This window comes from Enterobacter sp. MALB-1, assembly GCF_041021625.1.
Taxonomy (GTDB): Bacteria; Pseudomonadota; Gammaproteobacteria; order Enterobacterales; family Enterobacteriaceae; genus Enterobacter; species Enterobacter oligotrophicus.
In genome coordinates, this window is record NZ_JBDPJL010000001.1 from 3,032,460 (window position 1) to 3,263,145 (window position 230,686).

Genomic DNA, 230,686 nt, shown 5'->3' on the forward strand with positions numbered 1-230,686 from the left:
CGTGGTCTGGGTGTAATCCTGCTCCAGATACTCCGGCACGCTAATCGCGTTGACGCAGCGATCTTCAATCTGCACCGGAATGTCGTTCTCAAAATGCACCATCACGGAATGAAAGATGCGAGTTCCCTCTTTGACGTTCAGCTCCACGGCCTGTTCAGCGCTGGCCTGCGTCTCTTCGAGCACCAGCACTTCGCAGTGGTGCTGATGGTTTCGGGCGGCAATTTCATCGGCAATGCTGCGGATCTCAAACAGTGCCGACTGTCCTTTTGGCTCCGCCACAAACGTCCCCACCCCCTGCAGACGTACCAGCAGCCCTTCATCGGTGAGTTCGCGCAGCGCCCGGTTGATAGTCATCCGGCTAAAGCCAAACTGCGCCACCAGATCGGCTTCCGACGGAATGCGGTCATGAGGACGCCAGACGCCGGTTGCGATTTTTTCGCTGATCGCCTGTTTCACCTTTTCATAAAAAGGCGCAGGCGGGCCGGGTTGTTCCTGCGGTGAGCGTGAAAACATCGTGACTCCTTAAATGTGTGATGCCCACCAGTGAGCAATTTGCCAGGCCAGGCGGGCGGCAAGCCGTGCCCCTTGTCCGTCCCGGTCGTAGTGCGGATTAAATTCTACCAGATCGGCCGCCTGCAGTTTTCCGCTGCGACAGATGCGTTCGATAACCGGCATTAAATCCAGTGCCGGAATACCTAACGCTGCAGGTGCTGAAACGGCGGGCATCTCCGCGGCGGGCAGTACATCCAGATCGAGGGTGAGGTAGACGCGATCGGCCTGGGCTAAGACATCCTCAAGGGAAGATAACGCATCGCGCCTGAAATGCAGATCGTCCACCAGCGTAACCTTCAACCGTTCAGCGTCGTCCCACAGTGCCTGCGTATTCGCCGCGCGGCTTACCCCAAAGCAGGCGTACTGAAATTCACGCGACCAGGCAGCGCAGTATTGTGCGAGCTGGCGAAACGGCGTTCCGGAGGTCGCGCGTTCAGCGTTGCGCAGGTCAAGATGTGCATCAAGGTTGATTATTGCAACGCGGTCGTCCGGGAACGCATCCAGCACACCACGGCCATGTGCCCAGGCCGTTTCGTGTCCACCACCGAACACCAGTGTACGCATACCGGACTGCTGGCACGACGTTACCGCATCGCTTAACGCCCGCTGTGCAGCGTCGAGATTATCGCCCTCAACGTAAATTGATCCCATATCCGCAAGCTGCTCGTGCCCCTGGTGGCTCGCCATATTCGCCAGCGCCTTACGCAACACATCCGGCGCATGCATGGCACCGGGCCTGCCGTGGTTGCGCTTTACGCCTTCATCAGACTCAAAACCAATCAGCGCAATGCCTGACGACGCGGGTGAAAACGACTCACGGCGCTGTATCGTCTGGAAGATACGTTTTGTATTGCTGCCTTCCACGCTGTCGTCACGCCCCTGCCAGACCAGATCGGCAGTCGCCCGCCATAAATTCATACGGCTTCTCCCCGGAAAATACGTTGATAAAGTGGGTTACGTCCCGGCTCGTAGACCATCTCAACCGGATGGTGCGCATCCCAGACGATAAAATCAGCCACGTATCCGGCCTTTAATTGCCCGTGCGTCGCTCCGCGCCCTAACGCCTGTGCGGCATGCCGCGTCACGCCAGCCCAGGCTTCTTCCGGCGTCAGGCCAAACTGCACGCAGGCCATGTTCATCGCCAGATGGAGGCTGGCAAACGGGCTGGTGCCGGGGTTGTAGTCGGTGGCAACGGCGATGGGTATCCCCTGCTTTCTGAGCTGTTCAACCGGTGGCCGCTGGCGCTCCTGGAGAAAGTAGAACGCGCCGGGTAGCAGCACCGCGACCGTGCCGCTTTGCGCCATCGCCTGTACGCCAGCCTCATCGAGATATTCAATATGATCGGCGGAAAGCCCTTTGAAGCGGCTGACCAGCGCCGCACCGCCCAGATTCGACAGTTGCTCCACATGTCCTTTCACAGGAATACCTAGCGCCGTGGCAGCCTTAAAAACACGCTCGGTTTGCGATGGCGTGAAACCAACGTTTTCACAAAAGACATCTACGGCGTCGAACAGCCCTTTTTGCCAGAGGGCAGGCATGATCTGCTCGCACACCAGCGTAAGGTACGCATCCGGATCGTGACGATACTCTGCCGGTACGGCATGGGCGGAAAGCAGTGTTGGGCTGATTTCTACCGGATTGTTCCGGGCAAGCTGGCGCGCCACCTGCAGCATCTTCTCTTCGGCATCGGCGTTCAGTCCGTATCCGGATTTAATTTCAATGGTCGTCACACCCTCGTTCATCAGACGCTGCAGACGACGCTGTGCCAGCTCCTGCAAGGTGTCCGGCGAACTGCTGCGGGTGGCCGTTACGGTGGCGTTAATCCCTCCGCCCTGCGCACTGATAGCTTGATAAGAGACGCCGTTCAGCCGCTGCTCCCATTCTGCTGCGCGGTTGCCACCAAAAATCAGATGGGTGTGGCAGTCGATAAGTCCTGGCGTCACCAGCCGTCCCTGAAGGTCAATAACCTTGCTGTGCCCGGCAGGAACGTCGGACTCGGGAAGAACGGCCAGGATGGTTTGTCCGCGAACGACAATGGCGGACGACTCTGCCATTCCGTAAGGGGCGGTATAAGCGGGGTCCATCGTTGCCAGTCGCGCGTTGCGCCATATCAGATCGTCCGGATGAAGCTGCTGCATGAGCCTTCCACTTGTCATGGGTTGTATAGACATTTATTTTCATCTGCCCGTTGCTGTCAACCGCCTTTGTGGAAAATGTTATTTATTTGTGATGACTTTCCCGGCTCCCCGGCGGGAAAATGCAACTTTTACCCTTTTTATCTTCCCGTTTCGCTCAACTTAGTATAAAAAAGCAGGCTATTTCGTCTATCCCAATAAGACTTGCATACCCAGGAGCTCTATCTTGAACATTTCCAGGATTTCCCGTCTGGCGTTGGCACTCGCCTTTGGCGTGACTTTATCCGCTTGCAGCTCAACACCACCGGATCAGCGGCCGTCTGAGCAGGTTGCTCCGGGTACAGCATCCCGCCCGATTTTGTCCGCTGATGAAGCAAAAAACTTCACCCAGGCGCGCTACTTTACGGCGATGGACCCGAACGCTGCACCGTGGACGCCGTCTTCTGTTAACCTGCCTAAGCAACCTGACTTCGTGGTTGGACCGGCAGAGACACAGGGCGTGACGCATACCTCCATTCAGGCTGCGGTTGATGCGGCGATCACCAAACACAGCGCATCTCGTCAGTACATCGCGATCCTGCCAGGTGAATATGAAGGGACCGTTTACGTGCCTGCCGCGCCGGGCAGTATTACTCTGTACGGTCTGGGCGAAAAAGCGATCGACGTGAAAATTGGCCTGGCGATTGATTCTGAAATCGACAGCACTACCTGGCGTCGTCTGGTGAACCCGGCGGGTAAATACATGCCTGGTAAACCGGCGTGGTATATGTTTGATAACTGCCAGAGCAAGCGCACCGCAACCGTAGGCGTACTCTGCTCTGCTGTCTTCTGGTCACAAAACAACGGCCTGCAACTGCAGAACCTGACCATCCAGAATACCCTGGGCGACAGCGTTGACGCAGGCAACCACCAGGCTGTGGCGCTGCGTAGCGATGGCGACAAAGTGCAGATTAACAACGTGAACATTCTGGGTCGCCAGAACACCTTCTTTGTGACCAACAGCGGCGTGCAGAATACCCTGCAGAACAACCGTCTGACGCGTACTCTGGTGACCAACAGCTATGTTGAAGGCGACGTGGACCTCGTGTCTGGTCGTGGCGCGGTGGTATTTGATAACACCGATTTCCGCGTGGTGAATTCGCGTACCCAGCAGGAAGGTTATGTGTTTGCGCCGGCAACCCAGTCTAACCTCTTCTATGGCTTCCTGGCGGTCAACAGCCGTTTTAACGCTTCCGGTGAGGGTGTAGCGCAACTGGGTCGCTCTCTGGATGTGGACTCTGCCACTAACGGCCAGGTTGTGATCCGCGACAGCGTGATCAACGAAGGCTTCAACACGGCGAAGCCGTGGGCGGATGCTGCAATCTCCAAACGTCCTTTCTCCGGCAATACCGGTGCGGTGGATGACAAAGGCAACGTGCAGCGCAACCTGAACGACGCTAACTTTAACCGCATGTGGGAATACAACAACCGCGGTCTGGGTAGCAAAGTGGTTGCTGAGCCGAAGCAGTAAGATGCCCTTTTGCCGGGTGGCGGCTTCGCCTTACCCGGCCTACACAAACCGTAGGCCCGGTAAACGCAGTGCTACCGGGCATAAAAAAACCTCGCATTCGCGAGGTTTTTTGTTTTAAGCCGCTTAATGCGCGTTAACCACCACCCACATTGGCCCCTGGCCGACAGCATAGCGTCCTTTCTCTTCCAGCAAGCCCTGCTCGCCCTTGATTTCGTACAGCGCGATATGGTGAGATTTTTGTCCCGCCGCAATCAGGAACTTACCGCTGTGATCGATATTAAAGCCACGTGGCTGAGTCTCCGTTGGCTGGAATCCTTCAATCGCCAGCACGCTACCGTCTTCGGAGACGCTGAACACCGTAATCAGGCTGGAGGTGCGGTCGCAGGCATACAGGTGACGGCCATCCGGCGTGATGTGAATATCCGCTGCCCAGCGGGTATCTGAGAAATCAGATGGCATCATATCCAGCGTCTGCACGCACTCAATCTGGCCGTTCGGATCGCGCAATTCCCACACATCCACTGAGCTGTTCAGCTCATTCACCACGTAGGCATACTGCTGGTTCGGATGGAAAACCATATGGCGCGGGCCAGCCCCCTCAACGGTGGTCACTTCAGCAGGATTCTGCGCCACCAGGTGTCCATCATCGCTCAGGGTAAACAGACAGATGCGATCCTGCTTCAGCGCAGGCACCCACAGCGTGCGATTGTCCGGGGAAATATTGGCAGAGTGGCAGCCTTCCAGCCCTTCCACCACGTCAACGGTTTCTACCGGAATGCCGTCATCAAGACGCGTCACGCTCACGCAACCGGCATTATAAGAGCCGCTGAATACGAAGTTGCCTTTATGATCGGTAGAAATATGGGTTGGGCTGCCCGGCAGTGGCGCTTCTGCGGCATATGCCAGCGCGCCATCATCCGGGGAGATGCGGTATGCCAGCACGCGGAACTCCGGGCGCACGCCAACATAGAGAAAACGTTTATCCGGGCTGACGACCATTGGCTGAACTTGCCCCGGAACATCAACAACCTGAACCAGCGTGAGTGAACCTTCTGCATTCAAACGCCAGACGTGGATCTGCTGACTTTCAGGACTGGCGGTATAAACGGTTTGTTTCATGAATACTCCTTTCCTCACTGCGCGTGATAGTGATTATTTTTAACGGCGAATGCTGAATTGTAGTCTGGAATTTTGCAGCGATCTTCTCTCGGTGTACCATCCCATCAGACCTTAAATTCAACATTAACCCGGAAGAACAAATGACCTCGCGTGTGATTGCACTGGATTTAGACGGAACACTGCTTACGCCTCAGAAAACCCTGCTCCCCTCTTCTCTCGAAGCGCTTAAGCGCGCAAAGGAAGTGGGATATCAACTCCTTATCGTAACGGGTCGACATCACGTTGCCATTCATCCTTTTTATCAGGCACTGGCGCTGGATACACCTGCAATTTGTTGTAATGGCACCTATTTGTATGATTATCAGGCAAAAAAGGTTTTAGAGTCCGATCCGCTGCCGGTTCCTCAGGCGCTGCAATTGATTGATCTGCTCGATGAACACGCCATTCACGGCCTGATGTATGTGGATAACGCAATGGTATATGAGCGTCCAACGGGCCATGTGATCCGCACCAGCAACTGGGCGTTGTCACTGCCGGAAGCGCAGCGTCCGGTCTTTACTCAGGTCTCCTCTCTGCGCCAGGCGGCTGAAGACGTCGAGGCTATCTGGAAATTTGCCCTGACGGATGAAGACACCACCAAACTGAATATCTTCGCGAAACATGTGGAGCAGACGCTGGGCCTGGAGTGTGAGTGGTCCTGGCACGATCAGGTCGATATTGCCCGCAAAGGCAACAGCAAAGGCAAACGCCTGACGCAGTTTGTGGAATCACAGGGCTGGTCGATGCAGGACGTGATTGCCTTTGGCGATAACTATAACGACATCAGCATGCTGGAAGCCGCCGGTACAGGCGTGGCGATGGGCAACGCCGATGACGCAGTGAAAGCGCGCGCTAACGTGGTGATTGGCGATAACACTACCGACAGCATCGCACAGTATATTTATACGCACCTGCTGTAATCAGGTGGTAATGGAGACGCTCTTGATTTGCGCGTAAAGCCACAGGCCAGGTTTGATCCCTAACTCATCTCTGGCCCACGGGCTGATGCGCGCCCAGAGCGTCTTGCTGCCGACCTCCAGTTGCACTTCGACCTGGCCATTGTCATCAAAGCATTGCGCAACTTTGGCACGCAGGATATTTCGGATGCTGGTTTGCAGCGGTGGCTGCAACACCAGCGAGACATCTGATGCCTGAATGCGAATGCGCAGCGCAGACTGCAGCGGTTTATCAATCTTATTTACCCACAAATGCTGATCGCCCAGCGCCAGTGCGGTCATGGCGTAGTGCGGGTGGTGCTCCAGCACATTCACTTTCAGGATGCTGCTCTGCTGCTCTTTGGGTAGCCACGGATGCATCACACTGCTGCCCCATACCTCTTCCAGATTACCGAACGCCTTAACGTTGCCGTTCTCCAGCACCAGTACCTTGTCGGCCAGATGCAAAATTTCATCCAGCGAGTGGCTGACATACAGCATCGGGATATTGATTTCGCGCGCCAGACGTTGAAGATACGGCAGCAGCTCTCGCTTACGCGGAATATCCAGCGAGGCCAGCGGTTCATCCAGCAGCAACAATTCCGGCGCGGTCAACAGCGCACGGCCAATCGCCACACGCTGTTTTTCACCGCCGGAAAGCGAGGACGGCAGCCTGTCGAGCAAAGGTTCAATGCCCAGCAGCGCCACCAGCTTATTAAACTGCCCGGCCATACTTTTCGCCATGCCATAACGCAGATTGCCGCGCACGCTGTAGTGCGGGAATAATCGCGCATCCTGAAATACATACCCGATACGGCGTTTATCCGGTGACAGGTAAATCTTGTGCTCCACGTCATTTAAGACGCGGTTATTCAACACAATGCGCCCGGACTGGGGACGCGTCAGGCCGCTAATCGCATTGATGAGTGATGTTTTCCCCGCGCCGGATACGCCAAAAATGGCGGTAATGCCGCTCGCCGGCAGCGTTTCGTTTAGCGTCAGGCAGTGGTTGCCCAGCGTCTGGGTGAAATTGAGTTCCAGCATGATTATTTCCCCATCCGTTCGCGGCTAAGCCGTGCCAGCCACTCAGACACCAGTAGCGAGACCAGCGCCAGTACAATTGAGATAATACATAACCGTGCTGCCGCGCCTTCACCGCCCGGAGTCTGGATTAGGGTATACATCGCAGAGGGGATCGTGCGTGTCTCGCCGGGGATATTCGACACAAAGGTGATGGTGGCTCCGAATTCCCCGAGTGAACGGGCGAAGGCCAGCACCGTACCGACAATAATGCCCGGCAGTGTGAGCGGAAGCGTAATCGTAAAAAACACCCGCCAGCGACCTGCCCCCAGCGTGCGGGCTGCCTGTTCGAACCTGATATCGACACCTTCCAGCGCCAGGCGGATCGCCCGCACCATTAGCGGAAACGACATCACCGCCGCGGCCAGTACCGCGCCACGCCAGCTAAAGGCAAACGTCAGCCCGAACCAGTCGTAGAGCCATTCACCGATAAAACCGCGTCGTCCCATGGAAACGAGCAACAGATAACCGACCACAACCGGCGGTAAAACGAGAGGGAGATGAAGAACACTGTCGAGCAAGGCTTTGCCTGGAAACTTACAGCGAACCAGTAACCAGGCAAAGAAGATCCCAAAGGGTAAACTTAGCGCAACCGCGAGGGAAGAGACTTTAAGGCTCAGCAGCACGGCCTGCCATTCGGGATCGGTCAATATCATTAGTGAGTCGTAAATCCGTAACGTTTAAAGATTGCAGACGCTTCCGGCCCTTTAAGGTAATCATAGAAGGCCGTCACGGTCGCATTTTTATGTCCATCAACAATCGCAACAGGATATTCCACTTTTTTGTGGGAGTCTTCCGGGAACGTACCAACCACTTTCACGCCTTTGCTGGCCACAGCATCGGAGCCGTACACAATCCCCAGCGGGGCTTCGTTACGCTCAACCAGTGCCAGTGCGCCGCGAACATCTTCCGCCGGAGCCAGTTTCGGAGATAACGTCTCCCATGCGCCGAGTTTTTGCAGCGCTTCTTTGGCGTAAATACCCGCAGGGACGTGCTCCGGATCGCCAACCGCCAGGCGGCCACCGTTCAGCAGGCTGGTCCATTTTGTCTCTTTGTTGATAGTGATATCACCCTGCGCGCTGGCTTTTGGTGCCACAACAACCAGGCTGTTCCCCAGCAGCGTTTCGCGGGTTGTCGTATCAATTGATTTCTTCTCAACCGCGTAATCCATCCATTTCTGGTCAGCGGAAATGAACAGATCGGCAGGTGCGCCCGCTTCAATCTGGCGTGCCAGCGTCGAAGAGGAAGCAAAAGAAGAGACCACATCAACGTTCTTCTCTTTCTTGTAAACCGCTGCGATATCCTGCATCGCGTTAGTCAGCGATGCCGCCGCAAAGACCGTGATTTTACCGTCGTCAGCCAGCGCGTGTCCGGCAAGTGAAAGTGTCAGCGTTGCCCCTGCGAAAAGGCGTATCCAGGTACGTGCCATGTGTAGCTCCTTTGAGTGTCGTTATATACCTACAAATATAACGATAACTCCAGCAATATCCCAGCGTTAAATCGTACCGATTAATGAGTAAAGCGGCCCGATACTGTCAATAATATCGGCGAGAAAGGCATAAACTTGAGAGCAAAACGCCCGGACTGGCCGGGCGTTTTGTAGGGAATCATTGCTGCTTTTTAGGCTGGTCTCTGTGACCAATGTTCGAAAAGACATTGAACACTTCACCCAGGCCGTAGATAGCACCGAGGATGATAGCCATCACGACTGGCACCATGATCACAGCGAATACCAGACTTTTCAACAACTCTAACATGGTTTTCTCCAGATAGTGTGAATGGCTTATTCTACCCTGAAAAGTAAGAAAAACATCCCCTTTTGTGCGGTGCCCTTTGCGCACCAGCGCATTTGGGTCACAATACGCTTTTTGCCAGGACACTGTTATGCAGGCCGAAATTCTCCTCACCTTACGACTTCAGCAGAAACTTTTCGCCGATCCGCGACGTATCGCCCTGCTTAAACAAATAGAACAAACGGGCTCTATTAGCCAGGGGGCAAAAAACGCGGGCATCAGCTACAAGAGCGCATGGGATGCGATCAACGAAATGAACACCCTGAGCGAACAGACGCTGGTTGAGCGCGCAACAGGCGGGAAAGGCGGTGGGGGTGCAGTGCTGACGCGCTACGGTCAGCGCCTGATCCAGCTTTACGATCTGCTGGCGCAGATCCAGCAGAAAGCGTTTGATGTCCTGAGCGATGACGATAACGTTCCGCTGGACAGCCTTCTGGGAGCAATTTCGCGCTTCTCATTACAGACCAGCGCCCGCAACCAGTGGTTCGGCACGGTAACCGCCCGCGATAACTCGCAGGTGCAGCAGCATATCGACATCCTCCTTGCTGACGGCACCACGCGCCTCAAAGCGGCTATTACTGCACAAAGCGGGCAGCGACTCGGGCTGAACGAAGGTAAAGAGGTACTGGTGTTACTGAAAGCACCGTGGGTCAGCATCACCCGCAACCCGGACCAGGCCAGAGAAGCCGATAACCAACTGGCCGGTGCAATCAGCCATATTGAGCGCGGGGCAGAACAGTGCGAAGTGCTGATGACGCTGCCGGACGGGCAACTGCTCTGCGCGACGGTTCCGGTGAACGAGGCGACAGAATTAGAAGAAGGTGCTGCAGTGACCGCATATTTCAACGCTGACCGGGTGATTATCGCCACATTGTGCTAAGCGCATTGACAATCGTGCCGACAGTGAGTATCCCTGACATCAATTGCTGCAAAAAATGGGATAAATCATGTCATCATTGCATATTTCGCAAGGCACGTTTCGTCTTAGCGACACCCGAACACTGTCGCTGCCTGATTTAACATTACGCGCGGGAGAGAGCTGGGCGTTTGTTGGCACAAACGGCAGCGGAAAATCGGCGCTGGCCCGCGCACTGGCCGGAGAGCTCACTCAGCTTAAAGGCGAGCGCCGCTGCACCTTCACCCGTCTGACACGCCTTTCGTTTGAACAGCTGCAAAAGCTGGTCAGCGACGAGTGGCAGCGCAACAACACCGATTTACTCAGCCCTGGCGAAGAAGATACCGGCCGCACCACCGCAGAAATCATTCAGGATGAGATCAAGGACAGCGTGCGCTGTCAGCACCTGGCGGAACAGTTCGGTATCACCGCCCTCCTGGATCGACGCTTCAAGTACCTCTCTACCGGCGAGACGCGTAAAACGCTGCTTTGTCAGGCGCTGATGAGCGAGCCGGAACTGCTAATCCTGGATGAGCCGTTCGACGGGCTGGATGTGCAATCCCGCGCCCAGTTGTCGGCACTGCTGGGTACACTTAACCAGCAGGGTTATACCGTTGTCCTGGTCCTCAACCGCTTCGATGAAATCCCGAATTTCGTGCAAAACGCGGGGGTGCTGGCGGACTGTAGCCTGACCGAAACCGGTGCGAAAGCGGCGTTGCTTCAACAAGCGCTGATTGCGCAACTGGCGCACAGTGAAAAACTGGACGGGATTACCCTGCCGGAACCCGATGCGCCATCCGCCCGCCACGGTTTAGATCCTGCCCTGCCCCGCATAGTGCTGCGTAACGGCGTTGTCTCCTATAACGATCGTCCGATACTGAATCAACTGAGCTGGACGGTAAACCCAGGCGAACACTGGCAAATCACCGGCCCCAACGGTGCAGGAAAATCCACACTGCTAAGCCTGATCACCGGCGACCATCCCCAGGGCTACAGTAACGATCTGACCCTGTTTGGCCGCCGTCGCGGCAGCGGCGAAACCATCTGGGACATCAAAAAGCATATCGGTTACGTCAGCAGCAGCCTGCATCTGGATTACCGCGTCAGCACTACGGTGCGTAACGTGATCCTGTCCGGCTTCTTCGATTCCATCGGCATCTATCAGGCGGTATCGGATAAACAGCACAAGCTGGCGCAGCAATGGCTGGATATTCTGGGGATGGACAATCAGGTGGCCGATGCACCGTTCCATAGCCTGTCGTGGGGGCAACAGCGGCTGGCATTGATCGTTCGCGCGCTGGTCAAGCATCCTACGCTGTTGATCCTGGATGAACCGTTGCAGGGACTTGATCCGCTTAACCGTCAGTTGATCCGCCGCTTCGTGGATGTGCTGATTGGTGAAGGTGAAACGCAGTTGCTGTTTGTTTCCCACCATGCGGAAGATGCGCCCTCCTGCATCACGCACCGGCTGGAGTTTGTTCCCGACGGGGAGCACTATCACTATCTGCTGAGTAAAATCGATTAACCCGTGGAGGGCGCTGCCCTCCTCTTTTCAGATAACCTGCAGCATTACATCCCTATCTCTTTGATCTAGAATGCTCTCAGGCATCCAAAAAACGGCGTTGAACAGCAGTGTAAACGATTCCACTATTTTATCCCGTGTCACACTTTTCGCGTCTCTGTTATGCTATGGTTAATTCATACCATAAGCCCAATGGAGCGAAATATGCGAGTTCTGGTAACAGGTGGTAGCGGTTACATAGGCAGTCATACCTGTGTGCAACTGCTGCAAAACGGCCATGATGTCATCATCCTCGATAACCTGTGCAATAGTAAGCGCAGCGTGCTGCCTGTGATTGAACGTCTTGGCGGTAAACAACCCACTTTCGTGGAAGGCGACATCCGCAATGAAGCGTTGATGACCGAAATCCTTCACGACCATGCGATCGAGACCGTGATCCATTTTGCGGGTCTGAAAGCGGTTGGCGAATCCGTGGCAAAACCCCTCGAGTATTACGATAACAACGTCAACGGCACGCTGCGTTTAATTTCAGCGATGCGCGCCGCGAACGTGAAGAACTTTATTTTCAGTTCGTCTGCCACCGTCTACGGCGATCAGCCAAAAATCCCTTACGTTGAAAGTTTCCCGACCGGCACGCCGCAAAGCCCATACGGCAAAAGCAAGCTGATGGTGGAACAGATCCTGACCGATCTGCAAAAAGCGCAGCCGGAGTGGAGCATCGCGCTGCTGCGCTACTTCAACCCGGTTGGCGCGCATCCGTCAGGCGATATGGGTGAAGATCCGCAAGGTATTCCAAACAACCTGATGCCGTATATCGCTCAGGTTGCCGTGGGGCGTCGCGAATCGCTGGCTATTTTTGGCAATGACTACCCCACCGCAGATGGCACCGGCGTGCGCGACTACATCCATGTAATGGATTTGGCCGACGGCCACGTTGCGGCGATGCAGCAGTTGGCTAACAAACCAGGCGTACATATTTATAACCTCGGTGCCGGGATCGGCAGCAGCGTGCTGGATGTGGTAAATGCCTTCAGCAAAGCCTGCGGTAAGCCGGTGAATTATCACTTCGCGCCGCGTCGCGATGGCGACCTCCCCGCTTACTGGGCCGATGCGACCAAAGCCGATAAAGAGCTTAACTGGCGTGTGACCCGCACGCTTGATGAAATGGCACAGGATACCTGGCACTGGCAGTCACGCCATCCGCAGGGTTATCCGGACTAAGGACCCGTCATGACGCAATTTAACCCCGTCGATCACCCGCATCGTCGTTTTAACCCGTTAAGCGGGCAATGGATTTTGGTTTCTCCGCACCGCGCCAAGCGCCCCTGGCAGGGGGCGCAGGAAACGCCTGCGCAGCAGACGCTGCCACAGCACGACCCGGATTGCTTCCTGTGTCCGGGCAACACGCGCGTGACCGGTGATAAAAACCCTGACTACAAAGGCACTTACGTTTTCACAAACGATTTCGCTGCCCTGATGACCGACACGCCGGACGCACCGGAAAGCCACGACCCACTGATGCGCTGTGAAAGCGCGCGGGGCACCAGCCGCGTGATCTGCTTCTCGCCAGATCACAGCAAAACGCTGCCGGAGCTGAGCGTCGACGCGTTGAAAGAGGTGGTGAGCACCTGGCAGGCACAGACCGCCGAACTGGGCCAGAGCTACCCGTGGGTGCAGGTATTCGAAAACAAAGGCGCGGCGATGGGCTGCTCTAACCCGCATCCTCATGGCCAGGTCTGGGCGAACAGTTTCCTGCCAAACGAAGCCGAGCGTGAGGATCGTCTGCAAAAAGCGTATTTCGCGCAAAACGGTTCACCGATGCTGCTGGACTACACGCAGCGTGAGCTGGCTGACGGCAGCCGTACCGTAGTTGAGACCGAACACTGGCTGGCCGTGGTGCCATACTGGGCAGCCTGGCCGTTTGAAACGCTACTGCTGCCGAAAGCACATGTTCAGCGCATCACCGAACTCAGAGACGCACAGCGCGACGACCTTGCTCTAGCACTGAAAAAGCTGACCAGCCGTTATGACAACCTGTTCCAGTGCTCATTCCCGTACTCCATGGGCTGGCACGGCGCGCCATTCAACGGTGAAGAGAATCAACACTGGCAGCTACACGCCCATTTCTATCCGCCGCTGCTGCGCTCCGCGACGGTACGTAAATTCATGGTGGGCTATGAAATGCTGGCGGAAACCCAGCGTGACCTGACGGCGGAACAGGCAGCAGAACGTCTGCGTGCCGTTAGCGACGTCCATTATCGCGAATCAGGAGTCTAAAAAATGAGTCTGAAAGATAAAACACAATCCCTGTTTGCTGAAAAATTCGGCTACCCTGCCACCCACGTAATTCAGGCACCTGGTCGCGTTAACCTGATAGGCGAACATACCGACTATAACGACGGTTTCGTTCTGCCCTGTGCCATTGATTATCAGACGGTTATTAGCTGCGCAAAGCGCGACGATCGCAACGTCCGGGTGATCGCTGCCGATTATGGCAACGAGGTAGATGAATTTTCACTTGATGCCCCGATTGTGACCCACGACAGCCAGCAGTGGTCCAACTATGTGCGCGGCGTGGTGAAACATCTGCAAAAGCGTAACAAGAACTTCGGCGGTGCCGATTTAGTGATTAGCGGCAATGTGCCACAGGGTGCAGGCTTAAGCTCGTCGGCATCACTGGAAGTGGCAGTGGGTACTGTTTTCCAGCAGCTTTATCATCTGCCGCTGGACGGTGCGCAAATCGCGCTGAACGGTCAGGAAGCGGAAAACCAGTTCGTGGGCTGCAACTGCGGCATCATGGACCAGTTGATCTCCGCGCTCGGTAAAAAAGAGCATGCGCTGCTGATTGATTGCCGTTCGCTGGGAACCAAAGCCGTTCCGCTGCCAAAAGGTGCTGCGGTTATTATCATCAACAGTAACTTTAAACGCACCCTGGTGGGCAGTGAGTACAACACCCGTCGCGAGCAGTGTGAAACCGGGGCGCGCTTCTTCCAGCAGCCTGCCCTGCGCGACGTTTCACTTGATGAATTCAACAAAGTGGCGCATGAACTGGACCCGATTGTGGCGAAACGCGTTCGCCATGTGTTGACCGAAAACGCCCGTACCGTTGAAGCGGCCTCCGCTCTGGCGAAGGGTGATCTGAAACGTATGGGTGAGCTGATGGCTGAATCCCACGCTTCCATGCGCGACGATTTTGAAATCACCGTGCCGCAAATCGACACTCTGGTGGAGATTGTCAAAGCAACCATCGGTGATAAAGGCGGCGTGCGCATGACTGGCGGCGGTTTTGGCGGCTGCATTGTGGCACTCGTACCAGAAGAGTTAGTCCCTGCCGTGCAGGACGCCGTCGCGAAACAGTACGAAGCCAAAACGGGCATTAAAGAAACCTTCTATGTCTGCAAAGCATCACAAGGAGCCGGACAGTGCTAAACGAAACACCGACCCTCGCACCGGATGGTCTGCCGTATCGCCTGTTAACCCTGCGCAACCCCGCAGGGATGGTGGTTACGCTGATGGACTGGGGTGCCACGCTGCTTTCTGCGCGCGTGCCTGTGTCTGACGGCAGCGTGCGTGAAACGCTGCTTGGCTGTGCATCACCAGAGCAGTATGTTAATCAAACCGCCTATCTCGGCGCATCCGTGGGTCGCTACGCGAACCGCATCGCCAAAAGCAGTTTCGACCTGGACGGCGTGCGCTACCCGCTGCTGCCCAGTCAGGGTGAAAATCAGCTTCATGGCGGTCCGCAAGGGTTTGATAAACGCCGCTGGAAGATTGTTCAGCAAAACGACGGCGAAGTGCTGTTCTCACTGGACTCGCTTGATGGCGATCAGGGATTTCCCGGAAACCTCAGCGCCACTGCCCGTTTTACGCTGACCGATGATAACCGTATCGCCATTGAGTACCGTGCCACGGTCGATAAGCCATGTCCGGTGAACCTGACTAACCATGCCTATTTCAATCTTGATGGCAATCAGTGCGATGTCCGCAACCACAAGCTCCAGATACTGGCCGATGCGTACCTGCCCGTCGACGAAATGGGGATTCCGTATCAGGGGCTGAAGTCCGTGAGCGGCACCAGCTTTGATTTCCGCCATGCGAAAACCATCGCCCAGGATTTTCTCAGCGATGACGATCAGCGCAAAGTGAACGGCTACGACCACGCCTTCCTGCTGCAGGCAAAAGGGGATATTCGCCAGCCTGCCGCGCAGGTCTGGTCAGCCGATGAGAAACTGCAGATGACGGTCTATACCACCGCTCCTGCCCTGCAATTCTACTCAGGCAACTTTCTCGGCGGTACGACGGCGCGTGAACATGAGGAATACAGCGACTGGCAGGGTCTGGCGCTGGAGAGTGAGTTCCTCCCGGACAGTCCAAACCATCCGGAATGGCCGCAGCCGGACTGCGTGCTGCGACCAGGTGAAGAGTACGTCAGCATCACCGAGTATCATTTCACTCCGTGCGCTTAACGCCCGGCGGCGCTACGCTTGCACGGGCCTACCTGTTGGCCGGATAAGCGCAGCGTCATCCGGCAAAAAAACCAGGCCCTCATAACGAGGGCTTTTTTCTGCCCGTATTGCTGAAAATAGCGCCGATCGCAGACAAAATCATAACCCTGAATTCACAAGCATCTTACACTCCGGGACTATTTTCGCTATGGTTAGGGTTAAGCGTTGCTGCTGGCACGGCCACGGCAATATAATGAGAATTGTTATCATTCAATAAAGTTTATGAGGAGTATGATATGGCTGTAACTAAGCTGGTCCTGGTACGCCACGGCGAAAGCCAGTGGAACAACGAAAACCGTTTCACCGGTTGGTACGACGTTGATCTGTCCGAGAAAGGCGTAAGCGAAGCAAAAGCAGCAGGAAAACTGCTGAAGGAAGAAGGCTTCTCCTTTGATTTTGCTTACACCTCTGTGCTGAAACGTGCCATCCATACTCTGTGGAACGTTCTGGATGAACTGGATCAGGCCTGGCTGCCGGTTGAGAAATCCTGGAAACTGAACGAGCGTCACTACGGTGCGCTGCAGGGTCTGAACAAAGCGGAAACCGCGGAAAAATACGGTGACGAGCAGGTTAAACAGTGGCGTCGTGGTTTTGCTGTGACACCACCAGAGCTGACCAAAGATGACGAGCGCTATCCGGGCCATGACCCGCGCTACGCGAAACTGACTGACGCTGAGCTACCAACGACCGAAAGCCTGGCGCTGACTATCGACCGCGTTGTGCCTTACTGGAACGAAACCATTCTGCCACGTCTGAAAAGCGGTGAGCGCGTCATCATTGCCGCGCACGGTAACTCCCTGCGTGCGCTGGTGAAATACCTGGACAACATGGGTGAAGACGAAATCCTCGAACTGAACATTCCAACTGGCGTACCGCTGGTGTATGAGTTCGACGAAAACTTCAAACCAATCAAACATTACTATCTGGGCAACGCTGATGAAATCGCGGCAAAAGCGGCGGCAGTAGCGAACCAGGGTAAAGCGAAGTAATTTTCGCCGGACATAAAAAAAGCGCGGAGCAATCCGCGCTTTTTTATTTGCGGAATCGTATTACCCGCGACGGGCTTTTACCGCATCGGCGAGCTGACGCAGGATAGTGTCGGTATCGTCCCAGCCGATGCAGGCATCCGTGACGCTCTTGCCATACACCAGCGGCTCACTGCCTTCCAGATTCTGATTGCCTTCAACCAGATGGCTCTCGATCATCACGCCAATCACCGCGCTTTCACCGCTGGCAATTTGCTTGCAAACATCCGCCCCAACTTCCATCTGCTTTTTGAACTGCTTGCTGGAGTTGGCGTGGCTGAAGTCGATCATCACCTGCGGTGGCAGACCCGCTTTTTCCAGGCCCGCTTTCACGTCCGCGACATGTTTTGCGCTGTAGTTTGGCTCTTTACCACCGCGCAGAATGATATGGCAGTCACCGTTACCACTGGTGTTGACGATGGCTGAGTGGCCCCATTTCGTCACAGACAGGAAGCAGTGCGGTGCTCCTGCCGCGTTGATAGCGTCAATCGCGACCTTAATGGTGCCGTCCGTGCCATTTTTAAACCCAACCGGGCAAGAGAGACCAGACGCCAGCTCACGGTGTACCTGTGATTCAGTAGTACGCGCGCCGATTGCCCCCCAGCTCATCAGATCAGCCAGATATTGCGGGGTGATCATGTCCAGGAACTCACCGGCAGCGGGCAGACCGCTGTCGTTGATCTCAAGCAGCAGCTTACGCGCAATGCGCAGGCCATCGTTGATCTGGAAACTGTTATCCATGTGCGGATCGTTAATCAGCCCTTTCCAGCCCACGGTGGTACGCGGTTTTTCAAAATACACGCGCATCACGATTTCCAGCTCGCCTTTCAGCTCTTCACGCAGGGTGAGCAGACGGGCCGCGTACTCTTTTGCCGCTGCCGGATCGTGGATAGAGCATGGGCCAATGACCACTAACAGACGATCGTCATTCCCTTTCAGGATTTTGTGGATCGCTTTACGTGCATGAGACACCGTGTTGGCGGCGTTTTCAGTGGCGGGGAATTTCTCAAGGAGCGCTACAGGCGGTAATAACTCATTGATTTCTTTAATACGTAAATCGTCGTTCTGATAATTCATTTTCTTTCCAGCTCTGCCATATCTTTTGTAATGAAAGCAATCCTTTCAATCTAACTTGTCGGCCCGGAAGTGTAAACGGGCTTTTACACTTCACGCAGATAATTCCTGGAATTCACCTAATAAACGCCACAAAATAGCGAAAAATGAGATCTGCCCTAAACTTTTTAAATGTAACAACTGAATTTTATATCTTAAACACGATTCCATCCTGACATAAGCAGGAATGCTGGAATCTTTCGCCACTGAATGAGATGCACTGTTGGAAAATGTTATCCAGCGTAACGATAAGAACAGGAGCAACACGATGAAAATGACGAAACTGGCAACCCTATTACTTACGGCAACCCTTTCTCTGGCAAGCGGCAGCGTCCTTGCGGCGGAGACAGGCTCTTCTGACAGCAACGGTGACGCGAATGCCGCTGCCGCAGCGGGTCAGGTCGCGCCGGATGCGAAACAGAATATTGCGCCTAATAATGTTGATAACAGCAATATCAACACGGGTAATACCAATTCCGGCGGTACGATGTTGCACCCGGACGGAGCGAATTCGGGAACCATGAATCATGACGGGATGACCACCGATGAAGTTCACAAAAATTCCATGTGTAAAGACGGTAAATGTCCTGATACCAATGATAAAGTGGGTAGCGACGCCGACACCAAAACTGACGGTACAACTCAGTAATAGCCCTGTAATCTGACACTCAAAAGGAGAGCCGATGCTCTCCTTTCTTTTTTGTGTAAGATATTAAAAACGCTACACTTACGATAATAACAAATCAGGAAAGATGAAATGGCGCACACGCATGCTCACTCACACGCCACCGGCGATGACAACGCAAAACGGCTGACGCTGGCGTTTGGTGTCACTGCCACGTTTATGGTTATCGAGGTTATCGGCGGATTAATTTCAGGTTCGCTGGCTCTGCTGGCTGATGCCGGACATATGCTTACAGATGCCGCCGCCCTGCTTTTCGCCCTGCTGGCCGTGCAGTTTGCACGTCGGCCGCCGAATGCCCGACACACTTTTGGCTGGCTCAGGCTGACCACCCTCGCCGCTTTCGTCAACGCCATCGCGCTGGTGGTGATTACCATTCTTATTGTCTGGGAGGCGTTCCAGCGCTTCAGACATCCGCAACCCGTTGCCGGGGCGACGATGATGGTTATTGCCATTGCGGGCCTGATTGCTAACATCCTGGCATTTTGGATTTTGCATCGCGGCAGCGGTGAAAAAAACCTGAATGTGCGTGCAGCGGCGCTTCATGTTCTGGGGGATTTACTGGGGTCTGTCGGGGCAATTGTGGCCGCTCTGGTGATCCTTTATACCGGCTGGACCCCCATCGACCCGATTCTTTCTGTTCTGGTGTCGTGCCTGGTTCTGCGCAGTGCCTGGCGGCTATTGAAGGAGAGCGTTAATGAATTACTGGAAGGCGCACCGTCCTCGCTGAATATCGGGGAACTGAAGCGCAATCTTTGCCGTTCAATTCCCGAAGTACGCAACGTTCACCATGTTCACGTCTGGCTGGTAGGCGAAAAACCGATTATGACGCTGCATGTTCAGGTGATCCCGCCGCATGACCACGACGCGCTGCTGGAACGTATCCAGCACTTTCTTGAACATCACTATGAGGTTGCACACGCTACCATTCAGATGGAGTATCAGCCCTGTAACGGGCCGGACTGCCACCTTAACGAGGCGCAGTCCGGCCATTCACACCATCACCACCATTAGCTGGAAAGCGCGCGAGAGCCGCGCTCACGCGCGCTGTTAATCCACATGCGGCTACCGTTCAGCGCAATGAAGGTCAGCAGCATATACTCCAGCGACATCGCATAGACGCCCTGCAGAGCAAATATCACCACGCTGATAACGTTAATAATGACCCACAGCAGCCAGTTTTCGACGTATTTGCGGGTCATCAGGATCATCGCCGCTATCGACAGCACCATCATGCAGGAATCCCAGAACGGGAAGGCGTCGGGCTGAAGTTCGGGCATCGTGACGTTTAAACCGACGCCAGACATAACCGCCACCGCTACACGAGTCAGGAAAGCGAATACCGGATTGATAAAGACGGTCATCAACCCAATCGCGACAACGCAGGCAACAAACCAGGCGATGGCTTTCGGCAAGGGTAGCCAGCGGATCTGGAGGGCAGCTTCCTGCTGGCTGTTCTGTCGCGACCAGGCATACCAGCCATAAATATTTGCCGCAAAGAAAAACAGCTGCAAAAGCAGGCTGGCATAGAGCTGGATCTGGAAAAAGATGATCGCAAAGAGCGTAACGTTTATCAGCCCAAACGCGTAATTGCTGATCTTCTCAAGGCTGGCCAGCCAGATACAGAGTAAACCGGCCAGTGTACCAACGGCCTCAATCCATGACAGGTCATAGCCGCCCGTACCAATCGGTATATGAACCAGGATGTTCTGCGTGCTAAAAAAATCCATCTTTTCCCCAGTGCGTATTGAATTAAGTACGTAGTGTAGCCGCAAAATCCAGCATGCGGTTAAGCGGAATTAACGCACCTTCACGAAGCGCAGCATCAACATGTATTTCATGGGCTGCACCACCGGTTTCCAGCCCTTCAGCAATCGCTTTCAGGCCATTCATCGCCATCCACGGACAGTGAGCACAGCTTCGGCAGGTCGCCCCTTCTCCCGCAGTAGGCGCTTCGAGGAGTTCTTTTTCCGGCACGGCCTGTTGCATCTTATAGAAAATACCGCGATCGGTCGCCACGATAAGCTGCTTGTGTGGCAAGGTCCTGGCCGCATTGATAAGCTGGCTGGTTGAACCAACCGCATCCGCCATATCAACGATCGACTGCGGCGACTCCGGGTGCACCAGAATAGCGGCATCCGGGTATAGCCCTTTCATGCGCGTCAACGCCTGTGTTTTAAACTCGTCGTGAACGATACAGGCCCCCTGCCAGCAGAGCACATCCGCACCGGTTTGCTTCTGAACGTAATTACCGAGATGGCGATCCGGTGCCCAGATGATTTTCTCACCCAGGCTGTCGAGGTGCTCAATCAGTTCAACGGCGATGCTGGAGGTTACCACCCAGTCAGCCCGCGCTTTTACGGCGGCAGAAGTATTGGCGTAGACCACAACGGTACGGTCAGGATGAGCATCGCAAAAGGCGGTGAACTCATCGATCGGGCAGCCAAGATCGAGCGAACATTCGGCATGTAATGTCGGCATCAGAATGGTTTTTTCAGGGCTGAGAATTTTTGCCGTCTCGCCCATAAAACGCACGCCCGCGACCAGCAGCGTCGAGGCCGGATGTTTTGCACCAAAGCGCGCCATCTCCAGAGAGTCGGAAATACAGCCTCCGGTCTCTTCCGCCAGCTGCTGAATTTCCGGGTCAGTGTAGTAATGCGCCACCATCACCGCATCGCGCGCTTTGAGAAGACGCTTGATCTTTTCACGGTAGAACTGCTTTTCATCCTGGCCCAGTGGGACAGGCTTTGGCGGGAAGGGATAGATTGCGGCTTCAGGATCAAACATCACGCTCATTATGGCTTCTCGTTTTACTGGCTTAACAATATTGCTTTTGTTTTGCTTGAGATAGCAAAAGGTGCGGCAATTGTGTTTTGTATACTAAACAAGATAGCGAATTTACTGCGGAATGTCATCGGGAATTGATACCGCCAGCATTTGTCGGATGGCGGCTTCGCCTTACCCAACCTACTTTACTCCGTAGGCCTGATAAGCCCAGCGCCATCAGGCAGGGTGTTTTAGGCTCAGGATCTGCAGATAGCAAAAAAGCGCCTTTAGGGCGCTTTTTTACATTGGTGGGTCGTGCAGGATTCGAACCTGCGACCAATTGATTAAAAGTCAACTGCTCTACCAACTGAGCTAACGACCCCTTGCGGGATTTAATTCAATTTATTCAGGCTGGTGGGTCGTGCAGGATTCGAACCTGCGACCAATTGATTAAAAGTCAACTGCTCTACCAACTGAGCTAACGACCCGTTTGGGCGTCGCCTGAATTATCACTCGGAACCAATAAAATTGGTGGGTCGTGCAGGATTCGAACCTGCGACCAATTGATTAAAAGTCAACTGCTCTACCAACTGAGCTAACGACCCGAGTGGTGGGTGATGACGGGCTCGAACCGCCGCCCCCCTCCGTGTAAAGGAGATGCTCTACCAACTGAGCTAATCACCCACTCTGTACTGCCGGTGTGCGTTAAGTGGTGGGTCGTGCAGGATTCGAACCTGCGACCAATTGATTAAAAGTCAACTGCTCTACCAACTGAGCTAACGACCCACTTTTACGCTGTCTTCACGTTGTTTGATATCCCGTGGCAACGGCGGCATATATTACTGATTTAAGAATTCTGCGCAACAAAAATTTCGATGAAGATCACTTAACTGCTTACGAATCATGCGGCACGACCAGAAATAACGCGATTTCTGGTCGTGTGATAATCAACCCATCGAATTCAAACGTTTTTGTGCCTGTTTGGCACCGTCAGTACCAGGGAATTTTGTGATCACTTGCTGATAAACCGCTTTGGCTTTCGCCGTGTCACCTTTGTCCTGCATGATCACGCCGACTTTGAACATCGCATCCGGCGCTTTTGGTGATTTCGGGTAATTTTTCACCACTGAGGCAAAATAAAACGCCGCATCATCTTTTTTACCCTTATTGTAATTCAACTGACCCAACCAGTAATTCGCGTTTGGCTGGTAGGTGGAATCAGGGTATTTTTTAATGAAGTTCTGAAACGCAGCGATAGCATCGTCCTGACGCGATTTATCCTGCACCAGAGCAATGGCCGCGTTGTAATCCGTATTCGCGTCACCGCTCTGTACAGGCGCACCAGCCGAGGCAGAAGCATCAGCTGCTGGAGCTGTCGCCGCACCGCTTTGATCGCCCGCTGCGGGTTGTGCTGCTGCACCGCCACTGCTCAGGCTGTCTATCTGCAGCAAGATTTGTTTCTGACGTTCCACAACCTGATTGAGTTGATACTGACTTTCCTGGATCTGACCACGGAGAGAATCAATATCATTCTGGTTATCGGAAAGTTGCTGCTGGAGTTGGGTTAAAAGCTGACTGTGAGCGTTAGAAATACGCTCGAGTTGGGTGACCCGGTCTTCTACCGAGCCTGAGCCGACACTACTGATTGGTGCCTGAGCAAAAGCGGCCCAGGGGGCCGCTATTCCAACCAGTAACGACAGACTCATGAGATGATGTCTGAAGTTACTGCTCATGCAATTCTCTTAGTAAACCAGTACGGCACGACGGTTTTTGGAGTAAGCCGCTTCGTCATGACCCAGCACTGCAGGTTTTTCTTTACCGTAAGAAACGATGGAGATCTGGTCAGCAGAAACGCCTTTACCCTGCAGGTACATTTTAACAGCGTTAGCACGACGTTCACCCAGGGAGATGTTGTACTCAGGCGTACCACGTTCGTCCGCGTGACCTTCTACGGTGACTTTGTAAGACGGGTTGCTACGCAGGAAGTTAGCGTGCGCATCCAGCATTGCAGCGAAGTCAGAACGAATATCGTATTTATCCAGATCGAAGTAAACGATGTTGTTCTGCTGCAGCTGCTGCATCTGAAGACGCGCTTGCTCTTCAGAAGACATGTTGCCATTGCCGTTAGCGTCCATACCGGTGCCAGCACCCATCATGCCTTCGCCGCTCTGGTCATTGCTTGCGTTCTTGTTAGAAGAACACGCTGCGATTGCCATTACAGGCAGAGCGATCATCAGCCCCTTCAGCACTTTGTTCAGTTGCATTTCTAAGATTCCTTTAGTAATCAATTAATTATTATTTACAGATACGGCGACCAGGCAGGTGATTTTACCTGTCCATCAGTTGCCGGAATACGCGCTTTGAAACGCCCATCTGTAGAAACCAGATTCAGCACAGATCCCATCCCCTGAGAAGAGCTGTAGATTACCATAGTGCCGTTAGGTGCCAGACTTGGCGTTTCATCCAGGAACGTTGACGAGAGAACTTGCACGCCACCCGTTACCAGATCCTGTTTGGCAATGTGCTGCTGACCACCAGCAGAACTGACCATTACCATCGTTTTACCATCGGCACTGACATCGGCGTCCTGGTTCTGTGAACCTTCCCAGGTGATACGCTGCGGTGTTCCGCCGTTGATATTTACTTTGTAAACCTGTGGGCGACCCGCCTGGTCAGACGTAAAGGCCAGATTCTGGCTGTCCGGGAACCAGGTTGGTTCGGTGTTGTTGCTACGACCATCAGTGATCTGGCGGATCTGACCCGAACCAATGTCCATCACGTACAGGTTCAGACTACCGGTTTTAGACAGCGCAAAGGCCAGTTTCGTGCCGTCCGGAGAGAACGCTGGCGCACCATTGTGACGTGGGAACGACGCAACCTGACGCACAGCACCGTTAGACAGCGTCTGGATAACCAGCGCAGAACGGCCGCTTTCAAACGTTACGTATGCCAGTTTGGAGCCGTCAGGCGACCACGCCGGAGACATCAGCGGCTGCGGTGAACGGTGAACGGTGAACTGGTTGTAGCCATCGTAGTCAGAGACGCGCAGCTCATACGGGAACTGACCGCCATTGGTCTGAACAACGTAAGCAATACGGGTACGGAATGCCCCTTTAATCCCGGTCAGCTTTTCAAACACTTCGTCACTTGCGGTGTGGCCAGCATAACGCAGCCACTGCTTGTTCACTTTGTAAGAGTTCTGAGCCAGAACAGTGCCTGGCGCACCGCCGGTATCCACCAGCTGGTAAGCCACGTTGTAACCACCGTCTGGAGCAGGCGTTACCTGACCAACGACAACGGCATCAATGCCCAGCGCGGACCATGCTGCAGGTTGAACTTCCTGCGCAGTGCCCGGCTGCTGTGGCAGACGAGAACGATCTAATGGGTTGAATTTGCCGCTGTTACGCAGGTCAGCCGCAACGATGCCGCCGATATCTTCAGGCGCAGCGCCAGGGCCTGCCCACTGGAACGGAACAACACCGATTGGGCGCGCCGAGTCCACCCCCTGGGTGATCTCGATACGTACTTCTGCGTGCAGCACAGCTGCCCACAGCATTAAAAAACTAAATGCTACACGTAATGCCTGCTTCATCATATCTCCCTTATCCGGGTAACCTTACCCACGATAATTTAGCAGAATGTTAACAAACTCAAATAGACAAAACTACCAGAACCCTGTGACTAAACCTGGTCTATTTTCCCCCGTTTGCACGGGGAAAATGTAACTTAAGGTTTGAAGTCCAGTGGTGCATTTTTAAAGACTTCGTAGACTGCCTGTGACGGTGGTTTAGGCATCTTCGCCTGACGCGCTGCAGCCAGTGCCGCAGTACATAAGGCCGGGTCGCCACCTTCAGACTGAATATCAAGCAACATGCCGTCCGGTGCCAGTTTTATACGCAGCGTACACGTTTTACCGGTGTAGGAAGACGCATCATAAAACCGGCTTTCAATAGCGGATTTAATCTGCGCGGCATAGCCGTTGATTTCAGCGCCAGAAGCACCGTTACTCTTAGTGTTACCACTTCCGGTCGGCGCTGCGTTGTTTCCTTTCGCCCCACCGCCCGTTTTCGGCGCATTCTTACCAGAACTCAGGTCGCCCAGCAGATCGTCAACACCCGCGGCGGCAGCCGCTTTTTCTGCTGCTGCCTTTTTCGCTGCGGCTTTTTCAGCTGCAGCTTTCTTATCGGCAGCGGCCTTCTCAGCGGCAGCTTTTTTGTCTGCGGCCGCTCTCTCAGCAGCAGCGGCTTTTTCTGCTGCCGCCGCTTTCTTCGCGGCTTCTGCTTCCGCTTTCTTCTGAGCATCGGCAGCAGCTTTCTTCGCGGCCTCGGCTTCCGCTTTCTTCTGAGCATCAGCAGCGGCTTTTTTCGCGGCCTCCGCTTCTGCTTTCTTCTGAGCGTCAGCGGCTGCTTTTTTCGCCTGCGCGTCAGCCTGGGCTTTGGCATCAGCAGCGGCTTTTGCTGCCGCCTCTTCTGCTTGCTTTTGCTGTTCCTGGGCTTTTTTCGCTGCGGCTTCAGCCTGCTTCTGCTGCTCCGCCTGCTCTTTCGCCGCTTCCTGCGCCTGCAAACGCTCTTTCTCAAGCTGCTTCAGACGTTCCTGCTCTGCGGCCTGCTTTTCACGCAGTTCTTCGGCTTGCTGTTGCGCCTGTTTCTCACGCTGCTCTTCAGCGCGTTTTGCACTCGCCTGCTGCTGTTGCTGGCGATTATAGTTCTGAACGATCGCACCAGGGTCCACCATGACGGCGTCGATGGAAGAGCCTCCACCGCCGCCCGCAGATGCATCAATGTGCTCGTCGAACGAACTCCAGATCAGCGCTGCAAAAAGAATGACGTGCAGCACTGCGGAGACGATTATCGCTCGCTTAAGTTTGTCGTTCTGTTCGGTTGCCTTTGACACTATCGGTTCCCAAAAACTACGCAGATGATCAAATAGGCTGAGTCATTAAGCCAACCGACTTAACGCCCGCGCTATGTAGCAAGTTCAGCGCTTTAATAATTTCATCATATGGCACATCTTTCGCGCCACCGATCAAGAAGACCGTCTTCGGATTTGACTCCAGACGACGTTGCGCTTCAGCAATCACCTGCTCTGGCGGGAGTTGATCCATACGATCTTTCTCGACCACCACGCTGTACTGCCCTACGCCGGAAACTTCAATGATGACCGGAGGATCGTCATTGGTGCTTACCGCTTGTGATTCTGTCGCATCCGGCAGATCAACTTCCACACTCTGAGTAATGATGGGCGCTGTCGCCATAAAAATCAGCAGCAGTACCAGCAGTACGTCCAGCAGTGGAACGATATTAATTTCGGACTTAAGCTCGCGACGACCTCGTCCACGGGATCTGGCCATGGTTTACCCCTTGTTGCTCTCGGTGCTGGTAAACGCCTGACGGTGCAGAATCGCAGTGAACTCTTCCATAAAGTTGTCGTAGTTCAGTTCCAGTTTGTTCACGCGCTGGTTCAGACGGTTGTACGCCATAACTGCCGGAATAGCCGCAAACAGACCGATAGCGGTCGCGATCAGTGCTTCTGCGATACCCGGTGCAACCATCTGCAACGTCGCCTGCTTCACCGCACCGAGCGCGATAAAGGCGTGCATGATCCCCCACACCGTACCAAACAGACCGATATACGGGCTGATGGAACCAACCGTGCCGAGGAAAGGAATATGCGTTTCAAGATTTTCCAGTTCGCGGTTCATGGAAATGCGCATCGCACGCGACGCACCTTCAACGACGGCTTCCGGTGCATGGTTGTTAGCACGATGCAAGCGGGCAAACTCTTTGAAACCGCTGTAGAAAATCTGTTCGGAGCCTGCGAGGCTATCACGGCGTCCCTGGCTTTCCTGATACAGACGAGAAAGCTCGATACCAGACCAGAACTTGTCTTCAAACGCTTCAGCTTCACGGCCTGCGGCATTGAGAATACGCGTTCTCTGGATGATGATGGCCCAGGATGCGATTGAAAAACCAATCAAAATCAACATGATAAGTTTAACCAGAAGGCTTGCCTTCAGGAACAAATCAAGGATATTCATGTCAGTCACTGCTTAAACTCCGCGACAATAGACTTAGGAAGCGCACGAGGCTTCATTATGGTTGGATCAACACAGACAATCAGTACCTCAGCTGAGTTCAGTACGGCGTTCTCTGCATTGACTATCCGCTGCGTGAAAACCAGTGAAGTTCCGCGCATTGATGTAATTTCAGTTTGGACTTCGAGCATATCGTCGAGTCTGGCAGGCGCAAAATACTCAAGCGTCATCTTGCGTACCACAAAGGCAACTCGCTCAGCCAACAACACCTGCTGGCTAAAGTGATGATGGCGCAGCATCTCTGTGCGTGCCCGTTCATAAAAAGCAACGTAGCTGGCGTGGTAGACCACACCACCGGCATCGGTATCTTCGTAGTAGACACGAACCGGCCATCGAAACAGCGTTGTATTCACTTTACATCCCGGTAATACAAGAAAAGTTGGAGCTTTCAAACTTCGCTACTATACGCGCGGGAATGATGGTTTGGAATGGGAGAAAGTAAACGGAGAGTAAATTTTTATGGGCTCAGGTAAGCCCATATCGTTAACGGACATTTCTTATTCAGAAGAAGAAGAAAATCAGACCTGCCAGGAGAACGAGATCGGCGATCAGCGGGCAGAAAATGCCCTGCCAGTGGAGGGCTTTCGGACGAAAGCCGACGCCGTGAATCACACCTGCACACACCGCCCACATGATGAGGAAGCCGTGCCAGATCTCAAGCTCACTGGTCTTAGCCGCGAAGCGCGACGGGTCCCAGAAGATACAGCCTGCCAGCAGTAATGCCATCACTAAAGAAAGCGCCCTTAACGGGCGCTTATCCATTACCGCATATAACGTTGCGATAATGTTCATCAGTGTTTTTCTTCACCCGCTTTGGACGCTTCAACGTGCTCCAGCGCCAGGGCGGTAATGACACCAAATGCACAGGCAAGAAGCGTCCCTAAAATCCATGCGAAATACCACATATTCAGCTCCTTACTTAGTACATAGAGTGGGTGTTGCTTTCGATATGTTCTTTGGTGATACGACCGAACATTTTCCAGTAACACCAGGCGGTGTAGAGCAGAATAATCGGTACGAATACACACGCGACATACGTCATCAGGTTCAGCGTCAGCTGGCTGGAGGTTGCATCCCACATGGTCAGGCTGGCATTCATCATGGTGCTGGAAGGCATCACGAACGGGAACATCGCAATGCCCGCCGTCAGGATGATGCACGCCAGGGTCAGTGAAGAGAACACGAACGCCAGAGCACCTTTTTCCAGACGCGAGGTCAGCACAGTCAGCAGCGGCAGCAGTACACCCAGAGCCGGAATAGCCCACAGCGCAGGGGTAGTGTTAAAGTTCACCAGCCATGCGCCCGCCTCACGCGCCACTTCTTTGGTCAGCGGGTTAGACGGCGCAGTATGGTTAATTGCAGACGTCACCACATAACCATCAATACCGTACATCACCCAGACACCGGCCAGCGCGAAGCAAACCAGTGTTACCAGCGCAGCAACCTGAGCCGTAGCACGGGAGCGCAGGTGCAGTTCACCCACAGTACGCATCTGCAGATAAGTCGCGCCCTGAGTGATGATCATCGCCACGCTCACCACACCCGCCAGCAGACCAAACGGATTCAGCAGCTGGAAGAAGTTACCGGTGTAGTAAAGACGCATGTACTCATCGATGTGGAACGGTACGCCCTGCAGCAGGTTACCGAACGCCACGCCAATCACCAGCGGTGGAACGAAGCTACCAATGAAGATGCCCCAGTCCCACATGTTACGCCAGCGGGTATCTTCAATCTTGGAACGGTAGTCGAAACCGACCGGACGGAAGAATAAAGAGGCCAGCACCAGAATCATCGCCACATAGAAGCCGGAGAACGCAGCCGCGTAGACCATCGGCCAGGCAGCGAACAGCGCGCCGCCTGCGGTGATCAGCCACACCTGGTTACCGTCCCAGTGCGGGGCGATTGAGTTGATCATGATTCGACGCTCGGTGTCATTACGACCGAGGAAACGGGTGAGCATGCCCACCCCCATGTCGAAACCGTCGGTGACCGCAAAACCGATCAGCAGAATACCGACCAGCAGCCACCAGATAAAACGCAATACTTCATAATCGATCATTTGATGACTCCTGTCTTAGCGTGCCGGCTGAGTAGTCGCAGTGGACTGCTCGTAGTGATAGCGACCGGTTTTCAGGCTGCTTGGGCCAAGGCGCGCGAACTTGAACATCAGGAACAGTTCAGCCACCAGGAACAGGGTGTACAGACCGCAAATCAGCAGCATAGAGAAGATCAGGTCGCCCGCGGTCAGGGAGGAGTTTGCTACTGCCGTTGGCAGCACCTCACCTATCGCCCACGGCTGACGGCCATATTCCGCCACAAACCAGCCGGATTCGATAGCAATCCACGGCAGCGGGATACCGTACAGCGCCGTGCGCAGCAGCCATTTTTTCTCACCAATGCGGTTGCGAATCACGGACCAGAAGGACGCCGCGATGATCAGCAGCATGATGATGCCGCAGCCCACCATGATACGGAACGCGAAGTACAGCGGTGCAACGCGTGGAATGGAGTCTTTGGTTGCCATCTGAATCTGCGCTTCCGTCGCATCAGAGACGTTCGGGGTATAGCGTTTCAACAGCAGACCGTAGCCCAGGTCTTTCTTCACATCGTTGAACTGGTCGCGAACCGCCTGGTCGGTTGAACCGGCGCGCAGCTGTTCCAGCAGCGAATAGGCTTTCATCCCGTTACGAATACGCTCTTCATGCTGCACCATCAGCTCTTTCAGGCCAGTGACCTGTTTGTCGACGGAGCGAGTGGCAATAATGCCCAGCGCGTAAGGGATCTGAATGGCGAAGCGGTTTTCCTGCGCATCCTGATCGGGAATACCGAACAGCGTAAACGCAGCCGGAGCCGGTTGGGTTTCCCATTCGGCTTCGATAGCGGCCAGTTTGGTTTTCTGAACGTCGCCCATTTCGTAACCGGATTCATCACCCAGAACGATAACGGACAGAATTGCCGCCATACCGAAACTTGCTGCGATAGCAAAGGAGCGTTTTGCGAACGCGAAGTCACGACCACGCAGCATATAGTAGGAGCTGATACCCAGTACAAACATCGCGCCGCACACATAGCCAGAGGCCACAGTGTGAACGAATTTAACCTGTGCAACCGGGTTCAGGACCAGCTCGGCAAAGCTGACCATCTCCATACGCATGGTTTCGAAGTTGAAATCAGACGCGATGGGGTTCTGCATCCAGCCGTTCGCTACCAGTATCCACAGTGCGGACAGGTTAGAGCCTAATGCCACCAGCCAGGTGACCGCCATATGCTGGACTTTGCCCAGACGGTCCCAACCGAAGAAGAACAGACCTACAAAGGTGGATTCGAGGAAGAAGGCCATCAGACCTTCAATGGCCAGCGGCGCACCGAAGATATCCCCTACGTAATGGGAATAGTAAGACCAGTTAGTCCCGAACTGGAACTCCATGGTCAGACCGGTCGCCACGCCCAGCGCAAAGTTGATACCAAACAACTTGCCCCAGAACTTGGTCATATCTTTATAAATCTGTTTGCCGGAGAGGACGTAGACCGTTTCCATTATGGCCAGCAGGAACGCCATACCGAGCGTCAGTGGCACAAACAGGAAGTGGTACATCGCGGTCAAGGCAAACTGTAAGCGCGACAGTTCGACTATATCTAACATCATGACTCCTTGCTCATCGCATGAAGACTCCGAGAGTGAACCCCGTTAGATAAGGATTCACACGCATGCCCCAATACAAAGTTATCTGCAGACTTTCTTCGTTGCTTATTCTCTACTGGAGGAAAAAACAGTGATGAAAGGTTACAAATACGTTAATAAAAAACCCAAATTGATCCCGTAAATATAATACGCTGCAAAACCCTTACAATAAACAGGTTTTTATTGAATCACTTTTACGTTTTTCGACGGTGATCAATTTATAGCAAAATTACCGCTTTTCAGCCATTTTGATCGGGGACAATTTAACGCCTTTTGTCGGCTTTTTCCAAGGATTAAACATTGATTTAAATCAAAAACAAACATCATTGTTAACCATGTTTCATCATGGTAAGAATGGTAAATCCCATGTTAAAAATATGTGTTTGGGAAGGCGTGAATGGTTATCAAATGCGGGCATTAATATAAATAAAAGTGATTTTTATTAACCGGTCCGGACAAAGCATTTTCACAACCGGGTAAACTTATAAGGATATGTCGCATCATCGTATTTTTCCATTACGCTAAGGGTGCGCCATGAAATTACATTTAATTTACTTTTACCACTCTTAAAATTAACACCCTTATGTGACTATCTAATGAAAAAGGGCTGCATTGCGGCAGCCCTTTGACATGTTTTTGCATCTACTACGCTATCTGAATACTAAAGGTGCGTGACTGACCCGGACGAAATGCGCCCTCAATCCCCGTGCCGTCATGCCCGTCCCCTTTTATTTTTTCATTCAGGTCCGTTTCGCGACACCGTTTAATCCCCTGACTGACCGCCAAAGCGACCTCGCAAGAGCCGGACTCAGACGGGTTAAACAGGCGAAGGATAAGCTCGTCTCGATCTTCCGCTTTTTTCAGCACACTCAACACGCACTCTGTCGGCGACAACGTTAACAGGCTGTAGTGGTCCGGCGTCGTGCATGCAGCACGATTAAGTTTCATCGCATCCCAGGGGATTTTGTTGTAGCAGTAGACCGGCGTAAGCCACGCTTTCGCCTGCTGAGCAATGCCTGCACTGTCTGGCGATCCGCTAAAGCTGAAAAGGCTAAAACGGCAGCGAAGCTGGCCCCGCATCTGTGAGTCAGGCACAGGCATTTTAATGCCGGACGGTCTGCCTGGACGCAGCAGCAAATCTTCTTTCCCTAATAGCCCTACTCCGCGAAGTAAGGTCAACGCGAACGTTTTGTTATCCTCACCCACCACTTCAAATTCGCGTAGACCCTCTGTAAACAGCGCCAGGCCATTGCGTTTTTCCTGCAGAACCGCGTAACTGAGTAAATTCCAGACAGGGACTGGCGCTTCTTTCCAGCCCTCTTCCTGCCAGTTTGCCATCGCTTCGTCGTACACCGGGCGCGTTACGGAGCCAAATTGCGTATCAGCCAGTACCTCTTTCGTATTGAACGGCGTTGGAATTAAAACGCGTACACGATGGTCATCCGCCTGGTTGTCCAGACGCACCTCAACGTCTATGCGTCTGCTGTTGTGGCTAAGCGTCACGTCAATTTCAACGTCAAGTGAGCCGTTTTGCTGGCGCGCCGAGCGTTCGGCCAGATTCGCCGGAACGGCCATATGATGACGAATAACCGCCCTGCTCTGCCAGCCTTCATGCGTCACCTCAACATCATGCTGCCCTTGCGCAGAAGTGAGTCGCCACTCTTCACGCGAAGGTGAATAGTCGTACTCATCGCCGTCATCGGAACTCTCTTCTATTTCCAGCACGCGGTCATAAATACGCCCGGATTCTTTATCGCGCAGACGCAGCGTACCGTCGTCGTTTAATGCAATCTGCCAGAAGGCATTTTCCAGCAAAGCCTCCGTGGTGCCCGGCGATGAACGCACCTTACCGGCAACATGCGGCTCAATATAAAGCGTTCGGTAGCCCATCGACGGCAGGATCGGGTTGATCTGAATATCAAACTCCATAAATGGATCGTAATTACCGTAATGCACAATCTGCCGGTCAATCAGTCCTGGGTCGATTTCACGCGCGCTGCGGATGAAATACGGGATTTCATTACCTTTATCATCCAGCAAGCGGAACTGGCTGGCGCGCAGACGTATGGTCGTGTTAATCACCTCTTCTCGTGGCCAGGGCATCAGATTGAACAGCACCAGCTTGTCTTCATCACTTTGCGGCATATTGTCGACAATCTTGCGCATATAAAAACGCGTCAGGTTGTCGGCCATGTCCTCGGCCAGCTCAAACCGGGAGACAATCTCACGATGCACTTTGTCACTGCAGCAACAGCCGATACTGTCGTGGGCGTGGTTCTTCAGGATCTCTTTCCACATTTTCTCCAGCAGGCCGTGGTGATATTCAAAGCCCAGCGTCCAGGCGAGCGTTGCCAGCGGTTCGAGAATATTGACGATTTTGTTCTCAATACGGGCATGGGCAATTTTGATGTCCATCCGCGTGGAGCCGATCGTCCGGTGCACGCGCATGTATTTCCCGTCGATAAACTCCCCTTTCAGCGTTGCCAGTTCACCGCGGTGAGCATCGATATGTTCAAAGACCTCCTCGAAGCGGCTCATCACAAATTTACGCTGCGGATAGATTTCACGGAGCTTATCCATCACCGCAAAAATGTTCTGCTGTAGCGGCATCTGGTCATGACCATTAGGCAGCAAAATCTCTTTGGTGACGGAGGCGTTTTCCAGCACCTCGAAGTAATTGTCGAGCCGTTTTCGCAGCCCGGCTTCATCCTCCGGTAAGTACTTACCAATCGCGTAGCCCAACGGCAGCACCTGTGCCGTCACTTCACTGCCGTCCCGGCTCTGCCACAGAAATTCGGTTTTATCTGTGCCGTGACGTTCGGAACAGCCACGCCAGAACATCGTGCGGGTGATGCCAAATCCGTTGTAGATATGCGGTAGCTGGCCGGACATGCCAAACGAATCCGGCAGGTAGCCAATTTTCATCGGCTCGCCAAACGCCATGCAGTCGCGAATGCCGTACATCAGATTACGCACAATCGATTCGCCGGAGACAATGGTCGTGTCCGTCTGGGTATACCAGGGGCCAATAATCAGCTTACCGGCCTGCACCAGCGTTTTCACCCGCTCACGGTTTTCCGGCTTTACCGCAAAATAATCTTCCAGCACCGCCGTCTGACCGTCGAGGACGTAGTATTTGTACTCGTCGTCCTGTTCCAGGCGGGAGAGGATCTCCTCCATATTATTGACGAGAAGAATACGCGACTCTTCCGTGGTGAAATACCACTCACGGTCCCAGTGCATATGCGGCGTAATATGAACGCGAGATACAGCTTTCATCTTCGTTTCCTGTGTGAGTGTTTATGGCATAACATCTTCTGTGACGTACTTACCGCGCTTTACAGCCTGACGACGCCAGAACAGTAAAATGAGCGTAGAGATAGCGGTTCCCACCAGCGCCGCGCCAAACCAGCCCGCCGCCGCTGTCACGCCCCCCATTCCGGCATCGTGAAGTAAAAAGAGGGAGAAAATGCCCGCCCCCGGCGTGGACAACCCGATACCCATTGCGCCAACAATCGCGCCCGTCGCCATTGAGCCAAGCACAAACGAGCCAATGACCCGCAGCGGATCTTCAATCGCCATCGGGATCGCCCCTTCGGTGATACCCGCCAGCCCCAGCAGCCAGGTTGATTTACCGGTTTCAATTTCAAACTGCTTAAAGAGATGCGGAGCCAGCATGGTTGACGCCGTAACGGTAAAGGCCGACACCATCTTGACGGAGGCAAAAATGGCATACGGCCCGTAAACGCCGTTAGCCATCGCCCCGAGACAGAACGCATATGCCGCTTTGTTGACCGGCCCGCCCAAATCGAACGAGCACATAAAACCAAGAAGGGTTCCGAGCAACAGCGCATTCGCGCCGGAGAGTCCGTTAAGCCAGGCGGTCAGCGAGTTATTAATCCAGGCCACCGGCTCACCAATCACAAACAGCATCAGGCTCCCTGCGCCCAACACGCCGATAACCGGATAGAGGTAATAAGTTAAAAAACCGTTGTAGCGGTTATTAAGGCGAATATGATTTTTCACCCAGCGCATCAGGTAACCAGCGATTAACCCGCCTGCAACGGCCCCCAAAAAACCGGAGCCGATCATATTGGCAGCAAGACCGGCCGCGAAACCGGGTGCCAGCGCGGGTTTATCTGCGAGTGAATATGCGGTATAGGCAGCAAGAACTGGCACCATCAAAATGCCGAGCATGCCGCCGCCGAGTTTACGGTACATCCACAGCCACGAATTCTCCTGATCGAACAGATGTTGCAAGCCCAGAATCTGTGCCAGTAGCACCGCCACAGCCAGCACCGTGCCCCCGGCGACAATCAGCGGCACCGCAAAGGAGATACCGCTGAGAAGCGCCTGCTTGAGTTCCGTTTTGACGCTCTTTTTCGCCTCCGTTTCAACCTGCGCAGGGCGCGTAGCCGAAGAAGGCTGCAATGCCAGCGCGCGCTCAATCAAGGCTTCAGCATGACGCAACGGCTCGGCAACCGGCACAGAAATAGCGGGAATACCCTGGAAGCGTTCACTCTCTTTGATTGCCACTTCTGCTGCAAAAATACACGCTTTTGCCTCCTGTAACTGCTGTGGAGTGAGACGCCCTTCGATACCGTTCGCGCCCTGCTTTTCGACCACCACGTTTACGCCGAGCTTACGTCCCGCTTTTTCCAGGTATTCAGCCGCCATATAGGTATGGGCAATCCCGGCCGGGCAGGCGGTCACACAGACGATGGTAGGTGCATCCGCTAACGCAGCAACGGTTACGTCCTGCGGTGCATCGTCCAGCGCCGCAAGCAGCGCTTCTGCGGTCGTCGCGGCCATCACCCGCGCCCGAAGGGTATCGTCCGCCAGGCGAGAAGTCAGTTCCGTCAATACCTGTATATGCGTTGAACCCGCTTCGGCAGGTGGAATGGCAAGCAGGAAAATCAGCCCGACGTTTTCCGGGCCGTCCACGCCTTCCCACTCCAGCGGTTCACTTAGCGTGGCTACCGCAAATGCCGCTTCTTTCACGGCTGCCGATTTACCATGCGGCACCGCCAGCCCTTCGCCTAATGCCGTCGGTCCCAGCGATTCACGGTGGAAAACCTCCGTTAAAAATTCATCACAGTCAGTAATACAGCCTAACGCTGCCAGTCGCGTTGCCAGTTGGCGGATTGCCTCATCACGGCTGGAAAACCGCGCCTGTACACAGATCGCGCGGGGATGGGTCAGAGTCGTCAGGTTCATAAAGATCCTCACACTTACGTTGTTATTGTCCGGGGAGGATTGTGGCAGACAAAATAATACATTTATGTGATCATTTTCACTAACAACGATAATTTGTATTTAAATTGTATTATTTACAAACCTGCACGTGAAGGCATAATTCCCTGAAAAGGTATTAAGCGGGCAATACAAAATGAGCAATAAACCGATGTACCGGCAGATAGCCGATGCGCTCCGCGAGAAAATTAATGCGGGTGTTTTAAAACCGGGTGATGCATTGCCTACAGAATCCAGCCTTCAGGAGGCGTTCAGCGTCAGCCGCGTAACGGTAAGGCAGGCGTTAAAGCTACTCACGGAAGAGCAGATTATTGAGAGCATTCAGGGCAGCGGCTCTTATGTGAAAGAGGAACGCGTTAACTACGACATTTACCAGCTCACCGGTTTTTACGAAAAGCTGGCCGATCGAAACGTCGATACCCACAGCGACGTGAAAATTTTCGAAGTGATCAAAGCGGATGCCCGTCTGGCAGAAAAGTTAGACCTCAACCCGGATGACAAAGTGTGGCATGTGAAGCGCGTGCGTTTTATCAAGCAAAAACCGGTCAACCTGGAAGAGACGTGGATGCCGCTGGCAATGTTTGCCGATCTCACCTGGGAGATCATGGAGAACTCCAAATACCACTATATTGAGCAGATCAAAAAGATGGCAATCGATCGCAGCGAGCAGGAACTGGTGCCAGTCATGCCATCGCAGGAGGCGATCGCCGCGCTGGTGCTCGATCCGGCAAAGCCGATTCTGGAAAAAGTGTCACGCGGATTTCTGAAAGACGGCAGAGTCTTTGAATACAGCCGCAATGTGTTCAATAGCGACGATTACAAATTCACCCTCATCGCCAAACGCAGGCAATAAAAAAGGCCGCTTTTCAGCGGCCAACCATGTCGAAACGGACATTTTTTTATATCAACGCCCCCCTTTCAGAGAGCAGAGAGGACTTACTTAATGATGGATTTCAGTGCTTCGCCGATATCCGCCAGGCTGCGAACGGTCTTCACGCCTGCGGCTTCCAGCGCCGCGAATTTCTCATCTGCCGTACCTTTACCACCAGCGATAATCGCACCTGCGTGACCCATACGCTTACCTTTCGGCGCGGTCACACCTGCGATGTAACCCACAACCGGCTTGGTCACGTGTTCTTTGATGTACGCAGCCGCTTCTTCTTCCGCGCTACCGCCGATCTCACCGATCATCACGATCGCTTCGGTCTGCGGATCTTCCTGGAACAGCTTCAGGATATCGATGAAGTTAGAGCCAGGGATCGGGTCACCACCGATGCCCACGCAGGTAGACTGGCCGAAACCGTAGTCGGTAGTCTGCTTAACCGCTTCATAGGTCAGCGTACCGGAACGGGAGACGATGCCCACTTTGCCCGGCTTGTGAATGTGGCCTGGCATGATGCCGATTTTGCATTCGCCTGGGGTGATTACACCTGGGCAGTTCGGGCCGATCATGCGCACACCCGCTTCATCCAGCTTCACCTTCACGGTCAGCATATCCAGAGTCGGGATACCTTCAGTGATGGTGATGATGAGCTTAATGCCTGCGTCGATCGCTTCCAGAATGGAGTCTTTGCAGAACGGAGCCGGAACGTAGATCACGGTCGCGGTTGCGCCCGTGGCTTCTACGGCTTCACGCACGGTGTTGAACACCGGCAGGCCCAGATGCGTGGTGCCACCTTTACCTGGCGTTACGCCGCCAACCATCTGCGTACCGTAGGCAATCGCCTGTTCGGAGTGGAAAGTCCCCTGGCTACCGGTGAAGCCCTGGCAGATAACCTTGGTATCTTTATTAATTAAAACTGACATTATTTCCCCTCCACTGCGGCAACAACCTGCTGAGCTGCATCCGTCAGACTTTTCGCTGCAATAATATTCAGGCCGCTGTCAGCCAGTTTTTTCGCGCCGAGTTCAGCGTTGTTCCCTTCCAGACGAACCACAACCGGAACGTTAACACCCACTTCTTCCACCGCACCGATGATACCGTCAGCAATCAGGTCGCAACGGACGATCCCGCCGAAGATGTTCACCAGAACGGCTTTCACGTTGTCGTCAGAGAGGATAATTTTGAACGCTTCGGTGACGCGCTCTTTGGTTGCGCCACCGCCCACGTCGAGGAAGTTTGCGGGCTCACCGCCGTGCAGCTTAACGATGTCCATGGTGCCCATTGCCAGGCCCGCACCGTTAACCATGCAGCCGATGTTGCCGTCCAGCGCTACGTAGTTCAGTTCCCACTGTGCAGCCTGTGCTTCACGCGGATCTTCCTGAGACTGGTCGCGCATTTCGCGCAGATCGGGCTGGCGGAACAGTGCGTTGCCGTCAGCGCCCAGTTTGCCGTCGAGGCAGATCAGGTCGCCCTGGGTGGTGATCACCAGCGGGTTGATCTCGATCAGCGCCAGATCGCGCTCCAGGAAGATAGTCGCCAGGCCCATGAAGATCTTGGTGAACTGCTGAACCAGTTTACCTTCCAGACCCAGTTTGAACGCCAGCTCGCGCCCCTGGTAAGGCATTGGGCCCGCCAGCGGATCGATAGCCACTTTGTGGATCAGGTGCGGGGTCTCTTCCGCCACTTTTTCGATTTCCACGCCGCCTTCGGTAGACGCCATGAACACCACGCGACGGGAGCTACGGTCAACGACCGCACCCAGGTACAGCTCTTTCGCGATATCGGTCGCCGCTTCCACCAGGATCTGATTAACCGGCTGGCCGTTCGCATCTGTCTGGTAGGTCACCAGACGCTTGCCGAGCCAATGTTCAGCAAACGCACGAATTTCTTCTTTGCTCTTAACAACCTTCACACCGCCCGCTTTACCACGGCCACCAGCGTGAACCTGACATTTAACTACCCACGGGCCGGAACCGATTTTAGATGCGGCTTCTTCTGCTTCACGCGGGGTAGTACAGGCATAACCCACCGGAGCCGGTAAGCCATACCGGGCAAACAGCTGTTTGGCCTGATATTCATGTAAGTTCATGTGTTCTATCCATCCTTCAGGTAATCGTTAGGTAGTGCTTTTGTAGGCCCGGCAAGCAACGCGCCGCCGGGCAAGACTGCAAAAACTAAACGTCCAGCAGCAGACGCGTTGGATCTTCCAGCAGCTCTTTAATGGCGACCAGGAAGCCCACGGACTCGCGGCCGTCGATCAGGCGGTGGTCGTAAGAGAGCGCCAGGTACATCATTGGCAGGATCTCAACTTTACCGTCTACCGCCATCGGGCGATCTTTAATGGCATGCATACCCAGGATCGCGCTCTGCGGCGGGTTGATGATTGGGGTAGACATCAGTGAACCGAATACGCCGCCGTTGGTAATGGTGAAGTTACCGCCGGTCAGGTCGTCTACGGTCAGCTTGCCGTCGCGGCCTTTCACGGCCAGCTCTTTGATTTTCTTCTCGATATCAGCCATACCCAGGGTGTCCACATCACGCAGAACCGGGGTCACCAGGCCACGTGGCGTAGATACCGCCATGCTGACGTCGAAGTAGTTGTGATAAACCACGTCATCACCATCGATAGACGCGTTTACTTCCGGGTAGCGTTTCAGCGCTTCCACCACTGCTTTCACGTAGAAGGACATAAAGCCCAGACGGATACCGTGACGTTTTTCGAACGCGTCACCGTACTGCTTACGCAGATCCATGATGGGCTTCATGTTCACTTCGTTGAAGGTGGTCAGCATCGCGGTGGAGTTTTTCGCTTCCAGCAGGCGCTCGGCCACACGCTTACGCAGACGCGTCATCGGCACGCGTTTTTCGCTGCGTGCGCCAAGCTGAGGCTGTGCTGCTGGTGCTGCCGCAGGCGCTTTGGCTTCTGCTTTCGCGTCCGAAGGCGCTTTCGCCAGATGCTTGTCGATATCTTCACGGGTCAGACGGCCGCCGACGCCAGTGCCTTTAATGGCTGCCGGGTCAAGGCTGTGCTCAGCCAGCAGGCGACGGATCGCCGGGCTGAGTGCGTCGTTGGTTTGCTCTTCCAGAGAGGCCTGCTGGCGCTGCGCTGGCGTGGAGGCTTTCTCTTCAGATTTCGCGCTGGACTCTTTGCCCGCGCTGTTGCCTTCACGCAGGCGACCCAGGATCTGGCGAGAAGTCACGGTCGTGCCTTCATCTTCCAGGACTGCATCCAGAATGCCATCCGCTGAAGCCGGTACTTCCAGTACCACTTTGTCAGTTTCGATTTCTACCAGCACTTCGTCGCGGGTAACCGCATCGCCTGGTTTCTTGTGCCAGGTGGCGACGGTTGCATCTGCTACAGACTCAGGCAGGTCGGGAACAAGAATATCTACGCTACTCATTATGTATCCTTTAATTAATCGACGTTCAGCGCGTCATTGACCAGATCTTGTTGCTGCTTCTGGTGAACGGACATATACCCTACCGCCGGAGAGGCGGAGGCCGGGCGACCTGCATAACGCAGAGCAGACCCAAATGGAATCACTTCACGGAAATGATGCTGGCTGCAGTACCATGCGCCCTGGTTGAGCGGCTCTTCCTGGCACCAGACAAAATCATGTACGTGAGCATACGGTTTCAGCGCGTCCTGCACCGCCTGGTGCGGGAAGGGATAAAGCTGTTCGATACGCACGATGGCGACATCTTTTTGATCGTTCTTGCGGCGCTGTTCCAGCAGGTCGTAATAAACCTTACCAGAACACATCACCACACGCTTCACGGCCTGCGGGTCCAGCTCGTCAATCTCGCCGATAGCAGGCAGGAAGGTGCCGTTGGCCAGTTCATCCAGGCTCGAAACCGCCAGCGGATGACGCAGCAGCGATTTCGGCGACATCACCACCAGCGGACGGCGCATACCGCGCAGCGCCTGACGACGCAGCATGTGGTAAACCTGAGCTGGAGTAGACGGCACACAAACCTGCATGTTCTGCTCAGCGCAGAGTTGCAGATAACGCTCCAGACGCGCGGAGGAGTGCTCCGGCCCCTGCCCTTCGTAACCGTGCGGCAGCAGCATCACCAGACCACACATGCGGCCCCATTTCTGCTCGCCGGAGGAGATGAACTGGTCGATCACCACCTGCGCACCGTTGGCAAAGTCACCGAACTGCGCTTCCCAGATGGTCAGGGTGCGAGGTTCAGCAGTGGCGTAGCCGTATTCGAAGGCCAGTACCGCTTCTTCAGACAGCACGGAGTCCCAGACCTTGAACTGGCCCTGACCGTTATGCACGTGCTGCAGCGGCGTGTAGGTTGAACCGTTAGTCTGGTTGTGAACCACCGCGTGACGGTGGAAGAAGGTGCCACGGCCCGCGTCTTCACCGGACAGACGAACAGGAATGCCTTCATCAACCAGCGTTGCGTAAGCCAGCGTTTCCGCGCCGCCCCAGTCGAACAGTTTTTCACCCGCGGCCATGGCCTGACGGTCACCATAGATTTTCGCCACGCGAGACTGCATCTCGATTGCCTCAGGCACGGTGCTGATGCGTTTAGCCAGCTCCTGCAGACGCTTCATCTCGACCTTGTTCGGGTAGCTCTCATCCCACTCGTGGTTGAGGTATGGCGACCAGGTAAAGGAGTGCATGTTCATCGGGCGCAGTTCTTTCACCACGCATTCACCCGCATCCAGCGCGTCGCGGTAGAGGTTGACCATCTCGGTCGCATCTTCCAGCGTCGCCACTTTCTCGCCTTCCAGCTTGTCAGCGTAGATTTTGCGCGGCGTCGGGTGTTTTTTGATTTTCTGGTACATCAACGGCTGGGTTGCGCTTGGCTCGTCAGCTTCGTTGTGGCCGTGACGGCGGTAGCAGAACAGGTCGATCAGCACGTCGCGTTTGAAGGTGTTACGGAAGTCCAGCGCCAGACGAGTGACAAAGGCCACCGCTTCCGGGTCATCCGCATTCACGTGGAAGATAGGTGCCTGTACCATCTTTCCGATGTCGGTGCAGTACGGTGTGGAACGCGCATCAAGCGGATTCGACGTGGTAAAGCCCACCTGGTTGTTAATCACGATGCGAACGGTACCGCCCACTTCGTAACCACGTGCTTTGGACATGTTCAGGGTTTCCTGCACCACGCCCTGACCGGTAATCGCCGCATCACCGTGGATGGTGATCGGCAACACTTTGTTGCTGCTCGGCTCGTCCAGACGATCCAGACGCGCACGCACGGAACCGATCACCACCGGGCTGACGATTTCGAGGTGAGACGGGTTAAACGCCAGCGCCAGGTGTACCTGACCGCCTTCGGTTTCGATATCAGATGAGAAGCCCATGTGGTACTTCACATCACCGGTGCCGAGGTGTTCTTTATGCTTGCCCGCGAATTCGTCGAACAGGTCCTGTGGTTTTTTACCCAGTACGTTGACCAGCACGTTAAGACGACCACGGTGCGCCATACCCAGCACCACTTCACGCGTCCCGCTTTTACCGGCATGACGAATCAGCTCTTTCAGCATAGGGACTAACGCGTCACCGCCTTCCAGCGAGAAGCGTTTCGCGCCAGGGAATTTCGCCCCCAGATAGCGCTCCAGGCCTTCTGCTGCGGTCAGTTCGCTCAGGAAGCGTTTTTTCTCTTCAGCAGAGAATGTCGCGTGGCCTGCTACGGATTCGATGCGCTGCTGTATCCAGCGTTTCTCTTCCGTAGAGGTAATGTGCATGTATTCCGCGCCGATGGAACCGCAGTAGGTTTGCTTGAGTGCATCAATCAGCTCGCCCAGCTTCATCGTGTCTTTGCCGATGGCAAAGGAACCTACGTTAAAGCTATCCTGGAAATCGGCCTCGGTCAGATCGTGATACGCCGGATCGAGATCCGCTACACGATCTTGCTGCCACAGTCCCAGCGGATCGAGGTTCGCATGCTGGTGACCACGGAAGCGATAAGCGTTGATAAGCTGCAGGACTTTAACCTGCTTCGCATTGGTGTCAGGGTCGGAAATCGCAGAAGAGTAACGTGAGGCATCCTTCGCCAGACGACGGAAATAATCACGTGTTTTGGAATGGAATTGATCCGGTTTGACCCCTGTACCAGGCAACTGCTGGAACATGGAACGCCAGTTTGCGTCCACTGAGTCAGGATCGGTTAAGAAGTCTTCATAGAGCTGTTCTATCCAGCTCTGGTTAGCACCAGAGAGGTAAGAAGAGTCCAGCCAGGCTTTCATTGCGCCGTTCTGCATCGTGATCCCTTAAGCATTTATATGCTTACTTTCGCCGTAGAAACTACCACGCACACCACGTGTACGTGCCGGGGTTCACCTGCGAGCTCTTTGTGGCCCGCGAAGGAACCTTTAGAAACTGTCTAAATAATCTTCGTCGTTCCGGCTGCGACTGCGTTGCGACTTTCACTCACCCCAGTCACATAGTTAACTATGCTCCAGGGGATTCGTTCAACCGCGCCTTATCTCGCGCTGAACGTCTCGATTATTTACTTATCTGGCAGTTTTTAAAGGTTTCTGCAATTTGCCCGGTGGCGCTGCGCTTACCGGGCCTACTGTTACGTAGGCCGGATAAGCGCAGCGCCATCCGGCGTTGTTACTTACGCACTGCGCTGCAACAACATCGACTTAATATGGCCGATGGCGCGCGTCGGGTTTAGCCCCTTAGGACACACACTGACGCAGTTCATGATGCTATGGCAGCGGAATACGCTGAAAGCGTCACTTAATCCTTCCAGACGACTATCGGTTTCGGTGTCGCGGCTATCGATCAGGAAGCGATAGGCAGCCAGCAGACCGGCCGGGCCGATAAATTTGTCCGGGTTCCACCAGAACGACGGGCAGGACGTCGAACAACATGCACAGAGAATACACTCATACAACCCATCGAGTTTTTCACGCTGCTCAGGAGACTGTAAGTGCTCGCGAGCGGGTGGATTTTGCCCATTATTCAATAAGTAAGGCTTAATCTTCTCATATTGTGCATAGAATTGCCCCATGTCTACCACCAAATCACGCACGACCGGCAGGCCTGGCAGAGGACGGATAACAATTTTCTGACCAGGACGCTGCAACGCGGAAATTGGCGTGATGCAGGCCAGGCCATTTTTGCCGTTCATGTTCACACCGTCAGAGCCACAGACCCCTTCACGGCAGGAGCGACGGAACGACAGTGTCGGATCTTTTTCTTTCAGCTGGATTAAGGCATCCAGCAGCATCATGTCGCGACCTTCTTCCGCTTCCAGGGTGTAATCCTGCATACGCGGAGCATCATCAACATCCGGGTTATAACGATAAACTGAGAATTCGAGTTTCATTATCCTGTCTCCGCATTAGTAAGTACGAATCTTCGGCGGGAACGCCGGACGCAGTTTCGGTTCCATATTGACGCTACGACGCGTCATGGTTTCCGACTCTGGCAGATACAGGGAATGGCACAGCCAGTTTTCATCATCACGATCCGGGAAGTCGAAGCGGCTATGCGCGCCACGGCTTTCGGTACGGAAGTTTGCCGACATCGCGGTCGCGAAGGCGGTTTCCATCAGGTTATCCAGTTCCAGACACTCGACGCGCTGGGTGTTGAACTCGCTGGAGGTGTCGTCGAGACGGGCATTCTTCAGACGCTCGCGGATCGCTTTCAGCTGCTCAAGACCTTTGGCCATCGCGTCACCTTCGCGGAATACCGAGAAGTTGTGCTGCATGCATTCCTGCAGCGCTTTACGGATTTCCACCGGATCTTCGCCGTTACGGTTGCCGTTCCAGCGGTTGAGGCGCTCAAGAGAGGCATCAATTTCGTCGTCGGTCGCGTCACGCAGCGCGCCCTGCTCGGCAATGGACTCCTGCAGATGCAGACCAACTGCACGACCAAATACCACCAGGTCCAGCAGGGAGTTGCCGCCCAGACGGTTTGCACCGTGTACGGATACGCAGGCAATTTCGCCTACCGCGAACAGGCCAGGAATCACCACATCTTCGCCCTGCTCGTTCACGGTCAGCGCCTGACCGGTCACTTTGGTCGGAATACCGCCCATCATGTAGTGGCAGGTTGGGATAACCGGGATCGGCTCTTTCACCGGGTCAACGTGCGCGAAGGTGCGGGACAGCTCCAGAATGCCCGGCAGACGGGATTCCAGCACCTCTTTACCCAGATGGTCGAGTTTCAGCTTGGCGTGTGGACCCCACGGGCCGTCACAGCCGCGGCCTTCACGGATTTCGATCATGATGGAACGTGCCACCACGTCACGACCCGCCAGGTCTTTCGCGTTCGGGGCATAACGCTCCATGAAGCGCTCGCCGTGTTTGTTCAGCAGGTAGCCACCTTCACCACGGCAGCCTTCTGTTACCAGAACGCCTGCACCGGCGATACCGGTTGGGTGGAACTGCCACATTTCCATATCCTGCACCGGCACGCCCGCGCGGATAGCCATACCGACGCCGTCACCGGTGTTGATGTGGGCGTTGGTGGTGGACTGGTAAATACGGCCAGCGCCGCCGGTTGCCAGCACGGTTGCGCGGGCTTTGAAGTAGACCACTTCACCGGTTTCGATGCACAGCGCGGTACAGCCTACGACTGCGCCATCGGCGTTTTTCACCAGATCCAGCGCATACCACTCGGAGAAAATGGTGGTGTGGTTTTTCAGGTTCTGCTGATAAAGCGTGTGCAGCAGCGCGTGGCCGGTACGGTCAGCCGCTGCCGCGGTACGTGCCGCCTGCTCGCCGCCGAAGTTTTTCGACTGGCCGCCAAACGGACGCTGATAGATAGTGCCATTTTCCAGACGGGAGAACGGCAGACCCATGTGGTCCAGCTCCAGAATCGCTTCCGGGCCGGTTTTACACATATATTCGATGGCATCCTGGTCACCGATGTAATCGGAACCTTTTACCGTGTCGTACATGTGCCATTCCCAGTTATCTTCATGGGAGTTACCCAGCGCAACGGTAATACCGCCCTGCGCAGACACAGTGTGGGAACGGGTCGGGAATACTTTAGAGAGCAGCGCACAGGACTGGCCGCTCTGGGAAATTTGCAGTGCGGCGCGCATACCTGCGCCACCCGCACCAATCACAACAGCATCAAATTCTCTGACTGGCAGTTTCATTACACACCCCACACCACAACGAATCCATAAATAACGTAAACCACCAGAGCAACGACAATAGCCAGCTGCAGAGGAAGGCGAATCGCCAGCGGTTTAACGTAATCGGTCAACACCTGCCACATGCCAATCCAGGCATGAATAAGGATGGAGAACAGGGCCAGCAGGGTGAACACTTTGGTGAAGGCAGATCCGAAGAACCCACTCCAGATTTCCCACGTCAGCGTCCCGCTGGTCGCGAAGAAACCGATCATATAGATGATGTAAAGGGTGAGGACGATGGCGGTAGCGCGAACCAGAATGAAGTCATGTACGCCGTTGCGTCCTAATGCGGAGGCGTTGCTTACCATACGAGAACTCCTGCGAGAAGTGAAAGCACGACAGTGATCACAAATGAAATGTTAGCGGAGCGTTTCCCGGCTTCGAAAGTCTCTTCCAGATAGCCAAAATCCATCAGCATATGGCGAACACCACCGACAACGTGGTAGGCCAGCGCGGTGAGAATGCCCCACATGATAAATTTCACGAAGAAGCTATTCATGATCGCAGAGGCCTGGAGGAATCCTTCAGGAGACGAGAGGCTGGTTCCCAGTAACCACAGCAGAATACCGACCGCCACAAACGTAATCACACCGGATACGCGGTGCAAAATGGACGCTATTGCTGTTACAGGGAATCGGATCGTTTTGAGATCCAGATTGACAGGTCTTTGTTTTTTCACATTTCTTATCATGAATAACGCCCACATGCTGTTCTTATTGTTTCCTTCCTCCGGACTGCGATGCGGGTCAAGCAGCGTTCCTTTTCTATAACTGCGCGTCATGCAAAACATTGCTTCCAAATGCTAAAACGACACGTTACAACGCTGGGTGGCTCGGGATTGCAGGGTGTTCCGGAGACCTGGCGGCAGTATAGGCCGTTCACAAAATCATTACAATTAACCTACATACAGTTTGTCGGGTTTTCTCTGGAACAGTGATCAGGGTCACGATAACAACATATTTTTAATTTTTAATCATCTGATTTGACAAATGTTAAACAATATTGTTACAAACGTCATCAGAAAAGGCATATAATGCGCAAAAGTTATGAGGTCTCTCTTTCACCTGACAAATAGTTATGTAACAGTGTGATGGTATTGACCGAAGTTATCAGGACAGTTATTAGTGATATACAGGTTTGAATAATTCGGACTGCAAAAACGCTGATTTGCTGTTATTTCACTGATATTTCATTCGTTTACCTGCAAGGCGCCATAGCTCTGTACCCTGGTTTCTCCTCGTGAGCTGAGCGGTAAGCCAAATAACAATCTGGTAACGGTGATTAACAGTTGAAGGCAAATCCGGTGAACCGCAGTCTTAAGCATAAGGCGCTAAGGAGACCGTAAATGGCTGATACAAAGGCAAAGCTCACCCTGGGTGGTGACACTGCTATTGAACTGGATGTGCTAAAAGGCACGCTCGGTCAGGATGTTATTGATATCCGTACGCTGGGTTCAAAAGGCGTTTTCACCTTTGACCCTGGATTCACCTCTACCGCATCTTGCGAATCCAAAATCACCTACATTGACGGTGACGAAGGTATCCTGCTCCATCGCGGCTTCCCCATCGATCAGTTAGCCACCGACTCCAACTATCTGGAAGTGTGCTATATCCTGCTGAACGGCGAAAAACCAACGCAGGCGCAGTACGATGAATTCAAAACCACCGTGACCCGTCACACCATGATCCATGAGCAGATTACCCGTCTGTTCCATGCGTTCCGTCGTGACTCTCACCCGATGGCGGTGATGTGTGGGATTACCGGTGCGCTGGCGGCGTTCTACCATGACTCGCTGGACGTGAATAACCCACGTCACCGTGAAATTGCCGCTTACCGTCTGCTGTCCAAAATGCCAACCATGGCGGCGATGTGTTACAAATATTCCATCGGTCAGCCGTTTGTATATCCACGTAACGACCTCTCCTACGCCGGCAACTTCCTGCGCATGATGTTCTCCACGCCGTGCGAAGAGTATGAAGTGAACCCGGTGCTGGAACGCGCGATGGACCGTATTCTGATCCTGCACGCTGACCACGAACAGAACGCCTCTACCTCTACCGTCCGTACCGCTGGCTCTTCCGGCGCGAACCCGTTCGCCTGTATCGCTGCGGGTATTGCCTCCCTGTGGGGACCGGCGCACGGCGGCGCGAACGAAGCGGCACTGAAGATGCTGGAAGAGATCAGCTCTGTTGAGCACATTCCTGAGTTCGTGCGTCGCGCGAAAGACAAGAATGACTCCTTCCGCCTGATGGGCTTCGGTCACCGTGTTTACAAAAACTATGACCCGCGCGCCACCGTCATGCGTGAGACCTGCCACGAAGTGCTGAAAGAGCTGGGCACCAAAGACGATCTGCTGGAAGTGGCGATGGAGCTGGAACACATCGCGCTGAACGACCCGTACTTCATCGAGAAGAAACTCTACCCGAACGTCGACTTCTACTCCGGTATCATCCTGAAAGCGATGGGCATTCCGTCTTCCATGTTCACCGTGATCTTCGCCATGGCCCGTACCGTGGGATGGATTGCGCACTGGAACGAAATGCACAGCGAAGGCATGAAAATCGCCCGTCCTCGTCAGCTGTATACCGGCTACGAGCAGCGTGATTTTAAGTCTGACCTGAAGCGTTAACAGACGTTGGGGGCGGCCTGATGCCCTCACCCCGGCCCTCTCCCACAGGGAGAGGGTGAAAATGTAAAAGACCACCTTCTAAGAAGGTGGCTTTTGAGAATGCCCCCTGTAAGGGGGGCTATTATCACTTCCCGCTTACTACTCTAGCAATTCCATCTGCTGTTCATGCGTTTGTTCCGTTTTCTCCTGATGCCGCACATATCGTCTGATAATTTCCTCGTTCACACCGACAGTATCTACAAAGTATCCACGTGACCAAAAGTGGTTGCCCCATAGCTTTTTTCGTATATGTGGAAAACGATTGTAGAGCCTGATGGCGCTGCGGCCTTTCAGATGCCCCATCAGGGTTGATATCGAGATTTTAGGTGGGACGATTACAACAAGATGTACATGATCTGGCTGAATATTTAGCTCCAGAACCTCACAATCTTTTATTCCACAGAGAATGTAGATTGTCCTGTAAAGTTCCTTACCCAACTTATCTTTCAAGATCCTGAAACGGTACTTTGGCGTCCAGACTATGTGGTATTTGCAACGCCAATATACATGTGATGAACTCCTGTAAAGCCCCATGTCGGTTTGTCTCCTTTTACTTGTGGTGAGTAAGCAGAGATATTCCGGCATGGGCATTCTTCAGGCTATAGCCTTACAGGATCAATCACCACCTCCCCAGGAGGTGGTTTAGGGGTGACAATTAAAAACGGCAACTTTCGTTGCCGTTTTGCTTTGACCTCCGCCACCCGGCTTTTTTACATCTGGCACCCTGGACACCAGTAAAACGGTCTTGAAGAGAGCGTTGTCTTCTCTATCACCCCGCCACACCGCTCGCACTTTTCCCCCGCCCGATGAAACACTTTAAACCGGAACAGCGCCCCGTGATGCTTATTATCATCCACCACGCCACGCGTGTTGTACGACAGACGCGGGATATCCAGTAGCGCATGAGATAGCGCCTCCAGCTGCATGTCACTTAGCTGAGAGGCTTTATGCTGCGCCGCCAGCCCCACTTCCCAGAGGATTTCCACCCGCAGGTAGTTGCCTAATCCCGCCAGAAACGCCTGATCGAGCAACAGACCGGAAAACTGCCGGTTGCGGAATTTGGGCGATAGCAATCGGGCTTTCACATCGCTTGCCGTCAACCGCATATCCAGCACATCCGGCCCAACGCGCTGCAGGAACGGATGAGCGAGTAGCTGCTCCGGCGTTAACATTTCGATATCCGACGCGCTGTAAAGCAGGATAGCTTTTTCCGCCGTTTGCAGCCTGACGCGCAGCACGCGCGTGGTTTGCGGCTGTTCATCCGCACTCACCACGCGCCAGACACCGTAAAGCTGATTATGGCTGTATAACGTCAGGTTATGGGAAAAGTGGGTGAGCAACGCTTTGCCGCGCGTTTCAATATGGGTCACCGTCTGCCCCACCAGCTGTGATTCAAACGGTTTCAGTTGAGGAAAGGCAAACCAGACATCCGTCAGGGGTTTGCCCTTTATCGCCGCCTCCAGGCTATCCGCCGCGCGACGGATCTCCGGACCTTCTGGCATCTTTTTTGTCCTTTTTGTGATAATCAGGCGCTGACGAGAATACCCTGTTCAGTAAAAGCCGCCCGCAAGCGGCGCGCAAACTGCAGCGCATGCTCGCCATCACCGTGTAAACAAACCGTATCAGCCTGGACCTGTGCCAGCGTGCCGTCAGTCGCTGTGACCTGACCGGAGCGCACCATTTCCAGCGTCTGCGCCAGCGCTTTTTCTTCATCAGTAATAAGCGCGCCTGGCTGTGTGCGGGGCACCAGGCTGCCGTCAGGCTGATAGCCCCGGTCGGCAAAGACCTCCTGACGGGTCGCTAGCCCCAGCCGTTCCCCGGCGCGGATAAGCTCGCTGCCCGCCAGGCCAACCAAAATCAGCTGCGGGTTACAATCCCGTACCGCGCGGGCAATGGCATCCGCCAGGACGGGATCTTTTGCCGCCTGGTTGTAGAGCATGCCGTGCGGTTTCACGTGGCGTAACACGCCCTGCTGAGAACGCACGATCGCCTCCAGCGCACCAGTCTGGTAGAGCGTCTGGGCGTAGACCGTCTCGGGCGGGAGATCCATCGCCGTACGGCCAAAGTTTTCCCGGTCGGGAAAGCCTGGGTGAGCCCCTATCGCCACGCCATTTTTAAGGGCATTACGCACGCTCTCGAGCATGGTTTGCGCATTGCCCGCGTGAAAACCGCAGGCGATATTGACCGACGAGACCAGCGTCATCAGCTCAGCATCTGCACTGCCGCCCTCGCCCAGATCGGCGTTTAAATCAATCTTTACCATCGAGCCTCCACGCCAGTTGTTCCAGATAACGCTGCTGATCCTGCCGCGCTTTCAGCGCCTCTTCCAGCGAGCATTGTACAAAGTGAATCGGCTGCCCCAGCGGGATTTGCGCCAGATGGTAGCGATCGGCATCAATAATACAGGCAATGCGCGGATAACCGCCCGTCGTCTGCGCATCATTCATCAGCACGATGGGCTGTCCGTTGGACGGCACCTGAATCACGCCTGGCAGTAATCCATGGGAGAGCAGTTCGCGGTCCGTCGTGCGGCTCAGCGGCTGCCCCTGCAGGCGATAGCCCATACGGTTACTTTGTGGGCTAATCTTCCACGGCGATCGCCAGAAAGCAGCCTGCGAGACTTCATCAAATTCATGATATTCCGGCCCCGGCAAGGCGCGGAGGGTATTTCCCCATAACAACTGCTTTACGCCCTGCGCCGTCGAGAAATGGCGCGTTGAGGGTTTTACCGTGAGCCGATCGCCGTCGCGCAGCAAGCGTCCTTCATGCCCGCCGATACCCGCTTTTTGATCGGTACTGAACGAGCCCATCACCTCCGGCACATTAATGCCACCCGCGACGGCCAGGTAGCTACGCACGCCGTGCAAAGGGCGCTTCAGGGTCAGGCGCTGTCCGGCCTTCGCCCGCAAACGCCAGCCCGTCCAAACCGCTTTACCATCAAGCGTTGCGTCACAGCCAGCACCGGTTAAGGCAAACCATGTCTCCTGGCTGAACTCAATTACGCACTGACCGAGCGTAATCTCCAGCGCCGCCGTACTGCCAGGGTTGCCCACCAGCATATTCGCAATCTCAAGCGCGGGTCGGTCAAGCGCGCCACAGTAGCTCAGGCCCGACTGACGAAAACCAAACCGACCGGCGTCCTGAACAGAGGTGTAAAGACCCGCGCGGATAAGCGTTAACATATCCCCTCCTTTTGTGGAATAAAGCGAAGGGTATCGCCAGGACGCAGGAGTATTGGCGCATCCTGCCCCGGTTCGAATAACGGTGCGGTGGTGTGCCCGATAAGCTGCCAGCCGCCGGGCGATGCGAGCGGATAGATCCCGGTCTGTTCACCCCCAATCGCGACGGTGCCCGCGGGTACGCTCAGACGCGGCTCGGCGCGGCGTGGAGTATGCAACCGCGGAGATAATCCTCCCAGATACGGGAATCCGGGCTGAAACCCAAGGAACCAGACAACGTAATCAACAGAGGAATGCAGCTCGACAACCTGCTTTTCCGTCAGCCCACAATGTGCTGCCACAACGGACAGATCGGGTCCCCCCGAACCGCCATACACCACGGGGATCTCAATAGCACGGGATTCCGGCTCCAGCGCTTCGCTCTCTTCCCACCAACGCTGAAGACGTTCGATGGCATCCAGCGCCTTCGTGTGCGGATTGCGCAGCACGACGGTGATATTATTCATACCCGGAATGGTTTCAACCACTTCCGGGATGTCGGCCAGACGCTGCGTCAGCCGCCAGATACGCTTTTGCGTGGCAAGCGTAACCGGTGGTTCAAGCTCCAGAACGACTGCAGTTTCACCCAGAAGATAACAACGCGCTCGCTGCACTTAACCACCTCTCATCAGGCCGGGTTAGGGATATCCACAAAGGTCACATCCAGATCGGTATTTTCCGTCAGCCATTCGCTGAGCGCGCGGATACCACCGCGTTCCGTCGCGTGATGCCCCGCGCCGTAGAAATGCAGCCCCTGCTCACGGGCAGAATGGATGGTCTGCTCAGAAACTTCGCCTGTGATAAAGGCATCCACGCCGAAACGTGCCGCGCTGTCGATAAAGCCCTGACCGCCGCCGGTACACCAGGCAACGCGTTTCACCTGATCCGGCCCTGTATCACCACTCCACAGCGGTCGACGCCCCAGACGCGCTTCAAGCCACGAAGCCAGTTCCAGGCCCGGAACCGGCATGGCCAATTCGCCCCACAGGACCAGCGGCTCAATCTCGCCCATCACCGTGATACCCAACAGCTGTGCGAGCTGCACGTTATTGCCCAGTTCAGGGTGCGCATCCAGCGGCAGATGATAGCCGTAGAGGTTGATATCATTTGCCAGCAGCGTTTTCAGGCGGTTGCGCTTCATGCCGCGAATAATCGGCGATTCGTTTTTCCAGAAGTATCCATGATGGACAATGACCGCATCCGCCTGCTGACGCACGGCCTCATCCAGCAACGCCTGGCTTGCCGTGACGCCGGTGATAATTTTCTGCACCGTCTCACGACCTTCAACCTGCAGACCATTCGGGCCGTAGTCGCTGAAGGAGGCGCTGTTCAGTTTTTCGTTAATCAGGCTTTCCAGTTCAGTGTTTTTCATCATCATTCTCTCATGCTTTGCGGGCGGCTTCATACGCCGCCAGCGTGGCGACGCGCGCCTGTTTATGGTCGACAACCGGGCGGGGATAATCAAGCGTCACGCCCTGTTTATCCGCCCAGGCCCAGGGTTCGTGGAGCGCTTTTACCGGCACATTGCTAAGTTCAGGCACCCATTGACGAATAAACTCGCCGTCAGCATCAAATCGTTGTCCCTGGGTCGTCGGATTAAAAATTCGAAAATAAGGAGCCGCATCGGTTCCGGTAGAGGCAGCCCACTGCCAGCCGCCGTTATTTGCCGCGAGATCGCCATCGATCAGCTGAGAAATAAAATAGCGCTCTCCGATACGCCAGTCGATAAGCAGATCTTTCACCAGAAAGCTGGCGGTAATCATTCGCAGACGGTTATGCATCCAACCGGTTTCATTGAGCTGGCGCATCGCGGCATCGACAATCGGGTAGCCTGTCTGCCCGGTTTGCCAGGCTTTGAGCCGCTCATTATCCGATTGCCACTTTACATTATCCGTCCAGCGGATGAAGGGACGATGTTTACATAAATCAGGGTGATACGTCATCAAATGGCGATAAAATTCACGCCAGATAAGCTCATTCAGCCAGACGGAACCTGCACCTCCGTCCAGCGCCTGCGGCTGTTCAGCCAGCAGGCGATGTAAACACTGGCGCGGAGAGAGCACACCCAGCGTTAAACAGGCCGACAAACGGCTGGTGCCTTCGGTGGCAGGAAAATCCCGACACGCTTCATACTCGGCCGCCCCCTGTTTGCAGAAGTGGCGCAACCGGGCGATTGCAGCCTGCTCGCTGGCAGGGAATAGCGTGTCGTCAAACGCTTGTTGCGGATAGTTAAATGCCAGTTCAGGTAGATCCGTTAATGCCTCTTCCCTCACGGCTGGCGCGGCCACGCACTCCGGTAACGCCTCTTTCAGGCGTCTGATAAAGGCATTTTTAAACGGCGTAAACACTTTATACATCTCATGGTTGCCGGTCATCACGCTACCCGGAGCCAGCATTACGCTGTCATCAAACCCTTCACAGACCACATCTTCCAGCATCTTCTCCAGGTGACGGTCGCGCTGCTGCTCGTTGAATTCGTACTGGTAGTTATAAAAAAGATGCGTGACGTTGTGCTGCTTACAGGTCTCCTGCACCGTCTGGAGCTGTGCGGTAAAGTCACGCACTTCCTGATAAATCAGTGGAATGCCTTTTTCAGCGAGCGAGCGTTGCAGGTCATTCAGATATGAACGGAGCAAGGCCGCTTGCCGAGGTGCCATATCATGCTGCTGCCACTGTTCGGGCGTAGCGATAAACAGAGCCAGCACGTTGGCATCTTTAGCGCGGCAGGCCGCCGCCAGGGCGATGTTGTCGTGTATACGTAAATCTGCACGAAACCAAACCAGATGGGTGGGCATAAAACTCCAGGCAGTTGTCCATTATGTCCGTAAGGGCATGCCGTTAAAGGAAAAAGGCACACATAGAACTACTTTGCCATGAAGTGTAGACGGGATGAACTAAAAAAGGCCGCCCGAGGCGGCCTTAACGCTACTTGTCCTGCGCTATCGTGGTAAATGCAACAAACCCGGTCGGTTCATCACTTTTAATAACGAGTACGCTGGCGACAATGAACGCAATGCAAAAATAGCGTTTCATCATGCGGTCCCTGCAGCTAACCGCTCCACCGTTCACCACCGGTGATAAGTCGGTGGACACAAGCTCTGGTAAGAACCTGTTTCACGGTTGTGGTTACTCCTTTCCCCGGACCGGTGCCCATTTGCGAGATGGCGGAAAGGGACGCTGCATAGTAATCACCACGAGTTCAAAGCGTAATCCATCGAACACGTGTTTAAGAATATATTTAGGATTTAAACGTTTGATTCATCAGCGTGCAGAAGTATGCTAGTAATCCTCTGGTAGGAGCCTGTAAAACCACCCAACGGACCGCGAATCCTGAGGGACAAAAAAACCGCCACATTACTGTTGGCGGTTTTTTTATTGCTGTGTGTATACCCGTCATACTTCAAGTTGCCTGCGCGTTGGCTTTCCTCGCTCACCTCAGTTACGTACTGATATCCGCTCCTGGGGATTCACAGCGTCGGCATAGTCGTAGTATTAATAGAAATCGCAGGTCGCTTTCTCGGCCTGATCCATCCACACTGGTTTCTCGCTGGTTTTCGCCCAGACACGGTGCAGATAGCTGTAAAAACGTGCGCGATCTTTCCAGAACAGCATCACCGGCAGGGCCAGCACGCCAGCCACTACGGCGAAAGTGCGACGCATGAAAACGATATGAGCCGGATACGCTTTATACAGATCCATATTTTTTCTCCCCTGTAGTTGGCCGGAAACATTCTCCGGAAAATTCAAAATCTGTGACCTGGCTAAAATAATATCGCTTTGTTTGTAATTTTACTACTCATCCGACCACTTATTTTTATCCATTTAGTGAATATTTACATTCACGCCGTAATTAAGTTACAAGAAAGTTAACAATTTACTTATCAATAGTTAAATTGTGGGCTTTTCATTTTTATACTTTTTTTACACCTCCCCGCCCGATTTTTGCGAAATCTTTGCGCCATAAATCCTACCGTTAGCACAAATACAACTGTCACCCGGAGGTGGATTGTGAGTGCAGGTCTGATTACCGGCATCGTGCTGGTGTTCCTGTTATTGGGTTATCTGGTTTATGCCCTGGTTAATGCGGAGGCATTCTGATGGCTGCTCAGGCGTTTTTGCTTATCGCCAGCTTTTTACTGGTGCTGTTCATACTGGCAAGGCCACTGGGAACCGGGCTTGCGCGTCTGATCAACAACGTCCCATTGCCGGGCACGGATCACATTGAAAAAGGGATATGGCACGTCTTAGGGATACGCGATCGGGAGATGAACTGGCGTCAGTACCTGCTGGCTATTCTGCTGCTGAATATCACTGGGCTGGTCATCCTCTTTGCCATGCTGATGCTGCAGGGCATACTGCCGCTGAACCCACAACAGTTACCCGGTTTGTCCTGGCATCTTGCGTTAAATACCGCGGTCAGTTTCGTCAGTAACACTAACTGGCAATCCTACGCCGGTGAAACCACGCTGAGCTATTTCAGCCAGATGGCCGGGTTAACCGTGCAAAACTTCCTTTCTGCGGCGAGCGGCATTGCGGTGATCTTCGCGCTGACACGCGCGTTTGCCCGCCAGAATGTCACCACGCTGGGCAACGCCTGGGCCGACCTGACGCGCATCACCCTGTGGGTTTTACTTCCTCTTTCGCTGCTTATTGCGTTGTTCTTTATCCAGCAGGGTTCCCTGCAAAACCTGCTGCCTTACGCGCCTTATACTTCGCTTGAAGGGGCAAAACAGCTCCTGCCGATGGGACCTGTGGCGTCGCAGGAAGCCATTAAAATGCTCGGTACAAATGGCGGCGGGTTCTTCAATGCCAACTCGTCACACCCGTTTGAAAACCCAACGGCGCTGACCAATTTTGTGCAGATGCTGGCGATATTCCTGATCCCTGCGGCGCTCTGCTTCGCGTTTGGCGATGCGGTGAACGATCGCCGTCAGGGGCGCACCCTGCTCTGGACCATGTCTCTTATCTTTGTGGTTTGCGTCGCGCTGGTGATGTGGGCCGAGTGGAGTGGTAACGGCCACTTCATGCCGCTGGGCGCTAACAGCAACATCAATATGGAAGGCAAAGAGAGCCGCTTCGGTATTCTCGCCAGCAGCCTCTATGCGGTGGTGACGACCGCAGCCTCCTGCGGGGCGGTGAACGCGATGCATGACTCCTTCACCGCACTCGGCGGCATGATCCCCATGTGGCTGATGCAGATTGGCGAAGTGGTATTCGGTGGCGTTGGCTCCGGGCTGTACGGCATGCTGCTGTTCGTGCTGCTGGCGGTGTTTATCGCGGGCCTGATGATTGGCCGCACGCCGGAATATCTCGGTAAAAAAATCGATGTCAGGGAAATGAAGCTGACCGCCCTGGCGATCCTGGTCACCCCTGCCCTTGTGCTGCTCGGCACCGCGCTGGCGCTAATGACCGAAGCCGGACGCAGCGGCATCTTTAACCCTGGCATCCACGGCTTTAGCGAAGTGTTATATGCCGTCTCGTCTGCCGCCAATAACAACGGTAGCGCCTTTGCAGGCTTAAGCGCCAACTCCCCGTTCTGGAACTGTCTGCTGGCGTTTTGCATGTTTGTGGGTCGTTTCGGCGTCATTGTGCCGATCATGGCAATCGCCGGATCGCTGGTAAGTAAAAAAATCCAGCTGACCACCACCGGTACGTTACCCACCCACGGCGCACTGTTTGTCGGCCTGCTGACTGGCACCGTCTTACTCGTTGGTGCCCTGACCTTTATCCCCGCCCTCGCGTTAGGCCCGGTCGCGGAACACCTCTCTTTACGCTGATTTTGCGGAGAATTTGTCATGAGTCGTAAACAAATGGCCCTGTTCGAACCGTCGTTAGTTCGTCAGGCCCTCATGGATGCGGTGAAAAAACTGAGCCCGCGCGTGCAGTGGCACAACCCGGTGATGTTTATCGTCTGGATTGGCAGTTTACTGACCACCGCACTGGCAATTGCAATGGGCACAGGTCACCTTCCGGGAAATACGCTGTTTACCGGCGCAATCAGCCTGTGGCTGTGGTTTACCGTGCTGTTTGCTAACTTCGCCGAAGCGCTGGCGGAAGGGCGCAGTAAAGCGCAGGCCAACAGCCTGAAAGGCGTGAAAAAGACCGCCTTCGCGCGCAAATTGCGTGAAGCCAAATACGGTGCGCCGATGGACCACGTTCCGGCAGACGAGCTACGTAAAGGCGACGTGGTGCTTGTCGAAGCGGGTGACATCATCCCCTGCGACGGCGAAGTGATTGAAGGGGGCGCATCGGTGGACGAAAGCGCCATCACCGGGGAATCCGCGCCAGTAATCCGGGAATCAGGCGGTGACTTTGCGTCGGTTACAGGCGGGACGCGCATCCTCTCTGACTGGCTGGTGATCCAGTGCAGCGTCAACCCCGGCGAAACGTTCCTCGACCGGATGATCGCCATGGTGGAAGGCGCGCAGCGTCGTAAAACACCAAATGAAATTGCCCTGACCATACTGCTGGTAGCCCTGACTATCGTCTTTCTGCTGGCAACCGCTACCCTCTGGCCCTTCACCGCTTACGGCGGTACGGCGGTGAGCATCACCGTGCTGGTGGCGCTGCTGGTCTGCCTGATCCCCACCACCATCGGCGGCCTGCTTTCCGCCATCGGCGTCGCGGGGATGAGCCGCATGCTGGGTGCAAACGTCATCGCCACCAGCGGACGTGCCGTTGAAGCCGCAGGCGATGTAGACGTGCTGCTGCTGGATAAAACAGGGACGATTACGCTCGGCAACCGCCAGGCTTCTGAGTTTTTACCGGCACCGGGCGTGGACGAAAAAACGCTGGCGGATGCAGCACAGCTCTCTTCGCTTGCCGATGAAACCCCGGAAGGTCGCAGTATCGTGATTCTCGCCAAACAGCGCTTTAACCTGCGCCAGCGCGACGTTCAGAGCCTGCATGCCACTTTCGTGCCGTTTACGGCGCAAACCCGCATGAGCGGGATAAACATTCAGGACCGAATGATCCGTAAAGGCTCCGTGGACGCTATCCGTCGCCATATCGACGCCAATAATGGTCATTTCCCGTCAGATGTAGACAAACTGGTTGAGAGCGTCGCCCGTCAGGGAGCTACGCCACTGGTTGTCTCCGAGGGGGCAAACGTGCTGGGGGTGATTGCCCTGAAGGATATCGTGAAAGGCGGCATCAAAGAGCGCTTCGCCCAGTTGCGCAAAATGGGGATCAAAACGGTGATGATCACCGGAGATAATCGCCTGACTGCCGCCGCGATTGCCGCCGAAGCGGGCGTGGATGATTTTCTCTCCGAGGCGACGCCGGAAGCGAAACTGGCGCTGATCCGCCAGTATCAGGCGGAAGGCCGTCTGGTCGCGATGACGGGGGATGGCACCAATGATGCCCCAGCCCTGGCGCAGGCCGACGTGGCGGTGGCAATGAACTCCGGTACGCAGGCGGCAAAAGAGGCGGGCAACATGGTCGATCTCGACTCTAACCCAACCAAGCTGATTGAAGTGGTGCACATCGGAAAACAGATGCTGATGACGCGCGGCTCGCTGACCACCTTCAGTATCGCCAACGACGTGGCGAAATACTTCGCCATCATTCCGGCCGCCTTTGCCGCCACCTGGCCGCAGTTGAATGCGCTGAACGTGATGCATCTGCATTCTCCCGCGTCGGCCATTCTCAGTGCGGTGATCTTTAACGCACTGATTATTGTCTTTCTGATCCCACTGGCGCTGAAAGGCGTGAGCTATAAACCGCTTACTGCCGCTGCCATGCTGCGCCGCAACCTGTGGATTTATGGTCTGGGCGGGCTGGTGGTTCCCTTCATTGGGATCAAGGCTATCGATGTGTTATTGACGCTGTTCGGGCTGGTTTAAAGGGTGAAGCAAATGACGATGTTACGCCCCGCTATACTTTTGTTTATTCTGCTGTCTTTGATAACCGGCGGACTTTACCCGCTGGTGACCACCATGCTGGGTCAGTGGTGGTTCACGGACCAGGCAAACGGCTCGCTGATTATCCAGAATGGAGAGAACCGCGGCTCGCGCCTGATTGGGCAAAACTTTACAGGTGCCCGCTACTTCCAGGGACGCCCTTCCGCCACTGCTGAAAGCCCGTATAATCCGATGGCATCGGGCGGCAGTAATCTGGCGGGCAGCAACCCGGAACTGGACAACGCCATTGCTGAGCGCGTAGCGTCCCTGCGCGCTGCCAATCCGCAGGCCAGCCGTGAGGTGCCTGTGGAGCTGGTGACCGCTTCTGCCAGCGGGCTGGACTATAGCCTGACGCCCGACGCTGTGGCCTGGCAAATTCCGCGCGTCGCCGCGGCCCGTCAGTTAACCACCGAACAGGTGAGCCAGCTGGTCGCAGAGCATACGCAACAACCGCTGGTCAGTTTCATCGGCATGCCGGTAGTGAACATTGTTGAGCTGAATCTGGCGCTGGACGCGCTAAGGAAAAACTAAATGACCGACGAGCCCATGCGCCCGGACCCGGACAGGCTGCTCGAACAGACGGCTGAAGCCCATCGCGGCAAACTGAAAATCTTCTTCGGTGCCTGTGCGGGTGTCGGGAAAACGTTCGCCATGCTGACGGAAGCACAGCGGCTACGGGCGCAGGGGCTTGATATTCTGATCGGCGTAGTGGAAACCCACGGCCGCAAAGAGACGGCGGCGCTGCTGACGGGGCTTGCCACACAGCCGCCCCGCCGAATTAACCATCGTGGTCGGCTGGTGGCGGAGTTCGATCTCGACGCTGCCCTTGCCCGCCGTCCTGCCCTTATCCTGATGGATGAACTGGCGCACAGCAACGCGCCAGGCTCGCGCCACCCGAAACGCTGGCAGGATGTTGAAGAGTTACTTGAAGCTGGCATTGACGTCTTCACCACGGTGAATGTTCAGCATCTGGAAAGCCTGAACGACGTGGTCAGCGGCGTGACCGGCATTCAGGTGCGGGAGACCGTGCCCGATCCGTTCTTTGATTCTGCCGATGAAGTGGTACTGGTCGATCTGCCGCCAGACGACCTGCGCCAGCGCCTGCATGAAGGCAAAGTCTATATCGCAGGCCAGGCCGAACGCGCCATCGAACATTTTTTCCGCAAAGGCAACCTCATCGCCCTGCGCGAGCTGGCCTTACGCCGCACCGCCGATCGCGTTGATGACCAGATGCGAGCCTGGCGTGATCTGCAGGGGCAGGAACGTGTCTGGCATACGCGGGATGCCATTCTGTTATGCATTGGTCACGGCAGCGGCAATGAAAAACTGGTCCGCACCGCCGCCCGGCTTGCCGCGAAATTCGGCAGCGTCTGGCATGCGGTGTACGTTGAAACGCCGCAGCTCCACGCTTTGCCTGAAAACCAGCGCCGCGCCATTCTGGCATCGCTACGCCTGGCGCAGGAGCTGGGGGCCGAAACCGCCACGCTCTCCGATCCTGCGGAAGATAAAGCCATCCTGCGTTACGCCCGTGAGCATAATCTGGGCAAGATTGTCATTGGCCGTCGTCAGCATCGCCGCTGGTTTAGTCGTGAATCTTTTGCCGACAGGCTGGCCCGCCGCGCGCCCGATCTGGATCTGGTGATCGTCGCGCTGGATGATAAACCAACGCCCCTGCCAAACCGTGCGCCGGACGCCCGCGCCTTTGGCGAGAAATGGCGCATTCAGATCCGCGGCTGTCTGGTCGCCGTAGTGCTCTGCGCCCTGATTACGGTGATTGCCAGCCAGTGGCTGATCGCTTTCGATGCCGCCAATCTGGTGATGATCTACCTGCTGGGCGTGGTCGTGGTCGCGCTCTTTTACGGACGCTGGCCGTCGGTACTGGCTACGGTGATTAACGTCATCAGTTTCGATCTGTTTTTTATTGCCCCGCGCGGGACACTTGCCGTGTCGGATGTGCAGTACATTCTTACCTTTGGTGTGATGCTCACCGTCGGGCTGGTGATCGGGAATCTGACGGCTGGCGTGCGTTATCAGGCTCGTATCGCCCGCTACCGCGAACAGCGCACGCGCCACCTGTATGAGATGTCCAAATCGCTGGCGGTGGGTCGAACGCCGCTGGATATCGTGCACACCAGCGAGCAATTTATCCGCTCAACGTTTCACGCCAGTAATCTCATTTTGCTCCCTGACGAGCAGGGCAATCTTCGTCCACTGACTTCCGCCTCCGGTATGACGCCCTGGGATGAAGCCATTGCGCGCTGGAGTTTTGATAAAGGACTGCCCGCAGGCGCAGGGACGGACACCCTGCCGGGCGTGCCTTATCAAATCCTGCCGCTACGCAGCGCAGACAAAATTCAGGGGCTGGTCATTGTGGAGCCCGCCAATTTGCGCCAGTTGATGATCCCCGAGCAGCAACGTCTGCTGGAGACCTTTACCCTGCTGGTCGCCAGCGCCCTTGAACGGCTGGCACTCACCGCCAGCGAAGAGCAGGCGCGGCTGGCGAGCGAGCGCGAAAGCATTCGTAACGCCTTGCTGGCGGCGCTCTCCCACGACCTGCGCACCCCACTCACCGTGCTGTTTGGTCAGTCTGAAATTCTGACGCTGGATCTGGCGGCTGAAGGGTCAAAACATGCAATGCAGGCCAGCGAGATCCGCCAGCATGTGCTGAACACGACGCGTCTGGTGAACAACCTGCTGGATATGGCACGCATTCAGTCGGGCGGTTTCAACCTCAAAAAAGAGTGGCTGACGCTGGAGGAAGTCGTCGGCAGCGCATTAAAAATGCTGGAGCCTGGACTGGGTGGCCGCCATATCGCGCTGAATATGCCTGAACCGCTGATATTGATTCACGTAGATGGTCCGCTGTTTGAGCGCGTCCTGATTAATCTGCTGGAAAATGCTGGCAAATATGCGGGAGCGAAGGCGCAGATTGGTATCAATGCGACAGTGCAAGAGCAGGCGTTACAGCTGGAAGTCTGGGACACTGGCCCTGGCATTCCGGCCGGGCAGGAGCACGCTATTTTTGAGAAGTTTGCCCGTGGAAATAAAGAGTCCGCTATCCCTGGCGTCGGGCTGGGTCTGGCGATTTGCCAGGCCATCGTCGATGTACACGGCGGGACCATTTCAGCGGAAAACCGCCCGGAAGGCGGCGCGCGTTTTTGTGTTACACTTCCACTGGATGCCCCGCCAGAACTTGATGAATTATCAGAGGATTTGTGATTAACGTTCTGATTGTTGAAGATGAACTCGCCATTAGTCGCTTTCTGCGTACTGCGCTGGAAGGCGACGGTTTGCGCGTTCATGATGCGGGGACGCTGCAGCGGGGGCTGATCGAGGCCGCTACCCGCAAGCCGGACCTGGTTATCCTCGATCTGGGACTACCGGATGGTGACGGTATCGATTTTATTCGCGAAGTGCGTCAGTGGAGCCAGATGCCGATTCTGGTGCTCTCAGCCCGTACCGAAGAGACGGATAAAATCGCCGCGCTGGATGCCGGAGCAGATGATTATCTGATCAAACCTTTTGGCATTGGTGAACTGCAGGCGCGTCTTCGCGTAGCATTACGCCGCCACAACGCAACAGTGTCATCCGACCCGGTTTATACATTTGGTGATATTCGGGTCGATCTCGCCGCGCGGCGCATCGTCCGTGGTGAAGAAGAGATCCACCTGACCCCTATCGAGTTTCGTCTGCTTGCCGTTCTGCTTAACAACCACGGTAAAGTGCTCACCCAACGCCAGCTGCTAAGCCAGGTATGGGGGCCTAATGCTGTCGAGCATAGTCATTATTTACGCATTTATATGGGACACCTTCGTCAGAAACTCGAAGTCGACCCCGCGCGCCCTCGCCATTTATTAACTGAAACCGGTATCGGTTATCGGTTTATGCTTTGAATAATTATTCACTCCTGCGCTAAATAATAACTTAAACCGATTTAAAATATCCGCAAAAATAAATCAACTGATTATCTCAGGCCTTATTTCTTCGCATAAAAAACATTAAAAAAACACATCATTAACACAATCCAAACAAAACAGCATTTTGATCTGAGATATTCATCATAAACGAATATTTATTTCTGAAATGATCGGTTAATGGTGATCTTCCTCACAGTTAATCGCCTTTTCCTGGATAAAATGACCATGCTTTCAATTACTGAAAGGAAAATAAGCATGGAAAACAACAATCGTTTAATGCCCCATATAAGGCGAACAACGCATATTATGATGTTTGCCCACCGTAACTGTTTTGACTTTCATCTCTTCAACGCCCGGTAGTCCTTCGACTTCTGGCGCATCTGCTTACAGGTCATCCTGAAACGTTTTATTTTACAGGCAATTGCCTGTGAACTCGTGCGCTCATTTCTCTTGATCCAGACTTATCTGTAACCGGGCGGACTGGATTTTACTCTGCAAATGCCATTCTCTGATTTTCGGATCAGCGGCCACGCTTTGCTTTTTTCCCGGTAAAAATATCGATTTCTTTTTTACGAGAAATCGAGGGACTCATATTGCCTTAAATAAAGAGATAAAGATGAAAAATTTAAAAATTGCCGCCAGTCGTGCCTGCCCTGATTGCTTTACCACGCATCGTGAAATGGTGGATCTCAGCGCAACAGATTATATTGATGTTGCCGCCGTAGTGCTGGCGGTCAGCGATATTTCCCATGGTGCGATAGACGAAATTGAAGCAACCGGATTCGATATTCCTGTTTTTATTGCCACACATAAAGAAGAAATTGTCCCGGCAGAGTACCTGTCGCGTATTCATGGCGTTTTTGAGTGTTCTGACACCAGCAACGATTTCTATGGACGCCAGCTGGAAGCGGCAGCGCTGAAGTATGAAACCCAGCTTCGCCCGCCGTTCTTTCGCGCCCTGGTCGACTACGTTAAACAGGGCAACAGCGCGTTTGACTGCCCTGGGCATCAGGGGGGCCAGTTCTTCCGCCGTCATCCTGCCGGTAACCAGTTCGTCGATTTCTTTGGCGAAACGCTTTTCCGCTCTGACCTGTGTAACGCCGATGTGGCAATGGGTGATTTGCTGATTCACGAAGGCGCACCGTGCATCGCGCAGCAGCATGCGGCGAAAGTCTTTAATGCCGATAAAACTTACTTTGTGCTGAACGGGACGTCATCCTCCAACAAAGTGGTACTCAACGCCCTGCTGACGCCCGGTGATCTGGTGCTGTTCGATCGCAACAACCATAAATCCAACCACCACGGCGCACTGTTGCAGGCGGGCGCAACGCCCGTCTATCTGGAAACCGCGCGCAACCCGTATGGCTTTATCGGCGGGATCGACGCCCACTGCTTTGAAGAGAGCTACCTGCGCGAGCTGGTGTCCGAAGTCGCGCCAGGGCGCGCACGCGATGAACGTCCGTTCCGTCTGGCGGTGATCCAGCTTGGCACCTACGATGGCACAATCTATAACGCCCGTCAGGTGGTGGACAAGATTGGTCATCTGTGTGATTACATCCTGTTTGACTCCGCCTGGGTGGGTTACGAGCAATTTATCCCGATGATGGCCGATTGCTCGCCGCTGTTGCTGGAGCTGAACGAGAACGATCCGGGTATTCTGGTCACGCAATCTGTGCATAAACAGCAGGCCGGTTTCTCACAAACCTCGCAGATCCACAAAAAAGACAGCCATATCAAAGGCCAGCAGCGCTATGTCCCCCACAAGCGTCTCAACAACGCCTTTATGATGCACGCCTCTACCAGCCCGTTCTATCCGCTGTTTGCCGCCCTGGACATCAACGCCCGTATGCATGAAGGCCAGAGCGGGCGCAACATGTGGATGGACTGCGTGGTGACGGGGATTGAAGCACGCAAGCTGATCCTGCAGAACTGCCAGTTTATCCGTCCGTTTGTGCCGGAGACGGTAGATGGCCGGGCGTGGGAAAGCTGGGACACGGCGGAGATTGCAACCGATCTGCGCTTCTTCCACTTTGTGCCGGGTGAACGCTGGCACGCTTTTGAAGGCTACGCCGAGCACCAGTATTTTATCGACCCGTGCAAGCTGCTGCTGACCACGCCGGGCATTAACGCCCGTACCGGTGAGTATGAAGATTTCGGCGTGCCCGCCACCATCCTCGCCAACTTCCTGCGTGAAAACGGCATTGTACCGGAGAAATGCGATCTCAACTCCATCCTGTTCCTGCTCACGCCTGCAGAGGATATGGGCAAGCTGCAGCAGCTGGTTGCCCAACTGGTGCGCTTCGAAAAATTGCTCCAGAGCGATGTGACGCTGAAAGACGTTCTGCCTTCTCTCTACAAACAGCATCCGGAACGTTATGCCGGTTACACCCTGCGCCAGATTTGCCAGGAGATGCATGACCTGTATGCCCGCAACAACGTTAAACAACTGCAGAAAGAGATGTTCCGTAAGCCTCATTTCCCACGCGTGGTGATGAGTCCGCAGGAGGCGAACTATGCCTATCTGCGTGGCGAAGTGGAGCTGGTTTCACTGCGAGATGCAGAAGGCAGAATTGCCGCCGAAGGCGCGCTTCCTTACCCACCGGGTGTGCTGTGTGTAGTTCCTGGTGAAGTCTGGGGCGGTTCAGTATTGCGCTACTTTGCGGCGCTGGAAGAAGGCATCAACCTGCTGCCGGGATTCGCACCGGAACTGCAGGGGGTCTACGTCGAAGAGTGCGACGGTCGCAAACAGGTTCGCTGCTACGTCATTAAGCAACCCGCCGCTCAGCCATCGCTGCTGAAAGGAGAAAAATTATGAGCAAATCTAACAAGATGGGCGTAGTGCAACTGACCATCCTCACCATGGTGAACATGATGGGGTCCGGGATCATTATGCTGCCCACCAAGCTGGCTGAAGTCGGAACGATTTCGATTATCTCCTGGCTGGTGACCGCCGTGGGCTCAATGGCGCTGGCATGGGCTTTCGCCAAATGCGGAATGTTCAGCCGCAAGTCCGGCGGGATGGGTGGCTATGCGGAGTATGCGTTCGGTAAGTCCGGCAACTTTATGGCGAACTATACCTACGGCGTGTCACTGCTGATCGCCAACGTGGCGATTGCCATTTCAGCGGTCGGTTACGGTACGGAACTGTTTGGTGCGACGCTCAGCCCGGTACAAATTGGGCTGGCGACCATTGGCGTGCTGTGGATTTGCACCGTCGCCAACTTTGGCGGGGCGCGCATCACCGGGCAGATCAGCAGCATTACCGTCTGGGGCGTGATTATCCCGGTCGTGGGGTTGTGCATCATCGGCTGGTTCTGGTTTAGCCCGACGCTGTATGCAAACTCCTGGAACCCACACCATGTGCCGTTCTTCACGGCGGTAGGCTCGTCCATCGCCATGACGCTGTGGGCCTTCCTTGGCCTGGAATCTGCCTGTGCGAACGCCGAAGTGGTGGAGAACCCGGAGAAGAACGTACCGATTGCGGTACTCGGCGGAACGCTGGGGGCGGCGGTGATCTATATCGTCTCGACCAACGTGATTGCGGGAATTGTGCCAAACATGGATCTTGCTAACTCCACCGCACCGTTCGGGCTGGCGTTTGCGCAGATGTTCACCCCGGAAGTCGGGAAAGTGATCATGGGGCTAATGGTGATGTCCTGCTGCGGCTCACTTCTCGGCTGGCAGTTCACCATTGCTCAGGTGTTTAAATCCTCGGCTGACGAAGGCTATTTCCCGAAAATCTTCTCCCGCGTGACCAAAGCGGATGCACCTGTGCAGGGGATGCTGGCGATTGTCATCTTCCAGAGTGGTTTGTCGCTGATGACCATCAGCCCGTCGCTGAACAGTCAGTTCAACGTGCTCGTTAACCTGGCGGTGGTGACCAATATCATTCCGTACATTTTGTCGATGGCGGCGCTGGTGATCATTCAGAAGGTGGCGAAGGTCGACCCACGCAAAGCGCGGGCGGCAAATATCGTGGCGCTGATTGGGGCAATTTACAGCTTCTACGCGCTCTACTCTTCCGGCCAGGAAGCGATGCTCTATGGCGCGATGGTGACCTTTATGGGCTGGACGCTGTACGGGCTGGTGTCACCGAGGTTTGAGTTGAAGAATAAACATAGTTAAAAAAAGCCCGGTGGCGCTAGCGCTTACCGGGCCTGTGCGCGTTGTTGTAGGCCGGGCAAACGCAGTGCCGCCCGGCACACAAACCGCACTTATGCGTTTTTCAGCACTTCACTCACGATCTCTACCGCTTCTTTCTCAATCAGCTTACGATGCTCGTCGCCGAGGAAACTTTCACAGTAGATTTTGTACGCATCTTCCGTACCGGATGGACGCGCGGCGAACCAGCCGTTTTCGGTCATCACCTTCAGACCACCGATAGACGCGCCGTTACCCGGTGCAGCCGTCAGACGCGCGGTGATCGGGTCGCCTGCCAGTGTACTTGCGCTCACCATCTCCGGAGAGAGTTTGGACAACGCCGCCTTCTGCGCAGAGGTCGCGCCAGCCTGAATACGGTTATAGCTTGGTGCGCCAAAGCGTGCGGCCAGCTCGTTGTAATGTTCCTGTGGATTTTTACCCGTCACTGCGGTGATTTCCGCCGCCAGCAGGCACATGATGATGCCGTCTTTATCGGTTGACCACGGTGTACCATCGAAACGCAGGAAAGATGCCCCCGCGCTCTCTTCACCGCCGAAGCCAAAGCTGCCATCGTGCAGCCCATCAACAAACCATTTGAAGCCGACCGGCACTTCCACCAGCTTACGCCCCAGCGCGTCAACTACGCGGTCAATCATCGCCGAGGAAACCAGCGTCTTACCGACAGCGACCTCTTTGCCCCACTGTGGGCGGTTCTGGAACAGGTAGTTGATGGCAACGGCCAGATAGTGGTTAGGGTTCATCAGGCCCGCAGGCGTGACGATACCGTGACGGTCATAATCCGGGTCGTTAGCAAACGCCAGATCGAATTTGTCGCGCAGCGCCAGCAGGCCCGCCATCGCGCACTCGGAGGAGCAGTCCATACGGATCGCGCCGTCTTTGTCCAGGTGCATAAAGCGGAAGGTCTGATCGACGTGATCGTTCACGATGGTCAGATCCAGTTTGTAATGCTCGGCGATGCGTTTCCAGTATTCAATACCGGAGCCGCCCAGCGGATCAACACCCAGCTTCAGACCGGCTTTCTGGATCGCCGCCATATCGACGATATCCGCCAGCCCTTCCACGAAGGGTTGCACCAGATCCTGCTCTTTTACATGACCAGAAGCCATGGCAGCATCCAGAGAAATGCGTTTGACGCCTTTCAGTCCGTCCGCCAGCAGGGCGTTTGCGCGGTCTTCCACCACTTTCGTGACGTTCGTATCCGCCGGACCACCGTTCGGTGGATTGTATTTGATACCACCGTCATCTGGCGGGTTGTGGGACGGCGTAATAACGATGCCGTCGGCCAGCGGTCCGCCTTTTTTGTTGTGCACCAGAATCGCATTCGAGACCGCAGGCGTCGGGGTAAAACCGTTATTTTCCTGAACAATCACGTCGACACCGTTTGCGGCCAGCACTTCCAGCACAGAAATAAATGCAGGCTCTGACAGCGCGTGAGTATCTTTCCCTACATAGCACGGACCGGTAATACCATTTTTCGCGCGCTCTTCCGCGATGGCCTGAGCAATGGCCAGAATATGCGGTTCGTTAAAGCTGTGGCGAGCTGAGCCGCCACGGTGGCCAGATGTACCAAACTTCACTGCGTGTTCTGCGTTGCCCACGACCGGTTTCAGCACGTAATACTGTGCGGTCAGTTGAGCGACGTTAATCAAATCGCTTTGTTGTGCAGGTTGGCCTGCACGGCTGTGATTTGCCATTGCCTGGTCCTTCTGATGCAAGGGTTAAATTGTACCGCAAACCTTTTCAATCAATTCCGCCGGGAACTGCATGGACTGCATGATGTGTTCAACCATGCTGCACTTGCGGCCCGTGTTGGTATTGGTGATGACCCAGTACGGCGTGCCGGGAACATGTTTAGGTTTGGTTTGATTGCCATTTTGCAGCAGCGTTTGCTCGTCGCCCGCGAAATAAACGCGAGTACGACCATGCAGCGACTCGGTCGCTTCAGCAAACGCGTTGTTATCCAGTGAATAGAGTGTAGACAGCACCAGCATAAAGCGGTTAACCGCCTTTTTCTGCTCTGCATATTCGTCAGACAGCAACAGCTCGCGCATCGCGCGCACTTTATCTTTTGCTGGCGTCACGGCAGGTTTTGCCTGTGCAACAACGCTCGGCTGAGACACGACATCTTTTGTGGCTGGAGTAGCAGGCTGTGAAGCGGCGGAAATTTTAAGCATGCGCCGTAAAATGTCGGACGCGCTCTCCCCGATATGCCGCGTCTGGCTGGCGATATACTGATAGAGTTCGTCATCAACTTCGATTGTTTTCATCTTAATCCAGTGCGATATCTTATCTGAATACAAGTCGTTGGGATTATAAGGTCAAATCCCAACAGCGGATAGCGTCAAACCAGGTTGGCGGCAAAAGTCAGATTAAACTGGATTCTTGCAGCCGGGCGGCAGAATGGTCAACATGATACCCTAACCTGACATACGTAAAAAAAGAACTTTGCCATGAAATTGAATTCCCGAGCGCAATCTGCACAATCGCCGAACAATAATTCTCCCGTCGTCCTGGTTCACGGGCTCTTTGGCAGCCTGGACAACCTGGGCGTCCTGGCACGCGATTTAGTTACCGACCACGATATTTTGCAGGTCGATATGCGAAATCACGGTCTTTCCGGGCGTTCAGAGGAGATGACCTACGCAGCGATGGCGCAGGATCTGCTCGATACGCTGGATGCCCACAACCTGCAGAAGGTGACGCTGATTGGGCATTCAATGGGTGGCAAAGCGGTCATGGCGTTAACCGCGCTGGCACCGGAACGAATAACTGGCCTGGTCGTCATAGATGTTGCGCCTGTGAATTACGACGTGCGTCGCCACGACGAAATTTTTGCCGCGATCAATGCGGTAACCGACGCCGGTGTCTCTACCCGCCAGCAGGCAGCGGCCATTATGCGCGAGCATCTGGATGAAGAAGGCGTGGTTCAGTTCCTGCTGAAATCATTTGTTGAGGGGCAATGGCGTTTTAACGTACCAGTGCTGTGGGACCAGTACAATAATATCGTGGGCTGGGAAACTGTCCCCGCCTGGCCGCACCCTACCCTCTTTATCCGTGGCGGTAACTCTCCTTACGTCACCGACGCGTACCGCGACACGCTGCTGGCACAATTCCCACAGGCTCGCGCCCATGTGATTGCCGGTGCCGGACACTGGGTTCATGCCGAAAAACCTGACGCCGTATTGCGTGCTATCCGCCGCTATCTTACTGATACGGCAAATTGATTAAAAAGAGAGCGACTGGAAGGCTACGGGCTTCCAGTCGTTGGCGTGCCGTTTTCCGTGATGTATGATGGCGCGCTTATCGCCTGGGCATTAGCAGGGCGGCTTGTTTTCCCCGAAGTCTCAGAATCATGGCCAAAGAACAAACGGACCGCACGACACTAGATCTGTTCGCGAATGAGCGTCGACCGGGACGACCCAAGACGAATCCGCTTTCGCGCGATGAACAGCTGCGTATTAATAAACGCAATCAGCTTAAACGCGATAAAAATCGTGGGCTTAAGCGTGTCGAACTGAAGCTCAACGCCGATGCCGTCGATGCGCTTAATGCGCTGGCGAACGCCCGTGACATCAGCCGCAGCGAGCTGATTGAAGAGATGTTAATTGCTCAACTTGAGATGATGCACAGCAAGGCATAAGTCTGAAAATCCCCTTTATCACCCTTTTCATGTAGCACAGAGTGCAGTCCTGCGCGATAGCTGTTTCCGCAGGGTTGCCAGTTCTGCTATTATTGCCCTTATCCGTGGACAAATTGCGCCACCATACCATTAAGTTTCAAGAGGTTATTTTACTCATGGCAATTATCGGCATTTTCTTCGGCAGTGATACCGGCAATACCGAAAATATCGCAAAAAACATTCAAAAACAGCTCGGTAAAGACGTTGCCGATGTGCATGACATCGCCAAGAGCAGCAAAGAAGATCTCGAGGGCTATGACATCCTGCTGCTGGGTATCCCGACCTGGTATTACGGTGAAGCGCAGTGTGACTGGGACGATTTCTTCCCAACCCTGGAAGAAGTGGATTTCAACGGCAAACTGGTTGCCCTGTTCGGCTGTGGCGATCAGGAAGACTACGCTGAGTATTTCTGTGACGCGCTGGGCACTATCCGCGACATCATTGAACCACGCGGTGCGGCTATTGTGGGTCACTGGCCAACGGCAGGCTATCACTTTGAAGCCTCTAAAGGCCTGGCAGACGACGATCACTTCGTTGGCCTGGCTATTGACGAGGACCGCCAGCCAGAACTGACGGCTGAGCGTGTTGAGAAATGGGTTAAGCAGGTCCGCGAAGAACTGAATCTGGACGACATTCTTAACGCCTGATTTCTCTGCGGCGCGACTCCGGTTGCGCCCGTTTCCAGGTAAAACCGATTAAATTAATTGCTACAAACTTTTAACTTTTTCGCTCAGACCTGTACAATATCCCCCGGTAAAAAGTGGGTGCCATCGAACAAGTTTGTTGGTGATACCACGTTTTTATAAGCATACTTTGCTTGAGACTTGCAGTTTTCATTTAGCCATGGCAGTTCTATAATGAGACGCATCATCCCAAGTGCATTTTCTGTCACTTCTTCTTTAGAAGTGAATCGTTTAGCAACAGGACAGATTCCGCATGACTGACAACAATACCGCATTAAAGAAGGCTGGCCTGAAAGTTACGCTTCCTCGGTTAAAAATCCTTGAAGTGCTTCAGGGGCCAGACAATCACCATGTCAGTGCGGAAGACCTTTACAAGCGTCTTATCGACATGGGTGAAGAGATTGGGCTGGCAACCGTTTATCGCGTGCTGAACCAGTTCGATGACGCGGGCATTGTCACCCGTCATAATTTCGAAGGCGGTAAATCTGTTTTCGAACTGACCCAGCAGCACCACCACGATCACCTGATCTGCCTCGATTGCGGCAAGGTCATTGAATTTAGCGATGATTCTATCGAAGCGCGCCAGCGTGAAATTGCCGCTCGTCATGGCATTCGCCTGACCAACCACAGCCTGTACCTGTATGGTCACTGTGCAGAAGGCGATTGCCGCGAAGATGAACATGCGCACGATGCGAAATAAAGTAGTGTTTATACTCTGAGCCAGCCGAAAGGTTGGCTTTTTTTTGCCTGTTTTATGGCAATAAAAAGCCCGGTGGCGCTGCGCTTACCGGGCCTACGGGCTATGACACCTTTGCAGGCCCCGTAAGCGCAGCGCCACCGGGCGTAAAAACGGCTTATTAGTTGTTGTTGCTGCGGATCTCCTGCCAGATCTTATCGCAACGCTTCGCCACTTCCTGATCATTACCCGTTTTACGTGCCTGAATACAGGCCTGGTAATCCATCACGCGAATGTTTTCCTGCGTCGCAAACTGTTCATGCGCTTTCTCTTTCTTAAGCACATTCAGCACGCTCTGGCAGGCTTCGATTTTATCCGGCGATCCCTCCGCGGTATTGATACAGGCGCTATACGCTTCTTTAAGACGCGAATCCTCTTTCGGTGCCTGAGGCTGAGCGCATGCCACCAGCCCTGATGCCAGCAACGCGACGACGACAATTTTTTTCATCATATTCAGTCTCCATCCCGGCGGGACTCAGCCCGCCGGAGCGTTCATCAGAAGATAGTGAATGGCGCGATAACCATAAATTTCACGTCACGTTCATCCTGGAAGATGTTGCCGTAACCGCCCGCATAGCTTGGGATATCAGAATGGTTGTCGTACTGCGTGAAGTGCAGTTTGAACATGGTGCCTTTCGCACGCCCCTCCTGCAGGGTATAGATGGCATCCAGACTGTAGGAGGACTCTTTCAGACGGTAGTTTGGATCGTAGTACGCATCCGGTGTTGCCATATCCGCAGGCTTCGCGTCCCAGGCGTAAGCGTAAGAGGCACCCACTGCCCAGCCTGGCAGGTTCCAGTTTTTCAGGTCATACATCGCGCCGAAGAAGACCGCTTTTTCGCCGTCGGCGTTGAAGTCGGAGCGGTTATCCCACCAGATATCCAGACGACCGTTAGAGGAGGCGTAGGTTGGGGTCATACGCTGCAGGAAGTAGCCCTGCTGCCCTTCTGCTTTCACCCATGTCCCTTCCAGACGTAAATCAACCTGGCCGACCTTATAGCCGAAAGTCAGCGCCTGCAGCCATGCGGTGCCGTCGTAAATATCATTGACGGTGCCGTTGCTGGCTTTATCACGCGTACCGTAGAACTGATAGCTGGTGCTCAGCGGGCTACCCGCGATATCAAATTTGTAGCTGGCTTTGGCAAAATATTGATCGATATAACCTTCAGCCTGACCGAATGCAGCTTCAAGTACCAGATCGTTCTTGAAATCATACTTCGCGCCCAGCGAGTGGAGATATTCCACTTTGGTCTTTTTATCGTTCTGGTAGAACTTGTCCATTTCGATGTGCCACGGTGCTTTGTACTCGTTGGTCCACATATAGGAGAAGCTCAACGCACCCGCATCGCCGTAATCAAAATTAGCGCCAGCTTCAGCACCCTGATAGGTCCCTGGCATAAAGCTCCAGTGCGGGGCTAACAGTGTCTGACCAGTTGGCTGAATATAACCACCACGCGCCCATACCGGGCCATATTTGAATTTCGCTGCTGCCTTATACAGGCTGATACCGCTTTTATCCCCGGACCAGTCTTCATCATAGGCTTTGTTGCTGGAGGAGAATGCAATTTCGTTCGGGTGACCGCTGTCGCCGTTTTCGGCCATTTCAATGGCGGTGAATGCAGCAATATCCAGACCGAACATATCCGCCGCATAACCCGACTGGAAATCCAGGTTGGCGTTCCAGGTGGAGTGAGAAAGGTTGGTTTTGTATTTGTCTTCAGTGACGTCTTTACGGTCACGTTCACGCTGCCAGTAATAGATCCCGCCCGTAAGGGTAGAATCTTCGATAAAACCTGCTGCTTTTGCCTCTGGTGCAACCACCAGGCCCGACATTGCTGTCACACCGGCGATAGCCAGCGCCAGCGCACTACGTTTGCCACTGAACGTACGCATAGATTATTCCTCTTTGACGAATTAAAACGCCTAAAACGGCGGAAATATAAAAGACCTGATGGTCAGGGGCAGTTATAAATACCCTCGAATTAACTACCGTCTTTAGGTTATTTTTCGCGACGCGAATTATCAACGCTTTTCAGTGGGCAAAAGTCAGGATTATGACGAAGTGCACATAATTCGTAGTGCTTTGTAACATTTATCAGAAAGCGAGGATTGGCGGGGGGAAAACAATATATTTCAGTGAGTAACACCTGAAGTAAGCCCGTATTGTTGAGCCTTAAGCATTTTCGCAAAAATAAAAACTTTTTTTAAAAAAATAAGTAGCACCACATTGACCAGATATTTTGACCTGCAATATTTATGTACGGCTTTAACAGCATGATCGTTAAATAAAAAAACGCCGCGATAAGCGGCGTTTGTTTCTCATTGACCACGGCTGCGATATTATTCGCCAATCTTCGCCCAGGTATCACGCAGGCCGACGGTACGGTTAAATACCGGTTTCTCAGCGGTGCTGTGACGGCTGTCCAGGCAGAAGTAACCTTCGCGTTCAAACTGGAACGCTTTACCGGCTTCGACCGCTTTCAGGGACGGTTCCGCATAACCCTGTTTGATCACCAGTGATTCCGGATTGATGGTCGCCAGGAAGTCTTCCGCAGCACCAGGGTTAGGCACGCTGAACAGACGATCGTACAGACGAATCTCAACTGGCAGCGCATGCGTCGCGCTTACCCAGTGGATAACGCCTTTCACTTTACGGCCATCGGCGGGATCTTTGCTCAACGTGTCGGCATCGTAAGTACAGAAGATGGTAGTGATATTCCCTTCTGCATCTTTCTCCACGCGCTCGGCTTTGATCACGTAGGCGTTACGCAGACGCACTTCTTTGCCCAGCACCAGACGCTTGTACTGTTTGTTCGCTTCTTCGCGGAAGTCAGCACGATCGATCCAGATCTCACCGCTGAACGGCACATCGCGCGTTCCCATCTCTGGCTTGCTCGGATGGTTAGGCATGGAAACCAGCTCGCTCTCACCCTGCGGGTAGTTTTCGATAACCAGTTTCACCGGGTCGATAACGGCCATTGCACGCGGCGCGTTTTCGTTCAGGTCTTCACGAATGCAGGACTCCAGAGACGCGATCTCAATGGTGTTGTCCTGTTTGGTGACGCCGATGCGCTTGCAGAACTCACGAATAGAGGCAGAGGTATAACCACGGCGACGCAGACCGGAGATGGTCGGCATACGTGGGTCGTCCCAGCCTTCTACGTGCTTGTCGGTCACCAGCAGGTTCAGCTTACGCTTGGACATCACGGTGTATTCCAGATTCAGACGAGAGAACTCGTACTGACGCGGATGCACAGGAATGGTGATGTTATCCAGCACCCAGTCGTACAGACGACGGTTGTCCTGGAACTCCAGCGTACACAGGGAGTGCGTAATGCCCTCCAGCGCATCGCTGATGCAGTGGGTGAAGTCATACATCGGGTAGATGCACCACTTGTTCCCGGTCTGGTGGTGTTCTGCAAACTTAATGCGGTACAGCACCGGATCGCGCATCACGATAAACGGAGACGCCATGTCGATTTTGGCACGCAGGCACGCTTTGCCTTCTTCGAAGCCACCGGCACGCATTTTTTCAAACAGCGCCAGGTTCTCTTCCACGCTGCGATCGCGGTACGGGCTGTTTTTACCCGGCGCGGTCAGTGAACCACGGTATTCGCGGATCTCATCTGCAGAGAGTTCGTCGACATACGCCAGACCTTTGTTGATCAGTTCAACCGCGTAGGCATACAGCTGATCAAAATAGTCAGAGGAGTAGCAGATATCACCAGACCAGTTGAAGCCCAGCCATTGCACGTCATTCTTGATGGACTCAACGTATTCGATGTCTTCTTTTACTGGGTTGGTGTCATCGAAACGCAGGTTGCACTGGCCCTGGTAGTCTTGCGCAATACCAAAGTTCAGGCAGATCGATTTTGCGTGCCCAATATGCAGGTAGCCATTCGGCTCCGGCGGGAAACGCGTATGCACTGTGGTGTGCTTACCACTGGCCAGATCTTCATCGATGATCTGACGAATAAAGTTACTCGGGCGGGCTTCTGCCTCACTCATCGTGGATTCCTCAAAGCGTAAACAACGTATAACGGCATATGATCTTATAAGCCGGACGTAGTGACAACCCTTAAAACGGCTCTTGAGAAAATAATGGGGGCATTTGCTGCAAAAAAAAGCGGCGGAGGATCTCCCCCGCCGCTTAAGGCATGACTCTACTCAGGAGCGATTACTTGCCTTTAATCTCATACAGTGGCGTTTGACCCGCAACCACCTGACCTTTCGCCTGAATCACCAGGCCGCTGAAGTCGTCGATGTTGCTGCATACCACCGGGCTAATCATGGAGCGCGCGTTGGCGTTCAGGAAGTCCAGATCCATTTCCAGAATCGGCTGGCCTGCCACCACTTCCGCGCCCTCTTCCACCAGGCGGGTAAAGCCCTGACCGTTCAGTGCCACGGTATCGATGCCCATGTGGACAACGATCTCCGCGCCTTTTTCAGTTTCGAGGCAGAACGCGTGGTTGGTGTTGAAGATTTTCACGATAGTACCGGCTGCCGGGGACACCACGGTTTTGTCCGTTGGTTTCACAGCCACACCGTCACCCACCGCTTTGCTGGCAAACGCTTCGTCAGGCACCTGTTCGATGGCAACCACCTCACCGGTAACTGGAGAAACCAGCGCGGCGATGGTCGTTGCATTTGGCACAGCCTGTGGTTTTGCCGCAGTTGGTGCAGCAGCAGGCGCTGCAGACGCTTCCGCAGCGGCTACCGGGCCGGTGGTTTTCATGGCGTTAGCAATTTTTTCTGCCACAAAGCCCACGATAATCTGCACGCTGGTTTTGTTCAGACGGATAACACCAGATGCGCCCAGACGTTTTGCCAGTGCTTCGTTCACCAGGGAAGAGTCTTTCACGTTCAGACGCAGACGGGTGATACAGGCATCAATACCGGTCAGGTTGTCAGAACCGCCTACCGCAGCAATGTACTGACGCGCCAGGCCTGCTACGTCCTGGTCTTTATCCACGCTCACATTCACGTCCTGACCATCCGCTTCGCTACCGGCTACAGCCAGCTCACGGCCCGGCGTCATCAGGTTGAATTTGGTGATGGTGAAACGGAACACAACATAGTAAATAACGAAGAACACCAGACCTTGTGGGATCAGCATCCACCAGTGCGTTGCCAGCGGGTTACGGGAAGAAAGCACCATATCCACCAGACCCGCGCTGAAGCCGAAGCCCGCAATCCACTGCATGCTTGCGGCGATGAACACGGAGATACCGGTCAGCACGGCGTGGATCACATACAGAACCGGAGCAACGAACATGAAGGAGAATTCCAGCGGCTCGGTGATCCCGGTAAAGAAGGCGGCAAATGCACCGGCCATCATGATACCCAGCACTTTTGCTTTGTTCTCAGGACGCGCGCAGTGGTAGATAGCCAGCGCTGCACCCGGCAGGCCGAACATCATGATTGGGAAGAAGCCCGCCTGGTAACGGCCCGTGATACCGACAACCGCTTTACCGGCTTCGATGGACTGAGCGCCACCCAGGAAGTTAGGAATATCGTTAATACCGGCAACGTCGAACCAGAATACGGAGTTCAGCGCATGGTGCAGACCAACCGGGATCAGCAGACGGTTGAAGAACGCGTACACACCCGCACCGACAGAACCCAGTTTCTGGATGTGTTCACCAAAGTTCACCAGACCGTCGAAGATCACCGGCCAGATGTACATCAGGATGAACGCAACGAAGATCATCACGAAAGAGGTCAGAATCGGCACCAGACGGCGACCGCTGAAGAACGACAGCGCTTTAGGCAGCTCGACGCTGCTGAAGCGGTTGTACAATTCCGCAGAGATAATACCGACGAGGATACCCACGAACTGGTTGCTGATCTTACCGAACGCGGCCGGAACCTGGTCCGCCGGGATTTTCTGGATCATGGAAACCGCAGCCGGAGAACAGAGCGTGGTCAACACCAGGAAGCCCACGAAGCCTGTCAGCGCCGCAGCACCGTCTTTATCTTTGGACATACCATAAGCCACACCAATGGCAAACAGTACAGACATGTTGTCGATGATGGCAGAACCGGACTTAATGAAGAACGCCGCTAACGCATTGTCCCCACCCCAGCCAACCGGGTCAATCCAGTAACCGACACCCATTAATATCGCTGCCGCTGGCAGCGTGGCGACCGGCACCATAAGCGCGCGGCCAACCTTTTGTAAATAACCTAGAATACTCACTTTCTTCCCCCTATGAGACCCCGTTTAAGGCACATTCTCAGCTGTGTTTTTATTGTGTCACTAACCTATAGATACGGTTGATGATTCACTGGCATTGTGAGTGTGTGAAAAATTAATTCGTATCGCAAATTAAACGCGTACTTTTTGTGATTTTTGTCACCAAATATCGTTAATAACCCTCCCTTTCACTGGCTAACAGCGAAAACTTATTTTATCATTCAAAAAATCAAGACGGATTGATCCGGCCTGAAAGTTTCCAGGTTACGCTTAAGTATCAGGTTCCGCTGTCATCCGCCCACACTTTTACTTTAACTCTTGAGGTGAACAATGAGACTGATTCCCCTGGCAACTGCTGAACAAGTCGGTAAATGGGCCGCTCGCCATATCGTTAACCGCATTAATGCGTTCAAACCGACTGCAGATCGCCCTTTCGTACTGGGTCTTCCAACCGGTGGTACGCCACTGACAGCTTACAAAGCTCTGGTTGAAATGCACAAAGCGGGCCAGGTTAGCTTCAAACATGTTGTGACGTTCAACATGGACGAATATGTTGGCCTGCCAAAGGAACATCCTGAAAGCTACCACAGCTTTATGCACCGCAATTTCTTTGATCACGTTGATATCCCGGCGGAAAACATTAACCTGCTGAATGGTAATGCGCCTGATATTGACGCAGAATGCCGTCAGTATGAAGAAAAAATCCGCGCTTACGGCAAAATCCATCTCTTCATGGGTGGCGTGGGTAACGATGGTCATATCGCGTTTAACGAGCCTGCATCCTCTCTGGCTTCCCGTACCCGTATTAAAACGCTGACCCATGACACCCGCGTGGCAAACTCCCGTTTCTTTGACGGCGATGTGAATCAGGTTCCAAAATACGCCCTGACCGTTGGCGTGGGCACCCTGCTGGATGCCGAAGAGGTGATGATTCTGGTGCTGGGCGGCGTGAAAGCGCAGGCGCTCCAGGCAGCCGTTGAAGGCAACGTTAATCACATGTGGACCATCAGCTGCCTGCAGTTGCATCCGAAATCAGTCATCGTGTGTGACGAACCGTCCACGATGGAGCTGAAAGTGAAAACGCTGAAATACTTCAACGAGTTAGAAGCTGAGAGCATCAAAGGTCTGTAATTGAATTACCGCCTCTTTATGCAGAGGCGGTCGCATTTTTTAAACCGGGGGTCGTTATGTACGCTTTAACCCACGGTCGGATTTATACCGGCCATGAAATTCTGGATGACCATGCGATTGTGATCGCGAATGGCCTGATTGAACGTGTTTGCCCGCTGGCCGAACTGCCGCCGGAGATAGAACAGCGCTCACTCAATGGAGCAACGATCTCCCCCGGTTTCATCGACGTTCAGCTTAACGGTTGCGGCGGTGTGCAGTTTAACGATACTGCTGAAGCGGTGACGGTCGAAACGCTGGAAATCATGCAGAAAGCCAACGAAAAATCGGGCTGTACCAGCTATCTGCCAACCCTGATTACCAGCAGCGATGACCTGATGAAACAGGGTATCCGCGTGATGCGTGAATACCTGGCAAAACATCCGAATCAGGCGCTGGGCCTGCACCTTGAAGGACCATGGCTGAACATGGTCAAGAAAGGCACCCACAACCCGAACTACGTGCGTAAGCCGGATACCGGGCTGGTTGATTACCTGTGCGCCAACGCCGACGTGATCACCAAAGTGACGCTGGCACCTGAGATGACCGGCACTGACGTCATCAGCAAACTGGCTGCCGCCGGGATTGTGGTTTCAGCGGGCCACTCAAACGCCACGCTGAAAGAAGCGAAAGCCGGTTTCCGCGCAGGCATTACGTTTGCGACCCACCTGTACAACGCCATGCCGTATATCACCGGCCGTGAACCGGGGCTGGTTGGGGCTATTCTGGATGAGCCAGACGTCTATTGCGGCATTATTGCTGATGGCTTGCACGTCGATTACACCAACATCCGCAACGCTAAACGTCTGAAAGGTGACAAGCTGTGCCTGGTGACGGATGCAACCGCACCGGCAGGGGCAAATATTGACCAGTTCATTTTTGCTGGTAAAACAATATACTACCGTAATGGACTGTGTGTGGATGAGAATGGCACGCTGAGCGGTTCTGCCCTGACGATGATCGAAGGGGTGCGTAACCTGGTTGAGCATTGCGGCATCGCACTTGATGAAGTGCTGCGTATGGCAACGCTTTATCCGGCGCGCGCAATGGGCGTAGATAAACAGCTGGGCGGTATTGCACCGGGTATGGTTGCAAACCTGACGGCATTCACACACGATTTTAAAATTATTAAGACCATCGTTAATGGTAACGAGGTCGTCACTGAGTAAGTAAAAGTATGACACCAGGCGGACAAGCTCAAATCGGTAATGTCGATCTCGTTAAACAACTTAACAGCGCGGCAGTTTATCGCCTGATTGACCAACACGGGCCAATCTCGCGCATTCAGATAGCCGAACAAAGCCAGCTTGCTCCCGCCAGCGTGACAAAAATTACACGTCAGCTTATTGAGCGCGGCCTGATCAAAGAAGTCGATCAGCAGGCCTCCACCGGGGGTCGCCGCGCGATCTCCATTATCACCGAAACCCGCAATTTTCAGGCCATTGGCGTCCGTCTTGGTCGCCATGACACCACGCTTACGCTTTACGATCTGAGCAGCAAAGCCATCGCTGAAGAGCACTACCCGCTTCCGGAGCGTACCCAGGAGACGTTGGAACACGCGCTGCTGAATACCATTGCGCTGTTTATCGAAAGCTGTCAGCGCAAGATCCGCGAACTCATTGCCATCTCGGTGATCCTGCCGGGCCTGGTCGACCCTGAAAGCGGCGTCATTCGCTACATGCCGCATATTCAGGTGGAGAACTGGGGGCTGGTCGACGCGCTGGAAAAGCGCTTTAAGGTGACCTGCTTTGTCGGTCACGATATCCGCTCGCTGGCGCTGGCAGAGCACTACTTTGGTGCGAGCCAGGACTGTGAAGACTCTATTCTGGTGCGCGTTCACCGTGGTACGGGCGCAGGGATTATTTCTAACGGGCGGATTTTTATCGGTCGCAACGGCAACGTGGGCGAGATCGGCCACATTCAGGTCGAGCCGCTTGGCGAACGTTGTCACTGCGGAAACTTTGGCTGCCTCGAAACCGTTGCCGCTAACGCGGCGATTGAACATCGGGTCCGACATCTGCTGGAGCAGGGCTACCAAAGCCGTGTGACGCTGGATGACTGTAAGATCGGTGCCATCTGCAAGGCCGCCAACAAAGGTGACGCGCTGGCCTGCGAAGTGATCGAGCAGGTAGGACGGCATCTGGGTAAAACCATTGCCATTGCCATCAACCTGTTTAACCCGCAAAAAGTGGTAATTGCTGGCGAAATAGTCGAAGCCGAAAAAGTGCTATTGCCCGCGATTGAAGGCTGCATTAACACCCAGGCGCTGAAAGCGTTTCGTCAGAATTTACCGGTGGTGCGCTCAACGCTGGATCATCGCTCAGCCATTGGTGCCTTTGCCCTGGTGAAACGCGCCATGCTCAACGGTATTCTGCTGCAACATTTGCTGGAAAGTTGATCGGGTCTTATAGTAACGCCTTCTTTTTTTGATGTCGGAAAGTCCATGACCATTAAGAATGTAATTTGTGATATCGACGGCGTGCTGATGCACGATAACGTTGCCGTGCCAGGTGCTGCGGAGTTTCTTCACCGCATCATCGACAAAGGAATGCCACTGGTTCTGCTCACGAACTACCCTTCCCAGACTGGTCAGGATCTGGCAAACCGCTTCGCCACCGCAGGCGTCGACGTGCCGGACAGCGTGTTTTATACCTCTGCAATGGCGACTGCAGATTTCCTGAAGCGTCAGGAAGGCAAAAAAGCCTACGTGGTCGGTGAAGGTGCGCTGATCCACGAGCTGTATAAAGCAGGCTTTACCATCACCGATGTGAACCCGGACTTTGTGATTGTGGGCGAAACGCGTTCCTATAACTGGGAGATGATGCATAAAGCATCGTACTTCGTCGCCAACGGCGCGCGTTTCATCGCCACCAACCCGGATACTCATGGCCGTGGTTTTTACCCGGCGTGCGGTGCGCTCTGCGCGGGTATCGAAAAAATATCCGGTCGTAAGCCGTTTTTTGTTGGTAAGCCGAGTCCGTGGATCATTCGCGCTGCGCTGAACAAAATGCAGGCCCATTCAGAGGAAACCGTGATTGTAGGCGACAACCTGCGCACCGATATTCTGGCCGGATTCCAGGCGGGTCTTGAGACAATACTGGTCCTCTCTGGCGTATCGACGCTCGACGATATCGACTCCATGCCGTTCCGGCCAAGCTGGATTTACCCTTCCGTCGACGAAATCGATGTGATCTGATTCAGAGCCACGCCCCAGGGCGTGGTTCTTCATTTCAGCCCTTAACAAACATCACGCCATCTAACAGAAACCAGCATTCATTGCATAATCATCAATAAAAGCACTCAGGTCATACTCTTTTTTCAACATTCAGCAATCACCATTGCACTATTTTCGTTTCTCCCCGTAAAACGCTTGCGCCCCCTCCCCCTTTTGCGGCATTTTCATAAGCAAGCAACATTACAAAGCAACAGGGTTAACGGAGAAGGTTATGTGTTCAATTTTTGGCGTACTGGATATTAAAACTGACGCGGGTGAACTGCGTAAAAAGGCTCTCGAACTGTCCCGCCTGATGCGCCACCGCGGTCCGGACTGGTCCGGCGTTTACGCCAGCGATAAAGCGATTCTGGCTCATGAACGTCTGTCGATTGTTGACGTCAACGCCGGTGCACAGCCGCTGTATAACGAGAAAAAAACACACGCGCTGGCTGTGAACGGTGAAATCTACAACCATCAGGCACTGCGCGCCGAGTACGGCGATCGCTACGCGTTCCAGACCGGATCTGACTGTGAAGTGATCCTGGCGCTGTATCAGGAGAAAGGCCCGGAATTCCTGGACGATCTGCAGGGCATGTTTGCCTTCGCGCTGTACGACAGCGAAAAAGACGCCTACCTGATTGGCCGCGATCATATTGGTATCATCCCGCTGTACATGGGCCACGACGAGCATGGCAACTTCTACGTTGCATCTGAAATGAAAGCCCTGGTGCCGGTTTGCCGCACCATTAAAGAGTTCCCGGCAGGCAGCTATCTGTGGAGCAAAGACGGCGAGATCCGCCCGTACTACCAGCGCGACTGGTTCGATTATGACGCAGTAAAAGACAACGTTACGGACAAAGCCGAGCTGCGTCAGGCGCTGGAAGATTCCGTGAAAAGCCACCTGATGTCAGACGTGCCTTACGGCGTGCTGCTCTCCGGCGGCCTGGACTCCTCTGTGATCTCCGCGATCACCAAGAAATACGCAGCCCGTCGCGTTGAAGATCAGGAACGCTCTGAAGCCTGGTGGCCGCAGCTGCACTCCTTCGCCGTGGGCCTGGAAGGTGCACCGGATCTGAAAGCCGCGCAGGAAGTGGCTAACCACCTCGGCACCGTGCACCATGAAATTCATTTCACCGTGCAGGAAGGTCTGGATGCGATCCGCGATGTGATCTATCACATTGAAACCTATGACGTTACCACCATCCGCGCCTCCACGCCGATGTATTTAATGTCCCGTAAGATCAAAGCGATGGGCATTAAGATGGTGCTGTCCGGTGAAGGCTCGGACGAAGTGTTTGGCGGCTATCTCTATTTCCACAAAGCGCCAAACGCCAAAGAGCTGCATGAAGAAACCGTGCGTAAACTGCAGGCGCTGCATATGTTTGACTGTGCGCGTGCCAACAAAGCGATGTCCGCCTGGGGCGTGGAAGCGCGCGTGCCGTTCCTGGATAAGAAATTCCTCGACGTGGCGATGCGCATCAACCCGCAGGACAAAATGTGCGGCAACGGTAAAATGGAGAAACATATCCTGCGTGAATGTTTCGAATCCTACCTGCCAGCAAGCGTTGCATGGCGTCAGAAAGAGCAGTTCTCTGACGGCGTTGGCTACAGCTGGATCGACACTTTGAAAGAGGTGGCGGCAAAACAGGTTTCCGACCAACAGCTGGAAACCGCGAGCTTCCGCTTCCCGTACAACACGCCAGGTTCTAAAGAAGCGTATTTGTACCGTGAGATCTTTGAAGAACTGTTCCCGCTTCCGAGCGCCGCCGAATGTGTGCCGGGTGGCCCGTCCGTCGCCTGTTCTTCTGCGAAAGCCATTGAATGGGATGAATCTTTCAAAGCGATGAACGATCCTTCAGGACGTGCGGTAGGCGTTCACCAGTCCGCCTATAAGTAATCGCTTAAACTGTACACAGGCCCTTCGGGGCCTTTTTTTTGCCTTACTTTTCACCGCACAAAATCGATTAATAACCAATAATTGCCGAATATTCGGCCACGCTGTTCGCAACCTAACCAAACAGTCACATTCCGGCTATTTTCGTTGAAAAAGGTGTTGACGCTGCAAGGGTCTATACGCATAATGCGCCCCGCAACGCCGATAAGGTAACGCGAAAAAAAGATGGCTACGTAGCTCAGTTGGTTAGAGCACATCACTCATAATGATGGGGTCACAGGTTCGAATCCCGTCGTAGCCACCATCTTTTTTGCGGGAGTGGCGAAATTGGTAGACGCACCAGATTTAGGTTCTGGCGCCGCAAGGTGTGCGAGTTCAAGTCTCGCCTCCCGCACCATTCCCAGGTAAGCGTTGCACGGATGGGGTATCGCCAAGCGGTAAGGCACCGGTTTTTGATACCGGCATTCCCTGGTTCGAATCCAGGTACCCCAGCCATATTTCTTCGATTTAGCGGTTCTCCGCGGTTATTGGGGTATCGCCAAGCGGTAAGGCACCGGTTTTTGATACCGGCATTCCCTGGTTCGAATCCAGGTACCCCAGCCATCGAAGATTGCAGTGCTGGCTACGTAGCTCAGTTGGTTAGAGCACATCACTCATAATGATGGGGTCACAGGTTCGAATCCCGTCGTAGCCACCAAATTAGTCATTTACCGATTTTTTCGGTAAACTAGAAAAAATTGTTGGGGTATCGCCAAGCGGTAAGGCTCTGGTTTCTGATACCAGCATTCCGAGGTTCGAATCCTCGTACCCCAGCCAATTTAAAAAAGTCGTTAAGCAGTTTGTTTAACGCAATTGGGGTGTCGCCAAGCGGTAAGGCTCTGGTTTCTGATACCAGCATTCCGGGGTTCGAATCCCTGCACCCCAGCCACTTAGTAACAAAAAAGCCCGCTCTGCGGGCTTTTTTGTTTTTGTTGTTCAGCATTGTGCGGCCTGATGCCCTCACCCTGACCCTCTCCCACGGGGAGAGGGAAAAAGGATTAAAGTCCTAAGGCGTATTTCAGGGCCTGACGCTTCAGACCACCGGCGCGTTCCGCCGCCATTAAGCCAATATTACGCAGAATGCGCACCGGCCCTAAGTCATTGCTGAACCCGGCATAGAACAGATCCATCCCTGACTGCATAATAAAGTTATCCGCCATACGCCGCGTCTGGTAGCGTTTCAGAACCTGATGGCTGGACCAGGCTTCCGCATGGCCACGCGCATTGCTCAAAACGTCCAGTAACGCATCAACATCTCGATAGCCCAGATTCACCCCCTGCCCGGCCAGCGGATGAATAGTGTGTGCCGCATCGCCCACCAGCGCCAGCCCTTCACGGGCATACTGCAAAGCATGACGTCGTGTGAGTGGGAATGCGCCCGCAGCGACCGGCGTGACAGAACCTAAACGGCTCGGGAAATGCTGCAGAATTTCGCGCTGCAACTGTTCCATAGAGAGCCCCTGCAACTGGCGAATGCGCGCCGGTTTGTCGTACCACACCAGCGATGCCCAGTTATCGAACAGCGGTAAAAAGGCGTGTGGGCCGTTTGGCGTAAAGTGCTGCCAGGTGCTTTCGCCCGGTGCATTCTCGCACTGGACGGTGATCAGCATACAGGACTGCTGATATTGCCAGGCATGTACACCAATTCCCGCCATCTGCCGGACCTGCGAGTTCGCACCATCTGCCCCCACTACCAGTTTCACGGCCAGCTCATCACCACTATCCAGCGTCAGAAGATAGCCACTTTCGTGGCGATGCAGCGCTTTCAGGGAAGCAGGTACACGCAGCGTAACGTTCGGATGCGCCTCCAGCGCCTGCCACAGGGCGAGTTGCAGAACATTGTTTTCCACCATATACCCCAGGCGCGGCAGCTTCAGTTCAGCGGCATCAAACGCGACATGGGCATTTTCCCACTCCCAGGTTTCAAGACGACTGTAAGGATGGGCGCGCATCGCCTGTACCGCTTCCCAAACGCCCAGCCCGCGCAGCAGATCGACGGACGCCGCGCTGATCGCAGAAATGCGCACGTCCGGTTTACTGGCGGGATCGAATGCCGGCGGTGCCGACTGCTCAATTACCGTTACCGCAAATCCCTGCTGCGCCAGCCCCAGCGCCAGCGCGCCGCCGACCATACCGCCGCCGACAACGGCAACTTCGGTGTGTTGGAGTGTCATGGTCATTTTTCCTTATTGGAGAATCCCTTAAGTTTACCGGATTTTTGCGCTCTTGAGAGTCATAACCTTCATACTGGTCACAACCCCACCAAAGCATTACAATACGCGGCTTGCAATCCTGAGCTGAGCAAGTCGATGACTAAAAAACTCCATATAAAAACCTGGGGCTGTCAGATGAACGAATACGATTCATCCAAGATGGCCGATCTGCTGGATACCACCCACGGATACCAGCTGACTGAAAATGCGAAAGAAGCCGATGTGCTGCTGCTGAACACCTGTTCAATTCGTGAAAAAGCGCAGGAAAAAGTCTTTCACGTGTTAGGCCGCTGGAAACTTCTTAAGCGAAAAAATCCGGACCTGATCATCGGTGTGGGCGGCTGCGTCGCGTCGCAGGAAGGTAAGCTGATCCGCCAGAGAGCCCCGTATGTGGATATTGTCTTTGGCCCTCAGACCCTGCACCGCCTGCCTGAGATGATCAATAAGGTTCGCGGCGATCGTAGCCCGGTCGTGGATGTGAGCTTCCCGGAGATCGAAAAATTTGACCGTCTGCCAGAGCCGCGCGCTGATGGCCCGACCGCTTTCGTCTCCATCATGGAAGGCTGCAACAAATACTGTACTTACTGCGTGGTGCCGTACACCCGTGGTGAAGAAGTCAGCCGCCCGGCAGACGATATTCTGTTTGAAATCGCGCAGCTGGCCGCGCAGGGCGTACGCGAAGTGAACCTGCTGGGTCAGAACGTTAACGCCTGGCGCGGTGAGAACTACGATGGCACCACCGGCAGCTTTGCCGAACTGCTGCGCCTGGTGGCCGCGATTGACGGCATCGACCGTATTCGCTTTACCACCAGCCATCCAATGGAATTTACCGACGACATCATTGACGTTTATCGCGATACACCAGAGCTGGTGAGCTTCCTGCACCTGCCGGTTCAGTGTGGCTCTGACCGGGTGCTGAACCTGATGGGCCGTCCACATACGGTGCTGGAGTATAAGTCCACCATCCGTAAGCTGCGTGAAGCGCGTCCCGATATCCAGATCAGCTCCGACTTTATCGTCGGCTTCCCTGGCGAAACCGCTGATGACTTCGAGCGCACCATGAAGCTCATTGGCGAAATAAACTTCGATGTCAGCTACAGCTTCATCTTCTCAGCGCGTCCTGGAACACCTGCGGCCGATATGGTTGACGATGTGCCGGAAGAAGAGAAAAAGCAGCGTCTGTATATTCTGCAGGAGCGTATCAACCAGCAGGCCAACGCCTGGAGCCGCCGTATGCTCGGCACCGTCCAGCGTATTCTGGTGGAAGGCACTTCCCGCAAGAGCATTATGGAACTGTCCGGTCGTACCGAAAACAACCGCGTGGTGAACTTTGAAGGCACCCCGGATCTGATCGGTAAATTTGTGGATGTCGAAATTGTCGAAGTCCTGACCAATTCACTGCGCGCGAAGCTGGTACGGACCGAAGCCGAAATGGGCCTGCGTATTGCAGAATCACCCGAATCGGTGATCTCTCGCACCCGCAAAGTAGACGATTCTGGCGTGGGGATTTACCAGCCATAGTCCTTATGGCCTGCCCTTCCGGCAGGCCTTGTATTTCCTCTCATTGCCCCCAATATCATCCGCAACGCTTGCGCCTTTATTCTGTGGCGTGAATAATTTCGGTAATGACCGTTTTATTACGCCAGGTGCCACCGGGTAAGTTAACTACTCAAAGAGGAACAGTTTGAACATAGATACGCGTGAAATTAGCCTAACGCCCGCAGACAACGCTCGCCTGCTGAGCCTGTGCGGGCCGTTTGATGACAACATCAAACAACTTGAGCGACGTCTGGGTATCGAAATCAATCGTCGCGATAACCATTTCAAACTCACCGGACGCAGCATCTGCGTCAATGCCGCTGCAGATATTCTTCGCAGTCTGTATGTTGATACCGCCCCGATGCGTGGCGAAACGCAGGATATCGAACCGGAACAGATCCACCTCGCCATTAAAGAGGCGCGCGTGCTTGAGCAGAGCGCGGAAAGCGTGCCGGACTACGGCAAAGCGATCAACATCAAGACCAAACGCGGCGTGATTAAACCACGCACGCCGAACCAGGCGCAGTACATTGCCAACATCCTCGACCATGACATCACCTTCGGCGTGGGTCCGGCGGGTACGGGTAAAACCTATCTGGCGGTTGCCGCTGCGGTTGATGCGCTGGAGCGCCAGGAAATCCGTCGAATTCTGCTGACTCGCCCTGCCGTCGAAGCGGGTGAAAAGCTCGGCTTCCTGCCGGGTGATTTAAGTCAGAAAGTGGACCCGTATCTGCGCCCGCTTTATGACGCCCTGTTCGAGATGTTAGGCTTTGAGAAAGTAGAGAAGCTCATTGAGCGTAACGTGATTGAAGTCGCCCCGCTCGCCTACATGCGCGGCCGCACGCTCAACGATGCGTTCATCATTCTTGATGAGAGCCAGAACACTACCATCGAACAGATGAAGATGTTCCTGACGCGTATCGGCTTTAACTCGAAAGCGGTCATCACCGGCGACATCACCCAGATTGACCTGCCGCGCAGCACCAAATCTGGCCTGCGCCACGCGATTGAAGTGCTGTCCGAAGTCGATGAAATCAGCTTTAACTTCTTCCACAGCGAAGACGTCGTTCGCCATCCGGTGGTCGCGCGCATCGTTAACGCCTATGAAGCCTGGGAAGAGGCGGAACAAAAACGTAAGGCCGAACTGGCCGCAGAACGTAAGCGCGATGCGCAGGAGCAAGAACAGAAATGAGTCAGGTGATCCTCGATTTACAGCTGGCCTGTGAAGATAATTCCGGCATGCCAGATGAGGCACAGTTTCAGAAATGGCTGGATGCGGTTATCCCCCAGTTTCAGGAAGAATCAGAAGTGACGATTCGCCTGGTGGATGAAGCGGAAAGCCACGAGCTTAACCTGACCTACCGCGGGAAAGATAAGCCGACCAATGTGCTCTCTTTCCCGTTCGAAGCGCCTCCGGGGATTGAAATGCCGCTGCTGGGCGACCTGATCATCTGCCGTCAGGTGGTTGAGCAGGAAGCCAAAGAGCAGCAAAAACCGCTCGACGCGCACTGGGCGCATATGGTGGTACACGGTAGCCTGCACCTGCTGGGCTACGATCACATTGAAGATGATGAAGCGGAAGAGATGGAGTCCCTCGAGACAGAGATAATGCTTGCTCTGGGCTATGAGGACCCGTACATTGCCGAGAAAGAATAGTCAGTCAACCGACTGGCTAACATGCCGCCGCCTAAGGACATAGCGCGGCGGTAAACGTTGAACTAACAAGAGAACCCTTAACAAACGCCATGAGCGACGACAATTCACACAGTAGCGACACGACAACCAGTAAAAAGGGATTTTTCTCCCTCATTCTGAACCAGCTTTTCCACGGCGAACCGAAAAACCGTGATGAACTGCTGGAGCTGATTCGTGATTCCGGGCAGAACGATCTTATCGACGAAGATACGCGCGAAATGCTCGAAGGGGTTATGGACATCGCCGACCAGCGCGTCCGCGATATCATGATCCCCCGCTCGCAGATGATCACCCTGAAACGTAACCAGACCCTGGACGAGTGCCTCGATGTGATCATCGAATCCGCCCACTCGCGTTTTCCGGTCATTAGCGAAGACAAAGATCACATCGAAGGGATTTTGATGGCGAAAGATCTGCTGCCGTTTATGCGCAGCGATGCCGAAGCCTTCAGCATGGAAAAAGTGTTACGCCAGGCCGTGGTTGTGCCGGAAAGTAAACGTGTGGATCGGATGCTGAAAGAGTTTCGCTCTCAGCGCTACCACATGGCGATTGTTATTGATGAATTCGGTGGCGTGTCCGGTCTGGTCACCATCGAGGATATCCTTGAGCTGATCGTGGGCGAAATCGAAGACGAGTATGACGAAGAAGAGGATATCGACTTCCGTCAGCTCAGCCGCCACACCTGGACCGTGCGCGCGCTGGCCTCGATTGAGGATTTCAACGACACCTTCGGCACCCACTTCAGCGATGAAGAGGTGGATACCATTGGCGGACTGGTGATGCAGGCCTTTGGTCATCTTCCGGCTCGTGGCGAGACCGTTGACATCGACGGTTACCAGTTTAAGGTCGCCATGGCCGACAGCCGACGTATTATACAGGTTCACGTCAGAATGCCGGACGACTCACCGGTGCCAAAACTGGAAGATTAATGTAAATGGCATTTGCCCCACTCTTTGAACGCCAGCGCGTCCGTTTGCTGCTGGCGTTGTTACTCGGAGCCAGCGGTACGCTGGCTTTTTCTCCTTACGGCATCTGGCCCGCCGCCATCCTCTCTCTGATGGGGCTACAGGGGTTAACCCTGAATCGCCGTCCGGTTCAGGCAGCCGCCATTGGCTACTTCTGGGGGCTGGGGCTGTTTGGTTCCGGCATTAACTGGGTCTACGTCAGTATCGCGCAGTTTGGCGGTATGCCGGGTCCGGTGAACGTCTTCCTGGTGCTGCTGCTCGCCGCCTATCTCTCGCTCTATACCGGCCTGTTCGCTGGTATCCTGTCTCGCCTGTGGCCGAAAACCACCTGGCTGCGCGTCGCCATTGCGGCACCGGTCGTCTGGCAAATCACCGAATTCCTGCGCGGCTGGGTACTGACCGGCTTCCCGTGGCTGCAGTTCGGCTACAGCCAGATTGACGGCCCGCTGAAAGGGCTGGCACCCGTGATGGGCGTTGAGGCGATTAACTTCCTGCTGATGATGGTCAGCGGCCTGCTGGTACTGGCGCTGGTCACGCGCAACTGGAAACCGCTGGTTACGGCGCTGGTGCTGTTTGCCCTGCCCTTCCCGTTGCGTTATATCCAGTGGTTCACCCTGGAGCCAGAGCGCGCAACCCAGGTTTCTATGGTGCAGGGTAATATTCCCCAGTCGTTGAAGTGGGATGAAAATCAGCTGATTAACACGCTGAAAATCTATGCCAATGCCACCGAAGCCGTGATGGGCAAATCGCAGTTAATTATCTGGCCGGAGTCGGCGATCCCTGACCTGGAAATCAACCAGCAGCCGTTCCTGAAGATGATGGACGATCTGCTTCGCGCGCGCGGCAGCACGCTGATCACCGGGATCGTTGATGCACGCCTGAACCAGCAGAACCGCTATGACACGTACAACACGATCATTACGCTCGGCAAAGACAGTAGGTACAGCTATAACTCCACTAACCGCTATAACAAAAACCATCTGGTTCCTTTTGGCGAGTTTGTTCCACTGGAGTCGATTTTGCGCCCGCTGGCACCGTTCTTTGATCTGCCGATGTCCTCCTTCAGCCGCGGTCCGTACGTTCAGCCGCAGTTGCACGCGCACGGCTTTGCCCTGACGGCAGCCATCTGCTACGAAATTATCCTCGGCGAGCAGGTGCGCGATAACTTCCGCGCGGATACCGATTACCTGCTGACTATCTCTAATGATGCCTGGTTTGGTAAGTCAATTGGCCCGTGGCAGCACTTCCAGATGGCGCGTATGCGTTCTCTGGAGCTGGCGCGTCCGCTGCTGCGCAGCACCAACAACGGTATCACCGCCGTGATTGGGCCGCAGGGGGAAATTCAGGCGATGATACCGCAGTTCACCCGCGAGGTGCTGACCACCAGCGTTACGCCAACCACCGGCCTGACACCGTACGCCCGTACCGGCAACTGGCCGCTGTGGATTTTGACCACGCTGTTCGGCTTTGGCGCGGTGCTGATGAGTCTGCGTCAGCGTCGTAAATAGCCTTACCTTCTGTTGCCGGGTGGCGGCTGCGCCTTACCCGGCCTACATTTCCATTCCCGTAGGTCGGGTAAGGCGCAGCCGCCACCCGACAATTCCCCCTAATACTCAATCTGGCACGCCTATTGCTTTGTTTATTCACGCAAACGCAGTTTGGCTTAACGTGCAACCTTGTCGCACCAGCGTAGATCATCGGTAGCACCGAAACGGTGCAACGAGAGATTTTTGCCTCTGAATGGTGCGGCGCGCTTCGCAAAAATAAACAATAACGCAGCAAAATCTTTACATTAAGCCAGACTAAATGTTAACAAGCATGCATAACACTGCACTCGCATAGCGCGAGATATAACAACATCACAATGGGTATCAATGCGTCACTGGCGCTGATAAGAAAGGAGTTGGGTATGCAATTACGTAAACTGGCCACAGCAATGCTGGTTATGGGAATGTCCGCGGGCGCGGTACACGCTGCAGACGCTCCGGCAGCAGGAAGCACTCTCGACAAGATTGCCAAAAACGGCGTGATCGTGGTCGGCCACCGTGAATCTTCTGTCCCGTTCTCTTACTACGACAACACGCAAAAAGTCGTGGGCTATTCACAGGATTACTCCAACGCCATCGTTGAAGCTGTGAAGAAAAAGCTGAACAAACCTGACCTGCAGGTGAAGCTGATCCCTATCACTTCACAAAACCGTATTCCTCTGCTGCAAAACGGCACCTTCGATTTTGAGTGTGGCTCCACCACCAACAACCTTGAGCGCCAGAAGCAGGCCGCCTTCTCCGACACCATTTTCGTGGTAGGTACGCGTCTGCTGACGAAAAAAGGCGGTGAGATCAAAGATTTTGCTGACCTGAAAGGTAAAGCCGTTGTTGTCACCTCCGGTACGACCTCAGAAGTGCTCCTGCACAAACTGAATGACGAGAAGAAAATGGACATGCGCATCATCAGCGCGAAAGACCACGGTGACTCCTTCCGTACCCTGGAAAGCGGTCGCGCCGTCGCGTTTATGATGGACGATGCCCTGCTGGCAGGTGAACGTGCGAAAGCGAAGAAACCAGACAACTGGGAAATCGTCGGCACTCCGCAATCAAAAGAAGCGTACGGCTGTATGCTGCGTAAAGGCGACGCCGACTTCAAAAAGCTGATCGATGACACCATCGCTCAGGTTCAGACATCCGGCGAAGCGGAAAAATGGTTCGATAAGTGGTTCAAAAACCCAATTCCACCAAAAAACCTCAACATGAACTTCGAACTGTCTGACGACATGAAAGCGCTGTTCAAATCACCTAATGACAAAGCTCTTAACTAATTAGAACAACAGGGGCGGGATCTCCTGCCCTCTCGATTGTCGGGAAGCATGGACAGACTATACGTTGAGTGGTCGTTCCCCACTCAGCGCGAAAATGAGCTTCTCACCAATCTTCGAGGGTAGCGCTGCTACCCTTTTTTTTCCGGAGTTTATTATGTCAATCGACTGGAACTGGGGCATTTTTCTGCAACAAGCCCCGTTCGGCAACACCACCTATCTTGGCTGGCTGTGGAGCGGCTTTCAGGTCACCGTTGCGTTATCGATAACGGCGTGGATCATCGCGTTTCTTGTCGGTTCGCTGTTCGGTATTCTGCGCACCGTTCCTAACCGTTTACTCTCTTCTGTTGGCACGCTGTATGTGGAACTGTTCCGTAACGTTCCGCTGATCGTGCAATTCTTTACGTGGTATCTGGTTGTGCCGGAACTGCTGCCGGAAAATCTTGGCATGTGGTTTAAGGCAGAACTGGACCCTAACGTGCAGTTCTTTGTCTCCTCCATGCTCTGTCTGGGGCTGTTTACCGCTGCGCGCGTTTGCGAGCAGGTGCGTGCCGCCATTCAGTCACTGCCGCGCGGGCAAAAAAATGCCGGTCTGGCGATGGGGCTCACGCTGCCACAAACCTACCGCTACGTGCTGCTGCCAAACGCTTATCGCGTTATCGTGCCGCCCATGACCTCAGAGATGATGAACCTGGTGAAAAACTCGGCCATCGCCTCCACTATCGGTCTGGTGGATATGGCGGCTCAGGCCGGTAAATTGCTGGATTATTCCGCCCATGCGTGGGAATCCTTCACGGCGATCACGCTCGCGTATGTTCTGATAAACGCATTCATCATGCTGGTGATGAACCTGGTTGAACGCAAAGTTCGCCTGCCGGGCAATCTGGGGGGCAAATAATGTACGAGTTTGACTGGAGTTCTATCGTTCCTTCCATGCCGTATCTGCTGGATGGCCTGGTGATCACCTTAAAGATCACCGTTATCGCCATCATCGTGGGTATCGTCTGGGGCACACTGCTGGCGGTGATGCGCCTGTCGAGCTTTAAACCGCTCGCCTGGTTTGCCACCGCTTACGTTAACGTCTTCCGTTCCATTCCGCTGGTGATGGTGCTGCTGTGGTTTTACCTGATTGTTCCAGGCTTCTTACAGAATGTACTGGGCCTGTCACCCAAAACTGATATCCGTCTGATCTCCGCGATGGTGGCATTCTCGATGTTCGAGGCCGCTTACTACTCAGAGATTATCCGCGCGGGCATCCAGAGTATCTCCCGTGGGCAGTCCAGCGCTGCGCTGGCGCTGGGGATGACGCACTGGCAGTCAATGCAGCTCATTATTCTGCCGCAGGCGTTTCGCGCCATGGTACCGCTCCTGCTGACTCAGGGCATCGTGCTGTTCCAGGATACCTCGCTGGTCTACGTGTTGAGCCTGGCAGACTTCTTCCGTACCGCATCCACCATCGGTGAACGTGATGGTACGCAGGTCGAGATGATCCTCTTCGCGGGTGGGGTCTATTTCGTGATTAGTTTAAGCGCGTCGCTGTTGGTCAGCTGGCTGAAGAAAAGGACTGTGTAATGATTTCCCTGAAAAATGTTTCTAAATGGTATGGGCACTTTCAGGTGCTGACCGACTGCTCTACCGAAGTGAAAAAAGGCGATGTGGTGGTCGTGTGTGGGCCGTCCGGCTCCGGTAAATCCACGCTGATCAAAACCGTCAACGGCCTGGAGCCGGTGCAGCAGGGTGAAATTCTCGTCAACGGCACCAAAGTTAACGACAAGAAAACCAACCTTGCGCAGCTTCGTTCCCACGTCGGAATGGTATTCCAGCATTTTGAGCTGTTCCCGCACCTCTCCATTATCGAAAACCTGACGCTGGCGCAGGTGAAAGTGCTTAAGCGCGATAAAAAAGCGGCGCGCGAGAAAGGGTTGAAATTGCTGGAGCGTGTGGGGCTTTCGGCTCATGCGGATAAGTTCCCGGCACAGCTCTCAGGCGGCCAGCAGCAGCGTGTGGCGATCGCCCGTGCGCTGTGCATGGACCCGGTGGCGATGCTGTTTGATGAGCCCACTTCTGCACTCGATCCAGAGATGATCAACGAAGTGCTGGACGTGATGGTCGAGCTGGCACATGAAGGGATGACCATGATGGTGGTGACCCATGAGATGGGCTTCGCCCGTAAAGTGGCCAACCGCGTGATCTTCATGGACGAAGGGAAAATCGTTGAAGACTCGCCGAAAGAAGAGTTTTTCGCTAACCCGAAATCGGAACGCGCAAAAGACTTCCTCGCCAAAATCCTGCACTAATCTTCCCGGTGCGCAATCTGCGGATTGCGCACTGCTTCACGCTTTAACGTTCTTCTTCTCGTCGGCGTCACATTACAGCGTTAACCTTGTCACAAAATAACGCTATGAATGGAGAACGCTATGGCACAACCTATCATTATCGATTGCGATCCAGGTCATGATGACGCGATCGCTCTCGTCCTTGCACTTGCCTCCCCTGAGCTTGAAGTGAAAGCGGTCACGTCATCCGCCGGAAACCAGACGCCTGACAAAACCCTGCGTAACGTGCTGCGTATGCTGACGCTGCTCAAACGCACAGATATTCCGGTTGCAGGCGGTGCCGTTAAGCCACTGATGCGTGAGCTGATTATTGCTGACAACGTGCATGGTGAAAGTGGGCTGGACGGCCCGGCACTGCCGGAGCCGGATTTCGCGCCGCAAAACTGCACCGCCGTGGAGCTGATGGCAAAAGTGCTACGTGAGAGCGCTGAACCGGTCACGCTGGTGGCTACCGGCCCGCAAACCAACGTCGCATTGCTGCTTAACAGCCATCCTGAACTGCACAGCAAAATTGCCCGTATTGTCATCATGGGCGGCGCGATGGGGTTAGGTAACTGGACGCCCGCAGCGGAGTTCAACATCTTTGTCGACCCGGAAGCCGCAGAGATTGTCTTCCAGTCGGGTCTGCCGGTTGTGATGGCAGGGCTGGATGTTACGCACCGCGCGCAGATTATGGCAGATGACATTGAACGTTTTCGTGCTGTGGGTAACCCGGTTGCGACGACGGTGGCAGAGCTGCTCGACTTCTTTATGGAGTATCACAAAGCGGAGAAATGGGGCTTCCACGGCGCACCGCTGCATGATCCTTGCACCATCGCCTGGCTGCTGAAACCGGAGATGTTCACCACGGTGGAACGCTGGGTCGGCGTGGAAACGCAGGGAAAATACACCCAGGGCATGACGGTAGTGGACTATTACTCGCTGACGGGAAATGCGCCGAATACCACGCTGATGGTGGACATCGATCGGCAGGCATTTGTGGATTTGCTGGCGGAGCGGCTGGCGTATTATTCTGCGGCCTGATGCCCTCACCCCGGCCCTCTCCCACAGGGAGAGGGAGCAAACACTAAAAACGGCAACGTGGTTGCCGTTTTGCTTTTACCTATGGCTCAAACGGCCGACGCTGGAACTGGTCGTGCCCGCACTTCGGGCACAGTGGCAGCACGTCCGGCGTATAAACGGCAATATGGTGATGACACTTCTCACATACCAGATTCCCCAGCCCCACGACCTCACCACTATGGTATACGCCGTGATGGTTCAAATCCTGAAATACCTCGCGCCACTCCAGCTGCGTTTTATCGGTGATATCCGCCAGCTCCTGCCACAGGCTCTCTTTGATCACCCGCATAAACACGCTGTCGACGACCTCGTCCTGGCTCTCTTCATAGCTACGCGCAAACTCTTCCAGGTCGCGGCGTACGGCGCGCGTCACCTCTTCGATTTCCGTTCGTGTTAACTCACCCGTTTGCGTCACCCGCGCACGAGCCTGTTCAACCAGTGCGTCGATATCACGCTCGCCGTTACGCAGTCGTTCCGTCAGTGTTGCTACCAGTTCGCGGTAAAATTGAGCAACCTTGTTCATCATTTTGCCTCCTGGGTAAGTAACTATTTCTAATAATAGACCTTATTTCATCGCCGCTTTGCCAGATGAAGCACAGACCCGGTAAATTCCAGCAAAGCGCATTTGTGCGAAAGGCTGTTTTGGCGCGGGCGTTTGGGCTATGCTATGCGGATCTGAATTACCACATCCATTGGCTACATTTGTAGCTGTATTGAAAACAGGACCACTGGCTGCCATGCAAGAGCAATACCGCCCGGAAGAGATAGAATCAAAAGTCCAGCAACACTGGGACGAGAAGCGTACCTTTGAAGTAACCGAAGACGAGAGCAAAGAGAAGTATTACTGCCTGTCGATGCTTCCCTATCCTTCTGGTCGACTACACATGGGCCACGTGCGTAACTACACCATCGGTGACGTGATTGCGCGCTACCAGCGTATGCTGGGTAAAAATGTTCTGCAGCCAATCGGCTGGGATGCGTTCGGTCTGCCTGCGGAAGGCGCAGCGGTCAAAAACAATACCGCCCCGGCACCGTGGACGTACGACAACATCGCGTACATGAAAAACCAGCTGAAAATGCTGGGCTTTGGCTATGACTGGAGCCGTGAGCTGGCGACCTGCACCCCGGAATACTACCGCTGGGAACAGAAATTCTTCACCGAGCTGTATAAAAAAGGGCTGGTGTACAAGAAAACCTCTGCCGTTAACTGGTGCCCGAATGACCAGACCGTTCTCGCGAACGAACAGGTTATCGACGGCTGCTGCTGGCGCTGTGACACCAAAGTTGAGCGTAAAGAGATCCCACAGTGGTTTATCAAAATCACCGCTTACGCTGACGAGCTGCTGAACGATCTGGATAATCTGGATCACTGGCCTGACACCGTTAAGACCATGCAGCGTAACTGGATCGGCCGTTCTGAAGGCGTGGAAATCACCTTCAACGTTGAGAACTACGATCAGACCCTGACCGTTTACACCACCCGTCCGGACACTTTCATGGGCGCGACCTACCTGGCCGTTGCCGCAGGTCACCCACTGGCGCAGAAAGCGGCGGAAAACAATCCGGAACTGGCCACCTTCATCGACGAATGCCGCAACACCAAAGTGGCCGAAGCCGACATGGCAACGATGGAGAAAAAAGGCGTTGCGACAGGCTTCTATGCTAAGCACCCTCTGACGGGCGAAGCCATCCCTGTCTGGGCAGCGAACTTTGTGCTGATGGAGTACGGCACGGGCGCAGTGATGGCGGTTCCGGGCCACGATCAGCGCGACTACGAATTTGCCACCAAATACGGCCTGCCGATTAAAGCCGTTATTCTGGCCGCCGATGGATCTGAACCAGACCTGTCCGAACAAGCGCTGACCGAAAAAGGCACCCTGTTCAACTCCGGCGAATTCAGCGGACTGAGCTTCGAAGAGGGCTTCAACGCCATCGCCGATAAACTGGCGTCCCAGGGCGTGGGCGAGCGTAAAGTGAACTACCGTCTGCGCGACTGGGGTGTGTCCCGTCAGCGTTACTGGGGTGCGCCAATTCCAATGGTGACCCTGGAAGATGGCACCGTAATGCCAACGCCGGAAGATCAACTGCCGGTGATCCTGCCGGAAGACGTGGTCATGGACGGCATCACCAGCCCGATCAAAGCCGATCCTGAGTGGGCGAAAACCACCGTCAACGGCCAGCCTGCGCTGCGTGAAACGGACACCTTTGACACCTTTATGGAATCTTCCTGGTATTACGCGCGCTACACCTGCCCGCAGTATCAGGAAGGGATGCTGGACTCCAAAGCCGCAAACTACTGGCTGCCAGTGGATATCTACATCGGCGGTATCGAACACGCCATCATGCACCTGCTCTACTTCCGCTTCTTCCATAAGCTGATGCGTGATGCGGGCCTGGTGAACTCTGATGAACCAGCTAAGCAGCTGCTGTGTCAGGGTATGGTTCTCGCAGACGCATTCTACTACGTTGGCGCGAACGGCGAGCGTAACTGGGTTTCTCCGGTTGATGCGATCGTTGAGCGCGACGAGAAAGGCCGTATCGTGAAAGCGAAAGACGCCGAAGGTCATGAGCTCGTTTACACCGGCATGAGCAAGATGTCCAAGTCCAAAAACAACGGTATCGACCCGCAGGTGATGGTTGAGCGTTACGGCGCGGATACCGTGCGTCTGTTCATGATGTTTGCCTCTCCGGCGGACATGACCCTGGAGTGGCAGGAATCCGGCGTTGAAGGCGCTAACCGCTTCCTGAAGCGCGTCTGGAAACTGGTTTACGAGCACACCTCTCAGGGTGATGCGCCAGCACTGAACGTTGCCGCACTGAGCGAAGATCAGCAGGCGCTGCGTCGTGATGTTCATAAAACCATCGCGAAAGTGACCGATGATATTGGTCGTCGTCAGACCTTCAATACCGCAATTGCGGCTATTATGGAACTGATGAACAAGCTGGCGAAAGCCCCGCAGGATGGCGAGCAGGATCGTGCCTTAATGCGTGAAGCGCTGCTGGCCGTGGTTCGTATGCTGAACCCGTTCACGCCACATGTCAGCTTCACCCTGTGGCAGGAGCTGAAAGGCGAAGGTGATATCGACAACGCACCGTGGCCTGTGGCTGACGAATCCGCCATGGTGGAAAACACCACCCTGGTCGTGGTGCAGGTTAACGGCAAAGTGCGCGGTAAAATCACCGTGGCTGTCGATGCAACCGAAGAGCAGGTTCGCGAGCGCGCAGGTCAGGAACATCTGGTTGCGAAATATCTTGAGGGCGTTACCGTACGTAAAGTGATCTACGTACCGGGTAAACTGCTGAATCTGGTCGTTGGCTAAGCGCGGGAGGAAACGTGCGACAACTGGCAACAATACTCTTATCTCTGGCGGTGCTTGTCACCGCTGGTTGTGGCTGGCATCTGCGCAATACCACGGCAGTGCCTGCTCAGATGAAAACGATGATCTTCGACTCATCCGATCCGAATGGACCGCTTAGCCGGGCAATTCGTAACCAGCTGCGCCTGAATGGCGTTGAGCTTATCGAGAAAGGAACGCTGCGCCAGGATGTACCGTCTCTTCGCGTTCGGGGTATGAGCCTGAGCAAAGATACGGCGTCTATCTTCCAGGATGGCCGTACCGCTGAGTACCAGATGGTGATGTCGGTCAGCGCTTCAGTGCTGATTCCGGGCAAAGACATTTACCCGATCAGTACCAAAGTCTACCGTTCGTTCTTCGATAACCCGCAAACTGCACTGGCAAAAGATGCCGAGCAGCAAATTATCATTAACGAAATGTATGACAAGGCGGCGGAACAGCTGATCCGTAAACTGCCAGGCATTGCCGCGTCGACGAAACAAGGCTCTGACATCACCGAACAACCGGATGCCAGTACGCCTCCTGTTTCTACCTCAATGGGTAACTGATGATCAGGTTGTATCCTGAACAACTCCGCGCGCAGCTCAATGAAGGGCTGCGCGCGGCGTATCTGTTACTCGGAAACGATCCGCTGTTACTTCAGGAAAGTCTTGATGCCGTTCGCCAGGCCGCGGCGACTCAGGGCTTTGATGAGCATCACACGTTTCAGATCGATAACAACACCGACTGGAATGCCCTCTTTTCGCTTTGTCAGGCGATGAGTTTGTTTGCATCACGCCAGACCATTCAACTCCTGCTGCCGGAAAATGGCCCCAACGCCGCTATCAATGAACAACTCGCCACGCTGGTCAGCTTGTTACACAGCGATCTTCTGTTAATTGTTCGCGGCAATAAACTCACCAAAGCACAGGAAAATGCGGCCTGGTTTACCCGGCTTGCGGCCAACGCGGTGCTGGTCACCTGCCAGACGCCAGAACAGGCGCATCTGCCCAAATGGGTGGCGGCGCGAGCTAAACAGCATAATCTCCAGTTGGATGATGCCGCGAACCAGCTGCTTTGCTACTGCTATGAAGGCAACCTGCTGGCACTGGCCCAGGCGCTGGACCGTCTTTCTCTGCTGTGGCCGGACGGCAAGCTGACGCTACCGCGCGTGGAGCAGGCAGTTAACGATGCCGCTCACTTCACGCCATTCCACTGGGTGGATGCACTGTTGTCAGCGAAGAGTAAACGCGCCCTGCATATTTTGCAGCAGCTGCGGCTTGAAGGCAGTGAGCCCGTCATTCTGCTGCGCACGCTTCAGCGCGAACTGCTGCTGCTGATTAATCTCAAGCGCCAGTCCGCCCATACCCCGCTGCGCGCGCTGTTTGATAAACATCGCGTATGGCAAAACCGCCGGGCAATGACCACCGAGGCGATAAACCGCCTGAGCCATGAACAGCTGCGCCAGGCAATACAGCTTCTGTTGCGTGCCGAACTGACGCTGAAACAGGACTATGGTCAGTCAATCTGGGCAGAGCTGGAAAGTCTTTCCCTGCTGCTGTGCCACAAGGCGCTGGCAGACGTTTTTATCGATGGATAATATGCACTCTTTACAGGCACTGTATGGCGGTACGTTCGATCCGGTACATTATGGGCACCTGAAGCCGGTTGAAATCCTGGCGAATCTGATTGGCCTGCAGCGCGTGATCATCATGCCGAATAACGTCCCGCCGCACCGCCCTCAACCAGAGGCCACCAGTGAACAGCGTAAAGAGATGCTGTCCCTGGCCATTGCGGATAAGCCCCTTTTTACTCTTGATGAACGCGAGCTGCGCCGCGATACCCCTTCCTGGACTTCGCAGACGCTGCAGGAGTGGCGCGCCGAACAAGGCCCGAAGAAACCGCTGGCGTTTATTATCGGCCAGGATTCTCTGCTTAACTTCCCCACCTGGCATCAGTACGAAACCATTCTGGATAACAGCCATTTGCTGGTTTGCCGCCGTCCGGGCTACCCGTTGACCATGCGCGAAGAACAGCACCAGCAATGGCTCGACGCACACCTCACCGACAATATAGAAGATCTGCATACTCTGCCCGCCGGGAAAATCTATCTTGCCGAAACACCATGGTTTGATATTTCAGCGACCATTATTCGTGACCGCCTGCAACAGGGTTTAACCTGTGACGATCTGCTGCCAGCATCGGTGCTGGAATATATCCGCCAGCATGGGTTGTATCAGAAAAGTGCAGAGGCATAGCACTGACGCAGGAAATCGCGCCTTATTGATTATCCTGCCTTGACAGGTTAAGCCATACTGATATCCTCCGCTGCCAGACTTTCCCGCCGATCATTGCTTTACAGAAATTGTTTTACAAAAATGGCGATGCAATCTCAGGCGGAGGGTGGGATGATACCCGCCTTCAAAAGCCCGGCCGGTGACATTTGTCCCGACACAGGCGTCAGTTCAGGTATACTGTCTGGCTACAAACTCACAGAAGCACTATTTCATTCACCCAGGGGGAAAACTTGCAGGGTAAAGCACTCCAGGATTTTGTTATCGACAAAATTGATGACCTGAAAGGTCAGGACATCATTGCTATCGACGTTAAGGGTAAATCCAGTATCACCGACTGCATGATTATCTGCACCGGTACTTCTACGCGTCATGTTGTTTCGATTGCCGACCATGTTGTTCAGGAATCGCGTGCAGCAGGGCTGTTACCGCTTGGCGTTGAAGGTGAAGCGACCGCTGATTGGGTGGTTGTTGATCTCGGCGATGTGATTGTCCACGTCATGCAGGAAGAGAGCCGTCGCCTGTATGAGCTGGAAAAACTCTGGGGTTAATGCGTGAAGTTGCAGCTGGTCGCCGTCGGCACCAAAATGCCGGACTGGGTACAAACCGGTTTTACTGAGTATCTGCGTCGCTTTCCAAAAGATATGCCGTTCGAACTGGTGGAGATCCCAGCAGGAAAGCGCGGCAAGAACGCCGATATCAAACGTATTCTCGATAAAGAGGGTGAGCTGATGCTGACTGCCGCAGGCAAAAACCGCATCGTTACCCTCGATATTCCAGGCAAGCCCTGGGATACGCCGCAGCTGGCGCACGAACTGGAGCGCTGGAAGCAGGATGGCCGTGACGTCAGTCTGTTGATTGGCGGGCCTGAAGGGTTATCTCCCGCCTGTAAAGCGGCAGCAGAACAAAGTTGGTCCCTCTCCGCGCTGACGTTGCCCCACCCGCTCGTTCGGGTTCTGGTGGCAGAGAGTCTGTATCGCGCGTGGAGCATTACTACCAACCACCCCTATCACCGCGAGTAATGACTGACCAGGGTAGATTAAGCAGCGGATGAAACTACAGAATTCTTTTCGCGACTATACGGCTGAGTCCGCGCTGTTTGTGCGCCGGGCACTGGTCGCCTTTACGGGGATTTTGCTGCTTACCGGCGTGCTGATCGCCAACCTTTATAATCTGCAAATCGTCCGCTATACCGATTACCAGACGCGTTCCAACGAAAACCGTATCAAGCTGGTGCCTATCGCCCCCAGCCGCGGCATTATTTATGACCGTAACGGCACGCCGCTGGCGTTAAACCGCACCATCTATCAAATCGAGATGATGCCGGAGAAGGTGGATAATGTTCAGGATACGCTGGAAGCGCTAAAAAACGTTGTCGATCTCAACGATGACGACATCGCCGCCTTTAAAAAGGAGCGTGCTCGTTCGCACCGCTTCACCTCTATTCCGGTTAAAACAAACCTGACGGAAGTGCAGGTCGCCCGTTTTGCCGTTAATCAGTACCGCTTCCCCGGCGTAGAAGTGAAAGGCTACAAGCGCCGTTACTACCCGTATGGCTCTGCACTCACCCACGTCATTGGCTACGTTTCCAAAATTAACGATAAAGACGTCGACCGCCTCGATAAAGACGGTAAGCTGGCTAACTACGCCGCAACGCACGATATCGGTAAGCTGGGCATTGAGCGCTATTACGAAGATGTCCTGCACGGCCAGACCGGCTATGAAGAGGTTGAAGTTAACAACCGTGGCCGCGTGATCCGCCAGTTGAAAGAGGTGCCACCGCAGGCAGGGCATGACGTCTATTTGACGCTTGACCTTAAGCTGCAACAGTATATCGAAACCCTGCTGGCCGGTAGCCGCGCCGCGGTTATCGTTACCGACCCGCGCACTGGCGGTATTCTGGCAATGGTCTCCATGCCAAGCTACGACCCTAACCTCTTCGTGGACGGCATCTCCAGCAAAGATTATTCCGGCCTGCTCAAGGACCCAAATACCCCGCTGGTGAACCGCGCCACGCAGGGTGTCTACCCACCTGCATCAACGGTAAAACCATACGTCGCCGTCTCCGCGCTGAGCGCAGGCGTGATCAATCGCAATACCAGCCTGTTTGACCCTGGCTGGTGGCAACTGCCTGGCTCAGAGAAGCGTTACCGCGACTGGAAAAAATGGGGCCACGGCCATCTGAATGTCACTAAATCGCTGGAGGAGTCTGCGGACACCTTCTTCTATCAGGTGGCCTACGACATGGGCATTGACCGTCTGTCGGAGTGGATGAGTAAATTCGGCTACGGACATTACACCGGCGTTGATCTCGCAGAAGAACGTTCAGGCAACATGCCTACCCGTGAATGGAAGCTGAAGCGCTTTAAAAAGCCGTGGTATCAGGGCGATACCATTCCGGTAGGAATTGGTCAGGGTTACTGGACGGCAACGCCGCTGCAAATGAACAAAGCGATGATGATCCTCATCAACGATGGCGTCGTGAAAGTCCCGCATCTGCTGCAAAGCACGGTTGAAGACGGTAAAAAAGTGCCGTGGGTTCAGCCGCATGAACCGCCGGTGGGTGACATTCATTCCGGTTTCTGGGAAATCGCCAAAGACGGCATGTACGGCGTGGCAAACCGCCCGAACGGTACAGCACACAAATACTTTGCCGGTGCACCGTATAAAGTCGCGGCCAAATCGGGGACGGCACAGGTCTTCGGCCTGAAAGCGAATGAAACCTATAACGCGCATAAAATTGCTGAGCGTCTGCGTGACCACAAACTCATGACGGCGTTCGCCCCTTATGATAACCCGCAGGTTGCGGTGGCGATGATTCTGGAAAACGGCGGTGCTGGCCCGGCTGTGGGTACGATCATGCGCCAGATCCTCGACCACATTATGCTGGGTGATAACAACACCGAACTGCCAACTGAAAACCCGGCAGCCGCTGCGGCGGAGGACCAATAATCATGACCGATAATCCAAATAAAAAATCGCTGTGGGACAAAATCCACATCGACCCAGCCATGCTGCTGATTCTGCTGGCGCTGCTGGTCTACAGCGCTCTGGTCATCTGGAGCGCCAGCGGCCAGGACATCGGCATGATGGAGCGCAAAATCGGCCAGATCGCGATGGGTCTGGTCATTATGGTGGTCATGGCGCAGATCCCGCCGCGCGTCTACGAAGGCTGGGCCCCCTACCTGTATATATTCTGTATTATCCTGCTGGTTGCGGTTGATGCGTTTGGTGCCATTTCCAAAGGCGCACAGCGCTGGCTGGATCTGGGGATTGTCCGCTTCCAGCCCTCCGAAATTGCTAAAATAGCGGTTCCACTGATGGTAGCGCGCTTTATCAACCGCGACGTCTGCCCACCTTCGCTGAAAAATACCGCCATTGCGCTGGTGCTGATTTTTCTGCCAACGCTGCTGGTCGCGGCGCAGCCTGACCTCGGCACCTCGATCCTGATCGCCCTTTCTGGCCTGTTCGTACTGTTCCTGTCTGGCCTGAGCTGGCGTCTGATTGGTATTGCAGTCGTGCTGGTTGCGGCCTTTATCCCCATTCTTTGGTTCTTCCTGATGCATGATTACCAGCGCCAGCGCGTAATGATGCTGCTCGACCCGGAAACCGATCCGCTGGGCGCGGGCTATCATATTATTCAGTCGAAGATTGCCATTGGCTCCGGCGGCCTGCGCGGTAAAGGCTGGCTGCACGGTACGCAGTCACAGCTCGAATTCTTACCGGAACGCCACACCGACTTTATCTTTGCAGTCCTGGCGGAAGAGTTAGGGCTGGTTGGTATTTTAATCCTGCTGGCGCTCTACGTGCTGCTGATCATGCGTGGGCTGTGGATTGCCGCGCGGGCTCAAACCACCTTTGGCCGCGTGATGGCGGGCGGGTTGATGCTGATTTTATTCGTTTATGTCTTCGTAAATATTGGTATGGTGAGTGGTATCCTGCCGGTTGTGGGTGTACCGCTGCCGCTGGTCAGTTACGGGGGCTCGGCACTGATCGTGTTGATGGCCGGGTTTGGTATCGTGATGTCGATCCATACCCACAGGAAAATGTTGTCAAAAAGCGTATAAAAACAAGGGGATCGCAATGCGTAAGCAGTGGCTGGGGATCTGCATCGCTGCAAGTTTACTTGCAGCCTGTACAAGTGATGATGGTCAGCAACAGGCAACCGTCGCGCCGCCGCAGCCTGCGGTCTGCAATGGCCCGATTGTTGAAATCAGTGGTGCCGATCCCATTTATGAACCGCTGAATGCCAGCGCGAACCAGGATTATCAGCGCGACGGCAAAAGCTACAAGATTGTCCAGGACCCTTCCCGGTTCAGTCAGGCAGGCTTTGCCGCCATTTACGATGCTGAGCCAGGGAGTAACCTCACTGCGTCCGGGGAAACTTTCGACCCGATGCAAATCACGGCAGCACACCCAACGCTGCCGATCCCAAGCTACGCGCGTGTTACAAACCTGGCGAACGGCCGTATGATCGTGGTACGCATTAACGATCGCGGTCCCTACGGAAATGACCGGGTGATTTCACTGTCACGCGCTGCTGCTGACCGCCTGAACACGTCAAATAACACCAAAGTTCGTATTGACCCGATTATCGTGGCGCAGGATGGCACGCTCTCCGGTCCGGGTACAGCCTGTACGACCGTGGCGAAACAAACCTACGCCCTGCCCGCACGTCCGGATTTAAGCGGTGGCATGGGTGGAGCCTCCTCTCCGGCAGAGCCTGTTCAACCGCAGGGCGAAGTGCGGGCTATCAGCAATGACACGCTGCATAGCGATGACAGCACGGGTGCGCCAGTGAAAAGCAGCGGCTTCCTCGGTGCCCCAACGACCTTAGCCTCAGGCGTGCTGGAAAGCAGTGAGCCTGCGCCAGCCCCCGTGGCCGCACCTGTAACACAGCCCGCGCCCGTAACGGCCCCAGCCACCACGCAAAGCGCGGCGGTGTCAGCCCCGGCAGCAACCAGCGGTGGCTTTGTGGTACAGGTAGGGGCCGTAAGCGATCAGGCTCGTGCGCAGCAGTATCAGCAGCGTTTAAGCCAGCAGTTCGGCGTGCCTGGACGCGTTGAGCAAAATGGTGCAGTCTGGCGTATTCAGATGGGGCCGTTTGCCAGCAAATCTCAGGCGGCGTCCCTGCAGCAGCGTCTGCAAAGCGAAGCACAGCTGCAGTCGTTCATAACCGTTGCAAAGTAATTAATCGGCGGTATCCGAAATGTCAATTTGTGTAAAACACATTCACAAACTCATGCTTAAAGTCGGATGCCTGCCTGTATAGCTTTTGCTATAGTAAGGCACTTTTTTTAATTCCATCACGGATGTCGTAGTTCTGACCATGAAGACCACTTTTTCTGCTCGTTTTGTGCAGCGCATGGCGCTGACCACGGCCCTTTGCGCAGCGGCTTTTTCTGCAGCTCACGCGGATGACCTGAACATCAAGACCATGATCCCTGGCGTTCCGCAGATCGACGCGGAATCCTACATCCTGATCGACTACAACTCTGGCAAGGTTCTGGCAGAACAGAATGCCGATGCCCGTCGCGATCCGGCCAGCCTGACCAAAATGATGACCAGCTACGTTATCGGCCAGGCCATGAAGGCAGGTAAATTCAAAGAGACCGATCTGGTGACCATCGGCAACGATGCGTGGGCAACCGGTAACCCGGTGTTTAAAGGTTCATCCCTGATGTTCCTGAAGCCTGGCATGCAGGTTCCTGTTTCCCAGCTGATTCGCGGTATCAACCTGCAATCCGGTAACGATGCCTGCGTGGCGATGGCCGATTTCGCGGCTGGCAGCCAGGATGCCTTCGTGGGCCTGATGAACAGCTATGTATCTGCGCTGGGTCTGAAAAACAGCCACTTCCAGACCGTCCACGGCCTGGATGCGGAAGGTCAATACAGCTCCGCACGTGACATGGCACTGATTGGCCAGGCGCTGATCCGTGACGTGCCGAACGAATACTCTATTTATAAAGAGAAAGAGTTCACCTTCAACGGCATTCGTCAGACCAACCGTAACGGCCTGCTGTGGGATAACAGCCTGAACGTAGACGGCATCAAGACCGGACACACTGACAAAGCCGGTTATAACCTGGTGGCTTCCGCGACAGAAGGCCAGATGCGTCTGATCTCTGCGGTCATGGGTGGTCGCACCTTTAAAGGCCGTGAAACGGAAAGTAAAAAACTGCTGACCTGGGGCTTCCGTTTCTTCGAAACCGTGAACCCGCTGAAAGCAGGTAAAGAGTTTGCCTCTGAACCTGTCTGGTTTGGTGACAACGACCGTGCTTCGCTGGGCGTGGATAAAGATCTCTATCTGACCATTCCTCGTGGCCGCATGAAAGATCTGAAAGCGAGCTATGTGCTGAATACCACTGAACTGCATGCACCGCTGCAGAAAAATCAGGTTGTCGGCACCATTAACTTCCAGCTCGATGGTAAAACGATCGATCAGCGTCCACTCGTGGTGCTGGAAGAAATTCCGGAAGGCAATTTCTTCGGCAAAATCATTGATTACATTAAATTGATGTTCCATCACTGGTTTGGCTAAAAATTGAACACTTGAAAGTGTGATTTTGATCCCCATATACTACGTATCAGTAAAACTCCCGCCCTGTGGCGGGAGTTATTATTTTTTACACACACGCCGGAGCTGACATGAAAACCAAACTTAACGAACTGCTTGAATTCCCGACCCCATTTACCTACAAAGTAATGGGTCTGGCGAAACCTGAGCTGGTTGATCAGGTGGTTGAAGTGGTACAGCGCCATGCGCCGGGCGACTACTCTCCGTCGGTAAAACCAAGCAGCAAAGGCAACTACCACTCGGTTTCTATTACCATCACTGCGACCCACATTGAGCAGGTCGAGACGCTGTACGAAGAGCTCGGCAATATCGAAATCGTTCGTATGGTGCTGTAGTCCCTCTGCGGTTACCCGCTTTGCCGGGTAACCTCTTCCCCCGCTGTGATATACTCCCCTTACCTTTTTCTCCCTCGTCTTCGGAGACGTAGTTTTGTACCAGGATAAAATTCTTGTCCGCCATCTCGGGCTGCAACCTTATGAGCCTGTCTCCCAGGCTATGCATGACTTCACCGATTCACGCGATGACACTACACCTGATGAGATCTGGCTGGTGGAACACTACCCTGTTTTTACCCAGGGCCAGGCGGGAAAAGCTGAGCATCTGTTAATGACGGGTGATATTCCGGTTATTCAGAGCGATCGCGGTGGGCAAGTGACCTATCATGGCCCCGGCCAGCAGGTGATGTATGTACTGCTAAACCTTAAACGCAGAAAGCTGGGTGTGCGTGAACTGGTTACCCTGCTGGAACAGACTGTCGTTAATACCCTTGCTGAATATGGCATAGATGCCCATCCACGTGCTGATGCTCCGGGCGTATATGTCGGGGAAATGAAAATTTGTTCGCTGGGTCTGCGTATTCGTAAAGGCTGTTCATTCCACGGGCTGGCACTTAACATTAATATGGATCTCACGCCATTCCTGCGAATCAATCCGTGCGGCTACGCCGGAATGGAAATGACGCAAATGCGTCAGTGGGTTGAAACCGCCACGCCTGATAATATTCGTCCTGTACTGCTGAACAACTTGTTAGCACTACTTAACAATCCTCCATACGAATATATCCCCGCTTAATACATCATACATCATGGCTCGATTATTTGACGAGCCACTGCTTATTTCCCGCATTTACGCTTTACAATAAACCGCATATTCTATATTTTCGAAGCGCCCGCATATTAGCGCTACATATTATTAAGTCCCCAGAGAGTACCGCCTGCGGGTTTCATGTACCTTGTGTGATAATCACACAACTGTTTGTTTTTGATAGACAAGTGACACACACGAAACACTTTACGAATCTCTACAAGCATAATAAATAAATTCAACTATCATTCATGTTATGAATGAATACGGAGTGAAAGCGTGGAGTATAATAATTTACCAGCTAAACGACTTAATGAACCCGGCGGAGAAGATAAGCCGCAAATTTTTCGGACTTTACGTAATATTGATCTCAATTTGCTGACTATTTTTGAGGCAGTATATGTCCACAAGGGTATCGTTAATGCTGCGAAAATTCTTAATCTCACACCCTCAGCAATTAGCCAGTCAATTCAAAAGCTGCGCGCTATATTTCCCGATCCTTTATTTATTCGTAAAGGCCAGGGTGTCACGCCGACCGCCTACGCTACGCATCTTCATGAGTACATCAGTCAGGGGCTGGAATCGATTCTGGGCGCACTGGATTTAACCGGTAGCTACGACAAGCAAAGAACCATTACCATTGGTACTTCTCCTTCGCTTGGTGTACTGGTGATGCCCGCCATCTACCAGGCCGTAAAACAGCATGTACCACACCTGCTGATACGCAACGTGCCCGTCAGCGAAGCCGAAACGCAGCTGGCACAATTCCAGACCGATTTAATTATCGACAGCAACAATTTTAGCGCCAGAGCGCTGGGGCAAAATGTCCTCTATGTCGACAGCCTGACGCTTGTTTGTCGTCAACAGCATCCGGCTCTTAGCCAGCCAGTGACTTTAGAGAATCTGCGCAGCTATGAACACGCGTCATTTATTACCGAAGGGCAAGGAGCAAACCCATTAAGCCCGCGTCTTGATGAACTCTTCCCTGAGCGTCAGATCAGCTTCAGCAGTTACAATATGTTTACCGTAGCAGCCCTGATTGGCAGCAGCGACATGCTTTGTGTCATGCCTTCACGCCTCTATAATTTGCTGCGAAAATGCTGGCCGCTGGAGAGCATTTCATTGAGCCAGTTGAATGTCGAATCAGTTGAAATTTCGCTACATTACAACAAGCTAAGCCTGCGCGATCCGGTTCTGGAAAACGTGATCAACGTCATCCGTCAGGCCTTCTGACAGGTGCATTCAGCACAAGCCCCTGCCACACGCGGGGCAAAAGGCACAAAACAACAACTATTTTACAAATTGGCGACCTGGCAGGCTGCTTTATCGACCGTTTCAATGATATACTGCCTGTCGTTCGTTCAAAAATAGTTGATAAATACAACATTCCCTTGAATTGAAACGCTTTCCTTCGATATTCGCAACTGGAACACGCACGCTATGAGTAAACCCATTGTGATGGAACGCGGTGTTAAATACCGCGATGCCGATAAAATGGCCCTTATCCCGGTTAAAAACGTGGCTACAGAGCGCGAGGCGCTGTTAAGAAAACCGGAATGGATGAAAATCAAACTTCCGGCCGACTCTTCGCGTATCCAGGGGATCAAAGCGGCGATGCGCAAAAATGGCCTCCACTCTGTCTGTGAAGAGGCCTCCTGCCCCAACCTTGCTGAATGTTTCAATCACGGCACCGCGACATTTATGATTCTGGGTGCAATTTGTACCCGTCGCTGCCCATTCTGCGACGTTGCTCATGGTCGCCCGGTTGCGCCTGACGCCAACGAACCGCAAAAACTGGCGCAGACTATCGCCGATATGGCGCTGCGCTATGTGGTGATTACCTCCGTCGACCGTGACGACCTGCGAGATGGCGGTGCACAGCACTTTGCTGACTGCATTACCGCTATCCGTGAAAAAAGCCCGAGCATCAAGATCGAGACGCTGGTCCCGGACTTCCGCGGACGTATGGATCGCGCGCTGGATATTCTCACCGCGACCCCGCCAGACGTGTTCAACCACAACCTGGAGAACGTGCCGCGCATTTATCGCCAGGTGCGTCCGGGTGCCGACTATAACTGGTCCCTGAAGCTGCTGGAGCGCTTTAAAGAAGCACATCCACATATCCCGACCAAGTCTGGCCTGATGGTTGGCCTCGGGGAAACCAACGCTGAGATCATTGAAGTAATGCGCGACCTGCGTCGCCACGGCGTGACCATGCTGACGCTGGGCCAGTATCTGCAGCCAAGCCGCCATCACCTGCCGGTTCAACGCTACGTTAGCCCGGATGAGTTCGACGAGATGAAAGCGGAAGCGATGGCGATGGGCTTTACCCACGCGGCTTGCGGTCCATTTGTTCGTTCTTCTTATCACGCCGATATGCAGGCGAAAGGCGAAGAAGTGAAATAAACCTGTAATATTTATTTACAGAAAAGCAAAAAACCGGCCTCGTGAGCCGGTTTTTTTTTGCAAGCCTTACAGCCTTGCCATTACTCTTTGTGCGAAAGTTTCTCTGCCGGGACATCATCTTCGGCGCTTTTCTTCGCGGCCGCGTCATCGTCGTTCATCGCTTTCTTAAAGCCTTTAATGGCAGCACCCAGGTCGCCACCCAGCGTGCGTAACTTCTTTGTACCAAACAACAGGACGACCAGTGCGGCAACCACCAGCAGTTTGGTAATACTAATCTCACCCATAGATACCTTCTTTACTTAAAACAGGCTGCATTCAGCGCCAAAAACCCGATCGTATTAACGGTCATTTGACGCGCGCACACAATAGCAATCTGTAACAAGGTGAATCAAGCACTGTTTAAAAAAACATCACAATAATTGCGGTGGCGCAAACCGACGGTTACGAAGAACAGGTAACTGCCGACGCGCAAGCGCAATCCGTTCTGAAATTATCTCCGTCAGCAGAAGCGCGGGCGTTTCCGCCGCCGCTGCGATTGTTACGCCCAGCGGGTCGACCACTCTGCTCTGCCCGATATTCTTGTTTCCACACTCCCCGGCAGCCACCAGGTAACAGGTGGTATCCAGCGCACGCGCTGCCAGTAGCGTACTCCAGTGATGCTCTTTTAACGGTCCCTTTACCCATGCAGCGGGCAAAACCAGAATATCAGCCCCTTGCAGCGCCAGGTGTAATGCCAGCTCAGGAAATCGGATGTCATAGCACGTCATCAGACCAATGTTATAACCCTCAATGTTGAGCAGCGGCGGAACACACTCCCCCGGATCAACAAGCCGCGACTCCTGAATGCTAAACGCATCGTAGAGATGGAGTTTGGCATAGCTTGCAATAATAGCGCCTTCACGTATCGCCACCAGCGTATTCACCGCCCGGCCCGGTGTAGAAGGGACATGCACGGTTAAAATGGTTGTCAGTTGATTGCCAGCGCTTTCGGCCAGCAGCAATCGTAAAAACTCCCCCTCAAGCGCCTGCGCAGACTTTACCGACAGGTCAGGGTCGTTGTCATCGCGTGCCAGTAACGCCTCAGGAAGCACCAGTAACGATGCTCCCTTTTGCTGCGCCTGTGTCATCAGGGAGACACATTTTTGCGCGTTTTCTTTCCAGTCTGGCGTCACTGCAAACTGCCCTAACGCAACATACATAGATTTGTCCCCTCATCATAAACAGCGTTACACTCGATGTTCTTACACATCAAATAGCAGGTATTGACAGTGTTACAACTCCTTTTAGCCGTTTTTATTGGTGGCGGAACGGGTAGCGTTGCGCGGTGGTTCTTGAGTATGCGGTTTAATCCCCTGCATCAGGCCATTCCGATGGGAACCCTGGCCGCGAACCTGATTGGCGCATTTATCATTGGAATGGGGCTGGCCTGGTTTAATCGTATGACCCATATCGATCCTGTATGGAAGGTATTGATCACAACCGGCTTCTGCGGTGGCTTAACAACGTTTTCCACCTTTTCTGCAGAGGTGGTGTTTCTCTTCCAGGAAGGCCGTCCTGGCTGGGCATTGACCAACATTGCCGTCAACATGCTCGGCTCATTTGCGATGACAGGGATCGCATTTTGGCTCTTTTCCTCAGCCAGCCCGCAATAACAATCGCGACGTTAATGTTGGCTTAATTTTTCTCTGTCACTCTGGGCGCAATACTGAACGAGGGTGACAGCATGAAAGAGCATTTGATGAGCGCAGGGATGGTTTTGCTGAGCGTATTAATTATTGCCAGCTTCCTGAAAATTTATCTGCTTGATTGATTCAAAACGAAAAAAACCCGCTCAATGAGCGGGTTTTGAAATTCTTGCTGACGCGTCTGAATTACAGAGCGATTACGTTAGCAGCAGAAGGGCCTTTGGCACCGTTAGTGATTTCAAACTCAACACGCTGACCTTCAGCCAGGGTTTTGAAACCATTAGACTGGATTGCAGAGAAGTGTACGAACACGTCTTTGCTGCCATCTTCAGGAGTAATGAAACCGAATCCTTTGGACTCATTAAACCACTTAACGTTACCTTTAATCTTAGACATCAAAATTACCTTTACATTAAAAAACGACACAAATGCTGTGTCGGGTATCAGTACAACAATTGTCGGCCGTTTTGTCCAGCGGATCTTTGATAAAAAGTGACAAAAGTCGCGTTAATTTTCAGAGGCCGATTTTTATCCTTTATGATTCAACGGTAGTGCGTTTTTTCGCCAGAATGTAAAGTTAATTCAGTCAAAACTGAAAACGCATCCAGGCGAAGTAAACGTTACCGTTGTTATAAGTACCAGGGATATAGGTCATCTGGAACGTAGCAGGACCATAGCCAATCGACGCCAGAGGAAGTAATACCGGCACAGGGATGTACTTCCAGTTATCACGGGCGGTGAACCCGGCCGTATACCCCAGGCCCAGGCGGAAGTTGTCGTCCGTTAACGGACGCCAGGTTTTCTCCCAGCCGTAGCCGCCAATCGGTTCCCATTTGTTGTAGGAATCTTTAAACGCCATCAGGTACAGGCCGTGCCAGTTTCCCTGTTCATCCCAGCGGGATTGACCAAAACCCGCCCCCCAGGGGCGCTCGTTGTAGCGGTCTGTTTTTTCTTTGTCATACGCAAAACGTGCGTGCCACGTTATCGCCGGGATATAGAGATCGTAATGTTCTGGTTCCTTCCAGGTTTCCGCGACGTTATCCGTAAACGTGGAGAACCAGCCTTTCCCTGTCGCGCTGCCCTCTGCATTTGCCACAGAAGAGAACGTTAACAGCCCAGAAATAAACACTAAAATCAGGAAAAATTTATTACGTACAATCACAATGCAATTACCATTCTTTGTATTCGGAGCAGAGCTTACCACAGAATAGTTGAATGAAGTCTTAACAACATCAGTGCAATTCCTGGTTAACAACGGAAATCATGGGAATATTCTGATAAAGACAATCCTGCACGCCGTAATAAGCGCATGCAGGATACAAATTTAACGTTGATGTAACAATTTATAGAGTGCCGGAATAACCAACATCGACAATAACGGGGCGGTGATCATTCCACCAATCATTGGGGCAGCAATGCGCTGCATCACCTCTGAGCCGCTACCGCCGCCCCACATAACAGGCAGCAACCCGGCCATAATGGTGGCAACGGTCATCACTTTGGGTCGCACGCGCAGCACTGCACCTTCGTGGATTGCGCGCATCAGCATGGCATTTCCGCCCTCAGGTTCACGATCACGATATTTATCCAGCGCATGATTCAGATAGAGAACCATAATTACACCGAATTCAGCAGCAACACCTGACAAGGCTATAAATCCTACCGCCCCTGCCACGGAGAGGTTATATTCAAGAAGCCACAATAACCACACCCCGCCAATAAGCGCGAAAGGTAATGTCCCCATTATTATTAAGACGTCAGCAATCCGTTTGAAGGTCAGCCAGAGCAGTATAAATATAATCATTAACGTCACCGGCAACACTATTTTTAGCTTCGCGGTTGCCCGCTCCAGATATTCAAATTGCCCTGACCAGGAGAGCGAAACGCCTTGCGGTAAAACCACGTTCTCAGCCACCCGCTTCTGCATCTCATCCACGGCAGATTTCAGATCGCGTCCGCGCAAATCCACATAGATCCAGTTGGATAGTCGCGCGTTTTCACTTTTAAGCATCGGCGGGCCTTCAGTCACGACGATATCGGCCAGTTCACCCAGTGCCACCTGGCTACCGTTCGCGGTAATAACCGGTAAGATCCGCAGCTTGTCGACATTATCGCGCAGATCGCGGGGATAACGCATATTGATGGGATAACGTTCGCGCCCCTGGATCACCTCACCAATGTTATCTCCTCCCACGAGTGTGGCGACCATGCTTTGCAGTTCGTCGACAGATACGCCATAGCGCGCCGCTTTTTGTCTGTCGATGCGAATATCCACATAGCGACCGCCCGTCAGGCGCTCTGCCAGCGCCGACGTCACGCCTGGAACCTGCTTCACGACATGCTCTATCTGCTGAGCTACCCGCTCAATATCGGCAATATTATTGCCGTTCACCTTAATACCGACCGGGCTCTTTATCCCGGTTGCCAGCATATCCAGACGATTACGGATCGGCGGCACCCACACATTCGCAATTCCTGGCACTGAGACCGTTTTATCCAGCTCCTCCACCAGTTTTTGGGGTGTCATTCCCGGCCGCCACTGGTCGCGTGGCTTAAAGTGAATGGTGGTTTCCAGCATGGTTAATGGCGCAGGATCGGTGGCCGACTCCGCCCGTCCGGCTTTACCAAACACGCTGGCGACTTCCGGTACGCTTTTGATAAGCCTGTCGGTTTGCTGCAGCAGCCGTGATGCCTCCCTGGCAGAAATGCCCGGCAACGTTGACGGCATATACAGCAAATCGCCTTCGTCCAGCGGGGGCATAAATTCACTCCCCAGGCGGCTCAACGGCCAGAACGTCGCGAGTAAAAGCGCAAACGCCAGCACAAGCGTTGTTTTCGGAAAAGTGAGCACTTTATCCAGCAGCGGCTCATACAGGCGGATCAGCACGCGGTTGATCGGGTTAGCCTTCTCATCCGGGATTTTCCCGCGAATAAAATAACCCATCAAAACGGGAACCAGCGTGATCCCAAGCCCTGCGGCAACGGCCATCGACCAGGTTTTGGTAAACGCCAGCGGCGAGAACATTCGCCCTTCCTGCGCTTCAAGCGAGAACACAGGAATAAACGACAAGGTAATGATTAACAGGCTGCAGAAGAGCGCAGGCCCTACTTCCACCGCCGCACGCTCAGCCAGCTGCCAGTATTCACCGGAAGACGGATTTTTACCTGGGTTATCATGCCGCCACTGCTCCAGCACTTTGTGCATGTTTTCAATCATCACGATCGCCGCATCCACCATCGCCCCGATGGCGATTGCAATTCCGCCGAGTGACATGATGTTTGCGTTGATACCCTGATAATGCATCACGACGAAGGCACCCAGGATACCCAGCGGCAGAGAGACAATCGCCACCAGCGCGGAACGAAAATGAAACAGGAACAACGCACAAACCACCACCACAACGGCAAACTCTTCAAGGAGTTTATGGGAAAGCGTTTTAACCGACTCCTCGATCAGGGTTGAGCGGTCATACACCGGAACAATCTCAACGCCCTGCGGCAATGTTTTCTGCAGCGCATGCAGCTTCTCTTTCACCGCATGAATCGTCTCCAGTGCGTTCTGCCCGTAGCGCATCACCACCACGCCACCGGCCACCTCGCCTTCTCCGTTCAGTTCTGCCACACCACGGCGGATCTCCGGACCGAAGCCGATGGTCGCGACATCGTTGAGCAGAACAGGTATGCCATTGCGGCTGGCGATGACCACGTTGCGAAAATCATCCAGCGAGCGTAAATAGCCCGTGGTGCGCACGATATACTCCGCCTCCCCCCTCTCCAGCAATGCGCCACCGCTCTCCTTATTTGCGGCCTGAACAGCACTGGCGAGCTGGCTATGGGTAATATTTAACGCCCGCATCTTCGCCGGATCGGCCACGATCTGATACTGACGCACCATCCCGCCGATGCTCGCCACTTCTGAGACATTAGGGACCGTCTTAAGCTCAAACTTCAGCGTCCAGTCCTGAATGGCGCGCAGATCCGCCAGGCTATGTTTGCCGCTGCGGTCGATCAGGGCGTATTCATAGATCCAGCCTACGCCCGTGGCGTCTGGCCCGAGCGACACCTTCACTCCTGCCGGAAACTGCGCCTGCACCTGGCTTAAATATTCCAGTACCCTTGAGCGCGCCCAGTAGAGATCGGTGCCATCTTCAAAAAGTACGTAGACATACGCATCGCCAAACATAGAAAAACCACGCACGGTTTTTGCTCCCGGCACGGACAACATCGACGTTGTCAGCGGCCAGGTCACCTGATCTTCAATCACCTGTGGCGCTTTACCGGGATAGCTCGCCTTGACGATCACCTGCACGTCCGACAAATCAGGAAGCGCGTCCAGTGGCGCACGCTGTACCGCCCACACGCCCCAGCCCGCCATGACCAGCGCCGCAAGGATCACCAGCAGCCGGTTGCGTAATGAAGCCCGAATCACTGCCGCAATCATGGCGTCACCTCCGGCATTACGCTGCGCAGGCTGGCTTCAGAGTCAATCAGGAACTGGCCGGAAGTCACCACATTATCGCCCGCGTTGAGCCCCGAGCGGATCTCCGTCCACCCTTGCGCCGTCAGCCCGGTTTCCACGTTTACCGGACGGAAATAGCCATCTCCTGTTGCTAATAGCAGGCGTGATGACTCCCCGGTATTGATGACCGCCTCTTCCGGCACCGCCAGAACGGGTTGACGTGTGGGTTCTTTGCTTCGGGAGACGGTGAGATACATACCCGGTTTCAGCTTCTGCGCGGTATTTTCCAGCACAATGCGCGCTTTCAGCGTTCGCGTCGTCGTCTCCATCTGTGGCAGCAGTTCGCTGACCGTGCCGTGGAATTGCTCTCCGGGCCAGCTTTCGGTCGTTGCCACCATTTTGCTCCCCACCACCAGAGACTGCGCCTGGGATTGCGGATAGTCGATAACCAGCCAGACGGGATCGAGCGTGGCTATTTCAAAGAGCGGTGCCGTTGCCGTAATTTGCGCCCCTTCCCGCACATCCAGTTTCACCACATATCCGGCCTGCGCGGCCCGAAGCGTGAGCGTGGTCTGCGGCTTACCGCTACGTTCCAGCATACGTATCACCTCCTCTGGCATAAACTGCAGCGCCAGCCGCTCACGTGCCGCGCGGGTCAGCCCGGCATCGCCAAGCTGGCGGACAGCCAGATACTCCTGCTGGGCCGTCGTCCACTGCGGTATCCACAGTTGCGCCAGCGGCTCACCTTTTTTCACCTGCTGCTGCGGCGCTTTAACAAACAATTTCGAGACCACACCGTTGGCCGGTGCCGAAACCACCGACACGCTGCGTTCATCCGTCGATACCGAAGCAAAAGCCGTGAACGGTGTCACCAGCTGTCGCATTTCTGCTTTAGCCGTTTTCATCCCCAGGTTTTGCTGCTGCTGAGAGCTAATCCCGACGCCAGCCGCCGCTTTCTCTTCATCGGCGTAGCGCGGCACCAGATCCATATCCATAAAAGGCGATTTTCCCGGCTTATCAAAGCGCTGGCCCGGCATCATTGGATCGTACCAGTACAGCACATTGCGTTCAGAGGGCTGCGAAGCTGTAATTGGTTGATGGGACTGTTTTTTCCCCACCCAATAGCCACTGCCAGCCGCCACAATGACGACAGCTGCGACCGCGGTTAAGGTTGTTGTTTTCATTGCGCCAGCTCCTGCGGGATCAGCCAGTTTACGGCAGCCCAGGTCCGCGCCATCTCACGCTCGGCCTGATTAACTGCCAGTTCCGTATCCAGTACGCCACGACGGGCATCCAGTAACGCCGGTAGTTCAGACTGCCCGGAACGATACTGTGCCGTCAGCACCGTCAGCCGCTGACGCTGTAAAGGCAGCACTTCATCCCGCTGACGCTGCCATAAGGTCTGCGCGGCCTGATACTGCGCCACCAGGGTTTGTACCTGGGCAATATGCTCACGTTTAATCAGCGTCAGCTGGTCTACCGCCTGCATCGAGCGAGAAACATCGGCGGCATAATCTTTGTCCTGTCGTTTTGACTGAAAAAGAGGCAGATCCACGCTGAACATCACACCGGCCATATCGTCATACCCTTCAGCACGATGCGCGTAAAAGACCTCCACATCCACGTCAGGAATGGCCGCCACGGCTGATTGCGCAGAACGGGCTTTCGCGGTCTCGGCTTCGCTGCGGGCGGCCTCCACTTCCGGATGTTGAATAATTCCGGCTTCCAGCGTTTTTTCATCGGCAGGCAGACGCTGATAGCGCGGTAACGGCCCGCGCACATCCGTAATGGCTTGCCCCGTCAGCTGTAACAGGCGGCTTTGCGCCAGCTGAACATCCCGCTGCGCGAGCGTTGCTTTGTCGCGCATGGCGCTTAAGGTCATCCGCAGTGCCAGTACGCTGTCCGGTGCTGAGCCTCCGGCCCCCACGCTTGCCGTCTGTACGCCGCGCTGACGTTCCGTTTCGCTGACCAGCGTTCTGGCCGTTTTCAGCGCCTGCTGCGCAAGCGCCAGATCCAGCCAGGCCTGGGCGGTATCACGCTGAAGTGCAGCGCGAATAGCCCCGGATTTCGCCAGCACGCTGCGCGCCTGTGCCTGAAATGTTTGCGCTTTGCGCTCCCGCTTTTCTGCGCTGACGTAGCGTTGCATGATGCCAATCTTCTGCATGGTCATACCTTCACGCGTCAGTCGCCTGTCGTTACTGCCCTGCACTGGCACGTTTTCAAGACCAAACTTCAGTTTTGGGTCCGGTAACTGGGTAGCAGAATCGGCCATCGCATCCAGCGCCTGCGCCTCGTTACGGCTGGCTGACAGTTCTGCGGAATAGCGCTGGGCTTCGGTCAGGGTTTGTTCGAGCGTCCACGGCTCCGCCTGGACGGCGGAGCTCAACAGGCCGAACAGCACCCCACCGAGCCACAGGCTCAGTGTGTGTTGTTTCATGATGACCTCGCTTAGCGCTGTGGCGTCAGCGAGACAATCCGGAAGCCGTCACCCGCACGCTCAAGCGTGAAGGTCACTTCATCGCCGGGTTTTGCACCGTTCAGCGCCGCGCCAGGAGACAACGTAAACGGCATCGTCATGGCTGGCCATTTCAGTTCGGGAATGGCGTCGTGCTGGAGCATGACGGAATTTTCAGAAACAGACTGAACCACACCGTGGCCTTGCCAGCGTTGGTCCGCCTGAACGGTAAAGGAAGCAAGAGAGACGGACGCGCCAAGCAGCGCGGAAAGGAATAAAGCACGCATGATAAAACTCCTGTTAAACGTAAATGAAAATAAAATTAACGAATTAACAGGTTTCTTATTCTCTGAACCGGCAATAACGAATCGTTGCCGGCGGCCCTGCTGCAGGAAGGGTTACTGACCACGCGTAATGGCTAACTGCGTCGCATTCTGGCGTGTTTAGGGTAAGCGTTATGGCGGCAGGAAGCGCCACAAGCTGAGGCTGTGCGGGATCTTTTTGCCCCTGATCCGGCATGCAGTGTTTTTCACATAACGGTGAAGCATCCACTGTATTATGCGGTCCGGGTTTAGCCATCATATCCATATGCTGGATAGCGGCGACATCCCCCCGCAGATCGATAGAGCAATCATGCGACGCAATCGCAACCTGACTCTGAATTAACAGCCAGCCAAAGGCCACCAAAAACATCAGCAGATGTTTTTTAAGGAAGCGCAGGCGATAGGTCCAGCTGGCGTGCATATCGGCGTCATCAGGTTGAAAAAAGTGGTGCGAGTATAGGCAGGCGAGACAATGAAAGAAAAGCGCTTTTAATGAGTTTTACGTTCATTATCAACCATCCGAAAAACCACACTCATGATATTAACACTTCACTATCATTTTAATGACATATAATGAGTATTCAGCCGGTCAATATTCATATGGCATAAATGACGTAGCGGTGGCAAAAATATCGTCGATATCTCCTTTAGTAGTCTATTTCTTGATTTTAATCAGCAATGGCAGGCCATTAATTCGGCACATTTCATGCTTCTTTTTTATTGATTATTTGTGCTCTCGGGCAGCAAGGATACAGGGGAAATCATGTTTACGTTTATCGAACTCCTTATCGGAGTCGTCGTTATTGTCGGTGTAGCACGCTACATCATTAAAGGCTATTCGGCCACGGGCGTGTTATTTGTCGGTGGTCTGACGCTGCTGATTATTAGTGCGCTAATGGGTCATCAGGTTTTACCCGCCAGCGAAACCAGCACCGGTTATACCGCCACTGACATTGTTGAATATATTAAAATTCTGCTCATGAGCCGCGGCGGCGATCTGGGCATGATGATTATGATGCTGTGTGGTTTTGCCGCGTATATGACCCATATCGGCGCTAACGATATGGTCGTTAAGCTGGCCTCTAAGCCATTGCAGTATATCAACTCCCCGTATCTGCTTATGGTCGCAGCCTATTTTCTCGCCTGCCTGATGTCCCTCGCCGTTTCGTCGGCAACCGGTCTTGGCGTGCTGTTAATGGCTACCCTGTTTCCGGTCATGGTCAACGTTGGCATCAGCCGGGGTGCGGCAGCCGCTATCTGTGCTTCACCGGCAGCAATAATTCTTTCACCCACCTCTGGTGACGTGGTTCTGGCAGCGAAAGCGGCTGAAATGTCTCTCATCGACTTCGCCTTTAAAACCACGCTGCCGATCTCCATTATCGCCATTATCGGCATGGGCATTGCACACTTCTTCTGGCAGCGCTATCTCGATAATAAAGAGAATATCAGCCACGAAATGATGGACGTGAGTGAAATCACCACCACCGCCCCGGCGTTCTATTCCATTTTGCCGTTCACGCCGATTATTGGCGTCCTCATTTTTGACGGCAAATGGGGTCCGCAACTGCATATCATCACCATTCTGGTGATCTGTATGCTGCTGGCCGCCCTGCTGGAGTTTGTACGTGGCTTTAACACTCAGAAAGTATTTTCTGGTCTGGAAGTCGCATACCGCGGCATGGCGGATGCGTTCGCAGGCGTAGTGATGCTGTTAGTGGCCGCAGGCGTATTTGCCCAGGGGCTGAGCACGATTGGCTTTATCCAGAGCCTGATCTCTATCGCCACGTCGTTTGGCTCAGCCAGCATTATCCTGATGCTGGTGCTGGTGGTGCTGACCATGCTGGCGGCGATGACCACCGGCTCCGGTAATGCGCCGTTCTACGCATTCGTCGAGATGATCCCGAAACTGGCTCACTCTTCCGGTATTAACCCGGCATACCTCTCCATTCCTATGCTGCAGGCTTCAAACCTGGGTCGTACCATTTCCCCGGTGTCAGGCGTGGTAGTGGCTGTCGCAGGTATGGCAAAAATCTCTCCGTTTGAAGTGGTTAAACGCACCTCAGTCCCGGTGCTGGTTGGCCTGATCATTGTGATTATCGCCACGGAAGTGCTGGTTCCCGGCGCTGCCTGAGCGAAATTCTGCATAGCCAAAAAGCGCCTGCGGGCGCTTTTTGTGCTTTAATAATTTCCAGAAATTAATCGTGCTCAATCGATCAGGAAATCAAATGTTCAGGAAGGATGTCGTTATCCCCTCTGGCGCTATAGCGCTTGCACTCTGTGTACTCTCCGCACAAGCAGAACCCCTCAGGGCAACGCAATATGGTGATTTCGATCGCTACGTTCTGGCCCTTTCGTGGCAGACGGGATTCTGCCAGAGCATGGTCGATCGCAACCGCAATGAGCCTGACGAGTGTCGTCTGCAAAAAGAGAGTAAGGCAAAAACAGATTTCCTGACCGTTCACGGGCTGTGGCCTGGTCTGCCGAAATCAATTGCCGCGCGTGGGGTGGATGAACGCCGCTGGATGCGTTTTGGTTGTGCCACCCGCCCGATCCCGAACATGCCGGAAACGAAAGCCAGCCGCAAATGCGCCGCCGCTGAAACCGGGCTTTCCCTGTCGGGGGCAGCAAAACTGAACAGCGTCATGCCCGGCGCAGGCGGGAATTCATGCCTGGAGCGTTACGAATATGCCAAACACGGGGTTTGCTTTGGTTTCGATCCTGATGCGTATTTCGGCACGATGGTGCGCATGAATCAGGAAGTCAAAAGCAGCGCCGTGGGGAAATTCCTCGCAGAAAATTACGGTAAAACCGTGAGCCGCCGCGACTTTGACAGTGCCGTTGCTGAAAGCTGGGGTAAACAGAATGTCAAAGCCGTCAAGCTCACCTGCAATGGCAACCCTGCCTACCTGACAGAAATACAGATCTCATTAAAAGCGGACACCATTAACAATCCTCTCTCTTCCGGTTCCTTTGCCCCGCAACCGCATCCGGGTAACTGCGGCAAGCAATTTGTGATCGATAAAGTCGGTTACTGATCCCCCGACCGGGCAACATTTTGCCCGGTATTTCATTCATTTCCGTTATATGACGATAAGCGTCACACTTCCGATCACAAGCATCATTCCTCCGGCTATTGCATTATTTATCCGGTAAACACACAGGAAACCTCCCCGCCATAATCACGGTGTCATCTACAGGAGGATTCACAATGGCTAAAAAACTGATTGCGCTTTGCGCTTGTCCGATGGGACTGGCACACACCTTTATGGCTGCTCAGGCACTGGAAGATGCCGCAAAGGAAGCGGGTTATGAGGTCAAAATTGAGACACAGGGCGCGGATGGTATTCAGAACCGCTTAACGGCACAGGATATCGCCGAAGCAGACATTATTATCCACGCCATTGCCATCACCCCGGAAGATAACGAGCGCTTTGAAACGCGCGACGTCTATGAAATCACCCTTCAGGATGCGATTAAAAATGCGGCAGGCACCCTGAAAGAGATCGAAGAGATGATTGCTGCAGAACAATAATAATTTTCCACCTCAGGGGTTTTCGTCATGGCAATTAAAAAACGCAGTGCGGTTCGCCCGGAAAGTCACGAGGGCGACACGCTCGCAATCAAACCCGCGCCGGTCGCAACAGGTAATACATTCTGGAAAGAGCTGCCTCAGCACATTATGTCGGGTATCTCCCGCATGGTGCCGACGCTCATTATGGGCGGGGTGATCCTCGCCATTTCACAGCTTATCGCGTATGTCTGGCTGGAAATTCCACCGGATACCGGCATTATGGATGCACTGAACTCAGGCAAGTTCACCGGGTTTAACCTTTCCGTTCTGAAATTCGGTTACCTGACCGAATCCTTTGGCGGACTGCTGTTCAGCTTCGCCATCCCGATGTTCTCCGCGTTTGTCGCAAACTCTATCGGCGGCAAGCTGGCCTTCCCGGCCGGGTTTATCGGCGGTCTGGTCGCCACGCAACCGACGTTGGTACTGAATTTCGATGCGGAAAAGCTGACCTGGCTTGCAACCAAACCCGTACCGTCCACCTTTATCGGCGCGCTGATTATCGCGATTGCCGCAGGCTACCTGGTTAAATGGCTAAACACCCGCATTAATGTGCCACAGTATCTGCTGGCGTTTAAAAGCACCTTCCTGATCCCGATCCTGTCCGCGCTGTTCGTGATGCTGGCGATGTATTACATCATCACGCCAATTGGCGGCTGGCTGAACGCCGGTATGCGCGCGTTACTGCTGGCGGCAGGCGAAGCCGGTTCGATGATGTATGCCATCGGCATGGCTGCCGCCACCGCGATTGATCTTGGCGGCCCAATCAACAAAGCGGCCGGTTTTGTCGGCCTGGGGCTGACCACCGATCACGTGTTGCCGATTACCTCGCGCGCCGTGGCGATTGTCATTCCACCAATTGGCCTGGGCCTGGCAACGCTTATCGACCGCCGCCTGACCGGTAAACGCCTGTTCAGCCCGCAGCTTTATCCGCAGGGTAAAACCGCCATGTTCCTGGCATTTATGGGGATCAGCGAAGGGGCCATTCCGTTCCTGCTGGAAAATCCGGTCGCCACGCTGCCCGCGTACATGATCGGTGCCATTGCAGGGGCGATGACCGCCACCGCGCTGGGTGCCGTCCAGTGGTTCCCGGAATCCGCTATCTGGGCATGGCCGCTGGTCACCAACCTGGGTGCCTATATGCTCAGCATTCTGGTCGGCGCAGTGATTACGGCCTTGCTGGTGGTGATGATTCGCAACAGCATGCATAAACGCGGAAAACTCGCCGTCGATACGCTGTAACGGAGTAACAAAATGGATTTACTGACAACGCTTCGTGGCTGGCTGGCAGATGAAAACCTGGATGGCGTACTGATCGCGTCACGTCAGAACAAACAGCCGCATCTGGGCATTTCCACCGGTTCGGGCTACGTGCTGGTGACGCGGACGTCCGCGCATTTTCTGGTGGATTTTCGTTATTACAACGATATTGCAGCACGTGCTACCGGCTACCAGATGCATCTGCTCAGTGCTGAAAACCCGCTTACTCAAACGGTAAACCGACTGATTGCCGACGAGCAGCTCGCCACGCTGGGCTTTGAGGGCGAACATGTGAGCTGGCAAACCGGCACGCAGTGGCGCGAAACGCTGAACACGACGCTGCGCAGTATCTCCCTTGATCCATTGCGTCAGATAAAAACCGCGGACGACATCGCCCGCATCCGCGCGGCCTGTCAGATTGCCGACAGAGCCGCGCAGCATATCCGCCATTTTATTCGGCCTGGCCTGCGTGAGCGCGAGGTCGCCGCCGAGCTGGAATGGTTTATGAAACAACAGGGGGCGGAAAAACCCTCATTCGATACTATCGTCGCCAGCGGACCACGCGGCGCACTGCCGCATGGAAAAGCCTCTGACAAGCTCATCATGCCGGGAGAGATGGTCACGCTTGATTTTGGCGCTCAACACCAGGGATTTTGCTCGGACATGACGAGGACCTTCCTTGTCGCCGGGCACGGCCAGAAGCCAGAAGACCATCCTTTATATCCGGTTTACCAGATTGTACTGGAAGCACAACGGGCGGCGATCGGTGCCATACGTCCTGGCATTCCCTGCAATCAGGTGGATGCCGCCGCCCGGACGGTGATTGCCCGCGCGGGCTACGGCCCGCAGTTCGGTCACAATACCGGCCATGCTATTGGTATTGATGTCCATGAAAATCCACGTTTTTCCCCCACCGATACGACTCTGCTGCAGCCCGGTATGCTGCTGACCGTTGAGCCGGGGATCTACCTTGAAGGGCTGGGCGGCGTGCGAATCGAGGACGTAATACTGGTGACGGAAACGGGGGCTGAGGTGCTTTACACCATGGACAAAACGCTGCTGACGACGGGAGAAAACTGATGAACAGAGAATTACTCCGCGCGCTGAGCGAGGCCGACGCCATTGCAGCGTCGGAGCAGGAGGTGCGTAACATCCTGATCAACGAAGCGCACAAGTACAATAAAGACGTGCAATTTGATGGCCTCGGCTCCGTGCTCATCCGCGTCAATCAGCATAATGGCCCCAGGGTGATGGTCTGTGCCCATATGGACGAAGTCGGATTTATGGTGCGCAGCATCTCGCGTGAAGGGGCGATTGACGTCCTGCCGATTGGCAACGTGCGCATGATGGCTCGCACGTTGCAGCCGGTGCGCATTACCACACGTGACGGGCAAAAAATCCCCGGTCTGCTGGATGGCGAGGTAAAAGGCGACGCCGTTGAAAACCTGCGCGTCGACATCGGTGCTGCCTCGGCGGAAGAGGTGCTCGCGGCGGGCATCGACGCGGGCGACCGCGTGACGTTCGATACGCCCTTTCACTCCCTTCCCCACAACCGCGTGATGGGCAAGGCCTTTGACGATCGTCTTGGCTGTTATCTGCTGCTCACCCTGCTGCGTGAACTGCATAAAGCTCCGCTCGAATGCGAGTTGTGGCTGGTCGCCAGCTCCAGCGAAGAAGTGGGCCTGCGCGGTGGACAGACTGCCGCCCGAACCCTCAATCCCGACATCGCGCTGGTGCTTGATACCGCCTGCTGGTCAAAAAACTTTGATTATGGCAGCGCGAATCACCGGCAGATCGGCGCGGGGCCGATGCTGGTGCTCTATGACAAAACGCTTATCGCCCCGCCGAAACTGACCGCGTTCATTGAAAAAGTGGCCCGCCCGCTGGGTATTCCGCTGCAAAAAGACATGTTCAGCAATGGCGGCACCGATGGGGGGGCGATCCACCTCTCCGGCACAGGTGTCCCCACGGTGGTGCTTGGCCCTCCCACCCGACACGGACATTGTGCGGCGTCGATTGCCGATGAGAAGGATATCGACCAGACCCACCAACTGCTTGTCGCCCTGGCGGCGTGTTTGAATCGTGAGACCGTGGCTCATCTGACGGACTTCAGGTGCTGATCTCACGCGTAAGGAGAAAGTATGCTTTCGATTGAATTTTTCTGCCCGCTCCCTAACGGGCTTCACGCTCGTCCGGCCTGGGCGCTCAAAGAGCAGTGCAGCGCATGGCGTAGCGACATTCGTTTTATCAATAACCGGCTGAATACCCTGGCAGATGCCAAAAGCTCGCTGGCGCTGATCAGCACAGGCACGCTGTTTAACGACAGCTGTACGCTTGAAATTAGCGGCAGTGATGAGGAGCAGGCCAGACGCGTCCTGGAGCAGTATCTCAACACGACGTTCATCGACAGTGACAGCATTCCGTCCGGCGATGCGCCGCACATCGCGCATCCCCTCCCCCGGTCGCTTCTGCGGCTTAATCCGCAGTTACAGCACGCCATCACGCTGGCCAGTGGCATCGGCACCGGCACGTTGCGGGGCTGGCAGAGCGATAACCTCCAGCGTTATTGCCAGAATCCGGCCACGCCGGAAGATATCACCCGGCTGGAACACAGCCTTGCCACGCTGGCGGAGCAGCTTAACCAGCGTCTGCGCGGGCTGGACGGGGAAAGCAAAACCATTATCAGCGCCCATTTGTCACTGATTCAGGACGACGAATTTGGCGGCAATATCCGTCGGCTGATCGTCGAGGAGCGGCTCAGCCTTGCAGAAGCCATCATTCGCAATATGGCGCAGATCTGCGACAAACTTTCGCTTTCCGCCAGCGACTACCTGCGCGAGCGGGTCAGCGATATCCGCGATATTAGCGAGCAGTTGTTGAGCATCACCTGGCCTGAGCTTCAGCAGACCTCGGCATTCACTCTGGACGCCCCCACCATTCTTGTGGCAGAAGATTTAACCCCAAGCCAGTTTTTAAGCCTTGATACCCGCCACCTGAAAGGGATGGTTCTGGAGAAAACTGGCCGCACGTCTCACACGTTGATTCTGGCCCGTGCCGCGTCGATTCCGGTGCTGAGTGGTTTAACGGTCAACTCGCTGACGCCGTTTGCGGGTAAAGAGGTGATTCTGGACGGTGTCTGCAGCGTACTGGTTATGGAGCCTGATGAAGCAGTCAATCACTATTACAGCGTGGCACAGCGCCTTGCTGACAAACGCCACCAGCAGCAGATTAAAGACGCAGCATTACCGGCGCTGACCCGAGATAACGTTCCGGTGGATATCGCCGCCAACATCGGCAGCGCGCTGGAAGCACCAGGTGCATTTGCCTGTGGGGCTCAGGGCATTGGCCTGTTTCGTACCGAAATGCTCTACATGGATCGCGATAGCGCGCCGGATGAGCAGGAACAGTTTGAAGCCTACCAGCAGGTATTGCTCTCTGCCGAAGGCAAACCGGTGATCTTCCGCACGATGGACATTGGCGGCGATAAACAGATCCCCTGGCTCAACATTCCGCAGGAAGAGAACCCTTTCCTCGGGTATCGGGCGGTACGTATTTACCCTGAATTTGCCCACCTCTTCCGCACGCAGCTACGCGCCATTTTACGTGCTGGTGCCAGCGGTAATGCACTGCTGATGATCCCGATGGTCCACAGTCTCGATCAAATTCTGTGGGTGAAACAGGAGCTGCAAAGCGTTCGTGCCGAGCTGACGTCACAAGGGTTACGCCATACCGGGCACCTGCCGCTGGGCATTATGGTTGAAGTACCTTCGGTCTGCTTTATCATCGACCATTTCTGTGATGAGGTGGATTTTTTCAGTATTGGTTCAAATGATATGACCCAGTACCTTTACGCGGTCGATCGTAATAACCCACGGGTTTCTCCGCTTTACAATCCGATCACTCCGTCGTTTTTACGCATGGTGCGCCAGATAACGGCAACGGCGCATCGCCACGGTAAATGGGTAGGCATTTGCGGCGAACTCGGTGGCGAACATCGATATCTGCCCCTGTTGTTGGGGCTTGGCATTGATGAGTTCAGCATGAGCGGGCCGCGCATACCGGCTGTAAAAACCCAGCTCCGCCAGCTTGAAAGCGATGCTTGTCAGGCGCTGGCTGACAAAGCCTGCAACTGCCGTAGCGCGGAGGAGATAGAAACGCTGTTAACTGATTTCACGCCCGAAGAGCCTGCGCGCCCGCTGCTGGCGCTGGAAACCATCGTTTTCAATGAACCGCTCTCCTCAAAAGAGCAGGTGCTTCAGTTCCTGTGCGGCAACCTGGCGATTCAGGGGCGGACTGAGAACCCGCTCGAACTGGAAGAGGATTTATGGCAACGCGAAGAGATTGTCACCACTGCTGTCGGGTTCGGCGTCGCCATTCCGCATACTAAATCTCAGTGGATACGCCACTCCAGCATCAGCATTGCGCGTCTGGAAACGCCGATCGACTGGGAGTCGGACATGGGAGAGGTGGAGCTGGTGATCATGCTGACGCTCGGCGCGCAGGAGGGGAACAATCACGTGAAAGTCTTCTCCCAGCTGGCGCGAAAGCTGGTCAACAAAGCGTTCCGTGAATCGCTGTTTGCCGCAGATTCGCCACAACAACTTCTTGATCTGCTAAATGCCGAGATCACCTTCTGATCGCTACTGAAAACGCGCGCGATACTCCCCCGGCGTCAGGCCAAACTGACGCCGAAACAGTCGGCTGAAATAGTCGCTGTCAGGATAACCACAACGCTTCGCCACTTCCCCCACCGGCAGGTGGTATTTCTGCAGAATAGTACGCGCTTTTCCCATTCGCACCCAGCGAACATAATCCACAAAGCTCATGGTGCCCTGCTGCGAAAACAGGCGCGACAGATGGTTCGGGGAAATATTAAACAGCGCAGCAACGCTCTCACGCGAGACGGGTGAGGCGTAATGCATTTGCACCCACTGACAGACGCTTTGATAGAGAAAATCTCCTCTCGACAGCCCTGGCTCAGGCAACATCGAGGCCACCTTTCGACACCAGTGCAACAGACTGAGCACCAGTGGCTGAATAATAGCCTGATCCTGTGGCGACGCGCTCAGATGCGTGAGAGCCATCAACATTGCTGCGCATTCCCCTCTTTCTGGATGCGGCAGTTCCACTTTGCGCTGCGGAGCAACGGGCTTCCCGCTACGGGCATCCTGAAACACCAGCCCAAGCCAGGACGGAGCAAAGGTGATACTGAGCAGCATCACCGGCTTTTCAAACATCGGCACATTGGCCGCATGGGCAGGAATAAACACCATTTCGCCCTGGCGGATCGCCTTTTGTTCCGGGATAAGCGAGTTGCCATACTCACCGCGCAGCACCACGTCGAGCCGCGGCCATTCAACCTTCACGCTTCCCGTGGGGATTGAGGCCGGAGAATGGGCAAACCAGACCCGCCCCAGTTGCTGTTGATTAAGCACCAGCCCGCTGAACAGGTCGGCAAAAAACTGTTGATCGGCAGGCAAGGTGTTGTCGAGCATATTACCCCCTGCGCGCATCCGGCCGTACCAGATCAAAGCGATGTGTATCGCTGATGGAATAGTAGGCCGTTGGCCCGCCTGCACGCAGTACAGGCTGTGCTTTCGCGGTCTGGTAAATGCCCTCTTCCAGTAGCCGTTCAGCGATATGAATGCCAACAACCTCTCCGAGTACCAACCAGGTGTCAACCGGCGTTCCATCTGCCCCCGTCAGTTGAATACATTGCGACAGGCGGCATTCAAAGTTCACCGGGCTTTCCGCCACCCGAGGCGCTTTCACAAGCTGGCTCGCAGCAGGGGTCAGCCCTGCAAAGGCAAATTCATCTTCACCGTGGGGAAGCGTGGCAGAGGTCTCATTCATCGCCTCTGCCAAATCGCGCGTCGCCAGGTTCCAGACAAACTCCCCCGTCTCGACAATGTTACGCACGCTGTCTTTCCAGCCATTACTGGAAAAACCGATAATCGGCGGACGGTAGTTGAAGCAGTTAAAGAAGCTATACGGCGCGAGATTCAGCTGACCGGCCTTATCGCAGGAAGCGATCCAGCCGATAGGACGTGGGCCAATAATGGCATTCAGCGGGTCATGCGGCAGGCCGTGCCCCTGAGATGGTTGATAAAAGTACATGTTGCTCTCTCACTGGTGGGGCAGATACGAATGACGCTTCGCTCATCGCCCTGGTTCAGGACGATCAGCGTAACGCAATCCGCCAGAAATCAGGAACGAATAAAAAAGGATAATGCAGATTGGCGAAGGATCACGTTTTTAGCCAAAAATTCATATGACCTGTGAATGTGACGTTCATCACTTCAAACTTGTGTGCTCAGCCAGTATCATCGGGAGAGTTAAACCCTCGCTGCCAGACGGCGAGGGTTTTCTTTTGGATTGGTTTCTGCGTTACACGCAGCATTAACGACATGGAGTAATAAATGTCCAGACCCACAATTATCATTAATGAACTCGACGCAGAACGTATCGACAGACTTCTGGAAAAGCAAGAATTCGCCTCACTTCCGGTGGCCGACGCGCTGAATGAGGAGCTTGACCGGGCGCAGATGTGTACGCCTGAGTCAATGCCACATGATGTGGTAACCATGAACAGCCAGGTCAAATTCCGCAATCTGACAACGGGCGAAGAGTTGACCCGGACGCTGGTCTACCCGGCGCAAATGACCGATAGCAGCAGCCAGCTTTCCGTTCTGGCACCTGTCGGCGCTGCACTGCTTGGATTACGTACCGGCGACACCATCCACTGGGAATTACCCGGCGGGGCCTCTGCCCATCTTGAAGTGCTGGCGCTTCTCTACCAGCCAGAAGCGGCCGGTGATTACCTGCGTTAATCCCATCTGAACAAGCGCCTGTTCGCTTTGCACAGAGGATGCTGATGCATCCTCTTTCCGCGATTTCACCTGATTTTCCTATATCGCGAAAAATCGGGGTCATCCACGCTTAATCTGTTTTAATGCCGTGGGAACCCTCATGAGTGATATAGTGTATATCACACTGTTTTTTCTCATCTTTATGGCGATCCTCGTCACGGCAGTCCTTTATCTTGAACGCCACTGGTAAGCGCCCCCTCACACAACGCCACCCGGAAATGCATTCACTAGGCCTTTTACCTTCTGCTGTGCCGCTTCGGGCGTGTCTGCGCCGGGCACAAGGATCACCTTGCGGCACTCCTCTTCGCGCTTTTCAAAGATCGCGTAGGCGCGCTCTGCGTCCTCAAGCGGCAGGTAATGCGTAACGATCTCTTCCGGCGTAAGCAGACCTTGTTCAATCAGCGGCAACAGTTCCCCCAGCCATGCATGAACGTGGGTCTGTCCCATCTTAAAGCTCAGTCCTTTATCGAATGCATCGCCAAACAGGAAGCCATGAATAAACCCGGCATAGACGCCCGGCACGCTTACAACACCGCCGCGTCTGACGGCAGCAATACACTGGCGCAGCGCTTTACCGCTGCTGCCCTCAATTTTAAGGTTGCTCAGAATGGTTTCCGTGGTGCTGCCTTTTGCCTCAAACCCGACGGCATCAATAACCGCATCCACGCCACGCTGTCCGGCTGTCTGCTCAATGATTTTTTCTGCCGCATCGTTATCATCATCAAAGTTAATGGGGATCGCGCCATATCGCTCCTGCGCAAACCGCAGCCGGTATGGATGATGGTCAATGACAAAGATCTGTTCTGCTCCTAACAGGCGTGCGCAGGCGATGGTAAGTAAGCCCACGGGTCCCGCCCCAAACACGGCCACGCTTGAGCCTTTTTCGATCTGCGCATTTTTGGCCGCCTGCCAGGCGGTAGGTAAAATATCAGACAGGAAAAGCGCCTTATCGTCTGACAGCAGTTGCGGCACTTTGAAAGGCCCGACGTTGCCTTTTGGCACGCGGACATATTCCGCCTGCCCGCCGGGCACCCCGCCGTAAAGATGGCTGTAACCAAACAACGCAGCCGGAGCCGGGATCTGCTTTTTGTTCAGCGCCGCGCCCTGCCCGGCGTTGGTTTTTTCACAAGCGGCATATTGTTGCAGTCGGCAAAAGAAGCAGTCACCGCAGGCAATGACAAAAGGGATCACCACGCGGTCCCCTTTCTGCAAATCCTTCACCTCCTTTCCGCTCTCCACCACTTCGCCCATAAATTCATGACCAAAAATATCGCCATGCTGAACCTTAGGGATCTTTCCGCGATAGAGATGCAAATCGGAGCCGCAGATCGCCGTTGCCGTCACCCGCAGGATGATATCGTCAGGCTGTTCAATGACAGGATCAGGGACATTATCGACACGAACATGGTGCGGACCGTGGTACGTAAGTGCTTTCATACGACCTCCGAAGGGATGTGGATACGTTTATAAAAGGGTAGCTACCTCTGAAGGTCTGCCCTGAAATAGGGGCGTTTTGAGATTTATCCTGGCGAAATAAAAAAGTGCCGCAGCGGTTACAGAAACCCCTGTTATTTTGTGTTTGAATGATTTCAGCGTTTATAAACAAGGAGAAACGGGTATGTATAAGACAATCATTATGCCGGTTGATGTTTTCGAGATGGCGCTGAGCGATAAGGCCGTCCGCCACGCGGAGTTTCTTGCGCAGCAGGACGGGATTATTCATCTTTTACACGTTTTACCAGGCTCCGCCAGTTTGAGTCTCCACCGTTTTGCCGCCGATGTGCGTCGCTTCGAAGAGCATCTGCAGCACGAAGCCGAAACGCGTTTACAGACCATGGTTGAACACTTCAGCATCGACCCTTCACGTATCAAAACCCATGTCAGATTCGGCAGCGTGCGTGATGCCGTTAACGAACTGGCGGGGGAACTGAAAGCGGACGTGGTGGTGATCGGTTCACGTAATCCATCCATTACGACACACCTGCTGGGATCGAACGCATCCAGTGTGATCCGCCACACCCATATTCCGGTGATGGTGGTCAGGTAATCAGTCACCCACAAAAAACCCCGCCTTAGCGGGGTTTTTCTTATCAGTACAGATGACCAATATTGACGATTGTGCTGATCGTATCACCGAAGAAGGTCAGACGACTGAGCGCCACACCCACCAGCAGGATCACGAACACGGCCTTCTGCATCGGCTGGCGCGTCAGCGTTAATACGCATCCAATGGCACAGCACAGCAGGCTTCCCAGGTAGAGGGGCGAACTTAGCCATGCCTGAGCGGTCATTTTCATGATCGTGCCACCGCTCAGCCAGATAAGCGGAGCGGCAATCAGTAGCGCCATCAAAACCACAACACCTGAACGCAGCGCAGCGCCGGAGGATTTCAGCCCAAGCAGCGGCGTGGCTGCACAGCCCATAACCCAGACGGTGGCGAAGAACAGAATCATGGTGATGCCATTCGCTATAGCCTGCATCGCAGGGGCTGCATAGGTCATCCCCTGCACCACCACCAGCAGAACCCCAAACAAGGAGGCCAGCAGCGCAGCGCCTTTATTCCCTTTGGTCAGGAAGGCCAGCCCAATCGTGCCGCCATAAAGCGTCGCGCCCAGGATTTCACGGCTCAGCCAGGCGTGCTTCAGGTTGATCAGCGCATTGTAGGCGTGCTCCGGGTGTGCCAGATGCAGTATCGCCGCAACAGACGCCACGCCCAGGATCAGGCCCGTAATCAGCCAGTAGAGACGATTTCCCTGAATCTCACCGCGCAGCGTGCGCCAGGTCAGCAGCAGCGTCATGCCGACGGACATCTGGCTCAGCACGGTAAAAATAACGAGTGGCAGTTCGTACTTTTCCATTATTTATCCCCCGGCTGTTTTGGCTGACGCGCAAGAATAAAGCGAGTGCCCGGATTCAACTGCGGCATTTTCGGGAAGCCCGGCGGATATTGCACCGCATTGTTTGGCAGCGGATCGGCATCCAGGTCGATAATCGTCAGCGCACCTACCGGACAGGCGTTGACGCAGGCAGGTGCCATCCCCACATCCAGACGCTCATAACACATGCTGCATTTTTCAGCCTTTTGCGTCTCTTCGTTAAAGCGCGGCGCGCCATACGGGCAGTTACGGATACAGTTTTTACAGCCAATGCAGCGTTCCGGGTTATGTACCACCACACCATCATCGCGTTTGGTGTAGGCTTCCACCGGACAGGCCGCCAGACAAGCCGGATTTTCGCAGTGGTTACAGGCCAGCGAGAAGAACGCACGCTCCTCATGCGGGTAAATCTCTTTATCCAGCGGATAGACATAACGCCAGAAACGATCCGGCTCCAGCTGGTTAAAGCTCTTACAGGCCATTGCGCATCCACGGCAGCCGATGCACTTATCACTGTTCACTAAAAATGCGCGTCTCATGCTTCAACTCCTTCATTCGCAATGAGGACAATGTCGACAAACTGACTGTGGATTGCAGCACCCGGCGCGCCGGTCGCCATTTTGCCCATATCCGCTGGCGTATCTTTCACCACGTTCTGCACGTTGTACTTCAGCTTGTTAAACCAGGATTCATACATCACCAGGAAATCTTCCGGCACGTTGGTGGTGATTTTTGCGCGCAGCTCCACGTCACCGGCGTCGTTAAATACCCGCACTTTCGCCAGCTCGCGAATGCCCTTCTTCGCCGCCGCCACCGGGTGAATATAAACAAATGGTTCTGGCCAGAACACCTGCATCCAGTCGAGGTTCACGAACTGGGAGTGAAGACCATACTGAAGGTGCGGCGTAAAGAGATGGAACGGCAGTTCTCCCTCGGCGGCGGGTTTATATTCCGGCAACGCTTTGTGGCCGTTCTCTTCGCACCGTGAGGAGAGGAACTCGTACTTACCTGACGGTGTTTTGAATTTGCGATCGTGCCAGGCTGCGGTGCTGACCATTTTGGCTTTCGCCGGGCCGTCGAGCAGTTCGTCCCATGAGCGGATACCAAACTGCTTCGCCATACCGTCGTTGAACTCAAGATCCAGCCATTTTTTCTGGTCAATCTCTTGCGGGAAAGTACAGGAACCCGGTTCCATTTTGTTGATGGTGCGGGAGAGCAGTACGGCAATATCGAGATCGCTCTTGCACTCATACATTGGCTTGATCGCCGGTTCGTTTATCGAGAGCCAGTAGTGCCAGTACGACGATGAGAGATCCCAGTGCTCAAAGGTGGTGGTCACCGGCAGTACGATGTCCGCGTGTTGTACCGTCTCGTTAAAGAACTGATCGACACACACCACCATCTCCAGCTTGCTGAAGGCCTTTTCCATTTTGTTACGGTCGAAGTCCTGTGCGAACGGGTTCTTACAGGCGACCCACAGCATACGGATTGGCGGATCGTTAGCGTCCAGAATGCTCTGCGCGGTCTGGTTCAGGTTCAGCGCACGGTCGGCGTACTGGCGCTTTTCGCCGCTGTCGCTGACGAACTCGCCCACCGGGCCACCCGCCCCCTCCATGCCCACAGATCCCTCTGGTGGCTTCTGCGTCATCGCGTGATAGTTGTAGCCCCAGGTCTGCAAGTGACCGTAGCGAGCGCCGCCCCCTTCCACACCGATGTTGCCGGTCATGGCGACAAATGCATCGATTGCGCGCACATTCGCGCCACCGTTAACGTGACGCTGCATGCCATAACCAATCCAGACGGTGGCAGGCTTCACGGCGGTAAATTCTTCTGCCAGTTGACGAATCACATCGGCGGAAAGACCACAGATCTCAGACGCCCACTCCACCGTAATGTTATTACGCAGATATTGCTCAAACTCCGGGTAACCGTGAGCAAAGTTGTTTACAAAATCCTGATCGACGCGGCCAATATCCAGCAGATGGCGCGCCATGCCCAGCGCCAGCGCACCGTCAGAACCAGGGCGAACGCGCAGATAGAGATCGGCTTTTGCGGCAGTTTGCGAGAACAGTGGGTCAATCACCACCACCTTCGCCCCTTTCTCACGCGCCTGGTAGATGTACTTCATGGAGTGCATGGAGCACCACGCCGGGTTCGCCCCCCAGAGAATGATGTATTTGGCTTTCACCATGTCTTCCGGGTCGTTACACCACATGTCACCCATGTCGTAATGCTGTGCGTCGATCCCCGCAGGCCAGCATGGCGTACCCGCAAAGCGCGTGGTGTAGCCCAGAGAGGACATCATCCCCTCAACGGCATAACTCATTACGCCGAGGTTACCGGAGTATTTCGACAGCGCGAGACCAAGCATGGAACCGTCTTTCTTTTTGATCTCCAGCATCTTGCTGGCTATCTTCTGCATGGCTTCATCCCACGAGACGCGACGCCATTTGCCGCTGCCACGTCCATCCTGAATCATCGGATACTTGATACGATCCGGGGAGTAAACGCGACGCGGATAGGTCAGCCCTTTCACGCAAGGCGCGCCGTGGGTGTAGGTCGATTCGCTAGCCCCGTCAACGAAGGTGATAACGTCATCTTTCACCCAGGTCTTTAAGCTGCAGGTGTCGTAGCAGTTACGCGGACAGGCGTTACGGAAAATTTTGTAGGTTTTTGGGTTAAACGGAATGGGCGGTTGCGCCAGCGCGCAGCGGGAGGAGAGTAATCCACCCGGTAACGCGGCAACTGCGCCCAACGCAATCAGACCTTTTAAAAAGGAGCGTCTGTTCAGTTGTCCAGTATCATTGCTCATAATATTACTCTCGCTTTTAATTCATCAAACCAATTAGTCAATAGCAATGCGATATGTTTAATTGCAGATGTTTTCGCGTTATTGTTTATTTTCTCGATAAATGCGGGCAGCCATAATTCAAGATGGCCACATACAAATCGGTTAAGCGCATCGTGGTACTGCGGTGATTTTCGGGCACAGGCGGAGAGCATCACGACCAGTTCCAGCTCAAAACTGATATGGTCATCCGGAATACGGTTTTCTTCGCTGACGAAAAGCCCAACACTGTGCAAAAACTCACGGACGCCAAGGGTTGTGGCCCCCATCAACAGCGGCTCATCGTCAAGGTAAACCGAGGCATAAGGCGCAGCCAGGGGTGCCATCGGGCCCAGAAACAGCGCGCTGAAGTCATACTCCATATCCAGCCAGGCGGCCTCGAGCCACTTTCCACTCTCCGGGTATAACTGGCCTGCTGCGCGTTGTCGCGAGGTCATGTCTTCCGCATTAAAAAAATCGCGAAAGGCTAATCCCGTTAATTCAAATGATGACAATGTGTCATATATTGAAGCTGTAAATACATTCGTATCATTCATATAAAATATAAATAATTATCTGCGAAAAAAAATCTGGCAGATATTATCAGCACATGCATTTATTTCTTTGATCAAAGCAGGCAGTCACTTTCGGAAGAGAAAGAATCGAGAGTAAAATAAGCGTAAAAAAAAAGCCGCCCCATGATGAGGCGGCTGTGCAGGTGTAGTCTTACTTTCTTTTATTATGCTGTTTTGGTGCGAATCAGATAATCAAACGAACTCAGCGATGCTTTCGCCCCCTCACCGGTGGCAATGATGATCTGTTTGTACGGAACGGTGGTGCAGTCACCCGCCGCAAACACACCTTTCACGCTGGTTTCGCATTTGGCGTCAATGATGATTTCGCCCATACGGTTGCGCTCGATCGCGCCTTCCAGCCAGGTGGTGTTTGGCAGCAGGCCAATCTGAACGAAAATTCCCGCCAGCGCCACGCTGTGAACATCGCCACTCACGCGGTCACGGTATTCCAGACCCGTCACTTTGCTGCCGTCGCCCTTCACTTCCGTCGTCTGCGCATTCAACACGATGTCGACGTTTTTCAGGCTACGGACTTTATCCTGCAGCACCTGGTCCGCTTTCATTTCAGGGGCGAACTCCAGCAGGGTAACGTGTTCAACAATACCCGCCAGGTCGATAGCCGCTTCCACACCGGAGTTACCGCCGCCGATGACCGCCACACGTTTGCCTTTGAACAGCGGGCCGTCGCAGTGCGGGCAGTAGGTCACGCCTTTGGTACGATACTGATCTTCACCCGGCACGTTCATATTGCGCCATTTAGCACCGGTGGCAATGATAATGCTGCGTGCTTTCAGCACCGCGCCAGACGCGGTTTCAATCTGGTGTAAACCACCTTCTACCGCGGCAGGAACCAGCTTGCTGGCACTCTGGCTATCAATGACATCCACATCGTAATCGCTGACGTGGGCCTTCAGTGCGCCCGCCAGTTTCTGGCCTTCGGTTTTCGGCACGGAAATGTAGTTTTCGATATCCACGGTATCCAGTACCTGACCACCAAAGCGTTCGCCCATCAGACCGGTACGAATCCCTTTACGGGCAGAATACACTGCAGCCGCTGCGCCCGCCGGGCCGGAACCCACAATCAGCACATCATAGGCATCGCGTTTGTTCAGCGCTTCTGCCGCACGTTTTTCCGCGCCAGTATCCACTTTTGCCACGATTTCGGTCAGCGTCATACGCCCCTGGCCGAACTCCTGACCGTTCATATAGACCGCCGGAACCCCCATCACGTTGCGATCGGTGATTTCGTTCTGGAACGTGCCACCGTCAATCGCCGTGTGTTTAATGCGCGGGTTCAGCACCGACATCAGGTTCAGCGCCTGCACCACGTCCGGGCAGTTGTGGCAGGAGAGTGAGTAATAGGTTTCAAACTCAAAATCACCGTCGATATCGCGGATCTGCTCCAGCAACTCCTGCGCCTCTTTTGACGGATGACCACCGGTCCACAGCAGGGCCAGCACCAGTGATGTAAATTCATGCCCCAGCGGAGAACCCGCGAAGCGTGGCCCCTGGTCAGAACCAGGATTGGTGATCAGGAAGGATGGCTTACGCACTGGCAGCGCGTTATCTTCTTTGAAGGTCACCTTCGGTGACAGCTCGGCGATCTCTGCCAGCAGTTCCTTGATTTCTGCCGATTTCGCGCTGTCGTCCAGCGTGGCAATCAGCTCAACAGGTTTGGTCAGTTTCTCAAGGTAGGCCTTGAGCTGGGTTTTCATGTTTGTGTCGAGCATTGTTCTTCCCTCTCTAAAAACGTCATCATGCAAGCTGCCTTATACGGGCGGCCTGAATGCAACTTGCATCATGGTGCTGGAATGAAATGGGCGCGGGTGCGCCCATTGATTGTCGGGTGGCACTTCGTTTACCCGACCTAAGATACTGTAGGCCTGTGCAAGCGCAGCGCCACCAGGCTTTACAGACTTAGATCTTGCCAACCAGGTCCAGAGATGGAGCCAGAGTCGCTTCGCCTTCTTTCCATTTCGCCGGGCAGACTTCGCCTGGGTGAGAAGCAACATACTGAGCGGCTTTCACTTTGCGCAGCAGGTCAGAAGCATCACGGCCGATACCTTCAGCGGTAACTTCGATAGCCTGGATAATACCCTGCGGGTCAACAACGAAGGTGGCGCGGTCGGCCAGGCCTTCATCTTCACGCATATTGTCGAAGTTACGGGTCAGGGCGCCAGTCGGGTCGCCGATCATCGCGTATTTGATTTTCGCAATGGTTTCAGAGCTGCTGTGCCACGCTTTGTGGGTGAAGTGGGTGTCAGTAGACACAGAGTAAACGTCTACGCCCAGTTTCTGCAGTTCATCGTAGTGATCTGCCACGTCGCCCAGTTCAGTCGGGCAAACAAAGGTGAAGTCAGCCGGATAGAAGAAGAAGACGCTCCAGCGGCCTTCGGTATCTTTCTCGGTGACTTCGATGAATTCACCGTTTTTGAACGCCTGGTTTTTGAAAGGTTTAATTTTGGTGTTAATCAAAGACATCTGTACTTCCTCCGTGTTTTCGTTGAGATGTAAGGTAACCAACTTTGCTCGTCGGGGCTAATGTGTTTGCTGTATCAAATCAATCAGCCATACCTAACAACTTAAACAAGACAGCATGGTGAACCTTGTGAAGAGGCCCCTAAAGTAAAAAGGCCGCCTCACCGGGCGGCCCTGATACCTGAACTCCCCGCAGGTACATTCAGTGCCAGCCGAAGCTGGCGTTGCGTTGCGCTCTACATACCTTTATATCAAGGTCGTAACAGCGCATTGATTACAACACTGGTGAAAGCTCAGGGCAATCCATCCTGCAGGCGTTCCTGCCTATGGCTGTGATAGGTTTTGTCGAATATACTTTCCTTTTACCGAAAATTATTTTCACCCCCATTAATGAGAATGAATAGCAACAAACTCCGGAAAGGTATCCTGGGATATAATTTGAAATAATAATATCTCAAGCAAATGTATTCATCATAATTAGTAGATACGAAAAACATATAAATTTTCAAAGATAAAAATATCTTAAAGACCCATGAAGTTCTATTTCATTTATCCAGCGTCATGATATATTAAGCTGGTATTCAAAGCAGTTTAAGTAAGTTAACTACACGGATTGTAAATGGTTAGCTTCGAACTATAGTTATCAATTATGAGATAACCACCATAAACACAGCTCACTCAGGATGAAGTATGGCAAACCTCTATGACCTTAAAAAATTTGATCTCAATCTGCTGGTTATTTTTGAATGCATTTACCAGCATCTCAGCATCAGCAGAGCAGCAGAAACGCTCTATATCACTCCGTCAGCGGTTAGCCAGTCCTTGCAGCGTCTGCGTACACAACTCAATGACCCGCTGTTTATACGCTCAGGTAAGGGAATCACACCAACAACAGTGGGTGCGAACTTACACCAACATCTGGAAAAAAATCTCAATCAGCTAGAGCAAACCATTAACATTATGAATGGTTCAGAGCTTAAGAAAAGTTTTGTTATCTACTGTCCGCAGATCATCATCCAGGGGCGCTTGTCCGGACTGCTGGAACATTTACTGACAGAAGAAAACTATCAGGTAGATCAATACGATGTGGTACTGGCACCCGAAACCGCTGAAGATTTACTGGCCTACCGTAAAGCGGATCTGATTGTTACCCTCGCCCCCATCAATAACCGCTCGGTGATTTGTCGTCCGTACTTCAAGTTCCCTGTGCTTTTAGTCGCCCGTAATGAGCACTCCCGCCTTAACGATCACATCACTTATGAAGGGCTGGTTGAGGAGAAATTCGCCCAACTCCGTAGCCAGGAAAATGGCATAAAAGAGTATCGTGCGCAGACTGAGCTTCTCTTCCCGGAGAGGAACATTGCCTTTCGCGGTGACTCATTTATTTCCATACTAAATATTATTAGCACGACTGATTTAATAGGAACTGTACCTGCCCCGATTTTTGAACAATATAAAAAAGTATTAAATCTGAAGAGTATAACCATGCCGTTTGAATTACCCGACATGGATGCCTATATGCTGTACAACCGCTCTGCACTGAACAGCCACGTGTTTTCTCACTTCATTGATAAAATAGACGAAGAATAAATTCCGGGGGTTGCTTAAATGTTGAACATCGCATTTAAGCAACACCGCAGCTATTAGAGTCAGGAATGATTTATCGTTTTAATCTTCAAGCAATTACGTTACTATCAATCTCTATTTGGTGTAAAAAAGATTCCGGACATTCATCCTCAAGAAGAGATTGAACATGTCACTCTATAAATATCCCCTTTCCTGTAATGTGCTTGAAGCCGCGCAAGAGCGAATCGAATGGACACTCGCGAATTTCTCTCGCGTCTGCGTTTCCTTTTCCGGGGGCAAAGATTCCACCATTATGTTGCATCTCACCGCGCAACGGGCACGTGCGCAACATAAAAAGTTCAGCGTACTGTTTATTGACTGGGAAGCACAATTTTCCTGTACCATTGAGCACGTCAATAAAATGTACGCACAATATCAGGACGTGATTGACCACTTTTATTGGGTTGCACTGCCGCTCACCACGCAAAATTCGCTTTCACAATACCAGCCTGAATGGCAATGCTGGGAACCTGGCAAAACATGGGTTCGTCAGCCACCTGAATGGGCGATTACCGTTACTGATTACTTTGATTTCTACCAGCCCGGCATGACATTCGAAGCATTTGTACGTTCATTCTCAGACTGGTTTGCGCAGAAGCGTCCCGCCGCAGTCATGATCGGTATCCGTGCCGATGAATCCTACAATCGTTTTCTCACTATCGCGAATGAACGCAAACAGCGTTTTGCCGACGATAAACCCTGGACGACCGTCGCACCAGGCGGGCATGCCTGGTACATCTATCCAATGTACGACTGGAAAACGGCCGATATCTGGACATGGTTCGCCAGGAGTGGCTGTTGCTATAACCCTCTCTACGACCTGATGTATCAGGCGGGCGTTCCGCCGCGCTATATGCGCATCTGTGAACCGTTTGGCCCGGAGCAGCGTCAGGGATTATGGCTCTATCACGTGGTAGAGCCAGAACGCTGGGCGGCCATGTGCGAAAGGGTCAGCGGCGTGCGCAGCGGAGGGATATACGCGGGTCACAATAACCACTTCTACGGACACCGCAAACTTCTTAAGCCCGATCATCTTTGCTGGCAAGAATACGCGATGTTCTTACTCGACAGCATGCCGCAGCAAACGGCGGAACATTACCGCAATAAAATTGCGATCTATCTGCACTGGTATCAAAAAAGAGGGATGGCCGACATCCCGGAGACCCAGGAAGGCGATATCGGCTCCAGAGATATTCCCTCCTGGAGGCGCATATGTAAGGTACTTCTTAATAATGACTACTGGTGCCGCGCGCTCTCTTTTAGCCCCACTAAACCAAAACATTACCAGCGCTACAGTGAACGAATGAAGACCAAACGACAGGAGTGGGGGCTCTTATGCAACAACGATTGATAAAAGAAATAAATAGCTATCTCGGATCGCTCACTGAAAATGAGCGAATTGAAGCCATCAACACTTTTCGTCAGGCTATTCATGAAAACAGCCCTTTTCGGGAACAGCCTGTCGACTGCGTACTCTGGATTAAGCAGGACGATATCATTGCCAACGACTACAACCCCAATAATGTCGCCCCGCCGGAAAAACGGCTGCTCAGCAAGTCGCTTGAGCTGGATGGTTTCACGCAGCCCATTGTAGTGACCGAAAACGAACCACAACATTATGAAATTGTTGATGGTTTTCATCGCCACGAAATTGGCTCAAACCGCGCCGTGTTAAAGCGTCAGCTTAAAGGATATTTGCCGGTTACCTGCCTGCGCAAGGAACGTCAGCAAAAGGTCGACAGGATGGCCGCCACGATTCGCCACAACCGCGCGCGTGGTCGACACCAGATTAACGCCATGTCTGAAATCGTGCGTGAGCTGGTGTTACTCGGCTGGGATAACGAGAAAATTGGCAAGGAGCTTGGCATGGACAGCGACGAAGTGCTGCGACTTAAGCAAATCAACGGCCTGCTGGAGCTGTTTGCAAACCGTCGTTATTCAGAAGCCTGGACAGTGAAGTAATCAGAGTAAATTCAGTCGCTCTGCCGCCGCCAGTAGCGTCGATTCCTGTTTCGCAAAGCAAAGGCGAATCAGCTTATGCGGGAAAGGATCGGCGCAGAACACAGACAGCGGTATAGCGGCCACACCGATCTCTTTTGTCAGCCACTGGCAGAAACTCACATCATCCAGGTCCGAAATCGCACTGTAGTCCGCCAGCAGGAAGTACGTGCCCTCACAGGGCAAAATCTCCAGACGGCTCTGGCTCAGTGCATCCACAAACAGATCGCGACGAGCCCGGTAAAACGCAGGCAATTCACGGTAGTGCTCCGGCTCGGCGCGCAGCATATCCGCCAGCGCCAGTTGGGCAGGCGTATTCACCGCAAACGTCAGGTATTGATGCACCTTACGCAGTTCCGCGCTTATCGTCGCGGGAGCCACGCAATAACCCACTTTCCAGCCAGTCATATGGTAGGTTTTGCCAAACGACGAAACGGCTATGGCGCGCTCGCGTAGCTGCGGATGTGCCAGAACGCTCACATGCCCCTCTTCGGCAAAACAGATATGCTCATAGACTTCATCACTCAGAACATAGATTTCACGATCGGCAATGGCCTGCCACAGGGCAGCGAAATCCGCGTTTTGCCACACGGTGGCGGATGGATTGTGTGGCGTGTTGAGGATCACCAGGCGGGTTTTGTCGCTCAGCAGCGCAGAAAACGCCTGCCAGTCCGGGCGGAAATGCGGTGGCTGCAGCGCCACACGCTTCACCACACCGCCGGAAAGTTCAATCGCAGGTGCGTAGCTGTCGTAGCTTGGGTCGAAGCAGATCACTTCATCACCCGTGCGCACCAGCGCAGTAATCGCCGCATACAGCGCCTCGGTCGCACCGGCCGTTACCGTAATGTCGCTGTTCGCGTCTGGCTTATAGCCATATAACTCCGCCGTTTTATCCGCAATGGCTTCCCGCAGCGCCTGCACGCCCGTCATCGGCGCATACTGGTTCGCCCCCTGCGCGACATGATACGCAAGACGTTCCTGCAAATATGTCGGGCCATCAAAATCCGGAAACCCCTGCGAGAGGTTAATGGCATTGTGCTGCTGCGCCAGGGCACTCATCTGCGTAAAGATGGTGGTGCCGAGGTTGGGAAGTTTACTTTGCGGAATCAATGCGTTGTTGCTCATTGTGTTGTGCCTGCTTGTAATACTTATGTTGCTGACACTATAACACGATGTTAGTCTTTGGCAATCAAGACGCTTAGACGTCTAAACCATATCAATATTCCTGCCTGACCGGGAGGGCAAAAGGAAATGACAGACAACCTGCAACTCACACACCTGATCGACGCCTGCCGCTGGATTGGCGCTAAAGGATGGGCCCCGGCCACCGGCGGCAATATGTCGGTGCGTCAGGACGAACACCTCTGCTGGCTCAGTGAATCCGGCAAGGATAAAGGCAGCCTCACAACCAATGATTTTCTGCAGGTGGAGATCGCCACCAACCGCGCGCCGTCTGGCCGCAAACCGTCGGCCGAAACGGGCCTGCATACGTTGATCTATCGCCTGTTTCCGGAAGCCAACGCCGTCCTGCACGTTCACACCGTCAACGCTACGGTGTTATCCCGTCTGGTCAAAGAAGCCGAACTGAAAATTAGCGGCTTCGAGATGCAGAAATCCCTCGCCGGGCAGACCACGCATCTGGATACGGTCGCCATCCCGGTGTTTGATAACGACCAGGATATCGATGCCCTCGCCTCGCGCATCGCCCATTACGCGCAGGAACGGCCGCTTAATTATGGTTTTCTTCTGCGCGGTCATGGCTTAACCTGCTGGGGACGCGATGTGGCAGAAGCCCGCCGTCACCTGGAAGGGTTAGAATTCTTATTTGAATGCGAAATGCGTTTACGACAACTGGAGAGAATATGATTCGCGCAATTGTGACGGATATTGAAGGGACGACCAGCGATATCCGTTTTGTCCATGATGTTTTGTTCCCTTACGCGCGTGAGCGACTGGCGGCCTTTGTGACCGCCCAGCAGTACGCCGAGCCGGTCAAATCAATCCTGGACAACCTGCGCGATGAAACTGGCAATCCCCACGCCAGCATCAATGCGCTTATCGACACGCTGTTCGCCTTTATGGATGAGGACCGCAAATCGACCGCGCTGAAAGCCCTGCAGGGCATCATCTGGCAGGATGGCTACGTCAACGGCGACTTTACCGGCCATCTTTACCCGGACGTCCTGCCTGCGCTGGAAAAATGGAAGGCACAAGGCATTGATCTCTATGTTTATTCCTCTGGCTCCGTTGCTGCGCAGAAACTGTTATTTGGCTACAGCGACGAAGGTGATATTACTCATCTGTTCAGCGGTTATTTTGATACGCACATCGGTGCCAAGCGCGAGGTGCACTCTTATCAGAACATTGCGGCACACACGGGCATTGCCCCGTCGCAGATCCTGTTCCTGTCGGATGTTCATCAGGAGCTGGACGCCGCTGAGCAGGCAGGTTTTCGCACCCTGCAGCTGATTCGTGGTGATGAAGATGGCACCAGCCACCATCATCAGGTCCACCAGTTCGACGAGATTAACCCGGAGCAGATCCCTTCATGAGCGCATTAACCATTTATTCCGACAAAGACGCCAGCCAGCCACAGTGGCACAGCACCGACGCCGCCGAGATCGCCCAACAGCTCAATGCCAAAGAGGTGCGTTTTGAACGCTGGGCGGCGGATCGTGATTTAGGCCGCGATCCCGCACCTGAAGCGGTGATCGAGGCTTATCAGCATGCGATCGACAAGCTGGTGGCGGAGAAAGGCTATCAGAGCTGGGACGTGATCAGCCTGCGCGCCGACAATCCGCAGAAAGAGGCGCTGCGCGCAAAATTTCTGAACGAGCACACTCACGGCGAAGATGAAGTCCGTTTCTTCGTTGAGGGGGCGGGACTGTTTTGCCTGCATATTGGCGATGAGGTGTATCAGGTTCTGTGCGAGAAAAACGACCTGATCTCTGTGCCCGCAGGCACGCCGCACTGGTTTGACATGGGTTCAGAGCCGAACTTTACGGCGATTCGTATTTTCGATAACCCGGAAGGCTGGATTGCGCAGTTTACCGGGGATGCGATTGCGGATGCGTATCCGAGGCTGGCATGATGTTTTCTCCCTCTCCCACAGGGAGAGGGCCGGAGCGAGGGGAACGAGCCGCACAGCACGTTCCTTTATCCGACCATTCGTTAAATACTCCCAATAATCCTCTGTATGTCCGCACCCACGAGTTTCGCCAAATGCACAAACTCCACCACATCCAACCTTCGTTCACCGTTTTCAACTTTGGCGATGAATGATTGCGGTTTGCCCAACGCCTCCGCAAGCTGCGCCTGAGTGATCCCACGCTCTTTACGGGCTTTTTTCAACGCATTGATAACACTCTGGTATTCAGCTGAGTAGACAGAAGCCATTGTTCCGATTCCATACAAATATCCTGAAATCGAATATCCTCCCATTGCGTTTTTATCCCAAAACTGGATAACTGTACTTGTAACGAAAACCTGTAAGGAGGACACAATGCGTCATCAGAACTGGCATCCTGCCGATATCATTGCCGCATTAAAGAAACATGGGACAAGCCTGGCGGCGTTGTCCCGTAAGGCTGGACTATCTTCATCCACACTGGCAAACGCACTATCACGCCCGTGGCCTAAAGGAGAATTGCTTATTGCTCAGGCGCTGAACATTCCACCAGATGAGATATGGCCTGAAAGATATTTTGATGAAAAAGGCGAGCCGATATTCCGTCAGATGAGGACAACCAAAAAGAGAAAAATCTCTACGACATGATCATTGAACTCACCCCGTCACCTCACCCCTCTTCCTCAATGGAGAGAAATTTCCCTTTGGCGACCTCTTCAGGGGTAACCACGCCTGTATCCAGCACCCAGCCGCTAATCAGCGCCGCAGGCGTGACGTCAAATGCCGGGTTATACACCTGTGCGTTTTCCGGAGCCCACTGCACCGCACCAAAGCTCCCCGCCACGCCCGTCACTTCGCTGGCGGCGCGCTGCTCGATAGGGATCGCATCACCGTTCGGGCAGTCCGGGTCAAGGGTCGTGTGCGGGGCAGCAACGTAGAACGGAATACCGTGAAATTTCGCCAGTACCGCCAGGGAATAGGTACCGATTTTGTTCGCCACATCGCCGTTAGCGGCAATGCGATCGGCACCGACCCACACGGCATCAACCTGCCCTTTTGCCATCAGGCTCGCGGCCATAGAATCGGTAATCAGCTGATACGGCACACCCAGCTCGCCAAGCTCCCATGCGGTTAATCTACCGCCCTGCAACAGCGGACGCGTTTCGTCTACCCACACATTGCTGACGTTACCTTCTTCATGCGCGCGAGCAATCACGCCCAGCGCCGTACCGACGCCCGCCGTTGCCAGCCCGCCGGTGTTGCAGTGGGTCAACAGGCGACTGCCGGGCTTCACCAGCGCGCTGCCCGCTCGCGCAATTGCATCGCAAAGCTGTTTATCTTCGTCAATCAGGCGTAACGCTTCTTCCACCAGCGCCGGAACAAAATCTTCCCGCCGCAGCGCCTGTTTCATGCGATCAAGATTGTTCATCAGGTTAACCGCCGTCGGGCGGGAGGCGCGCAGGGTTTCCAGCGCCACGGCCAGCTCGTCGCGGCTTTTGCCGTTTTCCGCCAGCAGCGCCAGCAGCAGGCTTGCAGAGAGACCAATCAGCGGTGCGCCGCGCACCCGCAGGGCGTGGATGTGCCCGACCAGCGCCTCGACCGTCGAGGCATCCAGCCAGCGTTTCTCCTGCGGAAGCGCCTGCTGGTCGAGAATAAAGAGCTGATTATCCGCCACCCGCAGGCTGGTCGTCTGTAATGTCTGCATGTCGTTAATTCCCTGTTGCGTTGTTGTATCACATTGTGTCAGGATGAAATCCAGATGTATAGACGTCTACATGTCTTTATTAGCAAAACCAATGAGGAACAGGCAATGTCGCAATACCGTACCTTTACCGCCCAGGACGCCGTGGAGTATGCAAAGCAGTTTGGCGGCCTTGATGACCCTTCATCGCTGGTGGAGGCGCAGGAAGTGGGCGACGGTAACCTCAATCTGGTGTTTAAAATTTTCGACAGCGCAGGCGTGAGCCGCATCATCGTCAAGCAGGCGTTGCCCTACGTGCGCTGCGTTGGCGAGTCCTGGCCGCTGACGCTGGACCGCGCGCGTCTTGAGGCACAAACCCTCGTTGAGCACTACCAGCACAGCCCGCAGCACACGGTGAAAATCCACCACTTCGACCCGGCGCTGGCGGTGATGGTAATGGAAGATCTCTCCAGCCATCGCATCTGGCGCGGCGAGCTTATCAAAAATAATTATTACCCGCAGGCAGCGCGACAACTGGGTGAATACCTCGCCCACACGCTGTTCCACACCAGCGATTTTTACCTGCACCCGCACGAGAAAAAAGCGCAGGTCGCGAAATTCATTAATCCGGAGATGTGTGAGATCACCGAAGATCTGTTCTTCAACGATCCCTACCAGATCCACGCGCGCAACAACTACCCGGCAGAGCTGGAAAACGACGTAGCCGCCCTGCGCGACGACGCCCAGCTAAAAATTGCCGTGGCCTCTCTGAAGCACCGGTTCTTCTCCCAGGCGGAAGCGCTGCTGCACGGCGATATTCACAGCGGCTCGATTTTTGTGGCCGAAAACAGCCTGAAAGCCATCGACGCCGAGTTCGGCTACTTTGGTCCGGTTGGCTTTGACGTGGGCACCGCCATCGGCAACCTGCTGCTTAACTTCTGCGGCCTGCCGGGGCACCTGGGCATCCGCGATGCCGCTGCCGCCCGCGAACAGCGTCTGGCCGATATCCAGGAACTGTGGAATACCTTTGCGGAGCGCTTCCAGGCGCTGGCGAACGAAAAAACGCGTGATGCCGCACTCAGCGCGCCAGGCTATGCCTCTGAATTCCTGAAAAAAGTCTGGAAAGATACCATCGGTTTCTGCGGTACCGAGCTGATTCGCCGCAGCGTCGGGCTGTCGCACGTGGCGGACATCGACAGCATTCAGGATGAGGCGATGCGCCACGAATGCCTGCGCCACGCGATTACGCTCGGTAAAGCGCTCATTGTCATTGCCGACCGTATCGACAGCGCAGAAGAGCTGGTGGCGCGAGTGCGGCAGTATAGCTAAGTGCTTTTGGTTTTCTCCCTCTCCCCGTGGGAGAGGGTCGGGGTGAGGGCATCAAACCGCACTCACCCCAAATACTCAATCACCGACAGCCCGCCGTTATAATCCGTGCTGTAAATAATCCCCTGCGCATCCACAAACACGTCGCAAGACTGGATCACCTGCGGGCGATTGGGCCGCGTATCCATCATTCTCTCCGGCGCGGCGGGCACCAGCGCACCGGTTTCCACCGGGCGATACGGATTAGAAATGTCATACGCGCGCACGCCCGCATTCTGGTACGTGGCAAAAATCAGCGTTGAGCTAATAAAACTTCCTGGCCGGTTCTCATGCAGGTTGTGCGGGCCAAAATGCGCCCCTTTCGCCACGTAGTCGATTTCATCCGGCTGCGGGAAGGTGGAAATGCTCACCGGATTCGACGGCTCGCGGATATCAAACAGCCAGATCAGCTTCTCGCCGTCCTGCTGGTTATCCAGCACCGCTTCGTCCAGCACCACCAGCAGATCGCGGTCCGGCAGCGGCAGCGCGGTGTGCGTGCCGCCGCCAAACGGCGGGCTCCAGTTGCGGTGGCTAATCAGCTTCGGCTGGGTTCTGTCTTTCACATCCAGCAGCGTCAACCCGCCGTCGCGCCAGCTGCCGTAAGCGGTATCACCTGCGATAATCGCGTGGTGCAGCGCGTAGCGTTTGCCGTCCGGCCACGTTGGGTTTTCGCCTTCGGCCTGGTTCATCCCCGGCAGCCACCAGCGCCCCGCCACTTCGGGTTTACGCGGGTCAGCCAGATCGATGGTCAGGAAGATGTAGTCGGTAAAACCGTCGATCAGCGCTGATACATACGCCCAGCGCCCGCCCACGTACCAGATACGGTGAATGCCAATACCGTTCAGGGACAGGAAGCTGATTTCACGCGGCTTTTCGGGCGTGGAGATATCAAACACCCGCAGCCCGGCGCTCCAGCCTTTATCCTGCACGTCGCTGACGGTCTCCCCCACCTGACGGGTGTAGTAAACCTTTTCGTCAGCAAAGCGGGCATCGGCAAACAGATCGCGGGCGTTAATCACCAGCAGCAGGTCATCGTGCGCCTGAAGGTGCACGTTCCAGGTGCCCGGCGGCGCGGGCACATAGCCTGCCGCTTTTGGCTTTTTCGGGTCGCGCACGTCCACAATCGAAAAGCCCTGCGACACCATATGGCCGATATATGCAAAGCCGCGGTGCACCATCAGCTGTACGCCGTCCGGGCGACCGCCCTGATCGCTATGACCAATCAGCCGCATATTGCGGCTGTATTCGGGTTGAGGTAATGCAGACATAGTGGATTCCTTTCGCCGGATGGCGGCTGCGCCTTATGCGGCCTACAACACCGTAGGCCCGGTAAGCGAAGCGCCACCGGGCATTATTTTGACCTGGCTTCGAGCGTCGCAAACCACGGGGCAATGAAATCTTCCGTCTGGCCCCAGCCTGGAATAATTTTCCCCAGAGACGCCACGTTCACCGCGCCAGGCTGCGCCGTCAGCAGCGCCTGCGGAATCGCTGCCGCTTTGAAATCGTAGGTCGCAGGCGTGGTTTCACCGGCAATCTTGTTCGCAATCAGACGCACGTTGGTCGCGCCAATCAGTTTCGGATCTACCGCCACGCTCACCTTCCACGGGCTGCCCGGCTCGCGCATCAGCTGCAGATCCTGGTTGGAGATGTCGATGCTGTAGAGTTTAATTTCCGTGCGACCATTCTCTTTCAGCGCTTTATAGGCTCCCTGGCTGAAGGCATCCCAGGTTCCCCAGATGGCGTCAATTTTACCTTTCGGGTATTTCGCCAGGATCGCGCCGACTTTGTTGGCGGTATCGCCCTGCACGTCAGAAGAAACCGCCCCGATGGACTCCAGCTCTTTGATGTCCGGGTACTGTTTTTGCAGTTCTTTATAGGCCGCCTGACGGCGCTCCATCGGCGGGAAGCCCGCAACCCACAGCTTCACAATATTCGCCTTGCCGTTGAAATCTTTTGCCAGCTGGCCGAAGGAGAGATTGGTCAGGGAAGCGTCGTCCTGCTGGGTCACGGTTACGCCGGGGATCTCGCCGTTCACGGCAGTATCAAAGACAGCGACTTTAATCCCGGCATCCACCGCTTTCTTTACCAGCGCAGTGGAGTACGGATCGCGTCCCTGAGAAAGAATAATCCCGTCGTATTTCTGGCTGATCGCCTGGTTCACGAAGTCCTGGAATTTGGCATCGTCGCCGTTGCTTAAAAAGGTGCTGACTTTAAAGCCGAGCTTCTTCCCTTCCTGAATCGCCCCTGCAACAAACTGCGTGGTGTTGTCATCAGAGCCGAGGTTACGGATCACCGCGATGCGGATTGGACCGTCGTGGTTTGCAATGGCGGCCGGAACCGGTGCGGGGGTAGCCGCTAAGCCCGGCAGAGAAGTGAGTAACCCCAGTGTCATCAAAGAGAGTGCAATCTTTTTCATTTTTATATCCCGTTGTGTTGTCAGCGTTTTTGTATGTAGGTAATGGCCAGCGCCACCGCGAGCACCAGCCCTTTTATAATGTCCATGGCGTAATACGGCACGGAGAGCATCACCAGCCCGTTCGACAGCACACCGAGAATGACCGCCCCCACCAGCGTGCCCAGTGCGTTCGGTTTACCGGAACCGGCCAGCGAGAAGCCAATCCACGCCGCTGCCACCGCGTCCATCAGATAGCCACCGCCCGCATTCACCTGCGACGAACCGATGCGCGAGGCCAGCAAAATGCCTCCCAGCCCCGCCAGCAGCGAAGCAATCACGTAGGCTGCCACCTTGTAACGCGTGGTACGAATGCCAGAAAGCCGCGCCGCTTCCGGATTACCGCCGATGGCATACATGCGGCGACCGTGGGTCGTCAGCGAGAGTCCAAGCTGCGCCACAATGGTCACCACCAGCATGATGACAACAATGGTCGGCACCTGCCCCAGCAGGCTGAACGCCGCCGGAATGGTGCCTTCCGCCATGTCGCCGCTTGGCAGTACCATGTTCTCGGTAATCGAGCCGCCGTAGCTGTAGGTCATCGCCACGCCCTGGATCACAAACAGGCTGGCAAGCGTCGCGAGCATGTCCGGAATACGCAGAACGACAATCAGAAACGCGTTAAACAGCCCCACCAGCGTGCAGAGCACGAGAGTGATCAGAATTGATTCGGTGGTGCCAAAGCCGTGCCAGACGAAAAGCGAAATCACCAGCGCATTCGCCAGCGACGCGGTTGATCCCACAGAAAGGTCAAACCCGCCAATGGTCAGGGAGATCGACACGCCGATGGCAATCACCGTCACGATGGCAATCGAGCGCAGAATGTTGATGATGTTGTTCGGATCGAGGAAGTTGTCCGACGCCAGGCCAAAGACGGCCACCAGCGCGACGACGGTCAGCAACATGCCCCACTTGTAGAGAAAATCGAAAATTTGCTGACGGCCAGACTCCGCCGCCGTCACTGAAAGGGCCTTGCTCACGACGCCGTTCCTCCGGTTGAATAATAAAGTAATGTCTCTTCACGGGCTTCGGCCCCGGCGATTTCCGCCACGATGCGTCCGTCCCACAATACGCAGATGCGGTCGCACAGCCCGACCAGTTCAGCAAATTCGCCGGAGGCGTAAATCACCCCTTTGCCCTCGCGCGCCAGGCCGTCGATCAGCTGGAACAGATCGGTTTTGGCTTTCACGTCCACGCCTTTGGTCGGCTCGTCGAAAATCAACACGCTGGCGTCGTTTCGCAACCACTTTCCGATGGCGATCTTCTGCTGGTTACCGCCAGAAAGCCGACGCAGCACCTGCCCCGGCCCCCGCGCACGCACACCGACGCGGGCAATCACCTCTTCCGCCCAGCGCCACGCCTGCCGATGGCCGAAGAGGCTCCAGCGCGAAAAGGTGTTATCCGCCGCCACCGCCAGGTTCATGCTCACCGGTTCATCAATAAAAATACCCTCTTTGCGCCTTTCTTCCGGCACCAGCGCCAGCCCGCGCAGCACCGAGTCCGCCGGGTCGCGCGGTTTCCAGGGCCGATGATTCAGCTCACCGCGTTCCACGCGACTTTTGCTGGCACCAAACAGCGCCTTACAAAGTTCGGTTTTCCCTGCCCCCGCCAGCCCGGCAATGCCAAGAATTTCGCCTTTGCGCAGGTGCAGTGAGATATCTTTCAGCAGCGCGTCGTCGTGCAGCCCTTCCATCCGCAGCAGTGTCTCTTCGCTGTGCGGCGGTCGCGCAGGGGGATAGATGTCGTTCAGCTCATGGCCGAGCATTTTCTCGACAATCTCTTCGCCGCTGAGATCCGCCATCGGGCCGGACTCAATCAGCTTGCCGTCACGCAGCACCGTTAAGGTGTCGCAGATGGCTTTCAGCTCGTGGATACGGTGAGAGATAAACACCACGCCGATGCCCTGCTGTTGCAGGCGTTTTACCACGGTAAACAGGCGTTCGCTTTCGTGTGCATCCAGCGGCGCGGTCGGCTCATCGAGAATTAAAAAACGGCAATGGTGCGACAGCGCCCGTGCCAGCAAAATCTGCTGCTTTTCGGCCAGCGTACAGCTATCGATGGCACGGCGAACGTCAAGGGAGACATCCAGTTGTGCCAGCGCCTGTCTTGCCTGCTGGCGTACAGCGCGCCAGTTGTAGTGGTGCCCCGGCTGCGCCAGCTGATCGAGCATAATGTTTTCAGCGATGCTTAAACCCGGCACAAGTGCCACGTCCACTTCCTGCTGCACCAGGTGAATACCCAGCCGTTTGGCATCGAGCGGCTCGCGGATCGCCACCGGCTGGTTATTAATGCAAATTTCACCTTCATAGTGATCGTGCGTGCCACACAGCACCGCCATCAGCGTCGATTTCCCCGCGCCGTTCGCCCCGGTCAGCGCGTGTACGGTGCCGCCGGTCAACGTGAAGTCCACGCGCGATAATGCCTGAAAGCCGGAAAAGGCCAGGCTGATACCACGCATTTCAAGGCGACTGGAAACCATCTGCGTTAAATCCTTCATTACTCTTCTGATTTATCGAATTTTTCACAGCTCCGGTTGACTGACAACAACGGAAAAGGCATAAGATAAAGCAAAATATTATTAGCCATCCGGATGTCCAGACATAACATCGGGTTAGCGCTTGCTAAAAAAGGACAACATCATGAGCAACACCGATATCCGCGTCGTGCCTGGCCCGGCGAACTACTTCTCTCATCCCGGCAGCCTGGCGCGTCTGAATGATTTCTTCACTTCGGACCAACTTTCCCGCGCGGTATGGATTTATGGCGAGCGTGCAATCGAAGGCGCGCGGCCTTTCCTCCCGGAGAGCTTTAACGCACCGGGGGCAAAACATCTGCTGTTTAAGGGCCACTGCAGCGAGCGCGACGTCACTCATCTGGTGAACGAATCCGGCAGTGATGCCAGTGTGGTTATCGGTGTTGGTGGCGGTGCGCTGCTCGATACCGCCAAAGCGGTGGCGCGTCGCCTGGGCGTACCGGTTGTCGCTATCCCAACCATTGCCGCCACCTGCGCGGCATGGACGCCGCTCTCCGTCTGGTATAACGATGCCGGTCAGGCATTGCAGTTCGAGATTTTCGACGACGCTAACTTCCTGGTGCTGGTGGAGCCGCAAATCATCCTTAACGCCCCGGCGGAGTATCTGCTGGCAGGGATCGGCGATACGCTGGCGAAATGGTACGAAGCAGTCGTACTGGCTCCAGAACCTGAAAACCTGCCGCTGACGGTGCGTCTTGGGATCAACGGTGCGCTGGCGATCCGTGATGTGCTGCTCGAACGCAGCGAGGAAGCGCTGGCTGACCAGCAGCGTGGCGAAGCGACACAGGCATTCAGGGATGTGGTGGATGCGATTATCGCCGGAGGCGGTATGGTGGGCGGTCTGGGCGAGCGCTACACCCGCGTGGCGGCGGCGCATGCTGTGCACAACGGGTTAACCGTACTGCCGCAAACCGAAAAATACCTGCACGGCACCAAAGTAGCCTACGGCATCCTGGTGCAAAGCGCTCTGCTCGGCCAGGACGACGTGCTGGCACAGCTGGTGGCCGCGTATCAGCGCTTTAACCTGCCGACCCGGCTTCGCGAGCTGGACGTCGACATCGACAACCGTGAAGACGTGGACAAGGTGATTACCCACACCCTGCGCCCGGTGGAGTCGATTCACTACTTGCCGGTTGAGCTAACGCCTGAAGTTTTGCGTGCCGCGTTTGAGAAGGTGGAATCCTTCAACCGTTAATCTCCCCACCGTCTATACCTAATGATGATTCTCATCACTCTCGCAACGAGGTCATCATGCAGATCGATTTAACAGGTAAGAAGGCGCTGGTTACCGGTGCCAGCCGTGGGTTGGGTCGTGCCATTGCACTGTCGCTGGCACGCGCCGGTGCCGATGTGGTTATTACGTATGAAAAATCCGCAGATAAAGCCAGGATGGTCGCCGACGAGATAACGGCACTTGGGCGTAAAAGCGAGGCCATACAGGCCGACAGTGCCAGTGCGCAGGCCATCCAGGATGCCGTCACGCAGGCGGCACGTACCCTCGGCGGGCTGGATATTCTGGTCAACAACGCCGGCATTGCGCGCGGTGGCCCGCTGGAATCCATGACGCTGGCGGATATCGACGCCCTTATCAACGTTAATATTCGCGGCGTGGTGATCGCCATCCAGGAAGCACTGGTGCATATGTCTGACGGCGGACGGATTATTAACATCGGCAGTTGTCTGGCAAACCGTGTGGCGATGCCGGGCATTGCCGTCTATTCGATGACCAAATCGGCCCTCAACTCTCTCACCCGTGGTCTGGCGCGCGATCTGGGCCCACGCGGTATTACCGTTAACCTTGTGCATCCGGGTCCGACAAACAGCGATATGAATCCGGAGGATGGCGAACAGGCTGAAGCCCAGCGCCAGATGATTGCCGTGGGTCATTACGGCCAGCCGGAAGATATCGCTGCAGCGGTGACGTTCCTCGCAAGCCCGGCCGCCGGGCAGATCTCCGGCACGGGGCTGGACGTTGACGGCGGTTTGAACGCCTGATCGCATATTTTCTGCAAGCCTCTGCTTCCCGGCAGAGGCCATTTCGAGCCGCCTAGACGGTTCGCGTTTTGCTGCTTTCTCGCGCTTTTTATCCGCTCTACAGTACCCCCATTAGAAATTCGGAATTTATCTAATAGTCTTATTATTCCCTTATATTTTGTGTGGGCGTACAGTGGAGGTACGGATGAAGATTGTCTGGTCCAATGGTGCCAAAAAGGCATTTTCCAGAATTGACGAGCGGTATCAGCGCCGCATTGAGATAAAGCTCTCCGAGCTGGATGACCGCTCGGCTCCCCGGCCCGATATCAAAAAAATATCGACGACAGAAAATCATTTCCGGCTACGCGTTGGCGATTACCGCATCATCTATACGCTTCGGGACGATCCCGATGACCATTGTTATGTTTTGGCCGTCAAGCGCAGAACTTCAACAACTTACCTGCATGAGGAGAGTGCCAACTATGGCTGTACAGCTAATCAAGGACGATAACGGGAAAACGCAGTACGTCGTTATTCCCTATCACGAATATTTTCGTATGCTTTTACAGATGGCAGAAATTGACGACGAAACCGACGATGACCTGGAGGATATTGAGGTCGAACACGATAGCCTGGATAACGTGGAATTGCCCGGCGAAGTGTGCAGCATCATGACCTGGCAGAACGTCAGCCTGCAGGCCGCCTGGCGTATCCTGCGCGGGTTATCCCAGCAGGAGGTGGCAGACAAACTCGGTATCAGCCAGTCCGCCGTGTCACAGCTGGAAGCGCTGGACTCTCGCCCGCAAAAACGCACCCGCGAAAAGCTGGCGGCGATTTACGGCTGTAAACAGGAACAGATCAGCCTCTATCTGCCGAAAGAGGGTTAACAGCACTTCGCCCCGCCCTTGCCGCCGTAGCGGGCATCCTGGCGGTCACGGAAAAATTCTTCGTAGGTCATTGGCGTCTGGTCCGGGTGGTTGACGCGCATATGCTCGACGTAGTTGTCGTAATCCGGCACGCCAATCATCATTTTGGCGGCCTGGCCGAGGTACTTACCTGCTTTGGAGAGGGTGTCGAACATAGGTCATTTCTCGTTTGTTTCCCTCACCCCGGCCCTCTCCCACAGGGAGAGGGGGATAAGGAATGTAGGCCGGGTAAGGCGAAGCCGCCACCCGGCAAACAGGTTAATGCGCCCCTTTCGCCTGGGTCACAATCTCTTCCAGGTTCTCAGGCATTGGCTCATACGGTGTCTCTTTCGCCGTCGGCTTGTCTTCTTTCAGCGCCGCCAGTGCAGACTTCAGAGAATACAACGCCAGCACCACGACCACCACCATAAAGAAGATGGTCAGTCCGGCATCCAGACGGTTGTTAAACACCAGTTGCGACAGCTGAGATTCCGTGTACTGCGGCGGAATAGCCCCGCTGTCGATCATCGCCTGGAACTTGTTGGCGATGGCCAGGAAGCCCACTTTCGCATCCGGGCTGAACGCTTTCTGCCAGCCTGCGGTCAGCGTACATATCAGCAGCCATGCGGTTGGTACTAACGCCACCCACGCATAACGCTGACGCTTCATTTTAAACAGCACCACGGCACAAAGCATCAGCGCCATTCCTGCCAGCATCTGGTTGGCGATGCCGAACAGCGGCCACAGAGTATTAATCCCGCCCAGCGGATCAACCACGCCCTGGTGCAGGAAGTAGCCCCACGCCAGCACGCACAGCGCCGTTGCCAGCAGGTTCGCGGGTAAGGAATCGGTACGTTTCAGGTTCGGGGAGATCACGCCGAGCAGATCCTGCAGCATAAAGCGCGCCGCACGCGTACCCGCATCCACCGCCGTCAGGATAAACAGTGCTTCAAACAGAATGGCGAAGTGATACCAGAACGACACGTCCATCAGCCCGCCCAGCGCACCGTGCAGAATATACGCCATGCCCACAGCCAGCGTCGGCGCACCGCCCGCACGCGAGATAATCGACTGCTCGCCCACTTCACTGGCGATATGCGTTAGGGTTTCAGGCGTGATGCTAAAGCCCCAGCCGCTCACAACCTGTGCAGCCGATGCCACTACGTCAACGGTTCCGGCCGGAGCCAGCACCGCCATCGGACTGTTCATCGCAAAATACACGCCCGGATCGATAACACAGGCAGAGACCAGCGCCATAATCGCCACGAAGGACTCCATCAGCATCCCGCCGTAACCAATCAGGCAGGCCTGATTTTCATTGGCCAGCATCTTCGGTGTCGTACCGGAGGCGATCAGCGCGTGGAAACCCGACACCGCACCACAGGCGATGGTGATAAAGAGGAACGGGAACAGGTTACCGGTCCAGACCGGGCCAGTACCGTCAACGAATTTGGTCAGCGCAGGCATGGTCAGCGTCGGGCGCATAATCAGAATGCCGATGGCCAGCCCGACAATAGTGCCGATTTTCAGGAAAGTGGAAAGGTAATCACGCGGGGCCAGCAGCAGCCACACGGGCAGCACCGCCGCCACAAAACCGTACCCTACCAGCATCCAGGTCAACTGTACGCCGGTAAAGTCAAACCACGGGGCCCAGGTCGGGCTTTCCGCCACCCAGCCGCCGGAGATAATGGCAAAGACCAGGAATACCAGGCCAATCACCGACACTTCGCCTATGCGTCCCGGACGCAGATAGCGAATGTAGATCCCCATAAACAGCGCCAGCGGAATGGTAAAGGCGACGGTGTAAGTTCCCCACGGACTGTGGGTCAGTGCTTTCACCACGATCATCGCCAGCACCGCAAGGATGATGACCATAATCATAAAGGTCGCCACCAGCGCAATCACCCCGGCGGTCGCCCCCATCTCCTCTCTCACCAGCTCACCGAGCGAACGCCCGTCGCGGCGAGTTGAGACGAACAGCACCATAAAGTCCTGCACAGCCCCTGCCAGCACCACGCCAGCAAGAAGCCAGATCATTCCCGGCAGATAGCCCATCTGCGCGGCCAGCACCGGCCCCACCAGCGGGCCTGCCCCGGCAATGGCCGCAAAGTGGTGACCAAACAGCACTTTTTTATCCGTCGGCACGTAGTCCAGCCCGTCGTTATGACGCACGGCGGGCGTCATGCGCGTACTGTCAACGCCCAGCACATTTCTGGCAATATAGCGGCCATAAAAACGGTATGCGATCAGATAAATGCAGACGGAGGCAACGACGATCCAGAGCGCATTGATCTGCTCCCCCCGGTTGAGGGCGATGTAGCCCAGGGCAAATGCTCCCACAACCGAGAGCACTGCCCATGTAAGGTATTTCCCTGAGTTGTTCATAATGGTTATCCGTTGTCGTGAAACAGTGAGATGTTACATTTTGTTTCTAGAACAACGGATAAAATTTAACAACTTTGAAACGCAATAATGTGTGGTCAAACCAGACATTTACACCACAGTGTTAAGCCGATCACTTCCCGGACTCACACTTTGGTTTTGTAGGCCGGGTAAGCGCAGCACCACCCGGCAATCTGGCACGTTCTACCCCAATACCATCGTACTCAACCGACAGGTACAGCACCGCCGTCCCTGTTCGTCGAAGACCACGATCTCCCAGCTCTGGCTGGAGCGCCCCAGATGCAGCGGCTGACACACCCCGCGCACCTTGCCCTGCGACACCGCACGGTGGTGCGTCGCGTTCAGCTCCGTTCCCACCACGCTTTGCCCGTCGCGGGTCATCAGAAAACCAGCCATCGAACCGAGCGTTTCCGCCAGGGCGGCAGACGCCCCGCCATGCAGGAGGCCAAACGGCTGATGGGTACGCGTATCCACCGGCATTTCCGCTTCCAGCGTGTCATCACCGATGCGGGTATAGACGATGCCCAGGTGCGCCACCATCGTATTCAGGCTGGTGGCGTTCAGTTCGTCGAGGGATAAATGTCGTTTCCAGATCATTTACGCCCCCAGCGTGGAACCGCCGTCCACCACAATATCCTGCAGGGTAATGTGGCTGGCGGCATCGGACGCAAGGAACAGCACCGTGCTGGCAATCTCCTGCGGACGGGCAATTTTTCCCAGCGGAATGCCGAGCTTAAACTGCTCGCCAAAGCCGCGAATACGCAGCTGTTCCGCATCATCGCTTTTCCACAGGGTGCGCTGCATATCGGTGTCTGTTGAACCCGGCGATACCAGATTACAGCGCACGCCGCTGCCCGCCAGCTCCAGCCCGACGGTCAACGCCAGGCTTTTCAGCGCCGCTTTCGAGGCACCATAAGCGCTCATGCCAATGCGCGGCGTGTGGGCCGCGTCAGAGGCCACCGTCACAATCGCCCCGCCCTGCTGACGGCGGAACTGGCCCATCGTCTGCTGGAACAGGTTAAACGCCCCACCGACGTTAACCTCAAACGTCTGCTGCCAGTCCTCCTGCGAGAGCTGATCGGTTGCGCCCATACGCAGGATACCGGCGGCATTGACCAGCACATCCAGGCGCTCAAGCGTTGCCAGCAAACGCCCACAAACCTCGTTTACCTGCGCGGCGTCCGCCACGTTCAGCGTTTCGGTGGCAAACGGATAATCGTCCTGCGGGAACGCCAGGTCGAACCCGGTCACCTGCGCACCCGCCTCGGTAAACGCCAGCGCCGTGGCGTAACCAATGCCCTTACCTGCACCCGTCACCCAGACGGTTTTGCCGGTAAAATCGAATCCGGCCATCACTTCACCTCACGGGAAAGCAGCGCCCACCAGGCGTCAATGGTCGGATTTTTTGCCAGCATCACAAAATCGATATCGCCATGCACTTTGCGCCAGCGCGCCGCCAGCGCCATCATGCGCACCGAGTCCAGACCGTAATCAATCAGGTTTTCGTCATCCATCGGCTCATCGGATTCGTCCAGCAGCGGCAGGACGATTTCACGCAATTCCGCTTTCGATACCGGAATGGACGGCAGCAGATCGTCGGTCATCACCACGCGGCCAGAGCGCCCTGCCACGTATTTCAGCGACATCAGGTGCTCGTCGCGGGTGAAATCGGCCAACGCGTCGGCAATAAAGAACGGCTTGATATCACGCATAAACGCATCGGTTGCGGTGGTCATGCAACCAATGTGCGCGTAAACGCCAGTGATCAACAGCTGGTTGCGGCCGGTCTCTTTTAGCATCTGCTCCAGCGGCGAGCGGTGGAACGCGCTGTAGCGCCACTTCACCAGCACCGTGTCCGCTTCGTCCGGCGTCAGTTCAGCCACGATACGCTGTTGTTCCGGCGAACGGGTCAGGCCCGGCCCCCACATGTCGTTCAGCAGCGCACGGTCTTCATCGCTCTGCTCTTTCGGCTGGGCGGTGTAATACACCGGAATATTGTGTTCTTTGCAGTACGCACGCAGTTTGGCGATATTCGCCACCACCTGCTGCATCATCGTGCTGTTTTCACCCCAGAAGTTCAGGAAGTACTCCTGCATATCATGAATCAACAGCGCGGCGCGTTCTGGCTCAAACGCCCAGTTCACCTTATTGGTCGGCAGGTCTGCGGCGGTTGGCAGTGCGTAAGCGGTTAATTTTGGAATGGCCATACTCTGTTCCTCAGCCCTGGGCGCGTTCAGCAAGCCACAGGCGCAACTGTTTTTTATCGACTTTGCCGACGGGCGTTAACGGAAGCGCATCAACGCTCTCCACGCGGTCCGGCAGTTTGAATTCGGCAACGCCCTGTTCCCGCAGGAAGCGACGAACCTCCACCGCGCGCAGGGGCTGTTTCACCACCAGATACGCGCAGCTCTTTTCACCCAGCAGGCTGTCTTCCATGCTCACCAGCGCGGCGTGGATCACCGATTCGTGGCGCAACAGCAGGTTTTCGATCTCTTCTGCGGCGATCTTCTCGCCGCCACGGTTGATCTGATCTTTCTCGCGTCCCTGCACGGTGATGTAGCCCTGCTCGTCGATGGCGATAAGATCGCCAGAGCAGTAGAAACCGTCTGCATCGAAAGCACTGGCGTTATGTTCCGGGCTGTTGAAATAGCCGCGGAAGGTGTACGGCCCACGCGTCATTAAGCGGCCCACTTCCCCGCGCGGGAGCGGATTACCGTTCTCATCCGCCACCCACACTTCATCGTCCGGGCACATTGGGCGGCCCTGAGTATTCATAATGCGTTCTGGCGTGTCGTCGAGCGCGGTGTAGTTCACCAGCCCTTCCGCCATGCCGAACACCTGCTGAAGCTGGCAGCCAATCTCTGCCGGAATACGGGCGGCGAGCGTAGCGGACAGACGTGCGCCGCCCACCTGCAACAGCTTCAGGGATTTGAGCTGACCATTCCCCGCGCCTTCAGCAATCGCCTGCAGCCACAGGCTGACTGCCGGTGGCACCAGAGACGTCACGTTGATCTGATGCTTTTCAATCAGCGGGAAGCAAAGCGTGGCGCTCGGATCGTTCGCCAGCACCACGCAACCGCCTGCCGTGAAAATCCCCAGCGATCCCGGCGAACTCATGGCGTAGTTATGCGCGGCGGGCAGCGCATTCAGATAACGGGTGTCAGCGGTAATACCGCAAATCTCGTTGCTGCGACGAATGCTGTAGTCGTAGTCGTTGTGCGTGCGCGGGATCAGCTTCGGCGTGCCGGTGCTGCCGCCAGAGAGCTGGAAAAACGCCACTTCGTCGGCAGGCGTCGGGTTCGGGATGAAATTATCCGCCGGACGAGCAATTGCCGCGTCCAGGGCATGTTCACCCTTGTCGCCGCGCAGCAGCACAACGCGCACCGAGCGGTGTTCATCCACAAAGCGATTGAGGAAATCATCGCCCGCAAACAGCGTGTGCTCGCGGTCGGCAATCAGCAGTGCGGGTTTAATCTGCGTGGCATAGGCATTCAGTTCGCTGCGCTGGTGGCTGAAAAGCGCGTTGACTGGCGCAACACCGATTTGCAACAGGGCGAAGAAGGTAATGTAAAATTCAGCCACGTTGCCAAGCTGCACCAGCGCCGTCTCACCGCGATGGATACCCTGCGCCTGCAGTGCTGACGCCAGGTTGTTCACCGCCTGATGAAACGCGCGGTACGTGATGTGCCGCTCGCCGTCGATAATCGCCACGGCATCGTTATCCGCATGATCCGTCAGGATGTGGGTCAGCGGCCGATCCTGCCAGTAGCCTTTTTCACGGTAGCGTCGGGCAAAGTCCTCAGGCCAACGGGTAAAGGGAATGGTCATGAGTATTCCTTAATGCAAACCAAAGACGTTCAGCATGGTGGAGAGTTTTACGCCAGTTTCGCGCCACTCGCCCACCGGGGAGGAGGCGGGCACAATGCCTGCACCCGCAAACAGGCGAACACTGTTTTCATGCAGGCGCGCACAGCGTATGGTCACCACCCACTCACCGTTACCTTCGCTGTCACACCAGCCGACAATGCCGCCGAACAGTTCGCGGTCGAACGGCTCCAGCTCGGCAATCAGCTGTTTCGCCGCCTGATGCGGGAAGCCGCTCAGGGCTGGCGTCGGGTGCAGCAGGCAGGCCAGCGTGAGAGCGTTCTCGTTTTCACGCGCCTCACCTTCTACCGGCGTCGCCAGGTGCCACAGCGTCGGCGTGGTGATCAGCTGCGGAGAGGCAGGCATGCTCAGATGATGGCTGCGCGGCCCCAGAATGGTTTTCATCGCCTGCGTCACCAGGTCGTGCTCGTGGCGGTCTTTTTCGGATGCCAGCAGCTTGTTGCCTGCTTCACGGTCCAGCACATCGTCCGGCTGACGCCGCGCAGAGCCTGCCAGCGGCAGCGAGCTAAAGTGCGCGCCCTCTTTGCGCAGCAGCAGTTCCGGGCTTGCGCCCAGCAGCACACCACCGTCTTCCAGCGGCACGTGGAAGTTAAAACTTGCCGGGTTCTGAGCGATCAGACGTTCCAGCAGCGCACCGCTATCAATGGTTTTGTCGGTCTCGATATCAATCAGACGCGACAGCACCACTTTGTTCACCTTCGGCGTCGCGGTAAGCGCGGCGGCACGCGCAACCATCTCTTCAAAAACAGGCTGTGGCGGGATCTCGGTACGTTTTTCGACATTCAGCGCCTGTGCGCCCGCCACATAACGTGCGGACTGCTGACGCGCCGGGCGAGAAAAGGTCTGCCAGCTTTGGGGAATAAACAGGGACGACGGTTTGCGGGTATCGAACGGAATCGCACCCACCATAATCGGATGGGCAATGCCGCTGGCCTTTGCGTTCTGGAAAGCCTGGGCTAATTTTTGCTGGAAATGTCCAGCCGGATCGTCACCGCCAACGGCGGATTCAGAGAAGCGGGTAAAACAGCCTGACGTGGTAAAACTGCGATAGGGCGACATAAAGAAAAAGCTGTCTGATTGCAGCGTGGTCGCGGTGTGCTGGATGTCCTCAGCCAATGACGTATCCATATCATCCTCCTAAAATGATAAAAGCAGTAATAATGATTATCATTTATATTTTCGACGGCTAACCTAATCTTACAGCGCCCCGGTGTCAACCGCAGAGCAAACAACTTGTGCGACTATTGCTTGCATCCCTTCACTGCAATCATGAAAATGAGAAGCATTAACTTCAACAAAAACAGGATGCCGCTCTGTGAAACTTCCCGCCGTTTGCCGTAATGCCCTTCTTTTAACAGGACTTTTTGTTTTAGGACTAACCTCAGCCACCGCCGCTGACTGGCCCCGTCAGGTCACCGACAGCCGTGGGGTTCACACGCTTGAAAGCAAACCGACGCGCATTGTCTCCACCAGCGTGACGTTAACCGGTTCCTTGCTGGCAATCGACGCGCCGGTGGTCGCCAGCGGTGCCACCACGCCAAATAACCGGGTAGCCGATGCCCAGGGCTTCCTGCGCCAGTGGGGCGACATCGCGAAGCAGCGTAAGCTCGCGCGTCTGTACATTGGCGAGCCGAGCGCCGAAGCGGTGGCCGCGCAGATGCCGGACCTGATTTTGATCAGCGCCACAGGCGGGGATTCCGCACTGGCGCTCTACGATCAACTTTCGGCCATCGCCCCGACGCTTATCATCAACTATGACGATAAAAGCTGGCAGGAACTGCTGAAACAGTTGGGGACAATTACCGGTCAGGAAAAACAGGCCGCTGAACGTATTGCCGCATTCGATAAACAACTCGCTCAGGTAAAACAGCAGATGACGCTGCCGCCACAGCCGGTCAACGCAATTGTCTATACTGCCGCCGCACACAGCGCCAACCTGTGGACGGCGGAATCGGCACAGGGCAAGCTGCTGCATCAACTCGGCTTTACGCTGGCTGAGCTGCCTGCTGGCATGAACACCTCACAAAGCCAGGGCAAGCGTCACGACATTATTCAGTTAGGCGGGGAAAATCTGGCGACCGGGCTAAACGGTGAAGGGCTGTTCCTGTTTGCCGGCGATCAAAAAGACGTGGATGCGATCTACGCCAATCCACTTCTGGCACACCTGCCGGCGGTGCAGAACAAGCGCGTCTGGGCATTAGGAACCGAGACGTTCCGCCTGGATTATTACAGCGCGATGCTGGTGTTGCAGCGTTTAAATACAATTTTTAAATAAGTGGCACGTTCCACGTAGGCCCGGTAAGCGCAGCGCCACCGGGCGTTTTGTCGGGTGGCGGCTACGCCTTACCCGACCTACAAGGTCAACACACTCTCCTGCCTGAATCGGCGCAATTCTGCCAACGACATTAATAAAATTACGCCAATAATCGCCAGCACAAACCCGCTGCTGCTCGCCGACGCCACCGGCGTCATGATTGCCCCCAGCCCGCCGAGGATCGCCGCGCCAATCGCATCGCCCGTTACGTTCTGCGCCGTCCACAGGCCGTTAATGCGACCGAGCATCCCTTCCGGAGTCTGGGTCTGGATCAGGGTGTATTGCAGCAGAGAACTGATGGCGCTCAACCAGCCGAAGATCACCAGGCAGATCACGCCCAGCGCCCACACAGGCATCAGGCTGAAGAACCCAATGGCGATAAACGAGGCCAGCGTCGCTACCAGCATGATAAGGCCAGGACGAGCGCTCTGCGCCAGGTTGCCGCTGGTCAGCGCTCCGCACGCCGCGCCAAGCGGAATGGCAGCATACAGCACGCCAATCTCTGAAGCGCTCATCTGCCACTCCCCCGCCAGCGCCGGGTAAAGCACGCGCACGGCGCTCGCCATGGTCAACAGACCGCCGAGCAGCGCAATGCCGCCAATCAGTGGATTGCTGAACAGAAAACGAATGGCGGCCATCAGCGACTTGAGCGGATGCTCGCGCGGCTGCGGGGGCGGTGGAAGCAGCGGCAGACGCAGCAGCGTTAAGGTGGTGATAAAGGTCCCCGCCGCCGCCAGTCCGTAGTTCCACGCCACGTTGCCGGTCGCCAGCAGCAGACCGCCAACCATCGGTGAAATCACCGAGCCCAGACGGACGGTAAGCATGGTAATCGCCCCTGCCTGCATCAGGTTTTCACGCCCGACCAGCGCAGGTGTGGCTGCCAGCAACGCCGTCACACCGAGTGAAGCAAAAAAGCCGTCCCACAGCCCCAGGGCATAAATCGCAATTAATGATGGCTCCGGCAGCATCGCGTTCAGACACAGCCCGACAAAACCCACGCCGCAGGTGCCACGCGCCAGCAGGATCAGCTTTTTACGCTCGTATCGGTCTGCCAGCACGCCGCCCACCATCAGCCCGACAAACATCGCCCCGCCGGTCAGGGTGACGGATAGCCCCACCAGCCAGCTGGAGTGGGTCATGGTCTGGATCTGCACCGGTACGGCAACACCAAGCAGACCGAGGGATAAAATGGAGATAAAACGAGCGATAAAAACCGCTCGAAACGCCGGGTGCGTTTTCAACAGGCTGAGGTTGAGCAGCCAGGATTTTTGATTCATGACAAGGCCTTGAGGTCTAACGATCTACCAATTTCATGGGCGCACATGCTAACATAGCCAAATAAGATAGATAACGATAATTAATATCATTATCACATCATGGATGTTGCTATGTCGTTTTCCTCCTCCAGGGTGCGTGCCATTGCCGTACCCGTGTTGTTGCTACTGTTGATCCTTGCGATTGCACTCAGCCTGCTGGTCGGCGCGAAACCGCTGCCCGCATCCGTTATTGTCGATGCGCTCTCCGGTACCTGCCAGAGTGCCGACTGCATCATCGTGCTGGATGCTCGTCTGCCGCGAACCCTTGCTGGCCTGCTGGCCGGTGGTGCGCTCGGGCTTGCCGGTGCCCTGATGCAAACCCTCACCCGCAACCCGCTGGCGGACCCTGGCATTCTCGGCGTGAACTCTGGTGCCAGTTTCGCCATTGTGCTAGGCGCGGCACTGTTTGGTTTCACCTCTCCGTCTGAACAACTGGTGATGGCCTTTTGCGGCGCGCTGGCGGCGTCGCTGGTGGTGGCCTTTACCGGCAGCCAGGGCGGTGGACAGCTCAGCCCGGTACGTCTGACGCTTGCAGGTGTTGCGCTCGCGGCGGTGCTGGAAGGACTATCGAACGGCATCGCTCTGCTTAACCCGGATGTCTACGATCAACTGCGCTTCTGGCAGGCCGGTTCGCTGGATATCCGCACACTCGAAACCTTAAAAGTGGTTATTGTTCCGGTGATTATCGCCGCCGTCGTGGTGCTGTTTTTAAGCCGCGCGCTGAACAGCCTGAGCCTCGGCAGCGACACCGCTACCGCGCTCGGCAACCGCGTGGCACGCACGCAGTTGATGGGTCTTCTCGCGATCACCGTCCTGTGCGGTAGCGCGACGGCGGTGGTCGGCCCGATTGCCTTTATCGGCCTGATGATGCCGCATATGGCGCGCTGGCTGGTAGGGGCCGATCACCGCTGGTCATTGCCCGTCACGCTGCTGGCAACACCTGCCCTGCTGCTGTTTGCCGATGTGCTGGGCCGTCTTTTGGTGCCCGGTGAACTGCGCGTGTCGGTGGTGAGCGCCTTTATTGGCGCACCGGTGCTGATCTTCCTGGTGCGGCGTAAACGCGGAGGTAGCGCATGATGGCCCCGTCCCGTCGTTTAGTGACCAGCGTGTCCCTGCTGATTGCCGCCATTGTGCTGCTGGCGGTCTGGAGTCTGCGCAGCGGCGCGGTAACGCTCGATTCTGCCCAGGTCTTTAATGCCCTGCTCGGCAGCGCGCCGCGCAATATCACCCTGGTGGTGACGGAATGGCGGCTGCCGCGTGTGGCGATGGCGATTCTGGTCGGTGCGGCCCTCGGCGTCAGCGGTGCGATTTTCCAGTCGCTGATGCGCAACCCGCTCGGCAGCCCGGACGTGATGGGCCTCAACACGGGGGCCTGGAGCGGCGTACTGGTGGCGATGGTGCTGTTCGGTCAGCACCTGACGGCAATTACCTTTACGGCAATGACTGGCGGCATTTTAACTTCGTTGATTATCTGGCTGCTGGCCTGGCGCAACGGTATCGACACCTTCCGCCTGATCATCATCGGTATCGGTGTGCGCGCCATGCTAATGGCCTTTAACACCTGGCTGTTACTGCAGGCCTCGCTTGAAACCGCACTCTCCGCCGGGCTGTGGTATGCCGGTTCACTGAACGGCCTGACGTGGGGCAAAACCTGGCCTGCTGCCCCGCTCATTTTACTGATGTTGGTTGGCGCGCTGCTGCTGGTGCGCCGCATGCGCCTGCTGGAAATGGGTGATGACAGCGCCTGTGCGCTGGGCGTCGGCGTTGAGCGCTCGCGCCTGATGTTGATGCTGGTGGCGGTATTACTGACAGCCGCCGCTACCGCCATTGCCGGGCCGATCTCATTTATCGCGCTGGTGGCACCGCACATTGCGCGGCGTCTCAGCGGCACGGCACGCTGGGGCTTAACCCAGGCGGCGCTGTGCGGTGCGTTGTTGTTGCTGGCCGCCGATCTCTGCGCCCAGCAGCTGTTTATGCCTTATCAACTTCCGGTGGGCGTAGTAACCGTCAGCCTCGGCGGGATTTACCTCATCGTGTTGCTCGTTCAGGAGTCACGCAAGAAATGACAGACACAGCATCCCGCTTGCGCGGCAAAAACTTAACCCTCGGCTACGGCAAAAAAATCATTGCCCGCGATTTAAGCGTGGCAATCCCGGATGGTCACTTTACGGCGATTATCGGCCCGAACGGTTGCGGCAAATCGACCCTGCTGCGCACCCTCAGCCGTCTGATGACGCCGGTTGAGGGTTGCGTGTATCTCGACGGCGAGCAGATCCAGCGCTTTGCCAGCAAAGAGGTGGCACGCCGCATTGGGCTGCTGGCGCAAAATGCCACCACGCCGGGCGACATTACGGTGCAGGAGCTGGTCTCGCGCGGGCGCTACCCGCACCAGCCGCTGTTTACCCGCTGGCGCAAAGAGGACGACGAGGCGGTGAATCGGGCGATGCAGGCGACGGGCATTACCGATCTCGCACAGCAAAGCGTGGACACCCTCTCCGGCGGGCAGCGCCAGCGGGCATGGATCGCGATGGTGCTGGCGCAGGAAACCTCCATCATGCTGCTGGATGAGCCGACAACCTGGCTGGATATCAGCCACCAGATTGACCTGCTGGAGCTGCTGAGCGAACTGAACCGCACGCAGGGGTATACGCTGGCGGCGGTGCTGCATGATTTGAATCAGGCCTGCCGCTACGCCACGCATCTGATTGCGCTGCGGGACGGTGAGATTGTGGCGCAGGGCGCGCCGAAAGCGATTGTGACGCCGGAGCTGATCGAGCGGATCTACGGTATGCGCTGCATGATTATTGACGATCCGGTGGCGGATACGCCGCTGGTGGTGCCGTTGGGTCGGCGGTAATTGCCGGGTGGCGGCTTCGCCTTACCCGGCCTACGTTCGACGTGTAGGCCCGGTAAGCGCAGCGCCACCGGGCATTTTCACTATCCCAAAATCCCCTTCAACACCGGCCCTATCTTCTCAAACGCCTGCGGCGAGATAATATCCACGTGGGCGCAATCCTGGCTGTAAACCTCCAGCTCCCCCACCCACGGAGCCCAGGCCTGCTGCGGGTCCATCGTTCGCGTGCGCTCGGCGACAAACAGCGTTGCTTTGCCGTCGAAGCGCGAGCTGTGCGCCGTGGTAAGTAACCGCACCGCATCGGCGTAGTTGCCTTCAATGGCGTTAAACAGCTCGCCGGAGCCCTGCCCCTGCTGCGCGGCGATAAACGCCTGGCGTTCGCGTTCGATTTCGGCCAGCACTTCCGGGTCAAGGCCGTTGGCCTCTTTCTCCGCCCAGTTCTGCGTTTCCGGCGGCCAGGTATCCAGCAGGCCGAGGAACGCCACCGCTTCACCCTGCTCGCGCAGACGCGCGGCAATACCCTGCGCCAGCGTGCCGCCGAGTGAATAGCCGAACAGATAATACGGGCCATGCGGTTGTTGTGCGCGCAACGTATTCAGATGGTGCGCGATCACACCATCCAGATCCGCACACTGCTGCATCGGCCCCGCCGGGCGCGGTGACTGAATACCGGTAATCGACCAGCGCGGGCTGAGGTAGCGCGCCAGCACGCTAAACTGCCACGCAAAGCCGGATGCCGGGTGGAAGCAGAACAGCGTCGGGCCGTCGCTTTCGCGCAGCGGTAGGATCGTCTCGTAACCCAGACGCTGAGCCTGCTCATCGCTCATCTGCGAATCCATCAACGCGCTGAGCTTGCCGACCGTCGACGCCACCATAATTTGCCCCGGCGTCACTTTGCGGTCAAACGCACGGCTGAGCTGTGCGGCCAGGCGCATCGCCAGCAGCGAATGTCCACCGAGGGCAAAGAAATCGGCGTCGATATCGTTCACCTCGCAGCCCAGCAACGCGGCGAACGCCTGCGCCACGGCTATTTCGGTTTCACTTTCCGGCGCGCGCCCTGAGGTTTTGCTGGTCAGCTCCGGCAGCGGCAGCGCCTTGCGGTCGAGCTTACCATTAGCGCTTAACGGCAGCGCGTTAATTTGCAGCAGCACCACCGGCACCATGTGCGGCGGCAGTTGTGCTCTCAGGGAAGCCAGCAGCGCATCGCGATCCAGCGGTAAACCGGATTCGGAGACAACGTATCCCACCAGTTGACGGGCATCCCCACCCGTGGCCGCCGCCTGGTTAAACACGCAGGCGTGTGCCACGGCCTGAGCCACATCCGGCAGCGAAAGCATTGCCCGATCGATTTCGCCCAGCTCAATGCGCTGGCCGCGAATTTTCAGTTGATCGTCGCTGCGGCCTAAATACTCCACCGCGCCGTTATCCAGCCAGCGGGCAACGTCGCCGGTGCGGTACATCCGCTCGCCGGGCGCGAACGGGTCGGCAATAAAGCGGCTCGCCGTGAGATCCGGGCGTCCCAGATACCCCTGCGCCAGCTGAATGCCGGTGAGATAGAGATCCCCCGCCACGCCGAACGGCACCGGTCGCATCATCGCATCCAGAATGCGCAGTCCCGTGTTCCACACAGGGAAGCCGATTGGCACGCTGTTGCCTGTAACCGCCGCCAGTTCCGGGCCAAACGCCGGATACCAGCTCACATCTACCGCGGCTTCCGTTGGGCCATAGAGGTTATGCAGCGGCGCGTGGGTCAGTTGCTCCCACTCACGGCACAGTTCGGTCGGGAGCGCTTCACCGCTGCAGAACACTTGTTTCAACGTTTTGCAGCAGTCGGCATTTCCCGGCGTCAGCGAGGCAACAAACGCTGCCAGCATTGACGGCACAAAGTGGGTGGTGGTGACGCCGTATTGCGCAAAGAAGCTCTGCATCGCCTGCGGATCGCGGTGTGCGTCCGGCTCGGCCATCACCAGCTTCGCCCCGGCGATAAACGGCCACCAGAATTCCCATACCGATACGTCAAAGCTGCACGGCGTTTTCTGCGCCACCACGTCGCTCGCGTCAAGCGGATAGTGATCCTGCATCCACTTCAGGCGGTTAACGATAGCGGTATGCCCGACCATCACCCCTTTCGGACGACCTGTCGAGCCAGAGGTAAAGATGATGTACGCGGTCTGCTCTGGCTTCGCCAGGTGCAGCGGCTCACCGTCCGTTGCAGGTAATAGTGTGTTGTAACTAAACGTCGTTACGGGCAGATCGCTAAAGCGCGGAAGCTGTTCATCGGTAGTAATGAGCAGAGACGGTTTTGCGTCTTCCAGCATCATCCGCAGACGATCGTCCGGGTAACCGGTGTCCAGCGGCAGCCATGCGGCCCCGGCTTCCACGATGCCATGCAGCGCCAGCGTCAGGAACACCGAGCGCGGCAGAGCGACCGCCACGCTGTCGCCCGGCTTCACGCCGCGCTCACGCAGCACGTTTGCCAGTGCGACCACCTGCTCACGCATCTGGCGGTAGTTCAGTTCGATATGTGCATCGGCCAGCGCAGGGGCGTCCGGCGTATTGCGCGCCTGTTCCGCTACCTGCTCCGCCAGCGTGGTGGACGGTAACGCCAGCCCGGTGTCGTTGATGCGGGCAAGCTGCTGGTATTCCTGCTCAGAAACGGTTTCCACCTCCCCACAGCGCAGGTCCGGGTTCGCTGCAAACTGCGTCAGCATCGCGTTCAGACGCGCAACGTGGCGGGTGAGCGTCGCGTCATCGTAACGCTGTTTGTTAGCAAGGATTTCAATGCTCAAACCGCCCTGCTCGTCCGGGAACAGCGCCAGCTCAAGGTCGTTAACCGGCCCCGTTGCCAGCGTATGGGTGATGGCGTCCACACCGTCGATATCCAGCTGATAATCGAAGACTTTGACGTTCAGTACTGGCCCGAACAACGCTTCATCGCCTGCGGCACGCCCGCTGTCACGCACGATCTGCTCAGCGTCGTAACGCTGATGGCGGCGCATTTTTTTCAACTGGCTGGACAAACGCAACGCCAGCGCCGGCAGGCTCTCCTGCGGGGCGATATTCACCGCCAGCGGCAACACGTTGAGCACCGGCCCGGTTGCGGTTAACGCCGCTGACCCCAAGCGACGCATAAAGATAAACCCGGCGGCATAGTCCAGCCGACCGGTAAGACGGCCAAGCCACAGCGCCACCAGCGCAAGCGCCAGATCGGTACGCTGAACCGGCCCTGCGGCCTGTGCAAGCTGGCTGAAGGCGCGGCTGTCGGCAGTCACTTTCAGGCGCAAGATATCGGTGGTTGCTGCACGCCCTGGCAACGGCGCGGACGAGAGCGATACGGGTGGCGGAAGCTGCCTGCGCTGTTCTGCCCAGAATGCGCCGTCGCGCTGATACGCTTCGCTGTCGCGATAGCGCTGGTACTCTTCCACCACGTCGGCAAACGGTGTAAACGGCGATTCAGGTGCAGGTTCACCCTTTTTCCATGCGCTGTAAATGGCAGCGATCTGGCGGGTAATCGCCGGAAAACTGAAGCCATCCACCAGTAAATGATGATAACGCTGATACCAGTACCAGCGACGCTCGCCCACCCGAATCAACTGGTGAAATGCCAGCGGCTGGCCGCTGTCGACACGCAGGTTCTGGTTGAGATCGGCTTCCATCAGTGCCACGGCGTCGTCGTGTGTGTCGGCGCGAACGATTGACGGCTCCGGCAGAGTGATGGACTCATCCACCCACTGCCACACCTCGCCGTTATCTTCCGTAAAGCGTGTGCGCAGGGTATCGGCCTGCATCATGCCCGCAACAATCGCTTTTGCCAGCAGCGGCGCGTCGATATCGCCTTTCAGTTCGGTATAGTGCGCCACGCTCCAGGCGTTTGGCAGCGAGGAAAGCTGTTCCGCCATCCAGATACCCGGCTGGGCGGCGACGAGAGGAAGACGGTTCATGCGTTTTCCTCCGCAAAGTAAGACGGTTCAAGCGTTTGCCAGTGTTCCGCCAGCCACTGCTGGCACGCTTCCTGAGATTGCGGTTCGCACACCACGCGCCAGCCCGCGGGCAGTTCGCACTGCTGCGGCCACAGGCTGTACTGCCCCTGGTCGTTTTGCAAAATGGCGAACTGTCCCTGCGGATTATCGAAAGGATTGCTGAATTCCATACAGACTCCGTTATTGAATAAGTGGCTGCCAGAGAGCCATCAGCCCCTGCGTCAGCCCACCGCGCCAGCAAAGCGCATCGTGTCCGCCGTCAACCTGACGCCAGATAACCGGTTGCTGTGTGTGTAGTTCGGCGTAAATCGCCTGATTTGCGCGGAAAATAAGTGGCTCATTGCGCCCCGCCTCAAGGACGATACGCAGCCCGCGTGCGGTTTTTTCACCCGCTTTAAGTTGTTCGATAAGTAATCCGTCCTGCTGTGCGCCGCGGTGCGGCCACCAGTAGGAGCCGGACTGACTGAGCACACAGCCAAAACGCTGCGGCCAGTTAAGGCCAGCATAGAGTGAAGAAAGCCCGCCAAAACTCTGGCCTGCGACGACCGTCCGGTCAGCGCGGTCGCTGAATGGCGCGAGGGTTTTCACTAGCGGAAGGAGTTCTTCCTGCACCGCCAGCCAGAAATCAGGATTGCAGGGCAGCTCGCGGCTGCGGTGTGCGGTGTCGATCACGTCAATCAGAACGTAAACCGCGGACGGCAGTTTGCCTTCGCTGGTCAGTGACGCCAGGGCAGGCCAGACGGGCATGCTTTCCGCCCAGAACTGACCGTCGAGCAACACGGCCAGCGGACGTTCAGGGCTTTCCTCGCCGGTAGTGAAAATCCACACGCGGCGACGGTTATGCAAACGCTCGCTCTTCCATTCAATACAGACAGGCTGTTTGTATGGTGTATCGGGATGGTTCCAGCCTGGCTGCACCGGTGCGCCGGGCATCTCCAGCGCCGAGACGGCATGGCCGCGCCCGCCACGCCAGCTCTGCGGGTTCAGCGGGTCGGAAACCGCGTGGGGCAGCAGTTTCCGCCAGCCTTCACGCAGCGCCATGCGGTCCGGTTGCTCGCCGTGAAACACCGTATCGGCAAAATCATGTTCGTTATCAGAAGGGATAAAACAGTAGCTTCCGCGCCACGCGGGGCTGAACTCGCCCTGCCACTGCCAGACGTCGGTATCAGGAATACGCTCAAGGGATTGCGGACGGGCATTTTGATGGTGATCGGTCACACCGGTGATATAGAGCCAGACACGCTTCACCGTTGACGTGTTTTGCGTACCCGCCGGGTCACGCCACCAGAACGTCACGCGATAGTTACCCTGAATACCTGTCACGTCCGGGCCGCGTTTCGACTGCCACCAGGCCTCACTTCCCGTTGTTAACGCCGTCACTATAACCTCATGTTTATCGAGTCTTTTTTTGTTGCAAGACAAAAATTATTGATAATATTATTGATAACTATTTGCATTTGCAATAGCGTAGTGCCCGCGCTGTGGGAAGCGCGCTCATAAAATAACCATGCCACGCGTTGTGTGCGCTCGAGGACAGGGCTGCTTACGCAACATGCGGGTGACAACATGCCGCCTCCTCTCCCTTTCGGGAACGGAGACCAGGGGATGCGGCGCGAAAAGCAGGACGTACAATGAATAAGAAGATTCACTCCCTGGCCTTGCTGGTCAACTTAGGGATTTACGGCGTCGCGCTGCCAGCCCTGGCAGACGACACGACTGCCGCCACCGCGCAGCACGAAGACACAATGGTGATCACCGCCGCAGAACAGAACCTGCAGGCACCTGGTGTATCAACCATCACCGCCGACGAAATCCGTAAGAACCCGCCCGCGCGCGACGTTGCCGAAATCATCCGTACCATGCCGGGCGTTAACCTGACAGGTAACTCCACCAGCGGCCAGCGCGGTAACAACCGCCAGATTGATATCCGTGGTATGGGCCCGGAAAATACCCTGATCCTGATCGACGGCAAACCGGTCACCAGCCGTAACTCCATCCGCCTGGGCTGGCGCGGCGAGCGTGATACCCGCGGGGATACCGGCTGGGTACCGCCGGAGATGATCGAACGCATTGAAGTGATCCGTGGCCCGGCCGCCGCCCGTTACGGTAACGGTGCAGCGGGTGGGGTGGTGAATATCATCACCAAAAAATTCGACGACCAGTGGCATGGTTCCTGGAACACCTACCTGAATGCACCAGAACACAAGGACGAAGGTTCAACTAAACGCACCAACTTCAGTCTGAGTGGCCCGCTGGGCGGCGACTTCAGCTTCCGCATGTACGGCAACCTGGACAAAACCCAGGCCGATGCGTGGGACATCAACCAGGGCCACCAGTCTGAGCGTACCGGTACTTACGCCGACACGCTGCCAGCAGGCCGTGAAGGTGTGGAAAACAAAGACATCAACGGCGTGGTGCGCTGGGACTTCGCGCCGATGCAGTCTCTGGAGTTTGAAGCGGGTTACAGCCGCCAGAACAACCTCTACGCGGGCGATACGCAGAACACCAACAACGATAACAGCACCAACGGTCTGGTGAAGAAAAACTACGGTAAAGAGACCAACCGTATCTATCGTCAGAACTTCGCGGTAACCTGGAACGGCGGCTGGGATAACGGCATTACCACCAGCAACTGGGCACAGTACGAACACACCCGTAACTCCCGTCTGGGTGAAGGACTGGCGGGCGGCCTGGAAGGGCTGTTCAACAGCGATAAATTCACCGATACCGATCTGGCTGACGTGATGCTGCACAGCGAGATCAACCTGCCGATTGATTTCCTGGTTAACCAGAACCTGACGCTGGGTACTGAGTGGAACCAGCAGCGCATGAAGGATTCCACCTCCAACACCCAGCCTCAGCAAGGGGGGACGATCCCTGGCATGAGCGACGATCGTAGCCCGTACTCATCGGCGGAGATCTTCTCTCTGTTCGCTGAGAACAACATGGAGCTGACCGACAGCACCATGCTGACGCCGGCGCTGCGTTTTGACCACCACACCATCGTGGGCAACAACTGGAGCCCGTCCCTGAACCTGTCGCAAGGTCTGGGCGATGACTTCACCCTGAAGATGGGTATCGCGCGCGCATACAAAGCACCAAGCCTGTATCAGACCAACCCGAACTATCTGCTGTACAGCAAAGGCCAGGGTTGCTACGCCAGTTCAGACGGCGTGGGCTGCTACATGATGGGTAACGATGATCTGAAAGCCGAAACCAGCATCAACAAAGAGATTGGCCTAGAGTGGAAACACGACGGCTGGCTGGCGGGTGTGACCTGGTTCCGCAACGACTACCGCGACAAGATTGAAGCGGGCTATGCGCCAATCGGCCAGACCTCCACCAGTAAAGTCACCACCGATATTTATCAGTGGGAAAACGTGCCAAAAGCGGTGGTGGAAGGTCTTGAAGGTTCCCTGAATGTGCCGGTCAGCGACACGATCAACTGGACCAACAACATCACCTACATGCTGCAGAGTAAGAACAAGGAGACGGGCGATCGTCTGTCGATCATTCCAGAGTACACGCTGAACTCAACTGTGAGCTGGCAGGTCCATCAGGATGTGTCGCTGCAGTCCACCTTCACCTGGTACGGCAAGCAGCAGCCGAAGAAATACAACTACAAAGGTCAGCCGGTTACGGGCTCTGAGAAAGACGAAGTCAGCCCGTACAGCATCGTTGGCCTGAGCGCGACCTGGGACGTGACCAAAAACGTCAGCCTGACTGGCGGGATTGATAACGTCTTCGATAAACGTCAGTGGCGTGCAGGTAATGCCCAGACGACGGGGAACACCGCTACTGGCGCGTATATGTACGGTGCAGGTGCCTACACCTACAACGAGCCGGGTCGTACCTGGTACATGAGCGTGAATACGCACTTCTGATAGACTGTAAGCCCTCTTCCCGCGAAGGGGGCTTTTTTCTTATCAGAGGATACGATGCATACCACTCACAGCCTTATCACCCTTGCGGGTTATCGTCTCCATCGAATTGAATTTGATCCCGCAACCTTCACCCACGCAGACCTGCTCTGGTTACCTCATCACGCCACGCTCGCCCACGCGGCACCTAAACGTCAGGCGGAGCATCTTGCCGGACGCCTTGCCGCAGCGCATGCCTTGCAGGAGCACGGTATTTCTGCCGTGCCAGCCATTGGCGGCAGCGGCGAACCCTTGTGGCCTGCTGGCATCGCCGGGAGCATTACGCATACGTCCGGCTGCGCGCTGGCTGTGGTGATAAATCGCGCGCGGCAACCTGTCGGTATCGACTGCGAGACGATTTTACCCGCAGAAGAAGCCGAAGAGATTCACGCGGGGATTGTCAGCCCGGAGGAAGCATCGCGCCTGCGTGACAACGCGCTGCCGTTTACCGTCGCCCTGACGCTGACCTTCAGCGCCAAAGAGAGTCTCTTTAAGGCGCTGTTCCCCTGGGTGAATGCCATGATGGGGTTTGACAGCGCCCGCGTCATCGCGCTCGATGCTGAACACCTGACGCTGGCGCTGACTCGCCCGCTGGCAGGGTTTCAGGAGGGCGCAGCGTTTACCCTGCACTGGAAACGCATGGGCGACAACGTCATCACCCTGCTGTGACGCTTTCCTGCCGCTTCGCCTTCATGCTCGTGACCGTGAAAGTCATGACAAACACCAGGGCAAACAGCACCACTATTGTCGGCGCGGGGGCGCTGTCGAGGTAAAACGAGAGGTAAACGCCGCTCAGCGACACCACCACCGAAATCACGGTTGCGACCAGCAGCGCGACGTGAAAGCGCCGGGTCACCAGCACCGCAACGGCACCGGGAGCAATCAGCAGCGATATCGACAGAATAATCCCCACTGCTTTTAGCGTTGCCACAATCGTGAGCGAAACCATGCACAGCAGCCCGTAATGCAGCCAGCGTGTGCGTAAACCGCTCACCTGCGCCTGCTGGTAATCAAAACAAAACAGCAGAAAATCACGCCATTTCAGGCCAATAATGGCGACAATCAGCGCAGCAACGAGGCCACTTTGCAGGATATCCATTCCGTTAATCCCCAGCATATCGCCGAACAAAATATGGTCGAGATGCACTTCGGGTTTAACGGCGATGTAGAGAATCAACCCGGCGGCGAACATGCCGGAAAAGACGATACCCATAACGGTATCCTGCTTAATTCGGCTGTTATCTTTGAGATACCCCGTGGCAATGGCGCAGAACAGCCCGGCCACGAATGCGCCGAGCGCCAGCGGCAGTCCCGCCATCCAGGCGAGTACCACGCCGGGGAATACCGCGTGGCTCATGGCATCGCCCATCAACGCCCAGCCTTTTAGCACCAGAAAAACCGAGAGCAGCGCGCAGGGAATTGCCACCAGCAGGGCAATCACCAGTGCGTTGTTCATGAAGGTAAAGCTGAACGGTTCAAGCAGCAGCGTAATCATATTTCGCCCTCCGGTGCCTGGCGCGCACGGCGTCGGCTTGCCAGAAGGCCATGCACAGGCGCAAAGACAAAGGCCAGCAGAAACAGCAGGGTTTGTGCCACCACGATAATCCCGCCTGTTGCACCGTCCAGATAATAGCTGCACCACGCGCCGAGAAAACTGGTGATGCTGCCAATCGCTACCGCAATCATCAGCAGTCGGGGGAAGCGATCGGTCAGCAGCCAGGCGGTTGCGCCCGGCGTGACCACCAGGCAGATGACGAGGAAAGCGCCGACAGTTTGTAGCGCGGCCACCGTGGAGACCGCCAGTAGCGTGAAAAACATAATTTTCAGACGCGCCGGACGCAACCCAATCGCCCGCGCATGGTTTTCATCAAAGAAGGTCACCATCAGATCTTTCCATTTCACCAGCAGGATGAGGATCGACACCACACCGATGATCGTCAGTTGCACGATATCCTCCGGCGCGATGGCCAGGATATTGCCCAACACAATGGTCTGAATGTTCACAGAGGTCGGGTTAAGCGACACCATGAACAGGCCAATCCCGAAAAAGGAGGAGAAGATCAGCCCGATGATCGCATCCTGTTTCAGTCGGCTGCGCTGGTTGAGAAACAACATGCTGCCTGCCGCCAGCCCGCCCGATAAAAATGCGCCCAGCGAAAATGGCAGCCCAAGCATATACGCGCCCGCCACGCCAGGGACAATCGAATGCGACAGCGCATCGCCAATCAGTGACCAGCCTTTGAGCATCAGGTAGCAGGAGAGAAAGGCGCACAAACCGCCCACCATGGCGGAGACCCACATGGCGTTGAGCATGTAGGTATAACCAAACGGTTCAAGCAGCGCGGTCATTGTGCCCTCCCCTCACCCGCAGGCAGACGATGCGCGACAAACGGACGCTCGTCGTCGGTGATAATGCGCTCTTCTGAACCGCTGAGTACCACGTGTCGCAGCACGCCGCTGAAGGCGCGCTCAAGATTTTCTGCGGTAAAGGTGGTCTCCGTCGGCCCGCTCGCCAGCACGGTGCCTTTGACCATCACCGTGTAATCGCAGAATTCGGTCACCGAACCCAGGTTATGCGTCGAGACCAGCATCGTCTTACCCTCGTCACGCAGTTCGCGCAGCAGGCTGATAATTTTGGCCTCGGTTTTCACATCCACGCCGGTAAAGGGTTCATCAAGGAGGATCACCTGCCCCTGCTGAGCGATGGCGCGCGCGAGAAAAACGCGCTTCTTCTGCCCGCCGGACAGCTCGCCAATTTGCCGGTGGCGAAGCTCCAGCATATCGACGCGCCTCAGGGCTTCGGTGACGATGCGGCGATCGTGCTCTTTGGGACGACGCAGAAACCCCATATGGCCGTAGCGCCCCATCATGACCACATCTTCCACCAGCACCGGAAACGACCAGTCCACCTCTTCCGACTGCGGAACATATGCCACCAAATTCTGGCGCAGCGCGCGATGGGTGGGCATGCCCAGAATCGCAATCGAACCGCTGGCTACGCGCACAAAGCCCATCACCGCTTTAAAGAGCGTAGATTTACCCGATCCGTTTACGCCCACCAGTGCGGCAATTGAGCCGCCCGGTATGCTAAACGTGGCATCGTGGAGCGCCGTGTGGCCGTTTCGGTACGTCACCGTCACATCTGAAACGACAATCCCCTCTTGCATGTTTTACTCCTTCATACCGTCACGAATGCCTTGCACCAGCGTACCGGTGGTGACTTTAAGCAGATCGATATAGGTTGGCACTGGCCCGTTCTCCGCGCTGAGTGAGTCAACGTAGAGCACGCCGCCGTAGTGGGTATCCGTTTCGCGTGCGACCTGACGCGCCGGTTTATCGGAAACGGTACTTTCACTGAACACCGCCGGGATCTGGTGCTTTTTCACCTGGTCGATCACTTTGCGCACCTGCTGAGGCGTACCCTGCTGATCGGCATTGATCGGCCACAGATAAAGCTCTTTCAGCCCTAAATCCCGCGCGAGGTAGGAGAACGCGCCTTCACTGGTCACCATCCAGCGCTTGTTCTCCGGGATCTCCGCCACCTGCTTGCGCAGCGGCTCAAGCGTACCGGTGATTTTCTGCTTGTAGATCTCCGCGTTGCGCTGGTAGGTCTGCGCGTTTGCCGGATCGTACTTCACCAGCGCGTCGCGAATGTTATCGACGTAGATCAGCGCATTGTCCGGCGACATCCATGCATGTGGGTTGGGCTTGCCGTTATACGGCCCCTCGGTGATCCCCATCGGCGTGATGCCTTTCGTGACAATCACTTCCGGCACGCCGTTGAGATGCTGATAAAAACGCTGGAACCACAGTTCCAGATTCATGCCGTTAGCCAGAATCAGCTGCGCCTTCTGCGCACGTTTGATATCGCCTGGCGTCGGTTGATACTCATGAATTTCCGCACCGGGTTTGGTGATAGAAGTGACGTCTGCGGCATCTCCCGCCACGTTTTTCGCCATATCGGCAATGACGGTAAAGGTGGTTATGACCTGGAATTTTTCAGCCGCCAGCGCGCCCGTGGTAGTGACGGTCATTAACAGCGCACTGAGCAACAGCCGCTTCAATCCTTGCAGTGGGTGCATCGCAGAAGTCTCCTGATGTGGTTAAATTCAAAGCAAAATTAGCCTGTGCTATATGGTATAGCACAGGCTATATCTAAATGAAAATAATTATCATTAAAGTTGTGTCAATGAAGACTGTCAGGCGGAAGTTTTAGGAAAAGTGCTTTCTTTTTTCTCTCCCGGTCAGGAGTATGATTTACGCTCAATACCCATATTAAATAAAGGGAATTGACATGCCCGTTAACGAAAGAATTCACCCCACATCGGGAACCCCGATTAATCCGGGTGGGGTCCGGCAACTTACGATTGGGGAAATAGCTCTTGCCAGGACGCTTTATGGTTACAGCATTCGTTACCATCTAGTGTGGGTGCACAGAGAAAGCTATCTTCCTTTTAATCTCCAGCCTGTAGATGTGGCGATGAGTCCCAACGGGGAAATGTGGTACAGAGAGGAAACGTATTCACCGGATTTTTCGCTGGAGGATGACATTGTTAAAAAACATCGCTTCATGCATGAGATGATGCATGTCTGGCAAACTCAAAAAGGGATGTTTGTCAGAACAAGGGGTTTATTCTCAGGCATTGCTGACTATACCTATAGTTTAAATAAAGCAGATTTACAGCATTATGGATTAGAACAGCAAGCATCTCTTGTAAGTGATTACTGGTTATTGAAATATTTTGGTTTGGAGAAGAATGAGCACTTATTGAAATACCGAGATTTATATCTTAAGGAAAGTTTATATTACCTTTTGCAGAAATACAAAAATATCTTAAAGGGGTTTCCAGGATGAAAAGCATATTTTTCATGCTTACTCTTTGCATTTTAATAACGGGATGTCCCGGAGATAATCGCGCCCCCAAAACCAGATTCACTTTTATTAATGGCAATCACATATGTTTTAGCATCGATAAAAATGATGTTCTGAATTTTTACACCATTTATTCAAGCAAAGCGCATAAAATTTCTGTAGTGACAGGGTCCGGATATAAAAAATTAAACATCGCCTACCCGAACACCTGTTTAAATGTAAAATGGGAAAAGGGTCTTACTTACATCATTCACTACGGATTAAATGATAAAAAATATGTACATCAGTTCGATATCAATAATAACGGAAAACAAATAAATTTAGGAGAATTATAATGTCATTACCCGCGTACTTATTTCTCTACGATGAGAATGGAATGCTCGTCCAGGGCGATTGTATGATGCCAGGCCGGGAAGGAGCTATTGAGATCATGAACAGCAGCTACGGCGTAAAACAAGCTGTAGACAGCCATACAGGAAATATGACCGGTACGCGGCAACACGGTCCTGTTACCTTGCATAAGCAATTAGATAAAGTCAGCCCTTATCTTGCTATTGCCGTTTGTGAGAGCAAACGCCTGCAAAAGGCCGTTATCAAATATTATGAAATAGTTGAAGCAGGTATAGAAAGCGAGGTCTACAATATTACACTTGAAAGTGTGGTTATCTCATCAGTGGAGTTTACACACGTGTATTATCCGGGAAGCACTGCGCCGAATATGCATGAAGTTATCGGACTGAGATTCCGAGGCATCCAGTGGAATTATGTGAAAGGAAATATTCTTTATAGCGATGCATGGATGAAACCGGCGCAAAAAGAGAAAAGTAACGTATAACTTTACTGATTCACCTGACTAATAAACATTAATGTCTGATGCTGCTTAGAAATTTGTGGTTAGCGATATGAAGGTGGTTGCACACCTTTATATCCCGATTCATTTATGTCCTGATCTTCACAGTCAACATAAATAAGCAAAATATTGTTATTCAGACCCACTGCGTATTTACCGCCTGATGGCGCTTCGCTTATCAGGCCTACGGTAAAGTGGTTTTGTAGGCCGGGTAAGGCATCGCCGCCACCCGGCATGAGGGCTATTTACTGCCCAGCAAGCGCTCTGTAAAACGCAGGATTTTCCCGAATCGCATTAAGCACCTTCGCTGCCTCTGTCAGGCTGTCCTTGGTGCTTTTTGGGTAGGCCATGAGAAAAAGATCACCTCCTCTGTGGCCAAAAAGTAAATAACTCTGACACCACCTCTCTTTCCTTTTGAGCCTGCGGCCATCCTTATTTTACGTAATCCCCCCGTATGGCGGATCAGGTCGCCCTTATCAGGCCAGGCAATGAGTTCCTTTTGCAGATCCTTTAATTCATCATCCGTAGCAATACTTCTGATCTGCCGGGTAAAGAGTGATGTTTCGACAAACTCTATCGCGTGACTCATCCATAGTTCCTTCCCTAATTGCAGCAAAAGCCTGAATGCTTCAGCGTCAGGCTCTTGCTGCATTGTTACTCTTCCTTGAGTAATATTGCGCCACACAACTGTATTTATATACAGCAAAATATCTTTTTAAGAATTCGTTCAGACATCCGGGAACATCACGCTATTCCCCGGCGCTTCCCTGTGCAGATGGATAAAGTTCAGGTGCCGTTCATACTGGTCCAGAATATCCGTAATCACCTGCTCTTTACTGTAATCCATCAAATCATTCCCCTGGCTGCCTTCCAGCAGGAAGGTCTCCAGACGATAGTAGGTCGATTTCCCGCTCCGCGCACGATAGGTAAACCCAGGCACGGAATACTGCTGCGGCCAAATCTGGTAGACAAAGTTCTGCTCGTCGCCCATATGCACCAGCAGATCCAGGTGCCCCAGCGTCTCACCCTCTTCCGGCGGCAGGTTTTTCAGCTCAACGTAAGCACCGCGCAAGCGTAGCTCCTGCGCCACCTCTTCCATCGCCGGGTAGCAGACCGTCTCCATCATCTGGCTGGTATAGCGCGTGCCAGGGTAGTTCATCAGGCGCGACAGGCGTTTTTTCCAGCTCAGCCTGTCCTGTGCCCCCATCGGTCGCGGCGCAGTGTCGCGGCTGGCACTCACGCGGCGGTAGTCTTCCACCTTGAGCGATTTATACAGCCCGGCCATCACGAAGAAGATGACGAAGCTGAACGGCAGCCCCATGATCACCGTGGTGTTCTGCAATGCCGAAATGCCGTTGGTCATCAGCATGCCGAGCGTCAGCAGGCCGATGGCGACGGACCAGAAGATGCGCAACCAGTTCGGCGCATCGCTGTTGATATCCTTGAGCTTCGAGGTGAAGTTGCCCAGCACCAGCGCGCCGGAATCCGCCGAAGTGACATAGAACAGCAGGCCGGTAATCGTCGCAACAGACGCACTAAAGGTGAACGCCGGATACTGCGCCAGCAGGCTGTAGAAGCCACGCTCCGGATGCACCATCGCTTCCTGAGCAAAAGCTGCATCCCCGTGGATGATCTCGTGCAGCGCGCTGTTGCCGAAAATCGACAGCCACAGCAGGGTAAAGGTGAACGGGATAATCAGCGTGCCCATCACGAACTGACGGATGGTGCGGCCACGCGAAATACGCGCCAGGAACAGGCCGACAAACGGTGACCACGCCACCCACCACGCCCAGAAGAACAGCGTCCAGTTGTTCATCCACTCTACCGGGCGATCAAAGGCAAAGCTGTTCAGGGTCATACCCATAAAGCGGTTCACGTAGTCGCCCACGTTCAGCACTAAGGCATTGAGCAGGAACGAGGTATCGCCCATAAACAGTACAAACAGGATCAATCCCAGCGCCAGCGCCACGTTCAGCTCCGAGAGCACGCGGATACCTTTATCCACGCCGGAGGTGACCGAAATGGTGGCGATAATCACCGACAGCGCAATCAGCGCCGCTTTCGCCGCCATCGAATCCGGAATATCGAACAGCACGCTCAGCCCGTAGTTGAGCTGCACCACGCCAATGCCCAGCGTCGTCGCGATACCAAAAATGGTGCCGATCACCGCCGCGATATCGACGCTGTGCCCAATAGGTCCGTTAATTTTTTTACCGAAGATCGGATAAAGCGCAGAGCGGATGGTGAGGGGCAAATTATAACGATAGCTAAAGTATCCGAGCGCCATCCCCATCAGGGCGTACATTGACCAGCCGGTCAGGCCGTAGTGGAACAGCGTCCAGACCATCGCCTGGCGCGCGGCCTCCATCGTCTGCCCCGCCCCTTCCGGCGGCTGCATATACTGCGTGACCGGTTCCGCCACGGAGAAGAACATCAGGTCAATGCCGATCCCAGCAGCAAACAGCATCGCGGCCCAGCTCAGCAGGCTGAACTCGGGCTTGGAATGCTCTGGCCCGAGCTTCACCGAACCGAAGCGCGAGCAGGCAATGCAGACAACAAAGACGATATAGAGCGTCGCCGCCAGCAGATAGTACCAGCCGAAGGTCTTGGACACCCAGTTGAGGGTGCGCCCAATCCACTCGGCAGAAAAATCACGAAAGAAGATGGTTGTCAGGGAAAACAACAAAATCAGCCCGGCGGAAGTATAAAAAACGACCGGGTTGATTTTGTCTTTTTCTCTGTCCTGTGAAAGGTCTGTCATCCAGTATCCCCACTGTTTTTGTAACTATTAAAATCCAAAATCGCAACAATTAAGACACATTTTATATTGAACGTCCAATCAAAAACCGCTTTAATGTATAACTAACGCTGATGAATGGAGTGGCAAAAATGCCCAAAGTGGGGATGCAGCCGATCCGGCGCAGGCAGCTTATCGACGCCACGCTGGAAGCAATAAATGAAGTGGGAATGCATGACGCGACCATCGCGCAGATCGCCCGTCGGGCGGGCGTTTCCACGGGGATCATCAGTCACTATTTCAAAGATAAAAACGGTCTGCTGGAAGCAACCATGCGCGACATTACCGGCCAGCTGCGCGACGCGGTATTAAGCCGTTTACATGCCCTGCCGAACGGCAGCGCAGAACAGCGCCTGCAGGCGATTGTCGGCGGCAACTTTGATGAAACCCAGGTCAGTAGCGCCGCGATGAAGGCCTGGCTGGCCTTCTGGGCGAGCAGTATGCATCAGCCGATGCTCTACCGATTGCAGCAGGTGAGCAGCCGCCGCCTGCTGTCGAACCTGGTGTACGAGTTCCGCCGCGAACTGCCGCGTGAACAGGCGCAAGAGGCGGGCTACGGGCTCGCGGCACTGATTGACGGGCTGTGGCTGCGCGCCGCGTTAAGCGGCAAACCGCTGGATAAAACTCTGGCCCAGTCGCTCACCAGCCACTTTATCAGCCAGCATTTACCGACCGAATAACCGAGGAGAATTTATGTCCCGAATGGCAGAACAGCAGCTTTATATCAATGGTGGTTATACATCGGCCACCAGCGGTCGCACCTTCGAGACCATCAACCCGGCCAACGGTGAAGTCCTGGCGAGCGTGCAGGCTGCCGGGCGTGAAGACGTCGACCGCGCAGTGGAAAGCGCAACGCGCGGGCAAAAAATCTGGGCGGCGATGACCGCGATGGAGCGTTCGCGCATTCTGCGTCGCGCCGTCGACATTCTGCGCGAGCGAAACGACGAGCTGGCGAAGCTGGAGACCCTCGACACCGGTAAAGCATTCTCTGAAACCAGTACCGTGGATATCGTCACCGGCGCGGATGTGCTGGAGTATTACGCGGGGCTGATCCCGGCGCTCGAAGGCAGCCAGATCCCCCTGCGCGAGACTTCATTCGTCTACACTCGCCGTGAACCGCTGGGCGTGGTGGCGGGCATCGGTGCGTGGAACTACCCGATCCAGATTGCCCTGTGGAAATCCGCCCCGGCGCTGGCAGCGGGCAACGCGATGATCTTCAAGCCGAGCGAAGTGACGCCGCTCACTGCCCTGAAACTGGCCGAAATCTACACCGAAGCGGGCCTGCCAGACGGCGTGTTTAACGTCCTGCCGGGCGTGGGCGCGGAGACCGGCCAGTACCTGACCGAGCATCCAGGGATCGCGAAAGTCTCCTTTACCGGCGGCGTCGCCAGCGGCAAAAAAGTGATGGCGAACTCGGCGGCCTCATCCCTGAAAGAGGTGACGATGGAGCTGGGCGGCAAATCGCCGCTGATTATTTTCGACGACGCGGATCTGGATCTCGCGGCAGACATCGCCATGATGGCGAACTTCTTCAGCTCCGGCCAGGTGTGCACCAACGGCACCCGCGTATTTGTGCCCGCGAAATGTAAAGCCGCGTTTGAGCAGAAAATCGTTGAGCGCGTGGGCCGCATCCGCGCGGGCGATCTGTTCGATGAACGCACCAACTTCGGCCCGATGGTCAGCTTCCCGCACCGCGACAGCGTGCTGCGCTACATCGCCAAAGGCAAAGAGGAAGGCGCGCGCGTGCTGTGCGGCGGCGACGTGCTGAAGGGCGAAGGCTTTGATAACGGCGCGTGGGTGGCCCCGACCGTATTCACCGACTGCACCGACGAGATGACCATCGTGCGCGAAGAGATCTTCGGCCCGGTGATGTCCATCCTCACCTATGACACTGACGAAGAAGCCATTCGCCGCGCCAACGATACCGACTACGGTCTGGCGGCGGGCATCGTTACCGCCGATCTGAACCGCGCACATAGTGCAATCCACCGCCTCGAAGCGGGCATCTGCTGGATCAACACCTGGGGCGAATCCGCCGCAGAGATGCCGGTTGGCGGCTACAAACACTCCGGCATTGGCCGCGAGAACGGCGTAATGACGCTACAAAGCTACACCCAGGTGAAGTCCATCCAGGTTGAGATGGGTAAATTCCAGTCCATATTTTAACCGGGAGGTTTTTTTGCAATTTGACTACATCATCATTGGTGCCGGTTCTGCCGGCAACGTGCTGGCAACACGACTGACTGAAGATCCGAACACCACGGTCCTGCTGCTTGAGGCGGGCGGGCCGGATCACCGCTTCGACTTCCGTACCCAGATGCCTGCCGCGCTGGCGTTCCCGCTGCAGGGCAAGCGCTACAACTGGGCGTATGAAACCGAGCCAGAGCCGCATATGAACAACCGCCGCATGGAGTGCGGACGCGGTAAAGGGCTGGGCGGCTCGTCGCTGATCAACGGCATGTGCTACGTGCGCGGCAACGCGATGGATCTGGACAACTGGGCAAAAGAATCCGGTCTGGAGCACTGGAGCTATCTCAACTGTCTGCCTTATTACCGCAAGGCGGAGACGCGTGACGTGGGGCCAAACGACTACCACGGCGGCGATGGCCCGGTGAGCGTCACCACCTCCAAACCCGGCGTGAACCCGCTGTTTGAAGCAATGGTAGAAGCCGGCGTGCAGGCGGGTTACCCGCGCACCGACGATCTCAACGGCTACCAGCAGGAAGGCTTCGGGCCGATGGACCGAACGGTCACGCCGCAGGGCCGACGCGCCAGCACCGCGCGCGGCTATCTGGACCAGGCGAAACCGCGCCCGAACCTGACTATCCGCACCCACGCCATGACCGATCACATTGTCTTCGAAGGCAAGCGCGCGGTGGGCGTTGAGTGGCTGGAGGGCGAAAGCACCATCCCGTCCAACGCGACGGCGAATAAAGAGGTGCTGCTGTGCGCAGGCGCTATTGCGTCTCCGCAGATCCTGCAGCGCTCCGGCGTGGGCAATGCTGAACTGTTGAAGCAGTTTGATATCCCGCTGGTACACGATTTACCCGGCGTGGGTGAAAACCTGCAGGATCACCTGGAGATGTACCTCCAGTACGAATGCAAAGAGCCGGTTTCTCTCTACCCTGCCCTGCAGTGGTGGAACCAGCCGAAGATTGGCGCGGAGTGGCTGTTTGGCGGCACCGGCGTGGGTGCGAGCAACCACTTCGAAGCGGGCGGTTTTATCCGCAGCCGCGAGGAGTTTGCGTGGCCGAACATTCAGTACCACTTCCTGCCGGTGGCGATTAACTACAACGGCTCCAACGCCGTGAAAGAGCACGGCTTCCAGTGCCACGTTGGCTCCATGCGCTCACCAAGCCGTGGACACGTGCGCATCAAGTCCCGTGACCCGCACCAGCATCCGGCGATCCTGTTCAACTATATGTCTCACGAACAGGACTGGCAGGAGTTCCGCGACGCAATCCGCATCACGCGCGAGATCATGCACCAGCCCGCGCTGGACAAGTACCGCGGCCGTGAAATCAGCCCAGGCATTGAATGCCAGACTGACGAACAGCTGGACGAGTTCGTGCGGAATCACGCCGAAACCGCCTTCCACCCGTGCGGCACCTGTAAGATGGGCTATGACGAAATGGCGGTGGTTGACGGCGAAGGCCGCGTGCACGGCCTGGAAGGGTTACGCGTGGTGGATGCGTCGATTATGCCGCAGATCATTACCGGTAACCTGAACGCCACCACGATCATGATTGGCGAGAAAATTGCCGACGCCATTCGCGGGCGCGAGCCGCTGGCGAAGAGTACGGCGGCGTATTATGTGGCGAATGGGGCACCGGTTCGACGCTGAGTTGCTTGCTGCCCTCACCCCGGCCCTCTCCCGGAGGGAAAGGGTGTCATCGTTCCCTCTCCCACAGGGAGAGGGTTAGGGTGAGGGGAGATTATTTCCGAAACGCCTCAAGCCGCTTAACCTGCCGCCCTTCCCCGTCAAAATTCTCTGCCGCCAGCCAGGCGCGCAGTTCTGCGTCCCGCTCAGGCCATTCCCGGTCAATCATAGAAAGCATATCGCTGTCGCGGTTACGCCCCTTGCGCACCAGCTTCTGGCGCAGGCGGCCTTCCCAGACAAACCCCAGCCGCTCAGCCGCCTTGCGTGACGCCACGTTCATCGAATCACACTTCCACTCCAGACGTCTGTAACCGTGTTCAAACGCATTTCTCAGCAACAGCCATACCGTTTCGGTGCCGATGCGGGTGCCTTTCATCCTGCGCGACCAGGTGACGTGGCCAATCTCCACCGAGCCCTGCATTCGCTCAATCGCCATATAGCTCACCAGCCCCACCGCACGCCCCGTGCCTGAATCAATCACGGCATAGGGCACCAGTTCGTCATCCATCACTTTTCCGAGTACCCAGTGCGCAGTGGCTTCCACACTCATAGGTTGCGTACTGGCGAGCCACGTCCAGTCGCTGTCGTCGCCCAGTGCATACGCCTCAAAGAGATCGGCAGCGTGTCGATCCGCATCCAGCGGCTCCAGACGACAATACTGACCGCTGAGCGGTGTGCGGGTTAACACGCGCGCACATTTCCAGTCGGGAACGATATCGTTAACGGTTTGACCATGGTGGTTGATTTCGGGCACGGCAGTGACTCCCTGAAAGGTAAGGATTTTGTTATAGCAGGTAAAAAAGCGAACGAAAAGCGACGCGGCTAATAACCAGGGTGCATGCGTTATACCCGGATGGCATAAGCAAAGCAGAATTTCGACTTTGAGGAATTCCTGAGTCGGCCTAACGTAACGGAGCATAAAACAATCACAATATATTTTTCAGGGATCGCTATGACTAAAAAACTGCTGCCGTTACTGGTGCTGGCTGCACTCTCAGGCGCTGTCCACGCCGCTACTCCGCCCAATACGCTGGTTGTCGCCCAGGGCCTTGATGACATCGTGAGCCTCGATCCGGCTGAAGCCAACGAGCTTTCCAGCATCCAGACCGTGCCGAGCCTGTACCAGCGTCTGGTGCAGCCAGACCGCGATAACCCGGAAAAAATCACGCCGATCCTCGCGGAAAGCTGGGAAGCCGACGCGGCAGCAAAAACCCTGACCATCAAACTCAAGCCCGGTGCAAAATTTGCCTCCGGCAACCCGTTGCGTCCGGAAGATGTGATTTTCTCGTATACCCGCGCCGTGACGCTGAACAAATCTCCGGCCTTCATTCTTAACGTGCTGGGCTGGGACGCCAGCAACATCGCCAGCCAGCTGAAAAAAGTGGACGATCATACCCTCACCCTGCACTGGACGGCGGACGTTAGCCCGTCGGTAGCGTTGAATATTCTCTCCACGCCAATCGCCTCCATCGTCGATGAGAAACTGGTCTCAGCGAACGTGAAAGATAACGACTTCGGCAACGCGTGGCTGAAAATGCACTCTGCGGGCAGCGGCGCGTTCAAAATGCGCGTCTATCAGCCGCATCAGGCCATCGTGCTGGAAGCAAATGCATCCGCGCCTGGCGGCGCGCCCGCGCTTAAAAGCATCATTATTAAAAATGTTCCGGACCCGGCTTCTCGCCGCCTGCTGATCCAGCAGGGCGATGCGGACGTGGCGCGCGATCTGGGTGCAGATCAGATTAGCGCGCTCAACGGCAAACCCGGCGTGAAAGTGCTGAGCATTCCGTCCGCCGAACAGAACTATCTGGTGTTTAACACCGGAAACAGCGCCAACCCGCTGCTGAATAATCCGGCGTTCTGGGAAGCCTCCCGCTGGCTGGTGGATTATGAAGGCATCACCAAAGATCTGCTGAAAGGCCAGTATTTTGTCCATCAGAGCTTCCTGCCGGTCGGTCTGCCAGGTGCGCTGGAAGATAATCCGTTCAAATTTGACCCGGCAAAAGCGAAAGACATTCTCGCCAAAGCAGGCATCAAAGACGCGCACTTTACGCTGGACGTGGAGAACAAGCCGCCGTTTATTACTATCGCCCAGTCCATGCAGGCGAGCTTTGCACAGGGCGGCGTGAAGGTCGATCTGCTGCCCGCCGCCGGTAGCCAGGTGTATGCCCGTGTACGTGCGAAGCAGCATCAGGCGGCGATCCGTCTGTGGATACCGGACTATTTCGACGCCCATTCCAACGCCAGCGCCTTCGCGTGGAACGATGGCAAATCCAGCACCGTGGCCGGGCTGAACGGCTGGAAAATTCCGGAGCTGAACAAGGCCACGCTGGCGGCAGTGGCCGAACCCGATCCTGCAAAACGCCTGGATCTCTATAAGAAGATGCAGGAACAATTGCAGCATAACTCGCCGTATGTGTTTGTCGATCAGGGCAAAACCCAGATCGTGGTGCGCGATAACGTGAAGGGGTATCAGCAGGGGCTGAACGCGGATATGGTCTGGTACGATCGCGTAACGAAGTAATTTGCCCTTGTTGCCGGGTGGCGCTGCGCTTACCCGGCCTACGTTCTCGGTTTTTGTAGGCCGGGTAAGGCGAAGCCGCCCCCGGCATGAAGAGATTTCCCATGCCACATCTTTCCACCCGCGTGCTTCAGGGTCTGCTGACTCTCCTGCTCACGCTATTCGGGCTGCTGCTGGTCACGTTTGCGCTCTCTGCGTTTTCTCCGGTCGATCGCGTTTTGCAGATCGTCGGCGATCACGCCAGCCAGTCCACTTACGATCAGGTTCGCCACCAGCTTGGGCTGGATCAGCCGCTGCCCGTGCAGTTCTGGCACTATCTGCAAAATCTCGCCCACGGTGATTTAGGCACCGCCAGCGCTACCGGTCAACCGGTATTGCAGGACCTGCTGCACGCCTTTCCCGCCACGCTGGAACTGGCAACGCTGGCGCTAATCATCGGCACGGTACTCGGCGTGATTGCGGGCGTGCTATGCGCCCGCTACGCCGGTTCACCGCTCGATTTAGCGATTCGTACGCTCACGCTGCTCGGCAACTCGGTGCCGATTTTCTGGCTCGGCCTGCTGATGCTGGCGCTGTTCTACGCAAAACTGCAGTGGAGCGCAGGCCCCGGCAGACTGGACGATATCTGGCAGTTCACCGTAGAGCCGCGAACCGGCTTTGCGCTGATTGATACCTGGCTTTCCGGCGACCGCGAGGCGTTCCGCAACGCCATCAGCCATCTGGTGCTGCCAGTGTTGCTGCTGGCGTATTACTCGCTGGCAAGCATCACCCGCCTGACGCGCTCAGCGTGCCTCAGCGAGATGAACAAAGAGTACATACTGCTCGCCCGCGCTAAAGGTGCTGGCGAGATGACTATCCTGCTGCGCCACGTGCTGCCAAACATTCGCAGCACCCTGCTGACGGTGATTGCGCTGGCCTATACCAGCATGCTGGAAGGCGCGGTGTTAACCGAGACAGTCTTCTCCTGGCCGGGCATCGGACGCTATCTCACCACCGCCCTGTTCGCCGGTGACACGACCGCCATAATGGGCGGTACGCTGCTGATTGGCGTGAGCTTTGTGCTGATCAATAACCTTACCGACCTGCTTGTGCGGGCAACCGATCCCAGGGTGCGCTAATGCCGTTTTATCTTTTCTTACGCCGTCTGCGCCGCTCCCCTGCCGCATTTTGCGGGCTGATAGCCATTACGCTGCTGGTGTTTATCGCCCTGTTTGCCCCGTGGCTTGCGCCCCTTGACCCGAACTGGCAGGACGCCGCCGCGCGTTTGCAGGCACCCAACGCTCAGCACTGGCTGGGTACCGACAGCTACGGGCGCGACCTGCTCTCGCGCCTGATTTACGGCACCCGTCCGGCGCTTGGGCTGGTGGCTTTAGTTACCGTCATCACTCTGCCTGCCGGGTTGCTGGTGGGGATTTTGTCCGGCTACTACGGCGGCTGGATGGAGCGCATTTTGATGCGTTTTACTGACGTTGTAATGTCGATGCCGCGCCTGATCCTCGCGTTTGCCTTTGTGGCGATGCTTGGTCCGGGGCTGGTCAACGGTGCGCTGGCGCTGGCCTTAACCACCTGGCCTGCTTATGCGCGTCAGGCACGCAGTGAAATTCAGCGTCTGCGCCACAGCGATTACCTCGCCGCCGCTGAAATGATGGGCATTCGCGGCCCGCGGCTGCTGGTCGGCCACATTCTGCCCCTGTGCCTGCCGTCCGCCATTGTGCGACTGGCGCTGGATCTGGCGGGGATTATTCTTGCCGCCGCCGGGCTTGGCTTCCTCGGTCTCGGTGCGCGTCCGCCGATGGCCGAATGGGGCGCAATGATTGCCGATGGCATGCAGGTGATTTTCGACCAGTGGTGGATTGCCGCCATTCCGGGCGGCGCTATTCTGTTTGCCAGCCTGGCCTTTAACCTGCTGGGCGATGGCCTGCGCGACGTACTGGAGCCGCAACATGACTGAACACCGCGTCATCGTCGATGCGCTGAATATCGACTACCCCGCCGCGCGCGTGGTCAACAACCTGAGCTTTACGCTTGGCAACGAACGGCTGGCGCTGGTCGGTGAATCCGGCTCGGGCAAATCCATGTCTGCCCGCGCATTAATGGGGCTGGTGCGTAAACCGGGCGTGGTAAGCGCCAGGCAGCTTAACGTGCTGGGTAACGACCTGCTGACCCTGAACAACCGTCGCTGGCAGGCGCTGCGCGGCAACGGGATTGCGATGGTATTGCAGGACCCGCGCTATGCGCTGAATCCGGTGAAAAGCGTTGCGGCTCAGCTTGACGAGGCCCTGACCCTGCATCAGGCTCTGCCCCGTTCGGAACGCGTTGCGCGCATTCACGACATTATCCGCGCCGTCGGGCTGGCTGAGAACGTGCTCCAGCGTTACCCCGGCGAACTCTCCGGCGGTATGGGCCAGCGGGTGATGATTGCGATTGCGCTCATGAATAACCCGCAGGTGCTGATTGCCGACGAACCGACCTCGGCGCTGGATGCGCGCCTGCGCAACCAGATCCTGGAGCTACTGGTACAGCAATGTGCAGAACGCCAGATGGCGATGTTGCTGATTAGCCACGACCTGCCGCTGGTGGCGGAACACTGCGACCGCGTGCTGGTGATGTATCAGGGCGAGAAAGTGGACGAAATGGCGGCAAGCCAGCTTCCGCAGGCGACGCACCCGTATACACGCACCCTGTGGACCTGCCGCCCGAACGCCAGCACCTACGGCCAGATGCTGCCAACGCTCGACCGCACACAACCGTTCAGGGAGGCGATTAATGGCACTCGTTGATGTCAACCAGCTCCAGGTCACCTTCGGGGAAAAAACAGCGGTCTCTGCCGCCAGCTTTACCATTGAGAAAGGTGAAACGTTTAGCCTGATTGGTGAATCCGGCTGCGGAAAATCAACGATCCTGCGAGTGCTGGCAGGATTGCAGCGCGAGTGGCGTGGCAGCATTGCGGTTCTGGGAGACGCGTTAACGCCAGGCAGACGTTTTGAAGGCCCGCTTCGTCGCAATGTGCAAATGGTGTTTCAGGACCCGTGGGCGTCGCTGCACCCGAACCACACCATTTCGCGCACGCTGTCGGAACCGTTGAAAATTCACGGTGAAACGCAGATAGCTGAAAAGGTCGCGGATGCGCTGCAGCAGGTGGGTTTATCTGCCGACGCAGGGAAACGTTATCCGCACCAGCTTTCCGGTGGTCAGCGTCAGCGCGTGGCGATTGCCCGTGCGCTGCTGTTGCGCCCGCAGCTTCTGCTGCTGGATGAACCGACCTCGGCGCTGGATATGTCGGTACAGGCAGAAATTCTTAACCTGCTCAACCGCCTGAAAACACAGCACGATATGACCTATCTTCTGGTAAGCCACGACGCGGATGTGATTGCGCATATGTCCGACCGCGCGGCGTTTATGGCGCACGGGGAGATCCAGCGGCTGTTTGACCGTGAAGCGATGTTACGGGGCGAGCACAGGATGGGTTAAGTGCGCGCGGCTGTGCCCGGTGGCGCTGGGGCCTACGTTTCGTGCCGCGTTGATGGTTTTTCGTAGGCCGGGTAAGGCGTAGCCGCCACCCGGCAACAAGATCACTTCAGCAGCTTCACCGTGGCATCGATGTCGATCTCATCTTCAGTGAAAATCAGCGTCGTGTTCTGGAAGGTGGTGATCGCCAGTTTCTTCACCGTGCGCATCTCGCCCTGCTTCTTGTCGGATTTCGGTTTGATATTGTTCATCAAAATCCCCACCGACAGCACCGCATTCACTTTGTCGATGCCAGTATCGACGGGCTCTTCTTCGCTGAACACCACGAAGGATTTGATCGAGGTGAGCTTCACGCGTTCGCCTGCGATATACAGGTATTTACTTTCCGGGATCACCTTCACCGCATAGGCGGAAAGGCCTTTGTTATTGGTGGTTGGCTCGAAGGTCACCGCCGCGTCTTTCTTAATCAGATCAGGGTTTGCGACCTTAATCACATGAAAATAGCGATTGTCACCGTTTTCATCTTTGATAAATCCAAAGCCTTTATCTTTAAACCACGTTGTGATTGTACCGTTCATCGCTGTTACCGCCTGTCAGATCTCAATGACTCAATTTTTGCAGCGCGCAGTGTAATGCACAATGGCTGAGGAGACAAAAAAAGCCGGCAATGATGCAGGGGAAATTATGGCTTCACAAAATCTGGCTAAGATGAAGCAGCCCCATCAGCAGCGGATTAGCGCTGTCGTCGGCAGATAGCGGCGTTTTGAACGCTCGCAGACGGTGAAACGTTTTCTGGCGATGATGAGAGAGCGTTAAATACGAGTGATAAGCCTTTTCCCAATTAAAAAAAAGCCCACACAGGAAGTGGGCAAGGAGAGAGTTTACTTTAATTATTATTTTTAATCCTCACAGACAGATTTATCTACAACCCTGTGAGTCAGGCTGTTATTTTTTATAAAAAAGTCGTTTTATTGAAAACCATTTCACTAGCCCCACATAATTCCCTAAGACTTTCCGCCTTTTGAAAACAGTGGTGGAATAATCATAAGCCACTGATAGAAAAGCCATAATGCGTACAGCTCTGTTTACCACTTATAAAAGATATAAATGGCAATAATTTACGTGATAATCAGGCACACCCCGCGATGTATAAAAAATAACATAGTTTCATCAAAGCAGGGATAAATATTTCATAAACGAAATAAAATCATTTATCTGCTATCTCCATACTTTATTTATTAATAAGCGACACAAATATTGCTTTAATTAAATATTTTATTTCATTCACGTCAGATTTTAACCCTGACCAGGAGAGCGGTAATTTTCTCCTATACTCAATTCATCAACGACAACGGAGTGCACCATGCCCTTACCCGATTTTCATTCCTCTGACCCCTACACTCTTGGTATCGAACTCGAACTGCAGGTGGTTAACCCGCCAGGCTACGATCTGAGCCAGGACTCCTCCGCGCTCATCGCCGCCGTCAAAGACGACATCAAAGGCGGTGAAGTGAAGCACGACATCACCGAAAGCATGCTCGAAATTGCCACTGGCGTGTGTCAGAACATCGACCAGGCGGCAGCACAGTTTTCGGTGATGCAGCAGAGCATCCTGCGCGCGGCAGCGGATCAGCATATCCAGATTTGCGGCGGCGGCACACATCCGTTCCAGAAATGGCAGCGTCAGGAGGTGTGCGACGATGAGCGCTATAACATCACGCTGGAGCGCTTTGGCTACCTGATTTTGCAGGCCACGGTGTTCGGCCAGCACGTGCATGTCGGGTGTCGGAGCGGAGATGACGCTATTTATCTGCTGCACGGCCTGTCGCGCTTTGTGCCACACTTTATCGCCCTGGCCGCCGCGTCGCCGTATATGCAGGGTACGGACACGAAATTTGCCTCGTCGCGCCTGAATATCTTTTCAGGGTTTCCGGATAACGGACAGATGCCGTGGGTGAATAACTGGCAGGAGTTCGAAGGGCTGTTCCGCCGCCTGAGTTCCACCAGCATGATCGACAGCATTAAAGATCTGCACTGGGATATTCGACCCAGCCCGCATTTTGGCACCGTCGAGGTGCGGGTGATGGATACACCGCTGACGCTCGGCCATGCCATTAATATCGCCGGGCTGATTCAGGCGACGTCGCACTGGCTGCTGACCACGCGGCCGTATAAGCATCAGGAACGGGATTTTCTGCTGTACCGCTTTAACCGTTTTCAGGCATGTCGTTACGGATTAGAGGGAATTTTAACGGACGTGCATACCGGCGAGCACAAAACCGTGGCGGAAGATATCGCCTGGTTGCTGGAGCAGGTTGCGCCGTCGGCCGAGAAGCTCGGCGCGACAAGCGCGATTAATGAAATTGCCCTGCTGTTAAAACAGGGCAAGAGCGAAGCGCAGCGTATGCGGGACTTTATCGCCGACGGCGGCTCGCTTATTTCTCTGGTTCAGAAGCACTGCGAGCTGTGGGCGACGAGTCCGTAAGGCCGTGGCCCCACTCGCGCAGGCGCTGGAACAGCACGAACAGCGCCGGGATAAACAGGATGCCGACAACGGTGGCGACCAGCATGCCGCTGAACACCGTGGTGCCAATGATACGTCGGCTCTGGGCCCCCGCCCCGGTCGCCAGCATCATCGGCAATACGCCGATGATGAACGACACGGCGGTCATCATCACCGCACGGAAGCGGCGTGATGCCCCTTCGCGCGCGGCATCGACAATCGCCATTCCGTCCATGCGCCGCGCGCGGGCGAACTCAACAATCAGGATCGCATTCTTGGCGGCGAGGGCGATCAGAAGCACAAGGCCAATCTGCACGTATACGTCGTTGGCGTAGCCCGCCATCCACAGCCAGACCAGCGCCCCGCCGATGGCGAACAGCACCGAGAGCATCACGCTCGCCGGAAGCGTCCAGCTCTCGTACTGGGCGACAAGGAACAGCCACGCCATCACCACCGCCGCCAGCACAATCCAGATGGCCTGATTGCCAGTCTGCTGCTCCTGATACGACATGCCGCTCCAGGCGTAGTCGTATCCGGCTGGCAGGTTTTCCGCCAGAAGCTCGCCCATCGCCGCCATCGCGGTGCTGCTGCTCACCCCTTCAGCCGCCGAGCCGCTCACCGACACGGACGGGAACTGGTTGTACTGCTGCAGGAACGGCGCGCCAACGGTCGGGGTGATGGTAACGAGGTTGCTCAGGCGCACCCGCTCGCCGTTGTTACTGCGCACGAACAGCTCGCTGATTTGCTCAGCACGCGCGCGCCACTGCATCTCGTTTTGCATCACCACATGGTAGACACGATTGTTAACGCTGAAATCCCCGGCGCGTGTGCCGCCAAAGGCGGTTTGCAGGCTGCTGAAGATGCGTGAGACAGGCACGTCGAGACGCGCGGCACGCTCGCGATCAACGGTCAGCGTCAGCTGCGGCACGTTGCTGCTCCAGGTGGTGAACACGCGGCTCAGTTGCGGATGCTGATTGGCTTTCGCCAGCACCGCTCGTGTGACGCGCTCCAGCTCCGCCGGGCTTTGCCCCGCCTGCGCCTGAATTCGCAGGTCGAAGCCGGAGGCGTTACCCAGCCCCGGTAGCGTCGGCGGCGCGAAGGTCATGATGGTCGCTTCCGGCAGAGCCAATAGTTGGCTCTGCAGAGTGCCCATCACCTCATCCAGCGGCGGACGTTCGCTCCAGTCCTTCAGCATGACGGAGATAAACCCGCCATTGGAGGCGCTGGTACCGTTGAGAATGTTAAACCCGGACACCTGAATAACATCGTCGACCGCCGGATTGCTGGCGATAAGCTCTCGTGCCGTCTCCATCACCGCTTCGGTACGTTCCAGCGAGGCCGCTTCGGGTAGCTGGACGCTGGCAAAGAAGTAGCCCTGGTCTTCCTGCGGCAGGAAGCCTTTGGGCATCGACATAAAGCTAAACACCACCACGGCCACCGCGCCTGCGGTTGCCAGCAGCGCCAGCCACGGACGCCGGTTGAACAGATTAACGATGCAGGTATAGACGTTGCGCGTGGCATCCAGCCCACGGTTAAAGCCACGGAAAATCGCGGCTGGTCGCGCCGGACGCGGGCGCAGCAGCATCGCGCACAGGGCGGGCGTCAGGGTGAGCGCCACCAGGCTTGAGAGCGTGACGGCAGTGGAAAGCGTCACCGCGAACTGACGGTACAGCTCGCCGACAATCCCCGGCAGCAGCGCTACCGGCACAAACACCGCCAGCAGAACCAGCGTCGTGGCAATCACCGGCCCGGCAATCTGGCGCAGCGCCAGCGCGGTCGCCGCCGTGCGGCTCTGCCCTTCCGCCATCAGCGTTTCGACGCTCTCCACCACGACGATGGCGTCATCCACCACCATGGTCAGCGCCAGAATAATGGCGAACAGGCTGAGCGTGTTGGCGGAGTAACCGAGTGTGTAGAGCACCGCAAAGGTGCCCACCAGCGACACCGGAATGGCAAGCGCGACAATCAGCGTCGCGCGCCAGCTTTGCAGGAACAGGGATACGACGACCACAACGGCCAGCATGGTCAGCGCCAGCGAGACGCCGATCTCTTTAATGGTCGCGGCAACGAAGGTGGTGGTGTCGAACTTCACTTCATAAGTGAGATCGTCCGGGAAACGCGCGGACAAACGCTCCAGCTCGACGCGCACCGCGTCGGCCACACGCAGGGCGTTGGCGGACGGCGTCGGGTAGATGCCGAGATAGGCAGAATCATGCCCGTTCAACTGCGCGCCGGAGCTGTAGCTGCGCGAGCCAAGCTCGATGGTTGCGACATCCTTCAGGCGCACAAGCTGGCCCATCTCGCCCGCGCGGATAATGATGTCGGCAAAGTCTTCGGCCTGGTTTAAACGTCCCAGCCCGTTGATGGTCAGGGTCTGCTGCTGGCCGTTAAATACCGGCGGCGTGCCGACCTGGCCTGCTGCCCCCTGCACATTCTGCTCGCGCAGGGCCTGTGCCACATCGTCGGTGGTCACGTTCAGGGCGTTCATGCGGTCCGGGCGCAGCCAGATGCGCATGCTATAGTCACGCGCGCCAAACATCTGCACCTGCCCGACGCCCGGCAAACGCGCCAGCGCTTCGCGCACCTGGGTGCTGGCATAGTTGCTGACAAACAGCGGCGTGTGGGTGTTATTCGGTGAGTAAAGACTTACCCCCATCATCAGGTTGGTGGCGCGCTTGCGCACCTGCACGCCGTTTTGCTGTGCCTCGGTCGGCAGTTGCGCCACGGCCTGCGCCACGCGGTTTTGCACGTCGATGGCAGCGAGATCGGGATCGGTGCCTGCCGCGAAGGTGATGTTCAGGCTGTAAGAACCTTCATCCGAACTGGTGGATTCCATATACAGCATATGATCCACGCCGTTAAGCTGCGTCTCCAGCGGCGTGGCGATGGCTTCCGCCACGTCAGCCGAGCTTGCGCCTGGCCAGCTGGCCGACACATTCACCACCGGCGGCGTGATCTGCGGGTACTGCTCCACCGGAATAATCTTCAGCGCGATGGCCCCCAGCAGGGTGATGACCAGCGCAATGACCATCGCGAAGCGCGGGCGTTTGATGAAAAACGTCAGCATGATGGCTCCTTAATTCAGTATCTGGACGGCAGCGCCTGGCTGCACGCGCTGCGCACCGTCAGTAATTGCTCGCTCACCGGGCTTCACGCCGGAGGCAATCTGGAACTGCTGGCCGATCTGCCCGGAGATCGTCAGTGGACGTTTTTCGGCCTTGCCGTCGGCATTAATGACCCAGGCAAAGAACCCGTCGCCATTTTGCTGAACGGCCGCTGCGGGCAGAGTCAGCACCGGCTGCTCGCTTGCCGGGCGCAACGTCACATTCACATTACCGCCGGGCAGCAACTGATGGCGCGGGTTGGCAAACTCGGCGCGCAGCATCACGCTGGCGGTGCGCGGGTCGATGCGGTTGTCCACCGATGTCAGCTCACCGCTGACGCGCTGGCCGTTGCTGTCGATCAGTGCCTGCCATGCACGCTTCATGGCGCTGATATCCGCGTGCTGTCCGGCTTTGGTGGCAAACGCTCTCTCTTCCAGTGCAAAGGCGATGCGGATCGGGTCAAGCTGCACCACCTCCACCAGCACGCCGCTGGCAGGATTGACCAGGCTCCCCACGTGGAAGCTGCTGTGCCCCACGCGGCCGTCAATCGGCGAAGTGATACGGGTGTAAGCCAGCGTGACGTTGCGGGTGTCGAGCCGGGCCTTCGCCTGCTCCAGCGCAGCGCTGGCAACGTCACGCTGCATGCGGGCATTGTCCACATCATGACGGCTAATGGCGTTGCTGCTGCCCAGGCTTTCAAAGCGGGAAAGCTGCTGTTGCGCCTGACGCAGCGTGGCTTCGGCGCTTTTGACTTCGGCCTGCGCAAGACGCAGGGCAGCACGCGGCTCGGCGTCGTCCAGCTCAAACAGCACGTCGCCTTTTTTCACATACTGCCCGTCGCGGAAGTTGATGTTGGTGATGACGCCTTCCGTGCGGGCGCGCAGTTCCACGGTGTGAATGGCTTCGATACGGCCCGGTATCTGCCGCTCGGCGGCATGGGCGGTCTGCTCCACGGTGGCAACGCGAACGGGAATGGCGGCGGCGAACGCGGGTTGAAGGGTGCAGGCGAAGAACGCGAACAGGAGCGGGAATTTCATGGGAGTACCTCAGCGTTGTCTCCCCTCACCCCGGCCCTCTCCCACAGGGAGAGGGAGGTCAGCGTTCCCTCTCCCTGTGGGAGAGGGTTAGGGTGAGGGCAAAAAGTTATGCAGCCTTACGGAACCTGCGGGTCAGTCGCTTCTCGATTTCGACGACGAAGAACATCACGCCCGCAACCGCCAGAGTGACAAACCAGTAGCGCAGCGGCAGCGCTTCGGTGCCAAACAGCATCTGCATAAACGGCAGGTAGATAATTGCCGCCTGGAGCAGGAACAGCACGCCCGTTACCAGCCAGATCCCTTTGTTCGCCAGCAGGCCACGGTTCAGGGAGAACCCGTCGGTGTTGCGGCAGTTAATCATGTACACCCACTGGGCGCAGACCAGCATCTGCAGCAGCACGGTGCGGATGAACTCCGCGCTGTGGCCGCGCGGGGCGAGCCAGGCTTCCAGCGCAAAGGCGGCGATGGCAATCATGGTGCCGACGAAGGCCACGCGCCATACGGCATAGGCGTCCATTACGTGCTGGCCGGTCTGACGCGGCGGACGGCGCATGATGTTGCGCTCGGCGGCTTCAAAAGCCAGGCCGAAGGAGAGCGTGGCGGAGGTCGCCATGTTCATCCACAGAATCAGCACCGGCGTCAGCGGAATGATGTTCCCCGCCAGCAGCGCAATCACAATCAGCAGACCCTGCGCCAGGTTGGTCGGCATGATGAACAGAATCGTCTTCTTCAGGTTGTCGTAAACGCGACGCCCCTCTTTCACCGCGCTGGCGATGGTGGCGAAGTTATCGTCCGTCAGAACCATATCCGCCGCCTCTTTGGTCACTTCCGTGCCTTTGATACCCATGGCGATGCCCACGTCCGCCTGGCGCAGCGCCGGAGCGTCGTTCACACCGTCGCCGGTCATGCCGACGATTTCGCCTTTGTCCTGCAACGCTTTTACCAGGCGCAGCTTATGCTCCGGGCTGGTACGGGCGAAAATGTCATATTTCACCGCCGCTTCCGCGAGTTCGGCGTCGTCCATCTTCTCAAGCTGGTAGCCAGTCACCGCCTGCTCGCTGTTGGTGATCCCCAGCATCTGGCCGATGCTCATGGCCGTTTGCGGGTGATCGCCGGTGATCATCTTCACGCGGATACCGGCCTGCTGGCAGGCGTTAATTGCATCAATCGCTTCCGGACGCGGCGGGTCCATCATCCCGGCGATACCGAGGAAGATCAGGCCGTGGCTCAGGTCATCGTGCGTCAGTTCCTGTTCACCGTTTGCCGGTTTGAACGCCGCAGCAACCATGCGCAGCCCCTGGCGCGCATAACGCTCCATCTCGGTTTCCCAGTACGCGCGGTTGAAGGCTTCTGCGCCGTTACGGGTCTGCTGCTGAGCACACAGGGCAAAAATCACGTCCGGCGCGCCGGTGATCAAAATCTGCTCCTCACCGCCAATCTGGTAGTGGGTGCTCATATACTTGTACTGTGAGTCGAACGGGATCTTGTTAACCAGCGAGGTCATGACCGGCGTGAGCCTGGCTTTCGCTGCCAGCACCTTCAGCGCGCCCTCGGTTGGCCCACCGGTGATGCCCCACAGACCGCGCTCGTCCTGAATCAGCTGGCTGTCGTTACACAGATCGATAGTGCGCAGGTACTGCTCCAGCACGGTGCCCGGCTGGATCAGCACCGGCTCGTCGCTGCCTTCCAGGTAGATATTGCCCACTGGCTCGTAGCTGTTGCCGTCCACGCGATAGCACGTATCGGCGGTGATGATGGCTTTCACCGTCATCTCGTTCATGGTCAGGGTGCCGGTTTTATCCGAGCAGACCACGGTCATTGCGCCCAACGTTTCGACCGTCGGCAGCTTGCGGATAATGGCTCGCTTACGCGCCATCGCCTGCACGCCGAGGGAGAGAATAATGGAGATAATCGCGGGCAGACCTTCCGGTACAGACGCAACCGCCAGGCTAATCAGGGAGAGCAGCAGCTCACCCATTGGGATCTCGCGGAACACCAGGCTGAAGATAAACAGCGCAGCCATCATCGCCAGAATAATGGCGAAGATCGCTTTACCCAGTTTGTCCATCTGCACCAGCAACGGTGTACGGTGTTTTTCGATGCCCGCCATCATCTGGTTAATGTGGCCGAGTTCGGTCTCCTGCCCGGTGGCAATCACCACACCGACACCACCGCCCGCGCTCACGGTTGTACCGGAGAACACAAGGTTGGTGCGGTCGCCCAGCGGTAATTCACCACTCAGCGGATTAATGTGTTTATCCACCACGGTGGATTCACCGGTGAGAATCGCCTCTTCCACACGTAAATTATGCGCTTCGATTAACCGCATATCCGCCGGAATACGATCCCCCGCGCGCAGGACAATAATATCGCCCGGAACTATTTCAGTCGTTGGTATTGTTTCATGGCTGCCATTACGAATAACGCGCGCATCGCTGGAGAGCATATTGCGAATACTCTGCAGGGATTTTTCCGCGTTGCTTTCCTGAATGTGTCCAATTAATGCGTTAATGACCGCCACGCCCAGAATAACCAGGGTATCAACCCAGTGTCCCATTACCGCCGTTAATACGGCAGCCGCCAGCAGAACGTAAATCAGCACATCGTTAAAATGCGCCAGAAAACGCAGCCAGGCCGGTTTGCCTTTTTTCTCGGGTAACGCATTCGGGCCATGCTTTTGCAGGCGCGCCTGCGCTTCAGCGCGGTCCAGCCCATTCGGCTGGCTCTGCTTGTGAGCAAGCACTTGCTCTACGGTCTGCTGGTAGGCCAGCCCGTCTGCGGGTGGCATATTCTGAGAGTTAATCATTTTGGTCATTGTATTTTTCCTTCAATTTCCGGTGGTCGGAAGCCTGAATTCCTTTCTGGCTTTAATAAATTCATTTTTAAGGCTTGCGGGTTAATTTGATCTACCGCAATATAATGATTGCCGGGTTATTCAAAACTGCTTAAAACTAATTCAATGACCTGATTTTTACAAAATATGTCTAAACCAAAACTAAACGAGGAGGAAGCATGTTTGGCATTTATCGCGGACGGCGTCTGGCGTTATACATTATCGCTGCCATTGTTATTGCAACGTTAATTGGATATAGCACGTATACGTTTGTAAAATTATTTTCCTGAGGAGAACATATATTTACATAACGAGAGCGCAATTTAATCGTCACGGATAAATTATTCTTTTTCTGTTATTCAGAAGCAGAAATGAGGGGGATTTTTTATCAAAAATCGCATGCCGGGTTTATATTGCTTTACGTTACATTATGCCCGACAATCGCTTTTTTAACTGACGATTAACATTAAGATGAAACACCCGTTAGAATCGCTGCTCACTGCGGGGGGCATTTTATTGCTGGCCCTGATCTCCTGCCTCCTGTTACCCGCGCCGTCGCTGGGTCTGGTACTGGCGCAGAAACTGATGACGACCTTCCATATGGTCGATCTTAACCAGCTCTACACCATACTGTTCTGCCTGTGGTTTTTAGTGCTCGGCACAATCGAATTCTTCGTTCTGCGTTTCGTCTGGCGTCGCTGGTTTTCACTGGCGTCGTAAGCCGGTGAAATCACGCATGCCGTGGATCAGCGCTTCACACCAGGCGGCATAATCATGGCCGCTGGACCACGGGTGGAAACTGACGCGATAGCCTTTCTCCCGCAAGACCTGTTCGAAATCCTGCGTGGTGCGGTAGATGCCGCCACCCGCGCCCGTGGTTTCAAACTTTCCGGCCTGCAACCAGAAGCGCACCGGATACAGCGGCGACTGCTGATACTGACGCGTCAGCCAGCCGGGCGCTTCACCTTTCGGTGCCCACCAGTACGAGCCAGAAAGACTCAGTACGTTGCCAAACAGACGCGGATAGCGCAGCGCGATCCATGACGACGCAATTCCGCCGTAGCTGGAACCCGCCAGCACCGTTTTTTGCCGCTGCATTGCAATCCCCTGCCGACGTAGCCACGGCAGCAGTTCGTGCGCCATAAAGTCGGCAAAATCCGGGTTGGGCGGCAACTCTTTGCCGCGACGGGCATAATCGAGACTGTCGATAAACACCACGTTAACGGGCGGAAGATGATGGCGGGCAATCAGACCATCCAGCACATTGGCGAAGTGGTACTCATCCTGATAGATCTGCCCGTCGAACAGCATGAGCGTCCAGCGCGCAGGCTGCGCGCCGCGCGGTTTGTAAATCATCACTTCGCGGGAATTGCCGAGGATTCTGCTGGCAAACATCTGGCGGCTCAGCGTGCCGTGCACCAGCGGCTGTGACGTGGCCTGCACGGAACAGTAGCGTGTCGGGCTGAGATCGAGCAGCGAATAGCGGTTCCAGCGATCCGCTTTCTGTTCGCCAAAGGTGTTCGGGTTAAGCGGATCGGCCTGCGCACTCACCAGGATCGCGCGGCGTTGCTCACGCGGTGAACCGTCTATCAACGGTACATCCGGCGCAAGTTTGTACTGCATTACCGTATCGGCAGGCACCACGTAGCTGCGGAACCAGACATCGCTTTTCCCCAGTCGGAACAGCGGATCGTGGTCCCCCGCCGGTGAGCCGAGAATAAAGACGTTATCCCGCGCGCCGCGCCACAGGAAAGTAACACGTTTATGTCCTGCATCCACCGGCTCCACCATCGGCGTTCCCTGCCGAATCTGCGCCTGCCAGAACGCATCAGTGCTCCCACCGGCAGCAATCGTTTTTGCCAGCGCCTGCAGCGTCGGGCTTTCAGGCTCCAGCATTTGTACGCGTGGTAACGCGGAGGTCTCTTTCATTCTCCACTGAAAACGCCACGGCTTGCCCGCCTCTCCATGCAACACCAGCGAGGTGCTCTGCCGTACCGGGAGGGCAAAAAGGAGGGTGTGTTCACCGTCTGCGGGACCATTTTCAACCAGCGTGCGGATACGGCGGTTTTGCGCGTCCAGCAGGCGGGCATCGGTTACGCCATTAAGGGTGGCTGAGACATAGTTTTCAGTCAGCTCGGGCAGCACAAAGCAAACTTCGCCGCTGGCATCAAATTTTCCCTGTACATCTCCCTGGAGGGAAGAGTGTTCACACGTTGCTGCCACCGCAGGCAGCGTACCGATCCCTAACAGCAACCCACTCCATGCCCTTTTCATTAATGCCCGTTCCCCGCCTAAATTTGTAAACAACGCTAATGCAAATGGTAATAATTTGCAATATCATCTAGGCCGTTTTACCGGTGTTTTTATGGCGATAGCAACCAAGGACGTATAATAAAAATGTTTAAAAATAATAAGTTAATTCAACTCTGGCTTTTGAGTCTGGCTGCGGCCAGCGTGACGGCTCAGGCCGAAACCAAAGAAGAAACCATTACGGTGACGCAGGGTGTAAGTGAAGAACCCACCGCGCCAGTAAAGGGGATCGTGGCAACCAAAACCCTTTCCGCGACCAAGACCAGCGCAGAGATCGTGAAGACGCCGCAGTCGGTGTCGGTGATCACCCGCGATCAGATGAAGATGCAGGATGTGACGTCCGTATCGCAGGCGCTGCGCTACTCCGCTGGCGTTTTTACCGAGTACCGCGGATCGTCCAACCGTAACGATGAAGTGTTTGTGCGTGGCTTTAGCTACGTACCGAAATTCCTCGACGGTCTGAGCTTCGGCGCAACGGCCTCTTCCCAGACGGGCGCGATTGATCCGTGGCTGCTGGAACGGGTGGAACTGGTACGTGGCCCGGCGTCCGTGCTGTTTGGTCAGGTCAATCCGGGCGGGCTTATCAGCATGATCAGCAAACGACCGACCACCGAATCCATCCACAACGTCCAGTTCCGCACCGGTAACAACGACCTGGCAGAAGGCGCGTTTGATTTCGGTGGTAAGCTCAGCGATGACGGGCGCGTGCTTTATCGCGTCAACGGTATCGCCCGCACCCAGCATAATCAGGTGGACGATTACAAAGAGACACGAATGGCGATTGCCCCGGCGATCACCTGGTATCCGAACGATCAGACCCGTTTTACGCTGCTGAGCAGTTATCAGAAAGATCCGGATGCGGGCTACCGTAACTTCCTCCCCGCGTATGGCACGTTGAAGAGCGCGAATGGCAAATACATTCCAAGCGACTTTAACGTCAGCGATCCGGATTATGATCAGTCCTGGCGCGAGCAGACGATGATCGGTTACGAGCTGGAACACCAGTTTGCCGATAACCTCACCTTCCGCCAGAACGCGCGTTACGCCACCATTAAGCAAAAATATCGCTACCTGGTTTACGCTAACAGCGCCGCTGACAGCACAGTGCTGACCCGCCGCGCCCAGCACGAGGAGCGCACCACCAATGAGTTTGGCCTCGATAACCAGCTTGAGTATCTGGTGAATACGGGTAACGTCAGCCATACCTTGCTTGGCGGCGTCGACTACAAGAGCAGCAAAGATAAACAGCTGCTGGAACGCGGAAGCGGCTCACAGTATGACCTCGACTGGACAAACCCGGTGTACGGCGTGAACGTCGATGAAAGCACCTTCAGCACCGCCACCGACGAACAGCAAAACCTCGACCAGATGGGCCTGTATCTGCAGGATCAGATAAGCTGGAATAACTGGGAATGGCTGGTTTCCGGGCGTTATGACTGGAGCGAAGTGCGCACTAACGACTTCACCGATAACAGCGTTACCCAGCAGAACGACAGCAAATTCACGTGGCGTACCGGGCTGCTGTATGCGTTCGACTTTGGCCTGTCGCCCTATATTAGCTACAGCACTTCGTTCGAACCGAATCTGCAAACCAACCGTGCGCCAGGCGTAGGGCCGTTTAAACCGACTACCGGAGAGCAGACGGAAATCGGGCTGAAGTATCAGCCGGTTGATACCACGCTGATGACCCTTGCCCTCTACGATTTAACCCAGGACAACGTCGCGACCTACAACAGCGCCGAAGGCTGGTTTGAAAACGCGGGCAAAGTGCGTTCGAAAGGCGTTGAGGCGGAGATCCACTCCACGCTGATGGACAATATCAACCTGATTGGCTCGTACACGTACACGGATGCAAAAACCCGGAGCACGACGGTGGCAGGGACAGAAGGCAAAACCCCCGCGCGTATCCCAACGCATATGGCATCGGCTTTCGCCAGCTACACCATTCCTGGCGGCGCGCTGAAGAGCCTGACCGCAGGCGTGGGAATGCGTTACATCGGCACCAGCTACGGCGATGCAAAGAACACGTTCAAGGTGCCGTCGGTGGATTTGTATGATGCGATGGTGAGCTACGATCTGGGCGAGATGAACAGCAGCCTGAAAGGGGCGAGCGTGCAGTTTAACGTCAATAACGTGGCGGATACGAAGTATGTCGCGTCGTGCGCAAGCGATACGGCGTGCTTCTACGGGATTGGCCGAACGGTGACGGCGACGGTGAATTATCGCTGGTAAGCCAACAAAAAAGCCGGGTGGCGGCTGCGCCTTACCCGGCCTACGTTCGCAATGTTTGTAAGCCCGGTAAGGCGTAGCCGCCACCGGGCGAAAACAACTCAGTGCGCCCGGCTGTGATTCTCTTTGCGATATGCCCCAGGCGGCTGGTTGAACGTTCGCGTAAAGATGCGCGTAAAGGTCTGCTGTGAGTCAAATCCGTAACGCAGGCAGATGTCATACACGCGTTCATCCGATTCACGCAAATCGCGCGCCGCCAGCAGTAGCTTACGTTCGCGGATATAGCGCCCCAGACTTTCACCTTTATATTGCATAAACAGCCGCTGCAGGTGCCACTTCGAGTAACCCGCATGGCGGGCAATCTCTTCAATGCGTAACGGCTGATGCAGGTTGTCGTCGATCCACTCGACAATGGTGTCGATGACTTGAGCGGAAATGGTCATGCTGCTCTCCCCTTCTGCTTCTCGGTTGATCATTATTCCCACCATGCGCGAAACTGTTGGGTGGTATCACTCACCCGGACGGGCTCGCCTAGTTCCGGCGTCAACAGGCGATAACGTTTGTCCTTGCTGGCTTTTGCCAGCTGGATCAGCGGATCGTTCCAGGTATGTTTCGCCAGCACAAAGCGCCCGTTATGCCCTGGCACCACCGCTCTGGCATTGAGATCTGCGGAGGCCTGCGCCGTTTCAGCTGGCAGCATGTGGATGTACTTCCAGTCCTGGTCGTACTGGCCGTTTTCCATAATGGCGAGATCCACCTCGCCAAACTGCTCACCGATGGCTCTGAAATGCGGGCCATAACCGGAGTCGCCACTGTAGTAAACCTTCTGCTCGGGCGTAACGAACATAAAGCTGCCCCACAGCGTCTGGTCGCGCTTGATGCCGCGCCCGGAAAAGTGACGTGCAGGAAGCACGTGAACCGTCAGCTCATCGCTGATGCGCACGGACTGATTCCAGTCGCGCTCGTCGATAATCTCAGGATTCATACCCCAGTAACGCAGGTGTGAACCGACGCCCAGCGGGGTGACCACACGTTTCACCTTTGGCAGCAAAGCCCTGATGGTGGCGTAATCCAGATGGTCGTAGTGATCGTGAGAGATAATCAGCAGGTCGATCTCCGGCATGCTTTCCGCATGCCACGGGTATTCCCCGGCGAACGCCTTGTTAAGGAACGAGAACGGCGCAGCGTAGTTGCCGAGCACCGGATCGATCAGGATGCGTTTGCCTGCCAGTTGCATATACCAGGAGGAGTGGCCGAGCCACACCAGCGTGTCTTGCGCCAGCGGCAGGCTCGCCAGATCGGTGTTAACCAGCGGCAGCGGCTGTGCCGGACGGGCATTTTCGGTTTTGCGGGTCAGGAATTGCCACCACGCCACCAGCATATTTTGTTGCCCGGTAAAACCCGGCGTCGGCAGCGTATTGTGAAACTTGCCGTCCCGATACTGCGGAGAGGCTTCCACTTCCGTGAGCTGCGCACCCTGCGGTGGCTGGCCAAATCCGGCATTCAGGATAAAAGGTAAACTCGCAGCTGAAGCAATAATCATGACAAACACCACGCAGATGAATAGAGGCTTTTTCATTTCCTGACCCGGCTTCGCGCCCCTTCCGATGGTTTGCGCGGGTTGAACTTGATTATGAGTGAGTAAGCACTCATTATAGATGCGATGAATATATCGTCAAGATGTTTTCGATCTTTGACATTCCGCGTTGCAGCGGTATGACACGCATGATTCAATGTGTTTTTTTACAATTAAGAGGAGGGGATTTTTAGTGGCACGTCCAAAGAGTGAAGATAAAAAACAGGCCTTACTGGAAGCGGCAACCGCGGCATTTGCTCAGTCTGGCATTGCGGCTTCAACGGCGTTGATTGCCCGTAATGCGGGTGTCGCTGAAGGCACACTGTTTCGCTACTTTGCTACCAAAGACGATCTGCTGAACGCCCTCTATCTGCATCTGAAGCAGGATCTTTGCCAGACTATGCTGGCGAACCTCGATCGCTCTATTACGCTTCCGAAAGAACATACCCGTAATATCTGGAACAGCTATGTGGACTGGGGCATTCGCAACCCGATCGCTCACGGCGCGATCCGCCAGCTCGGTGTGAGCGAGAAAATCTCGAAAGAGACCGAACAGGCGGTTCACGATATGTTCCCGGAGCTGAATGAACTGTGCCGCCGCTCGGTACGCCAGGTATTTATGTCCGACGAGTTTCGCACCTTTGGCGATGCGATTTTCTTATCGCTGGCCGAAACCACGATGGAATTTGCCACCCGCGATCCTTCCCGCGCCGTCGATTTTAAAGCGCTCGGCTTTGAAGCCATGTGGCGGGCGCTCGCCATAGAGGGTAAAGATGGAGAGTAAATCTTTACAGGAGCACGCCAGACGCGTGGCGCTGGAGCTGCCATTCACGGAACACTGCTGGCCGTTTGGCCCGGAGTTCGATGTCTTTAAAGTGGGTGGAAAGATTTTTATGATTATGGCCGCCGCTCACGGGCGGCCTCACGTCAGCCTGAAATCTGAGCCGGAAAAATCGCTGCTCAATCAACAGATTTATCGGGGCATTGAGCCTGGCTATCACCTCAATAAAAAACACTGGATTTCGCTCTACGGCACCGACGACATTACGCCGGAACTGGTCACGGATCTTATCCATGAGTCGTGGGATCTGGTCGTCGATAAACTGCCAAAAAAAGATCAGAAGTGGATACGCCCGGCCTGATTGTTCGTCTGTGCCGAACAGTGTAAGCGCTCGAATTGCACTTATCTTTTGCCGCTTCGCGCGGTAATCTGCTTTCCTTTCGCGCCCGTGTGCGGGCGAATTTCATCACCAGGAGTTGTTATGGATATCATTTCTGTCGCGCTGAAACGCCACTCTACCAAGGCGTTTGACGCAAGCAAAAAACTGACCGCGGAAGAAGCGGAAAAAATGAAAACCCTGCTACAGTACAGCCCGTCCAGCACCAATTCCCAGCCGTGGCACTTTATTGTTGCCAGCACCGAGGAAGGTAAAGCGCGTGTGGCGAAATCCGCAGCGGGTACCTACGTGTTCAACGAACGCAAAATGCTGGACGCTTCTCACGTGGTGGTGTTCTGCGCAAAAACCGCGATGGACGATGCATGGCTGGATCGCGTGATCGACCAGGAAGAAGCCGATGGCCGCTTTGCAACGCCGGAAGCGAAAGCCGCCAACAACAAAGGCCGCCACTACTTCGCCGATATGCACCGTGTCGACCTGAAAGATGACGACCAGTGGATGGCAAAACAGGTTTACCTGAACGTCGGTAACTTCCTGCTGGGCGTGGCCGCGATGGGCCTTGACGCAGTGCCGATTGAAGGCTTCGACGCGGCTATCCTTGATGAAGAGTTTGGCCTGAAAGAGAAAGGCTTCACCAGCCTGGTGGTGGTGCCGGTTGGGCACCACAGCGTGGAAGATTTCAACGCCACGCTGCCGAAGTCTCGCCTGCCGCTGAGCACGATTGTGACGGAGTGCTAATGAAAACGGGCCGCTGCATGCGGCCCGTTACGTTTTACTGATGACCAGCCTGCGGATGGACCTACCCCAGGCAAAAGCAATCCAGCGTTCTTCAAGCTCAGCGTAAGAATTTACGGGCGTTAACGTCCACTCTTCTCCCACCGTACCGTCTGCCACGCGAATGCGATAGTTCATAGTAAACGCCCAGTCGATCATGAGCAGCCAGAATCGCTGTCCGTCTCCCGTTTGCTCGCCGTCCGAAACAACGATGTCATATTCACTTAGCAGCCACTGAAAAAAGAGTTGCGGTAACCCGCTTATCACGCGCTGATGTACGGCGCGCGGAGTACGCCACACCATCACCTGCGTGGCAGCCCCATGAGGATAGGTGATTTCGTTGTGAAACGTCAGCTTCACTGCATAAGCGGTGTAGGGCTTGCCGTCGTCGGTTGTCACGAGACGGTATTCATCGCCATAACGTGATTTTAAAAGTCGGTATCCGACAGGCAGCAGAAACCCCGGCAGATGGAAATCCTCCGCGCCTCGCGCCAGGAACGCTTCGGTGTGTTCGACGTTTCGGGAGATAAGGCCGAGTTTTTGGCTGAAGTCTGCGGAATCAATCATCAGTGGCGACATGGGTGGTTTCTCATCGCGTGAGTATAGACGACTTAACACTTCATCGAAATCATGACGATTAAGTCGGTTGGTTTAATTAAACCTCACCTTACGCCTGTCTCAGCCACTTAGCAGAAGAGGCTCTGATTCCCTGAAAGCGCCTCGCAAAAACTTATTTCCCCTGCTCCGCCAGCCATGCCATCGCCCTCTCTCCCGCCTCATCCACGGGTAAATAGACCAGCAACCGCGATCCGTTTCGCGGTGCGGAGTACCAGTACATCTGCTGCAGCGTAAAATCTCCCAGTTCAGGATGAGTAAACAGCTTGAGCTGGTTCTCCACCCCGCGAACGTCGTTGCGCTGGTGCCACAGGGCTTTGAACTCTTCAGACACCGCAAAGAAGCGGGCCAGCTTCGCTTCCCACAGCGGGTCGCCCCGGTGCTCCGCCATCGCCGCACGGAAGTAGGAGACAAAAATGGGCAGTACATCGTCGCGTTTGCCAAGGCGTGCGCGCCACGCCGGATGGGTGAGGAACAGGTAGATACAGTTACGGTCTTCCGGCGGAATTTCATTGAAATCGACGCCCATCAGATGGCCGAAGCTGTCGTTCCACGCCACGATGTCGAAATTAGGTTTCTGGATACTGGCAGGTTTCGGCATCAGGGTGTCGAGCAGGCGGCGCGTGCCTTCGCTGATCCCCTCGCAGCAGATTGCCTGTGGCGCTTCCCCCGGCGGCAAACCCGCCAGAACGAACAAATGTCGGGTTTCCGTCGGCGTACACTGCAGCGCTTTCGCCACTGCAGCCATCACCGCGCTCGATGGATTGACGTCCCTGCCCTGCTCAAGCCAGGTGTACCAGGTGACGCCCACATCCGCCAGCAGGGCCACCTCTTCACGACGCAGCCCCGGTGTGCGACGGCGGCCGCTGCGCGGTAAACCCAGGCGCTGCGGATCGAGGCTTTCACGACGGGCGCGTAAAAATGCCCCAAGCTGCTTTCGGGTGTCATCCTTGAGTGAGGTGACAGGTTCAGACATCAGCGCCATAAATCCCCCTGCATGGTAGTGTCAGTACCAGTATAAGCAAGAACTGGTACTCGTTTATCAGATGGTTGATGCTACGTCTCTAAGCTGTTTGACGCAATGGAGTTACCATGAATACGTCAGTTGTTTCACCGGGTCGTGCAGGCCTGATATTGCTGTTAACCGGCCAGATGCTGCCGCTGATTGATACCTCAATTACCAACGTGGCGCTGGATTCCATCACCCACTCTTTACATGCCACCGCCACCGAGCTGGAACTGATTGTCGCGCTCTACGGCGTGGCCTTCGCCGTCTGCCTGGCGCTCGGCAGCAAGCTGGGGGATAACCTCGGCCGCCGTCGTCTGTTTATGTGGGGCGTGGCGAGCTTTGGTCTGGCCTCGCTGCTGTGCGGTATGGCGGGTAATATTGAACAGTTGCTTGCCGCGCGTATCGTCCAGGGCGCAGGGGCGGCGCTGATCATGCCGCAAATTCTTGCCACACTGCATGTGACGCTAAAAGGCACCGCCCATGCGAAAGCGATTAGCCTGTTTGGCGGCATTGGCGGCATCGCGTTTATCGTGGGGCAGATGGGCGGCGGCTGGCTGGTATCGGCGGATATCGCCGGGCTGGGCTGGCGTAACGCCTTCTTTATCAACGTGCCTGTCTGCATGGTGGTGCTGGCGTTGAGCCGCCGCTACGTGCCGGAAACCCGCCGCGATACCCGGTCACGCATCGACTGGACCGGCACCGGACTGCTGGCGATTATCCTCTGCTGCCTGTTGTTCCCGATGGCGCTTGGCCCGCAGTGGCACTGGTCATGGCCGCTGAAGGCTATGCTTCTCGCCATTATTCCGCTGGCCTATTTGATGGTGCTGAATGCGCGTAAAAAAGAGCGCGAGGACGCTCACCCGCTGATCCCCCCGCGCCTGCTGCAGCTTCACAGCATCCGTTTTGGTGTACTGATTGCGATGCTCTTTTTCAGCGTCTGGTCCGGGTTTATGTTCTGTATGGCGCTCACCATGCAGACCGGTCTGGGGATGGCACCGTGGCAGTCGGGGAACAGTTTTATTGCGCTTGGCGTAACGTACTTTATTTCTGCGTGGTTTGCCCCGCGCCTGATTGCCCGCTATAGCACCAGCACCATTCTGCTCACGGGCCTGGCGATCCAGATTATGGGTCTGCTGGCGCTGATCGCCACCTTCCGCCTCTGGGGGATGACGAATACCGCGCTGACACTGGCTCCGGCAACCGGGCTGATCGGTTACGGGCAGGCGCTGATTGTAAACAGTTTCTACCGCATCGGGATGCGCGATATCCAGCCAGACGATGCCGGTGCCGCGAGCGCAATTTTGAGCACGCTTCAGCAGGCGGCACTCGGCCTTGGTCCGGCTATTTTCGGGGCGATTTTGCTGCATGCGCTGCAGAATCATCACGGAGATTATACTCAGGCGATAACGGTTTTCCTGGCGGTTGAAACGGGGATGATGATCGTGTTGGCACTGGCGACGCTGCGTATGCGCCATCGTCTCTGTTTACCGGTAGTAAAGACCTGTCACGCGTCCAGATAACTCCTCCGAATTTGCATAATAGATCCGCAGCCGCCATTATGGGGCTGCATCAATACAGGAGACGTTATGCAGGAATTAATTGCTCAGGTTGAAGAGTTAGGCATTGAAATTAATCACACCACCTCTTTAGTGATTATCTTTGGTATTATTTTTCTTACCGCCGTTATTGTTCATTTTATTCTGCACAAAGTGGTATTGCGGGCTTTTGAGAAGCGTGCGCAGGCCAGCAGCCATTTGTGGCTGCAAATCATTACTCAGAATAAATTATTTCACCGTCTGGCCTTTACCCTGCAGGGGATAATCGTCAACGTTCAGGCGGTATTGTGGCTGCAAAGAGGCAGCGAAGCAGCGGAAATACTTACCACCTGCGCAAAGCTGTGGGTAATGGTGTATGCCCTGCTCTCCTTCTTCTCGCTGCTGGACGTCATTTTTAATCTGTCACAGAAAATGGCCACAGCGTCACAGCTGCCGCTAAAAGGGATATTTCAGGGCATCAAGCTGGTGAGCGCGATCCTGGTGGGGATTTTGATTATCTCCCTGCTGATCGGTCAGTCCCCGGCGATTCTGATCAGCGGTCTGGGTGCGATGGCTGCCGTTCTGATGTTGGTCTTTAAAGACCCGATACTCGGGCTTGTGGCGGGTATTCAGCTCTCCGCTAACGATATGCTGAAGCTCGGCGACTGGCTGGAGATGCCGAAATACGGCGCGAACGGCACGGTGACGGACATCGGCCTGACCACCGTTAAAGTGCGCAATTTCGATAACACCATCACCACCATTCCAACCTGGGCGCTGGTGTCCGACGCCTTTATCAACTGGAGCGGCATGTCGGCCTCCGGCGGGCGACGCATTAAGCGCAGCCTGAATATCGATACCACCAGCATTCATTTCCTTGACGAGCAGGAACAGCAGAAGCTGATTCAGGCGAAACTGCTTAAGCCTTATCTGGCCGCGCGTCATGAGGAAATTACGCTGTGGAATCAGGAAAACGGTGAAGGGGAATCGGTATTAAACCTGCGCAAGATGACCAATATCGGTACCTTCCGCGCCTATCTGAATGAATACCTGCGAAGTCATCCGCGTATTCGTAACGATATGACGTTAATGGTGCGTCAGCTCGCGCCGGATGCCAACGGTCTGCCGATTGAAATATATGCTTTCACCAACACGGTGATCTGGGCAGAATATGAAGAGATTCAGGCCGATATCTTTGACCATATTTTCGCGGTAGTGGATGAATTTGGGCTGCGCATTCACCAGACGCCCACCGGGAACGATATTCGCTCGCTGGCTGGCGTACTGGCGAAATAATCAGGCACTGGCGCGGGAAATAAAGCGCCAGTCCATCATCACCCTTTCCGTGGGCGCATCCGGATTGTCGATTTTATTCAGTAAAAGTTCGACCGCCTTGCGCCCGATATCACGCGATGGCTGCTCAATAGTGGTGAGCGAAATCATCTCCGCCAGTTCCGTACCGTCAAAACCGACAACCGCAATATCCTCCGGCACGCGTAATCCCGCCTGCTGAATGGCACGCAATGCGCCTGCCGCCAGCGTATCGGAAACGGCAAATACCGCATCAGGTGGGTTCTCTTCCAGTAATTTTTGCATCGCTGCCATGCCTGCACTGGAGCTGAGATCGCTGGCGTATTCCACGGCCTGATACGCCAGATCCCGCAGGTGGATCACGCTTTTATAGCCACGTTCGCGCAGGCGGGCATATTTGTAGCTGAGGTCGTGGTTAATCAGCGCGATGCGTGTGCGCCCGCCGTCGGCAAGCTGACTGACAACGTGCTGTGAAGCGTCCACATCGTTAATGCCCACACAGGAGACGATACCGGCATCGGCGTATTCAGCACACTGCACCCACGGCGCGGAACCAATCAGCGCCGCAAGTTCCGGCAGCTTCGAGAAGGCATCCATGGTGATAATGCCGTCGACGATTTTACCCGACAGCAGGCTTAAGCCCGAGCGGGAACGTTCGATATCCGAGCCAGAATTACACAGCAGGATGCGGTAGCCATTCTTCTCGGCCTCGGCTTCAATCCCTTTTACCACTTCGGCGCAGAACGGGTTGGCGATGTTCGATACCATCACCAGGATCATATAGCTGCGGGCGGTACGTAGCTGGCGGGCCAGCAAATTGGGCTGGTAGTTACTCTCTTTGATCGCCTGCAGGACGCGCTCACGGTTTTTCGCTTTTACGGTATCGCTGTTATTAAGCACGCGGGAAACCGTTGCCACGGACACGCCGGCAAGCTGAGCGATTTTCTGAATTGACATAGCGACGACACATCCTGCGGTTAGCGTTTTATGCAGGCTATCATAAATTTGTTGCCCGGCGAACCGGGCAAACCGTCAACGCTCCACGCGTACCCAGCGCTGCTGCTGGTGACTTTTCACTATCGCATCAATGATATACATGACGTTCGCCCCCTCGTGGAAAGTGGCAAACTGCGGCTGTTCCGGCATTTTCCCCACCTGCACGGCGCGGTAAAACTGCGCCATCATATTTTTAAAGGCGTCAGGCCAGCCTTCGATATGCCCACCGGGGAAATGAGCGCTGTCGGCCACGTCAGGGTTCATCAGGCCAGGATCGTCGGAGAGCGTTTGGTTAGGCTGCGCGCGATGGCCGATCCACAACCGTTGCGGCACCTCCTGATCCCACGCCACCGACCGCTCGCTGCCGTTGATTTCAAACGTGAGACGGTTTTTGCGTCCGGCGCTCACCTGCGAGACGCTAAAGCTGCCTTTGCTGCCGTCGTCAAAGCGGAACAGCACCGAACCGAAGTCTTCGGTGGTGACCGGTTTATCTGCATACTGAGCATGCTCGTCGTGCGTAAAGGTCTGATTGCCCGCCACGCTAGCCTTGCGCGTCGGCCAGACGATGGAGAGATCGGCCATCACCTCGGTAATACGCCGCCCGGTGACAAACTGCACCGTGTCGCACCAGTGGGAACCGATATCCGCCACCGCGCGGGACGCCCCGCCGAGCGCGGCATCCACCCGCCAGTTGTAGTCGGTTTCCAGCAACATCCAGTCCTGCAGGTAGCTGCCGTGCGAGGCAAACAGCCGCCCGACGCTGCCCGCGCGCATCATACTCGCCGCCTGGCGCACCATTGCAAACTGACGATAGACAAAGCTGACGCCGTGCACCACGCCCGCCTGCTCCGCCAGCGCCACCAGCTCGCGCGCCTCGTCCGGCGTCATACACAGCGGCTTTTCGGAAAACACATGCTTACCTGAGCGCAAAATCTGGCGGTTAATTTCCGCATGCAGGTGGTTCGGCGTGCAGTTGTGCACCACGTGCAGTTCCGGATGCGCGAGCAGTTCTTCCACGCTGCCATAGGCATGCGGCACGTTAAGCTGGCGTGCTTTTTCCTGCGCCTGAGCAAACGTGCCGTCGCACAGCGCCACCACCTGGACAAATCCAAGGCGGCGCAGCGCCTCAATATGCGCCGGGCCGATAAACCCGCTGCCGATAATGCCGACGTTAATCATGGCTACCCCCTGCCGCGAAATCGTCAAACGCGCGCCCGGAGACGGGAATGATGTGGCGGCGGATAAACTCACTGCCTTCCCGTGCCCCGGTATCACCGTCTTTCAGGCAGCACTCCCACTCCAGCACCGCCCAGCCGTCGTAGTCGTACTGGGTCAGCTTGCTGAAGATGCCTTTAAAGTCGATCAGCCCGTCGCCCAGCGAGCGAAAGCGTCCGGCGCGGTTGATCCACGGCTGGTAGCCGCCGTACACGCCGCTGCGCCCGTTGGGGCGGAACTCGGCATCCTTCACGTGGAACGCTTTAATGCGCGAATGGTAGAGGTCAATAAAGGTCAGGTAATCCATCTGTTGCAGCAGCATGTGGCTCGGGTCGTAAAGAATGTTGCAGCGCGGGTGGTTATCGACCAGCGCCAGAAAACGCTCGAAGGTCACGCCGTCGTGCAGATCTTCTCCCGGATGCAGCTCAAAGCAGACGTCCACGCCCTGCTCGTCAAAGGTATCCAGAATCGGCCGCCAGCGGTTTGCCAGTTCCTGAAATGCGTCCTGAAAACGCTGCTCGTTGTGCGGCGGCCACGGGTAGAAAAACGGCCAGGCCAGCGAGCCGGAGAAGGTGGCGTGCGCTTTCAGGCCTAATCTGGCCGAGGCGACTGCCGCCTGCTTCACTTTCTCCGTCGCCCATGCCTGCCGCGCCATATCGTTACCACGCACAGCGGCAGGCGCGAAGTGGTCAAACGCCTCGCTGTAGACGGGGTTCACCGCCACAAGCTGCCCTTCCAGATGGGTCGACAGCTCGCTGATGACCAGCCCGTGCGCTGCCAGCTTGCCCGTGATTTCATCGCAGTAGGTCTGGCTCTCCGCCGCTTTCTCCACATCAAAAATATGCGGATGGTTACAGGGGATCTGCACCGCTTTGTAACCCTTAGCAGCCGCCCAGCTCGCCAGCCCGTCGAGGGTGTTGAACGGCGCTTCCCCACCGATAAACTGCGACAGAAAAATACCCGGTCCCTTAATCGTTCTCATACCACCTCCTGAACATTACGCCTTGTCATCGTCATACTTAAACGTGAGAAGGAAAATCAGTGCAATCGCCGCGGCAGCCACCGCCGGTATCCACCAGAATGTCACCCACGCCTGCGGCACAGTTTGCCCCGCCACCAGGCGGTTATAGAGCGCACCGGAAATCTGTGAGCCGAGCAGCATGCCGATGCCATAGGTGAACATCACGATCATGCTCTGGGCCTGACCTTTCACCTTTTCACCCGCCACGCGGTCGGTGTAGATAAAGCCGACCACAAAGAAGAAATCGTAGCAGACGCCGTGCAGCAGAATGCCCAGGTACAGCAAGATCCGCCCTTCCTCGCTGACGCCCAGCGCAAACATGGCGTAACGCACGAACCATGCCAGCATGCCGATCAGCAGCATATATTTCACGCCCAGGCGGCGGAACAGCAGCGGAATGACCAGCATGAAGAAGATCTCGGACATCTGCCCGAAGGACATGGCGGTGCTGACGTCCGCAATCCCGGCATCCGCCAGATAAGAAGCGGTGTAGGCGTAGTAAGTGCCGAGCGGAACGGAGATCAGCATCGCGCAGACGGAGAAGACGAAGAAATGGCGTGTTTTAAGCAGCGCGAAGGCGTCCGCACAGAAGAGATCGCGCACCTTAACGGGCAAGCCTTTCGCCGGCGCGGGCGTGTGCGGCAGAGTCAGGCTGTAGAGCGCCAGCAGCACGGAGCTGGCCGCTGCCACCTGGAAGATGGTAACGCTTGAGGCCACGCCGGTGACGCCGATGAAAATACCCGCCACGATCCAGCCGATGGTGCCGAACACGCGCACCACCGGGAAGGTTTTATCCACGTTTGCCAGGCTGTGAAACGCGATGTTGTTGGTCAGCGCCAGCGTCGGCATGTAGCAGAGCGTGTAGCCAAACAGCAGGCCGATCAGCAACGCGCCGTTTTCAGCAATCAGCGCCCCCGGCACGAACCACAGAATTGCCGCGCCCGCCAGGTGCATCACCGCCATCACCTTCTGCGAGGCAAAGAAACGATCTACCAGCATACCAAGCACAAACGGCGACAGAATGGAGGCGATCGGCCCGGCGGAGAACGCATCGCCAATCAGTAAAGACATGTTGTGCCGGGTCATCACCAGGCCGAGCGTGACCGACCAGCTACCCCAGATAAAAAACTGCAGAAACATCATCAGCGACAGACGCGGAACCAGCAGCCGGTGCTGCACTATCGCCTTTCCACTACTTTCAGTTGACACCATGATAAGCCTCACCCGCAAAAAGTAATCGATTACAAATCAGTTCAATTGAAAAGTAATCGATTACAAAATAAAGATCCTGTGGATCGAAACAGAATTGGGAGGGGGGTCACGATAAAGATGTTGGGGAAGTTGCGAGATGCGTGGTAGGCCCGGTAAGCGCAGCGCCACCGGGCGTGAAGGCGGGTGCGGTCTGGTGCCCTCACCCCGGCCCTCTCCCGCAGGGAGAGGGTGCAAACACTAAAAACGGCAACCAGGTTGCCGTTTTGCTTTTACCTTCGAGAGAGCTTAAACGCGATAAACAGGAATACCACCCACACAGGCAGCAGCATCGCTGAAAGGCGCATCTCATCCATGGTACACATCAGCACCAGAATCAGCCCCAGGAAAGCGATACAGAGGTAGTTGCCCGCCGGATAAAGCAGCGCCTTAAACTGTGTCTCACGTCCCTTGCGACGCATAGCGGCGCGAAAGCGCAGGTGCGCCAGACAGATCATGATCCAGTTCAGCAGCAGCGTGGCGACCACCAGCGCCATCAGCAGGCCAAAGGCCTCTTTCGGCAACAGATAGTTGATCAAGACCACCAGCGACGTAATAGCGCCAGAGAGAAAAAGCGAATTGACCGGCACGCCGCGGCGGCTGACGCGGGTGAGGAACTTCGGCGCGTTGCCCTGTACGGAGAGGCCAAACAGCATACGGCTGTTGGAGTAAACCCCACTGTTATAGACCGACAGCGATGCCACCAGGATGACGAAGTTCAGCGCCGAAGCCACCACGTTGCTGTTCAGATCGTGGAAAATCATCACAAACGGGCTGCTGTCGGATTTCACTTCCACCCACGGATAGAGCGCCAGCAGTACCACCAGCGAACCGATATAAAACAGCAGGATACGGTACACCACCTGATTGACCGCTTTCGGGATGCTTTTATGCGGATCGCGCGCTTCAGCCGCAGTGATCCCAATCAGTTCCAGCCCGCCGAAGGAGAACATAATCACCGCCAGTGAGAGGATCAGCCCCTTCCAGCCGGTTGCCAGGAAACCGCCGTGCTGCCAGAGGTTGTCGATGGTGGCGCGCTCGCCGCCGTGACCGGAGAACAGCAGCCACAGGCCAAAGCCAATCATCCCGATGATCGCCAGTACCTTAATGAGCGCGAACCAGAACTCGGTTTCGCCATACAGACGCACGTTCACCAGGTTAACGGCGTTAATAATGATGAAGAAGGCCGCGGCCCAGATCCACGTCGGGACATCCGGGAGCCAATACTGCATATAGATGCCTGCGGCAGTCAGCTCCGCCATCCCCACCAGCACGAACATCACCCAGTAGTTCCAGCCGGAAAGGAAGCCGGCGAACGGGCCCCAGTATTTATACGCAAAGTGTGCAAACGAGCCTGAAACCGGCTCTTCGACAACCATCTCGCCGAGCTGGCGCATGATCAGGAAGGCGATAATCCCGGCGATGCCATAACCCAGCAGGACCGCCGGACCGGCCATCTGAATGGCGGGACCGATGCCGAGAAACAACCCAGTACCGATAGCGCCGCCGAGGGCAATTAACTGAATATGTCGATTTTGCAAACCACGTTGCAGCGTCGGATGTTGATCCGACGAGGCTTCAGCACGACCGTTGCCTGAAGCGGATGACGCGTCTTTCACGTCCTACCCCTGTCTCTTTTTTAGAAGGGGCACGTTTTAACACTTCATGCTGGTGGTAGCAAGGGATTGGGGCATCCATGCCCCGGATAACGAGGGTGGAACGCTTAGAACTCGTAGCCAACCGAGACCTTAAAGGTACGCGGTTCGCCCTGAGTGACGTAAGTACCGGAATCGTCTACGCTTGCCCAGTAGTTTTCATCGGTCACGTTGTCGATGCCCGCACGAAGGGTCATCTGGTTTTCGTTGTGGTTCACCGCAAAGCGATAACGCATCCCCAGGTCCAGCGTGGTATAGCTGTCGAGCTTTTTGGTATTGGCCAGGTCGGCATACTGTGTGCCGGAGTGGTTCACGCGCGCGGTGGCGGTCAGGCCCTCAATCGGCTTGATGTCGTACTCGGCACCCAGCACGGCGTAGAAGTTCGGGATACCAATCGCATCGTTACCCTGATTCACACCGTTGTTGGTTTTGGTCAGCTCCGCCTGCAGCCAGGTAGCACTGGCGTTCAGGCGCATCCCCAGCATCGGTTCGCCAAAGACGTTCAGCTCAACGCCACGGTTACGCTGCTCAGCATCCAGGCCATAGTGGCCGTTGCTGTTGAGGATCGCCGACGGCATTTTGATTTCGAACAGCGCCAGCGAGCCGCCCACACGGCCAAAGTCCGCCTTCACGCCCACTTCGTTCTGTTTAGAGTGGACGATACCGGTGCTCTGACCGTAGTTGGTGGCAGTGTTAGGTGCGGTTTTACCCGGCTGCAGCGCTTCAGTGTGGTTGGCATACAGGGAAATTTCTTCCCACGGTTTGTAGACCACGCCGTAGGTTGGCATCCAGCGGCTGCCATCGAAACCGTCTGCGTCGTTTTCCGCACCGGTGATTTTGTCATACCCGCGGATGACGACCTTCTGATGGCGCGCCCCGGCGGTGAACAGCAATTTGTCGTCCAGCACGCCCAGGGTGTCGCTCAACAACCAGCCCTGGGTACGGGTGCGCCCGCTGGTCAGCGGATCGCTGTATTTTCCGCCTAAGCCGTTGAAGTTAGAGCTGTCCGGCATATCGACACCGGTATTGTGGTAGATGTTGGTGGTCGGGGTCTCTGACGACATCTTCCACGCGATTTTTTCGTTTTTGGTCATCGCGGAATACCCCACGTTGACCTTGTGCGATACGAAGCCGGTATCAAAGTTACCGCGAATCCCCGCCATCCCGCTGACGGAATCGCTGATACGGTTGGTGTCGAGACGGCTGACCGTCGCCTTGCCACTTTTATCCACCAGCTTCGGCGCGCTGTAGATCCCTTCCTCATGCGAGTGCTGCGCGCCGAGGCCAGTATAAGCCGTCCAGTTGTCGGTGATGTCATACTCGCTGCGCCACATACCGAATTCGTTTTCGATATTGCTGTAGGCCCATTTCTGCGAGAAGTTGCGATCGTTTTTCGGCGGATCGGGGACGAAATCCACTCCCGAAATGTTGACGCTGGTCGGGCTACCGTGGAACGTTTTCTTCTGATAACCCAAGTCCAGCGAGGTACGGAAGTTGTCGCCCTTGTAATCCAGGCCGGTAGAGAGCAGCGTGGTGCGGCGGCGGTCGTTGGCGATTGGCGTTTCCCCTTCACGGTGGACCAGGTTCACGCGCGCGCCAAACTGATCGCTGTCGCCAAAGCGACGGCCCGCATCCAGCGTGGTGCCAAACTGCGAATCGGAGGTGTAGTCCACACCCACTTTCGCCTGCGGCGTTGCGCCCGCATGTTTTGGCTCAAGGTTAATCATCCCGCCCACGCCTGAGCTTGCTGCACCGTTCATCAGGGAGTTTGCCCCTTTGAAGATCTCAATGCGGTCAACCATCTGGGCATCAACGACCTGGCGCGGCAACACGCCGGAGAGACCGCCAAAGGTCATGTCGTCGCCGTCAAACTTCAGGCCACGAATACGAAACGTTTCCGCACTGTTGCCGTAACCCTGGACGTACTGCACGCCCGCGTCGTTAGCGACG

At 55.4% G+C, this 230,686-nt stretch carries 208 protein-coding genes, 12 tRNA genes and 2 pseudogenes (2 of these 222 only partly in view); 111 read left to right on the forward strand and 111 right to left on the reverse strand.

The features are described from left to right. The 3 genes in view from ABGB15_RS14500 to hutI are tightly spaced (at most 9 nt apart) and all read right to left on the reverse strand, a layout consistent with a single transcriptional unit that may run on beyond the window. Positions 1-513: the 5' portion of a histidine utilization repressor gene (locus ABGB15_RS14500; RefSeq protein WP_152083925.1), read on the reverse strand. It extends 222 nt beyond the left edge of the window; the window shows 513 of its 735 coding nt (coding positions 1-513); the start codon lies at positions 511-513; the stop codon falls past the left edge of the window. Positions 514-522: 9 nt separating this feature from the next. Next, positions 523-1,470 carry a formimidoylglutamase gene (gene hutG / locus ABGB15_RS14505; protein WP_215723389.1) on the reverse strand — a complete coding sequence of 316 codons (948 nt, stop codon included), beginning with the start codon at positions 1,468-1,470 and terminating at the stop codon, positions 523-525. After that, positions 1,467-2,690, reverse strand: a complete 1,224-nt coding sequence (hutI, locus tag ABGB15_RS14510) for an imidazolonepropionase (protein ID WP_215723388.1) — start codon at positions 2,688-2,690, stop codon at positions 1,467-1,469. The genes hutG and hutI overlap by 4 nt, the downstream gene beginning before the upstream one ends. Before the next feature lie 223 nt (positions 2,691-2,913). Here hutI and ABGB15_RS14515 point away from each other — a divergent pair, with 223 nt between their 5' ends. Then, positions 2,914-4,197 (forward strand): putative acyl-CoA thioester hydrolase, encoded by a 1,284-nt coding sequence (locus ABGB15_RS14515; protein ID WP_215723387.1) that lies wholly within the window; start codon positions 2,914-2,916, stop codon positions 4,195-4,197. Between the two features lie 123 nt (positions 4,198-4,320). Here the strand turns inward: ABGB15_RS14515 and pgl are convergent, their stop codons facing one another. After that, positions 4,321-5,316, reverse strand: a complete 996-nt coding sequence (pgl, locus tag ABGB15_RS14520; protein ID WP_152083921.1) for a 6-phosphogluconolactonase — start codon at positions 5,314-5,316, stop codon at positions 4,321-4,323. A 140-nt stretch (positions 5,317-5,456) separates the two neighbouring features. On the opposite strand from pgl, the gene ABGB15_RS14525 reads away from it, so the two are divergent. Further along, positions 5,457-6,275: a pyridoxal phosphatase gene (locus tag ABGB15_RS14525; RefSeq protein WP_152083920.1), complete on the forward strand. Its 819-nt coding sequence runs from the start codon at positions 5,457-5,459 to the stop codon at positions 6,273-6,275. On the opposite strand, the gene modC is transcribed toward ABGB15_RS14525, so the two are convergent. The 4 genes from modC to ABGB15_RS14545 all read right to left on the reverse strand — a co-directional run bounded on the left by modC (position 6,276) and on the right by ABGB15_RS14545 (position 9,127). Beyond that, a complete protein-coding gene (gene modC, locus ABGB15_RS14530) occupies positions 6,276-7,334 on the reverse strand; it encodes a molybdenum ABC transporter ATP-binding protein ModC (RefSeq protein ID WP_215723925.1) in 1,059 nt (352 codons plus the stop codon). A 2-nt stretch (positions 7,335-7,336) separates the two neighbouring features. Then, positions 7,337-8,026 (reverse strand): molybdate ABC transporter permease subunit, encoded by a 690-nt coding sequence (modB, locus tag ABGB15_RS14535; protein ID WP_152083918.1) that lies wholly within the window; start codon positions 8,024-8,026, stop codon positions 7,337-7,339. Further along, positions 8,026-8,799, reverse strand: coding sequence for a molybdate ABC transporter substrate-binding protein (gene modA / locus ABGB15_RS14540; RefSeq protein ID WP_152083917.1), 774 nt, complete (start codon positions 8,797-8,799; stop codon positions 8,026-8,028). Before modA ends, modB begins: the two co-directional genes overlap by 1 nt. 178 nt (positions 8,800-8,977) lie before the next feature. Then, positions 8,978-9,127 (reverse strand): AcrZ family multidrug efflux pump-associated protein, encoded by a 150-nt coding sequence (locus tag ABGB15_RS14545; RefSeq protein ID WP_042321036.1) that lies wholly within the window; start codon positions 9,125-9,127, stop codon positions 8,978-8,980. A 127-nt stretch (positions 9,128-9,254) separates the two neighbouring features. On the opposite strand from ABGB15_RS14545, the gene modE reads away from it, so the two are divergent. The 7 genes from modE to gpmA all read left to right on the forward strand — a co-directional run bounded on the left by modE (position 9,255) and on the right by gpmA (position 17,074). Next, complete coding sequence (gene modE / locus ABGB15_RS14550; protein WP_215723924.1) at positions 9,255-10,043, forward strand: molybdenum-dependent transcriptional regulator; 789 nt, start codon at positions 9,255-9,257, stop codon at positions 10,041-10,043. Positions 10,044-10,110: 67 nt separating this feature from the next. Further along, on the forward strand, positions 10,111-11,583 hold the full coding sequence (modF, locus tag ABGB15_RS14555; protein ID WP_152083915.1) for a molybdate ABC transporter ATP-binding protein ModF: 1,473 nt from the start codon (positions 10,111-10,113) through the stop codon (positions 11,581-11,583). Positions 11,584-11,784: 201 nt separating this feature from the next. Beyond that, positions 11,785-12,801, forward strand: a complete 1,017-nt coding sequence (gene galE, locus ABGB15_RS14560; protein ID WP_215723923.1) for a UDP-glucose 4-epimerase GalE — start codon at positions 11,785-11,787, stop codon at positions 12,799-12,801. 9 nt (positions 12,802-12,810) lie between these two features. Then, positions 12,811-13,857 carry a galactose-1-phosphate uridylyltransferase gene (galT, locus tag ABGB15_RS14565; protein WP_215723922.1) on the forward strand — a complete coding sequence of 349 codons (1,047 nt, stop codon included), beginning with the start codon at positions 12,811-12,813 and terminating at the stop codon, positions 13,855-13,857. A gap of 3 nt (positions 13,858-13,860) precedes the next feature. Further along, positions 13,861-15,009 carry a galactokinase gene (gene galK, locus ABGB15_RS14570; RefSeq protein WP_215723921.1) on the forward strand — a complete coding sequence of 383 codons (1,149 nt, stop codon included), beginning with the start codon at positions 13,861-13,863 and terminating at the stop codon, positions 15,007-15,009. Beyond that, entirely contained in the window at positions 15,003-16,046 is a 1,044-nt protein-coding gene (galM, locus tag ABGB15_RS14575) for a galactose-1-epimerase (protein WP_215723920.1), read from the forward strand. The genes galK and galM overlap by 7 nt, the downstream gene beginning before the upstream one ends. Positions 16,047-16,321: 275 nt before the next feature. Continuing rightward, positions 16,322-17,074 (forward strand): 2,3-diphosphoglycerate-dependent phosphoglycerate mutase, encoded by a 753-nt coding sequence (gene gpmA / locus ABGB15_RS14580; protein WP_015367652.1) that lies wholly within the window; start codon positions 16,322-16,324, stop codon positions 17,072-17,074. A 60-nt stretch (positions 17,075-17,134) separates the two neighbouring features. On the opposite strand, the gene aroG is transcribed toward gpmA, so the two are convergent. Next, on the reverse strand, positions 17,135-18,187 hold the full coding sequence (gene aroG / locus ABGB15_RS14585; RefSeq protein ID WP_215723919.1) for a 3-deoxy-7-phosphoheptulonate synthase AroG: 1,053 nt from the start codon (positions 18,185-18,187) through the stop codon (positions 17,135-17,137). Positions 18,188-18,491: 304 nt separating this feature from the next. On the opposite strand from aroG, the gene ABGB15_RS14590 reads away from it, so the two are divergent. Together ABGB15_RS14590 and zitB are read left to right on the forward strand one after the other, a co-directional pair. After that, the gene (locus tag ABGB15_RS14590; protein ID WP_215723918.1) at positions 18,492-18,872 is read left to right on the forward strand and encodes a YbgS-like family protein; all 381 of its coding nucleotides are present in this window, start codon (positions 18,492-18,494) and stop codon (positions 18,870-18,872) included. Between the two features lie 108 nt (positions 18,873-18,980). Then, positions 18,981-19,919: a CDF family zinc transporter ZitB gene (gene zitB / locus ABGB15_RS14595; RefSeq protein ID WP_215723917.1), complete on the forward strand. Its 939-nt coding sequence runs from the start codon at positions 18,981-18,983 to the stop codon at positions 19,917-19,919. Here zitB and pnuC read toward each other — a convergent pair. The 20 genes from pnuC to mngA all read right to left on the reverse strand — a co-directional run bounded on the left by pnuC (position 19,916) and on the right by mngA (position 36,664). Next, positions 19,916-20,635 carry a nicotinamide riboside transporter PnuC gene (gene pnuC, locus ABGB15_RS14600; protein WP_152083907.1) on the reverse strand — a complete coding sequence of 240 codons (720 nt, stop codon included), beginning with the start codon at positions 20,633-20,635 and terminating at the stop codon, positions 19,916-19,918. The two genes, zitB and pnuC, sit on opposite strands and share 4 nt — an antisense overlap. Positions 20,636-20,657: 22 nt before the next feature. Next, complete coding sequence (nadA, locus tag ABGB15_RS14605) at positions 20,658-21,701, reverse strand: quinolinate synthase NadA (protein ID WP_215723916.1); 1,044 nt, start codon at positions 21,699-21,701, stop codon at positions 20,658-20,660. A gap of 276 nt (positions 21,702-21,977) precedes the next feature. Beyond that, positions 21,978-22,053: transfer RNA gene (locus ABGB15_RS14610), tRNA-Lys, on the reverse strand. 30 nt (positions 22,054-22,083) lie between these two features. Further along, positions 22,084-22,159, reverse strand: a tRNA-Lys gene (locus ABGB15_RS14615). Positions 22,160-22,200: 41 nt separating this feature from the next. Then, a tRNA-Lys gene (locus ABGB15_RS14620) sits at positions 22,201-22,276 on the reverse strand. A gap of 3 nt (positions 22,277-22,279) precedes the next feature. Next, positions 22,280-22,355, reverse strand: a tRNA-Val gene (locus ABGB15_RS14625). A 26-nt stretch (positions 22,356-22,381) separates the two neighbouring features. After that, positions 22,382-22,457, reverse strand: a tRNA-Lys gene (locus tag ABGB15_RS14630). A gap of 161 nt (positions 22,458-22,618) precedes the next feature. Next, the gene (cpoB, locus tag ABGB15_RS14635; protein WP_152083905.1) at positions 22,619-23,404 is read right to left on the reverse strand and encodes a cell division protein CpoB; all 786 of its coding nucleotides are present in this window, start codon (positions 23,402-23,404) and stop codon (positions 22,619-22,621) included. 9 nt (positions 23,405-23,413) lie between these two features. Beyond that, positions 23,414-23,935, reverse strand: a complete 522-nt coding sequence (pal, locus tag ABGB15_RS14640) for a peptidoglycan-associated lipoprotein Pal (protein WP_003858578.1) — start codon at positions 23,933-23,935, stop codon at positions 23,414-23,416. A gap of 35 nt (positions 23,936-23,970) precedes the next feature. Further along, complete coding sequence (gene tolB, locus ABGB15_RS14645) at positions 23,971-25,263, reverse strand: Tol-Pal system beta propeller repeat protein TolB (RefSeq protein ID WP_152083904.1); 1,293 nt, start codon at positions 25,261-25,263, stop codon at positions 23,971-23,973. Between the two features lie 134 nt (positions 25,264-25,397). Further along, positions 25,398-26,564 carry a cell envelope integrity protein TolA gene (gene tolA / locus ABGB15_RS14650; protein ID WP_215723905.1) on the reverse strand — a complete coding sequence of 389 codons (1,167 nt, stop codon included), beginning with the start codon at positions 26,562-26,564 and terminating at the stop codon, positions 25,398-25,400. Positions 26,565-26,592: 28 nt separating this feature from the next. Next, entirely contained in the window at positions 26,593-27,021 is a 429-nt protein-coding gene (gene tolR / locus ABGB15_RS14655) for a colicin uptake protein TolR (RefSeq protein ID WP_003858589.1), read from the reverse strand. A 3-nt stretch (positions 27,022-27,024) separates the two neighbouring features. Next, positions 27,025-27,717 carry a Tol-Pal system protein TolQ gene (gene tolQ / locus ABGB15_RS14660; RefSeq protein WP_152083902.1) on the reverse strand — a complete coding sequence of 231 codons (693 nt, stop codon included), beginning with the start codon at positions 27,715-27,717 and terminating at the stop codon, positions 27,025-27,027. After that, positions 27,714-28,118, reverse strand: a complete 405-nt coding sequence (gene ybgC / locus ABGB15_RS14665) for a tol-pal system-associated acyl-CoA thioesterase (protein ID WP_152083901.1) — start codon at positions 28,116-28,118, stop codon at positions 27,714-27,716. Before ybgC ends, tolQ begins: the two co-directional genes overlap by 4 nt. A gap of 148 nt (positions 28,119-28,266) precedes the next feature. Further along, positions 28,267-28,557 (reverse strand): cyd operon protein YbgE, encoded by a 291-nt coding sequence (gene ybgE, locus ABGB15_RS14670; protein ID WP_020884961.1) that lies wholly within the window; start codon positions 28,555-28,557, stop codon positions 28,267-28,269. Then, entirely contained in the window at positions 28,557-28,670 is a 114-nt protein-coding gene (cydX, locus tag ABGB15_RS14675; protein WP_006177208.1) for a cytochrome bd-I oxidase subunit CydX, read from the reverse strand. Before cydX ends, ybgE begins: the two co-directional genes overlap by 1 nt. A 14-nt stretch (positions 28,671-28,684) precedes the next feature. Then, positions 28,685-29,824 (reverse strand): cytochrome d ubiquinol oxidase subunit II, encoded by a 1,140-nt coding sequence (gene cydB, locus ABGB15_RS14680; protein WP_152083900.1) that lies wholly within the window; start codon positions 29,822-29,824, stop codon positions 28,685-28,687. A gap of 15 nt (positions 29,825-29,839) precedes the next feature. Continuing rightward, positions 29,840-31,408, reverse strand: coding sequence for a cytochrome ubiquinol oxidase subunit I (gene cydA, locus ABGB15_RS14685; protein WP_008501098.1), 1,569 nt, complete (start codon positions 31,406-31,408; stop codon positions 29,840-29,842). Between the two features lie 684 nt (positions 31,409-32,092). Then, positions 32,093-34,726 carry a mannosylglycerate hydrolase gene (gene mngB, locus ABGB15_RS14690; RefSeq protein ID WP_215723906.1) on the reverse strand — a complete coding sequence of 878 codons (2,634 nt, stop codon included), beginning with the start codon at positions 34,724-34,726 and terminating at the stop codon, positions 32,093-32,095. A gap of 21 nt (positions 34,727-34,747) precedes the next feature. Then, on the reverse strand, positions 34,748-36,664 hold the full coding sequence (gene mngA, locus ABGB15_RS14695; RefSeq protein ID WP_215723907.1) for a PTS 2-O-a-mannosyl-D-glycerate transporter subunit IIABC: 1,917 nt from the start codon (positions 36,662-36,664) through the stop codon (positions 34,748-34,750). A 172-nt stretch (positions 36,665-36,836) separates the two neighbouring features. Between mngA and ABGB15_RS14700 the strand changes: the two genes are divergently transcribed. Continuing rightward, complete coding sequence (locus ABGB15_RS14700) at positions 36,837-37,553, forward strand: GntR family transcriptional regulator (RefSeq protein ID WP_215723908.1); 717 nt, start codon at positions 36,837-36,839, stop codon at positions 37,551-37,553. Positions 37,554-37,636: 83 nt separating this feature from the next. Here ABGB15_RS14700 and sucD read toward each other — a convergent pair whose 3' ends face one another. The 8 genes from sucD to sdhC form a co-directional block, all read right to left on the reverse strand. After that, on the reverse strand, positions 37,637-38,506 hold the full coding sequence (gene sucD / locus ABGB15_RS14705) for a succinate--CoA ligase subunit alpha (protein ID WP_008501094.1): 870 nt from the start codon (positions 38,504-38,506) through the stop codon (positions 37,637-37,639). Then, positions 38,506-39,672, reverse strand: a complete 1,167-nt coding sequence (gene sucC / locus ABGB15_RS14710; RefSeq protein ID WP_006809579.1) for an ADP-forming succinate--CoA ligase subunit beta — start codon at positions 39,670-39,672, stop codon at positions 38,506-38,508. The genes sucD and sucC overlap by 1 nt, the downstream gene beginning before the upstream one ends. 85 nt (positions 39,673-39,757) lie before the next feature. Further along, positions 39,758-40,984 (reverse strand): 2-oxoglutarate dehydrogenase complex dihydrolipoyllysine-residue succinyltransferase, encoded by a 1,227-nt coding sequence (gene odhB / locus ABGB15_RS14715; RefSeq protein WP_152083896.1) that lies wholly within the window; start codon positions 40,982-40,984, stop codon positions 39,758-39,760. A 14-nt stretch (positions 40,985-40,998) separates the two neighbouring features. Further along, positions 40,999-43,806, reverse strand: coding sequence for a 2-oxoglutarate dehydrogenase E1 component (sucA, locus tag ABGB15_RS14720; RefSeq protein ID WP_152083895.1), 2,808 nt, complete (start codon positions 43,804-43,806; stop codon positions 40,999-41,001). Between the two features lie 359 nt (positions 43,807-44,165). After that, positions 44,166-44,882 (reverse strand): succinate dehydrogenase iron-sulfur subunit SdhB, encoded by a 717-nt coding sequence (sdhB, locus tag ABGB15_RS14725; RefSeq protein WP_008501090.1) that lies wholly within the window; start codon positions 44,880-44,882, stop codon positions 44,166-44,168. A gap of 15 nt (positions 44,883-44,897) precedes the next feature. Beyond that, positions 44,898-46,664 carry a succinate dehydrogenase flavoprotein subunit gene (gene sdhA, locus ABGB15_RS14730; RefSeq protein WP_152083894.1) on the reverse strand — a complete coding sequence of 589 codons (1,767 nt, stop codon included), beginning with the start codon at positions 46,662-46,664 and terminating at the stop codon, positions 44,898-44,900. Beyond that, the gene (sdhD, locus tag ABGB15_RS14735; protein WP_008501088.1) at positions 46,664-47,011 is read right to left on the reverse strand and encodes a succinate dehydrogenase membrane anchor subunit; all 348 of its coding nucleotides are present in this window, start codon (positions 47,009-47,011) and stop codon (positions 46,664-46,666) included. The genes sdhA and sdhD overlap by 1 nt, the downstream gene beginning before the upstream one ends. Beyond that, positions 47,005-47,409 (reverse strand): succinate dehydrogenase cytochrome b556 subunit, encoded by a 405-nt coding sequence (gene sdhC, locus ABGB15_RS14740; RefSeq protein WP_165853329.1) that lies wholly within the window; start codon positions 47,407-47,409, stop codon positions 47,005-47,007. Before sdhC ends, sdhD begins: the two co-directional genes overlap by 7 nt. A gap of 639 nt (positions 47,410-48,048) precedes the next feature. Between sdhC and ABGB15_RS14745 the strand changes: the two genes are divergently transcribed. Beyond that, on the forward strand, positions 48,049-49,332 hold the full coding sequence (locus ABGB15_RS14745; RefSeq protein WP_152083893.1) for a citrate synthase: 1,284 nt from the start codon (positions 48,049-48,051) through the stop codon (positions 49,330-49,332). A gap of 138 nt (positions 49,333-49,470) precedes the next feature. Here the strand turns inward: ABGB15_RS14745 and tnpA are convergent, their stop codons facing one another. The 8 genes from tnpA to ABGB15_RS14785 all read right to left on the reverse strand — a co-directional run bounded on the left by tnpA (position 49,471) and on the right by ABGB15_RS14785 (position 56,288). Continuing rightward, a complete protein-coding gene (gene tnpA / locus ABGB15_RS14750; RefSeq protein ID WP_061379590.1) occupies positions 49,471-49,905 on the reverse strand; it encodes an IS200/IS605 family transposase in 435 nt (144 codons plus the stop codon). Positions 49,906-50,081: 176 nt separating this feature from the next. After that, complete coding sequence (nei, locus tag ABGB15_RS14755) at positions 50,082-50,873, reverse strand: endonuclease VIII (protein WP_215722870.1); 792 nt, start codon at positions 50,871-50,873, stop codon at positions 50,082-50,084. A 23-nt stretch (positions 50,874-50,896) separates the two neighbouring features. Continuing rightward, the gene (gene pxpA, locus ABGB15_RS14760) at positions 50,897-51,634 is read right to left on the reverse strand and encodes a 5-oxoprolinase subunit PxpA (RefSeq protein WP_215722869.1); all 738 of its coding nucleotides are present in this window, start codon (positions 51,632-51,634) and stop codon (positions 50,897-50,899) included. Next, on the reverse strand, positions 51,621-52,553 hold the full coding sequence (pxpC, locus tag ABGB15_RS14765) for a 5-oxoprolinase subunit PxpC (RefSeq protein ID WP_215722868.1): 933 nt from the start codon (positions 52,551-52,553) through the stop codon (positions 51,621-51,623). Before pxpC ends, pxpA begins: the two co-directional genes overlap by 14 nt. Then, a complete protein-coding gene (gene pxpB / locus ABGB15_RS14770; RefSeq protein ID WP_152083889.1) occupies positions 52,547-53,203 on the reverse strand; it encodes a 5-oxoprolinase subunit PxpB in 657 nt (218 codons plus the stop codon). The genes pxpC and pxpB overlap by 7 nt, the downstream gene beginning before the upstream one ends. A gap of 14 nt (positions 53,204-53,217) precedes the next feature. After that, positions 53,218-53,961, reverse strand: a complete 744-nt coding sequence (locus ABGB15_RS14775; RefSeq protein WP_152084485.1) for a type 2 GTP cyclohydrolase I — start codon at positions 53,959-53,961, stop codon at positions 53,218-53,220. A 10-nt stretch (positions 53,962-53,971) separates the two neighbouring features. Further along, positions 53,972-55,384 (reverse strand): deoxyribodipyrimidine photo-lyase, encoded by a 1,413-nt coding sequence (gene phrB / locus ABGB15_RS14780; protein WP_215722867.1) that lies wholly within the window; start codon positions 55,382-55,384, stop codon positions 53,972-53,974. 697 nt (positions 55,385-56,081) lie between these two features. Then, positions 56,082-56,288 (reverse strand): YbfA family protein, encoded by a 207-nt coding sequence (locus tag ABGB15_RS14785; RefSeq protein WP_014883027.1) that lies wholly within the window; start codon positions 56,286-56,288, stop codon positions 56,082-56,084. A 309-nt stretch (positions 56,289-56,597) separates the two neighbouring features. On the opposite strand from ABGB15_RS14785, the gene kdpF reads away from it, so the two are divergent. From kdpF to potE, 9 genes are all read left to right on the forward strand, one after another. Next, a complete protein-coding gene (kdpF, locus tag ABGB15_RS14790; RefSeq protein WP_152083887.1) occupies positions 56,598-56,687 on the forward strand; it encodes a K(+)-transporting ATPase subunit F in 90 nt (29 codons plus the stop codon). Further along, a complete protein-coding gene (gene kdpA, locus ABGB15_RS14795) occupies positions 56,687-58,366 on the forward strand; it encodes a potassium-transporting ATPase subunit KdpA (protein ID WP_215722866.1) in 1,680 nt (559 codons plus the stop codon). Before kdpF ends, kdpA begins: the two co-directional genes overlap by 1 nt. Before the next feature lie 18 nt (positions 58,367-58,384). Continuing rightward, positions 58,385-60,433, forward strand: a complete 2,049-nt coding sequence (gene kdpB / locus ABGB15_RS14800; protein ID WP_152083885.1) for a potassium-transporting ATPase subunit KdpB — start codon at positions 58,385-58,387, stop codon at positions 60,431-60,433. 12 nt (positions 60,434-60,445) lie between these two features. Beyond that, a complete protein-coding gene (kdpC, locus tag ABGB15_RS14805) occupies positions 60,446-61,021 on the forward strand; it encodes a potassium-transporting ATPase subunit KdpC (protein ID WP_215722865.1) in 576 nt (191 codons plus the stop codon). Next, on the forward strand, positions 61,022-63,709 hold the full coding sequence (kdpD, locus tag ABGB15_RS14810) for a two-component system sensor histidine kinase KdpD (protein WP_215722864.1): 2,688 nt from the start codon (positions 61,022-61,024) through the stop codon (positions 63,707-63,709). Then, on the forward strand, positions 63,706-64,383 hold the full coding sequence (gene kdpE / locus ABGB15_RS14815; protein WP_215722863.1) for a two-component system response regulator KdpE: 678 nt from the start codon (positions 63,706-63,708) through the stop codon (positions 64,381-64,383). Before kdpD ends, kdpE begins: the two co-directional genes overlap by 4 nt. Positions 64,384-64,662: 279 nt before the next feature. Further along, a complete protein-coding gene (speFL, locus tag ABGB15_RS14820) occupies positions 64,663-64,767 on the forward strand; it encodes a leader peptide SpeFL (protein ID WP_003858645.1) in 105 nt (34 codons plus the stop codon). A gap of 256 nt (positions 64,768-65,023) precedes the next feature. Continuing rightward, positions 65,024-67,222 carry an ornithine decarboxylase SpeF gene (gene speF / locus ABGB15_RS14825; RefSeq protein ID WP_215722862.1) on the forward strand — a complete coding sequence of 733 codons (2,199 nt, stop codon included), beginning with the start codon at positions 65,024-65,026 and terminating at the stop codon, positions 67,220-67,222. Then, on the forward strand, positions 67,219-68,532 hold the full coding sequence (gene potE / locus ABGB15_RS14830; RefSeq protein ID WP_152083880.1) for a putrescine-ornithine antiporter: 1,314 nt from the start codon (positions 67,219-67,221) through the stop codon (positions 68,530-68,532). The genes speF and potE overlap by 4 nt, the downstream gene beginning before the upstream one ends. 89 nt (positions 68,533-68,621) lie before the next feature. Here potE and pgm read toward each other — a convergent pair whose 3' ends face one another. Both pgm and seqA read right to left on the reverse strand, forming a co-directional pair. After that, positions 68,622-70,262, reverse strand: a complete 1,641-nt coding sequence (gene pgm, locus ABGB15_RS14835; protein ID WP_215722861.1) for a phosphoglucomutase (alpha-D-glucose-1,6-bisphosphate-dependent) — start codon at positions 70,260-70,262, stop codon at positions 68,622-68,624. Positions 70,263-70,286: 24 nt separating this feature from the next. Then, positions 70,287-70,835: a replication initiation negative regulator SeqA gene (gene seqA, locus ABGB15_RS14840; protein ID WP_152083878.1), complete on the reverse strand. Its 549-nt coding sequence runs from the start codon at positions 70,833-70,835 to the stop codon at positions 70,287-70,289. Positions 70,836-71,018: 183 nt separating this feature from the next. Between seqA and ybfF the strand changes: the two genes are divergently transcribed. The 4 genes from ybfF to fur all read left to right on the forward strand — a co-directional run bounded on the left by ybfF (position 71,019) and on the right by fur (position 73,630). Then, positions 71,019-71,792 (forward strand): esterase, encoded by a 774-nt coding sequence (gene ybfF / locus ABGB15_RS14845; protein WP_215722860.1) that lies wholly within the window; start codon positions 71,019-71,021, stop codon positions 71,790-71,792. 128 nt (positions 71,793-71,920) lie between these two features. Further along, positions 71,921-72,208 carry a LexA regulated protein gene (gene ybfE / locus ABGB15_RS14850; protein ID WP_152083876.1) on the forward strand — a complete coding sequence of 96 codons (288 nt, stop codon included), beginning with the start codon at positions 71,921-71,923 and terminating at the stop codon, positions 72,206-72,208. A 155-nt stretch (positions 72,209-72,363) separates the two neighbouring features. Then, positions 72,364-72,894 (forward strand): flavodoxin FldA, encoded by a 531-nt coding sequence (gene fldA, locus ABGB15_RS14855; RefSeq protein ID WP_003858653.1) that lies wholly within the window; start codon positions 72,364-72,366, stop codon positions 72,892-72,894. Between the two features lie 289 nt (positions 72,895-73,183). Next, the gene (fur, locus tag ABGB15_RS14860) at positions 73,184-73,630 is read left to right on the forward strand and encodes a ferric iron uptake transcriptional regulator (RefSeq protein ID WP_152083875.1); all 447 of its coding nucleotides are present in this window, start codon (positions 73,184-73,186) and stop codon (positions 73,628-73,630) included. 157 nt (positions 73,631-73,787) lie between these two features. Here the strand turns inward: fur and chiQ are convergent, their stop codons facing one another. After that, positions 73,788-74,114, reverse strand: a complete 327-nt coding sequence (gene chiQ / locus ABGB15_RS14865; protein ID WP_215722871.1) for a ChiQ/YbfN family lipoprotein — start codon at positions 74,112-74,114, stop codon at positions 73,788-73,790. 47 nt (positions 74,115-74,161) lie between these two features. After that, positions 74,162-75,559 carry a chitoporin gene (gene chiP / locus ABGB15_RS14870; protein ID WP_215722859.1) on the reverse strand — a complete coding sequence of 466 codons (1,398 nt, stop codon included), beginning with the start codon at positions 75,557-75,559 and terminating at the stop codon, positions 74,162-74,164. A 74-nt stretch (positions 75,560-75,633) separates the two neighbouring features. On the opposite strand from chiP, the pseudogene ABGB15_RS14875 reads away from it, so the two are divergent. Then, positions 75,634-75,735: pseudogene (locus tag ABGB15_RS14875) on the forward strand (hypothetical protein); the annotation flags it as partial. A gap of 271 nt (positions 75,736-76,006) precedes the next feature. On the opposite strand, the gene glnS reads toward ABGB15_RS14875, so the two are convergent. After that, positions 76,007-77,674, reverse strand: coding sequence for a glutamine--tRNA ligase (gene glnS / locus ABGB15_RS14880; protein ID WP_369064199.1), 1,668 nt, complete (start codon positions 77,672-77,674; stop codon positions 76,007-76,009). A 169-nt stretch (positions 77,675-77,843) separates the two neighbouring features. Further along, positions 77,844-79,865, reverse strand: a complete 2,022-nt coding sequence (gene nagE, locus ABGB15_RS14885) for an N-acetylglucosamine-specific PTS transporter subunit IIBC (RefSeq protein ID WP_215722858.1) — start codon at positions 79,863-79,865, stop codon at positions 77,844-77,846. A 327-nt stretch (positions 79,866-80,192) separates the two neighbouring features. Between nagE and nagB the strand changes: the two genes are divergently transcribed. The 12 genes from nagB to ABGB15_RS14945 all read left to right on the forward strand — a co-directional run bounded on the left by nagB (position 80,193) and on the right by ABGB15_RS14945 (position 87,065). Further along, on the forward strand, positions 80,193-80,993 hold the full coding sequence (nagB, locus tag ABGB15_RS14890; protein WP_215722857.1) for a glucosamine-6-phosphate deaminase: 801 nt from the start codon (positions 80,193-80,195) through the stop codon (positions 80,991-80,993). Between the two features lie 56 nt (positions 80,994-81,049). After that, the gene (gene nagA, locus ABGB15_RS14895; protein WP_215722856.1) at positions 81,050-82,198 is read left to right on the forward strand and encodes an N-acetylglucosamine-6-phosphate deacetylase; all 1,149 of its coding nucleotides are present in this window, start codon (positions 81,050-81,052) and stop codon (positions 82,196-82,198) included. An 8-nt stretch (positions 82,199-82,206) separates the two neighbouring features. Beyond that, positions 82,207-83,427, forward strand: a complete 1,221-nt coding sequence (locus ABGB15_RS14900; RefSeq protein WP_152083869.1) for an N-acetylglucosamine repressor — start codon at positions 82,207-82,209, stop codon at positions 83,425-83,427. A 45-nt stretch (positions 83,428-83,472) separates the two neighbouring features. Beyond that, entirely contained in the window at positions 83,473-84,225 is a 753-nt protein-coding gene (gene nagD / locus ABGB15_RS14905; protein WP_152083868.1) for a ribonucleotide monophosphatase NagD, read from the forward strand. A gap of 250 nt (positions 84,226-84,475) precedes the next feature. Next, complete coding sequence (gene asnB / locus ABGB15_RS14910; RefSeq protein ID WP_215722855.1) at positions 84,476-86,140, forward strand: asparagine synthase B; 1,665 nt, start codon at positions 84,476-84,478, stop codon at positions 86,138-86,140. 224 nt (positions 86,141-86,364) lie between these two features. Continuing rightward, positions 86,365-86,441, forward strand: a tRNA-Met gene (locus ABGB15_RS14915). 8 nt (positions 86,442-86,449) lie between these two features. After that, positions 86,450-86,534, forward strand: a tRNA-Leu gene (locus ABGB15_RS14920). 23 nt (positions 86,535-86,557) lie between these two features. Beyond that, positions 86,558-86,632, forward strand: a tRNA-Gln gene (locus ABGB15_RS14925). A 33-nt stretch (positions 86,633-86,665) separates the two neighbouring features. Next, positions 86,666-86,740, forward strand: a tRNA-Gln gene (locus ABGB15_RS14930). Positions 86,741-86,757: 17 nt separating this feature from the next. Next, positions 86,758-86,834 (forward strand) — tRNA-Met (locus tag ABGB15_RS14935). A 44-nt stretch (positions 86,835-86,878) separates the two neighbouring features. After that, positions 86,879-86,953 (forward strand) — tRNA-Gln (locus ABGB15_RS14940). Between the two features lie 37 nt (positions 86,954-86,990). Beyond that, positions 86,991-87,065, forward strand: a tRNA-Gln gene (locus ABGB15_RS14945). Positions 87,066-87,174: 109 nt separating this feature from the next. Here the strand turns inward: ABGB15_RS14945 and ubiF are convergent. After that, on the reverse strand, positions 87,175-88,350 hold the full coding sequence (gene ubiF, locus ABGB15_RS14950; protein WP_215722854.1) for a 3-demethoxyubiquinol 3-hydroxylase: 1,176 nt from the start codon (positions 88,348-88,350) through the stop codon (positions 87,175-87,177). A 135-nt stretch (positions 88,351-88,485) separates the two neighbouring features. Between ubiF and miaB the strand changes: the two genes are divergently transcribed. The 10 genes from miaB to rihA all read left to right on the forward strand — a co-directional run bounded on the left by miaB (position 88,486) and on the right by rihA (position 98,759). Next, positions 88,486-89,910 (forward strand): tRNA (N6-isopentenyl adenosine(37)-C2)-methylthiotransferase MiaB, encoded by a 1,425-nt coding sequence (gene miaB, locus ABGB15_RS14955; protein ID WP_152083865.1) that lies wholly within the window; start codon positions 88,486-88,488, stop codon positions 89,908-89,910. A 163-nt stretch (positions 89,911-90,073) separates the two neighbouring features. Then, entirely contained in the window at positions 90,074-91,120 is a 1,047-nt protein-coding gene (locus tag ABGB15_RS14960; RefSeq protein ID WP_152083864.1) for a PhoH family protein, read from the forward strand. Next, positions 91,117-91,584 (forward strand): rRNA maturation RNase YbeY, encoded by a 468-nt coding sequence (gene ybeY, locus ABGB15_RS14965; protein WP_010428616.1) that lies wholly within the window; start codon positions 91,117-91,119, stop codon positions 91,582-91,584. Before ABGB15_RS14960 ends, ybeY begins: the two co-directional genes overlap by 4 nt. An 89-nt stretch (positions 91,585-91,673) precedes the next feature. Next, complete coding sequence (gene corC, locus ABGB15_RS14970) at positions 91,674-92,552, forward strand: CNNM family magnesium/cobalt transport protein CorC (protein WP_152083863.1); 879 nt, start codon at positions 91,674-91,676, stop codon at positions 92,550-92,552. 5 nt (positions 92,553-92,557) lie between these two features. Beyond that, positions 92,558-94,096: an apolipoprotein N-acyltransferase gene (gene lnt, locus ABGB15_RS14975; protein WP_215722853.1), complete on the forward strand. Its 1,539-nt coding sequence runs from the start codon at positions 92,558-92,560 to the stop codon at positions 94,094-94,096. A gap of 401 nt (positions 94,097-94,497) precedes the next feature. Continuing rightward, positions 94,498-95,403, forward strand: a complete 906-nt coding sequence (locus ABGB15_RS14980) for an amino acid ABC transporter substrate-binding protein (RefSeq protein WP_152083860.1) — start codon at positions 94,498-94,500, stop codon at positions 95,401-95,403. Positions 95,404-95,557: 154 nt separating this feature from the next. Then, complete coding sequence (locus tag ABGB15_RS14985; RefSeq protein ID WP_152083859.1) at positions 95,558-96,298, forward strand: amino acid ABC transporter permease; 741 nt, start codon at positions 95,558-95,560, stop codon at positions 96,296-96,298. Next, complete coding sequence (gene gltK / locus ABGB15_RS14990; RefSeq protein WP_152083858.1) at positions 96,298-96,972, forward strand: glutamate/aspartate ABC transporter permease GltK; 675 nt, start codon at positions 96,298-96,300, stop codon at positions 96,970-96,972. Before ABGB15_RS14985 ends, gltK begins: the two co-directional genes overlap by 1 nt. After that, a complete protein-coding gene (locus ABGB15_RS14995) occupies positions 96,972-97,697 on the forward strand; it encodes an amino acid ABC transporter ATP-binding protein (protein WP_152083857.1) in 726 nt (241 codons plus the stop codon). The genes gltK and ABGB15_RS14995 overlap by 1 nt, the downstream gene beginning before the upstream one ends. 120 nt (positions 97,698-97,817) lie before the next feature. Beyond that, a complete protein-coding gene (rihA, locus tag ABGB15_RS15000) occupies positions 97,818-98,759 on the forward strand; it encodes a pyrimidine-specific ribonucleoside hydrolase RihA (RefSeq protein ID WP_215722847.1) in 942 nt (313 codons plus the stop codon). 79 nt (positions 98,760-98,838) lie between these two features. On the opposite strand, the gene ABGB15_RS15005 is transcribed toward rihA, so the two are convergent. Next, on the reverse strand, positions 98,839-99,321 hold the full coding sequence (locus ABGB15_RS15005) for a zinc ribbon-containing protein (protein WP_215722852.1): 483 nt from the start codon (positions 99,319-99,321) through the stop codon (positions 98,839-98,841). Positions 99,322-99,535: 214 nt separating this feature from the next. Between ABGB15_RS15005 and leuS the strand changes: the two genes are divergently transcribed. The 14 genes from leuS (at position 99,536) to lipA (ending at position 114,493) form a co-directional block, all read left to right on the forward strand. Beyond that, on the forward strand, positions 99,536-102,118 hold the full coding sequence (gene leuS / locus ABGB15_RS15010; RefSeq protein ID WP_152083855.1) for a leucine--tRNA ligase: 2,583 nt from the start codon (positions 99,536-99,538) through the stop codon (positions 102,116-102,118). A gap of 14 nt (positions 102,119-102,132) precedes the next feature. Then, positions 102,133-102,702: an LPS assembly lipoprotein LptE gene (gene lptE / locus ABGB15_RS15015; protein ID WP_215722846.1), complete on the forward strand. Its 570-nt coding sequence runs from the start codon at positions 102,133-102,135 to the stop codon at positions 102,700-102,702. Then, positions 102,702-103,733, forward strand: coding sequence for a DNA polymerase III subunit delta (gene holA / locus ABGB15_RS15020; protein ID WP_152083853.1), 1,032 nt, complete (start codon positions 102,702-102,704; stop codon positions 103,731-103,733). Before lptE ends, holA begins: the two co-directional genes overlap by 1 nt. After that, a complete protein-coding gene (gene nadD, locus ABGB15_RS15025; RefSeq protein ID WP_215722845.1) occupies positions 103,726-104,391 on the forward strand; it encodes a nicotinate-nucleotide adenylyltransferase in 666 nt (221 codons plus the stop codon). The genes holA and nadD overlap by 8 nt, the downstream gene beginning before the upstream one ends. Positions 104,392-104,660: 269 nt before the next feature. Next, complete coding sequence (rsfS, locus tag ABGB15_RS15030) at positions 104,661-104,978, forward strand: ribosome silencing factor (RefSeq protein ID WP_003858696.1); 318 nt, start codon at positions 104,661-104,663, stop codon at positions 104,976-104,978. A gap of 3 nt (positions 104,979-104,981) precedes the next feature. Continuing rightward, positions 104,982-105,449 carry a 23S rRNA (pseudouridine(1915)-N(3))-methyltransferase RlmH gene (rlmH, locus tag ABGB15_RS15035; RefSeq protein WP_215722844.1) on the forward strand — a complete coding sequence of 156 codons (468 nt, stop codon included), beginning with the start codon at positions 104,982-104,984 and terminating at the stop codon, positions 105,447-105,449. Positions 105,450-105,477: 28 nt separating this feature from the next. Then, positions 105,478-107,379: a peptidoglycan DD-transpeptidase MrdA gene (gene mrdA / locus ABGB15_RS15040; RefSeq protein WP_152083850.1), complete on the forward strand. Its 1,902-nt coding sequence runs from the start codon at positions 105,478-105,480 to the stop codon at positions 107,377-107,379. Between the two features lie 2 nt (positions 107,380-107,381). Next, positions 107,382-108,494 (forward strand): peptidoglycan glycosyltransferase MrdB, encoded by a 1,113-nt coding sequence (gene mrdB, locus ABGB15_RS15045; protein WP_042715186.1) that lies wholly within the window; start codon positions 107,382-107,384, stop codon positions 108,492-108,494. A gap of 16 nt (positions 108,495-108,510) precedes the next feature. Beyond that, the gene (gene rlpA, locus ABGB15_RS15050; RefSeq protein ID WP_152083849.1) at positions 108,511-109,617 is read left to right on the forward strand and encodes an endolytic peptidoglycan transglycosylase RlpA; all 1,107 of its coding nucleotides are present in this window, start codon (positions 108,511-108,513) and stop codon (positions 109,615-109,617) included. Positions 109,618-109,756: 139 nt separating this feature from the next. Further along, positions 109,757-110,968: a D-alanyl-D-alanine carboxypeptidase DacA gene (gene dacA / locus ABGB15_RS15055; protein ID WP_003858714.1), complete on the forward strand. Its 1,212-nt coding sequence runs from the start codon at positions 109,757-109,759 to the stop codon at positions 110,966-110,968. A gap of 107 nt (positions 110,969-111,075) precedes the next feature. Continuing rightward, positions 111,076-111,339, forward strand: a complete 264-nt coding sequence (gene ybeD, locus ABGB15_RS15060; protein ID WP_003858718.1) for a DUF493 family protein YbeD — start codon at positions 111,076-111,078, stop codon at positions 111,337-111,339. Positions 111,340-111,433: 94 nt separating this feature from the next. Then, entirely contained in the window at positions 111,434-112,075 is a 642-nt protein-coding gene (gene lipB, locus ABGB15_RS15065; protein WP_152083848.1) for a lipoyl(octanoyl) transferase LipB, read from the forward strand. Positions 112,076-112,366: 291 nt separating this feature from the next. Then, on the forward strand, positions 112,367-113,320 hold the full coding sequence (locus ABGB15_RS15070; RefSeq protein WP_152083847.1) for a YbeF family transcriptional regulator: 954 nt from the start codon (positions 112,367-112,369) through the stop codon (positions 113,318-113,320). A 207-nt stretch (positions 113,321-113,527) separates the two neighbouring features. Further along, the gene (gene lipA, locus ABGB15_RS15075; protein WP_006177132.1) at positions 113,528-114,493 is read left to right on the forward strand and encodes a lipoyl synthase; all 966 of its coding nucleotides are present in this window, start codon (positions 113,528-113,530) and stop codon (positions 114,491-114,493) included. Between the two features lie 80 nt (positions 114,494-114,573). Here the strand turns inward: lipA and tatE are convergent, their stop codons facing one another. Both tatE and ABGB15_RS15085 read right to left on the reverse strand, forming a co-directional pair. Continuing rightward, positions 114,574-114,777, reverse strand: coding sequence for a twin-arginine translocase subunit TatE (gene tatE / locus ABGB15_RS15080; protein ID WP_014069320.1), 204 nt, complete (start codon positions 114,775-114,777; stop codon positions 114,574-114,576). A gap of 126 nt (positions 114,778-114,903) precedes the next feature. Continuing rightward, positions 114,904-115,692, reverse strand: coding sequence for a deaminated glutathione amidase (locus ABGB15_RS15085; RefSeq protein WP_215722843.1), 789 nt, complete (start codon positions 115,690-115,692; stop codon positions 114,904-114,906). A gap of 69 nt (positions 115,693-115,761) precedes the next feature. Here ABGB15_RS15085 and crcB point away from each other — a divergent pair, with 69 nt between their 5' ends. Next, positions 115,762-116,145, forward strand: a complete 384-nt coding sequence (gene crcB, locus ABGB15_RS15090) for a fluoride efflux transporter CrcB (protein WP_152083845.1) — start codon at positions 115,762-115,764, stop codon at positions 116,143-116,145. A gap of 219 nt (positions 116,146-116,364) precedes the next feature. Here crcB and cspE read toward each other — a convergent pair whose 3' ends face one another. From cspE to ABGB15_RS15125, 7 genes are all read right to left on the reverse strand, one after another. Continuing rightward, positions 116,365-116,574 (reverse strand): transcription antiterminator/RNA stability regulator CspE, encoded by a 210-nt coding sequence (gene cspE / locus ABGB15_RS15095; protein WP_002439184.1) that lies wholly within the window; start codon positions 116,572-116,574, stop codon positions 116,365-116,367. Between the two features lie 190 nt (positions 116,575-116,764). After that, on the reverse strand, positions 116,765-117,340 hold the full coding sequence (pagP, locus tag ABGB15_RS15100; RefSeq protein WP_152083844.1) for a lipid IV(A) palmitoyltransferase PagP: 576 nt from the start codon (positions 117,338-117,340) through the stop codon (positions 116,765-116,767). Positions 117,341-117,502: 162 nt separating this feature from the next. Continuing rightward, positions 117,503-120,619, reverse strand: a complete 3,117-nt coding sequence (locus tag ABGB15_RS15105) for an efflux RND transporter permease subunit (RefSeq protein WP_215722842.1) — start codon at positions 120,617-120,619, stop codon at positions 117,503-117,505. Beyond that, positions 120,616-121,821 carry an efflux RND transporter periplasmic adaptor subunit gene (locus ABGB15_RS15110; RefSeq protein WP_215722841.1) on the reverse strand — a complete coding sequence of 402 codons (1,206 nt, stop codon included), beginning with the start codon at positions 121,819-121,821 and terminating at the stop codon, positions 120,616-120,618. The genes ABGB15_RS15105 and ABGB15_RS15110 overlap by 4 nt, the downstream gene beginning before the upstream one ends. Then, a complete protein-coding gene (locus ABGB15_RS15115) occupies positions 121,818-123,074 on the reverse strand; it encodes a TolC family protein (protein WP_152083841.1) in 1,257 nt (418 codons plus the stop codon). Before ABGB15_RS15115 ends, ABGB15_RS15110 begins: the two co-directional genes overlap by 4 nt. 11 nt (positions 123,075-123,085) lie before the next feature. Beyond that, on the reverse strand, positions 123,086-123,379 hold the full coding sequence (locus ABGB15_RS15120; protein ID WP_152083840.1) for a copper-binding protein: 294 nt from the start codon (positions 123,377-123,379) through the stop codon (positions 123,086-123,088). Between the two features lie 55 nt (positions 123,380-123,434). After that, positions 123,435-123,836, reverse strand: a complete 402-nt coding sequence (locus ABGB15_RS15125) for a hypothetical protein (RefSeq protein WP_215722840.1) — start codon at positions 123,834-123,836, stop codon at positions 123,435-123,437. Between the two features lie 342 nt (positions 123,837-124,178). Here ABGB15_RS15125 and dcuC point away from each other — a divergent pair, with 342 nt between their 5' ends. The 7 genes from dcuC to ptsP all read left to right on the forward strand — a co-directional run bounded on the left by dcuC (position 124,179) and on the right by ptsP (position 132,880). Beyond that, entirely contained in the window at positions 124,179-125,546 is a 1,368-nt protein-coding gene (gene dcuC, locus ABGB15_RS15130; protein ID WP_152083838.1) for an anaerobic C4-dicarboxylate transporter DcuC, read from the forward strand. Between the two features lie 94 nt (positions 125,547-125,640). Then, positions 125,641-126,450, forward strand: coding sequence for a ribonuclease I (rna, locus tag ABGB15_RS15135; protein WP_215722839.1), 810 nt, complete (start codon positions 125,641-125,643; stop codon positions 126,448-126,450). Positions 126,451-126,623: 173 nt separating this feature from the next. Beyond that, complete coding sequence (locus ABGB15_RS15140; RefSeq protein WP_152083836.1) at positions 126,624-126,947, forward strand: PTS fructose transporter subunit IIB; 324 nt, start codon at positions 126,624-126,626, stop codon at positions 126,945-126,947. Positions 126,948-126,974: 27 nt separating this feature from the next. Continuing rightward, on the forward strand, positions 126,975-128,225 hold the full coding sequence (locus ABGB15_RS15145; RefSeq protein ID WP_152083835.1) for a PTS fructose transporter subunit IIC: 1,251 nt from the start codon (positions 126,975-126,977) through the stop codon (positions 128,223-128,225). A 12-nt stretch (positions 128,226-128,237) separates the two neighbouring features. Beyond that, positions 128,238-129,323 (forward strand): aminopeptidase, encoded by a 1,086-nt coding sequence (gene ypdF, locus ABGB15_RS15150; RefSeq protein WP_215722838.1) that lies wholly within the window; start codon positions 128,238-128,240, stop codon positions 129,321-129,323. Next, complete coding sequence (gene ypdE / locus ABGB15_RS15155) at positions 129,323-130,363, forward strand: aminopeptidase (protein WP_215722837.1); 1,041 nt, start codon at positions 129,323-129,325, stop codon at positions 130,361-130,363. Before ypdF ends, ypdE begins: the two co-directional genes overlap by 1 nt. A 21-nt stretch (positions 130,364-130,384) precedes the next feature. Beyond that, complete coding sequence (gene ptsP / locus ABGB15_RS15160) at positions 130,385-132,880, forward strand: phosphoenolpyruvate--protein phosphotransferase (protein ID WP_215722836.1); 2,496 nt, start codon at positions 130,385-130,387, stop codon at positions 132,878-132,880. A 3-nt stretch (positions 132,881-132,883) separates the two neighbouring features. Here ptsP and ABGB15_RS15165 read toward each other — a convergent pair whose 3' ends face one another. Together ABGB15_RS15165 and ABGB15_RS15170 are read right to left on the reverse strand one after the other, a co-directional pair. After that, positions 132,884-133,738: a helix-turn-helix transcriptional regulator gene (locus tag ABGB15_RS15165; protein ID WP_225903461.1), complete on the reverse strand. Its 855-nt coding sequence runs from the start codon at positions 133,736-133,738 to the stop codon at positions 132,884-132,886. A 1-nt stretch (position 133,739) separates the two neighbouring features. Then, entirely contained in the window at positions 133,740-134,360 is a 621-nt protein-coding gene (locus ABGB15_RS15170) for a flavin reductase family protein (protein ID WP_152083830.1), read from the reverse strand. A 302-nt stretch (positions 134,361-134,662) separates the two neighbouring features. On the opposite strand from ABGB15_RS15170, the gene rnk reads away from it, so the two are divergent. After that, a complete protein-coding gene (gene rnk / locus ABGB15_RS15175; RefSeq protein WP_215722834.1) occupies positions 134,663-135,073 on the forward strand; it encodes a nucleoside diphosphate kinase regulator in 411 nt (136 codons plus the stop codon). Between the two features lie 139 nt (positions 135,074-135,212). Further along, a complete protein-coding gene (gene yldA / locus ABGB15_RS15180; RefSeq protein ID WP_275938378.1) occupies positions 135,213-135,302 on the forward strand; it encodes a small membrane protein YldA in 90 nt (29 codons plus the stop codon). Positions 135,303-135,310: 8 nt separating this feature from the next. On the opposite strand, the gene ABGB15_RS15185 is transcribed toward yldA, so the two are convergent. Further along, positions 135,311-136,549 (reverse strand): zinc-dependent alcohol dehydrogenase, encoded by a 1,239-nt coding sequence (locus tag ABGB15_RS15185; protein ID WP_152083828.1) that lies wholly within the window; start codon positions 136,547-136,549, stop codon positions 135,311-135,313. 181 nt (positions 136,550-136,730) lie between these two features. Here ABGB15_RS15185 and uspG point away from each other — a divergent pair, with 181 nt between their 5' ends. Beyond that, a complete protein-coding gene (uspG, locus tag ABGB15_RS15190; RefSeq protein WP_152083827.1) occupies positions 136,731-137,159 on the forward strand; it encodes a universal stress protein UspG in 429 nt (142 codons plus the stop codon). Between the two features lie 43 nt (positions 137,160-137,202). Here the strand turns inward: uspG and ABGB15_RS15195 are convergent, their stop codons facing one another. The 6 genes from ABGB15_RS15195 to ahpC form a co-directional block, all read right to left on the reverse strand. Further along, positions 137,203-137,970 carry a DmsC/YnfH family molybdoenzyme membrane anchor subunit gene (locus tag ABGB15_RS15195; protein WP_152083826.1) on the reverse strand — a complete coding sequence of 256 codons (768 nt, stop codon included), beginning with the start codon at positions 137,968-137,970 and terminating at the stop codon, positions 137,203-137,205. After that, entirely contained in the window at positions 137,970-138,527 is a 558-nt protein-coding gene (locus ABGB15_RS15200) for a 4Fe-4S dicluster domain-containing protein (protein WP_152083825.1), read from the reverse strand. The genes ABGB15_RS15195 and ABGB15_RS15200 overlap by 1 nt, the downstream gene beginning before the upstream one ends. Beyond that, positions 138,524-140,800: a molybdopterin-dependent oxidoreductase gene (locus ABGB15_RS15205; RefSeq protein WP_215722832.1), complete on the reverse strand. Its 2,277-nt coding sequence runs from the start codon at positions 140,798-140,800 to the stop codon at positions 138,524-138,526. Before ABGB15_RS15205 ends, ABGB15_RS15200 begins: the two co-directional genes overlap by 4 nt. After that, on the reverse strand, positions 140,797-141,372 hold the full coding sequence (locus ABGB15_RS15210) for a molecular chaperone (RefSeq protein ID WP_215722831.1): 576 nt from the start codon (positions 141,370-141,372) through the stop codon (positions 140,797-140,799). The genes ABGB15_RS15205 and ABGB15_RS15210 overlap by 4 nt, the downstream gene beginning before the upstream one ends. 182 nt (positions 141,373-141,554) lie before the next feature. Further along, positions 141,555-143,120 (reverse strand): alkyl hydroperoxide reductase subunit F, encoded by a 1,566-nt coding sequence (gene ahpF / locus ABGB15_RS15215; protein WP_152083822.1) that lies wholly within the window; start codon positions 143,118-143,120, stop codon positions 141,555-141,557. 187 nt (positions 143,121-143,307) lie between these two features. Next, a complete protein-coding gene (ahpC, locus tag ABGB15_RS15220) occupies positions 143,308-143,871 on the reverse strand; it encodes an alkyl hydroperoxide reductase subunit C (protein WP_008501015.1) in 564 nt (187 codons plus the stop codon). A 687-nt stretch (positions 143,872-144,558) separates the two neighbouring features. On the opposite strand from ahpC, the gene ABGB15_RS15225 reads away from it, so the two are divergent. The 3 genes from ABGB15_RS15225 (at position 144,559) to ABGB15_RS15235 (ending at position 147,456) form a co-directional block, all read left to right on the forward strand. Beyond that, positions 144,559-145,458 carry a LysR family transcriptional regulator gene (locus ABGB15_RS15225; RefSeq protein ID WP_152083821.1) on the forward strand — a complete coding sequence of 300 codons (900 nt, stop codon included), beginning with the start codon at positions 144,559-144,561 and terminating at the stop codon, positions 145,456-145,458. 163 nt (positions 145,459-145,621) lie between these two features. Then, a complete protein-coding gene (locus ABGB15_RS15230) occupies positions 145,622-146,845 on the forward strand; it encodes a phosphoadenosine phosphosulfate reductase (RefSeq protein WP_152083820.1) in 1,224 nt (407 codons plus the stop codon). After that, positions 146,830-147,456 (forward strand): ParB/RepB/Spo0J family partition protein, encoded by a 627-nt coding sequence (locus ABGB15_RS15235; protein ID WP_215722830.1) that lies wholly within the window; start codon positions 146,830-146,832, stop codon positions 147,454-147,456. The genes ABGB15_RS15230 and ABGB15_RS15235 overlap by 16 nt, the downstream gene beginning before the upstream one ends. Here ABGB15_RS15235 and ABGB15_RS15240 read toward each other — a convergent pair whose 3' ends face one another. Further along, positions 147,457-148,617: a pyridoxal phosphate-dependent aminotransferase gene (locus tag ABGB15_RS15240; RefSeq protein WP_215722829.1), complete on the reverse strand. Its 1,161-nt coding sequence runs from the start codon at positions 148,615-148,617 to the stop codon at positions 147,457-147,459. A gap of 126 nt (positions 148,618-148,743) precedes the next feature. Here ABGB15_RS15240 and ABGB15_RS15245 point away from each other — a divergent pair, with 126 nt between their 5' ends. Genes ABGB15_RS15245 through ABGB15_RS15255 form a run of 3 tightly spaced genes read left to right on the forward strand, consistent with a single transcriptional unit; the run spans position 148,744 to position 150,583 of the window. Continuing rightward, positions 148,744-149,358 carry a methylthioribulose 1-phosphate dehydratase gene (locus ABGB15_RS15245; RefSeq protein WP_215722828.1) on the forward strand — a complete coding sequence of 205 codons (615 nt, stop codon included), beginning with the start codon at positions 148,744-148,746 and terminating at the stop codon, positions 149,356-149,358. After that, a complete protein-coding gene (gene mtnC, locus ABGB15_RS15250; RefSeq protein WP_152083816.1) occupies positions 149,355-150,044 on the forward strand; it encodes an acireductone synthase in 690 nt (229 codons plus the stop codon). The genes ABGB15_RS15245 and mtnC overlap by 4 nt, the downstream gene beginning before the upstream one ends. Further along, a complete protein-coding gene (locus ABGB15_RS15255; RefSeq protein WP_215722827.1) occupies positions 150,041-150,583 on the forward strand; it encodes an acireductone dioxygenase in 543 nt (180 codons plus the stop codon). The genes mtnC and ABGB15_RS15255 overlap by 4 nt, the downstream gene beginning before the upstream one ends. An 80-nt stretch (positions 150,584-150,663) precedes the next feature. Here the strand turns inward: ABGB15_RS15255 and ABGB15_RS15260 are convergent, their stop codons facing one another. Then, on the reverse strand, positions 150,664-150,888 hold the full coding sequence (locus ABGB15_RS15260) for a helix-turn-helix transcriptional regulator (RefSeq protein WP_152083814.1): 225 nt from the start codon (positions 150,886-150,888) through the stop codon (positions 150,664-150,666). A 106-nt stretch (positions 150,889-150,994) separates the two neighbouring features. Here ABGB15_RS15260 and ABGB15_RS15265 point away from each other — a divergent pair, with 106 nt between their 5' ends. Beyond that, on the forward strand, positions 150,995-151,267 hold the full coding sequence (locus tag ABGB15_RS15265) for a helix-turn-helix transcriptional regulator (protein ID WP_152083813.1): 273 nt from the start codon (positions 150,995-150,997) through the stop codon (positions 151,265-151,267). A 22-nt stretch (positions 151,268-151,289) separates the two neighbouring features. Here the strand turns inward: ABGB15_RS15265 and mtnA are convergent, their stop codons facing one another. Beyond that, positions 151,290-152,324 carry an S-methyl-5-thioribose-1-phosphate isomerase gene (gene mtnA / locus ABGB15_RS15270; RefSeq protein WP_215722826.1) on the reverse strand — a complete coding sequence of 345 codons (1,035 nt, stop codon included), beginning with the start codon at positions 152,322-152,324 and terminating at the stop codon, positions 151,290-151,292. 105 nt (positions 152,325-152,429) lie between these two features. Between mtnA and mtnK the strand changes: the two genes are divergently transcribed. Next, positions 152,430-153,629, forward strand: a complete 1,200-nt coding sequence (mtnK, locus tag ABGB15_RS15275; RefSeq protein ID WP_215722825.1) for an S-methyl-5-thioribose kinase — start codon at positions 152,430-152,432, stop codon at positions 153,627-153,629. A gap of 62 nt (positions 153,630-153,691) precedes the next feature. Here mtnK and ABGB15_RS15280 read toward each other — a convergent pair whose 3' ends face one another. From ABGB15_RS15280 to ABGB15_RS15295, 4 genes are all read right to left on the reverse strand, one after another. Continuing rightward, the gene (locus ABGB15_RS15280; protein ID WP_215722824.1) at positions 153,692-154,933 is read right to left on the reverse strand and encodes an LVIVD repeat-containing protein; all 1,242 of its coding nucleotides are present in this window, start codon (positions 154,931-154,933) and stop codon (positions 153,692-153,694) included. Positions 154,934-155,016: 83 nt separating this feature from the next. Then, a complete protein-coding gene (locus ABGB15_RS15285; RefSeq protein ID WP_215722823.1) occupies positions 155,017-156,081 on the reverse strand; it encodes a sugar ABC transporter substrate-binding protein in 1,065 nt (354 codons plus the stop codon). A gap of 20 nt (positions 156,082-156,101) precedes the next feature. Beyond that, on the reverse strand, positions 156,102-157,097 hold the full coding sequence (locus ABGB15_RS15290; RefSeq protein ID WP_215722822.1) for an ABC transporter permease: 996 nt from the start codon (positions 157,095-157,097) through the stop codon (positions 156,102-156,104). Then, positions 157,094-158,596 carry a sugar ABC transporter ATP-binding protein gene (locus tag ABGB15_RS15295; protein ID WP_215722851.1) on the reverse strand — a complete coding sequence of 501 codons (1,503 nt, stop codon included), beginning with the start codon at positions 158,594-158,596 and terminating at the stop codon, positions 157,094-157,096. The genes ABGB15_RS15290 and ABGB15_RS15295 overlap by 4 nt, the downstream gene beginning before the upstream one ends. Before the next feature lie 160 nt (positions 158,597-158,756). On the opposite strand from ABGB15_RS15295, the gene ABGB15_RS15300 reads away from it, so the two are divergent. From ABGB15_RS15300 to ABGB15_RS15315, 4 genes are all read left to right on the forward strand, one after another. Then, positions 158,757-159,845, forward strand: coding sequence for an oxidoreductase (locus ABGB15_RS15300; RefSeq protein ID WP_215722821.1), 1,089 nt, complete (start codon positions 158,757-158,759; stop codon positions 159,843-159,845). Positions 159,846-159,901: 56 nt separating this feature from the next. Continuing rightward, positions 159,902-160,645, forward strand: a complete 744-nt coding sequence (locus ABGB15_RS15305) for an SDR family NAD(P)-dependent oxidoreductase (RefSeq protein WP_152083806.1) — start codon at positions 159,902-159,904, stop codon at positions 160,643-160,645. 184 nt (positions 160,646-160,829) lie between these two features. Next, entirely contained in the window at positions 160,830-161,135 is a 306-nt protein-coding gene (locus ABGB15_RS15310) for a type II toxin-antitoxin system RelE/ParE family toxin (RefSeq protein ID WP_215722820.1), read from the forward strand. Beyond that, the gene (locus ABGB15_RS15315) at positions 161,107-161,511 is read left to right on the forward strand and encodes a helix-turn-helix domain-containing protein (protein ID WP_152083804.1); all 405 of its coding nucleotides are present in this window, start codon (positions 161,107-161,109) and stop codon (positions 161,509-161,511) included. Before ABGB15_RS15310 ends, ABGB15_RS15315 begins: the two co-directional genes overlap by 29 nt. On the opposite strand, the gene ABGB15_RS15320 is transcribed toward ABGB15_RS15315, so the two are convergent. The 7 genes from ABGB15_RS15320 to entC all read right to left on the reverse strand — a co-directional run bounded on the left by ABGB15_RS15320 (position 161,508) and on the right by entC (position 168,945). Further along, positions 161,508-161,705: a YbdD/YjiX family protein gene (locus ABGB15_RS15320; protein WP_006809671.1), complete on the reverse strand. Its 198-nt coding sequence runs from the start codon at positions 161,703-161,705 to the stop codon at positions 161,508-161,510. The two genes, ABGB15_RS15315 and ABGB15_RS15320, sit on opposite strands and share 4 nt — an antisense overlap. 103 nt (positions 161,706-161,808) lie before the next feature. Next, positions 161,809-163,914: a pyruvate/proton symporter CstA gene (cstA, locus tag ABGB15_RS15325; RefSeq protein WP_215722819.1), complete on the reverse strand. Its 2,106-nt coding sequence runs from the start codon at positions 163,912-163,914 to the stop codon at positions 161,809-161,811. Between the two features lie 201 nt (positions 163,915-164,115). Beyond that, positions 164,116-164,529 (reverse strand): proofreading thioesterase EntH, encoded by a 414-nt coding sequence (gene entH, locus ABGB15_RS15330; RefSeq protein ID WP_152083802.1) that lies wholly within the window; start codon positions 164,527-164,529, stop codon positions 164,116-164,118. Then, positions 164,530-165,285 carry a 2,3-dihydro-2,3-dihydroxybenzoate dehydrogenase EntA gene (entA, locus tag ABGB15_RS15335; RefSeq protein ID WP_152083801.1) on the reverse strand — a complete coding sequence of 252 codons (756 nt, stop codon included), beginning with the start codon at positions 165,283-165,285 and terminating at the stop codon, positions 164,530-164,532. Beyond that, entirely contained in the window at positions 165,285-166,139 is an 855-nt protein-coding gene (locus ABGB15_RS15340; RefSeq protein WP_215722818.1) for an isochorismatase, read from the reverse strand. Before ABGB15_RS15340 ends, entA begins: the two co-directional genes overlap by 1 nt. A gap of 10 nt (positions 166,140-166,149) precedes the next feature. Next, positions 166,150-167,760, reverse strand: coding sequence for a (2,3-dihydroxybenzoyl)adenylate synthase EntE (entE, locus tag ABGB15_RS15345; protein ID WP_215722817.1), 1,611 nt, complete (start codon positions 167,758-167,760; stop codon positions 166,150-166,152). Between the two features lie 9 nt (positions 167,761-167,769). Continuing rightward, positions 167,770-168,945 (reverse strand): isochorismate synthase EntC, encoded by a 1,176-nt coding sequence (gene entC / locus ABGB15_RS15350; protein WP_215722816.1) that lies wholly within the window; start codon positions 168,943-168,945, stop codon positions 167,770-167,772. A gap of 187 nt (positions 168,946-169,132) precedes the next feature. Between entC and fepB the strand changes: the two genes are divergently transcribed. Further along, positions 169,133-170,092, forward strand: coding sequence for a Fe2+-enterobactin ABC transporter substrate-binding protein (gene fepB, locus ABGB15_RS15355; protein WP_215722815.1), 960 nt, complete (start codon positions 169,133-169,135; stop codon positions 170,090-170,092). Positions 170,093-170,169: 77 nt separating this feature from the next. Here fepB and entS read toward each other — a convergent pair whose 3' ends face one another. Next, positions 170,170-171,408, reverse strand: coding sequence for an enterobactin transporter EntS (gene entS, locus ABGB15_RS15360; RefSeq protein ID WP_152083796.1), 1,239 nt, complete (start codon positions 171,406-171,408; stop codon positions 170,170-170,172). Positions 171,409-171,519: 111 nt separating this feature from the next. Between entS and fepD the strand changes: the two genes are divergently transcribed. The 3 genes from fepD to fepC are packed head-to-tail and all read left to right on the forward strand — an operon-like array spanning position 171,520 to position 174,304. Next, entirely contained in the window at positions 171,520-172,524 is a 1,005-nt protein-coding gene (fepD, locus tag ABGB15_RS15365) for a Fe(3+)-siderophore ABC transporter permease (protein WP_313326809.1), read from the forward strand. After that, a complete protein-coding gene (fepG, locus tag ABGB15_RS15370) occupies positions 172,524-173,513 on the forward strand; it encodes an iron-enterobactin ABC transporter permease (RefSeq protein ID WP_369064275.1) in 990 nt (329 codons plus the stop codon). The genes fepD and fepG overlap by 1 nt, the downstream gene beginning before the upstream one ends. Next, positions 173,510-174,304, forward strand: coding sequence for an iron-enterobactin ABC transporter ATP-binding protein (gene fepC, locus ABGB15_RS15375; protein ID WP_215722813.1), 795 nt, complete (start codon positions 173,510-173,512; stop codon positions 174,302-174,304). The genes fepG and fepC overlap by 4 nt, the downstream gene beginning before the upstream one ends. A gap of 80 nt (positions 174,305-174,384) precedes the next feature. On the opposite strand, the gene entF is transcribed toward fepC, so the two are convergent. Genes entF through fes form a run of 3 tightly spaced genes read right to left on the reverse strand, consistent with a single transcriptional unit; the run spans position 174,385 to position 179,703 of the window. Continuing rightward, complete coding sequence (gene entF, locus ABGB15_RS15380) at positions 174,385-178,242, reverse strand: enterobactin non-ribosomal peptide synthetase EntF (protein ID WP_215722812.1); 3,858 nt, start codon at positions 178,240-178,242, stop codon at positions 174,385-174,387. Further along, on the reverse strand, positions 178,239-178,451 hold the full coding sequence (locus ABGB15_RS15385; protein ID WP_215722811.1) for an MbtH family NRPS accessory protein: 213 nt from the start codon (positions 178,449-178,451) through the stop codon (positions 178,239-178,241). Before ABGB15_RS15385 ends, entF begins: the two co-directional genes overlap by 4 nt. A 10-nt stretch (positions 178,452-178,461) precedes the next feature. Continuing rightward, complete coding sequence (fes, locus tag ABGB15_RS15390) at positions 178,462-179,703, reverse strand: enterochelin esterase (protein ID WP_215722810.1); 1,242 nt, start codon at positions 179,701-179,703, stop codon at positions 178,462-178,464. Positions 179,704-179,912: 209 nt separating this feature from the next. Between fes and ABGB15_RS15395 the strand changes: the two genes are divergently transcribed. Together ABGB15_RS15395 and entD are read left to right on the forward strand one after the other, a co-directional pair. Beyond that, a complete protein-coding gene (locus tag ABGB15_RS15395; protein WP_152083790.1) occupies positions 179,913-182,165 on the forward strand; it encodes a TonB-dependent siderophore receptor in 2,253 nt (750 codons plus the stop codon). Between the two features lie 54 nt (positions 182,166-182,219). After that, the gene (entD, locus tag ABGB15_RS15400) at positions 182,220-182,870 is read left to right on the forward strand and encodes an enterobactin synthase subunit EntD (RefSeq protein ID WP_215722809.1); all 651 of its coding nucleotides are present in this window, start codon (positions 182,220-182,222) and stop codon (positions 182,868-182,870) included. Here entD and ABGB15_RS15405 read toward each other — a convergent pair. The 4 genes from ABGB15_RS15405 to ABGB15_RS15420 are packed head-to-tail and all read right to left on the reverse strand — an operon-like array spanning position 182,857 to position 186,283. Then, on the reverse strand, positions 182,857-183,696 hold the full coding sequence (locus ABGB15_RS15405; protein WP_152083788.1) for a metal ABC transporter permease: 840 nt from the start codon (positions 183,694-183,696) through the stop codon (positions 182,857-182,859). The two genes, entD and ABGB15_RS15405, sit on opposite strands and share 14 nt — an antisense overlap. Beyond that, a complete protein-coding gene (gene sitC / locus ABGB15_RS15410; RefSeq protein WP_152083787.1) occupies positions 183,693-184,550 on the reverse strand; it encodes an iron/manganese ABC transporter permease subunit SitC in 858 nt (285 codons plus the stop codon). Before sitC ends, ABGB15_RS15405 begins: the two co-directional genes overlap by 4 nt. Further along, positions 184,547-185,368 carry an iron/manganese ABC transporter ATP-binding protein SitB gene (gene sitB / locus ABGB15_RS15415; protein ID WP_152083786.1) on the reverse strand — a complete coding sequence of 274 codons (822 nt, stop codon included), beginning with the start codon at positions 185,366-185,368 and terminating at the stop codon, positions 184,547-184,549. Before sitB ends, sitC begins: the two co-directional genes overlap by 4 nt. A gap of 3 nt (positions 185,369-185,371) precedes the next feature. Beyond that, positions 185,372-186,283: a metal ABC transporter substrate-binding protein gene (locus ABGB15_RS15420; protein WP_152083785.1), complete on the reverse strand. Its 912-nt coding sequence runs from the start codon at positions 186,281-186,283 to the stop codon at positions 185,372-185,374. Between the two features lie 212 nt (positions 186,284-186,495). On the opposite strand from ABGB15_RS15420, the gene ABGB15_RS15425 reads away from it, so the two are divergent. Genes ABGB15_RS15425 through ABGB15_RS15435 form a run of 3 tightly spaced genes read left to right on the forward strand, consistent with a single transcriptional unit; the run spans position 186,496 to position 187,909 of the window. Further along, a complete protein-coding gene (locus ABGB15_RS15425) occupies positions 186,496-187,056 on the forward strand; it encodes a type IV secretion protein Rhs (protein WP_215722808.1) in 561 nt (186 codons plus the stop codon). 14 nt (positions 187,057-187,070) lie between these two features. Beyond that, positions 187,071-187,409, forward strand: a complete 339-nt coding sequence (locus ABGB15_RS15430) for a putative T6SS immunity periplasmic lipoprotein (RefSeq protein ID WP_369064276.1) — start codon at positions 187,071-187,073, stop codon at positions 187,407-187,409. After that, positions 187,409-187,909 carry a type VI secretion system tube protein Hcp gene (locus ABGB15_RS15435; protein WP_215722807.1) on the forward strand — a complete coding sequence of 167 codons (501 nt, stop codon included), beginning with the start codon at positions 187,409-187,411 and terminating at the stop codon, positions 187,907-187,909. The genes ABGB15_RS15430 and ABGB15_RS15435 overlap by 1 nt, the downstream gene beginning before the upstream one ends. Before the next feature lie 260 nt (positions 187,910-188,169). Here ABGB15_RS15435 and ABGB15_RS15440 read toward each other — a convergent pair. Continuing rightward, positions 188,170-188,513, reverse strand: a pseudogene (locus ABGB15_RS15440) (type II toxin-antitoxin system RelE/ParE family toxin). Positions 188,514-188,651: 138 nt separating this feature from the next. Continuing rightward, a complete protein-coding gene (betT, locus tag ABGB15_RS15445) occupies positions 188,652-190,685 on the reverse strand; it encodes a choline BCCT transporter BetT (RefSeq protein WP_313326807.1) in 2,034 nt (677 codons plus the stop codon). Positions 190,686-190,813: 128 nt separating this feature from the next. Here betT and betI point away from each other — a divergent pair, with 128 nt between their 5' ends. Genes betI through betA form a run of 3 tightly spaced genes read left to right on the forward strand, consistent with a single transcriptional unit; the run spans position 190,814 to position 194,565 of the window. Continuing rightward, on the forward strand, positions 190,814-191,401 hold the full coding sequence (gene betI, locus ABGB15_RS15450; protein ID WP_023343550.1) for a transcriptional regulator BetI: 588 nt from the start codon (positions 190,814-190,816) through the stop codon (positions 191,399-191,401). 13 nt (positions 191,402-191,414) lie between these two features. Continuing rightward, positions 191,415-192,887: a betaine-aldehyde dehydrogenase gene (gene betB / locus ABGB15_RS15455; RefSeq protein ID WP_215722805.1), complete on the forward strand. Its 1,473-nt coding sequence runs from the start codon at positions 191,415-191,417 to the stop codon at positions 192,885-192,887. A gap of 13 nt (positions 192,888-192,900) precedes the next feature. Next, a complete protein-coding gene (gene betA / locus ABGB15_RS15460) occupies positions 192,901-194,565 on the forward strand; it encodes a choline dehydrogenase (RefSeq protein ID WP_215722804.1) in 1,665 nt (554 codons plus the stop codon). A gap of 91 nt (positions 194,566-194,656) precedes the next feature. Here betA and ABGB15_RS15465 read toward each other — a convergent pair whose 3' ends face one another. After that, the gene (locus tag ABGB15_RS15465; RefSeq protein WP_215722803.1) at positions 194,657-195,355 is read right to left on the reverse strand and encodes a GNAT family N-acetyltransferase; all 699 of its coding nucleotides are present in this window, start codon (positions 195,353-195,355) and stop codon (positions 194,657-194,659) included. A 198-nt stretch (positions 195,356-195,553) separates the two neighbouring features. Between ABGB15_RS15465 and ABGB15_RS15470 the strand changes: the two genes are divergently transcribed. The 5 genes from ABGB15_RS15470 (at position 195,554) to ABGB15_RS15490 (ending at position 200,590) form a co-directional block, all read left to right on the forward strand. Beyond that, on the forward strand, positions 195,554-197,122 hold the full coding sequence (locus ABGB15_RS15470) for an ABC transporter substrate-binding protein (RefSeq protein WP_152083775.1): 1,569 nt from the start codon (positions 195,554-195,556) through the stop codon (positions 197,120-197,122). Between the two features lie 101 nt (positions 197,123-197,223). Beyond that, positions 197,224-198,237 carry an ABC transporter permease gene (locus tag ABGB15_RS15475; protein WP_215722802.1) on the forward strand — a complete coding sequence of 338 codons (1,014 nt, stop codon included), beginning with the start codon at positions 197,224-197,226 and terminating at the stop codon, positions 198,235-198,237. After that, positions 198,237-199,070 carry an ABC transporter permease gene (locus tag ABGB15_RS15480; protein ID WP_215722801.1) on the forward strand — a complete coding sequence of 278 codons (834 nt, stop codon included), beginning with the start codon at positions 198,237-198,239 and terminating at the stop codon, positions 199,068-199,070. The genes ABGB15_RS15475 and ABGB15_RS15480 overlap by 1 nt, the downstream gene beginning before the upstream one ends. Beyond that, positions 199,063-199,899, forward strand: coding sequence for an ABC transporter ATP-binding protein (locus tag ABGB15_RS15485; protein WP_215722800.1), 837 nt, complete (start codon positions 199,063-199,065; stop codon positions 199,897-199,899). The genes ABGB15_RS15480 and ABGB15_RS15485 overlap by 8 nt, the downstream gene beginning before the upstream one ends. Then, a complete protein-coding gene (locus ABGB15_RS15490) occupies positions 199,886-200,590 on the forward strand; it encodes an ABC transporter ATP-binding protein (RefSeq protein ID WP_215722799.1) in 705 nt (234 codons plus the stop codon). The genes ABGB15_RS15485 and ABGB15_RS15490 overlap by 14 nt, the downstream gene beginning before the upstream one ends. Positions 200,591-200,691: 101 nt before the next feature. Here ABGB15_RS15490 and ABGB15_RS15495 read toward each other — a convergent pair whose 3' ends face one another. Further along, positions 200,692-201,165 carry a cold-shock protein gene (locus ABGB15_RS15495; protein ID WP_152083770.1) on the reverse strand — a complete coding sequence of 158 codons (474 nt, stop codon included), beginning with the start codon at positions 201,163-201,165 and terminating at the stop codon, positions 200,692-200,694. 785 nt (positions 201,166-201,950) lie between these two features. On the opposite strand from ABGB15_RS15495, the gene ABGB15_RS15500 reads away from it, so the two are divergent. Then, positions 201,951-203,072, forward strand: a complete 1,122-nt coding sequence (locus ABGB15_RS15500; RefSeq protein WP_215722798.1) for a YbdK family carboxylate-amine ligase — start codon at positions 201,951-201,953, stop codon at positions 203,070-203,072. Here the strand turns inward: ABGB15_RS15500 and ABGB15_RS15505 are convergent. From ABGB15_RS15505 to ABGB15_RS15515, 3 genes are all read right to left on the reverse strand, one after another. Next, positions 203,023-206,157, reverse strand: coding sequence for an efflux RND transporter permease subunit (locus ABGB15_RS15505; RefSeq protein ID WP_215722797.1), 3,135 nt, complete (start codon positions 206,155-206,157; stop codon positions 203,023-203,025). The genes ABGB15_RS15500 and ABGB15_RS15505 overlap by 50 nt on opposite strands. A 9-nt stretch (positions 206,158-206,166) precedes the next feature. After that, a complete protein-coding gene (locus ABGB15_RS15510; RefSeq protein WP_215722796.1) occupies positions 206,167-207,231 on the reverse strand; it encodes an efflux RND transporter periplasmic adaptor subunit in 1,065 nt (354 codons plus the stop codon). A gap of 106 nt (positions 207,232-207,337) precedes the next feature. Beyond that, positions 207,338-210,046 carry a cation-transporting P-type ATPase gene (locus ABGB15_RS15515; RefSeq protein WP_215722795.1) on the reverse strand — a complete coding sequence of 903 codons (2,709 nt, stop codon included), beginning with the start codon at positions 210,044-210,046 and terminating at the stop codon, positions 207,338-207,340. A gap of 489 nt (positions 210,047-210,535) precedes the next feature. Here ABGB15_RS15515 and ABGB15_RS15520 point away from each other — a divergent pair, with 489 nt between their 5' ends. Beyond that, on the forward strand, positions 210,536-210,784 hold the full coding sequence (locus tag ABGB15_RS15520; protein ID WP_152083766.1) for a DUF1158 domain-containing protein: 249 nt from the start codon (positions 210,536-210,538) through the stop codon (positions 210,782-210,784). Here ABGB15_RS15520 and ABGB15_RS15525 read toward each other — a convergent pair. Further along, positions 210,770-212,338, reverse strand: coding sequence for an alpha/beta hydrolase-fold protein (locus ABGB15_RS15525; RefSeq protein ID WP_215722794.1), 1,569 nt, complete (start codon positions 212,336-212,338; stop codon positions 210,770-210,772). The two genes, ABGB15_RS15520 and ABGB15_RS15525, sit on opposite strands and share 15 nt — an antisense overlap. A gap of 123 nt (positions 212,339-212,461) precedes the next feature. On the opposite strand from ABGB15_RS15525, the gene ABGB15_RS15530 reads away from it, so the two are divergent. Beyond that, positions 212,462-214,606, forward strand: coding sequence for a TonB-dependent siderophore receptor (locus ABGB15_RS15530; RefSeq protein WP_369064200.1), 2,145 nt, complete (start codon positions 212,462-212,464; stop codon positions 214,604-214,606). Between the two features lie 98 nt (positions 214,607-214,704). Here the strand turns inward: ABGB15_RS15530 and ABGB15_RS15535 are convergent, their stop codons facing one another. After that, positions 214,705-215,046 (reverse strand): RamA family antibiotic efflux transcriptional regulator, encoded by a 342-nt coding sequence (locus ABGB15_RS15535; protein WP_119935465.1) that lies wholly within the window; start codon positions 215,044-215,046, stop codon positions 214,705-214,707. A 32-nt stretch (positions 215,047-215,078) separates the two neighbouring features. Next, the gene (locus tag ABGB15_RS15540) at positions 215,079-216,182 is read right to left on the reverse strand and encodes a RomA family MBL fold metallo-hydrolase (protein ID WP_215722792.1); all 1,104 of its coding nucleotides are present in this window, start codon (positions 216,180-216,182) and stop codon (positions 215,079-215,081) included. 190 nt (positions 216,183-216,372) lie between these two features. Here ABGB15_RS15540 and ABGB15_RS15545 point away from each other — a divergent pair, with 190 nt between their 5' ends. The 3 genes from ABGB15_RS15545 to nfsB all read left to right on the forward strand — a co-directional run bounded on the left by ABGB15_RS15545 (position 216,373) and on the right by nfsB (position 218,095). Further along, positions 216,373-216,963 (forward strand): TetR/AcrR family transcriptional regulator, encoded by a 591-nt coding sequence (locus ABGB15_RS15545; protein ID WP_152083762.1) that lies wholly within the window; start codon positions 216,373-216,375, stop codon positions 216,961-216,963. Further along, a complete protein-coding gene (locus ABGB15_RS15550; RefSeq protein ID WP_152083761.1) occupies positions 216,953-217,321 on the forward strand; it encodes an MmcQ/YjbR family DNA-binding protein in 369 nt (122 codons plus the stop codon). Before ABGB15_RS15545 ends, ABGB15_RS15550 begins: the two co-directional genes overlap by 11 nt. Positions 217,322-217,441: 120 nt before the next feature. After that, a complete protein-coding gene (gene nfsB, locus ABGB15_RS15555) occupies positions 217,442-218,095 on the forward strand; it encodes an oxygen-insensitive NAD(P)H nitroreductase (RefSeq protein ID WP_215722791.1) in 654 nt (217 codons plus the stop codon). Positions 218,096-218,122: 27 nt separating this feature from the next. On the opposite strand, the gene ABGB15_RS15560 is transcribed toward nfsB, so the two are convergent. Both ABGB15_RS15560 and ABGB15_RS15565 read right to left on the reverse strand, forming a co-directional pair. Continuing rightward, entirely contained in the window at positions 218,123-218,710 is a 588-nt protein-coding gene (locus tag ABGB15_RS15560) for a hypothetical protein (RefSeq protein WP_215722790.1), read from the reverse strand. A gap of 151 nt (positions 218,711-218,861) precedes the next feature. Continuing rightward, positions 218,862-219,731 carry a helix-turn-helix transcriptional regulator gene (locus tag ABGB15_RS15565; protein ID WP_215722789.1) on the reverse strand — a complete coding sequence of 290 codons (870 nt, stop codon included), beginning with the start codon at positions 219,729-219,731 and terminating at the stop codon, positions 218,862-218,864. A gap of 107 nt (positions 219,732-219,838) precedes the next feature. Between ABGB15_RS15565 and ABGB15_RS15570 the strand changes: the two genes are divergently transcribed. Next, positions 219,839-221,275, forward strand: coding sequence for an MFS transporter (locus tag ABGB15_RS15570; protein ID WP_215722788.1), 1,437 nt, complete (start codon positions 219,839-219,841; stop codon positions 221,273-221,275). Positions 221,276-221,341: 66 nt separating this feature from the next. Beyond that, on the forward strand, positions 221,342-222,586 hold the full coding sequence (locus ABGB15_RS15575) for a mechanosensitive ion channel family protein (RefSeq protein ID WP_152083756.1): 1,245 nt from the start codon (positions 221,342-221,344) through the stop codon (positions 222,584-222,586). Here the strand turns inward: ABGB15_RS15575 and ABGB15_RS15580 are convergent, their stop codons facing one another. The 6 genes from ABGB15_RS15580 to ABGB15_RS15605 form a co-directional block, all read right to left on the reverse strand. Beyond that, positions 222,587-223,558 carry a LacI family DNA-binding transcriptional regulator gene (locus ABGB15_RS15580; protein ID WP_152083755.1) on the reverse strand — a complete coding sequence of 324 codons (972 nt, stop codon included), beginning with the start codon at positions 223,556-223,558 and terminating at the stop codon, positions 222,587-222,589. 75 nt (positions 223,559-223,633) lie between these two features. Further along, positions 223,634-224,776, reverse strand: a complete 1,143-nt coding sequence (locus ABGB15_RS15585; protein WP_215722787.1) for a Gfo/Idh/MocA family protein — start codon at positions 224,774-224,776, stop codon at positions 223,634-223,636. Continuing rightward, on the reverse strand, positions 224,769-225,794 hold the full coding sequence (locus ABGB15_RS15590; RefSeq protein ID WP_215722786.1) for a sugar phosphate isomerase/epimerase: 1,026 nt from the start codon (positions 225,792-225,794) through the stop codon (positions 224,769-224,771). The genes ABGB15_RS15585 and ABGB15_RS15590 overlap by 8 nt, the downstream gene beginning before the upstream one ends. A gap of 15 nt (positions 225,795-225,809) precedes the next feature. Further along, positions 225,810-227,045 (reverse strand): MFS transporter, encoded by a 1,236-nt coding sequence (locus tag ABGB15_RS15595; RefSeq protein WP_152083752.1) that lies wholly within the window; start codon positions 227,043-227,045, stop codon positions 225,810-225,812. Between the two features lie 269 nt (positions 227,046-227,314). Then, on the reverse strand, positions 227,315-228,700 hold the full coding sequence (gene pheP / locus ABGB15_RS15600) for a phenylalanine transporter (protein ID WP_215722785.1): 1,386 nt from the start codon (positions 228,698-228,700) through the stop codon (positions 227,315-227,317). 104 nt (positions 228,701-228,804) lie between these two features. Then, positions 228,805-230,686, reverse strand: the 3' portion of a protein-coding gene (locus ABGB15_RS15605) for a TonB-dependent siderophore receptor (protein ID WP_152083750.1). It continues 296 nt past the right edge of the window; the window shows 1,882 of its 2,178 coding nt (coding positions 297-2,178); its start codon lies off the right edge, out of view; the stop codon is at positions 228,805-228,807.

Excerpts from the sequence above, each read along its gene's own strand:
- hutG (WP_215723389.1), bottom strand. The coding sequence starts at position 1,470 with ATGAATTTATGGCGGGCGACTGCCGATCTGGTCTGGCAGGGGCGTGAC.
- hutI (WP_215723388.1), bottom strand. The coding sequence starts at position 2,690 with ATGCAGCAGCTTCATCCGGACGATCTGATATGGCGCAACGCGCGACTG.
- pgl (WP_152083921.1), bottom strand. The coding sequence starts at position 5,316 with ATGAAACAAACCGTTTATACCGCCAGTCCTGAAAGTCAGCAGATCCAC.
- ABGB15_RS14525 (WP_152083920.1), top strand. The coding sequence starts at position 5,457 with ATGACCTCGCGTGTGATTGCACTGGATTTAGACGGAACACTGCTTACG.
- modC (WP_215723925.1), bottom strand. The coding sequence starts at position 7,334 with ATGCTGGAACTCAATTTCACCCAGACGCTGGGCAACCACTGCCTGACG.
- modB (WP_152083918.1), bottom strand. The coding sequence starts at position 8,026 with ATGATATTGACCGATCCCGAATGGCAGGCCGTGCTGCTGAGCCTTAAA.
- modA (WP_152083917.1), bottom strand. The coding sequence starts at position 8,799 with ATGGCACGTACCTGGATACGCCTTTTCGCAGGGGCAACGCTGACACTT.
- ABGB15_RS14545 (WP_042321036.1), bottom strand. The coding sequence starts at position 9,127 with ATGTTAGAGTTGTTGAAAAGTCTGGTATTCGCTGTGATCATGGTGCCA.
- modE (WP_215723924.1), top strand. The coding sequence starts at position 9,255 with ATGCAGGCCGAAATTCTCCTCACCTTACGACTTCAGCAGAAACTTTTC.
- modF (WP_152083915.1), top strand. The coding sequence starts at position 10,111 with ATGTCATCATTGCATATTTCGCAAGGCACGTTTCGTCTTAGCGACACC.
- galE (WP_215723923.1), top strand. The coding sequence starts at position 11,785 with ATGCGAGTTCTGGTAACAGGTGGTAGCGGTTACATAGGCAGTCATACC.
- galT (WP_215723922.1), top strand. The coding sequence starts at position 12,811 with ATGACGCAATTTAACCCCGTCGATCACCCGCATCGTCGTTTTAACCCG.
- galK (WP_215723921.1), top strand. The coding sequence starts at position 13,861 with ATGAGTCTGAAAGATAAAACACAATCCCTGTTTGCTGAAAAATTCGGC.
- gpmA (WP_015367652.1), top strand. The coding sequence starts at position 16,322 with ATGGCTGTAACTAAGCTGGTCCTGGTACGCCACGGCGAAAGCCAGTGG.
- aroG (WP_215723919.1), bottom strand. The coding sequence starts at position 18,187 with ATGAATTATCAGAACGACGATTTACGTATTAAAGAAATCAATGAGTTA.
- ABGB15_RS14590 (WP_215723918.1), top strand. The coding sequence starts at position 18,492 with ATGAAAATGACGAAACTGGCAACCCTATTACTTACGGCAACCCTTTCT.
- zitB (WP_215723917.1), top strand. The coding sequence starts at position 18,981 with ATGGCGCACACGCATGCTCACTCACACGCCACCGGCGATGACAACGCA.
- pnuC (WP_152083907.1), bottom strand. The coding sequence starts at position 20,635 with ATGGATTTTTTTAGCACGCAGAACATCCTGGTTCATATACCGATTGGT.
- nadA (WP_215723916.1), bottom strand. The coding sequence starts at position 21,701 with ATGAGCGTGATGTTTGATCCTGAAGCCGCAATCTATCCCTTCCCGCCA.
- cpoB (WP_152083905.1), bottom strand. The coding sequence starts at position 23,404 with ATGAGCAGTAACTTCAGACATCATCTCATGAGTCTGTCGTTACTGGTT.
- pal (WP_003858578.1), bottom strand. The coding sequence starts at position 23,935 with ATGCAACTGAACAAAGTGCTGAAGGGGCTGATGATCGCTCTGCCTGTA.
- tolB (WP_152083904.1), bottom strand. The coding sequence starts at position 25,263 with ATGAAGCAGGCATTACGTGTAGCATTTAGTTTTTTAATGCTGTGGGCA.
- tolR (WP_003858589.1), bottom strand. The coding sequence starts at position 27,021 with ATGGCCAGATCCCGTGGACGAGGTCGTCGCGAGCTTAAGTCCGAAATT.
- ybgE (WP_020884961.1), bottom strand. The coding sequence starts at position 28,557 with ATGAACATTATCGCAACGTTATATGCGGTAATGGATAAGCGCCCGTTA.
- cydX (WP_006177208.1), bottom strand. The coding sequence starts at position 28,670 with ATGTGGTATTTCGCATGGATTTTAGGGACGCTTCTTGCCTGTGCATTT.
- cydB (WP_152083900.1), bottom strand. The coding sequence starts at position 29,824 with ATGATCGATTATGAAGTATTGCGTTTTATCTGGTGGCTGCTGGTCGGT.
- cydA (WP_008501098.1), bottom strand. The coding sequence starts at position 31,408 with ATGTTAGATATAGTCGAACTGTCGCGCTTACAGTTTGCCTTGACCGCG.
- mngB (WP_215723906.1), bottom strand. The coding sequence starts at position 34,726 with ATGAAAGCTGTATCTCGCGTTCATATTACGCCGCATATGCACTGGGAC.
- mngA (WP_215723907.1), bottom strand. The coding sequence starts at position 36,664 with ATGAACCTGACGACTCTGACCCATCCCCGCGCGATCTGTGTACAGGCG.
- ABGB15_RS14700 (WP_215723908.1), top strand. The coding sequence starts at position 36,837 with ATGAGCAATAAACCGATGTACCGGCAGATAGCCGATGCGCTCCGCGAG.
- sucD (WP_008501094.1), bottom strand. The coding sequence starts at position 38,506 with ATGTCAGTTTTAATTAATAAAGATACCAAGGTTATCTGCCAGGGCTTC.
- sucC (WP_006809579.1), bottom strand. The coding sequence starts at position 39,672 with ATGAACTTACATGAATATCAGGCCAAACAGCTGTTTGCCCGGTATGGC.
- odhB (WP_152083896.1), bottom strand. The coding sequence starts at position 40,984 with ATGAGTAGCGTAGATATTCTTGTTCCCGACCTGCCTGAGTCTGTAGCA.
- sucA (WP_152083895.1), bottom strand. The coding sequence starts at position 43,806 with ATGCAGAACGGCGCAATGAAAGCCTGGCTGGACTCTTCTTACCTCTCT.
- sdhB (WP_008501090.1), bottom strand. The coding sequence starts at position 44,882 with ATGAAACTCGAATTCTCAGTTTATCGTTATAACCCGGATGTTGATGAT.
- sdhA (WP_152083894.1), bottom strand. The coding sequence starts at position 46,664 with ATGAAACTGCCAGTCAGAGAATTTGATGCTGTTGTGATTGGTGCGGGT.
- sdhD (WP_008501088.1), bottom strand. The coding sequence starts at position 47,011 with ATGGTAAGCAACGCCTCCGCATTAGGACGCAACGGCGTACATGACTTC.
- sdhC (WP_165853329.1), bottom strand. The coding sequence starts at position 47,409 with ATGTGGGCGTTATTCATGATAAGAAATGTGAAAAAACAAAGACCTGTC.
- ABGB15_RS14745 (WP_152083893.1), top strand. The coding sequence starts at position 48,049 with ATGGCTGATACAAAGGCAAAGCTCACCCTGGGTGGTGACACTGCTATT.
- tnpA (WP_061379590.1), bottom strand. The coding sequence starts at position 49,905 with ATGGGGCTTTACAGGAGTTCATCACATGTATATTGGCGTTGCAAATAC.
- nei (WP_215722870.1), bottom strand. The coding sequence starts at position 50,873 with ATGCCAGAAGGTCCGGAGATCCGTCGCGCGGCGGATAGCCTGGAGGCG.
- pxpA (WP_215722869.1), bottom strand. The coding sequence starts at position 51,634 with ATGGTAAAGATTGATTTAAACGCCGATCTGGGCGAGGGCGGCAGTGCA.
- pxpC (WP_215722868.1), bottom strand. The coding sequence starts at position 52,553 with ATGTTAACGCTTATCCGCGCGGGTCTTTACACCTCTGTTCAGGACGCC.
- ABGB15_RS14775 (WP_152084485.1), bottom strand. The coding sequence starts at position 53,961 with ATGAAAAACACTGAACTGGAAAGCCTGATTAACGAAAAACTGAACAGC.
- phrB (WP_215722867.1), bottom strand. The coding sequence starts at position 55,384 with ATGCCCACCCATCTGGTTTGGTTTCGTGCAGATTTACGTATACACGAC.
- ABGB15_RS14785 (WP_014883027.1), bottom strand. The coding sequence starts at position 56,288 with ATGGATCTGTATAAAGCGTATCCGGCTCATATCGTTTTCATGCGTCGC.
- kdpA (WP_215722866.1), top strand. The coding sequence starts at position 56,687 with ATGGCTGCTCAGGCGTTTTTGCTTATCGCCAGCTTTTTACTGGTGCTG.
- kdpB (WP_152083885.1), top strand. The coding sequence starts at position 58,385 with ATGAGTCGTAAACAAATGGCCCTGTTCGAACCGTCGTTAGTTCGTCAG.
- kdpC (WP_215722865.1), top strand. The coding sequence starts at position 60,446 with ATGACGATGTTACGCCCCGCTATACTTTTGTTTATTCTGCTGTCTTTG.
- kdpD (WP_215722864.1), top strand. The coding sequence starts at position 61,022 with ATGACCGACGAGCCCATGCGCCCGGACCCGGACAGGCTGCTCGAACAG.
- speFL (WP_003858645.1), top strand. The coding sequence starts at position 64,663 with ATGGAAAACAACAATCGTTTAATGCCCCATATAAGGCGAACAACGCAT.
- speF (WP_215722862.1), top strand. The coding sequence starts at position 65,024 with ATGAAAAATTTAAAAATTGCCGCCAGTCGTGCCTGCCCTGATTGCTTT.
- potE (WP_152083880.1), top strand. The coding sequence starts at position 67,219 with ATGAGCAAATCTAACAAGATGGGCGTAGTGCAACTGACCATCCTCACC.
- pgm (WP_215722861.1), bottom strand. The coding sequence starts at position 70,262 with ATGGCAAATCACAGCCGTGCAGGCCAACCTGCACAACAAAGCGATTTG.
- seqA (WP_152083878.1), bottom strand. The coding sequence starts at position 70,835 with ATGAAAACAATCGAAGTTGATGACGAACTCTATCAGTATATCGCCAGC.
- ybfF (WP_215722860.1), top strand. The coding sequence starts at position 71,019 with ATGAAATTGAATTCCCGAGCGCAATCTGCACAATCGCCGAACAATAAT.
- ybfE (WP_152083876.1), top strand. The coding sequence starts at position 71,921 with ATGGCCAAAGAACAAACGGACCGCACGACACTAGATCTGTTCGCGAAT.
- fldA (WP_003858653.1), top strand. The coding sequence starts at position 72,364 with ATGGCAATTATCGGCATTTTCTTCGGCAGTGATACCGGCAATACCGAA.
- fur (WP_152083875.1), top strand. The coding sequence starts at position 73,184 with ATGACTGACAACAATACCGCATTAAAGAAGGCTGGCCTGAAAGTTACG.
- chiQ (WP_215722871.1), bottom strand. The coding sequence starts at position 74,114 with ATGAAAAAAATTGTCGTCGTCGCGTTGCTGGCATCAGGGCTGGTGGCA.
- chiP (WP_215722859.1), bottom strand. The coding sequence starts at position 75,559 with ATGCGTACGTTCAGTGGCAAACGTAGTGCGCTGGCGCTGGCTATCGCC.
- glnS (WP_369064199.1), bottom strand. The coding sequence starts at position 77,674 with ATGAGTGAGGCAGAAGCCCGCCCGAGTAACTTTATTCGTCAGATCATC.
- nagB (WP_215722857.1), top strand. The coding sequence starts at position 80,193 with ATGAGACTGATTCCCCTGGCAACTGCTGAACAAGTCGGTAAATGGGCC.
- nagA (WP_215722856.1), top strand. The coding sequence starts at position 81,050 with ATGTACGCTTTAACCCACGGTCGGATTTATACCGGCCATGAAATTCTG.
- ABGB15_RS14900 (WP_152083869.1), top strand. The coding sequence starts at position 82,207 with ATGACACCAGGCGGACAAGCTCAAATCGGTAATGTCGATCTCGTTAAA.
- nagD (WP_152083868.1), top strand. The coding sequence starts at position 83,473 with ATGACCATTAAGAATGTAATTTGTGATATCGACGGCGTGCTGATGCAC.
- asnB (WP_215722855.1), top strand. The coding sequence starts at position 84,476 with ATGTGTTCAATTTTTGGCGTACTGGATATTAAAACTGACGCGGGTGAA.
- ubiF (WP_215722854.1), bottom strand. The coding sequence starts at position 88,350 with ATGACACTCCAACACACCGAAGTTGCCGTTGTCGGCGGCGGTATGGTC.
- miaB (WP_152083865.1), top strand. The coding sequence starts at position 88,486 with ATGACTAAAAAACTCCATATAAAAACCTGGGGCTGTCAGATGAACGAA.
- ybeY (WP_010428616.1), top strand. The coding sequence starts at position 91,117 with ATGAGTCAGGTGATCCTCGATTTACAGCTGGCCTGTGAAGATAATTCC.
- corC (WP_152083863.1), top strand. The coding sequence starts at position 91,674 with ATGAGCGACGACAATTCACACAGTAGCGACACGACAACCAGTAAAAAG.
- lnt (WP_215722853.1), top strand. The coding sequence starts at position 92,558 with ATGGCATTTGCCCCACTCTTTGAACGCCAGCGCGTCCGTTTGCTGCTG.
- ABGB15_RS14980 (WP_152083860.1), top strand. The coding sequence starts at position 94,498 with ATGCAATTACGTAAACTGGCCACAGCAATGCTGGTTATGGGAATGTCC.
- ABGB15_RS14985 (WP_152083859.1), top strand. The coding sequence starts at position 95,558 with ATGTCAATCGACTGGAACTGGGGCATTTTTCTGCAACAAGCCCCGTTC.
- gltK (WP_152083858.1), top strand. The coding sequence starts at position 96,298 with ATGTACGAGTTTGACTGGAGTTCTATCGTTCCTTCCATGCCGTATCTG.
- ABGB15_RS14995 (WP_152083857.1), top strand. The coding sequence starts at position 96,972 with ATGATTTCCCTGAAAAATGTTTCTAAATGGTATGGGCACTTTCAGGTG.
- rihA (WP_215722847.1), top strand. The coding sequence starts at position 97,818 with ATGGCACAACCTATCATTATCGATTGCGATCCAGGTCATGATGACGCG.
- ABGB15_RS15005 (WP_215722852.1), bottom strand. The coding sequence starts at position 99,321 with ATGAACAAGGTTGCTCAATTTTACCGCGAACTGGTAGCAACACTGACG.
- leuS (WP_152083855.1), top strand. The coding sequence starts at position 99,536 with ATGCAAGAGCAATACCGCCCGGAAGAGATAGAATCAAAAGTCCAGCAA.
- holA (WP_152083853.1), top strand. The coding sequence starts at position 102,702 with ATGATCAGGTTGTATCCTGAACAACTCCGCGCGCAGCTCAATGAAGGG.
- nadD (WP_215722845.1), top strand. The coding sequence starts at position 103,726 with ATGGATAATATGCACTCTTTACAGGCACTGTATGGCGGTACGTTCGAT.
- mrdA (WP_152083850.1), top strand. The coding sequence starts at position 105,478 with ATGAAACTACAGAATTCTTTTCGCGACTATACGGCTGAGTCCGCGCTG.
- mrdB (WP_042715186.1), top strand. The coding sequence starts at position 107,382 with ATGACCGATAATCCAAATAAAAAATCGCTGTGGGACAAAATCCACATC.
- rlpA (WP_152083849.1), top strand. The coding sequence starts at position 108,511 with ATGCGTAAGCAGTGGCTGGGGATCTGCATCGCTGCAAGTTTACTTGCA.
- dacA (WP_003858714.1), top strand. The coding sequence starts at position 109,757 with ATGAAGACCACTTTTTCTGCTCGTTTTGTGCAGCGCATGGCGCTGACC.
- ybeD (WP_003858718.1), top strand. The coding sequence starts at position 111,076 with ATGAAAACCAAACTTAACGAACTGCTTGAATTCCCGACCCCATTTACC.
- lipA (WP_006177132.1), top strand. The coding sequence starts at position 113,528 with ATGAGTAAACCCATTGTGATGGAACGCGGTGTTAAATACCGCGATGCC.
- tatE (WP_014069320.1), bottom strand. The coding sequence starts at position 114,777 with ATGGGTGAGATTAGTATTACCAAACTGCTGGTGGTTGCCGCACTGGTC.
- ABGB15_RS15085 (WP_215722843.1), bottom strand. The coding sequence starts at position 115,692 with ATGTATGTTGCGTTAGGGCAGTTTGCAGTGACGCCAGACTGGAAAGAA.
- cspE (WP_002439184.1), bottom strand. The coding sequence starts at position 116,574 with ATGTCTAAGATTAAAGGTAACGTTAAGTGGTTTAATGAGTCCAAAGGA.
- ABGB15_RS15105 (WP_215722842.1), bottom strand. The coding sequence starts at position 120,619 with ATGATTGCGGCAGTGATTCGGGCTTCATTACGCAACCGGCTGCTGGTG.
- ABGB15_RS15110 (WP_215722841.1), bottom strand. The coding sequence starts at position 121,821 with ATGAAAACAACAACCTTAACCGCGGTCGCAGCTGTCGTCATTGTGGCG.
- ABGB15_RS15115 (WP_152083841.1), bottom strand. The coding sequence starts at position 123,074 with ATGAAACAACACACACTGAGCCTGTGGCTCGGTGGGGTGCTGTTCGGC.
- ABGB15_RS15120 (WP_152083840.1), bottom strand. The coding sequence starts at position 123,379 with ATGCGTGCTTTATTCCTTTCCGCGCTGCTTGGCGCGTCCGTCTCTCTT.
- ABGB15_RS15125 (WP_215722840.1), bottom strand. The coding sequence starts at position 123,836 with ATGCACGCCAGCTGGACCTATCGCCTGCGCTTCCTTAAAAAACATCTG.
- dcuC (WP_152083838.1), top strand. The coding sequence starts at position 124,179 with ATGTTTACGTTTATCGAACTCCTTATCGGAGTCGTCGTTATTGTCGGT.
- rna (WP_215722839.1), top strand. The coding sequence starts at position 125,641 with ATGTTCAGGAAGGATGTCGTTATCCCCTCTGGCGCTATAGCGCTTGCA.
- ABGB15_RS15140 (WP_152083836.1), top strand. The coding sequence starts at position 126,624 with ATGGCTAAAAAACTGATTGCGCTTTGCGCTTGTCCGATGGGACTGGCA.
- ABGB15_RS15145 (WP_152083835.1), top strand. The coding sequence starts at position 126,975 with ATGGCAATTAAAAAACGCAGTGCGGTTCGCCCGGAAAGTCACGAGGGC.
- ypdF (WP_215722838.1), top strand. The coding sequence starts at position 128,238 with ATGGATTTACTGACAACGCTTCGTGGCTGGCTGGCAGATGAAAACCTG.
- ypdE (WP_215722837.1), top strand. The coding sequence starts at position 129,323 with ATGAACAGAGAATTACTCCGCGCGCTGAGCGAGGCCGACGCCATTGCA.
- ptsP (WP_215722836.1), top strand. The coding sequence starts at position 130,385 with ATGCTTTCGATTGAATTTTTCTGCCCGCTCCCTAACGGGCTTCACGCT.
- ABGB15_RS15165 (WP_225903461.1), bottom strand. The coding sequence starts at position 133,738 with ATGCTCGACAACACCTTGCCTGCCGATCAACAGTTTTTTGCCGACCTG.
- ABGB15_RS15170 (WP_152083830.1), bottom strand. The coding sequence starts at position 134,360 with ATGTACTTTTATCAACCATCTCAGGGGCACGGCCTGCCGCATGACCCG.
- rnk (WP_215722834.1), top strand. The coding sequence starts at position 134,663 with ATGTCCAGACCCACAATTATCATTAATGAACTCGACGCAGAACGTATC.
- yldA (WP_275938378.1), top strand. The coding sequence starts at position 135,213 with ATGAGTGATATAGTGTATATCACACTGTTTTTTCTCATCTTTATGGCG.
- ABGB15_RS15185 (WP_152083828.1), bottom strand. The coding sequence starts at position 136,549 with ATGAAAGCACTTACGTACCACGGTCCGCACCATGTTCGTGTCGATAAT.
- uspG (WP_152083827.1), top strand. The coding sequence starts at position 136,731 with ATGTATAAGACAATCATTATGCCGGTTGATGTTTTCGAGATGGCGCTG.
- ABGB15_RS15195 (WP_152083826.1), bottom strand. The coding sequence starts at position 137,970 with ATGGAAAAGTACGAACTGCCACTCGTTATTTTTACCGTGCTGAGCCAG.
- ABGB15_RS15200 (WP_152083825.1), bottom strand. The coding sequence starts at position 138,527 with ATGAGACGCGCATTTTTAGTGAACAGTGATAAGTGCATCGGCTGCCGT.
- ABGB15_RS15205 (WP_215722832.1), bottom strand. The coding sequence starts at position 140,800 with ATGAGCAATGATACTGGACAACTGAACAGACGCTCCTTTTTAAAAGGT.
- ABGB15_RS15210 (WP_215722831.1), bottom strand. The coding sequence starts at position 141,372 with ATGAATGATACGAATGTATTTACAGCTTCAATATATGACACATTGTCA.
- ahpF (WP_152083822.1), bottom strand. The coding sequence starts at position 143,120 with ATGCTCGACACAAACATGAAAACCCAGCTCAAGGCCTACCTTGAGAAA.
- ahpC (WP_008501015.1), bottom strand. The coding sequence starts at position 143,871 with ATGTCTTTGATTAACACCAAAATTAAACCTTTCAAAAACCAGGCGTTC.
- ABGB15_RS15225 (WP_152083821.1), top strand. The coding sequence starts at position 144,559 with ATGGCAAACCTCTATGACCTTAAAAAATTTGATCTCAATCTGCTGGTT.
- ABGB15_RS15230 (WP_152083820.1), top strand. The coding sequence starts at position 145,622 with ATGTCACTCTATAAATATCCCCTTTCCTGTAATGTGCTTGAAGCCGCG.
- ABGB15_RS15235 (WP_215722830.1), top strand. The coding sequence starts at position 146,830 with ATGCAACAACGATTGATAAAAGAAATAAATAGCTATCTCGGATCGCTC.
- ABGB15_RS15240 (WP_215722829.1), bottom strand. The coding sequence starts at position 148,617 with ATGAGCAACAACGCATTGATTCCGCAAAGTAAACTTCCCAACCTCGGC.
- ABGB15_RS15245 (WP_215722828.1), top strand. The coding sequence starts at position 148,744 with ATGACAGACAACCTGCAACTCACACACCTGATCGACGCCTGCCGCTGG.
- mtnC (WP_152083816.1), top strand. The coding sequence starts at position 149,355 with ATGATTCGCGCAATTGTGACGGATATTGAAGGGACGACCAGCGATATC.
- ABGB15_RS15255 (WP_215722827.1), top strand. The coding sequence starts at position 150,041 with ATGAGCGCATTAACCATTTATTCCGACAAAGACGCCAGCCAGCCACAG.
- ABGB15_RS15260 (WP_152083814.1), bottom strand. The coding sequence starts at position 150,888 with ATGGCTTCTGTCTACTCAGCTGAATACCAGAGTGTTATCAATGCGTTG.
- ABGB15_RS15265 (WP_152083813.1), top strand. The coding sequence starts at position 150,995 with ATGCGTCATCAGAACTGGCATCCTGCCGATATCATTGCCGCATTAAAG.
- mtnA (WP_215722826.1), bottom strand. The coding sequence starts at position 152,324 with ATGCAGACATTACAGACGACCAGCCTGCGGGTGGCGGATAATCAGCTC.
- mtnK (WP_215722825.1), top strand. The coding sequence starts at position 152,430 with ATGTCGCAATACCGTACCTTTACCGCCCAGGACGCCGTGGAGTATGCA.
- ABGB15_RS15280 (WP_215722824.1), bottom strand. The coding sequence starts at position 154,933 with ATGTCTGCATTACCTCAACCCGAATACAGCCGCAATATGCGGCTGATT.
- ABGB15_RS15285 (WP_215722823.1), bottom strand. The coding sequence starts at position 156,081 with ATGAAAAAGATTGCACTCTCTTTGATGACACTGGGGTTACTCACTTCT.
- ABGB15_RS15295 (WP_215722851.1), bottom strand. The coding sequence starts at position 158,596 with ATGGTTTCCAGTCGCCTTGAAATGCGTGGTATCAGCCTGGCCTTTTCC.
- ABGB15_RS15300 (WP_215722821.1), top strand. The coding sequence starts at position 158,757 with ATGAGCAACACCGATATCCGCGTCGTGCCTGGCCCGGCGAACTACTTC.
- ABGB15_RS15305 (WP_152083806.1), top strand. The coding sequence starts at position 159,902 with ATGCAGATCGATTTAACAGGTAAGAAGGCGCTGGTTACCGGTGCCAGC.
- ABGB15_RS15310 (WP_215722820.1), top strand. The coding sequence starts at position 160,830 with ATGAAGATTGTCTGGTCCAATGGTGCCAAAAAGGCATTTTCCAGAATT.
- ABGB15_RS15315 (WP_152083804.1), top strand. The coding sequence starts at position 161,107 with ATGGCTGTACAGCTAATCAAGGACGATAACGGGAAAACGCAGTACGTC.
- ABGB15_RS15320 (WP_006809671.1), bottom strand. The coding sequence starts at position 161,705 with ATGTTCGACACCCTCTCCAAAGCAGGTAAGTACCTCGGCCAGGCCGCC.
- cstA (WP_215722819.1), bottom strand. The coding sequence starts at position 163,914 with ATGAACAACTCAGGGAAATACCTTACATGGGCAGTGCTCTCGGTTGTG.
- entH (WP_152083802.1), bottom strand. The coding sequence starts at position 164,529 with ATGATCTGGAAACGACATTTATCCCTCGACGAACTGAACGCCACCAGC.
- entA (WP_152083801.1), bottom strand. The coding sequence starts at position 165,285 with ATGGCCGGATTCGATTTTACCGGCAAAACCGTCTGGGTGACGGGTGCA.
- ABGB15_RS15340 (WP_215722818.1), bottom strand. The coding sequence starts at position 166,139 with ATGGCCATTCCAAAATTAACCGCTTACGCACTGCCAACCGCCGCAGAC.
- entE (WP_215722817.1), bottom strand. The coding sequence starts at position 167,760 with ATGACCATTCCCTTTACCCGTTGGCCTGAGGACTTTGCCCGACGCTAC.
- entC (WP_215722816.1), bottom strand. The coding sequence starts at position 168,945 with ATGGATACGTCATTGGCTGAGGACATCCAGCACACCGCGACCACGCTG.
- entS (WP_152083796.1), bottom strand. The coding sequence starts at position 171,408 with ATGAATCAAAAATCCTGGCTGCTCAACCTCAGCCTGTTGAAAACGCAC.
- fepD (WP_313326809.1), top strand. The coding sequence starts at position 171,520 with ATGTCGTTTTCCTCCTCCAGGGTGCGTGCCATTGCCGTACCCGTGTTG.
- fepG (WP_369064275.1), top strand. The coding sequence starts at position 172,524 with ATGGCCCCGTCCCGTCGTTTAGTGACCAGCGTGTCCCTGCTGATTGCC.
- fepC (WP_215722813.1), top strand. The coding sequence starts at position 173,510 with ATGACAGACACAGCATCCCGCTTGCGCGGCAAAAACTTAACCCTCGGC.
- entF (WP_215722812.1), bottom strand. The coding sequence starts at position 178,242 with ATGAACCGTCTTCCTCTCGTCGCCGCCCAGCCGGGTATCTGGATGGCG.
- ABGB15_RS15385 (WP_215722811.1), bottom strand. The coding sequence starts at position 178,451 with ATGGAATTCAGCAATCCTTTCGATAATCCGCAGGGACAGTTCGCCATT.
- ABGB15_RS15395 (WP_152083790.1), top strand. The coding sequence starts at position 179,913 with ATGAATAAGAAGATTCACTCCCTGGCCTTGCTGGTCAACTTAGGGATT.
- entD (WP_215722809.1), top strand. The coding sequence starts at position 182,220 with ATGCATACCACTCACAGCCTTATCACCCTTGCGGGTTATCGTCTCCAT.
- ABGB15_RS15405 (WP_152083788.1), bottom strand. The coding sequence starts at position 183,696 with ATGATTACGCTGCTGCTTGAACCGTTCAGCTTTACCTTCATGAACAAC.
- sitC (WP_152083787.1), bottom strand. The coding sequence starts at position 184,550 with ATGACCGCGCTGCTTGAACCGTTTGGTTATACCTACATGCTCAACGCC.
- sitB (WP_152083786.1), bottom strand. The coding sequence starts at position 185,368 with ATGCAAGAGGGGATTGTCGTTTCAGATGTGACGGTGACGTACCGAAAC.
- ABGB15_RS15420 (WP_152083785.1), bottom strand. The coding sequence starts at position 186,283 with ATGCACCCACTGCAAGGATTGAAGCGGCTGTTGCTCAGTGCGCTGTTA.
- ABGB15_RS15425 (WP_215722808.1), top strand. The coding sequence starts at position 186,496 with ATGCCCGTTAACGAAAGAATTCACCCCACATCGGGAACCCCGATTAAT.
- ABGB15_RS15430 (WP_369064276.1), top strand. The coding sequence starts at position 187,071 with ATGCTTACTCTTTGCATTTTAATAACGGGATGTCCCGGAGATAATCGC.
- ABGB15_RS15435 (WP_215722807.1), top strand. The coding sequence starts at position 187,409 with ATGTCATTACCCGCGTACTTATTTCTCTACGATGAGAATGGAATGCTC.
- betT (WP_313326807.1), bottom strand. The coding sequence starts at position 190,685 with ATGACAGACCTTTCACAGGACAGAGAAAAAGACAAAATCAACCCGGTC.
- betI (WP_023343550.1), top strand. The coding sequence starts at position 190,814 with ATGCCCAAAGTGGGGATGCAGCCGATCCGGCGCAGGCAGCTTATCGAC.
- betB (WP_215722805.1), top strand. The coding sequence starts at position 191,415 with ATGTCCCGAATGGCAGAACAGCAGCTTTATATCAATGGTGGTTATACA.
- ABGB15_RS15470 (WP_152083775.1), top strand. The coding sequence starts at position 195,554 with ATGACTAAAAAACTGCTGCCGTTACTGGTGCTGGCTGCACTCTCAGGC.
- ABGB15_RS15475 (WP_215722802.1), top strand. The coding sequence starts at position 197,224 with ATGCCACATCTTTCCACCCGCGTGCTTCAGGGTCTGCTGACTCTCCTG.
- ABGB15_RS15480 (WP_215722801.1), top strand. The coding sequence starts at position 198,237 with ATGCCGTTTTATCTTTTCTTACGCCGTCTGCGCCGCTCCCCTGCCGCA.
- ABGB15_RS15485 (WP_215722800.1), top strand. The coding sequence starts at position 199,063 with ATGACTGAACACCGCGTCATCGTCGATGCGCTGAATATCGACTACCCC.
- ABGB15_RS15490 (WP_215722799.1), top strand. The coding sequence starts at position 199,886 with ATGGCACTCGTTGATGTCAACCAGCTCCAGGTCACCTTCGGGGAAAAA.
- ABGB15_RS15495 (WP_152083770.1), bottom strand. The coding sequence starts at position 201,165 with ATGAACGGTACAATCACAACGTGGTTTAAAGATAAAGGCTTTGGATTT.
- ABGB15_RS15500 (WP_215722798.1), top strand. The coding sequence starts at position 201,951 with ATGCCCTTACCCGATTTTCATTCCTCTGACCCCTACACTCTTGGTATC.
- ABGB15_RS15505 (WP_215722797.1), bottom strand. The coding sequence starts at position 206,157 with ATGCTGACGTTTTTCATCAAACGCCCGCGCTTCGCGATGGTCATTGCG.
- ABGB15_RS15510 (WP_215722796.1), bottom strand. The coding sequence starts at position 207,231 with ATGAAATTCCCGCTCCTGTTCGCGTTCTTCGCCTGCACCCTTCAACCC.
- ABGB15_RS15515 (WP_215722795.1), bottom strand. The coding sequence starts at position 210,046 with ATGACCAAAATGATTAACTCTCAGAATATGCCACCCGCAGACGGGCTG.
- ABGB15_RS15520 (WP_152083766.1), top strand. The coding sequence starts at position 210,536 with ATGAAACACCCGTTAGAATCGCTGCTCACTGCGGGGGGCATTTTATTG.
- ABGB15_RS15525 (WP_215722794.1), bottom strand. The coding sequence starts at position 212,338 with ATGAAAAGGGCATGGAGTGGGTTGCTGTTAGGGATCGGTACGCTGCCT.
- ABGB15_RS15530 (WP_369064200.1), top strand. The coding sequence starts at position 212,462 with ATGTTTAAAAATAATAAGTTAATTCAACTCTGGCTTTTGAGTCTGGCT.
- ABGB15_RS15535 (WP_119935465.1), bottom strand. The coding sequence starts at position 215,046 with ATGACCATTTCCGCTCAAGTCATCGACACCATTGTCGAGTGGATCGAC.
- ABGB15_RS15540 (WP_215722792.1), bottom strand. The coding sequence starts at position 216,182 with ATGAAAAAGCCTCTATTCATCTGCGTGGTGTTTGTCATGATTATTGCT.
- ABGB15_RS15550 (WP_152083761.1), top strand. The coding sequence starts at position 216,953 with ATGGAGAGTAAATCTTTACAGGAGCACGCCAGACGCGTGGCGCTGGAG.
- nfsB (WP_215722791.1), top strand. The coding sequence starts at position 217,442 with ATGGATATCATTTCTGTCGCGCTGAAACGCCACTCTACCAAGGCGTTT.
- ABGB15_RS15560 (WP_215722790.1), bottom strand. The coding sequence starts at position 218,710 with ATGTCGCCACTGATGATTGATTCCGCAGACTTCAGCCAAAAACTCGGC.
- ABGB15_RS15565 (WP_215722789.1), bottom strand. The coding sequence starts at position 219,731 with ATGGCGCTGATGTCTGAACCTGTCACCTCACTCAAGGATGACACCCGA.
- ABGB15_RS15570 (WP_215722788.1), top strand. The coding sequence starts at position 219,839 with ATGAATACGTCAGTTGTTTCACCGGGTCGTGCAGGCCTGATATTGCTG.
- ABGB15_RS15575 (WP_152083756.1), top strand. The coding sequence starts at position 221,342 with ATGCAGGAATTAATTGCTCAGGTTGAAGAGTTAGGCATTGAAATTAAT.
- ABGB15_RS15580 (WP_152083755.1), bottom strand. The coding sequence starts at position 223,558 with ATGTCAATTCAGAAAATCGCTCAGCTTGCCGGCGTGTCCGTGGCAACG.
- ABGB15_RS15585 (WP_215722787.1), bottom strand. The coding sequence starts at position 224,776 with ATGATTAACGTCGGCATTATCGGCAGCGGGTTTATCGGCCCGGCGCAT.
- ABGB15_RS15590 (WP_215722786.1), bottom strand. The coding sequence starts at position 225,794 with ATGAGAACGATTAAGGGACCGGGTATTTTTCTGTCGCAGTTTATCGGT.
- ABGB15_RS15595 (WP_152083752.1), bottom strand. The coding sequence starts at position 227,045 with ATGGTGTCAACTGAAAGTAGTGGAAAGGCGATAGTGCAGCACCGGCTG.